The organism is Rhodopseudomonas palustris HaA2 (assembly GCF_000013365.1).
In the GTDB taxonomy this organism is placed as follows: domain Bacteria; phylum Pseudomonadota; class Alphaproteobacteria; order Rhizobiales; family Xanthobacteraceae; genus Rhodopseudomonas; species Rhodopseudomonas palustris_J.
In genome coordinates this window covers 3,824,085-4,051,137 of sequence record NC_007778.1, presented here as the reverse complement: position 1 = coordinate 4,051,137, position 227,053 = coordinate 3,824,085, and the positions used below count along the sequence as shown (strand labels likewise).

Sequence of the window (227,053 nt, the reverse complement as noted above, 5' to 3'; positions counted from 1 at the left end):
CATCGGCGGTTGCGAACAAGGGCCCGATATCGACGTCGAAGCCGATGTCGGCGAACGCCGAGGCGATCACCTTCTGGCCGCGATCGTGGCCGTCCTGGCCGATCTTGGCGACGAGAATGCGCGGGCGGCGGCCCTCGGCGTCCTCGAACGCGTCGATCAGCGCCTGCACCTTCTCCATCCGGTTCGCCATGCTCGCGACCTCCCGCTTGTAGACGCCGGTGATCGACCGGATCTCGGCGCGATGCCGGCCATAGACCTTCTCCAGCGCGTCGGAGATTTCGCCGACGGTGGCCTTGGCCCGCGCCGCGTCGATCGCCAGCGCCAGCAGATTGCCGTTGCCGTCCGCAGCCGAGCGCGTCAGCGCCGCGAGCGCTGCGTCGACGTCGGCCTGGCTGCGGTCGCCACGCAGCCGCTTCAGCTTGTCGATCTGCAGCCGCCGCACGGTCGAATTCTCGACCTTGAGCACGTCGAGCGGCGCTTCGTCGGTCGGTTTGTATTTGTTGACGCCGATCACCGATTGCCGGCCGGTGTCGATCCGCGCCTGGGTCTTGGCCGAGGCTTCCTCGATGCGCAGTTTCGGCACGCCGGCTTCGATCGCCTTGGCCATGCCGCCGAGTGCCTCGACCTCCTGGATATGGCCCCACGCCTTGACGGCGAGATCGTGGGTCAGGCGTTCGACGTAGTACGAGCCGCCCCACGGATCGATGATCCGGGTGGTGCCGGTCTCTTGTTGCAGGAACAATTGCGTGTTGCGCGCGATCCGCGCGGAGAAGTCGGTCGGCAGCGCCAGCGCCTCGTCGAGCGCATTGGTGTGCAGCGATTGCGTATGACCCTGGGTCGCCGCCATCGCCTCGATCGTGGTGCGCATCACGTTGTTGTAGACATCCTGCGCGGTCAGCGACCAGCCGGAGGTCTGGCAATGCGTGCGCAGGCTGAGCGACTTCGGGTCCTTCGGATTGAACTGCGTCAGCAGCTTGGCCCACAGCAGCCGGGCGGCGCGCATCTTGGCGACTTCCATGAAGAAGTTCATGCCGATCGCCCAGAAGAACGACAGCCGCGGTGCGAAGCGGTCGACGTCGAGGCCGGCGGCGATGCCGGCGCGGAGATATTCGACGCCATCGGCCAGCGTATAAGCGAGCTCGAGGTCCTGCGTCGCGCCGGCTTCCTGCATGTGATAGCCGGAGATCGAGATCGAGTTGTACTTCGGCATCTTCTGCGAGGTGTAGGCGAAGATGTCGGAAATCACCCGCATCGACGGCGTCGGCGGATAGATGTAGGTGTTGCGCACCATGAACTCTTTCAGAATGTCGTTCTGAATGGTGCCCGACAGCTTCTCCGGCGGCACGCCCTGTTCTTCGGCGGCGGCGACGAACAGAGCGAGGATCGGCAGCACCGCGCCGTTCATGGTCATCGACACGCTCATCTGGTCGAGCGGGATGCCGGCGAACAGCGTGCGCATGTCGTAGATGCTGTCGATCGCCACGCCCGCCATGCCGACGTCGCCGGCGACGCGCGGATGATCAGAGTCGTAGCCGCGATGGGTGGCGAGGTCGAACGCCACCGACAGGCCCTTCTGGCCGGCGGCCAGATTGCGGCGATAAAATGCGTTGGAATCCTCCGCGGTCGAGAAGCCGGCATATTGCCGGATCGTCCACGGCTGGTTGACGTACATCGTGGGGTAGGGGCCGCGCAGGAACGGCGCGATGCCGGGATATGTATCGAGGAAGTCGATGCCGTCGAGATCGGCTTCGCTGTAGCCCGGCTTGACCAGGATGCCTTCCGGCGTCAGCCACGGCTTGGCCTCGCCTGCGGGCGCAGGGGCGGCGGTGGGCTGGAACGCGATCTCGGCGAAGTTCGGAATCTTGCTCATTGGCTCAATCTCTGCGCGGCTCATTTTAGCACGGCCGCTGTTGGGCGTCATTTCGTCGGGTTCAATCGTGATCCGGCTGCTGATAGCTGAACACCTGCGCCAGCTTCTCGGGTCCGTAGATCTGCGTGGTCGTCTTGCTCGGCAGGTTCGCGATCGCGCCGACCCAGCCGAGCCGCGACTCGGCGCCGAGTTGCACCGTCGGCACCACGCGGTCGGGCCGGTCGAAGGTGCCGGTCATGATCTCGATGCTGGTTCCTTCGTTCTGCCGATAGCTCAGCGGCGTGCCGCAGGCGTTGCAGAAATCGCGCTCCGCCAGCGATGACGAGCGGAACGACGCCGGCTGGCCGCGGGTCCAGGCGAAGTGCTCGCGCGCGACTTCGGCCATCGAGGCGAACGGCGCGCCGGTGGCCTTCTGGCACATCCGGCAATGGCACAAGGTGATCCGCAGCGGCGGCGCCGACAGCGCGTAGCGGATCGCGCCGCACTGGCAGCCGCCGGTGAGCACCGCTTTGCCGGTCGCGGTCATGCCGCCTCGATTCGCTGCCAGGCGTCGTTCAGCATCGCCAGCGCATCGCCGCCGGCGAAGATGAAGTCGTGTACGCCGGCCTCGCGCAGGCTCGCTTCCAGCTCGCCGGGGCGGCCGGCGAGATAGATCCGCCCGCAGCCGGCTTCGCGCAGCGCCTGCGCGGCCGCCGCAGCATGAGCCGCATAGGCTTTGTCCGAAGAGCACAGGCAGGCGAACACCGCGCCCGAGGCCTTGAACGCCGCCGCCAGCGCCGCGGGATCGGTGAAGCCTTCGGTGTCGATCGCCTCGATGCCGCCGGTCTCGAAGAAGCTCTTCGCAAACGTCGCGCGTGCGGTGAAATCCGCCGGCGTGCCGAGATTGGCGAGGAACATTTGCGGCCGTGCTGCCTTGCGCGCCAGCACGGCGTCCGACTTGTCGCGCAGCACTTCGAACGGCGTTGCGAGCCGCAGCGGAGTCAGCGGTTCGAAGCTGATCTTGGCCTCGCCGAAAGTGGGGACCGCGATCGGCTCGGCGTCGAGCACGGTGGCGCGGGCCTCGTGCAGGTTGGGGAATTCGCTGGCGCCGGTCAGCACGTCGCGGCGCTTGGCGATGGCCTTGTCGCGCACGGCGCGGGTCGCTGCGATCTTGGGCTGGATCAGATTGGCGGCGAGCGCGGCGAACACGCCGCCGGCCTGCTCGATGGCCTGAAACTGCGTCCACGCGGCGTCACAGAGTTCGTGCGTCAGCGCCTCGATGCCGCCCGATCCTGCGGCGGGATCGGCGACTTTTTCGAGGTTCGACTCTTCGAGCAGCACCAGTTGGGTGTTGCGGGCGATGCGGCGCGCCAAGGCGTCGGGCAGGCCGAGCGCCAGCGTGTGCGGCAGCACCGCGAGCGCATTGGCGCCGCCGAGCGCGGCCGAGAAGGTCGCGACCGTGGCGCGCAGCATGTTCACCGAGGGATCGCGTTGCGTCAGCATCCGCCACGCGGTTTCGGCGGCGACGAACAGCGGCTTCGGCGCGAGGCCGCAGCTCTGTTCGATGCGCGCCCACAGCACGCGCAGCGCGCGGAATTTCGCCAGCGTCAGGAACTGGTCGGCGTCGGCACTGAGGCGCGCGAAAATCATGCCGCGGGCCTGATCGAGCGGCACGGCGGCGGCTTCCAGTGCGCGCAGATACGCGATGGCGGAGGCGAGGACGTAGGCGAGTTCCTGCGCTTCGGAGCCGCCGGCGTCGTGCACGACGCGGCCGTCGGCGGCGAGGAACGGGCCTTTGAAGCCTGCGGCACAGAGGTTTCTCGCAACTTCGGCAATGCCGCGCGCGATCTCGCTCCAGTCGGTGGGGCTCGATCCGCGGACGGCGCGGGCGCCGATCGGGTCGATGCCGAAGCGGATGTCGCAGGCGGCCGGGTCGGTGCCGCGGCGCTTGATCAACTCGACGAGGTGGCGAACGACGTCGCAGGATTCCGGGGCGAATTGCAGCTCGATGCCGATACCGGCGTCCAAATGCACGTCCTGCAACGCTTTCTCGATCGCCTCCCGGGTCGGCGGCAGGCCGAAGCCGCGGCCGCCGACGCTGCCGGCGAACACCAGCGCGAGGCCGGTGGCGCCGTTTTCGAGATCGTGCAGCGCCTGCTTGTTGGCTTCGGCCGCGTCGGGATGGTCGACCCGCTGGACGATCTGCCAGGGCGCCCCGAGGGGCCGGCCGGCGACCGGTAAGGCATTGATCGCACGCGGATAAATCGGTTCGAGCGGGAGGCCGTCCGGGGTCTTGCCTTGCAGTTTTTCGAACGGCGCGCCCTTCAGCACGCCGAGGGCGAGCTTGCGCCAGTCGTCATAGCCGGCCGGAGCGAATTCGGCGGCGAGCGGCAAGTCTTTGATTGCAGACGACATTTTTGAAATCGGGCTCCCGGTACAAAATTTGATTTGGCCGGAAAATGCCACGTGCGGACCGTCCTGCCAAACGGTTGTTTCGGGCCAAAGGAACGAGACAACGCTTGCGGCAAACCGGTGGCAAACCTGCGGCAGCGCAAAACCGCTCAGACGCGGTCCGGCAGCCGCTCGATCCCGGCGGTGGACAGACCAGCGAGGGCGTCTTGCAGCGATCGGCCGCCGACTAATCCGTCCGGCCGGATCTCGACCAGCGGCACCAGCACGAAGGCGCGCTCGAACAGACGCGGATGCGGCAGCGTCAGGCCGGGCTGATTGATCACCGCATCGTCGTAACTCAGCAGATCGAGGTCGAGCGTGCGCGGACCCCAGCGGCGCTCCTGCGCGCGGTCGCGGCCGAAGCGCTTCTCGATCTTGTGCAGCGTAAATAACAACGCGTGCGGATCGAGCGCGGTGTCGATCGCCACGCAGGCATTGACGAAGCGCTCCTGCTGTTCGTCGCCCCAGGGCGGGGTCGCGTAGTCCGACGAGCGGGCGAGCAGTTCGCCCTGCGTCATGCCGCAGATATTGGCGATCGCCTTGTCGAACGTCGCGCGGACGTCGCCGACATTGCCGCCGAGCGCGATCAGCGCCTCAGCCATGCGAGGGCTGCCGCGCGCGGGTGATGATCACGCCGACGTCGTCGAAGATCGCCGCGATCGGCGCGTGCGGCTTGTGCACGGTGATCTTCACCGAACCGATTTTGTCGAATGCCGCCAGGATCGCGTCGGCGACCGCGCCGGCGGCGCGTTCGAGCAGTTTGTAGTTGGCGTCCTTGAACGCCGCGGTGGCGCAGGCCACCACGTTGGAATAGGACACGGTGTCGGCGAGGCGATCGGTGCGCGAGGACTCGGTGAGGTCGGCGGCGAGTTCGAGATCGATCACGAAGCGCTGGCCGACTTCGGTCTCGTGATCCATCACGCCGTGCCGCGCGTGCAGCACCAGGCCGGTGATGAAGATGGTGTCGGTCATCGTCTGTCCTCGCTGCTGGTCCTGATCGCGTGCGCGACTTTGAGCGCCTGCGCGGTGTCGGCGACGTCGTGGGCGCGGATGATTCGCGCGCCGTTCTCCATCGCGATGAGATGCGCGGCGATCGAACCGCCGAGCCGCTGCTTCGGTTCCGACGGCGCCACCGTGCTGATGAAACGCTTGCGCGAGGCGCCGACCAGCACGGGCAGGCCGAAATGCGCGAAGGCGCCCAGCCGCGCCAGCGCGATCATGCTCTGCTGCGGCGTCTTGCCGAAGCCGATGCCGGGATCGAGCACGATGCTGTGCTCGGCGATGCCGGCGCGGGCGGCGATCGCCAGCGAGCGTTCGAAGAACGCGTTGATATCAGCGACGATATCGATCGACGGGTCGGCGTCGTCGCGATTATGCATCACGATCACCGGCGCGCCGCGCGCCGCGACGACCTCCGCCATCGCCGGATCGCGCTGCAGGCCCCAGACGTCGTTGGCGATCGCAGCCCCATGGTCGAGCGCCCAGGCCACCACCTCGGCCTTCATGCTGTCGATCGACACCGGCGCGCCGAGTGCTGCGACCGCCGCCAGCACCGGCGCCAGCCGCCGCCGCTCCTCGTCGGCCGAGACCGGCGTCGACCCGTAGGGGCGGGTGCTCTCGGCGCCGATGTCGATGATGTCGGCGCCGTCCGCGATCATCCGCGCCGCATGCGCCCGCGCCCGCTCGGGCCCGAGAAAGTCGCCGCCGTCGGAGAACGAATCGGGGGTGACGTTGAGAATGCCCATCACCACCGGCACCGGGCGCGCCAGCAGCGCCCGCAACGCGGCGGCGCCGGTCGCGGTGGGAGGCGCTGGGGTTTGCTGCGCTGCGCTCATGGCCAGCGCTTTGCGCGGGAAGCGGCGGGGAGTCAAGCGGGGGTGTCTTGTGGGAGGGACGCGAATTCGAGGTACTGTCTAATGCCAGCGATGGGCGTGACCGCTATAGTTCGCTAAGAGGCAGATCAAAATGCACATCAAGGATGCTTCCAAACCATCGGCCTTCTTGAACTTGCAGACGTATCGTTGGCGAGCGTAGTGGGTAGGACGCCATGGTCCATGTCGATCAACTTTTGCAGCGTACCTAGTGCAGATGACGATGAAAGCGCACGAGAAAAGTCGATCGTCAAATGGCTAGCGGACCACGTTTGTCTCATCAGGCCGCTCGAAATGCATCCCTTAGTCGTGCTAATCTTGATTCTGCTACCGTCGCTCAAACCCCTCGGCCGGAAGTTTTGCTATGCCAATACCCACCAACTTTGACCCATCGAGTTCAGTTCTATTCCTCGGTTCGGGATTTAGCGCAAGTGGGACGGCAATCTATGGCGGACATCCACCGGCAGGAGACCAATTGTGCGACCTGTTGGCGGACGAACTGAAAGTGGCTCGCGGGAAATACGATTTGCAGGCGCTCGCAGACGCCTTTCGCAGGCGACCTGAGCTGAATATGTATCAATCACTGCGTCGGCTATTTACGATAAGCAATCTGAGCGTCGATCAGCGCGAAATTTTGAAGCTTCGCTGGCAACGAATTTATACGACGAACTACGATGATAGTGTAGAACTGGCGTTTCATGAGAACGGCATCAAGTCGCCTTCTTACAACTACGACGACCCGAAGCCCGCACGCGTTCCACGCGGTGCTGTGATTCACCTTCACGGTGTGATCAAGAAAGCCACCGAAGAGAATATTCACCAACAGCTCGTGCTCGGGCGGCAGTCCTATATAAGGCAATTCTTTGCGAAATCTCCTTGGTATGATGAATTCTTGCGAGACATAAGATTTTGCGAAGCCATTTTTTTTGTTGGCTACAGCCTTGCTGATCCACACGTCACAGCTCTTTTCGTTAATCCCGAGCAGTCCAAACTCCGGACTTATTTCGTGCTTCGACCGCCTCTGGACTCCCTATTGGTGGAGCACATCGAGGAGTATGGAGAAGCCCATCCGATAGAAACGAAAGGGTTTGCTCAGATATGTCGGTCGCTTAGCGCGCCACCGCCGCTTGCAGACCTAAATAATCTCCGAATTCTTCGTTGGATCGATCCATTCAAAGATCAAAAGACAGTAATTCAACCGACCTCGCTGGAGGTAATCAACTTAGTGGCCTTCGGTGCTTTTGACTCACAGCGTGCTTTATCAACTCTGCCCAATGGGAAGTATGTAATACCTCGCCAGAAGATGGCGCGGCGGGCTGTTCAGCAAGTGGTACAAAATCGCACGACGCTTCTTCATGGCCGCCTGGGAAATGGGAAATCTATATTCCTTTGGATACTCGCCTTTCATCTGATGGCTCTAGATTATCAATGTTTCCGATGCAGTGCCATGTCGCCAGCCATTGACCGCGAGGCTAAAGCGCTAGTGGATCATCCAAAAGTGGCGATTCTATTTGACAGTTATGATGTTGCGATTGATTCCGTCGATCGCCTGTATGAGCTTTTGCCGCACGCGCGATTTATAGTTTGCGTGCGGAGCGGCGTTCAGGACGTTAGGCTGCACGAAATTGCAACGCGGTTTCCGTCGTCGATTGCGCGCGTGAATCTCAATGAGTTTGATGCCGAAGATCGTTCGGACTTCATTGATCTCTTGGTGCCGGCCGGAGCTCTTAAGGACGATCTTGAAAATAGGATACGCAGTTGTGCCGACATCCGTGAAGTCGTTGCCACGATCTACGAGAACGAATTCATTCAGCGTCGGATTCGAGAATCGCTAGCTCCGCTGCGCTCTGATCGATCTGCTGCAGCGGTCACCATTCTGGGATTGCTGTTATCTTGGATCAATCAGACTGGTGATCCATCGTTATATCTTGAAGCGCTCGATGCGGACCCGCACACCACGCTTGCAAAATACCGAGAGGTCGCCATCGATATTTTTCGGCTTGACGATGATCAGATTCAAGCAAGATCGCCGGTGTTTTCGGATTACATTCTCCGTCGTCTTTTCTCGGTTGATGAGATATTCCCCGTTGTCGAGAAGGTATTGATCGCGGCCGTTCAGCGCAAAAAGGAAAGAAAATACCGTGCGATACTAAGTAATATAATGCGTTACTCAGCGCTCTTGAGCTTGTCCAAAGAGGCTCCCGATGGCGCGAACAAGATCATTGGTTTGTATGGCCGACTGCAGCGAGATGTCGGCATTCAAGAGGAGCCGCTGTTTTGGTTGCAGTACGCAATCGCTATGACTGAAGCGGATTCAGCCGAAATTGCGGAAGGTTTTCTTAGGACGGCGTACCGCAAGGCCGCCGAAGCTGGAGATTTTGCGACCTATCAGTTGGACACTTTTGCCCTTCGCCTGTATTTGAAGCTGGAGGAAAAGGCTGAAGTGGGTAGGTCTGTAAGCCGTATTAAGATGATTCTGTACTCGACTAAATTAGTTTCGGGAATGATTGGTGATCAAAACCATCGGGCTTATGCAGTAAGAGTCCTAGAGGGCTGGTTGCCGTTTGTCGCTTCAAGGGTTGCGGATCTCACCGGTTCGCAGAAAACGAAGTGCTTGGCTGCGGTGGACGATCTGTTGCATAAGATTTCGGGGCTGAGCGCTGCAGTTAGAGCGGAGACAGGATCTGACCAAGTTAAGTCCGACCTTGAAGCTGCTAAGCGAACGTTGCTGCTCGGAGCATAGTTGCAGGGTCGGCCTTGGGTCAATTGGCGATAAAGTGTCCTACCGAAACCGAGGTGTCGTCCGCTATTTGCTGAACGCAAAAGACGATTCAAATGATCGTGCAATTGACCATTGATCAATGGCTCACTCATGCCATTGCTCAACAACAGATAGCGAAATTCCTGCGAGCAGACGGTTGCCGTGCCTCAAAAGAGGCGGTCATCCGCAGTAGGTGATGTGCCCCCCTCAATAACTAATCTTCAGCGGCAATTTCCGCGCCTCCTCGATCAGCTGCCCGACTTCTTTCTCCGACGGCAGCGCGCGGACGAGTTTGCGTTTGAGGTTGGCTTCTTTCATGTTCTGCGCCAGCCGCGCCGGGTTGCGGTGGGTGAATTCGCGCAAGGTGTTGACGCCGGCGGCGCGCAGCAGTTCGGCCTTGGCCTTGCCCATGCCGGGGATGCGCATGCAGTCGGCGATGTTGGCCCATTCCAGCAATTGCTGTTCGCTGAGGCCGGTCTTGGCGGCCAGCGCCTTGCGGCCGCGCATGGTGCGGGCGGCTTCGAGCAGCGCTTCGGTGGTGCGGATGCCGGCGGATTTCAGCTTGCCGGCGGCGGCGACGGTGATGCCGTCGATCTGTGTGATGGGATATGTCATTGGACTCGAAACTGACGCGTCACGTGAATTGGCGAAGGCCCGGGGTCTCGGCGATGATCGTCTGCATCCGATCGGCGCCGATCTTCTCGCGGCCGATGTGAAACAGTTCGTGCGCGAGCTTCTTGATGTCGCCCATGCCGAGGCCGAGCCCCATCAGCCGCGCGCCCATCGCCATCACGCCGCCACCCATCAGACTCGCGCCCATCAGCCGGCCGAGGCCGCCGCGCGATTCGTTGGCGGATTCGATCGCGGCCTCGGCGCCGGGGATGGTGTCGATCAGGGCCTGAACGGGTTCTTGCGGACCCTCGTTGCGGAGAAAACCGAGGATGATGCCGACGCTCTTTCCGGCAACAGCTTTCTCCAGGCCGGCCTTGTCGGCCAGCCGCTCAATCAACTCGTCCATTACGCCCCCGCCGCCGGTTGTCCGCCGGATTGTACTTGTCGCATCATCCTGATCTTCCGCGTTCCGAAACACAAGCAACGCGCGCGGGGGAAGCCGCTGTTCCGCGGGATTCGATTCGCGAGTGTTGCATCGTTGCACGGCGGTGTTGCCCGACCGGCTCCTACCAAGAGATTAAGACCGGAGCGATTCGCGACGGCGGCGCGCGTGGCGCTGCGGCATTCGGTCGGCGCGAATGATCGTTGAACAGTCTGCGACGATATGCAGGATATGCGGCGCGACGAGCCGCCAACGGCTCGCTCGTCGATGCGCGGGGAAACGGCACGATGACGGCGAGCGAAACCGGTCCGGACGATAGCGACGGCAAGATCTTCATCGGCAAAGGCGAGCAGCCGGCCTGGCTGACGCTCGGCCTCGGCAATCGCCACGGCCTCGTCACCGGCGCCACCGGCACCGGCAAGACGGTGACGCTGCAGGTGATGGCCGAAGGTTTTGCGCGCGCCGGTGTGCCGGTGTTCGCCGCCGACATCAAGGGCGATCTCTCCGGCATCGCCGAAGTCGGCGAGGCCAAGGACTTCATCCTGAAGCGCGCCGCCGCGATGGGGCTGGCGTTCCAGCCCGATCAATTCAGCACGGTGTTCTGGGACGTGTTCGGCGAGCAGGGCCATCCGGTGCGCGCCACCGTCTCGGAGATGGGGCCGCTGCTGCTGTCGCGGATGCTCGATCTCAACGACGTCCAGGAGGGCGTGCTCAACGTCGCGTTCCGCGTCGCCGACGACATGGGCCTGCCGCTGGTCGACATGAAGGATCTGCGCGCGATGCTCGACGCGATCGCGCCGATCGCCGCCAAGGTCGCCGAGAACGGCGACGTCAATGCCGACATCCGCCAGGCCGCGGCGTCGCTCGGCAACGTCACCAAGCAGACCGTCGGCACCATCCAGCGGCAATTGCTGGTGCTGGAGAACCAGGGCGGCGCCAGCTTCTTCGGCGAACCGGCGCTGCAGCTCAAGGATTTCATCCGCACCGACGGCCAGGGCCGCGGCGTGGTCAACATCCTGACCGCCGACAAGCTGATGTCCAATCCGCGGCTGTACGCGACCTTCCTGCTGTGGATGCTGTCTGAACTGTTCGAGGAACTGCCCGAACTCGGCGACCCCGACAAGCCGAAGCTGGTGTTCTTCTTCGACGAGGCGCATCTGCTGTTTAACGACGCGCCGAAGCCGCTGATGGATAAAATTGAACAGGTCGTGCGATTGATCCGCTCAAAAGGCGTCGGCGTGTACTTCGTGACGCAGAATCCGATCGACGTGCCGGATCGCGTGCTGGCGCAGCTCGGCAATCGGGTGCAGCATGCGCTGCGCGCCTTCACGCCGCGCGACCAGAAGGCGGTGGCGGCGGCGGCGGAGACGTTCCGGCCCAATCCGAAGCTCGACACCACGAAGGCGATCACCGAGCTCGGCAAGGGCGAGGCGCTGGTGTCGTTCCTCGAAGGCAACGGCACGCCGGCGATGGTCGAGCGGGTGATGATCCGCCCGCCGTCGGCGCGGATCGGCACGATCACGCCGGAGGAACGCGCCGCGATCATCAAGGCGAGCCCGATGAAGGGCAAATACGACACCGCGATCGATTCGGAATCGGCTTACGAGAAGTTGCGCGACCGCATCGAAGGCAAGAATGCCGGGGCCGAAGCCGCGCCGGGCGAGGGCGGGCTGCTCGGCCAGCTCGGCAGCATCGTCTCCACCGTGTTCGGCACCAACACGCCGCGCGGCAAGCTCACCACCGGGCAGGTGGTGGCGCGCGGCGTCGCCCGCACCGTCGCCACCACGGTGGTCGGCGGCATCGCCGCGCAGCTCGGCAAGAAGGTCGGCGGCGCGATGGGCAGCTCGGTCGGCCGCTCGATCGTGCGCGGCACGCTGGGCGGCCTGCTGCGGCGGTGAACTCACACCAAGGAAAACAGATGCCCACCAACTCGCAGACCCAGGCCGCGCTCGCGCGCGCCGATGCCGATTTCGACGCCGCGCTGGCGCGGCTGTTCGCGCTGTTGCGGATCAAGTCGATCTCGGCCGATCCGGCCTACGCGGCGGACTGCAGGGCGGCGGCCGAACATCTGTGCGCCGACATCGCTTCGCTCGGCTTCGACGCCGAGGTGCGCGAGACGGCGGGGCATCCGGCGATCGTCGCGAAAGCGAAAGGCAACACCGGCGCGCGGCCGCACGCGCTGTTCTACGGCCATTACGACGTGCAGCCGGTCGATCCGCTGGAACTGTGGCATCGGCCGCCGTTCGAGCCGGTGGTGACCGATCACGCCGACGGCCGCAAGATCATCGTCGCGCGCGGCGCGCAGGACGACAAGGGCCAGCTCTCGACCTTCGTCGAGGCCTGCCGCGCCTGGAAGGCCGCGACCGGCGAACTGCCGATCGACCTCACCATCGTGATCGAGGGTGAAGAAGAAGTCGGCTCGAAGAATTTCGTGGCGTTCCTCGAGGCCAACAAGCAGGATCTCGCCGCCGATTTCGCGCTGGTGTGCGACACCGGGATGTGGGACCCGAACACGCCGGCGATCACCACCGCGCTGCGCGGGCTGGTCTATGAGGAAGTGAAGATCAAGGCCGCCAACCGCGACCTGCATTCCGGCATCTATGGCGGCGGCGCGCAGAATCCGATCCGGGTGCTGACGCGGATTCTCGGCGGGCTGCACGACGAGCACGGCCGCATCACCATTCCGGGCTTCTACGACGGCGTGAAGGATCTGCCGCCGGAGATCCTCGACCAATGGAAGGGGCTGGGGCTGACGGCCGAGACGTTCCTGAAGCCGATCGGGCTGTCGCTGCCGGCCGGCGAGGACGATCGCCTCTTGATCGAGCAGATCTCGTCGCGGCCGACCTGCGACATCAACGGCATCGTCGGCGGCTACACCGGCGAGGGCTCCAAGACGGTGATCGCGGCGGAGGCCTCGGCGAAGGTCTCGTTCCGGATCGTCGAAGGCCAGGACCCGGCGAAGATCCGCGACGCGTTCCGCGCCTATGTCACCGCGCGGCTGCCGGGCGATTGCAGCGCCGAATTCCTCGACCACTCCAACGCGCCGGCGATCGCGCTTCCCTGGACGATGAAGCCGCTGGCGGCGGCGAAGCAGGCGCTGACCGAAGAATGGGGCAAGGAGGCGCTGCTGATCGGCTCCGGCGCCTCGATTCCCATCGTGGCGGATTTCAAGCGCACGCTCGGCGTCGACACGCTGCTGGTCGGCTTCGGGCTCGACGACGACAACATCCATTCGCCCAACGAGAAGTACGACCTCAACAGTTTCCAGAAGGGCATCCGCTCCTGGGTGCGGATTCTCGGCGCGCTGGCTGTGGCCAAAACGTAAATCCCTCCTGCGGCACGATGTCACCTCGCTTTGCGCGAGTCACCATTCGCCGAGGGTCGGCGCGCGCGCAATCGTCGAAGGCTTCTAATATCGCGGCGAAAAGTTCCCGCGCGCGCCGCGGTGGAACCGGCGGTGGCCGCGCGCGTCCGCGCATATATTTCCTCATCAATCGTTGCGGATGCACGTCGCCGACGGTGGCGACGTCGCAGCGTCGCCGTCGCGTGGATTCGTTCTAATCTCGCCACACGCTTCGCGGGCAGGTGCAGGCCTGCGCGCAAGTGTAAAGTCATTCTAAGTCGCGTCGGTTGTCTCACCATCCTGCTTCCCCTAGTCACGGCTCGACTACGTGAACTGGGGGCGTCAGGTGAGTTACTTCAAGAACAACAAGAATCGTTGGTGTGTCGGCGTGGCGACGAGCGTCGTGTCGATGTGCCTGACTGGTGCGGGGATCTCGGAAGGCCGCGCACAGAGCACGGAACCGCGGGTGCTGCCGCCGGTGTCGGTCGATGCGCCGCAACAGCGCGCACGCACCACCCGCGTCACGCCGCAGCGCGCCGCTGCGCCGCGCGCCGCGCGGGTGACGCCGCGGCAGACCGCCGAGCGGCCGCCGGCCCCGGTGGCGCCGCCGACCATGGGCACCACGCGCACGATCGGCGCGCCGGCCCCGGCCTATGCGGGCGGGCAGGTGGCGCAGGGCGGCACGCTCGGCCTGCTCGGCGCGACCAGCGTGATGAACACGCCGTTCTCGACGGTCAACTACACCTCGGAGTTGATCGAGAACCAGCAGGCGCGCACCGCCGCCGACACGCTGATCAACGATGCGTCGGTGCGCACCACCACCGGCGCCAACGGCTTCGACGACACCTTCCAGATCCGCGGCTTTCCTGTCGCCGCCACCGACGTCGGCCTCAACGGCCTTTACGGGCTCGCGTCGTCGCAGCGCGTGCCGGCGCAGATCATCGAGCGGATCGAGCTCTTGAAGGGTCCCGGCGCGCTGATCAACGGCATCGCGCCGGGCAACAGCATCGGCGGCGGCATCAACATCGTCACCAAGCGCGCCAGCGAGACCGATTTCTCGCGGCTGACGCCGTTCTTCATGAGCGCGGCCAGCTACGGCCTGCATCTGGAGACCAGCCGGCGCTTCGGCGCCAACAAGGAATGGGGCGTCCGCTTCAACGGCGTCGGCCGCAACGGCGAGGCCTCGATCGACGACGGAAATTTCCGCAGCGGCCTCGGCGCGCTGGCGATCGACTATCGCGGTGAGCGGTTCCGCTGGACCCTCGACGCGTTCTCGCAGAACGACGACACCGACAATTTCCGTCCGCAGGTCAGCCTGTCGTCGATCGGCAACGTCATTCCGGCGGCGCCGGACGCGCGCAGCAACTGGTACCCCGGCACGAAGTTGCGGCAGAAGGACAACACCATCGCGACCGCGGCGGAATACGACCTGACCGACTGGCTGACCGCCTATGCCGGCGTCGGCTATCGCGAGGGCTCGAACTATCAGACCTTCCCGTCCTCGGCGACGGCGGTCGACGCGCTCGGCAACTTCACGGTGCAGAACAACTATTACGATTCCTACAGCAAGACGGTGAGCGGCAATGTCGGGTTGCGCTCGCAGTTCGACACCGGCTTCATCCGCCACAAGTTGAACTTCGTCTACACCGGCTATCAGCAGGAGTACGGCTACGCCTATATCATCGGCAACAGGGCGGCGTCGAACATCTACAATCCGTCGCCGCTGCCGAGCATCACGCTGCCACGGACCGCGCCGCAGCACTCGGCCGACACCACGCTGCAGAGCGCCGCGGTGGTCGACACGATGTCGTTCCTGAACGATACCATTCTGCTGACCGCTGGTGTCCGCCAGCAGAACGTCAAGCAGGACAGCTTCAGCATCACGACGGGCGCGCTCACCAGCGGCTACGACGCCAGCGCGACGTCGCCGCTCGCCGGCATCGTCGTCAAGCCGTGGCACAACGTGTCGCTCTACGCCAACTACGCCGAAGGTCTCAGCCAGGGCACGATCGTCACCGGCACCTATGCCAACACCGGCACGGTGCTGGCGCCGTACAAGTCGAAGCAGCAGGAAGCCGGCATCAAGGTCGACTGGGGGCTGATCACCACCACCGCGGCGGTGTTCCAGATCACCCGTCCGAGCCTGATCACGACGGCCGCGAACGAGCGGCTCTACGACGGCGAGCAGCGCAACCGCGGCGTCGAGCTGAACGCCTACGGCCTGATCCTGCCGAACCTGCGCGGCATGGTCAGCGCGACCTTCGTCAAGCCCGAGCTGACCAATCCCAGCGATCAGACCCAGCGCGGCAACGACGCCGCCGGCGTGCCGGACAAGACGTTCTCGGCCGGTCTCGACTGGGATACGCCGTGGGTGCAGGGCCTCTCGCTCAACGGCCGCGTGATCTACACCGGCAGCTCCTATCTCACCACCGCCAACACGGTGAAGTTCCCGGACTGGACCCGGCTCGATATCGGCGCGCGCTACGCCACCACCGCGCTCACCGGCAAGCCCGTCACCTTCCGATTCAACATCGAGAACGTCACCGGCGAGAACTACTGGCTCACCACCGGCACCTACGTGACCGTCGGCGCGCCGCGCACCTACATCCTCTCCGCGGCGTTCGATTTCTGATCGGACGTCCCGAGTTCACCTCTCCCCGCGCGCGGGGTGGACGATCGCATTTGAGCACCACCCTCCCCTGGAGGGGGAGGGTCGCTCGCGAAGCGAGCGGGGTGGGGTGGCGAAGAGTTCATCCGCCGTGCTCGCTGCTCACCCCACCCCGTCGTGCAGCGCGCTTTGCGCGCTACCCGCCGACCCTCCCCCTCCAGGGGAGGGTGAAGAGAGCTCCGGCGCAATAGAGATGCAACGAACCCTGAAGGTAACCGCCATGAACAAGCTTTCGATCGCCCTCGTTGCGCTGCTCGGCGCGATGAATTCCGCGCAGGCGCATCAGATCTGGATCGAGCAGGCCGACGGGCAGAACGCGGTGGTGCGGTTCGGCGAGTTCGGCGACAATCTGCGCGAAGTCTCGCCGGGCCTGCTCGACAAGTTCAGCAAGCCGACCGCGACGCTGATCTCCGCCAAGGGCGAGCAGACCGTCGACGCCACCAAGACCGCGACCGGCTTCACGCTGCCGTTCGCCGCCAAGGCCGGCGACAGCATCGTCGCGCAGGATGCCAACTACCCGCTCTACACCTGGAAGCAGCCCGACAAGGAGGTCCGCAACTGGTTTCATCCGGCCGCGCGCCTGATCACCGGCTTCGCCGCGCTGCCGCCCAAGCTGCCGCTCGACCTCGTGCCCACCGGCAAGACCGGCGAATTCAAGCTGGTGTTCAAGGATCAGCCGAAGCCGAAGACCAAGGTGACGCTGACGACGCAATCCGGCTGGGCCAAGGAAGCGCACACCGACGCGCAGGGGCAGGTGAGTTTCGAGATGCCGTGGAAGGGCGTCTACGTCGTCGAGGTCAGCTACACGGATCGCACGCCGGGCGAACGCGCCGGCGAGAAGTTCGACGCCGTGGTCTATGGCACCACGCTGACCTTCATGCAGGCCGACGGCCTGCCGCCGATCCCCGCGGGCCCGGCGGCGACGCCGACCGCGCCGAAATGACGGCGCTGCGGCGGGCGCGGGTGATCGGCCCGCTGGTCTCGCGAATCGTCGCGGCGTTGCTCGGCGGCTATGCGCTGGCGGCGCTGTTCAGCGTCGCCGTGCTGGCGCTGCCGCTCAGCAAGCCGCAGGCGGTGCTGACCGGTCAGCTCGCCAGCTTCGCGATCTGCACCGGCGTGGTGATCTGGGTGTTCGCGGTGCGCAGCGCGCTGAAAGCCTGGATCGGCCTGCTCATCGTCGCCGCGGCGCTGGCGCCGCTGGCGTGGTCTGTCTGACGAAGGACACGCCGTGAAGCCGCAGAATGATCAGCGCGTGGCGGGACGGGGCATCCGGCAGAGCATGTCCGGCCTGCACACCTGGGCCGGGCTGCTGCTCGGCTGGGTGCTGTATGCGATGTTCCTCACCGGAACGGTGTCGTTCTTCAAGGAGGAGCTGTCGCAATGGATGCGGCCGGAGCAGCCGCGTCTGACCCAGCCGCTCGATCCAGCGGTGGTGGCGCAGCGCGTCGCCGACGAGATCGGCGCGATCGCGCCGGGCGCGACGCAGTGGAGCATCAAGCTTCCCGACGGACGCAGCAACACCGTCTACGCGTTCTGGCGGCTTCCCGGCGGCGGACCGGGCGCGCGGGGGTTCGGACAGGATCTGTTCGATCCGGTGACCGGCCATCGCGTCGCGGCGCGCCTCACGCTCGGCGGCGACTTCTTCTATCGCTTTCATTTCCAGTTCTACTACATGTCGCCGTTCTGGGGACGGCTGCTCGCCGGTCTCGCGGCGATGGCCATGCTGGTGGCGATCGTCGCCGGCGTGATCACCCACAAGAAGATCTTCACCGACTTCTTCACCTTCCGCTGGGGCAAGGGCCAGCGCTCCTGGCTCGACGCGCACAACGCGCTGTCGGTGTTCGGGCTGCCGTTCCATGTGATGATCACCTACACCGGTCTGGTGACGCTGATGGCGCTGTACGTGCCGTGGGGCGAGCGGGCCGCCATCAAGACGCCGGCCGAGCGCCAGCAGCTCAGCGCCGAACTCAATGCCTTCGCCCAGGCCGGCAAGCCGAGCGGCGAGACCGTGCCGCTGGCGTCGATCGAGGCGATGGTCCGGCAGGCGCAGCAGCGCTGGGGGACGACCGATGCGGGGCGCGTCAACGCCACCAATCCGGGCGACGCGACGGCCCGCATCGCGGTCACCCGCGGTGATGCCGGGCGCGTGTCGATGAGCCCGGACTACATCGAATTCGACGGCGTCACCGGGAAACTGCTCGCCGTGCACGATCGCGTCGGCGCCGCTGCCGAGACCCGCGGCGTGCTGTATGCGCTGCATCTCGGCCGCTTCAGCGACATCGCGACGCGCTGGCTGTATTTCCTGGTCAGCCTGATGGGCACCGCGATGGTCGGCACCGGGCTGGTGCTGTGGATCGTCAAGCGGCGGGCGAAGCTGCCCGATCCGGAGCGGCCGTATTTCGGCTTCCGTCTGGTCGAGCGGCTGAACATCGCCAGCATCGCCGGGCTGTCGATCGCGATGACGGCGTTCCTGTGGGGCAACCGGCTGCTGCCGGTCGCGATGGCGGAGCGGCCGTTCTGGGAAATCCATGTCTTCTTCATCGTCTGGGGGCTGACGCTGCTGCACGCGCTGCTGCGGCCGGCCAAGGCGGCGTGGCGCGAGCAGCTCTGGACGGCGGCGGCGCTGCTGGCGCTGGTCCCCGTGCTCAACGCGGTGACGACGCAGCGGCCGCTGTGGCGCAGCCTGGCCGAGGGCGACTGGGAGTTCGCCGGAATCGAGCTGATGTGCTGGGCACTGGCGGCGCTGCACGCCGTGCTGGCGATCCGCACGGCGCGGCAACCGGCCGGCGCGGCGGCGGGGCGCAAGGCCGAGCGGCGATCGCCGATCGGCACCGCCGCCGGCGAGACCGCGCCATGATGCACGCGCTCGCCTTCACGCTGTGCCTCATCGGCTTCGCCGCGCTGGCGCTGGCGACGCGCCGGCAGCAGCACGACGTGATCGGCCGCTCGCTGCCGCGCGGCCCGGTGCGCGGGCTGCGCATCGTCGGCACCATCGCGCTGCTGCTGGCGCTGGGATGGCTGGTCGCCCGGCAGGGTTTCGGGCTGGGGCTGGTGATGTTCAGCGGCCATACCACGATGGCGGCGGCCGTGGTGTATGGCGCGCTGATCGCGCGCGTGCGGATGGCGGGACGGACCGCGCGGCGCCGATAGAGCGTTTCATCAATTGATTGAAGCATGCGGCCTTCTCTTCAGAGTCGTCATCCTGAGGTGCGCGCGTAGCGCGCCTCGAAGGATGCGGCAAAGCTGCCTGCGGCCCATCCTTCGAGGCCCGCCGCGCCGCGCACAGCGCGGCCCAGCGGGCACCTCAGGATGACGGCGGCAGCCGGGTCTGACTCCATCGAAAGCAAAGTTGCTCCAGCCGCAGTACTGCTCGAGTGCTGTTACTTGACCAGGTCGTCGAGCAGCCGCAGCACGTCCTTGGATGCGTCGCCGACGCATTCGATCTCGGCGATCGCGCCGGCGAGGTCGCCCGACTGGAACAGCCGCGCGGCCTTCTTGCCGTGATCGTGCACCAGCGCGTGCGGTTTCTCCAGCGCCCGGAAGGCCGGGGCGTTGCGCGACTGCAGCGAGCCGTCGCCGTAGTACCATTTGCCGAGCCGGCAGGAATGGTGGTCGGTGAGTTCGTCGGCGTTGAGCTTGGCGCGGCCCACCGCCATGTCGCAGAGCTTCTTCTTCCAGGTGATGTGATCGGCCTTGGCGAGGCGCTCGATCAGACCGTCGAACGTCATGCGCGACAGTTCCGACAATTCGCTATCGACCAGCGACTGCACGTGATCGAGCTGGTCGGAGATGTCGCCGACCTGGCCGACGCTGTTCTTGGTCATCTCGGCGATCGCCGAAATGCCGGTCGCGATCTCGCGCGAGGCTTCGGATTGCTGATTGAGGATGGTGGCGATCTCCGACATGCCGTCGGTGACGCCGGTGACGCGCCGGGACACGCCGGCCATCGCTTCGCCCAGCGTGTTGACCACCTCGCGGCTTTCGACCGCGGCGCCGGTGCAGTCCGCCATCGCGGCGACGATCGTGGCGATGTCCTCGCGCAGCCGGTCGATCCGGCTGCGGATGTCGACGGTCGCGTTCGAGGTCTGCTGCGACAGGCTCTTGACCTCGGTGGCGACCACGGCGAAGCCGCGGCCGGCCTCGCCGGCGCGCGCCGCCTCGATGGTGGCGTTGAGCGCCAGCAGGTTGGTCTGCCGGGCGATGGCGTCGATCGACCCGACGATGCTGCCGATCGCTTCGGAGGCTTCGCTGAGCGCGGTGATCTTCGCCGAGGCCAGCTCGGCGGTGGTGCTGACCCGCCCCATCGCGGCGGAGGCCGAGTTCGCCGTCGTCATGCCGCGATCAGCGCTGATCTGCATCTCGGTCGCTTCGGTCGCAGCGGCCTGGGCGGTGGCGCGGATCTGGCCGATCGACGCCACCATCTCCTCGCTCGCGCTCGCCAGCGCCTGGGTGCGCTGGTCGATCTCGCGGGTCGACGACAGCAAATAAGCGGACGACATCGCCGTCTCGCTGCCCTGGATGCTGAGGTCGACCATGCGGTCGAGATTGCGGGAGGCGTTGCCCGACAGCCGCTGCAACAGCGCGCCGACCGCCTGCGACAGCGGATCGTCGCCCGCCGGCAGCACGACCTCGTAATCGCCTTCGGCGATCCGGCGCAGACAGGCGGCGATCGCGTCGTCGCGGGCTCGTATGTTTACCAGGTCAGCGGCCGGTGTCGCCGCGCCGGTCGAGGTTTCGTCGCTGCCGTCGCGCAACGCCTTGCGTGCAACCGATAGAATCGACATGGGACCTCGCATCGGGGTGCATCGAATTCGTCCGCACAATGAATCGCACGTGTTAATTGTTAGTTGGGAAGCGCGCGCGCTCGGCGCGAATACCGGTGATACGCGTCGAATTTGTCCCGACGCAAAAACGCCGCCCGGAATTGGGCGGCGTTTGTCGTCGATCGCGTAGAGGGGTGTGACTTAAGTCTACATCGGCCGCGGCGGGTTTTCAACCGCTCCGCGCGTTCTCAGTTGCGATAGCTCGGGTCGATGCGGTCGAGCTTGCGCAGCAGCGGCGGCCAGACCAGCTTGGTGGAGCGCAGCTCCATCGCGTCCTGGTTGGCGATCAGATTGTGGTTCTTGTCGATCACCACGTTCTCGACCGGATAGGCGGTCGGGCCCAGCATCCTTGTGCGGACCTGCATCGTGCAGGCGCGCTCGAGGTGGTACATCCGCTCGAAGGCGGAGGCGACCGAACGGCCCACCGTCAGTGTGCCGTGATTGCGCAGCAGCATGTGGTTCTTCTTGCCGAGGTCGCGCTGCAGCCGCGGGCGCTCGTCGTGATCCAGCGCGACGCCTTCGTAGTCGTGATAGGCGAGGTCGCCGGTGACGAAATGCGCGGTCTGGTTCAGCGGCAGCAGGCCCTCCTGACAGCTCGCCACCGCGGTGCCGTCCGGCGTATGCAGATGCATCACGCAGCCGGCGTCCTCGCGGACTTCGTGGACCGCCGAATGGATGGTGAAGCCGGCCGGGTTGATCTTGTACTGGCTCTGGGTGAGCTGGTTGCCGTCGAGGTCGACCTTGACCAGGCTCGACGCCGTGATCTCGTCGAACATCAGGCCGTAGGGATTGATCAGGAAGTGATGCTCCGGCCCGGGCACCCGCGCCGAAATGTGGGTGTCGACCAGATCGTCCCAGCCGTAATAGGCGACGAGGCGATAGCAGGCGGCGAGATTGACCCGCTGCTCCCATTCGGCCTCGGTCATATCCGACGGGACTTCTCTCAGGCGTGCTTCCGCTGGCGACATGGCGTTCCCTCTGATTGCGCGTTGCTGTTGCTCGATGGCGCGATGATTGGGGCTGAGGTTAGTCGTGCGAATGCGTCGCAGCAAGTCGCAGCACGCGCAGCAGTCATGATCTGGCGGCGCTCGCGGACCGGGCGGGGCAGGGCGCGGGCCGCGATCGGCGTGCTCGCAATCGGCGAAATGGCCCCGAATCCACGCCCAACAAGTTGTTTGCAAAGCGGAACGGCGATTGCCGTTGCGGATCATATGACGTTATCGTGCCGCAGGCGGCCGCCGCGCGAGCAGCGGCGGACGGGAGTTTGGGATGATTTTTCTACTGGTGGCCGGAATTGGCTTCCTGTTGGCCGGGCTGATCTCGATCGGATTCGGCGTTCCGGTGAAGGAATTCAGCTTCGGCAATACCCTGATCATGTCGGGCGTCGTCGGTGGCTGCACCGGCGCGATTCTGCTCGGCCTGCATGTGGTCGTTCGCGAACTCCGCGCGATGGGCGCGCTCACCGAGGACGTCGTGGATCGGGTTCCGGTCGAGCGGGCGCCGCCGAAGCCACGGCCGGTGTTCCCGCCGCCACCGGCCGCGCCCGACACCCAGGATGGCCCGCTGTTTCCCGGCGACCGGCCCGAGCCGGCGCCATCCGCCGGGCCGCCGGATGCGGGTCCGGCTCCCGGGTCGATGCCGTGGCAGGACGAAGCCGCCACCCGCGACCGCCTGCGGTCGCGGCTACGCGAACCGACCGCGCCGCCGCCAGCGCCTGCGGCTCCCGAGGACGAGCCGGCGCCGAAAAAGCGCAATCTGCTGTTCTCCAGTTCGCGCAAGGAACGCGAACGCGACGCTGCCAAATCGACCGCCAAATCGGCTGCCGAATCTGCCGCCGCGGAGGAGGGCGACGGTGCCGCCCGCGCGCCTGCCGCCGATCCAGCGTTCCCGCCGCGCACTTTCGAGGAGGCCTGGCCGGAATCCGAACGGCCGCGCGGTGACGTCGGTCCGCGCCGCAACCGGCCTGCGCCCGGCGGCGAGGACGGACGCGAGCCGTCCGCCGCGGCACCAGAGCGCCCGGCCCTGCTGGAGCGCTCGCCGCCGCCGCGCAGCGAGGAGATGACCGAGGTGACGGTGCTGAAGTCGGGCGTCGTCGACGGCATGGCCTATTCGCTGTATTCCGACGGCTCGATCGAGGCGCAGATGCCCGAAGGCATGATGCGATTCGCCTCGATCGACGAGTTGCGCGAGCATCTCGATCAGCGCGCTTGAGCTTTTGGTCTACCTTGCCGCGACTGAACGGCGCGAAATAGAGTTCTGTATTGGCAAGTCATTGTTGCGTTTTGCACGCGGCCTGCCGAACATCGCCGAGCAACCGAGATTCGACGGGCGTGGCGCGCGGAACCTCCGCCGCCGGCCTTCAGCCGATTGGACGATCCTTCCATGAGCGACGCCGCGGGCAAGAGCCTGATCGAACTGACCGCGACCATCGTGTCGGCCTATGTCAGCAACAATCCGACGCCGGCGGGCGAGGTCCCGAGCCTGCTCGGGCAGGTGCACGCCGCCCTGCAGCGGCTGTCGAGCGGCCGCGCCGAAGCGCCGGCGCTGGAGCCGGCCAAGCCGGCGGTTCCGCTGAAGAAGTCGATGACGCCGGAATATCTGATCTGCCTCGAGGACGGCAAACGCTTCAAATCGCTGAAGCGGCATCTGCGCACCCAGTACAAGATGACCCCCGAGCAATATCGCGAGAAATGGGGCCTGCCGTCGGACTACCCGATGGTCGCGCCGAATTACGCGGTCGAGCGCTCGCAACTCGCCAAGAAGATGGGCCTCGGCCAGCAGCGCCGCCGGCGCAGCAAGTAGGCGGGTGAGGGGCTCTGCCCCACCCTCCCCTGGAGGGGGAGGGTCGCTCGCTCAGCGAGCGGGGTGGGGTGGCGAAGAGTTCATCCGCCGTGCCCGCTTCTCACCCCACCCCGCCAAACATCGCTGCGCGATGTTCGTCGACCCTCCCCCTCCAGGGGAGGGTCAAGAAGCATGGGCTTGCCCAATGAGGAAAAAAGTCCGATAATTCCCCCCAAGGGGATTGCGACTCCGGCCATGTGAGAATATATTCCTTTTGTGGATGTTCTCAGAAAGGCCGGCACCATGGTGATTGCAATTCCTCGGCGCAGCTCCGCCTTCATCTCTGGTCTGTACGCGACCGCCCCGGCGGGGTCGCGACGCGCGGGAGCGGCACGATGAAGCGCCGCGGTCGCCAGGCCAGCACCCGCGAGGCCGCGAAGGCCGAGATCGACGCGTTTCGCGCCCAGCATCTGTCGTTGGCGGAGCGTCAGATCATGACCGCCGACGGCGTCGCCCGCGTCACCATCGACGACGGCGAAAGCCCGCTGGCGTGGCTGGCGCGGCGCAAGGGCCGCGACGGCCGCAGCCTGATCAGCCATCATCAGTTCGCCGCCGGCGAGCGGCTGCGCGCCGACTTCACCCGGGGCAACCTGACGCCGCGGGTGACCTCGCACTGGGGGGCGCCGACCGGGCGCGGCGGCGGGGCCGGCGAGATGACCGATCTGGTGGTGGCATCGCGCCAGCGTGTGCAGCATGCGGTCGAGGCCTGCGGGCCGGAGTTTTCCGGCATCCTGCTCGACGTCTGCTGCTTTCTGCGCGGGTTGGAGGACGTCGAGCGCGAACGCGGCTGGCCGGCGCGCTCCGCCAAGGTGGTGCTGCAACTCGCGCTCGACCGCCTGGCGAGGCACTACGGCCTGGCGCCGCCGTCCGGGACGGCCCGTCCGAAGCTGCGCAGCTGGCTCGCCGAGGGCGCCGAGTTCGTGGTGGGGTAGCTGCGACTCTCGAGCACTTCATCGAATGATTGAAGCAACGCGGTATTCTCGCGTGCAGAGTCGTCATCCTGAGGTGCGAGCGCAGCGAGCCTCGAAGGATGCGGCCAAGGCGCTTGCGGCTCATCCTTCGAGGCCCGCTGGGCCGCGCATGGCGCGGCCCAGCGGGCACCTCAGGATGACGGCGGTGATTCCATCAAAACCAGAGCTGCTCTAGCAAGACACAGCCTCATGGTGAGGAGGCGCGCAGCGCCGTCTCGAACCATGCGCCGCCGGCACTGCGTCGCCCCATCCTTCGAGACGCCCGGCTTCGCCGGGCTCCTCAGGATGAGGAATCAGTGCTTGCGCTATCGTCTCGATACCAGTTTCGATAACGGCTGTGCCGATCACGCGGACACAGCGCACATGGATTCCGGGCTCGCCGCTGCGCGGCGCCCCGGAATGACGCGTTCGAATCAGCTCGACGCGGCCAGGGTCGCGTGGGCGTCGGCTTTGATGCGCTCGATCATCGAGCGCAGGCCGTTGGAGCGCTGCGGCGTCAGGTGCTCGCGGAAGCCGAGTTCGTCGAACACCGCGATCGGCTCGGCGGCGAGGATCTGCTGCGGCGTACGGCCGGACACCAGCGTCAGCAGGATCGCGATCAGCCCGCGCACGATGTGGGCGTCGCTGTCGCCGAGATAGTTGAGCACCGGCTGGTTGTCGGCGTTGTGCGTCAGCCGGCGCGACAGCCAGACCTGGCTGGCGCAGCCATTGACCTTGTTGGCGGTGGAGTGCTCGTCCTCCGGCATCGGATCGAGCGTGCGGCCGAGTTCGATCACGTAGCGGTAGCGATCGTCCCAATCGTCCAGCAGCGCGAAATTGTCTCTGATTTCGTCGATCGTCATCATGACCCGTATCTGCTCGTCGCGGCCCGCGGCGGAACCTAGTCGTACAGATATAGGGTATTGCAGGCGCTCGAAAGCGATATCGGCGACCCTCGTCTGAAAGTCGGAGCGCGGCGTCAGTTCGCGGCGCTGTCCTCGCCGGGCGGATGCCATTCGACCTGCAGATCGGCGGGGCTCAGCGTGTCGCGCGGCGCGGTGCCGAGCGCGACGTCGGCGTCACCGCCATCGATCGATCCGGTCTCGTCGCTCGAGCGCTTTTCGATAATCAGCCTGTAGACCTTGCGCGCGCCTTCCTGCGCGCGATGGCCGATCACGCTGGCGGCGTGTTCTCCGACCTCGCAGGCCGCGGGCTGGCGCTTGCAGAACTGGCTGAAATCCGACACCGCGGCGCTCGCGGCCGACACCGCATCGGAGGCGCCGACCTGCGGCAGCTTTTCCGATTCCGGCGTCTGCTCGCGCGGCAGCAGCACCAGAACCAGCCCCAGCCAGAACGTCAATCGAAGCAGGAAAAACATCTCGCGACCCCGTCGTCCAAGTCCCGTTGCGATTGTCCTCGCAATCGAAGCCTTGCGTAGCTTCAGCCGATGAACTCCGAGTGTTTCGGTTACTTACAATTCGAGGAAAAACCGTAAAATCCAAACGGCGAGACGATTCGGCGTAAATATTCGATTGATGGAACACGGCTTTCGAAACCGTGCGCTCCGCGCGTCCACCAATTCGAAACCATATCGCGACCGAATTCGAAACGATGCATTCACCATCCGTGCCGAATGCGGCGACGAACGCGGCGCAAATCCGGCGACGCCGCGCGCTGTTCGAACGCCTTAGCTTTCGTTTAAGGTCGCTCTGACACGTTGGGCGCCAACCAGAAACGGGGGCGCTACCTCCCGTCACGAGCGACAGCGAGCGCGGACAGCGTGGCACTATCCAGAATCATCGGCGAGAGACTCGACGCTTTGCTGCACCCGTCGGCGCGTTACGACGCGCTCGCGAGTGCGCGGCATCGCGCCTTCATCGCGCCGCGGCTGTTCGGCAGCCTCGCGGCGTTCGCCGCGTTTCCGATCTATCTGGCGATGCGCGGCGCGCCGACCGCGCTCGAGGCGCTGGCGTTCGCCTGGCTGATCGCGCCGATCCTGCTGTCGTGGTTCCTGTCGCGCACCGGCCGCTACGAGAGCGCGCATGTGCTGTCGTCGCTGTCGCTGACCGGCCTGATCCTGGTGATCGCGACGCTCACCGGCGGCATCACCTCCTTCGCCGCGATCTGGCTGATCCTGGTGCCGCTCGAGGCCGCGTTGTCGGCGTCGCGCCGCGTCGTCGCTTTCGCCGCGATGCTGGCGCTCGGCGCCGCCGCCGTGCTGATCGCGATCGGCCAGCTCGGCTGGCTGCCCGCGGCGCCCGCCGGCGACGTGTCGCACGGCGCGCTGATGGCGGTCAGCGTCGCATCGGCGACGCTGTACGCGGCCGGTCTCGCGTTCGGATCGGAATCGCTGACGCGCACCAGCGACACGCTGCTCAGCGTCGAGGAAGAGCGCTACCGGCTGCTCGCCCGGCACATGAGCGACGTGATTTCGCGCCACGGCCGCAACGGCGCGGTGCAGTTCATTTCGCCGGCGGTCGAAGCGCTGATCGGCGTGCCTGCGTCGGCTCTGTCCGGGCACGGCCTGTTCGACCGCGTCCATGTCGCCGATCGCCCGGCCTATCTCAAGGCGCTGTCGGACGCCGGCCGCGGCGGCGAAGCGCGCAGCGTCGAGTTCCGCGTCCGCCGCGAAGTCGCGCGCGACGATCGCGGCCGGCCGAGCGCGGCGGAATTCATCTGGCTGGAGATGCGCTGCCGGCCGTTCGAAACCGGGGTCGTGAGCGCGGCGGGCGAGGCCGACGTGGTCGCGGTGATGCGCGACGTCACCGACCGCAAGCAGCAGGAACAGGCGCTGGAGGAGGCGCGCGCCGAGGCCGGCCGCGCCGACGCCACCAAGAGCCGCTTCCTCGCCACCATGAGCCACGAGCTGCGCACGCCGCTGAATGCGGTGATCGGCTTCTCCGACATGATCCTGCACGAGGACGAGCTGATGCTCGCGCCGGAGCGTCGCAAGGAATACGCGCAGTTGATCAATGATTCCGGCCAGCATCTGCTGTCGGTGGTCAACGGCATCCTCGATATGTCGAAGATCGAGTCCGGCCATTTCGAGATCGCGCCGGAGCCGTTCGCGCCGCGGCCGGCGCTGCTGAATTGCTGCAACCTGCTGGCGCTGAAAGCGCGCGAGAACGGCATCGACCTGGTGACGCGCGCGCCGGAAAACCTGCCGGAGATCGTCGGCGATCCGCGCGCGTTCAAGCAGATCCTGCTCAATCTGGTGTCGAACGCGATCAAGTTCACCGAGCGCGGCGGCACCGTGTCGGTCGACGCGATGGTGGAAGGCGCGCGGCTGGTGCTGCGGGTCAGCGACACCGGCGTCGGAATCGCGGCCGAGGATCTGAAGCGGATCGGCGATCCGTTCTTCCAGGCCGGCACCACCTATCAGCGCCGCCACGAAGGCACCGGCCTCGGCCTGTCGATCGTCAAGAGCCTCGTCGGAATGCACGGCGGCGACATCGAGGTGAAAAGCGAGGTTGATCGGGGGACGACCGTCACGGTATCGCTGCCGCTGGCGCAGCCGGCGCTGACCAACGTCACGCCGCTCGCGCCGCCGCAACCGACAGAGCCGCAACGGCCGGACTATCAGGTGAAGAAGAGTGCGTAAGACCCGGAAGGACGACGACGCGCCGCGGCGAGGCCGGGGCGCCGCTGCAGCGGCCGTCGCGGACAGCGACGAGCGGGGGCTGGCGATGCGTCTGCTGACGCACAGCCCGCGCGACGTCGTCGCCGCGATGTTCGCGACCGCCGCGGTGATCGCCATCGTCTCCAACGCGATGTTCATGCAGGCGGGGCATCACCCGTCGCCGATGTTCGGCCGCACCCCGGCCGCGTCGTCGTCGGTGTCGGTGGTGACGCTGCCGCGTCCGCGCCCGGCGGCCGAATTGCGCGCCGACACCCGGACGCTCGACGCGGCGCTGCTCGAGCCGACCGCGATCGGCGTGAAAGCCGCCGATCCCAAGCCGGCCGAGTCCAGAGCCGCCGAGGCGAAGCCGGCCGAGCCGAGGCATATCGAGATCCGGCCGGCGGACAGCAAACGTGCCGAGCCGCAGGCGCGGGTTCGGACCGCCAATGCCGACCCGAGCGATCCGCTCGGCAATCTGCTGCGCAACAACACCGCACCGTCCGCCGCGCCCGGCGTGCCGCGTCCGCCGGCCGGGATTCCGACCGCGTCACGCGATCCGGTCGGCGACATGATCACCTCGTCGCGGCGTATCGCGTCGGTGCAGCGCGCGCTGACCGACTACGGCTACGGACAGCTCAAGCCGACCGGCACCGTCGGTTCGGACACCCAGGCGGCGATCCAGCGCTTCGAACGCGCCCGCCGCCTGCCGGTCACCGGGCAGATCTCGGACCGGCTGATCCGCGAGCTCGGCGTGGTGACGGGCCGGCCGATCGAGTAGCCGGGTCTGGCTTTGCGGCGGCCGGCGGCCTACACCTCCCGCCATGAGACTCAAGAGTTCAATCTGGGTGTCGGCCTATCTGCGCCGCTGCCAGTCCGAGGGCGTGTTCGGCGCGGTGAGCCGGCGCGGCGCCGAGGAGGCGGGCGCGGTGTTCGTCAAAGTGGTGCTGCCCGACCGCACCGCGATGTTGTACGCGCCGGCGCCGCAGACCGCCTATGACGACGACCGGCCGTTCGAGCGCGTGTTCGCCCCGGTGTCGGCGGAGCCGCAGCCCGAGAGCGCGGTGGACGAACGGCTCGCCCGGGAAATCCGGTTCGATCCCGACATCTGGATCGTCGAGACCGAAGACCGCGCCGGGCGGCACTTCCTCGATCTGGCCAAAACGGGCTGATCGGTTATCGCAGGACTTTCTATCTCGACTTGGTAAGCGTCATCCTGAGGTGCTGCAAAGGTCCGTGGACGGACCTTTGCAGCCTCGAAGGATGGCCGCATGGACTCGCCGCTCCATCCTTCGAGGCTCGCTGCGCTCGCACCTCAGGATGACGTCCTTCGAGGCTCGGTCGCTCGCACCCCGGATCCAGTCCGGGGCAGGCTCTCAGGATGACGTCCCGGAAACAGGTCGCGATCGATGGCCGCTGCTACTAGCGATCGGTGCCGGTGCGCGACGGCAGCGCGGAGCCGGGCTGCACCGCGGGGCGGCCGCTGTGTGGCGTCGCGGCGCGGGCGCGATGGCGTTCGTCGTCGTACAGCGCGGCGCGATATTTCGCCCGCGTCGTCGCCACGGTGGCGCCGCGCCATGCCGCCAGCATGATCAGCGCGGTGCGCTCCTCGAGCCGATCGTACAGCCGCGACAGCCGGTAGACGCGGTCGACCGAGGCGCCGAGCTCGGGATCGAGAAACATCAGCACCTGCTCGAACACCGGCCCGGGCATGCCCAGCGCCTTCATCGCGCAGGCCAGCGCTTCGCCGCCCTGGTCCGACACCACGCGCTCGGCGGCGCCGGTCGACAGGATCAGCGCGTCGCCGAGTTCACGGGTGAAGTTCTCGACATCCGCCGCATAGGCCGCCATGTGCAGCGTCGCGATCGCGCGCGCGGCGCGGTGCGGTGCGACGCGCGCCGCCGGGCGCAACGGCGCGTCGGCGAGATTGTGCAGGATCAGCGCGCGCTCGCGCGTGGCCGCGGCGAAGAACATCTGGTCGAGCTGGGCGGCATCGTCGGGCTGCATCGGCAGGCTCGACGCGCGCTGCTCGGCCTCGGTCGGCGGCCGCTGCGGCCGGGTCGGGGGCTCGGCCCCCGCGGGCGCGATGGTTTCGGCCTGCGGCACGCGCTGTTCGCTCGACGTGCGCAACGACAGCCGCATCGCGATCGCCGGCGGCGTGTGCGGATAGATCGACAGCCGCGCGCGCACCGCCGCGCGGGTCGCGTCGTCGACCTCGTCGATCAGTCGCGAGGTGAGTTCGACGAACTGCTGCTCCTCTTCGCGGGTGTGCGAGGCGCTTTGCACATACAGGTCAGTCAGCACCCGCAGCAGCGTCGGACGGATGTCGACGCCCTCGCGATGCGAGAGCGCCATCAGGCCGTCGAAACCGGGAAAGGGGGGCTGCTGGGTCATGGCGTCGCGAAGCTGGACAACTCCGCCGAAACTAGCGTGCCGAGTTTAATGGGGCGTTAAGTAAAAGGCTTCGTTAAGAGGCCGACGCGAGCCGGACGCCGAAAGCGCAGCGGTGATGCCGCTGCGCTCGCCGGTCGGGGACGACGATTACTTGACGGTGCGGATCACGCTGGCGATCGGCCGCGCATTGCTCGCGGTCGGCTGCGCCGGGGCGACCTGCGCGTCGTATTCCGGCAGCGTCGCGATCTTGTCCTTGGCGGTGATGAACACGATCCTGTAGCCGCCGGCCTTGAGCTGCGACAGCAATTCCGGCAGCGCTTCGGCGGTGCTCTTCTGGAAATCGTGCATCAACAGGATGCCCTTGCCGGTCTTCTTCAGCTTGGCCATCGTGCCGGCGATCAGTTGGTCCGGCTTGTGAATGCGGAAATCCTCGCTGTCGACGTCGATCGAGAACGCCGCGACGTTGCGCTCGCCGAGATACGCCTTGAGGTCCGCGGTCTGCCGGAGCTGCGGGAAGCGGAAGAACGGCGAGATCGGCTGACCGGCGGCGAGCGCCACGCCGCTGATGCCTTTCTCGATCTCGGTCTTGGCCTCGGCGAACGGCTTGCCGGCGAGATTGACGTGCGACCAGGTGTGCGAGCCGACGGTGTGGCCGGCGGCGATCACCTGCTTGAGGATCGCCGGATGCCAGCTCGCATGTTTGCCGATCGGGAAGAACACCGCCTTGACGCATTCCGCCGCCAGCGCGGCGAGCACGGCGGGCGTGTTCACCGGCCACGGGCCGTCGTCGAAGGTCAGGGCGACTTCGCCGGGCTGCAGAAAGTCGTAGTCGCGATATTGCGACATGCCGAGGCCCGGGCCGCCGGTGGTGTCGATCTCGACGGTGCGCGAGATGCCGAGCGCGTTGGGATTGCGGCAGGCCTGCTGCATCGGGGCCGGGGCGGGCGCGGGGGCCGGCGCTGCCGCGGGCTCGCGGGCGACGACCGGCTCGACCTTCGGCGCCGGCGCTTTGGAGGTTTCGGCGGTCGGCGCCGGCCAGCGCGACGCGATCGCGCCGGTGGTGAGTTCGGTGGAGGCCGCGGCCGTCGCCGGGGCGCTGGGCGCGGAGAAATAAGCGCGGCCGGCGCCGAGGCCGACCAGAACCGCCAGGGCGCTGCACCCGGCCGTCAACATTGCAACTCTACGCATACCCAACTCCCGAACCGGATCACCGCCAACCGCGATCAACTTGCTCGGAAAATGATTAACCCCGGGTTGTTACGCCGAGTCAGCGCCGCGATTTCGTTCGTTTGCGGAGGGGCTTCTTCGCCTTGGCGCGCTGCGAGCGCGCGGCCGGCTTCTGCCGCACCGCCGGTCGCTCGGACACGTCGGGTGTGCGGGCCGAGGCGAAGGACTGGCGCAGCCCGTCGAGATTGCTGCCGATTTCGCCGACCTGCTCGGTCAGCTTTCTGGTTTCGGCGCGCTGCGCGGCGACCATCTGCTGCAGCGCGTGCAACTGATCCTGCACCGCCTGCAATTGGTCGATCGACTCCTGCTGCGACATCGCCAGACCGTTGGTCTTCTCCATGATCTGTTCGGAGGTCTGCACCACCCGGGCCTGGACCTGGCGGCCGACCACGGCGGCGCGTTCGGTTTCGGGTGTCATGCCGGTCGCCACCCGCCACAGCAGGATGGCGCCGATGCCCGACACGATGAGCACCAGGGCAGCCGCCGCGAACGCGATCGGCTGCGCGCCGATCGTCGCCATCGCGCGCGATCGGAAGTCCGACGGAGGAATCACGGTCATGGACGATCAAGCCTCGCGTCCGTGTGAAGTTCCCCACCCACCCTCGATGAAATAGCACTTCGCCAGCACGGGTTGCAACTGCCGATCGCTGCGCCATTAACAGTGCATTAACCATAACCCGACTTAATCACCCCCGCATCATACCAAATCAGGAAGGGCTCCGAGAGGTCGATATGGGCACCATCATTGAATTTCCGGTCGACGCCGCGTCGCGGAGGCCGGGCTCAACCATGGTCCTGCCGCCGGACCATCCCGCGACGATCCTGATCCTTCCGGCGATCCGGATCGAGCGTCATGCCGCGACGCGCGACGACGACGGCCCGGAGCAGGGCGATGCGCCGCGCCGCCGCCGCCGTCGACGCGTCCGTTCCTGAGATCGGCCGACACCATGCGGGCGTTCATCTCTCCGGCCCCGATCCGGGGTGATCGCGCCCGGCTCGTCGGCCTGTTGTCCGCGCTCGTCGCGCTGGCGCTGAGCGGCTGCGCCGGCGGCGATTTCGGCCGCACCCGCGGCGATTTCCGCAACGACGACATGCATCGCTGGATCGGCGTCGAGGCCACCGGCAGCGTCGGCGCGCGGCCGTCCGACTTCCAGCTCACCGACGAAGAGCGCACGCTGCGCGACATGGCCTATCCGCTGATCGAGCCGCCGCGACAGCGGCCGGCATGGAAGACCGTGTTCGGCGACTATCAGCCGATCGCCGCCCCGTGGCGGCAGGCGCCACCGTTCGACCGCACCGCCTACGGCAAGATGCTGATCGACGAGCCGCATCGCTCGCACACCTCGCGCTACGCCGCGCTCAGCGAAGACGTCCGCAACGACCTGACCCGGTTCGAGCCGTTCAAATTCACCGCGATGCGGGTGATCGAACTCGACCGCAAACGCAACGCGGCGCTGAAATACGTCTCCGACCTGTCACCGCGCGAGCGCGCCGACGCGATCGGACGGATGGAGGAGAACGCGCTGATCGTGCAATGGGTGCAGCAGTGCCTGCACCGCCGCGCCTCGTCCTATCGCTGGGCGCTGGAGCGGCTGGTCATCATGGCCCCCGACACCCTCGCCGCCGACGCCGACCGCCTGATCGCCGAGCTGGAAGCGCAGGCGGCGAATCTGTCGATCCCGGCGGGCCCGGCGAAGGGGCATGTGGTGGTGTCGAAGGGGTGAGGGACGGTGCTCGACGAGCTGTTGCGTCATTGCGAGCGCAGCGAAGCAATCCAGCGCCGAGTGTCGAAGTCTGGATTGCTTCGTCGCTGCGCTCCTCGCAATGACGACGTGAGCCACCGTAGGGTGGGCAAGAGGCGCCCAGCGCCGTGCCGACGCATCGTTCAGAGGTCGGGCAATTGCCGCGCCGACGACGTTCGAGCGCTTCATCAACTGATTGAAGCCATGCGGCCCTCTCAAGTGCAGAGTCGTCATCCTGAGGTGCGCGCGTAGCGCGCCTCGAAGGATGCGGCCCCGCGGTGCCCGCGGCCCATCCTTCGAGGCCCGCCGCGCCGCGCATGGCGCGGCCCAGCGGGCACCCCGGATCAAGTCCGGGGCAGGCTCTCAGGATGACGGCGGCAACCGGATCGCGAGCTCTGATTCCATCAGAGCAGAAAGGCTCTCGTTGTCGGTCAGCGCGTGGGCACGCTGCGCTTTGCCCACCCTACAAGGCTATGAGCTGATCACTACGACTTCGCCCCCGGTTCCGGCTGCGGCTTGCAGCTTGCCGAGCCCAGCGCGGCTCTCGCTTGCGGCATCATGCCGGGTTCGGAGGCCAGCGCCTTCATCACGATCAGGCCGGTGGTGGTCGGGGAGTCGATGATCAGGCGGTCGGCGGCGGTGACGTCTTCGTCTTCGGGCAGGTTGCCGTGCTGCTCGGCGGTCATCAGATCGAGTTCGATCACCTTGCGGCCGGCGGAGCGGTCGTTGATCGCGTAGTAGGCGACTTCGTTGCGGGTGTAGAACGACACCGCCGTATAGGCCTGGCTGACCGGCACGGTCAGCTTGATCGGGCCGTTCGACAGATCGTAGCGGCACACCGCGACGGCGAAGGCCGGATCGAGGAACGGCAGCGGCGCATTGTCGGGCGTGGTCGGCGGCAGTTGCGAGACCTCGTTGACCCTGGTCAGCGGCGCCAGCCGCGCATAGGCGTCCTGGCTGGCGATCCGCGGCAGCGCTAGCACGCTGACCAGATGCACGATGCCGCCGAGCACGATGCCGGCGATGACGGTGGTGATGAAGCGGATCATGGGCAGCCCATGGTGGCGATCGACGGCATCGGCGCGTCGCGCTGGGTGCGGGTGGCGACGCCGACCGGCGTGTCGTACAGCCGCAGCACCAGCATATAGCGTTCGACGCCGCCGGTCGGCAGCCAATTGCCGGCGCGCGACCGCGCCGCGACGCGGATCCTGAACGCGCCGTCGGCGGTGCGCAGGATTTCCTGGCTGGTGAAGCCGTAGCGCTCGAGATTGTTGGCGACCAGAGTGCCGCGCGGATCGTACAGCGTCAGCGTCCAGAACCGCGCCGGCGGGGTGACGCCGCTGACCTCGATGTCGCAGCGGCCGTCGAGCGGCCGCTTGGCGTCGTCGGCGGTGGCGATGAAGGCGATGCCGTCGCCGGCGCCGATCGGCAGTTCGCCGCTGCGCGCGATCGAAGCGCGGGCGTAGGGGTCGATTTCGGCGGTGCCGGCGCGCGGCCGGGCGGTCCAGGCGCCGATCGTCAGCGTGCCGAAATCGGTGCCGCGCGTCGCCGTCATCCAGGTCGCGCCGACGCCGACGCCCGCGGCGATGATCAGCGCCAGCAAAGTGAAGAAGATCAGGCGCACGTTGCAACCGTCCTTGCGCTACGAGCCGCCGTCAGTTCTTGCGCGGCGCCGTCGCCGGCGGCCCGTTCGGCGTCGCCGCGGCGAAACTGTCCGGGAATCCGACGCCGGTCGACGACACCGGCTTGGCGGGCGGGGTCTTGTCCATCGCCTTGTCCATGGCCTTGGCGGCGTCGTCCAGCATCTTTTCGACGCGCACCAGAATATCCGCGCCGCGCCGCGTCAGCACCGGTGGCGGCGCCGGTTTGCCGTCGTCGTCGGCGGCGCGCGCATTGGCTTGCGCCTGCGAGGCCGGCAGCCTGGTGCCCATGCCGACGCCGGCGAGCTCCTTGATCTCGACGCCCTGATGCGCCGCGATCATGATGTCGCGCCAGGTCTGCGCCGGCAGCGAGCCGCCGGTCATGCGGTTGGTCGGCGAGTAGTCGTCGTTGCCGTACCACACCGCGCAACTGAAATTGCCGGTGTAGCCGACGAACCAGGCGTCGCGATAGGCGTTGGTGGTGCCGGTCTTGCCCGCGGTCGGAATGCCGTCGAGGGCTGCGCGGCGCGCGGTGCCCTCGGAGACGACGTGGCTCATCATGCCGGCCATGTCGGCGGCGACCGAGGCCGGGATCGCCTGCTTCTGCTTCGGGCCGTCGCGGTCGAACCGCCACACCAGATCGCCGGCGCCGGTGCGCACTTCGAGCACCGCGTGCGGCGTCGGCGCCTTGCCCTTGTTCGGGAAGGTGGCGTAGGCCACCGCGTGTTCGAGCACGGTGACTTCGGTCGAGCCGATCGGCAGCGACGGGGTGTCGATCAGCGGCGCCTTGATGCCGAAGCGGCGCGCGACTTCGACGATCTTGGCGCGGCCGGCCTTCGGCCCGGCCTTGCCGCCGAGCGTGATCGACAGCTTCACCGGCACGACGTTGATCGAGCGGGTGATCGCCTGGGTCAGCGTCACCGAACCCGAATAAGAGTGGCCGTAATTCTGCGGGCACCAATTGCCGATGCAGACCGGGCCGTCGACCACGATCGAGGTCGGCTTGAAGCCGTTGAGCAGCGCGGTCGTATAGACATACGGCTTGAACGACGAGCCGGGCTGGCGATAGGCGTCGACCGCGCGGTTGAACTGGCTGGAGCCGTAGTCGCGGCCGCCGACCATGGCGCGGACGCCGCCGTCGAGATCCGACAGCACCGCGGCGGCCTGCGTCGCATGATAGTCGCGGCCGAACTGGCGGAGCTGGTTCTCGACCGCGGCCTCGGCGGCGCGCTGCACGTTCATGTCGATCGTGGTGCGCACCACGAAGACGCGCTCGGTGTAGGATTTCGGAAACGTCTCGACGATCTTGCGGACTTCCTCGAACGCCCAGTCGAGATAATAGTTCGGCGAATTCTCGTCGCGGCGGTCGACCACCGAGGCCGGATTGCGCCGCGCGCCGAACACCTGGCCCTCGGTCATGAAGCCGGCGTCGACCAGATTGTCGAGCACGACGTTGGCGCGGGCGCGCGCGGCGGGCAGGTTGATGTGCGGGGCGAATTTGGTCGGCGCCTTGAACAGCCCGGCCAGCATCGCGGCCTCGGCGAGGTTCACGTCGCGCACCGATTTGTTGAAGTAGAAATGCGCCGCGCCGTCGGCGCCGAAGGTGCCGCCGCCCATATAGGCGCGATCGAGATACAACTTGAGGATCTCGTTCTTGGTCAGCCGGGTCTCCAGCCAGATCGCCAGAAACGCCTCGTTGACCTTGCGTTCCAGCGTGCGCTCGTTCGACAGGAACAGGTTCTTGGCGAGCTGCTGGGTGATCGAGGAGCCGCCCTGGCGCACGCCGCCGGCCTGCGCATTGGTCACCAGCGCGCGCGCGGTGCCGGCGACGTCGATGCCGAAATGATCGTAGAAGCGGCGGTCCTCGGTGGCGAGCGTCGCCTTGATCAGATTGTCGGGGAAGTCTTCCAGCGGGATCGAGTCGTTGTGCTTGATGCCGCGATTGCCGATCGGATTGCCGTAGCGATCCAGGAAGGAGACGGCGAGGTCGGATTTCTTCAGCCAGTCCTCGTCGCCGGTCTCGCGGAACGCCGGCTGCGCCAGCGCCAGCAGCACCAGCAGGCCGCCGGCGCCCATCGTGGCGGCTTCCGACAGCGGCTCGATGAACACCCAGCGCTTCCAGTGACCGACATAGAAGCGGTCCATGAAAGTGGAGAAGCGCTCCCACAATTCGCGGATGCCGGCGGCCGACGAGAACAGCGTCGAATCCAGCCGCGCGTCGAGGTCCAGAAACCAGTTCCGGATCCGCTGCATCCAATTGTCTGGCAGAATCTTCGGCACCGGCTTCGACCAATCGCGTGACGGCGCCGGGCAGGGCGCCTCCATCCGTCTTGCTGCAGCGTTGCGGCAAACCCAAGGCGCGCGCGGCGATCCCAGGGAATCTCGCCCCTTGTAGCCGAGCGGCGGCCTTAGACCAATGGCCGCGCAGGGATTTTCCTGAACGGGGGCCGTCCGCCGCGCGCTTCAGGCGGGCCGGCGCGGCGAACCGGCTGCGTCGCCGGCGCAACTGCTCCGACGGCGTTTTCGAACGAAGTGGATACCGGTTCGCGTGAAGAAAACGCGTCAAATCAGGAATCGAGAGCTCCGGTTCTGATTCCATCAGAACCGGAAAAGCTCTAGAACGGCCTCCCTGTCCGCATCGACGCAAGCGCCGAAGGCCCGAAAGGCTCGACCAAGGCATGACCGCAGTTCCCAAGAAGATTTCCCCCCAGGACGGGTTCTTCTGGAAAACCAAAACCTTGGAAGAGATGTCCCAGGCCGAATGGGAGAGCCTGTGCGACGGCTGCGCGCGGTGCTGCCTGGAGAAGCTCGAGGACGAGGATTCGGGGCGGATCTATTTCACCCATGTCGGCTGCCGGCTGCTCGATGGCGACGCCTGCGCCTGCCACGACTACGCCAATCGCTCGGAACGGGTGCCGGATTGCGTCCGGCTGACGCCGGAGAACGTGCGCACGCTGAGCTGGCTGCCGCCGAGCTGCGGCTATCGGCTGGTCGCCGAGGGCCGCGATCTGTACTGGTGGCATCCCTTGATCTCCGGCGATCCGAACACGGTGCACGACGCCGGGGTGTCGGTGCGCGGGCGCGTCGAGGCGACCGAGACCGAGGTCTCGGTCGAGGACCTCGAAGATCACATCGTCTCCTGGCCGGCCCTGCTGCCGCGCCGCGCCAAGCTGAAGAAACGGCCGGGCTGAGCGCGACCGGTCCGCTGAACTCCTCGTTGTGGTTCTGTCGGCGGACCCGCTACGCGTGCGACGCCGGGCTGCGCATCGACCACCTGCTGCTCAGCCCGACGCTCGCGATCTTGCTCCTGCGCGCGATCTTCTTACTGGGACGGAGTGAACGGAGTGCTCAGCACCCGCTTCTCCGTCGAGATCAGGAACTTGCGCTTGACGTCGAATCCGCTGCCCGGTTTGCAATCCAGCGCTCTGCCGTCATCGTCGAGACAGCGCAGCGTGCTGCCGACCACGAAGCTGCCGACCTGGTTGCCCTGCGCGATCCCGGCATCGGCATCGAACTGCCAGTGCACACCGAGATAGACCCGGCTGCGCGCATTTTCGTCCTCCGCCGCGCGGAAGTTGACGAAGCGTCGGGTCACTTCCGGTCGCGGCACGTCCGAGCCGGCCGGCTTGTTTTGCCCGTTGTACTCGTCGGAGATGAAGCTGAAGGACGTGTCGTCCGGGTAGAACGCGCGCAGCACTTCGAACAGAGCGCCGCCGAACGTGGCGTGTCCGGAAGGATAGGCCGGGAAAGGAGGCGTGAAGTTGGGACCGCGAACGGAGTTGCTGGCCGGGGCCCCCAGCGCCTTCCAGTAGACGTCGGCATGGGTGGCATCGTTGCCGTCGGTCGCGGCCGCCCGAATGCCGACGACCGGGCGCCAGTAGCGATAGTGATACTTTGCGTCCCATGCGGCGATCGCCGCGTCCGCCATTGCGATGTTGGCGAGCGCGAACAATCGGGCGTAGTTGAGCAGCTTCGGATCCTCGTCCTTGGTATCGCCGTCCTTGATCTGCTGCTGCACGATCTGCCGGATCACCTGATTGTAGAGCCGCGGCGGAGCGCACAGGAAAGCGGTGCCGTCATAAGCCCAGAACGTTCCGATCAGTGTCTGGTCCGCACTGCGTTCAGACCTCGAGCGCTCGGTGTTCTCGCCGCCGAGCTTCCTGACCTCTTCGAAGTCCCGGGCGTATTCGGCGCTGTCGGTCGACGGCGGCGGGGGCGGCCGGAAGGTCGGCACGTTCTTGATGACGAACGGCTGAACGTCCTTCCACTTGCCGCCGAGCGCCGCGGCGATGTTGCTGACGGGGTCGGGTCGCCACTGACCTGATTTTTCCGCGAGCGGAAAGCCAGGATCGCCGACCTGCGGCTCTTCGTGCGCCGAGCCGTCGTTCCGGCGTGCCCGGAGAATCGCCTTCGCGACGGTGATTCCGAGTTCGCGGCCGGCCCGATACATCGGCGCGTTGCGATCCTTGCCGCTCAGGACGGCGCCCTCGTCGATGGCGATGAGATTCTCGATCACATCCACCTGTTGAGGATAAAGCGCCTTCAGGGTCTCACCCGCCGAATACGTGATCGCCATGTCGACCGAGGCGTCTTCTTTCGGATTGGGAATGCCCTGCAGATAGGTCGCGAACACGTATCTCGGCTTGTCGGGTGATTTCGAGTCGAACCGCATCGCCAGATTGATCGCGTCGAACATCGCGATGTGAACGATCGCCATCACCCGGCTCGAGCGGTGCGGGCCGTAATTGTGCAGGGCGGGATTGTCCGGCGTGCCCAATGGCGGCGGAGCATGATCCATCGATGTGGTGTCGAGTGCGATCTGATTCCACATCACGAACCGGTCGAACGCATTCTGCGGGGCGCAAGGAAGTGGCCGCTTATATCTGATCGGCAGTGCCGGGATCGCGCGCTGAAACGCGTCGGGGGCGAAGCAGCTCTTCGCAGCCTCCGCGTTGAGTTGACTCACCTTTTCGCTGGTCACCTCGCGCGAAATCAGGCCGGGACTGAGGATTCGCCGGAAGTCGTCGAGCGATTGTGTCTGAAGCACCGGCTGGGCCGTGGAAACCACGGGAGTGAGCGACAGTATGAACGTCGCGACGAAAACTCGCCTGATCGTCATGGCAATACCTCGCGGATGGAATCATCAAAAAGTAAAAATGACAATAAATAGCAACTTGGTCAGACTGGATGAGTGATCGCGTATCGTCAAGTCGCGTAGTTCACACCGGGTCGTGAGGTGAAGCCGAAAAGTGAACTGGTAACGCCAATAGGGCGGGCGATCGGCTTTGTTGACGAGGATGTGAACGGGCCGTTGCGGTGCGCCATAGGCCTGGTCCGCGGGACGCGTCGGCCTCCGCCAAGATCACCGCGCGGATCGCCGGTATCTGCGGATGGCGCGGCGAGATGTTGGGGCGCGGGCGGGACGGGTTGATCGTGGAGGCCGATCCGGGACCTTCGCGATGGTGAAGTGGCGCAAACCGTCGAACGACCTGCGCGGCGTGCCGCTGTGGGAGCATGGCGGCATCGTCTGCACCAGTCTGCATCAGAAAGGCTCTCGACGCCCCGCCGACGCGCCGAGTCGCGTCACCCCTCGATGCAGTGTCGAGGAGCCTGGGATGGGCGCGTCGACGGGCGATGTCGTGCTCGCCTGGGCGGCGCATGACGCCGGCGCTTCGGCGCAGATGGGCGATGCACCGGCGGGCCTTTCAAATTGCTGCGGCTTCGCGCAGAACGGCGCCCATGACCGCATTGATCATCCTCGCTCTCGCCGGCCTGTGGGCCGGCATGCAGAACACGCTCGCCGGTGGCGGCTCGTTTGTCACGCTGCCGGCGCTGCTGCTGACCGGGCTGTCGCCGCTGGCGGCCAACATCACCTCGACGGTGGCGCTGTTTCCCGGGCAGCTGGCCTCGGGCTACGCCGGCCGGACGATGGTCCAGGGTGTCGGCCGGCTGTCGTTTGTCTGGCTGGTCGTCATCAGCCTGGTCGGCGGCGCGCTCGGCGCGCTGCTGCTGCTGATCACGCCGCCGACCATCTTCGCGCGGATGATGCCGTGGCTGGTGCTGTTCGCGACGCTGATTTTCGCCTGGGGCAGCTTTCGGCGCAAGCCGCCGGCGCAGGCCAAGGAGATCAGCCTGCCGCTGCTGGTCGGCGCGCAGTTCATGATCGCGATCTATGGCGGCTATTTCGGCGGCGGCATCGGCTTTCTGATGATGGCGGCGCTGTCGATCGCCGGCATGAAGCCGCGCAACGGCAGCGCCACCAAGAACGCGCTCGCCGCGGCGATGAACGCGTCGGCGGTGGCGATGTTTGCGTTCTCCGACGACGTGAAATGGCTGGAGGCGCTGGTGCTCGCCGGCTCGTCCACCGTCGGCTATCTCGCCGGCGTCTGGGTGCTCCGCCGCGTCAACGAGCAATGGCTGCGGTTCGGCGTCATCGTGCTCGGCGTGGCGCTGACGGCGGGGCTGTTCTGGCGGCAGTTTTAGAAGCCGTTGCGGCGCGTTTGCGCCTCGATGACTTCGTCATCGCCCGGACGAGCCGGGCGATGACGTTGTGCGTGTATCCTGAGGCCGCGCGTCCCCATCACCAGCGATAGCTGGCGGTCGCTGTGATCACCCGCGGGGCGATGTACTGGCAGCCGCCGGTGGCGGTGCACATCGCGTTGTCCTTGTCGGCGATGTTCTTGACGTTGAGCGCCAGGTTGATGCCCTTCGGCTGGCGATAATGCAGCCCGGCGTCGAACACCGTATAGGCGTCGTTGGTGAACGTGTTGAGGATGTCCATGTAGGACTCGCCGATGTAGCGGAAGCCGGCGCCGAAGCCCCATCCGGCGAGCGGCCCGCTCTGCAGCGTGTAGTCGGCGAAGGCGGACGCCATGTGGCGGGGGATCAGCACCGGCATCTTGCCGACGTCGCCGTTGTTGCTCTGGGTATTCTTCAGGTTCTGCAGCGTGTAGCTCGCCAGAACATTCAGTCCCGGCACCGGCTTGGCCAGCATCTCCAGCTCGAGGCCGCGCGAATTCACCTGGCCGGTCTGGATGCTGTAGTTCAGATGGTTCGGATCGGCAGTCAGCACGTTGTCCTGGGTGAGGTCGAACACCGCCGCGGTGAACAGCAGATCGCGGTTCGGCTGGAACTTGATGCCGCCCTCGTATTGCTTGCCCTTGGTGGGCTTGAAGGCGTTGGAGTTGAAATCGACGCCGCCTGTCGGCAGGAACGATTCGGAATAGCTGACATAGGGCGCGAGGCCGTTGTCGAACAGATAGGTCAGGCCGGCGCGCTTGGTGAAGGCGGTGTCGTCGTTGAGCTGCGGCACGCCGGTGAGGCGGTTGAGGATGGTCTGTTGAGCCGCGTCGTAGCGGCCGCCGAGCGTCAGGATCCAGTTCTGCAGCTTGATCTGGTCCTGCAGATAGACGCCGGCCTGGTTCAGGTTCTGCTTGTAGCTCTGCAGCCGGAGCGTCGGCATCGCCACCGCCTGGCCGTAGACCGGATTGAGCACGTCGAGCGACGGCGCCAGGCCGCCGAACGATTCGCCTTCGAGCTTGAACGCCTGATAGTCGGTCCCGAACAGCATGGTGTGCTGCAGCGGGCCGGTCGTGGTCTTGGCGATGACGTGGTTGTCGGTGCCGAAGCTGTCGCTGTTCTCGAGCACGCGGCGCGCGTTCCGCGCAAACACGGTCTGGGTGTCGAGCGGCGTGCCGGCCAGGGTGATCGAACGATACTCCAGATCGACGTGGCCGTAGCGCGCCCGCGAGCGCACGATCAGATCGTCGCTGAAGCGGTGTTCGAACTGATAGCCGATCCGGTACTGGGTCTGATCGAAGGTGTTGTACGACGGATCGCCGAGATACAGCGGCAGCGGGCGCATGTCGACGACCTTGCCGCCGCGGACGGTGGCGACCGACACCGGGCTGGCGATGCCGGTGACGTCGTGCTGATAGTCGCTGAGGAACGTCAGGGTGGTGTCGTTGGTCGGCCGCCAGGTGATGGCCGGCGCGATATAGGCGCGGTCGTCCTTGATCTTGTCGGAAAACTTCGCGACCTGCGCGTCGGAATCCCGTAACACGCCGGTGAGCCGATAGAGCACGGTCTTGTCCTTGTCGACCGGGCCGCCGACGTCGAACGCGCCCTGCAGCCGGTCGGCGCTGCCGACCAGGCCGACCACCTCGCCGAATGCCTGGTCGGTCGGCCGCTTACTGATCAGATCGATCAGGCCGCCGGGCGGGCTCTGGCCGTACATCACCGAGCTCGGGCCCTTGACGACGTCGATGCGCTCCACGCCGTAGGGCTCGTTGCGGAACACCGAGAAATAGGCCGAGCCGTTGGCGGTGTCGCGCAGGCCGTCGCGGAAGTTGGAGAAGCCGTTGGTTTCGAAGCCGCGGATGCGCGCCTGATCGTAGCGTGGGTCGCCGCCGAACGTCTGCACCGCGACGCCGGCGGTGTATTGCAGCGCCTGCGCGACGGTGTCGATGCCGCGCGCGTCGAGGTTGTCACGGCTGATCACGGAAATCGATTGCGGGGTCTCGATCAGCCTGGTGTCGGTCTTGGTGCCGCTGGCGCTGACGCTCGGCACGAAGCCGCGCACCGGATCGGTGCCGCGTTCGAACACGGCGCGCTGCGTCGGCTGTGCCGGCTGCGGCGCTTGCGCGGCACGCTGTGCGGATCTGCGCGAGCGTCCGGTGGCGGAGCGGCTTCTGTCACGCGGCGCTTGCGCCTGCCGCCGGCTCGCCTGCGGCGCTGTGATTTCGACGGCGGGCAGCTCGGTCGCCGCCGGCTTGGCCCCCTGTGCGGCCGCGGAAGACGGAAGCCAAACGATCGGCACGATCAACGCGCTGGTCAGCCATAGGGTTTTGAGCACAGGTCTACGACCGGCGTTCGCGCCGGCAATAACGGATTTCATTGGTCGCCCCCAGTTTCGAGAGACGAACTAATCGAATGCAACAACGTGTATCAATGTGAACGCGAAGCTTCTGCGGGAATACAGTTTGGAATTGCTCGAACGAAAGACGCGTCGCAGGCATCGGCGCATTGCGGTGAGGCGCTTATCGCGTTGGTATTGCTGACGTGCCGGAAGTGAGACGAGAGCGTGCCGGTGCGACGGGTGTCTTTGAATCGTTCAAAGCGGGAATCGTTCAAAGCGGGAGATGTCTCGGCTGCGAAACGAGCGAGCTGTGATTGTCGCTGGTGCGGCGCCCCCGTTTGCATTCCGTCGCCTGGAAAACAGACTGTTCTCGGGCCGTCCAAACCGGGTAAGCTGCCGCTGCCGGCACGGGCTGGTCTGGGTGGAAGCGGCATGGAGCGTTGGGCAATCGGAATTGCGCTGGCGGTGGTGGCTGCGCTCTGGCTGTCGCCGGCGCGCGCCGAAAAGCGCGTCGCGCTGGTGATCGGCAATTCCGGCTATCAGAACGTGTCGCGGCTCGACAATCCGAAGAACGACGCGGTGCTGATGGCGGAGACGCTGAGTGTGATCGGCTTCACGCTGGTCGGCGGCCGCGCCCAGCTCGATCTCGACAAGCCGTCGCTGGATTCCGCGGTGCAGAATTTCGGCCGACAGATCCAGGGCGCCGACGTCGCGCTATTCTACTTTGCCGGCCACGGCGTGCAGATCAGCGGCGCCAATTATCTGGTGCCGGTCAACGCCAATCCGACCCGCGAGGCCGACGTCGATTTCCAGATGGTCGACGTCAACGTCGTGCTGCGGCAGATGCAGGCGGCCGGAACGCGGCTGAAGATCGTCATTCTCGACGCCTGCCGCAACAACCCGTTCGGCGCGCGAGGACTGCGATCCTCCGAAGGTGGCCTCGCGCAGATGCGCGCGCCCGACGGCACGCTGATTTCCTACGCGACCCAGCCCGGCAGCGTCGCGCTCGACGGCGGCGATGGCCACAGCCCGTATACGCGCGCGCTGGCGGCGACGGTGAAGCGGGCCGGGCTCGATCTGTTCCAGACCTTCAATCAGGTCGGCCTCGCGGTGATGCGTGCGACCGGCGGCGCTCAGCAGCCCTGGGTGTCGTCGTCGCCGATCGACGGCACGTTCTACTTCGTCGCGCCGGCGCTGCCGCTGCCGCCCGCGTCGCCGTCGCCGATGCAGGAGGCGCGACTGAGCGAGACCCCGCGTCGCGATCCCGATCGCGCGCCGCTGACCGATGCCGGTGCGCTGCGCGAACTGCGCGACCGGCTGTACGAACGCAATTTCGATCCCGACGTGCCGGACGACAAAGCCGGCTTGCGCACGGCGATCGCCAAGTTCCAGGAGAAGGCGGCGCTGCCGCAGACCGGGGAGGCGACCGAAGGCGTGCTCGCGCGGCTGCGGCAGACCGACGATCTGAAGCCGTGGGGATCGATCGTGTACGACCCGGACAACGAGAAGTGGGGAATGTCCTGGAACCACGCGTCGCGGAAAGCCGCGGTGTCGGACGCCGGCGCGAAATGCAGCGGCGCGCCGTGCAAGGTCGAACTCAGCTTCTACGGCCAGCGCTGCGGCGCCTTCGCGGTGTCGGCGATGGCGTGGTCGCTGGTCGACCGCGACAGCGTCCAGGCGGCGAAGGATGCCGCGCTCAGCGCCTGCGGCAAGTCCGGCAAGCCGTGCCGCGTGATCGGCGCGGTCTGCGCCGACGGCTCCGGCCGCTGACTCCGGTGGCGGCCGGCCGCTACTGCTTCGACGCGGTCCAGCGGCCGACGCAGCCGTCGGAGCGTCGAAACGATCCGGAGCCGCTGCGGGCCGAGAAACGGCCGGAGCTGGTCCAACTGATGCCATTGGCAGAGCCCGCGCCGGTCGTGGCGCCGTTCGGCGCGACCCGGCCCGAGGTGTATTGTCCGATGATCCTGCCGCTGGTGATGACGATCGCCTCGGTGGCGCCGCCGCAGGGTGTGCCGACGCTCGCGACCGACCATGCGCCGTCGAAATTGCCGCCGCCCGCACCGGCACCGCCCCCACCGCTCTTGCGTGCGGCGGGGCGTGTCGTCTCGGCGGCGGGCTTGCTGCGCCGTGCCGGCTTGGCCGGCTCGACGGTCCGCGGCGTCGCGCGCGTTCCGGACAGCGACTTCTCGGTGTTGCCGATGCTGCCGCCGGCGCTGCCCGATTGCGCGCCTGCGGGGCCGGGCAGGCCGACGACGGCGAACGCGGCGGACAGCAGGGCGGCTCTCGTCACGAATCGAACGACGTCTTGCATGGCACCGAGTTCCATCGCGGCATGGATGTTGCGAGCACGCGAATGAGGTTCGCCGGTGTCAGTTGATGCGTCAAGTCTTGCGATGCCGCAGCAGCATGTGGCCGTGCGACGACGAGGTGTGAATGCTGCCGGAGCGCGCGCGTTGGCGTCACCGCGACCTGAGTTTCGCCGCGCGCGGCCGCGTCACCTCCGTAAAACTACGGCTCGTGACTATCCCAAATAGCACACCCAGGCGGATTGTGAGACAAGCAGTACATCCGCGGCGCGCTGCGTCGTGGTCCCCTTCCTTGGGGCGTTTCCTCCCTAGACTTGGCCCGGGCGCCGATCGGCGACCGGGCCTTTTTATTGTTTATGATGACGTGCGTCAGCTTATTATGACGTGCGTCAGCCCATCACGCCCTTTGCCCCCTCCCGATCCGTAAGCACGCGCCCATCCGGCGGTCCGTGGAACCCCACCGACGTTCCGTCGTCCTCGGCCGGACGCGCCGGGACAGGCACGCACCGGAACGGTGCCGGGCTGATGTTGGCGGCCGGACCGGGGTGGGCCATGCTCGCCCCAGGACGATTTCGCTCGCAATTATTTTGTAGATACGATATATTGCCATGAAAATCCTGTGGGACGAGCACAAGCGCGTCGTCAATCTCGAGGCCCATGGTTTGGACTTTGCCGACCTCGACGGCGCATATTTCGAGAGCGCTGTGATCCGGCCTTCGTATTCCGGGCGCTATCTGGCATTCGGTCGATTGAATGCCGATGCAGTTGCGGTGGTCTTCAAACCGCTGGGACGCGAAGCGATCAGCGTCATCAGTCTGCGGCCCGCCAACCGACGCGAAAGGGAGCTGTTCGATGGCTAAGAAGACGTTGAAGACCTTCCAGCCCGACCGTGGCTACACCAAAGAGGACTGGGACGAAGTGGGCGACAATCCGGAATGGACCGCCGAGGATTTCGCCAAGGCGCGTCCGTTCGCCGAAGTCCTCCCCGACCTCGCGGCCTCGATCCGGCGCGGGCGCGGGCCGAACAAGGCGCCGACCAAGAAGCTGGTATCGCTGCGGCTGTCGCGCGAAGTGATCGACAAATACAAGGCCGGCGGCGACGGCTGGCAATCGCGCATCGACGCGGATCTGCGGCGGATCAACAAGATCAAGTAGGCGGCGGCACGGGCGCCGCCGCGTTAGAGCAGCCCTGGTTTTGATGGAATCACCGCCGTCATCCTGAGGTGCCCGCTGGGCCGCGCCATGCGCGGCCCAGCGGGCCTCGAAGGATGAGCCGCAAGCGCCTTGGCCGCATCCTTCGAGGCTCGCTGCGCTCGCACCTCAGGATGACGACGCCGTACGCGAGAATGCGGCGTGGCTTCAGTCAAGCGATGAACCGCTCTAGTGACCGTCCCGCTCCGCCTCACAGCCCGAGAAACTTGAACGGCTCGCTCGGCCTGAAGCGGTCGTGGACCTCGCCGGAGAAGGTGTTGCTCTGGCCGGGGCCGAGGTCGAGCTTCTGCACCGTGCCCTTGTCGGCCGAGAAGTCGATTTTGGTCAGGTCGACCCAGAACACGTTCGGGGTCAGCGCGGATTCGAAGAAGTACAGTTTGCGCTTGTGATCGACCACGGTGCGCCAGCGCGTCGAGGAGATGTTCGGCTGGTCGGGCGTGGTGATGCCGTAGGGCACCGAGGCGTTGCGGATCACGCCGAACACGCTGGCGATGGCTTCGACCGGATTCTCCGCTTTCGGGATCGCATCGACATAGAACGAGGCGCGGGCGAAGCGGTCCGCGGCGCGGTTGGTGCCCGGCAGCATCACGGTGCCGCCGATCTGCTTCCAGTAGGCGTTGAGCGCGAGCTGCTGATCGAAGGTCGGCGAATTGGTCATCACCTGATACTGCCGGCCGTGATGGATCACCTGCTTGCCGTCGATATATTCGATGATGGCGCTATCGCCGCTTTTGTCCGACAGCGACAGGTGCACGGTCGCCAGCCGGTTCTCGTCGGGGAGTTGCGCAGTGACCACGGTGAACGGTTCCTTCGCCAGCGCCGCGACCGCCTCCTGCACATTGGCGAAATTGTCGAGCACGTATTGCGGCCACAGCGACAGCGCGAGGCCGGGCCTGCCGCCGTCGAGCTTCGGATAGGTCGATTCCGCCAGCCACAGCACGTTGGCCACCAGGCCGGCCTCGTTGACGCCGTCCGAGGTCGCGATGTCGTAGGCCGAGGCGATCACGCTGCCGTAGCGCGCGGTCCATTGTGCCGAATTCGGCCCGGCCTCGCCGGAGCGCTTGATGCCGCGCGGGAAGATCCAGAGATTGGTGCCGATGTCGCGCGCCCAGTCCATCGAGCGCGCGGTGATCACCTGATCGCCGGCGCCGAGATAGACCAGGCGGGTGCAGGCTTTCGCAGCGGGCGCGAGCAGGGCGCCGCTGGCAAGCAGTGCGGCGATGGAGACGGTCACGAAACGACGCCTGAATGCAATCATGGCTGTGGCTCCGATGGCTGGATCTGTCTGAATGAGCTGGGCCGACCCGACATGTGAAATACCGATCGTTCAAGATCGCGGGACCGCGTCGCCGAGCTTGGCACGACAGTGCAACAAATCGATGTGCCGGACGACTCATAGTTGACGAAACATCGATGTGATCGGCGGGGATAGCATCCCGCGTTGCGGGAAAGCGCGGGGCCCCCGGTATGCGTGAACCACCCATGCGCCGAAGCCGCTGTCTTGGGCGGATTTGATGCGCTATTGAACTTCAATAGCGAATTCCCCCCGATGCCAGCCCGACGAGATTCCGCGACCGCATGAGCATGTCCGAACACCGACGCCGTGAGCCGTCCGGCAGGCAATTGTTGTCCGACGAAGCGGCGGCGGAACTGTCGCACATTCCCACCGAAGTGATCGATCTCGGCGACGCGCCGCCGCTGGCGCCGGCGAATACGCTGTCGCAGGGCGAAGTCCGCGCCATCCTGATGAGTCTGCTGCTGGCGATGTTCCTCGCCGCGCTCGACCAGACCATCGTCGCCACCGCGCTGCCGACGATCGGGCGGCAGTTCGGCGACGTCGAGAATCTGTCCTGGGTGATCACCGCTTATCTGTTGTCGTCGACCGCGGTGGCGCCGGTGTTCGGCAGCCTCGCCGACATTTACGGCCGCCGCGCCACCATCATCGCGTCGATCAGCCTGTTCATCGCCGGTTCAGTGATGTGCGCGCTGGCGCCGAGCCTGCTGGTGCTGATTCTCGGTCGCGCGCTGCAGGGGCTGGGCGGCGGCGGCATCATGCCGATCGTGCAGACGGTGATCTCGGACGTGGTGACGCCGCGCGAGCGCGGCAAGTATCAGGCCTATTTCTCCGCCGTCTGGGTCTCGGCCGGGATCGGCGGGCCGATCCTCGGCGGCGCCTTCGCCGAGCATCTGCACTGGTCGATGATCTTCTGGATCAATCTGCCGCTGGCGATCGGCGCGCTGGCGTTGCTGCTGCCGAAGATGGCCAAGATTCCGACGTATCACCGCCGCCGCAAGGTCGACTGGCTGGGCGGCGTGCTGCTGATGGCCTCGGCGATGGCGGTGATGCTGGCGCTGACCTGGGGCGGCACGCGGTTCTCCTGGCTGTCGCCGACGATCCTGGCGCTGAGCGGCGGCGCAGTGCTGCTCGCGGTGTGCTTCGTCTGGCACGCGCTGCGGGCGCCCGAGCCGTTCCTGCCGCTGCAATTGATGGGCGGCACGGTGGTGCCGTGGGCGATGGCGGCGGGCGGCTTCGCGATGGGAGCGATGATCGGCCTGACGGTGCACATGCCGCTGTACTACGAGGCGGTGTATCACCTGACCGCGAGCCAGTCCGGCCTGGCGCTGATCCCGATCGCCGCGGTGTCGGTGCTCGGCGCGGCGTTCACCGGCCGCGCTATGGTGAAGGTCGAGCGCTACAAGCGGATCGCGATCCTCGGCACCGGCTTCTCGGCGCTGATGGCGGCGGCGATCGCGGTGACGACGCCGCTGCCGCTGTGGCTGTTCCTGGCGCTGCTGTCGCTGTTCTCGATCGGGCTCGGCACGGTGTTCCCGGTCACCGTGGTGTCGATCCAGAACGCGGTGGCGCGGCCGCAGATCGGCACCGCGACCGGGGCGATGAACTTCTTCCGCGCGCTGATGGCGTCGTTCACGGTGGCGGCGTTCACCGCGGTGCTGCTGATCGCGTTCGGCGGCGAGATCCAGCTCGGCGGCGCCGAGCATCGCCACGCCATCGGCACGGTCGCTGCCGCCGACATGGTGGCGGCGTTCCGCTGGGTGTTCGCCGCGGCCGCCGCGATGCTGGCCGCGTCGGCGATCTGCGTGGCGATCATGGAAGAGCGCACGCTCGCCGGTCCGGAGCAGACTTCGCCGCCGCCGCTGGAGATGGCCGAGTAGGACGGCGCCTGGCCCGGCGCCTGCGCCGCGGACGTCCGATCGCGATCCATTTTACGGAATTTCGACACCTTCCCGCGGAAATTGACTAGTCTGCCGCAGAAACGCCGGTCGTCCGCCGCAGGGCGCGCGACAATCGGGGCGGGACGCGGTCGGCTGGAACGAATGACGGGCAGGCAATGACGACAGCGGGCGGCAACGATGGTCTCGTCTGACGGCGGCGGCGAGTCGCTGCGCAAGCGGCGGCAGCGCAATCGTGCGCGGCTGCGGCTGGCGACCGCGCTGACCGTGATTGCGCTGGTCGCGGGCGCGCTCGGGGTGCTGTTCTACGAATTGCGGCCGGTGACGTTGCGGATCGCGGTGGGGCCGCCGGGCAGCGACGATCTCAAGCTGATTCAGGCGCTGGCGCAGACCTTCGTGCGCGATCGCAGTGCGGTACGGCTGACGCCGGTGACGACCGACGGCGCGACGCCGAGTCTGTCCGCATGGCGCGAGGGCCGCGCCGATCTCGCCGTCACCCGCGGCGACCTCGATCTGCCGACCGACGCGCAAGCGGTCGCGATCCTGCGCAAGAACGTGGTGACGCTGTGGGCGTTGCCGGGCAGGGGCAAGAAGCCGGTCGCGGTGAAGAGCATCGCCGAGCTCGCCGGCCGTAAGGTCGGGGTGATCGGGCGCACGCCGGCCAACGTCAAGCTGTTGCACATCATCCTCGCCGAATCCGGCGTGTCGCCCGACAAGGTGCAGACCGAGCAGTTCGCCGTCACGGCGATCGCCGAGATGGCGCGCGACGAGCAGCTGTCCGCCTTTCTGTCGGTCGGCCCGCTCGACAGCAAGATCACGGCGGAGGCGATCGCCGCCACCGCGAAGGCGCGCGGCGAGCCGCGGTTTCTGCCGATCGACGTCGCCGATTCCATCGCCAAGAAACATCCGATCTACGATTCCGAGGAGATCCCCGGCAGCACCTTCTCGTCCGCGCCGGCGCGGCCCGAAGACAAGGTCGACACCGTCAGCATCAACCACCTGATCATCGCCAAAAGTGCGCTGTCGAGCCTCGATATCGCGCAGCTCACCCGGCAGATCTTCGCCGCGCGGCAGCAGCTCGCGCGCGAACTGCCGATCGCCGCCAAGATCGAGGCGCCCGACACCGACAAGGCCGCCGCGCTGCCGGCCCATAGCGGCGCCGCCGCCTTCATCGACGGCACCGAGCGCACCTTCATGGAGCGCAACAGCGACTACATCTGGGGGCTGGTCGTGCTGCTCTCCGGGCTCGGCTCGGCCGGCGCGTGGTTTCGCTCCTACGTCACCCGCGACGAGCGCGCCGCCGGCGCCAGGATGCGCGACCGCGCGCTCGCGCTTGTCGCAAAAGCCCGCAAGGCGCATTCGCTCGACGAGCTCGACGCCATGCAGCTCGAGATCGATCACATCCTGCGCGACATGCTGGACTGCTATGACGACGGCGCGATCGACGATCTGGCGCCGTTCAACCTGGTGCTCGAGCAGTTTCACCACGCCGTCGCCGACCGGCGACAGAGTCTGACGATCGCGAGCGGCGGAATAGCGCCGGCGCATCCGGATGCCCTCGGCGTGCCGGGTGCATAGCTGCGGCTGCTTTCGCGTGCCCGAGGCGGTTTCCGCGATGGAACCGTCAATTCTCCAGTAATCATTGGGCTCTAATCTGGACATCCGGCGTGGAAGAAACCGCGCGGCCCGTGTATGGGCGGACGACAGGAGACGACGGTGCGACGCCTGATTTCCCGATTCACTTGCGGCACGTCCGGCGCCACCGCCATCGAATATGCGCTGATCGCCGCCGGATTGAGCATCGTGATCCTCGTCACGGTCAACGGACTCGGCAGCAAGCTCAACACCAGCTACACCTCGGTCAATACCGCGCTCAAGTAAGCCCGCGCGGCGCCGCCTCCCTGCGCGCCCCGAGCCGCGGAGCCGGCGGACGGATGGTTAAGCAGCGCTGATGATCGCACCGGCAATCCCCGGCATTTCGCGACGTCAATTTTCAGACCCTCCGGCTATCACTCGCCCCGGTTCAAACAGACATGTGCGGGGGCACCATGCAGCAGATCGAACTCCACGCCGGCCCGGTCGGCCGGCTCAGCCGTCGCGACATCCTGGCGGCGCTCGCGGCCGCCGCGATCACGCTGCTGCTGGCGCCGGTGATCGGGCTGATGCTGCTGCTGGTCGGATAGGCCGCGACACCGCGCCGGCGCGGACACCCGTGCTCGCGATTCTGTCTTTCTCTCTTCTATTCTTGCGCAGGAAAAAAGTCCTTGACAGCGTGACGCTGCCGCAGTAGGGTTCGGCCATGCTCCACAATTGGGTTCGCGGGACGAGGCGCTGATCATCGCGTCAGCGACGTCGCCGGCACTTTGCGTGCCCAGCGCCCCCCGATCAGGTGGCTCCGATTCGCGCTGATTCGCTTCGTGTCGCCGACGGCGCCGCGCGTCGCGTCCATCGCAGCAAGAGCATCGCCGCCGGAACATCGCAGATGGTCGCGCGTTGGCGCTTTGAGATGCCGTTCACGGTATCGGGCGACCAGCAGGAGGCGATCGATGGCAGGCAAGGATCCGGGGCATGTCGAAACGACGACAGCAACCGAAGCGAGGCAGGGCGAGCGTGGGCCGTCCATGCTGGCGCTTCTGTTGGCGAGCACCGGTTTAGCCATCCTGATTCTCGGCGTGATCTGGTTCGTCTGGTTCAGAGTCTGAGTAGCTGTGTACGCTGCGCGATCATTCGTGCGACGCCCGGATGTATCAGCAAGGTAGCAAACGGGCGGATGGTGCAATCCAACTGATCGCGCGCGTGCAAGAAACAGCGCGATCATCGCCACATCGTCGCATGGGATGTCGCGCCGTCGGCAGCTGATCTGGCTCGTAGTTGCACGCATCTGACTATTAAGTAATTGTTCCGATGTCTCGCTCATAAGACCGATACTCAAGCTGTCGGCTCGATCTCGGGTGAGGAGATTTCGGATGTTCGGTCGCCGTTCGAAGAAGAACCCTGATGCGCTGGCGCTGATGGCGGCCAAGGCGGTCCGAGCCAACATCATGGTGTCGGACGCCAATCTCGACATCGTCTACATGAACGATGCGGTGACGTCGCTGTTGCGCGAAGCCGAATCCGACATGAAGAAGGAAATGCCGAACTTCAACGTCGACACGCTGGTCGGCACCAATATTGACGGCTTCCACAAGAATCCGAGCCATCAGCGGCAGATGCTGAAGAGCCTCAGTTCGGTGCATCGCGCCACCATCAAGGTCGGGCCGCGGAGCTTCGATCTGGTGGCGACGCCGCTGAACAATGCCGACGGCAGCCGCGCCGGCGTCGTGGTCGAATGGGCCGACGCCGCGATCCGGCTGCAGAACGTCGATTTCGCCGGGCAGGTCGAAGCGATCGGCAAGTCGCAGGCGGTGATCGAATTCAACATGGACGGCACCGTCCGAACCGCCAACGAGAATTTCCTGAGGACTCTCGGCTACTCGCTGGCCGAGATCCAGGGCAAGCACCACAGCATGTTCGTCGAGCCGTCGATGCGCGGCACGACCGCCTATCGCGAATTCTGGGCGGCGCTGAACCGCGGTGAATTCCAGGCCGCCGAATACAAGCGGATCGGCAAGGGCGGCAAGGAAGTCTGGATTCAGGCGTCCTACAATCCGATCCTCGACGAGAAGGGCAAACCCGCCAAAGTGGTGAAATTCGCCACCGACGTCACCGAGCAGAAGCTGAAGAACGCGGATCTCGCGGGGCAGATCGAGGCGATCGGCAAGTCGCAGGCGGTGATCGAGTTCAACATGGACGGCACCATCATCAACGCCAACGACAATTTCCTGAACGCGCTCGGCTATACGCTGGCCGAGATCAAGGGCAAGCACCACAGCCTGTTCGTCGATCCGCACGAGCGCGAGGGTGCGGCGTATCGCGAATTCTGGGCGTCGCTCGGCCGCGGTCAGTATCAGGCGGCGGAATACAAGCGGATCGGCAAGGGGGGCCGCGAAGTCTACATCCAGGCCTCCTACAATCCGATCCTCGATCTCAACGGCCGGCCGTTCAAGGTGGTGAAATACGCCACCGACGTCACCCAGCAGGTGCTCGCCCGGATGGGCAATGAGCGCGTGCGCAGCATGATGGAAACCGTCGCCGCCGGCGCCGAGGAACTCAACGCGTCGGTCCGCGAGATCTCCGCGACGATGACCAAGTCGCGCGAGACCGCGGCCGGCGCCGTCGAACGCGTGGCGAATGCCGACGCTCAGGCGCAGCGCCTCACCAGCGCGGCGCAGGCGATGAGCGGCATCGTCGAACTGATCAACAACATCACCGGGCAGATCAATCTGCTCGCGCTCAACGCCACGATCGAATCGGCGCGGGCCGGAGAGGCCGGCCGCGGCTTCGCCGTGGTCGCCGCCGAGGTCAAGAACCTCGCCAACCAGGCCAAGCAGGCCACCGACAAGATCGGCGAGGAAATCGGCAGCCTCAACATTATCTCGGGCGACGTCGCCGGCGCGCTGAACGCGATCAAGGAAGCGATCACCCATGTCAGCGAATATGTGACGTCGACCGCGGCTGCGGTCGAGGAGCAGAGCACGGTGACCAGCGAAATGTCGACAAGCATGCAACGTGCCGCCGCCGAGGCCGCCAGCATCGCGGCCGGCTGATCGATTCATCGAACTTCGACGAGTGGGCCGGCGGCGCGATCGTTCGCGCTGCGCGGCCCGCGTTCGTTTTGCGGCTGAACGTCGCTGCACCAACCTCCCTGAACCGAGGGCTGTGCCCATGGCCATTCGTCCACGCGCGTCGGCGACCAAGCCGGCGGCGCGATCCGCCGTGCGCGCGCCGCGCAACGCGCCCGCCGCCCGGCTCGCCACCATCGAGGCGACGACCCGCAAAGTCGACGCGCCCGTCCGGATCGACCCGGCCGACACCGACGGCAAGGCCCGGGTGAAGCGGATGCTGGACCGCGCCGCGACCAGCCGCACGACCAAGACGCCGGCGGCGAAGAAAGTGGTGGTGACCAAGACCGCCGCCAACACGACCGCGACCAAGACGAGCGCGACCAAGACCAATGCTACCAAGACCAATGCTACCAAGACCATTGCTACCAAGACCCGTGCGACCAAGACGGCCGGATCGAGCATCGCCACGAAAGCGGTGGCGAAGAAGACCGTCGCGAACAAGAATGTCGCCGACAAGGTCGCAGCCGAGGCCTGTGCCACGGACGCGGACGCCGCGGAGACTGCGGAGACCGAGACGGTCGCCGCTCACGGCGCCGCGCCACCGCCGCCGCGCCGCCGCGGCCCGAGCGGCGTCACCCGGAATGCGGTCGAGCGCTGCAACGATCCGCCGCCGCTCGGCGGTCTGCCGCTGATCGACCGCGTCGGGCGCGCCGCCGAGCGCGAGATCGAACGCATCGAAGTGATCGTCGGCGGCAACCACATCAAGCCCGCGCAGCGCACCGAAGCCGAGCGCCGCGCCCGCACGCTGGCATCGCTCGCCCGCACGCTCGCCGCGCTGCGCACGCTGCGCAGCGATGAGCAGCGCAGGAGAACGCGCGATGACGACGCCATTCCCCGAGACCTCGACGAGTTCAGGCGCGCGCTTTCGCGACGACTGGAGCAGTTGGTCGACGGCCGAGCGCGACCACCTGCTGCAGGGGATGAGTGAGGCGGAACTCGCCTTTCTCGACGCGCAATGGGACGTGTTCGCGCATGATCATCAGCGCCCGCCGCTGTTCGCAGCGAACGGCAGACCGTGGCTGACCTGGCTCCTGATCGGCGGCCGTGGCGCCGGCAAGACCCGCGCCGGTGCCGAATGGATCCGCTGCCAGGCGCTCGGGCTCGCTCCCTTTGCAAGCGAGCCGGTGGCGCGGATCGCGCTGGTCGGCGAGACCGAGCACGACGTCCGTGAAGTGATGATCGAGGGCGTCTCCGGCCTGCTGGCAGTGCATCCGCCGGATCAGCGGCCGCAATGGCAGCCGTCTCGGAAGCGACTGGAATGGAGCAACGGCGCGGTGGCGCAGGCGTTTTCCGCCGACGACCCGCAGAGCCTGCGCGGGCCGCAATTTTCCTGCGCCTGGTCCGACGAGATGGCGAAGTGGCGCTACGCGCAGGACGCCTTCGACATGCTGCAATTCGGACTGCGGCTCGGTTCGCAGCCGCGGCAAGTGATCACCACCACGCCGCGGCCGACCGCGCTGCTGAAACGATTACTTGCCGATCCATCCGCGGTGACGACGCACGCGCCGACCCGCGCCAACGCGTTGAATCTGGCGCCGACCTTCCTGGAAGGCGTGATGGCGCGCTACGCCGGCACGAGGCTCGGGCGTCAGGAACTCGACGGCGAACTGATCGAGGACCGGCCCGACGCGCTGTGGTCGCGCGCGCTGATCGAGAGCTGCCGGGTCGTCGACGCGCCGCCGCTGCAGCGCCTCGTCGTCGCGGTCGATCCGCCGGCGTCGTCCGGCAAGCGCGCGGATTCTTGCGGCATCGTCGCCGCCGGCATCGCCGAGAACGGCGTCACCTATGTGCTCGCCGACGACAGCGTCGCGGCGGCGACGCCGACGCTGTGGGCCAGCAAGGCGATCGCGCTGTGGCGACGGCTCGACGCCGATGCGCTGATCGTGGAGATCAACCAGGGCGGCGAGATGGTGAAGGCGGTGATCAACGAGATCGATCGCGGCGTGCCGGTGACGCCGGTGCGCGCCTTCCGAGGCAAATGGCTGCGCGCCGAGCCGGTCGCGACGCTGTACGCGCAGGGCCGCGTCAAGCACGCCGGCTGCTTTCCCGCGCTCGAAGACGAGATGGCCGATTTCGGCACCTCGGGCCTCTCCAACGGCCGCTCGCCGGACCGCCTCGACGCGCTGGTCTGGGCCGTGAGCCACCTCGCCCTCGCGCCGCGCATCGCCGAGCCGCGGGTGCGGGTGCTGTGAAGATGGGATTGTGAACGACCGCGTATCAATGCCGTGTCCCGGGCGCGCCGCGGCACGCAATGCCGCTGCGCAGAACCGGGACCGTTACGAGGAATGAATCGCCGCGCCGATATGATCGACTTTCGCCGTAGCGGCCCCGACTCTCCAGGCCGCGCTGCGTCCGGGGCACGCCGGTCTGGCAAACAATTTCCGAAAGAAATCAACGGACAGCATCATGCTCGATCGCCTCAAAGCCTTTCTCGCGACCCCTGAAGTCAAAGCCTCGCGCACCGCGAAACTGCTGGCGTTCGAATCCGGAGGCGTTGCACGGTGGACACCGCGGGACTACGCGCGGTTGTCGCGCGAAGGTTATGTCTCCAACGCGGTGGTGCATCGCTGCGTCCGGCTGATCGCCGAAAACGCGGCGGCCTGCACGTTTCTGGTGTTCGACGGCGCGCAGGAGAAGGAGGCGCATCCGCTGGCGCAACTGATCGCGCGGCCGAATCCGCGGCAGGACGGCGCCGCGCTGTTCGAGACGCTGGTGGCGCATCTCTTGCTCGCCGGCAACGCCTATGTGGAGGCGGTGGCGCTCGGCGACGCGGTGCACGAACTCTACGCGCTGCGGCCGGACCGGATGAAGGTGGTGCCTGGGCCGGACGGCTGGGCCGCGGCCTACGACTACGTGGTCGGCGGCCGCAGCGTGCGGTTCGATCAGCACGCGACGCCGGTGCCGCCGATCCTGCATCTGACGTTCTTTCATCCGCTCGACGATCATTATGGTCTGGCACCGCTCGAGGCCGCCGCGGTCGCGGTCGACACCCACAACGCCGCGGCGCGCTGGAACAAGGCTCTGTTGGACAATTCGGCGCGGCCCTCCGGCGCGCTGATGTATGCCGGGCCGGAAGGCGCGGTGCTCTCCGACGAGCAGTTCGGCCGGCTGAAGCGCGAGCTGGAGACGACCTATGAGGGCGCCGCCAATGCCGGCCGGCCGCTGCTGCTCGAAGGCGGGCTCGACTGGCGGCCGATGGCGCTGTCGCCGAAGGACATGGACTTCCTCGAAGCCAAACACGCGTCCGCGCGAGAAATCGCGCTCGCCTTCGGCGTGCCGCCGATGCTGCTCGGCATTCCGGGTGACAACACCTTTGCGAACTATCAGGAAGCCAACCGCAGCTTCGTCCGCCAGACTGTGCTGCCGCTGGCGACCCGGATCGGCAATGCGCTGGCGCAATGGCTGGCGCCGCAATTCGGCGACGGCGTGCGCCTCGTGATCGACACCGACCGCATCGACGCGCTGGCGAGCGACCGCGTCGCGCTGTGGGAACGCGTCAGCGCCGCGCCGTTCCTGACGCTGAACGAGAAGCGTGAAGCCGTCGGCTACGCGCCGCTCGACGGCGGCGACCGGCTGGGGTGAGGGCGGGGCCGGAAGGCTGAGCCTGTCGTGATGTGAACGTCGGTCGCGTAGCCTGACGCGATCGCGCGTGGTGGCAGCTATCTCAAGCAAAGCGAGATCATGCCCATGATCGACCAACGAGCAGCGTGGCTCGCGCATCAGCGCGACCGCTGGATGCGATCCGATGCGCAGCGCTTCATGCAGCCCGATGCCGCCCGCTGGATCAGGCCCGACGTCGCCCGCTATCTCGTGCCGGGGACCAATCCGTCCGACGTCTTTCCCGCGCTCGACCGCAAATTCAATCCGAACCAGCCGCGTATTCCAGCAGGGCAAGCCGGTGGCGGGCGTTGGACGGATGGAAGTGACGTAGGAGCAGACGTCTCGGGAGAGGCCTCGCCGAGCGCCGAGCCCGCAGTCAGTGAAACCCCGGGTGACGCAAACTCCACGCTTGCGTTTCAAGCTCAAAGTCCGGGCGACCTCAGGTCCTGGCTGAAGCAGCTCGAGGATCTCGCCTGGAAGGATCCGCGGCCGATCCCCAGCGCGGAAGCCAGCGATGTCGAGAACAATCTCGAAGAGGTTCAGGGCCGTCGACCGCCGTTGTCGACATGGTTTCCCGGTGCTTCGCTGGGTCAACGAACCCGGTTGGAAATAGCGACGGCGCGTAGCGAAGATGCGCTTAGGAAGATCCGTCGTTACGACGAGAATTGGGAGCCTCGCGAACAGAGCTGGTCGGCAACGCCGGGAAGCATCGAGGGCGCAATTGCCCGCGCTGAAGCACGAGCGGTCGAGGCTGAGGCCTATCTCAGCCAACGTCGCTCAGGCATCGGCGGCAATTTAGGTCCGCCCCTTGATTTGAACCCCGCCAATCGTGCGCCGGAATTCGGCCGTTGCGATGGTACGTCATGGATCGACAGCTACAGAACGATCAACAATGCGACAGATCTATTTGGACGCCCCGTTTGGCCAAACCATAGAGGAACAGTTGCTGTCGCAAGAATTGATGGTGACATATACTTCGGTGTGAATTCAAAGGCGCCAGGGTATAGCGATGCTGATTGGAATCTGGCTGCAGGACTGCGCGACCAGATGGCTCTTGAGCACCCTGAACTGATAAGGGGCGAAAGTCGAGGATCTCGACCACTCGACGCCGTGTTTCATGCCGAAGCGAATCTTCTCATCCGAGCGAGCCGATATGTTGGTAGTCTGGTGAAGCGGTCCATCGAGGTGCAAGTCGATCGGCCCGTCTGCTGGAGCTGTGAACAAGCGTTGCCGAAAGTCGGACTGGAATTGGGCGATCCGTATGTCACGATTCGCGAGGTAAGGTCAGGTCGCGCGAGCGTGATGTGGCAGGGCGAATGGCTTGTCTGGAGAAAGAAATGAGGAAGCGGATCTACTTTCAAGATCTTGACCCGAACGGGTGGCCAGAACCCAGCGAGCTAGCGCCTTACTTCCTAGCGCCAGCCGAACATCCGTGGGCTCCCGATCCGTACGGAAACGACGAATTTGGGCTCGAGATTTCGGGATTGTACGGCACCGACGGCCAGCCCGGGGTCGATCAGGTCACCGCGTGCCTCACGATGGTGGGTACGCCAGATTTTGGTGTATTTCTTTACTATCGCAGGTGGGATGGCCGGACCAGGCATCCGCTGGATTGCTACTCCAAGGGCGACATGAGCCGCATACGGGAATGGCTGCGGACGCTGCAGGGCGATCTGCGTCCGATTGGTCTGTTCATCCCCTACGAGAAAGCCTGGCCGGCCGTGAAGGAGTTCATGGAGCGCGACGGCGAGTTGCCGACCAGCATCGAGTGGGTCGATGCCGAGGATCTGCCGCCGAACACGTTTCGCTTTCCGGGCTTCTTCAAACCGGGGCCGGAGCCGCGGGTGCTGCGGGACGAAGACATCAACGACGAGCCGCCCGGCGACGGCTTCGGGTTTCTGCGCCGCTGAGCAGCGGGCGCGAACGGTTCTCCCAACATGACGAGCGACTGACGGCGGTTGGAGTCGGCTCCCGCCGCGCGCCCGTCCGCCTGCGAGGCGCCGATGTCCGACCTGATCAAGATCTTCACCGAGCGCGGCGATCTCGCGCATCTGGCGTTGCTGCTGTGGGCCTTTGCCGCGTCGGCCGGGCTGTGGTTCGCGCTGCGCGAGCTGGCGGCGGCGTCGCGGCGGTTCGACGATTTCGTTCACGCTCTGGAATTGTTCAACCGCCGGGCGCGGCGGCGCCGCGCGCGCGACGACCACGACGGCGATCACGAGTAGGAGGCGGGCATGGACCGTTTGCACGCGATGCTGGGCGCGATCCGCACCGAGACCAAATCAGCCAAGGACCCGACCAGCGTGTTTCGTGAATTCCTCAGCCATCTCGGCCAGCCGCAGCGCAAGCCGCCGGCGAAGCGGCCGCGCCTCAAGGCCGCGGCGCAGCCAACGCGCCGCCGCGCGGTGAAGCGGTCGAAGTAACAATTCCGACCGTGTCCCGCACGCGACGCAGCGCGTAGCGGTGCGGCGCAGATGCGGGACCCCGGTTCGGGTGGTCGCGGCGTGTCGCGGAACCGGGACTCCGGATCTGCGACGCGGCACGGCGTGCCGCATCGCGTCCGGGGCACGGGCGAATCCATCTGTCGCATTCAACCGCTCGAACTGATCACCACGCCCCTGATTGCGAGGCCGCCGATGCTTGCCGCGATGTCCGATCCCGTGCCGCCGCCGTCGCGTCTCACGCTTGCGAGCGACGGCTCCGTCGAAGGCTATGCAAGCCTGTTCGGCGAGATCGACCAGGCGCGCGACATGGTGATGCCCGGCGCGTTCGCGCAGACGCTGAAGCAGCGGGGCCTGCGAAAAATCCCGATGCTGTTCCAGCACGATCCCGCCGAGCCGGTCGGCATCTGGCTCGACCTGGTCGAGGATTTTCGCGGCCTGCGCGCGCGCGGCCGGCTGATCCCGGACGTGGCGCGCGGACGTGAATTACTTGCTCTGCTGCGCGAGGGCGCGATCGATGGGCTGTCGATCGGCTATCGCACCGTGCGCGGGCAGATCGACCCGAAGACGCGGGTGCGGCGGCTGTATCAGGTCGACCTCTGGGAGATTTCGATCGTCACCTTTCCGCTGCTGCAGGGGGCGCGGGTGCAGACGGTCAAACAGACGCCGCCGCCATCGCTGCAACGCCGCGCCGCCGAGGCGGCCTGGCGCAGCGTGCAGGTGCCGGCAGCGGACACCACGCGACTCACAGGATCGGCCGCCGCCGCGGATGCACCGGTGCCGGCCATCCGGCGCGGGCGGCAAGTGACGACACTCGCCTCCCGCGCCGATCGCAAACGCGCCTTCGCCAGCATCGCCGGCGGCGTCCGCATCAACCTCTCCCCGCGTGCGGGGAGAGGTCGGTCCGGCGGAGCGTAGCGCAGCCGGGCCGGGTGAGGGGGCGTTTCCGCCAGTCGCAGCGCTGCGATCCGCGGCAGCCCTCACCCCAACCCTCTCCCGCAAGCGGGAGAGGGAGCGCGCTGCGGAGCGGCGCGTCTTCAGCATTCCTGATCAACGACCGAGGCACAACCGATGTGGAGCTCATCCGCGAGCACCGCCGCGCATCAGCGCGCGCGCTTCATGCAGCCCGACGCGGCGCGCTGGATGCGCCCGGATGCCGACCGTTGGATCAGGCCCGACGTCGCGCGCTTTCTGGCGCCAGGTGTGCGACCGCAAGACGTCTTTCCGGCACTCGATCGCAAGTACAACCCGAACCAGCCGCGGGTGCCGAAGGGCAATCCGGACGGCGGCGAGTGGACACTTGGCGGGCTTGGGGCGCGCTGGTCCATCGATCTGACGGGTGTCTCGCCCGAAGACTCAGGCAATCCCCCTGATCGAGTGCGGCTTGCCCAAGTCGGCAGCTCAATAGCTGATATTTTCGGATTGCCGTACTACGAACCGGGCGGTCACCATGAAATGGTGAAGGCTGTCTATACGAAATGGGACTTGCAGCCTGAGACGAGGAAAGTATTCGAAAAGTCGACAACGGGGAAGCTGCCTAGCGGTAAGTGGGTGGAGTCCCCGGAAGGTCGTCTTCTTCGTGGCCATGTCTGGGACGAGTACCATGCAAAATACAATGAGGCCGTGCGCGAGCTGAGCGAACGTTTCCTTGAAGAGAAGAAAATTACGCCTAAGATGATGACGCCGAGACAGGCGGAAGAATTGTGTGCGCGAATTAGATTGTCAGAAGTGCCGGAAATCAGAGACGACAATCGCGCGATCCGGCTGTTACGGCAGGTGTTTCGACTTCGATTTGGGCGCGAATAATGGAGGTCGAGTTGACAAATTCCCGGATCCGTTTCAGTCGCGAAGAATTCGTTCCGCTTTGGACGGCGCTGCGCGAGCGTATCGTCGCTCACTTCGAAAGCATCGGTAAGATTATCGATCCTTTCGGGAAAAGGGATTTCTGGGTAGTCGACGAGGACATCGGTGTCGCGCTCGTGCAAGTCGAAATCATGACCCTCGACCTGCTCGATCCCCCGGTGATCTACGCCCTGCGCGACTTGCTGCAAGAATATCCGGGCTTCGCCATTACCGTGTCGGTGGTGCCGCCTGATGGCGCCAAGTGGCCCGGAATGGGCATCTCGCTGTTTCAAGGCGAGATTATCGACGGGCTGAAGCGCTCCTTTCTGCCGCCGCCTTATCGAAATTTGCACTACCTCGGATCTCGTCCGGAATAGCTGAGTCCGTGCGGCATGATCGGATCGTCGATCGGCTGAACCACGCGCTGCTGCCCGAGGCTCTGCGAGACGTTCGGTTCGGCATCACCGCCGCCGAACTGAAGGCAACCATCACGGAGCGGGTCCGGCGGCTGATGAACAAGCCGCCGCCGACCAATTGAGCCGCATGCGCGTTTGATTCGACTTCACTGCGTCCGCGACGACGCCTTCGCGCCGCGAAGGGTGCCAAGTCATCTCCATCAACTGTCCCGACCGCCGTGGCTTCCCGCCGCGGCGTTTTCGTTCGTGCCTATCCCGAAACGCCCACCAGGAGAACCCGATGGACTACGACATCACCCACGCCCCCGAGACCAAGGCCGGCATTGCCGGCGACGATGCGCAGCAGGTCTACGACACGCTGATGCGCACCTTCGAGGACTACAAGGCGGAGAACGATACCCGGCTGCAGGCGATCGAGAAGCGGCGCGGCGACGTGCTGGCGGAGGAGAAGGTGGCGCGGATCGACGCGGCGCTGGATGCGCAGCAGCGCAAGCTCGACGAACTGGCGCTGAAGGCGGCGCGGCCGCAGCTCGGCAGCGCGATCACGCCGGTTCCGGCGGCGCGCGAGCACAAGAGTGCGTTCGACGCCTATATCCGCTTCGGCGACACCGCGGGGCTGCGCGCGCTCGAAACCAAGGCGATGTCGATCGGCTCCAATCCCGACGGCGGCTACCTGGTTCCGGACGAGCTGGAGCATACGATCGGCGAGCGGCTAGCGGTGGTCTCGCCGATCCGCGCGATCGCCGCCGTGCGGCAGATCTCCGGCAACGTCTACAAGAAGCCGTTCATGATCACCGGCCCCACCACCGGCTGGGTCGGCGAGACCGCGGCGCGGCCGCAGACCGGCTCGCCGCAGCTCGACGCGCTGTCGTTCCCGGCGATGGAGCTGTATGCGATGCCGGCGGCGACCGCGAATCTGCTGGAAGACGCCGTCGTCAATCTCGACCAGTGGATCGCCGGCGAGGTCGAATTGGTGTTCTCGGTGCAGGAGGGGACGGCCTTCATCACCGGCGACGGCCTCGGCAAGCCGAAGGGCTTTCTCGCCTACCCGACGGTGGCGAATGCCTCCTGGAGCTGGGGCAATCTCGGCACCATCGCCTCCGGCGCCGCCGGCGCGTTCGCCGCATCGAGCCCGTCCGACGTGCTGATCGACCTGATCTACGGGCTGAAGCCGGGCTACCGCCAGAACGCCTCGTTCGTGATGAACCGGCGCACCCAGGCGGCGGTCCGCAAGTTCAAGGACTCCACCGGCGTCTATCTGTGGCAGCCGCCGGCGACCGTCTCCGGCCGCGCCAGCCTGATCGGCTTCCCGCTGGTCGATGCCGAGGACATGCCGGACATCGCCGCGAACTCGCTCAGCATCGCGTTCGGCGACTTCCAGCGCGGCTATCTGATCGTCGACCGCCAGGGTATCCGCGTGCTGCGCGACCCGTATTCCGCCAAGCCCTACGTGCTGTTCTACACCACCAAGCGCGTCGGCGGCGGCGTGCAGGACTTCGACGCGATCAAGCTGTTGAAGTTCGCGGCGAGTTGAGGGAAGCTGACCGCATCGCACGCAATGGCGAGCGACCAGATTGCCGTTCGCAAACTGGGGACTCGCCATTGCCTCCGCTCGGCAAAAACGGATCTCGATCGCTTGGCAGAACTGTTGCGCAGAGTGACGAGAAGGATATTCCGGAAGGCCACCGGCTCGTGCGAGGTTGAACTGTGATCCCTAGCCGAAGCTCGACAGCTATGAAAATCCGGATATCGAAGCTAACCCAAGGCCCGGCGAGGGTTGGTTAAGAAGGCGATTGAAGAGATGTTTGTTAGTTGAGGCGGCTTCAGCGGCCGTTGCCTTGAGCTAAGCTGTGCTTCTGAGGTTTGTCGCGAACCACTCCGCGCTCCAGCACGTCACCCAATCATACAAGGCTTCCAACTCGGGGAAGATCCTATGCAGACTCTGGCCGATCATTGGATTGTTGCCAGATGGGAGCGCCCTCCGTGTGTCTGTCTGTAGACCCACGCAACAGCAATTTAACCCGCAAGCAAATCCAATTTCAAAAGCGACAGCCTCGTCAATATGGGCGCCGTCGAGGATTGCCACCAGCAAATCCGAGTTGCGCATGGCCAGGGCATCCGCACGAAAAATTCGGCGCTCAGCTAAGCTAGCGGTCATTCCATTCTGAATTAGCTCGGACAGGAGCTCTCCGTCTCTTTGAGGTAAAAATACTTCCGCATAGCGTTCGAGTTCGTGTGCTACCTTCGTATTGAAGGCGCGCTCTCGGTCGTTAAAAAGCGGAGCGGCGAAGTAGATAGTGGGTCGGTTCTTCACGTCGCATCTTTCGAATAGCTGGCGAGCTCGTTCAAGATGTCGACCTCGTTGTACTCTTCAAGAAAAACTATCCTGGCAATCTCGCGTGCCACATCCTCGCAACTGCGCCCCCTGGTGCAAATTTCAGATTTTTTCACCGGTCCGTAAACCTCTGCAAGGGCCTCTAAAAGTCGATTGTACTCCTTATCAGGCCAATATCGGTGTTTGAAGCTATTCCGAATGCGGATGTCGGAAATGTCACAGTCAAGATAGATCACGTGCCCTGGGCAGAGCGTTTTGGTGATCTTCTCCACCAAGTTTCGCGCCTTCTCTGATCTCTTCTCTTTCTCGCCAAACGTCAGTGGGTCTAACGGGCAGCGATCAACGAGATGAATGCCTTCTCGGCTACGAACGAGAGCTAGGTTTTTTTTCCCAATATTATACTTTGCGTACCCAAAATTCTGTGAGATATTGGCTTCAACACGAGGTTGAAGCCATGAAGTCCTTTTTGAACGCCAAGCACCTGCAGAACGAAGAAGCGGCCTACGCTTGGGTTGAAGCCCGTATTTGGCCCAACGGCCCGGTTTGCCCGCACTGTGGCGGCGTTGACCGCATTTCCAAGATGCAGGGCAAGTCCACTCGGATCGGCGCTTACAAGTGCTATCAGTGCCGCAAGCCCTTTACCGTCAAGGTTGGCACCATCTTCGAATCCAGCCACGTCCCCATGCACCTGTGGCTGCAGGCGATCTTCCTGCTTTCGTCCTCAAAGAAGGGGATCAGCAGCAACCAGCTTCACCGCACCCTTGGCTGCACCCTCAAAACCGCGTGGTTCATTTCTCACCGCGTCCGCGAAGCGATGCGCGATGGTGGCCTTGCCCCGATGGGCGGCGCTGGCGGAATTGTCGAGGTTGACGAAACCTATTTCGGCAAGACCAAAGAAAAGAAGCCGTCACCGCAGCGCAAGGGCCGTCCTTTCATTCATCGTGGCGGCGGCCCGTCCGGCAAGCGCGCTATCGTTTCGCTTGTCGAGCGCGGCGGCAAAGTGCGCTCGTTCCATGTCGAGAACGCCGACAAGCCGACTGTCGTTGGCATCGTTACTGCCAACGTCGCGAAAGAAAGCCGCCTGCACACCGACGAAAGCCGCCTCTACATCGGCGCGGACCAACACTTTTCCTCTCACGAAACTATCAATCACACCGCCAAGGAATACGCTCGCGGCGATGTCACCACCAATTCTGTTGAAGGCTTCTTTTCGATCTTCAAGCGCGGCATGAAGGGCGTCTATCAGCACTGCGGCGAAAACCATCTTCATCGCTATCTGTCGGAATACGATTTCCGCTATAACAACCGCGTCGCACTTGGCGTGAACGACTACGAGCGCGCCGACCGTGTGTTGGCTGGCGTGGTTGGCAAGCGTCTCACCTATCAAACGACTCGTTAAAGGCAAAATTCGATGGATAAGAAGCCAAAAGCTCGCGGCCCTACGAAGAAAGCAGCGAAGCCTAAAGCGAAAGATGAAAAGCAATTCGAGCGGTTTATAGAAACCGCTCGTGAGCTTGATGTTGATGAGAGCGGGAAGAGCTTTGATGTAGCGTTTAGGAAGATTGCCACGCCGACAGTGAGGACTAAATCAAAATCGCCAACTGGTTCATGAAGGTGCGAACGCACTGAAATATATCTTTGCTTTGTTCCGGCGAGTAAGTCGAGATCGGGTGCATCGTGCTGTTACGCCATGCTTGCTTCACATGGTAAAGATTTGCGTGACATTCTGACCATGCGTCGCGCTTCTTGTCTTTGGGCATCGCGCCGATTTTAGCGTGCAAGTCGCTCAATAGCTTACCCCACTCTCTATCGGGGTTAGGGATCTGCAAAGAGGTGCACAACTCCCCGACCGCACATTCCATCGCTCTCATGAGGTGAAATACTGAGGCGGTGTCCTGACCAAGGGCGATGCACTTGCCCGCATTTTCAATGTCGGGAATCGAGTTGGGAAAACGCTCGGTTACTCGGTTTCCGAATTGGTCCTTATCTTCGTAATACCGCACTAACTCTGGCCGAACGTAGTACATTTTGTGAGCAGGCAATTCGTCTTGGATGCGGTTTCTCAGATCGGTAACGAGTCCAAGAATTTCACTAAGTTGATTGCTAGACATCGGAGGGGTAAACGAGCCTATGGCCCGCCAGACGCGTTGTACTTGAGCCTCAACCGACGGCATAGACATCGGCAGCTTAAGGACGATGGTTTTGCTATCGTCCTCGTCCCTCGAAATTATTTTTTCCCAGATAGGGGCGAGGCGGGCTTCCAAAGTTGCCCCAGAAGATATGTCTAGCGCCTTTACTACGTCAGGGTTCGATATTCCGCCTCCCTTTTCCATCTCGGCAATGAGTTGAGCGATAAAGAAGAATTCAGATACGTATGCCCGCAACATATCAAACAAGCTCCATAGCTTGCCGGGCTGGACGCCCCCGGCGCTACTCATGGTAGCACCGGGTTTTGTGGGTACGCAAAGTATAATATTGGGTTTTTTTTCCTAAATTGCTCAACAATCCAATTATCTATGTTGGACACCTCTTTTTCGTCCACCTCACTCTCGGGGATAGCGAGCGCCGGCCGTCGCTCGTCGATCCATTCGTCGTACGTCCGGAGGGAGCGAAAATTACTAGTGGCGGTAGATTTTCCGGCGCCAACTGACCCGACCACGTAGTAAACAAATTTTCTTTCCCGGTCTTGGAAATTGAGTTCGAATTGGTCCTCACTAAGGCTGATTAGCTTTGCAAGCTCGTTGATCCCATCGGCGTCCATAAACAGCGTGTAGAGGTTGTATGACGAGAAGTTTGCGTCAAAGATTGCTTTCATGGCCACTGGATCGTCCGTCTCGTCCGGGGCTACGTACTGAATAATGTAATGAATGTGTCCTGGATTCGTGACTGCGTTCTGTCTTAGGAGGCTCTGCAATGTCGAGTCTTCGAGTGATAGTCCAACAAGTAAGCAGGTGTTGCGAAACAGGTGATTTGAGAGATGTACATATTTCCCAGTCGCCGCGCTAACAAGCTGATCTTGAAAGGCATCATCAGAGAATACGACTTCAGGGCTTGCGCCATCTTCAAAAGTCGATGGGAGAAATCCGTTCGGGTGGTAGATTACGCTGCTGTCTTTCTGGAATTGTGCGTTTGGCTTGTAGGTTGTCTCGTAGCCGCGAGTTCGTGCTAATTAGTCTCCGCTTCGATTGTGGAGTAATAGCTGCTCAAGTGTATCGTCAAAATTGTAGTTAACTGTTAGCGGGGAGCTTTTTATTATCTCAAGAAAGCTCATTAAGTAGGGGTGATCTTTGAGAGTCTTGGGTGGTCTGACTGATGTGTCGATGTCCTTGTATAGCTGCGCGTGAATAACTCTCAGCCAATCCGAGCGAATCTTCTGCTCATTCAAGTAGGTGATTGGACCGGCCTCTGTTCGGTTCTCGAGTGCCTTGTTTCTAAAGCTGGCGAATAGCATTTGTGTTATCGACGCTAGCGATTTAGGTGTCGTCTTTTCTTGGTCGGCTTGCGGGCGCTCTGCGGATATTCGAAACTTTCCGATGATCTCGGATGCGGCCACGTCGGAATGACTAGCGATTCTCATCACCAGCTCGTTCCAGTCGGGATAGCCGAGCTGCTTACTGGCGCCGGACCCAAAGATTAGGCCCAGTCGTTTTCGCGAGTTCTGTGATCTCAAGTGTACGATTGCCCGTGGGGCAGCATTCATTATGTCGTTCTGCGTTCTTACTCGCTCAATTTTTGTCATTTGCAAATAGATTCAGTTGGGTTGAACTAACTGTCGGCTTCTGTTCAGACGCCCAGCCTTGCGGAGCGATCGATGTGTGCGTGGGGCTTTCGCGTTGCAGGGTAATATCTACGTATCGACGCAGGACCGTCAAGAATTCCCTGTGGGGCCTTCGGAACGTGTAGTTCAGGTTCCATAGTCCGCTTAGGAATATTCTGTAGTCGTGGCTCTGTCTTCCGAGCCATTCATCCGGAGCCTGCGGTGTTAGCACGTTAAATCGAGATAGAAGTCCAATAGAGCTTTGTTCTACAAATGCTCTATCGCTGTCCACGGCTGGTTCGTCGCCGATATCAAGCCAAAGGACTCTCATTGTCCCGAGTGTCTTGGATACCTCGGCCTCCAGTGCGCTTTCGGTTGTTCGGATTTCCTTTGAAGCGACTTGGCCTACGCCCCAGGATTTGAGGTTGCCAAACTCAGGTTGGGAGGTGAGCAGTGTGCGGCCGACATGAAGTCGGAAGATTGAGGACCGATGGCTGCCGCCTCCACTTAGGGCGCCGCGGTGAGTGCTTAGGCGATCCCACAGCGTAGTCTTTGATCCGGAGCTCACGGCATGCGTGCCGACTCGGACTATCCTAGGCATCCTTCTCGGAAAAAGGCTCGCTGCGTTGGCTTCGTTATTTTCAAGGAAGAAGTAAACGCCGCGATCTGGCCAGCCCTGTCGACCAGTGCAGTCAGCAAGTAGCCTCCCGCCGCCTTGAGCGACGTACAATTCGTGCATTATTTTGTAGAACTGTCGAAATGAATCCGCCAATGACGCTTCATCGTTGGCTGAGCTGAGGTATTTTAGTCGGTTGCCAAATGAGCGGGTTCCTAGCGGAAAATCAATTCGGCAGCCGGTCCTTGCAAAGAATGGCAGTAGTCCTGAGTGGTATTCGCGGCCCGCTAAAACAAGCACAAGGTCTCTTTGTTTGATAACTTCACTTAGTTGAAGTCTGACGCGGTCGGCCCAAATATTCTTTGCGTGTTGGTCAAGGCTCTTGAGCGTTTGTTCATAAGGCTGCGTGTAAGTATTTAGGTCGAGTAGGCCGTGCTTGGCTGATAAGATGTAGGTGCGGTCCGTGTTTGTCAGTGAGTATAGCAGCGACTTTTTGAATAAGGCGGAGCTGTATAGCAGCGCCGCGGGCGCACCAGTCGTGCGCTTTGTCTTGGAGCATGCGATGAGGCCTATGGTTGACAAAAGCTATTTCAATTCTTGCCAAGCAAATTCGTGAAGCTTGCAGGCGTCACATTCGCCGCAAGCCACAATGGAACCCTCGCGTATTTGGGGGCGATAACAGCTCCATGTATCATTTCGTTGGAGTCCAAGTGTGCTGGCAAGTCGAGCAATTTCTGGTTTGCTCATCTTGAGTAAGGGGGCAACTAGTTTTGGTCCGCCCGGATTTCCGATGTTGAGCATCGTGCAGTAGGAGTCGTAAAATTGGGTCGTGCAGTCAGGGTATCCTGAGAAGTCGACACAGTTTAATCCGATTTGCAACTCGTCGGCGCCAATCCCTGCGGCGTGGGCATGGCCCAAGCCAAGGAAGACGATGTTTCGGCCAGGGAGGAAGGCTGGGGAAACACTGTGGGCCATTTCTTCGACCGAACGGTTCAACGGTATCTGGCGTTCCGCTTTCTGCCAGTTCACGTTTATAACGTGGCGCGGAATGCTGTATTTTTCGCACTGTCCCTCGGCGAACATCATCTCGACAAGCAGCCGTTGCCCGTAGTCAATGCCTAGGCTCGCTACGTCATGTCCTTCAGCTTTAGCTTGCAGCAAACACGTGGTCGAGTCCATGCCACCACTGTGCAGTACCAGGACTTTTTTCCGTGCCATCTTTTGAACCTGATGTGCGACTCGCGGTTGCAAGGATAGAGCAATGCTAGGGAAGTTGGCCATTGGTAAAACAGTCACGCGGCCAAGATCCAGCGGTCTTTCCGTTTGTGTGGCCAAAGTGCTAGACGGATGCCCGGTGTCATGACGATTTCGTCAGTTGGGTTGCGGTATGACGAACACTCTTCCAAATCCGGCCCGCCGCCCCACCGGCGGCTAAAGCTCCGAAGCCTTGGCTAACGCCAAACACCGCTACGAAGACACTGTCGAACCGCAATCGTCGATCGTTGTCGACCTCGGCGTCACCCGCCGTTCCGTGGACCGGCTCGCCCAACAGCAGGGCTGGAAGCTGCGCAAGGACCGGCGCCGCGCGCACTGCCGCAGGCGTTGAAGCTGGAGATCGTCGCCAGGGAAGCGGCGGGCCGCGCCGCATTCTAGGCTGATGCCTGGCATCTGCCAGTGCGATCAGGCGGGTCGGGCTGTGATCCGGGCCGTCGAGGTGAACGCGCCATGACTGATGATCCGCCGGGCCGTCGTCTTCCCCGTGACTTCACGCCTGAAGCCGTTGCGCTGACCAAGCAGCGCTTTGAGACCACCGACGACCCGCTGCAAGCGATCGCCGCCGATCTCGGCATCAGCCGACGGACGCTCGGCAAATTGGCGCAGCGCGAAGGCTGGGTGACGCGGGCGAGCCGACCGCGGTTCGCCCCGATCGAGCGTCCGGCGATCCAGCGCGCCCGCGGCTTTACGCCCGAGGCGGTCGCGCATGCGCGGCGGCGCTACGAGGAGACCGACGAGTCGATGGATCGCATCGCCGCCGATCTCGGCGTGCACCGGATGACGCTCGACCGGCTGGCCAAGACCGAAGGCTGGCAATTGCGGAAGGACCGGCCGCCGCGCGATCTGCCGGTGGCGCTGCAGCTCAACCTGGCTGCGGCCGAGATATTGCAGGCGGCGCGGGCCGCCGGCAAGCCGCCGGTGCAACCGATGCCGGAACCGGCCGAGGTCGATCGAGCCATGACCGATGCAACTCCGGCCGCGTTTGAGTCCGCTGGGGCCGAGCCGGTAGCGGCGTCGCTGGCGCTCCGGTTGGAGGCTGCGGTGGAGCGAGAGCTGCGCAAGGTCGAGAACCTGCGCGAGGATGCCACCCTCGGCGGCAGCCGTGCGACCGAGGCCGAGCGCATCGCGCGCACGTTGGCTGCGCTGACGCAGACCCTGTTCAAGGTTCGCCAGCTGCGCGAGCCGGGAAGCGTGAACGCCGATGCCGATGACGACCTGCCCGCCGATGCCGATGAATTCCGTCGTCAGCTTGCGCGCCGCATTGAGGCGCTTGTCCGCGGCCGGGATGACGGAGGCGTTTCTGCGGCAGGCGGGGACGCGGACGCTGGCCCGGCTGCAGCATGATTTCGCGACCTTCGCGCATCCGCATCAGGAGCATGGCGAGGCCGGCAACAATGGCGGGCCGTGGACGACCTGGCTGCTGCTCGGCGGCCGCGGCGCCGGCAAGACGCGGACCGGGGCCGAATGGGTGCGGGCGCTGGCGCATGGCACGCCGCCTTATGCCGAGCGGCCGCATCGCCGGATCGCGCTGATCGGGGAGAGCTGGCAGGACGCCCGCGAGGTGATGGTGGAGGGCGAGTCCGGCCTGCTGCGCTGTTCGCCGCGCGCCGAGCGGCCGGAATGGATCGCGTCGCGGCGGCGGCTGGAATGGCGCAATGGCGCGGTCGGGCAGGTGTTCTCCGCCGACGATCCGGAAAGCCTGCGCGGGCCGCAATTCGACGCCGCGTGGTGCGACGAGCTGGCGAAATGGCGCTATGCCGAGGCCTGCTTCGACACGCTGCAATTCGGGCTGCGGCTGGGCCTGCAGCCGCGCCAACTGGTCACCACCACGCCGCGGCCGCTGCCGCTGATCAAGCGGCTGCTGGCCGATCCGCGCACGCGGGTGACGCGCGCGCCGACGAAGGCGAATGCCGATCATCTGTCGCCGGCGTTTCTCGATGCCGTGGTCGGCCGCTATGCCGGCACGCGGATGGGGCGGCAGGAACTCGACGGCGAAATGATCGAGGACCGCGCCGATGCGCTGTGGTCGCGGGCGCTGATCGAATCCTGCCGCGTCGCGCAGCCGCCGGGGCTGGCGCGCGTGGTGGTGGCGATCGACCCGCCGGGGACCTCGAAGGTCGGCGCGGATGCCTGCGGCATCGTCGCCGTCGGCCGCAGCGACAGCGGCGCCTACTACGTGCTGGAAGACGCCTCCGCCGCCGGGCTGTCGCCGGCCGCCTGGGCGGCCAAGGCGGTGGCGCTGTATCACCGGCTCGACGCCGATACGCTGATCGCCGAAGTCAACATGGGCGGCGAGATGGTGCGCGCCGTGCTGCGCGAGACCGACGGGGCGGTGCCGCTGAAGGAAGTCCGCGCCAGCCGCGGCAAATATCTGCGCGCCGAGCCGGTCGCGGCGCTGTACGAGCAAGGCAAGGTCAAGCATGTCGGCTGCTTCCCGCTGCTCGAAGACGAAATGTGCGACTTCGGCATCGACGGCCTCTCGTCGGGCCGCTCGCCCGACCGGCTCGACGCCCTGGTGTGGGCGATCACCGGGCTGATGAACGGCCGCAATGCCGGCGGGCCGCGGATCAGGCAGTTGTGAGGGAGGGGCAGGCGTATAGGATGGGTCGCGCGCGCGGAATCATCGCGGTGGGGCCCGTGGTGAGGCGGATCGGTGGGTTACGCGCTGCGCGCTAACCCACCCTACGGGCGGGGCGTCGGGAACGATTGCTTGCGGCGGGATTTGCCGCAGCGAGGGAGAACCGGATGAAGCGAACGATCACACTATCCGCGGCCTGTGCCGCGCTCGCGCTGGTCGGGATCGACACCGCCCCGGTCTTCGCCCGCGGCGGGGCGGCGAACATCATGGATTCGCCGGGCTATCAGCGGCGGCTGAAGGAATCGCGCGAGCAGTTGCGAGAGCCCTATACGACGCCGCCGGCGGTGTATCCGCGGCAGCGCATCGACACGCCGCGCAAGGCCAGGCCGCCCAGCAAGCGCAAGCCGCCGCGCTGAGCGCGTCAGCCACAGCCGGATGCGTCAGCAGTAGCCGTACCAGCCGCAGGCATAGGGCAGGCGGCTGTAGATCGCGCTCGCCGGCGTGCCGTAGTAATTGAAGTAGTGATAGGAATTCGGCTTGCCGTAATAGCCGTGCACGATCGGCGGGATGTCGACCTCGGGCGCGTAGACCGGCGAGGCACTGATGACGTCGCGCGGCGGCGGCACCAGGGCGACGACGCGGCCGCGCGGCACGGGCTCGGCGAAGATCCGGCCGATCTTGCTGTGCATCGGCAGGTCCGCCGCGCGCGCGGCCGGCGCGGCGATCACGGACAGCAACAGCAAGGCAGCAAGGCGCATCGACGGGCTCCGGATGAGCCGGCAGGGTGGGCCAACATGGTTAATGAAATCTGAAGGGCGGCGGTGGGCGTGGCGGGTGTCTCCGCAAGCGCCGTCATCCTGAGGTGCGCGCTGTTGCGCGCCTCGAAGGATGCGGAGGCGGGCACGGCGTTCGCGGCGCATCCTTCGAGGCCGCCGCTGCGCGGCGGCGCCTCAGGATGACGGCGGCAGATGTTGCGCCTCAGGATGACGGCGGCAGATGTTGCGGCTTCGCGCCGGCCTACTTCGCCAGCGTCGCGCCCCAGCTCGTTGCGGTGCGCTCGATCCAGTCGCGATACAGCGTCAGCGGCGTTACGCCGGTGAGGCCGCCGCAGCCGGCGGCGTTGTTGGCGCCGGTCGACCACGACACCACGCCGATCACCACGGCGCGGCCGTCCTGCTGCTGCAAGGCCGGCCCGCCGGAATCGCCGGTGCAGGCGCCCTGGCCTTCGCGGCTGTTGTTCGTTGCCGGATCGACCAGGCGGATCTGCAGCCGGCCGGGCCGGCCGGTGGCGATCAGCTCGGCTGCGCGCGCTACGCCGCCGCTCTTGCCGTCGCCGCGCTGCGCCACGCCGATGCCGGCGACGGTGAAGCTCTGCCCCGCGGCGAGCGGATCGTTCGGCGCGCCGAACGGCAGCGGCGTCTTGCCGGGCAGCGGCGCGGCGAGCTGCAGCAGCGCGACGTCGGCGGTGGCGCGGTTGGCCTGGATCGCGCGCAGGTCGAATTGCGGATGCGCCGCGAGGCGGCGGATGTCGCGGAGCTGCGGCTGCCCCTGCGCGTCGCGCTGCACGATCTTGTAGTCCGCGCCGGGCGCGACGCAATGCGCGGCGCTCAGCACCAGATCCGGCGCGATCAGCGCGCCGGAACAGAAATTGCCGCGCGAGCCGACGATGGTGACGAGCGCGCGGCCGATGCCGTCGCGGCTCTCGCGCGCGCCGCCGACCATGGCGGATGCGGGCGCGGCGAGCGCGGCGGCGATCAGAACGGCAAGTGTCGAGCGGCGGATCATGGCGGGCTTTGAGCCTCGCCGCCGCCGCGCTGTCAACCTGAACATTTCGGAGGGATGAGCAATGTCGGCGATTTTGCTGGCGGGGCCGGTGGTGGAGCCGTGGACGGTTCCCGAGCTGAAGGCGTTCCTGCGCGTCGCGCACGACGACGACGATTCGGTGATCGCGTCGCTGCTCGCCGCCGCGCGCGCCCAGATCGAGGCGATGACGCGGCGCGCGCTGCTGTCGCAGAGCTGGCGGATCACGCGCGACGCCTGGCCGCGCGACGGCCGGCTCGCGCTGCGGATCGGGCCGCTGCGGGCGCTGAGCGCGGCGCGGGTGTTCGATGCCGAAGGCATTGCGCATGAGGTCGATCTCGCGCGCTTCGTGATCGACGTCGCGGGCGGCACGATCGCCGCGCCGGCGTGGTCGGTGCCACAGCCGGGGCGCAGCGTCGGCGGCATCGCGCTCGACCTCGAGCTCGGCTACGGCACGCAACCTTCCGAGGTGCCGGAGCTGCTGCGCCATGCGGTGCGCACGCTGGCGGCGCATTGGTACGACAATCGCGGGCTGGCGGCGATCGGCTCCAGCGTGGCGATGCTGCCGGGCAGCGTCGCGGCGATGATCGCGAGCTTCCGGGTGCCGGCGCTATGATCGATCCGGGCCGACTGAACACGCGGCTGGTGCTGGAAGTGCCGGTCGAGAGCGGCGACGGCCAGGGCGGGGTGACGCGCAGCTATGCGCCGCAGCAAGTGGTGTGGGCGCGGGTCGTTCAGCACGCGGCGCGCGAGGGCGTCGATGCCGATGCCGATCGGGCGATGTTGCGGGTGACGATCACGCTGCGCGGCGGCGTCGCGCTGACGCGGGCGCATCGGTTGATCGATGGCGCGCGGATCTATCGAATTATTAGTTGGCGCGACATCGACCGCGGCGCGTGGCTCGAGATCGACGCCGAGACGGAACTGACGTGACGTTCACCCTCCCCTGGAGGGGGAGGGTCGCTCGCGCCAGCGAGCGGGGTGGGGTGGCGAAGAGTTCATCTGCCGTGCCCGCGGCTCACCCCACCCCGGCGTGCACCGCGCTTCGCGCGCTACTCGCCGCCCCTCCCCCTCCAGGGGAGGGTGAAGAGTCACTCTGGGAGGATCTCTCATGCTCACCGCACCTGCGGCGCTGCGCGCCGCGATCCATCAGGCGCTGACTTCCGACAGCGGACTGATCGCCGCGCTCGGCGGCGCGCGCGTCTACGACGAGCCGCCGCGCGACGCGGCGTTGCCTTACGTCACGCTCGGCGAGGCGCGGATCGCCGACGCCTCCGCCGACGATGCGCCGCTGCAGGAGCATCAGCTGACGCTGCACGTCTGGTCGCGGCAGGGCGGCCACAAGGAAGCGCATGTCATCACCGGCGCGCTCTTACAGGCGCTGGACGATGCGCCGCTGTCGCCGGCCGGCCATCGCCTGGTCAATCTGCGGTTCGCGCTCGCCGATATCCGCCGCGAGGCCGACGGCCGCACCTATCACGCGCTGGTGCGATTCCGCGCCGTCACCGAACCGAACAATTAGCAAGGAGACGCATATGGGTGCACAGAAGGGCAAGGATCTGATGGTCAAGATCAGCGACGGCAGTACTTACGTCACCGTCGCCGGGCTGCGCAGCCGCAGGATCGCGTTCAACGCCGAACTGGTCGACATTACCCACGCCGAATCCGCCGAGCGCTGGCGCGAGCTGCTCGCCGGCGCCGGCGTGCGCCGCGCCTCGATCTCCGGCCGCGGCCTGTTCAAGGACGCCGCCTCCGACGCGCTGGTGCGAAGTGCGTTCTTCAACGGGCTGATCAGCGACTGCCAACTGATCGTGCCGGATTTCGGGGCGATCTCCGGGCCGTTCCAGATCGCGGCGCTCGAATTCGCCGGCGAGCACAATGGCGAGGTGACGTTCGACGTGACGTTGGAAAGCGCCGGCGCGCTGAGCTTTGCCGCGCTGTGACCACCGCGCGCATCGTGCGCGCGGCCACCCCCACCCCGCTCGCTGCGCGAGCGACCCTCCCCGCAAGGGGGAGGGTGAACAAACGAGGGCATCATGGCCAACAGACATCGCGGTGAGATCGAAGCGGAGATCGGCGGCCGGCGTCGCACGCTGGTGCTGACGCTGGGCGCGCTGGCCGAACTGGAGAGCGCGTTCGCGGCATCCGATCTGGTGGCGCTGGCGCAGCGCTTCGGCAGCGGGCATCTGTCGGCGCGCGATCTGTTGCGGATCATCGCGGCGGGTTTGCGCGGCTCGGGCGAGACGGTCGGCGACGACGAGGTCGCGGCGATGACGGTCGCGGGCGGCGCCACCGGCTATGCGACGATCGCGGCCGAACTGATCGCCGCGACCTTCGGCGAAGCGGCATGACGCCGTTCCCCTGGGCCGAGGCGATGCAGTTCGGCTTCGGCGTGCTGCGGCTGTCGTCGGAGCAATTCTGGCGGATGACGCCGCGCGAGTTCGCCAGCGCGCTGATCGGCGCGCGCGGCGGGATCGCGGCGCCACTCGATCGCGGCGGCCTCGACGAATTGATGCGGCGCTATCCCGATCACCAGGAGCAGGCGCGATGACCAGCGACGATTGCGAAGAGTGCGACTGCGACTGCGTCGACGAGACGTCGCGGAAGGTCGACCAGCTCACCACCAAGACCCAGGCGCTCAGCAGCGAGGCCAAGGGCTTCGCGCGTGCGATGACCAGCGCGTTCTCGCAATCGGTCACCGGCGGCAAGCAGTTCGAGGACGTGCTGAAGTCGCTGGTGCTGAAGGTCTCCGACCTGGCGCTGAAGGCGGCGCTGAAGCCGCTGACAAGCGGCCTCGCTACCGGCTTCGACAGCCTGTTCTCGGGCCTGTTCGGCGGCGCCACCAAGGCGGCCGACGGCGCGATCAAGCCGTTCGCCGCGGGCGGCGTGATCGGCACGCCGACCTACTTCCCGATGCTCGGCGGCGGCGTCGGGCTCGCCGGCGAGGCGGGGCCCGAGGCGATCCTGCCGCTCGCCCGCGGCGCGGACGGCCGGCTCGGCGTTGCGAGTAGCGGCGGCGGCGGCAACGTGGTCAACGTCCAGATCTCGACGCCCGACGCCGACAGCTTTCGCCGCTCGGAGAGCTACGTTACCGGACAAATTGCCCGCGCGGTGTCGCGCGGCCAGCGCGGGCTGTGAACCCTCCCCCTTGCGGGGAGGGTGGACCCGGCGGCGCGTAGCGCGGCCGGGCCGGGTGGGGGTGGACACGCGCACTGTGCCCGCGGCCCCCCACCCCGCTCGCTGCGCGAGCGACCCTCCCCACAAGGGGGAGGGTGAAGAGGGCACGACCGTCATCCTGAGGAGCGCGCTGTTGCGCGCCTCGAAGGACGGCAACGCACACCGCGACGCTGCTTCGAGGCTCGCCCTGCGGGCGAGCACCTCAGCATGACGGTTCCTTTGTTGCGAGCAAGACCATGACCGCATTCCATGAGGTTCTATTCCCGCTCGACATCGCGCTGAAGAGCGCCGGCGGGCCGGAGCGGCGGACCGAGATCGTGTCGTTCGGCTCCGGCCGCGAGCAGCGCAATGCGCGCTGGGCGGAGTCGCGGCGGCGGTTCGACGCCGGCTACGGCGTCCGCACGCTGGAGGCGCTGCAGGCGGTGGTGGCGTTCTTCGAGGAGCGCCGCGGCCAGCTTTACGGCTTTCGCTGGCGCGATCGGCTCGATCATGCGTCCGCCGCGCCGGGGCAACCGCTGTCGCCGCTCGACCAGGGCATCGGCATCGGCGACGGCGTGGTCGCGAACTACCAACTCGTCAAGACCTATGGCGCAGGCTTTGCGCCCTATGCGCGGCGGATCGCCAAGCCGGTCGCGGGATCGGTGCGTGTCGCGGTGAACGGCGTCGAGCCGACCGGCGGTTTCACCTGCGATATCACCACCGGCGTGGTGACGTTTCTCCCCGGCCACATCCCGCCGCCCGGCGCGGCGGTGACGGCGGGCTATCAGTTCGACGTCCCGGTGCGGTTCGACACCGATTATCTCGAAGTCGACCTGTCGGCCTTCGCAGCGGGCGCGATCCCGAAAATTCCGGTGGTCGAGATCAGGGTGTGATTCACCCTCCCCTGGAGGGGGAGGGTCGCTCGCGTCGCGCCTCTCACCCTCTCCCCTGGTGGGAGAGGGTGGCTTCGCGCAGCGAAGCCGGGTGAGGGGGCGGCGGGCACGGCGTACGCTTCGCCCCCTCATCCGTCGCGGACTTCGTCCGCGCCACCTTCTCCCACGAGGGGAGAAGGAAAGAACAGGTGATCGTCCATGCGCTCCATTCCCTCGGCCCTCCAATCCAAACTCTCTTCCGGCGTCACCACGCTCGCTCAGTGCTGGATCGTGCGGCGGCGCGACGGCGGTGTGCTCGGTTTCACCGATCATGATCGCGATCTGGTCGTCGGCGGCGTGAGTTGCCGCGCCGGCACCGGCTTGGCCGCGTCGGAGGCGGCGCAGCGGTTCGATCTGTCGGTCGACGGCGCGGAAATTTCCGGCGCCTTGTCCGACGATCTGCTGCGCGAGGCCGACCTCGCCGCCGGGCGCTTCGATGGCGCCGCGGTCGAGACCTGGCTGGTCGACTGGAGCGATCCGTCGCTGCGGCTGCTGACCGCGCGCGGTGCGCTCGGCGAGGTGCGGCGCGAGGGGCGGGCGTTCACCGCGGAGCTGCGCGGGCTGGCCGATCTGCTGTCGCAGGAAAGCGGCCGGCTGTACACCGCCGGGTGCGGCGCCGATCTCGGCGACGGCCGCTGCCGCGTCGATCTCAACCAGCCGGCCTTGCGCGCCGCGGGTCATGTCGTGGCGACGTTCGGCACCTCGACCTTCGCGGTGTCCGGTCTCGACGGATACGCAGCGGGGCTGTTCAGCGCCGGCCGGCTGATCTGGAGCAGCGGCGCCAATGGCGGTTCGGCGATCGAGGTCAAGTTGCACCGCCGCGTCGGAGGCGGCGCCCGGCTGTCGCTGTGGCAGGCGATGGCCGAGCCGATCGCGGTCGGCGACGGCTTCGTCGTCACCGCGGGCTGCGACAAACAATTCGCGACCTGCCGCGACCGCTTCGGCAACGCGGTGAATTTCCGCGGCTTCCCGCAGATCCCCGGCAATGATTTCGTCGTCAGCTATCCGGTGCCCGGCTCGCCCGGCCACGGCGGCGGCTCGATCGGCGGCGGCGGCGCGGGCGGCGGTGGCATCGGCTAGCAGGCGCGCGTTCGGTCGGTCCAGTCGAGCGGCGATTTCACGAGAGAGACGACATGAGCACAATTCTCACCCGCGACGCGGTGGTCGCCGAGGCGCGGAGCTGGATCGGCACGCGCTATCGGCATCAGGCCTCGGTGAAGGGCGTCGGCTGCGATTGCCTGGGCCTGGTGCGCGGCGTCTGGCGCGGCTGCATCGGCGACGAGCCGGAAGCGCCGCCGCCTTACGCGCCGGACTGGGCCGAGGCGCAGGGTGCGGAGACGCTGGCGGAGGCCGCGCTGCGCCACCTCGTGCCGATCGCGCGCGAGGATTTCCGCGCCGGCGACGTGCTGCTGTTCCGATGGCGCGACGGCTACGTCGCCAAGCACGTCGCGATCGCCAGTTCGTCCACGACGATGATCCACGCCCATGACGGCGCGGCGGTGTGCGAGATCGCGATCGCGCCGTGGTGGCGGAGACGGTTGGCGTATGCGTTCGGTTTTCCGGGCGTGAAGGATTGAGAGCAGGCGGCTGGGCGCGTCGTCACCTCTCCCCGCGTGCGGGGAGAGGTCGACCGGCGAAGCGCAGCGAAGCTGGTCCGGTGAGGGGGCGCCTCGCCGCGGCCGAGCGGATCGTCGTTGGTCTCCCGTTTCGCCGTGTCGCGGAGTCAGCAGCCCCTCACCCCAACCCTCTCCCCGCAAGGGCGGGGCGAGGGAGCGCGCCGTGCCGCGGGGCGAACTCATCGTTCTGCTCTTTGGTTCCGCTCTTTCGTTCGGCGATCGGCAAACCCATGCCCGCCGTCCCACGCTCACACGAAGTAACAACCATGGCAGCTCTTGTTCTTTCGGTCGCCGGTGCGGCGGCTGGTGCGGTGTTCGGGCCGGTCGGCGCGATGGCCGGGCGGATCGCGGGGGCGCTGATCGGCAATGCGCTGGATCAGTCGCTGTTCGGCGCCGGGTCGAAATCGGTCGAGGGGCCGCGGCTGGCGGATCTCGAGGTGATGGCCTCGACCGAAGGCGCGCCGATCCCGCGGGTCTACGGCCGGGTGCGGCTGGCGGGGCAGGTGATCTGGGCGACGCAACTCGAGGAGGTGATCACCTCCGAGGAAAGTTCGTCCAGCGGCGGCAAGGGTCTCGGCGGCGGCGCGACGACGACCACCACGACCTACGCGTATTTCGCCAATTTCGCGGTCGGGCTGTGCGAGGGGCCGATCGGCCGCGTCGCGCGGATCTGGGCCGACGGCAAGCCGCTCGATCTGTCGGGCCTCGGGCTTCGCATCCATCACGGCGGCGAGGACCAGGCACCGGACGGTCTGATCGTCGCCAAGGAGGGCGCCGCCAACGCGCCGGCCTATCGCGGGCTGGCCTATGTGGTGTTCGAGCGGCTGCCGCTGGCCGACTACGGCAACCGGATTCCGCAAATGTCGTTCGAGATCGTGCGGCCGATCGGCGGGCTCGAACAGATGGTGCGCGCGGTGACGCTGATCCCCGGCACCACCGAATACGGCTACGAGCCGTCGACATTGGTGCAGATCCTCGACCGAGGCACCTCGACGCCGGAGAACCGCCACGTCGCCCACGCGGTCTCCGACGTGGTCGCCTCGCTCGACGAATTGCAGGGCGTGTGCCCGCGGCTGGAGCGCGTCGCGATCGTGGTGGCGTGGTTCGGCTCCGATCTGCGCGCCGGCCAGTGCAGCGTGCGGCCGGGCGTCGAGAACCGCGACAAATGGGTCGCCGGCGCGAGCTGGTCGGTCGACGGCGCGCACCGCGGCAATGCCTGGCTGGTGTCGCAGGTCGACGGCCGCCCCGCCTTTGGCGGCACGCCGTCCGACGACAGCGTGCGACATCTGATCGGCGAGCTGAAGGCGCGCGGGCTGAAGGTGACGTTCTATCCGTTCGTGATGATGGACGTGCCGGCTGCTAACAGCCTGCCGAACCCGTGGACCGGCGCCGCGCCGCAGCCGCCTTATCCGTGGCGCGGGCGGATCAGTTGCGATCCGGCGCCGGGCGTGGCCGGCTCGCCGCAGGGTAGCGCGACGGCGGCGGCGCAGGTCGACAGTTTCTTCGCCGGCGGCGACTGGAATTATCGCCGGATGATTTTGCACTACGCGCGGCTTTGCGCGGAGGCCGGCGGCGTCGATGCGTTCCTGATCGGCTCGGAGCTGCGCGGGCTGACGCGGGTGCGCTCCGGCGCGGGCGTGTATCCGGCGGTGCAGCAGCTCGTCGCGCTGGCGAACGACGTGAAAGCGATCGTCGGCGGCGGCACGCTCGTCACCTATGCGGCGGACTGGACCGAATACGGCGCCGACGTCGTCACGCCGGACGCTTCCGAAGTGCGGTTTCCGCTCGATCCGCTGTGGGCAGCGCCCGCGATCGGCGTGATCGGGATCGACTACTACGCGCCGCTCGCCGACTGGCGCGACGACGCCGGCCATCTCGACGCGGCGATCGCCGCTTCGACCTGGGACCGCCTCTATCTCGACCGCAACGTCACCGCCGGCGAGGCATTCGACTGGTACTATCCGGACGAGGCCGCGCGCGTGGCGCAAAGCCGCGTGCCGATCACCGATGGGCTCGGCAAGCCGTGGACCTTCCGGGTCAAGGACATCAAGAGCTTCTGGTCGCAGCCGCATCACGAACGCGTCGGCGGCGTCGAGCTCGCCGCGCCGACCGCGTGGGCGCCGATGAGCAAGCCGGTGTGGCTGACGGAAGTCGGCTGCCCCGCGGTCGACAAGGGCGCCAACCAGCCGAGCGTGTTTCCCGATCCGAAATCCAGCGAGAACTACGCGCCGTATTTCTCCAGCGGCGACCGCGACGACCTGATCCAGCGGCGCTATCTCGAAGCGATCCTCGCCGCGTTCGATCCGGTGTTCGGCGCCAGCGAGGCGCGCAATCCGCTGTCGCCGGTGTATGGCGGCCGGATGATCGATCCGTCGGCGATCCATCTGTGGAGCTGGGACGCGCGGCCCTATCCGGTGTTTCCGGCCGCCGACGAGGTCTGGAGCGACGCGCCGAACTGGCAGAGCGGGCACTGGCTGACCGGGCGGCTCGGCAATGCGCCGCTGGATGCGCTGGTGGCGCAGCTCTGCGCCGACAGCGGCGTCGTCGGCGTCGATGCGAGCGCGTTGCGCGACGCCTGCGACGGCTATGTGGTCGACCGGCCGATGACGCCGCGGGCGATGATCGAGCCGCTGGCGATGGCCTACGCGTTCGACGCCACGGCGGCCGACGGCACGCTGCGCTTCGTGCAGCGCGGCGGCGCGCCGGTGGCCGAATTGACCGAGGACGATCTGGTGCTGCCGGACAAGGGCGCCTTGTCGCGGCTGACGCGGGCGCAGGAGACCGAGCTGCCGCTCGAGGTGGCGTTCGGCTTCACCGACGCGATCGCCGACTATCGCCGCGCCGCGGCGGCGTCGCGCCGGCTGGTCGGCGGCGCGCATCGCATCGTCCACGCCGATCTCGCGGTGGTGACCAACGACGCCGCCGCGGCGCGACGCGCCGAGATCTTCCTGCAGGATCTGTGGGCCGGACGCGAGACCGCGAGCTTCGCGCTCGGGCCGCAGCGTCTGGCGCTGGCGCCCGGCGATGTGGTGGCGCTGACGCTGAACGATCGGCGGCGGCTGTTCGAGATCAGCGAAGTGGTCGACACCCAATCGCGCGCCGTCAAGGCGCGCAGCATCGACCCCGAAGTGTTCGCGCTGCCGCAGCGCGCGCCGCGCCGGATCACGCCGGCAATCCCGGCGGCGCTGGGGCCGGCGCATGTGGTGGCGCTCGACCTGCCGGTGATCGACAACACCGCGCCGGACGTACTGACGCGGCTCGCGGTGTTCGCCAATCCCTGGCCGGGATCGGAAGTGATCTACGCGTCCGCCGACGGCGCGAGCTATCAGCCGCTGGCGAGCGCGACGGTGCGCGCGATCATCGGCGAGACGCTCGATCCGCTGCCGCGCGGGCCTGTGGCGGTGTGGGACCGCGGCAACCGGCTGCGGGTGCGGATTCTCGGCGGCGCGCTGTCGTCGCTGTCGGAGGCGCGGGTGCTCGACGGCGGCAACGCCGCGGCGGTGCAGAACCCCGACGGCGAGTGGGAGATCCTCCAATTCGCGCAGGCCGAACTGATCGACGGCAACACGTACTTGCTGTCGCGGCTGCTGCGCGGCCAGGCCGGCAGCGAGCAGGCGATGCGCGACCCGGTGCCGGCCGGCGTGCCGTTCGTGCTGCTCGACCGGCATCTGGTGCCGTTGGCGCGCGGGCTCGACGCGCTCGGGCGGGCGAAGGCGTTGCGCGTGGTTGCGGCGGGACGCAGCCACGACGATGCCAGCGCGGTGACGCTGAGCGTGACGCCGGGGCCGACGGCGCTGCGGCCGCTGGCGCCGGTGCATCTGAGGGCCAGGCGCGAGGTCGATGGCGTGAATCTGTCGTGGATCCGCCGCACCCGGATCGACGGCGATGGCTGGGGCCTCGAGGTGCCGCTCGGCGAGGCCAGCGAGGCCTATGTGATCGACATCCTCGCACCGGACGGCGCATTGGTTCGCACGCTCAGCAGCGCCGCGCCGCAGGCGCTGTATCCGGCGGCTTCCGAACTCGCCGATTTCGGCGCGCCGCAACAGGGCCTGCGCGTCCGCGTCGCGCAACTCTCCGCCGGCGTCGGCCGCGGCTTCGCCGCCGACGCGACGCTCGCACTTTAGACGAGGGGAAAACGTCATGACCGCCACCGCCAATCTCGGGCTGCCCTTCATCGAGGCGAGCCAGGCGCAGAAGCACGTCACCCACAACGAGGCGCTGCGGATTCTCGACGCCGCGATCCAGATCGCGGTCGCCGATCGCGATCGCACGGCGCCGCCGCCGAGCCCGGCCGAGGGCGCGCGCCACATCGTCGCCGCCGGCGCGAGCGGCGCCTGGAGCGGGCAGGCGGATGCGGTCGCGACCTGGCAGGACGGCGCCTGGGCGTTCCTCGCGCCGAAACAGGGCTGGTGCGTGTGGTCGGTCGCCGACGATGGGCTGCTGGTGTTCGACGGCGCACAGTGGCGCGATCTGCAAATGTCGCTCGCCAACGCGCCGTCGCTCGGCGTCAATACCACGGCCGCCGCGCCGAACCTGCTCAGCGTCAAATCCGACGCCGCGTTGTTCGCCGCGATCGACCCGGCCGCCGGCGGCAGCGGCGACGTCCGTCTGCAATTGTCCAAGGACAGCGCCGCGAACACCGCCTCGGTGGTGTTCTCCAACGCCTATTCGGGCCGCGCCGAATTCGGCCTGGTCGGCTCCGATGCGTTCCGGCTGAAGATTTCCGCCGACGGCGCGAGCTTCGTCGACGCCCTGCTGATCGATCCCGTCAGCGGCAACGCGACGCTGCCGCGGGGCATCGCGCTCACCGGCGTGGTGGCGCCGCCGCCGCTGGGCAGCGATCAGGACGACTATGATGCCCCCGGGCTCGCGGCGGCGGCGGTGCTGCAGCTCTGGTCCGATGCCGCGCGACAGCTCTCCGGGCTGGCCGGCGGCGTCGAAGGCCGCGTCGTCACCGTGATCAATGTCGGCAGCCAGCCGATCACGCTGCTGGACGAGGCGGCGGCGTCGGCAGCGGCCAACCGCTTCGCACTCGGCGGGCCGCTGATCGTCGCCGGCAAGCAGGCCGCGATCCTGCGCTACGACGGCACCGCGGCGCGCTGGCGGCCGATCGCGGGCGGCAATTCCGGCGGCGTGATCCATTCCGGCCCGCAATCGCTGACCGCGGCGCAGCAGGACCAGGCGCTGGCCAATCTCGGCGGCGGCGACCTGTCGCTGCTGCGCGGCCACATCAGCGGCGCGGTGGTGTCGAACGATGCGACGAGCCCCGACACGGTGATCGCGGTTTCGGCCGGCGCGGCGGTGTCGGCCGACGCGACGACGCTGATGAAGATCGCCGCCGTCACCAAGAACGCCAACGCCGTCTGGACGGCCGGCACCGGCAACGGCGCGGCGGACGGCGCGGCGGGCTACACCGCGCTCGCCGCCTCGACCTGGTACTACGTCTTCCTGATCAAACGCCCGGACACCGGCGCGGTCGATGTGTTGACGTCGAAATCGCCGACATCGCCGACGCTGCCGGCCGGTTTCAGCAAGGCCCGGCTGATCGGCGCGTTCCGGACCAACGGCGCGTCGCAGATCATGGCGTTCCATGCCTTCGACGACGGCGACACCGTGATGTGGGACGCCGTGCCGGCGATCGACTACACCACCGCCAGCCTCGGCACCTCCTCGATCACGATCACGCTCGTCAATGTGCCGGCGATCGAGGTGCAGGTGATCGCCAACGTCTCGGCATTCAACAGCGCCAACACATCGTCGGTGTATTTGCGGCATCCGTCGGCGGCCGACATGACACCGACCGCCAATTCGGCGAGCCCGCTCGGCACCATCGTCTCACCCAACGGGCTGTTCGTCGGCCTCACCACCTTCGTGCGCGCCGACGCCTCGCGGCAGATCAAGGCGCGCGCCGTCGCCGTCGGCACCATTCTCAACATCGCGGTGCTGGGTTGGCGCTGGAACCGGCGCGGGCTTTGACGGACTGGTCAGGCCCTGGCGAAAGTCGAGATTTCAGTCGAAGCGCCGGCAGCTCGATCAGGCGCCATGAGATTGCCGTCGCGACTGTCGTCAGCCGACCTTTCCCGTCGCGTCAGTCGGCACAGCCCGGCCGGCGCCAATCCTTCATGTTCTTGGAGAGCGGATATGCCAAATCCCGATTCAACGGGCGCGATCGTGCGCCATCGCGTCGCGTCCGACTTCGGCGCGGCCTTGACGCGCCTGTGGCCCAACGGGGACCAGAAGATTGCCGGGTTGCGCGCCGGGATGATCGGCTCGGCCTCCGAGGTGTTCGCCCGCTACGGCATCGATACGCCGCTCCTGGTCGCGCATGTCATGGCGCAGATCAGCCACGAATGCGGGGCGGGGCGCGACATCGTCGAGAACCTGAACTACTCCGCGACGCGGATGATGCAGGTGTGGCCGTCGCGCTTCCGCACGCTGCAGAGTGCTGCGCCCTATGCGCACAATCCGCCGGTGCTCGCCGCCAAGGTCTATAACGGCCGGATGGGCAATGCCCCGGGGTCCGACGACGGTTGGAATTTCCGCGGCCGCGGCGCGTGTCAGACCACCGGACGAGAGGGCTATGCGCGGCTCGCCAGGGTGACCGGGCTCGATCTGGTCCGGCAGCCCGACCTCGTCAACGATCCTCGCCATTTCCTGCTGTGCGGCGTCGCCGATTTCGTCGCCTGCGGCTGTCTGCCGTTCGCCGCGGCCGACGACGTCACCGGCGTCACGCGCAGGCTCAACGGCGGCACCATCGGGCTGTCGCAGCGCAAGGCCTGGCTGGCGAAATGGAAAGCGGCGCTGGGCGAGGGCCCGATCGCGATGGCCGCATCGCCGCCGCTCGCGCCGGAGCTGCCGGTTGCGCCGACGCGGCCGCAGCCGACGCCATCGCGAGTTGCGCGTTTCATCGCCGTGCTGGCCGCGGCCTTCAAAAGGAGCTGACCATGGAGTGGAGCGATCTCGCCAAACAGGTGATCACGCTCGGCGCGCCGCTGCTCGGCAGCGCGCTGGGCGGCCCGCTCGGCGGTGCCGCGGGACAGATCCTGTCCGACGTGCTGGGCGCGCCGCAGCCGACGCCGGCCGCGGTGCAGGCCGTGCTGCCCGCCGCCGCTCCGGACCGGATCGCCGAAGCCGAAGCGCGCTGGGCCGAGGCGATCCGCGCCGAGGCCGAGACCCAGCGCACGGCGATCAGCGAGACCCAGGCCACGATCCGCGCCGAGATCGTCGCGAACGATCCGTTCCAGCGCTGGTGGCGGCCGGCCTATGCCTGGGAGCTGACGCTGGAATGCGCCGCGCTGTGGACGGTGCTGGTGCACGAATTCTGGACCGGCGACATCCAGACCATCAACGCGCTGATCGGCGCCACCGCGCTGTTGGCGACCTATTGGGCTTTCCGGTTCGGCGTGCTAGGCGTTTATGTCAGCGGCCGGACCCGCGAGAAGGTCTGCGCCGCCACCGGGCAGGACAGCCCCGGCGTCATCGACAGGCTGGTGAAGGCCGTCGTGAAGAAAAAGTAATGCGCAAGGCGGCCGCGAGGCGGCGTTGTTCATCGGTCATTCACGCCGCCGCCGCTCATCTTCTTCCCGCCGGTCACAACGCCCGTGCATCGAAACTGCGGAGTTCAAGGTGCGGCTGCTCGTCGTCGAAGATGATCCCGATCTCAACCGCCAGCTCACCACCGCGCTGACCGACGCCGGCTACGTCGTCGACCGCGCCTTCGACGGCGAGGAGGGGCACTTCCTCGGCGACACCGAGCCCTATGACGCGGTGGTGCTGGACATCGGCCTGCCGAAGATGGACGGCATCTCGGTGCTGGAAGCCTGGCGCCGCAACGCCCGCGCGATGCCGGTGCTGATCCTGACGGCGCGCGACCGCTGGAGCGACAAGGTGCAGGGCTTCGACGCCGGCGCCGACGACTACGTCGCCAAGCCGTTCCACCTCGAGGAAGTGCTGGCGCGGATCCGCGCGCTGCTGCGCCGCAGCGCCGGCCACGCCCAGTCCGAACTGACCTGTGGGCCGGTGGTGCTCGACACCCGCACCGGCCGCGTCAGCGTCCGCGGCCATCCGGTCAAGCTGACCTCGCACGAGTATCGGCTGCTGGCCTATCTGATGCACCATTCCGGCCGGGTGGTGTCGCGCACCGAACTGGTGGAGCATCTCTACGACCAGGATTTCGACCGCGACAGCAACACCATCGAGGTGTTCGTCGGCCGCATCCGCAAGAAGCTCGACGTCGACATCATCCAGACCGTGCGCGGCCTCGGCTATCTGCTGACGCCGCCGCCGGCCGACGCCCAGCTGGCGAACCGCACGTGAGCGAGCGGGCGAGGGCGTCGCTGCAGAAGCCGGGCTGATGCCGAGCCCGGCCGTCCCCGCGCCGCCGCGCCGCCGCACCACCTCGCTGGCCACCCGGCTGTTTCTGTCCGCCACCGCCTGGGTGGTGGTGATCCTGGCGATCACCGGCATCGTGCTGTCCTCGGTGTACCGCCAGGCCTCCGAGCGCGCGTTCGACCGGCGGCTCAATCTCTATCTGCGCACCATCATCGCCGAAGTCGCGACGCCCGACGCCGCACCGGAACAGTTCCAGTCGATCGGCGAGCCGCTGTTCGATCTGCCGCTGTCCGGCTGGTACTGGCAGATCGTCCGCACCGACACCGACAAGGTCGAGCCGCGCGCCTCGCGCTCGCTGTGGGACCGCAAGCTGCCGAGGCTCGCGGATCAGGGCGTCGAACTCGGCGCCTCCGGCGTTCGCCAGGGCTATGTCGAGGGGCCGGAGGGCCAGACGCTGCGCATGGTCGAGCGCCCGGTCGATCTCGGCGCCGACGGCAAATTCGTCGTCACGGTGGCCGGCGACGCCACCGAAATCTTCGAGGAAACAAGGACCTTCGACTACTATCTCGCAGGTACCTTCATCGCGCTGTCGATCGGGCTGGTGCTCACCACGATCTTCCAGGTGCGGTTCGGCCTGGCGCCGCTGAACCGCATCTCGCATTCGATCGCCGACATCCGCTCCGGTCGCGCCGAGCGGCTGGAGGGCCAATTTCCGGTCGAGATCGCGCCGCTGGCGCGCGAAACCAACGCGCTGATCGAGGCCAATCGCGAGATCGTCGAACGCGCCCGCACCCATGTCGGCAACCTCGCCCATGCGATCAAGACGCCGCTGTCGGTGCTGGTCAATGAGGCCGCGGCGCGCCCGGGCGATCCGCTCGCCGCCAAGGTGATGGAGCAGGCCGAGATCATGCGCAACCAGGTCGCGCATCATCTGGAGCGGGCGCGGATCGCCGCGCGGCTCACCGTGGTCGGCACCGTCACCGAGGTCGAACCGGTGATCGAGGCGCTGCGCCGCACGATGGAGAAGATCCACCGCGACCGGGCGATTCAGCTCCGCACCGAAATCGCCGGCGGCCTGAAGTTCCGCGGCGAGAGGCAGGACCTCGAGGAGATGGTCGGCAACCTGGTCGACAATGCCTGCAAATGGGCGGTCGGCCGGGTGCTGATCGCGGCCACCGCCGAACGCGGCCCGACGCCGCTGCTGCGGATCATCGTCGACGACGACGGCCGCGGCCTGTCGGCGGCGGAGCAGGCGCAGGTCGCCCGCCGCGGCCAGCGGCTCGACGAGAGCAAGCCGGGCTCGGGTCTGGGGCTGGCGATTGTCGTCGACCTGGCAGCGCTCTACGGCGGCGAATTGATTCTCGGCCACGCCCCGGCCGGCGGCCTGCGCGCGGAATTGCTGCTGCCTGCGGCATAACGAGCCGGCCGCTGCCACAGCGTCGCCCGAATTTGTCGCTCCGTTGCCTTGAGCGTTAGGGATTTCGGGGTAAGACGTTGGTGGGGAATGGATTGGGGACTGCAATGACGCCTGCGCGTGACATCGCCAGCGCTGCGAGACCGTCGGCGCGGTTGGCGAAGCCTTCGTCGGCGGCGCTGCTGCTGCTCGGCGCGCTGGCGCTGGCCGGCTGCGACCGCACCACCAACCTCGCGGCGCGAGTGGATTCCTTTGCCAGCAATGTGGCGCCCGATTTCGGCCGGAGCGGCGATGGCGCCGCCGCCGCGGTCGACAATGCGGCCATGGGCGGGCTGATCGGGCCGAAGATCGGTGCGCTGCTCAACGCGGAAGATCGCCGGCTGGCTTATGCGGCCGAACTCGAAGCGCTCGATCACGGCGAATCCGGCGCCCCGGTGCCGTGGAAGAACCCGTCCTCCGGCCGCTATGGCAACATCGTGCCGGGGCCGGCCTATGCCAAGCAGGGCGCGACCTGCCGCGGCTTCTCGCACAGCGTCACGGTCGGCCGCCAGCTCGAGATCGCCCGCGGCACCGCCTGCCGGACCAATGACGGGCCGTGGACAGCGGCGGGCTAGCGTTCGGGCGCGTCCGTCCTACTCCCGATCACCGATTGCCCAGTCTGCCCAATCTGTTGCGGCGCTGGGTTGCGGTTGATGTGGAACATCAATCCTGTTCGATGTCTGGCTGCCTCAACTCCTTCTTAACACCGCCGCTGTTTAACTCGTCAGACAGTGTCCCGGCGCGCATGTCGTGCGGCCGGCGCGACCGCAAGCGTGCAGATTTTCGGGCGCATGAGCCAGACACCGACCGAACGGCTGAGGGACTACCTCGCCCAGCTCCCGCCGCAGTCGCAGGCGTTGCTGATGCGCGAGTTCGAGCGCGCGCTGGAGCGCGGCGAAGAGGTCGCGGTGGCCAGCTTCGTGCTCGAGGAACTGCGCAAGATCGTCCGCGGCAACGGTGAAGACGAGGCCCCGCGCACCGACGATCCGGCGCGGCTGATGTTCCGCGTGCTGGAGCCGTTCCTGATCGACAACAGCCAGCAGCCGCGGCCGGGCCAGGTCCGCCGGGCGTCGCTGAGCTCGATCTGGCAATGGCTGGTGCGCGAAGCGATCCCGACCCAGGTCCGCGAATTCGAGGGCGGGCTGATCAACCTGCGCGGCGGCACCGCGGCGCAGATCGACGATCTCGTCCGCAAGCTGCAGCTCGCGGCGGCCGAGGCGATCGACAAGGTGATCAATCCGGAACAGGGCGTCGACCGGCAGCGCGCGATGTCGCGGGTCGGACCGCCCTCGACGGTCGAGGACCTACCCGGCGTCGGCGCCGTGCTCGCCAACCGCGAAGCGCTCGAAGCTTTCGACGGCAAGCTTTCGTCCAACCTGCGGACCTTCGGCGACTCGCAGGTGCATTCGATGATCGCCGCGCTCAACGTGCCGGCGCTGCAGACCCCGATCCTGCTGCCGTTCGCGCTGACGATGATCCTGCAGCATCTGACCCAGCCGTGGCAGATCGTCCGGCTGGCGCTCAAGGTGGCCGGCTCCGACGACGAGATCAGGGTCGCCGCCACCCCTTACGGCGTCGCCGTCACCATGGCGATCCACGACATCGCCCAGCTCACCGCCGATCTGCGCGACGAGCTCAAGCGCGGCCATTACAGCAACGTCGCCGAGAAGCTGAAGCTGGTCCATGACGGCGTTCGCGGCCTGCGCACCGAACTCGACATCCGCAGCGATTCGGCCTGGGGCAAGCGGCTCGCCGCGATCCGCGTCGACATTTCCAATGCGTTGAAATCCGAGATCGAGAGCGTCCCCGGCCGGGTGCGCCGGCTGCTGCGCCAGCGCCCCGACAAGGAGATCTCGGCCAACAGCCGGATCGATCAGATCGAGGTCGACGAGTCGGCGGCGCTGATCGATTTCGTCGCGGTGTGCCGCAACTACGCCAGCGAACTCGCGATCAACGAGATGACGCTGCGGACCTATTCCGAGCTGCAGCAATATGTCGAGAAGTCCACCGAATCGCTGGTGCAATCGCTGCGCGGCTGCGAACCGCGGGTGAAGCCGTTCCGGCACATGCAGGCGCTCGCCGCGATCCGGTTCTGCGAAGTGCTGTTCGGCCACGATTATGCGCAACTGATGCGCCGCGCGGCCGAGAGCGCGATGGTCGTGGTGGAGCGCAAGCCGGCGCGCGCTGGCTGACCGCGACACCTTGATTCATATCAAGATTTGAGCGCTGCGGTGCCGTATCCCGGTGTCGCAAATGTCAATTGCGCCGGCGGTCCGGCCATGGTGTAACCCGGCCGGATTTCGACCGCGTCGCAGCCGGCGTTTGCGCTCTCACCGGAACCCTCCTCGCATGGCCTTGTGGTTTGTGTTGGCGATCATGACGGCCGTCGCGGTGTTCGCCGTGCTGTGGCCGCTCGGTCGCGGCGTCCGCGCCGAGCGCGAGGGCAGCGAAGCCAATGTCTACAAGGACCAGCTTGCGGAGATCGACCGCGACGCCGCCATCGGTCTGATCGGCCCTGCCGAAGCCTCCGCCGCCCGCGTCGAAATCGGCCGGCGATTGCTGGCCAGCGCCGATCCCGAAACCGTGGCGCCGGTGACGACGCGCCGCGGGCCGCGGCGAGGGGTCGCGGTGTTCGCGCTGGTCGGACTGCCGGCGTTGGCGCTCGCGATCTATCTGCCGCTCGGCTCGCCGATGCAGGGCGACGATCCGCTGGCGAGCCGGACCAAGACCGCCGCCGCGTCGCAGCCGCTCGAAAATCTGGTGGCGCAGGTCGAGGCGCATCTCGAGAAGAATCCGACCGACGGCCGCGGCTGGACCGTGCTGGCGCCGGTGCTGGCCAAGCTCGGTCGGTTCGACGACGCCGCGCGCGCCTATCGAAATTCGCTGACCTATGCCGGCGAAACCGCGGACCGCCACGCCGATCTCGGCGAGGTGCTGTCGATGGCGGCGGGCGGGGTGGTCACCGCCGACGCCAAGTCGGCATTCGAGCGCGCGGTCAAGCTGAACGCCGACGAGGTCAAGGCGAGGTATTTCCTCGGCCTCGCCGCCGAGCAGGACGGCCGGCCGAAGGACGCCGCGGCGATGTGGCGCGCGATGCTGGAAAAGGCTCCCGCCGATGCGCCGTGGAAGCCGATGCTGCAGGCGCAGATCGCCCGGATCGAGGGTGCGCCGCTGCCGGCGCTGCCCGACGAGACGATCGCTTCGGCGCAAAACATGAGCGAGGCCGACCGCAGCGCGATGATCCGCGGCATGGTCGACAAGCTCGCAGCCCGGCTGCAGCAGAACGGCGACGACGTCGAGGGATGGCTGCGGCTGGTGCGTGCCTATATGGTGCTGGGCGACGGCGACAAGGTGAAGCAGGCGCAGGCGCAGGCACGGCAGGCGGTGGCGGGCAATGCCGAGCGGCTCAAGCAGCTCAATGACGGGCTGAAGACTCTGGGGCTCGACGGATGAGGATGCGGCCGGAGCGCGTGCGGTTTTCCGACATAATGGTCCGGCAATTGTCGCGCACGAGCGAGACGCAACGATCTGGCGCCAATCAGGACGCCGGCACGAGGGTTGGCCATGACGCGTAAGCAGCGGCGGTTGATGATGATCGGTGGCGCCGGCGTGGTGCTCGTGGTCGCAGTGGGACTGGTGCTGAACGCGATGCGCGGCTCGATCGTGTTCTTCTCGACGCCGAAGATGGTGCACGAGCAGAACATCGAGGCCGGAAAGCGGTTCCGGCTCGGCGGCGTGGTCGAGCCCGGCTCGCTCACGCGCGGCGATCAGCTCGCGGTGGCGTTCAAGGTTTCGGACGGCGACGCCACCGTGCCGGTGGCGTTCAAGGGCATTCTGCCGGACCTGTTCCGCGAGGGGCAGGGCGTGATCGCCGAGGGCGCGCTCGACACCGCCGGCGTGTTCAAGGCCGACACCGTGCTCGCCAAGCACGACGAGACCTACATGCCCAAGGACGTGGCCGACGCGCTGAAGAAGCAGGGCCACTGGAAGGACGATTACGAGAAGAAGCCGCCCGGGCCCGGTGCGGCGGCCTCCGCCGACGCCATGAGGCCGGCGCGATGATCGCCGAGGCCGGCCACTACGCGCTGGTGCTGGCGCTGGCGCTGGCGCTGATCCAGTCGACGGTGCCGATCCTCGGCGCGCGGCTGGGCGACGGCGGGCTGATGAACGTCGCGCGCTCGGCGGCGCTGGCGCAATTCGTCTTCGTCGCCGTCTCGTTCGGCGCGCTGGTCTGGCTCAACGTCACCTCCGACTTCTCGGTCGTCAACGTCTACGAGAATTCGCATTCGGCCAAGCCGCTGCTCTACAAGATCACCGGCGTGTGGGGGAACCACGAAGGTTCGATGCTGCTGTGGGTGGCGATCCTGGCGCTGTTCGGCGGCATGGTCGCAGCGTTCGGCAACAACCTGCCGCTGTCGCTGCGCGCCCACGTGCTAGCGGTGCAGGCCTGGGTGGCGAGCGCGTTCTATCTGTTCATCCTGATCACCTCGAACCCGTTCCTGCGGATTCCCAATCCGCCGCTCGAGGGTCGCGACCTCAATCCGGTACTGCAGGACATCGGCCTCGCGGTGCATCCGCCGCTGCTGTATCTCGGCTATGTCGGCTTCTCGATCTCGTTCTCCTTCGCCGCCGCGGCGCTGATCGAGGGGCGGCTCGACGCGGCCTGGGCGCGCTGGGTGCGGCCGTGGACGCTGATGGCGTGGATCTTCCTGACGCTGGGCATCGCGATGGGCTCGTACTGGGCCTATTACGAACTCGGCTGGGGCGGCTGGTGGTTCTGGGACCCGGTCGAGAACGCCTCGCTGATGCCGTGGCTCGCCGGCACCGCGCTGCTGCATTCGGCGCTGGTGATGGAGAAGCGCAACGCGCTGAAGGTCTGGACCATCCTGCTGTCGATCCTGACCTTCTCGCTGTCGCTGCTCGGCACCTTCCTGGTGCGCTCAGGCGTCTTGACCTCGGTGCACACCTTCGCCACCGATCCGTCGCGCGGCGTGTTCATCCTGATGATCCTGTGCATCTTCATCGGCGGCAGCCTGGCGCTGTTTGCCTGGCGCGCCTCGGCGCTGAAGCAGGGCGGGCTGTTCGCGCCGATCTCGCGCGAGGGCGCGCTGGTGCTGAACAATCTGTTTCTCACCACCGCCTGCGCCACGGTGTTCGTCGGCACGCTGTATCCGCTGGCGCTGGAAGTTCTCACCGGCGACAAGATCTCGGTCGGCGCGCCGTTCTTCAATCTCACCTTCGGTCCGCTGATGGTGCCGCTGATGCTGGCGATGCCGTTCGGCCCGCTGCTGGCGTGGAAGCGCGGCGATCTGCTCGGTGCCGCCCAGCGGCTGATCGCCGCCGGCGTCGTCGCGCTGCTCGCGGTCGCCCTGGTCTGGGCCTGGACGTTCGGCGGCCCGGTGCTGGCGCCGCTGGCGATCGGGCTCGCGGTGTTCGTGATTGCCGGCGCGCTCGCCGACATCGTCGAGCGCATCGGCCTGCTGCGCAATCCGTTGTCGATTGCGGCGCGCCGCGCCCGAGGGCTGCCGCGCTCGGCGTGGGGCACGCTGTTCGCTCATGCCGGCATCGGCGTGGCGCTGATCGGCATCGTCTGCGAGACCACCTGGAACAGCGAGCACATCGCCGCGATGAAGGAGGGCGAGTCCGCCAAGCTCGCCGGCTACGAACTCAAATTCGACGGCGCGATTCAGCGCCAGGGCCCGAACTATCGCGAGTTGCAGACGCATTTCTCGGTCAGCGAGAACGGCCGGCCGATCGGCGCGATGACGCCGTCGAAGCGCAGCTTCACCACCCGCAACACGTCGACCACCGAGGCTGCGCTGCTGACCCGCGGCGTCAGCCAGCTCTACATCTCGCTCGGCGACATCGACGCCGCCGGCGCGGTGACGGTGCGGATCTATCACAAGCCCTTGGTGCTGCTGATCTGGATCGGTCCGCTGCTGATGGCGTTCGGCGGCCTGTTGTCACTGTCGGATCGGCGGCTGCGCGTCGGCGCGCCGAAGCCGGCCAAGCCGCAGCGCTTGCTGCAGCCGGCGGAGTAACAAAGGCCTCATCCTGAGGAGCCCGGCGCAGCTCGTCAGAGCGAAGACGGGCGTCTCGAAGGATGTGCCACAACAACTGATCCTTCGAGACGCATCCTGCGGATGCTCCTCAGGATGACGGGAGCGTACGGTGCGAAAGCTCGCGACAATCATATGCCTCGCCATCACGATGCTGGCCGTCGCCATCCCGCTGGCGCACGCCGTGCAGCCCGACGAGGTGATGACCGATCCGGCGCAGGAGGCGCGGGCGCGGGAATTGTCGCGCGAACTGCGCTGCATGGTCTGTCAGAACCAGTCGATCGACGATTCCGATGCGACGCTCGCCAAGGATCTGCGGCTGCTGGTGCGCGAGCGGATCGCGGCCGGCGACAGCAACAATCAGGTGCTGGACTATCTGGTCGCGCGCTACGGCGAGTTCGTGCTGCTGAAGCCGCGGTTCGAAAGCCACACGCTGGTGCTGTGGCTGGTGACGCCGCTGGTGCTGTTCGGCGGCGGGCTGGCGCTGTGGCTGCACGTCCGCCGCCGCGCCCGCGGCGCGGCCCGTGAGCTGGAGACGACGCAACCGCTCAGCGCCGAGGAGCAGGCGCGGCTCGATCGGCTGATGGCGGAGGGGCCGGATCGGTCGGCGTAGCGTCATGCGCCGCGGCCGGCGGCGAAGGGTGGACGCCCGTCGGCGTGATGCAGCGCACGTCCCGCAACAGCTTCGTTGCGCTGGTCCTGGTCGGTCTGGCGCCGTCTGCACACCGACATCGAGGGGCGACGGAAGTACTATTCCGGCGGCACTGACGAGACAGGTAACACTTGCATCGTGACGGCTTCACGGCGTCTGCCGGGTCAGGAGAATACGATGCAGCATCTGTTGGCGAGTGCAGGGGCCGCGGTCGCGGCGTGGTTTGCCGTTTACTTCATTGGAAAGCCAGTCGTCGCGCTGCAGGACAGGCGGCTCGAGGCTCTGCAGACCGCCGAGCGCTACTATGCTGTCGACATCCGGGCGAGCGAAGAGGTGCGGGACGCCGCCGAGAAAGCCCTGTTCGAGGCCGGCCTCTCGCTTCGCACGCTGCAACGGGGGTGGTCGACCGCCGTCAGGCTGTGGTGCTGGGTCTGGGGATATGATCTGGACCTCGCCGCCCAGGCCCTGTTCGGGCTCGCCGAAGGCCCGCGCGGCAAGATCGCCATTGCTCCGGAAATCCGGAAGAACACGCTCGACGCGCTCTACGTTGCGCTGGGCGCACACAAGCATCTCTCGGCGGAAGCCGTTCAGGCGATCAGGCGGATGATTGCGCAGACGCAAGCGGCCGCGCGCGAGACCAGCAGCGCGAGCGGCCCGGCGTCGTAGTCGGACCAGCCGAAAGGCGTCGTCGAGGGATGCCCCCTCAGAACGGCGTGATCTCCATCGGCAGCGGTTTGCCGGCCTTGTGCAGGGCGATCCAGCGGTGCAGCTCGGCGACGTGGCCGCTTTCCTCGGCGACGAACTCTTTCGCCAGCGCCCGGATCTCCGGATTGTCGGTGGTGTCGAGCACGTTCTTGTACCAATCAAAGGCGCCGGTCTCGGCTTCCAGCGCGATTTCCAGCGCCAGGTCGCGGCCGATGAACGGGTCGGTGCCCCAGATCGCCGCGGTCTCCGGGCTTTCGTCGCCGGGCCATTTGAAATCGACGGTCTCCATCTCGGGAATCTCGCGGAAGCCGGCACGGGCCTGGGCATCGGCCTGGTGCATGCGCGAGTAGTCGGCGAGCTGCCGGAACAGCTTGGAGACTTCCTTGTTGCCGCAGCTGTCCATCGCGTCTGCGAGCTGACCGAAGCGCAGAGCCGCTTCCTGTTCGAGGCGGATCGAGTGCGCCAGAAACTCTTCGACCGTTTCCATCTGAATATCCTTCGCTGTTCGGCTGCCGCCGGGTCGACGGCAGCCGTCTCCGATGTCGGATGTCGTCGTCAGGCGTTTTCAGCCGTCTTGGCGTGCTTGAGCGCCCATTCTTCCTGGGTGATCCAGGCTTCGAGGATGCGGACGTGCTCGGCTTCCTCACCGACGAATTCCTTCGCCGCGGCCGCGACCTCGGGCGACTTGGTGGTCGCTTCGATCGCACGGTAGAATTCGTAGCCGCGACGTTCGCCCTGCAGCGCCGCCTTGAGGCCGCCGAGCCGCGTCATCGAGGTGTCGGAAGCCCACACCGCCGCGCGTTCCGGCGTGGCGTGATCGGGCCAGGCGTAGTCCGGCGGCACCGACTTGCTGACATCGATGCTGCCGGCGCGCGCCTTCACCTCGGCGAGGTGCATGCGCGAGAATTCGGCGAGCTGCGCGAACAGCTTCGCGACCGACTCGTTACCGGCCTCGGCCATCGCCTTGGCGAGTTCGTCGTAGTGCAGGGCGGCGTCTTCCTCGAGCTTGGCGGCGTAGCTGAAGAACTCCGGCAGCGTCGAAATCTCGAGGCCACCCTTGAAGCGCGCGGCGGCGTGAGTCACCGCGAGCTTCTGCGGCAGGGTCTTGTCGCCCTCGAACCGCACCATGATGTCCTCGTTGCGCACGAAGCACTGGCAGGCGAGGCGATAGCGCGGCGGAACGTCGTTGACTTCGGCGTTGGCGATTTCGTCCTTGGTGATCTTGCCGAGCTGGCGCAGGACTTCCTTTTCCTTCTCGGTCAGCGCGACTGCTGACTTGGCCTTCGGATTGAAGTGCTCGACCTGCACCAGGCAGGAACCGCATTCGCCGTCCTGGCAGTCGAACGGGATCGGAATCTTGTGTGCCTTGGCGACGGCCAGAATGGTGCCGCGATCGCCGGCGACGGCGTAGACGGTGACATCCTTCGCCATCACGGGCGAAGAGAAAGTAATGTTAGCCAAGGCGCTCTCCTGTTAGCTGGTTCGGGACCGACGCCGTGCCTCACGCGCGTCCTTGATGCCGCCTTGGCAAAAACCAGGCCACTGAAGATCAGTCGATATTTCAGTTAGTTGCGCAAAATCGCGCAGCGCTACGCGTGTCGTCGGCAGATCGGATTCCCGACACAAATGTCCGAGTGTTGACAAACCACGCGCGGATCGCGGGGCGCGATCGCGACCTTGCGTCGCGGCGGAATACCGCCAAGTTACAAAAGTTTAATGCCTCATCCAGCGCGCCGTAAGGCGGCAGCCCCCATCTTCAGGCCATCCGGTGCGATCGTCCGCACCCCTGACATTCGATGGTTCTGGAGACCCTGTATGACCGACCGTTCTTCCGATCTCACCTCGCAGCCGACCAGCCCGGTGCGCCGTTCGCTGTTCTCGGCGCGCAAATTCGCGCTGATGGCGTCGGTGGTGGCCGGCCTCGGCGCGGGCGCGTTCGGCCTGTCGCAGGTCCCGGCGTCGGGCGATCTGTTCAGCACGGCGGCGCAGGCGCAGGTCGGCAACGAGGTCCACAAGGCGCAGCAGCCCGTCGGCTTCGCCGACATCGTCGAGAAGGTGAAGCCCTCGGTGATCTCGGTGAAGGTCAACATCGCCGAAAAAGTTGCGAAGACCGACGAGCGCAGCGAGCGCAGCGAAGAATCGCCGTTCGCGCCCGGCTCGCCGATGGAGCGCTTCTTCCGCCGCTTCGGCGGTGAAATGCCGCCCGGCATGCGCGGCCATCGCGGCGGCGGCATGATGACGGGGCAGGGCTCGGGCTTCTTCATCACCGCCGACGGCTACGCCGTCACCAACAATCACGTCGTCGACGGCGCCGACAAGGTCGAAGTCACCACCGACGACGGCAAGACCTACAAGGCCAAGGTGATCGGCACCGACCAGCGCACCGATCTGGCGCTGATCAAAGCCGAAGGCCGCACCGACTTCCCGTTCGCCAAGCTGTCCGAAGGCAAGCCGCGGATCGGCGACTGGGTGCTCGCGGTCGGCAATCCGTTCGGCCTCGGCGGCACCGTCACCGCCGGCATCGTCTCGGCCTCCGGCCGCGACCTCGGCAACGGTCCGTATGACGATTTCATCCAGATCGACGCGCCGGTGAACAAAGGCAATTCCGGCGGTCCGGCGTTCGACGTCAATGGCGAAGTGATGGGTGTCAACACGGCGATCTACTCGCCGTCGGGCGGCAGCGTCGGCATCGCGTTCTCGATCCCGGCCTCGACCGTCAAGGCGGTGGTGCAGCAGCTCAAGGACAAGGGCTCCGTCAGCCGTGGCTGGATCGGCGTCCAGATCCAGCCGGTGACGCCGGAGATCGCCGACAGCCTCGGGCTGAAGAAGCCGGACGGCGCGTTGGTGGCCGAGCCGCAGCCCAACGGCCCGGCCGCCAAGGCCGGCATCGAATCCGGCGACGTCATCACCGCGGTCAACGGCGCGCCGGTGAAGGACGCGCGCGAGCTCGCCCGCACCATCGGCGGCTTCGCGCCGGGCAATACGGTGAAGCTCACCGTGTTCCACAAGGGCGCGGATCGGGAACTCAGCCTGACGCTCGGCCAATTGCCGAACCAGGTCGAGGCCAAGGCCAATCTCGACGGCGACAACGGTCGCCAATCCAGCCGCGGCACCGAAGTGCCGAGGCTCGGCCTGACGGTCGCGCCGGCCAGTTCGGTCGCCGGTGCCGGCAAGGATGGCGTGGTGGTCACCGACGTCGATCCGAAGAGCGCCGCAGCCGATCGCGGCTTCAAGGAAGGCGACGTGATCCTCGAGGTCGCGGGCAAGAACGTGGCGAGCCCGGGTGACGTCCGCGACGCCATCAACACCGCCAAGAACGACAACAAGAACAGCGTGCTGATCCGGGTCCGCTCGGGTGGTTCGTCACGTTTCGTCGCGGTGCCGATCTCGGCCAAGGGCTGATCGGCCACCTGACGCCAAGTTGGAGAGTGTCGCCGGCAATGTCGCCCCCGCTGACGGCGCTTTCCGGGGGACGGGTGAACAGCTCGTCCCCACCTTCTACCTTCCGGCCGGAGTAAGCCCCCCTCCGTCGGAAGGACCAGGCGGGCGGTGGAGTTCCCCCAGCTCCATCGCCCGCTTCCATGTCCGGCGGGCGTGTCGTGCCGCCTTGCATGGAGGCTGAAGTCCCGCCATGGTGCCAGAAACCGTGAAACTCGCGAGCGAATCTGAATCCCATATGCGCCTGCTGATCATCGAGGATGACCGCGAATCCGCCGATTATCTGGTGAAGGCGTTTCGTGAAGTCGGCCACGTCGCCGATCTCGCCAGCGACGGCGAGGAAGGGCTCGCGCTCGCCGACAGCGGCGACTACGACGTGCTGGTGATCGACCGCATGCTGCCCAAGCGCGACGGCCTGTCGGTGATCGGCACGCTGCGCGACAAGGGCAACCGCACCCCGGCACTCATCCTGTCGGCGCTGGGCCAGGTCGACGACCGCATCAAGGGTCTGCGCGCCGGCGGCGACGACTATCTGCCGAAGCCCTACGCCTTCGCCGAACTCTTGGCGCGCGTCGAGGTGCTGTCACGCCGCCACGGCGGCCCGGCGGAGGAGACCAGCTACCGCGTCGGCGATCTCGAACTCGACCGGCTGTCGCACCGCGTCACCCGCGGCAGCGAGGAGCTGACACTGCAGCCGCGCGAATTCCGGCTGCTCGAATATCTGATGAAGCACGCCGGCCAGGTCGTCACCCGCACCATGCTGCTGGAGAACGTCTGGGACTATCACTTCGACCCGCAGACCAACGTCATCGACGTCCACATCTCCCGCCTGCGCGGCAAGATCGACAAGGGCTTCGACCGTCCGCTGCTGCACACCATCCGCGGCGCGGGGTATATGATCCGTGACGGCATTCGGTAAACTGATCCGAACCACCGCGTTTCGGCTGACGCTGGTTTATCTGTTCCTGTTCGGGCTGTTCGCGGCGTCGCTGCTGGGGTATTTCGCCTGGAACACGCGGCGGCTGATCACCGATCAGATCACCACCACGGTGGATGCCGAGATCGGCGAGATCGACGAGGTCTATACGCGGCGGGGCCTGCGCGGGCTGGTGCTGGCGATCGAGAACCGGGCGCTGCGGCCGGGCGCCAATCTCTATCTCGTCACCACGCCGGCGGGGCAGGCGGTCGCCGGCAATGTCGGCGCGCTGGCGCCCGGCGTGATGAGCAAGATCGGCTGGACCGAAACCTTCTATCGAAGGCTCGACGACCAGGACCGCGGCGAGCATCGCGCGCTGGTCCGCGTCACCGAACTGTCGAGCGGCTTCCGGCTGCTGATCGGCCGCGACCTCGAGGAACGCCGGCGGCTGTTCAACGTGGTGCGCTCGGCGGCGCAATGGTCGGTGCTGATCGTCGTCGTGCTCGGGCTCGGCGGCGGCATCTTCGTCGCGCGCCGCGTGTTGCGCCGGATCGACGCGATGACCGGCACGACGCAGCGGATCATGGCCGGCGACCTGTCCGGCCGGCTGCCGGTCGGCCGCAGCGGCGACGAACTCGATCGGCTGGCGGAAAATCTCAACGCCATGCTGGAGCGGATCGAGGCGCTGATGAACGGCCTCAAGGAGGTCTCCGACAATATCGCGCACGATCTGAAGACGCCGCTGACGCGGCTGCGCAACCGCGCCGAGGAGGCGCTGGCGCTGTCCGGCAGCGAGGCCGATTATCGCGCCGCACTGGAGCGCACCATCGAGGAATCCGACGGCCTGATCCGCACCTTCAACGCGCTCCTGATGATCGCGCGCGCGGAATCGGGACATGCGCGCGGACAAATGGACGCGTTCGACGCGGCCGGAATCGTGCGCGACATTCACGAATTGTACGAGCCGCTGGCGGAAGACAACGGCCTGACGCTGCAGGTCCGGAGCGCGCCGGCGCCGGTGCGCGGCAATCGCGAATTGATCAGCCAGGCGCTCGCCAATCTGGTCGAGAACGCGATCAAATACGGCCAGCCGCAGCTCGCGCTGGCGCCGCCCGGCGACGCGCCGGCCACGGCCCCGCTGCCGGGCGCGGAGATCGTGATCGAGGCGCAGCGGGACGGCGACCAGGTGCTGCTCAGCGTGACCGATCGCGGTCGCGGAATACCGGAAGCGGACCGCAAGCACGCGGTCGAACGCTTCGTGCGGCTGGAGGCGAGCCGCACCTTGCCGGGTTCGGGGCTCGGCCTCAGCCTGGCCTCCGCGGTGGCGACGCTGCATGGCGGCGAACTGCGGCTGTCCGACGCGCAACCGGGTTTGCGCGCCACGCTTGCAATTCCGGCGCACACGGGCGAAGGACTGGCACCAGCCAACACCATACCAGAACCGACGCCCGCATGAGTTCCTCCGCGATTGACGCGGACATTTCACCCGCCTCACTAGCCGCGCGTTTCGCCGCCGGGCCGCAATTGCATGCGCCCGACGAGGCGGAAAAGCGCTGCGCCGACTGGCTCGCCGACGTCCCGGCCGAGCTGGCTGCTCCGATCCGCGCCGTCGCCGATCGCTGCCCGAACCTCCGCATCGCGCTGCAATCGATCGCCGAGGCCTCGCCCTATCTGTTCGACCTGATCCGCGCCGATCCGGCGCGGCTGCTGCGGCTGCTGCGGTCCGAGCCGGAGACCGGCTTTCGGGCGCTGCTCGACGCCACCGCGGCTGCGGTCGCCACCGCCTCCGACGAGGCCGAGGTGATGGCGGTGCTGCGCCGGATGAAGGCGGAGGCGGCGCTGTCGATCGCGCTGTGCGACATCGGCGGGCTGTGGCCGGTGCTGCAGGTGACGCAGGCGCTGACCGACCTCGCGGTGCAATCGGTGCAGATGACGCTGCGCTTCCTGCTGCGGCAGGAGGCGGCGCGCGGTCGCATCCATCCGCCGAACCCCGACGCGCCGGAAGAGCGCAGCGGCCTGATCGTGTTGGCGATGGGCAAGATGGGCGCCGGCGAGCTGAACTACTCCAGCGACATCGACCTGATCGTGTTCTACGAGCTCGACGCGCCGACGCTCGCGCCCGACATCGAGCCGCAGCCGTTCTTCGTGCGGGTGACGCAGGGCCTGAGCCGCATCCTGCAGCAGCGCCGCCACGACGGCTACGTGTTCCGCGTCGATCTGCGGCTGCGCCCCGACCCGGCGTCGACGCCGGTGGCGCTGTCGACCGCGTCGGCGCTCAACTACTACGAGCGCGAGGGCCGCACCTGGGAGCGCGCCGCGATGATCAAGGCGCGCGCCTGCGCCGGCGATGTGGTCGCGGGCGAGGCGCTGCTGTCCGAGATCGCGCCGTTCGTCTGGCGCAAGCATCTCGATTTCGCCGCGCTCTCCGACGTCCACGACATGAAGCGACAGATGCAGACGTTCCGCGGCCAGACCGAGGTCGCGGTCGAGGGCCACAACGTCAAGGTCGGCCGCGGCGGCATTCGCGAGATCGAGTTCTTCGCGCAGACCCAGCAATTGATCGCCGGCGGCCGGCATCCGGAGCTGCGGGTGCGGCCGACGCTCGCCGCGCTCGACATTCTGGCGAACCGCGACTGGATCACGTTCCAGGCGCGCGACGAATTGTCCGCTGCCTATCAGTTCCTGCGCCGCGTCGAGCATCGCATCCAGATGATCGCCGACGAACAGACCCACACGCTGCCGGACAGCATCGAGGCGGTGGAGCGGTTCTCGCGGTTCTTCGGCTATGCCAGCCGTGAGGCTTTCGCACGCGATCTGCTGGCGCATCTCGATTGCGTGCAGGGCCACTACAGCAAGCTGTTCGAAGGCGATCCGACCGGCACCGCCAAGCTGCCGATCGACTACGCCGGCGGCGCCGAGGACACCGTGCTGCTCGATCATCTGCGCGCGCTCGGCTACAAGAAGCCGCTGATGGTGGCGACCACGCTGCAGCAATGGATGGCCGGCGGCTATCGCATCCTCAAGGTCGAGGCGACGCAGCGCGCATTCAACGATTTCGTGCCGGCGCTGATCGAGGAACTGGCGCGCGCCGAGGAGCCCGACAATGCGGTCAACGCATTCGACCGGCTGTTGCAGGCGCTGCATCGCGGCGGCCGGCTGATCTCGCTGCTCAGCCAGAACCGCGATCTGCTGACGCTGATCGCGCTGGTGCTCGGCGCCGCGCCGCGGCTCGGCGACATGCTGGCGCGGCAACCGCAGATCATGGACGGGCTGATCGACCCGCGCTTCTTCGGCGCGATGCCCGACCGCACCGAATTGTCGGCGCGGCTGGCGGCGACGCTTTCGGACGCCGGCTCCTATGAAGAGTTTCTCGATCGGCTGCGATTGTTCGGGCAGGAAAGCCTGTTCCTGATCGGCACACGAATTCTGTCCGGCACGGTGTCGACGCAGCAGGCCAGCATCGCCTTCGCCGACGTCGCCGAGGGCATTGTCGGTACGGTGCACGATCTGGTCAGCAAGCAGTTCGTGTCGCAATACGGCCGGATCAAGGATCAGGAGACCGCGATTCTGGCGATGGGCAAGCTCGGCAGCCGCGAGATGACGGCGGCGTCCGATCTCGACCTGATCCTGATCTACGATTTCGACCACGAGCAGCCGGACTCGGACGGCGAACGTTCGCTGCACGGCGCGCAGTATTTCGCGCGCTTCACCCAGCGGCTGATCTCGGCCTTCACCACGCGGACCAACTACGGCGTGTTGTACGACGTCGACATGCGGCTGCGGCCGTCGGGCCGCGCCGGCCCGCTGGCGTCGCGGCTGGATTCGTTCGCGGAGTATCAGGAGGTCGAGGCCTGGACCTGGGAGCATCTGGCGTTGACGCGGGCGCGGGTGATCTCGGCGTCGCCGGAGTTCCGCGCGCGGATCGAACAGGTGATCCGCGCGGTGCTGACGCGGCCGCGCGACGCCGCGATCGCCAACGACGTCGCCGAGATGCGCGCCGCGATCGCGCAGGAGAAGGGCGAGGGCGACGTCTGGGACCTGAAATACGCCGCCGGCGGCATGGTCGATATCGACTTCATCGCGCAGTATCTGCAACTCGTGCACGCCGCCACGATGCCGGACATTCTCGCCGTCGGCACGCTGTCGGCGATCGACAATGCGGCGCGGCTCGGCGTGCTGGCACAGCCCGACGCCGACGTGCTGCGCCCGGCGGCGCGATTGTATCACGACCTCACGCAGATCCTGCGGCTGTGCGTCAGCGACAAGTTCAAGCCGGAGACCGCCGGCGACGATCTGCTGCGCGTGCTGGTCCGCGCCGGCGACGCGCCGGATTTCTCCTCGCTGCAAGCGCGGGTGAAGGAAACCCAGGCCGAGGTCAGGGCGATCTTCAACCGGCTGATCGGTGGCAACGGCGAGTAGGGACTACTTTGCGACCGGCGCGGGGATCGGCGCGCTCGCCGCCGGCGCGGTCGGCAATTGCTCGCAATCCATCGAATACACCAGCTCGCCCTCGGTGGTGTAGCCGATCGGCTGGCACGGCGGAAAGTCGGCGGCCGGCGCTGCGGTCTGCGCGGCGACGAGGCGCGCGCCGGGCATGTCGGCATCGCCACGCATCGCCAGATACGCCACGCCGACGAGGCCGCCGACGATGGCGGCCCGGAACGACCAGGTTGCAAACTGATGAAAGACGGCACTGAAATTCAACGCCGATCCCTCCGCGGACGAATGATCGGCTCATACACGCGGCCGACGCAGCCGCGCAATACGGAATTCGGCTACAGCGGAAGGACCGCGCCCCGCTCGTCGGCCGGGGCCAGGCCGCGGGCCGGCGGGCTCCGAGCGACCGCCGTCCACCATTGTTGCACCACCGCCGGGCTGGTGAGCTGGATCGCCGCGGAGGCGTCGAGTTGCGCCTTGCGAAAGGCGCTGGCGGTGACGCCGAAGCGGGCGCGAAAGCTCCGGCTGAAATGCGCCTCGCTCTTGAAGCCGAGATCGGACGCCAGGCGGGACAAGCGGCGCGTTTCGATCGGATCGCTCAGCGCCGCCTGGACCGCGAGCAGCCGCCGTTCCTGGACGTAGCGCATGATGCCGCCGCGGTCGGCAAACAGCCGATACAGCGACGCGCGCGAGACATCCAGTCGCTGTGCCAGCCAATCCGGCGACAGATCGGGCGAAGCGAGATTGTCGCGGATCAGCGCTTCCAGAAGCGCCAGGATGGTCTCGTCGGTTCGCTGCTCGGCGGCTGGCGATTCATCCTGGGCGGGGGCGAGCAGCCGTCTCAGAAAACCCACGGTGTCGGCCACCGTGTCGGCCACGTCCGTCTCGGTCAATTGCGCGCTGCGTTCCTGAAGCGATCGCAGATGCGCCGCGAGCAGATCGTTCCGGAGCGGATCGAGCCTCGGCTTCAGCGTGTCGAGCGGCAGGCCGCCGAGCAGCTTGCGCGGAACGATCAGGCACACCGTGCTGGAGGCGAAAGCGCGCGTGGCGATCGGATGGGCCAGATCGATCAGCGCGACCTTGCCGGGGCCGATCGCCGTCTGCTGCCGGGTGACCACACCGTTGAACCCGCCGGTTACGTAGAGATGCAGCAGCAGGTGATCCGGCGTCGCCGCGATGCGTGGCTCGTCGCGGACGAAGTCCTGCGCGTTGAAGGCGACCTTGGCGATGATCAGGTCGCCAATGATGATGCCATAGGCCGAGCCGGTCGGTGTCTTCTTGCTCGGGCCGCAGGGGCGCGGTTCGAACAGCGGCGAGATCACCGCACTCCAGGTCGCCAGGGCGGTCGCCTCGTCCAGGCTGGAAGTCACGTAGAACAGTCGGGGAAGGGACGCCATCACGCGCGATCTGATACTGCCGATATCGTCTCCGGGCGGCTCGGGGAACGCCGCGTCCGGATGCGGGCGATGGTTCTACCGCAATCCCTCCCGAGACACGATCGATAAGTCGCCGATCGCGGGTGGAATCACCGCCGCGCCACGCGGCGGCCATTGGCCCACCGCGGCGTCCGAGCCGGCCTCGGCCTCGGGGCATGTCCCACAAGGGGACGAGAGTCCGGTCCCCTGAGACGCCACGTCAAGGGAAAGCGCCGCCCGAGGGCCTCCGAGGCTGTCAGCCCCCTGTCGCCGCGTTCCGTCGCCGTTCTAGAAACGGGTCGACACAATGTCACGTCGAATGTCGGACGTGATGGGGCGAACAGGACCGAGCGCGCACGCAGAGCGCGCATCTGCTGAGAAGGAGCATTCGGTGGCGACTGGGGGAGGTTTCCGTCAATTCTCGATGCTGTTGCTGGGCACCACGTTTCTGGTGAGCGCGCCGGTTTCAGCCGCGCTGCATGCGGCGGAGCCCGGCAAGAAGCCGAAATCGATCGCGAAATCGGTGGTGCCGTCGGACCTGAAGGCGCGGCTCGCCGACGCCCTGCGGCAAGGCGAGCGCGAACTGATCGCGCGGGCCTATGACAGCACCTACCGGAATCCCGGATTGCGCAACGCCGTCGTCGACTATGCCGCCGACCTTTCGCCGGCAGCGTCCCGCCATGTCATCACTGCGGCCGATCTCGGCGTGCTGACCTCGGGGCAGCGGATGATGCTGGCGCCGAACGCCGCGCAGGTCCTGGCCACGGCGACGACCACGGCGTCCGGCCTCGGCGCAACGTCCTATCAGAACGTCGCGATGACGAACAACAACAACTCGCCCAACCTGCCGAACCCGTTGCCGAGCCTCGCGGCCCAGACCTGGAATCTGACGATGATCGGCGCGCAGGCGGCGTATACGCGCGGCTTCACCGGCGCCGGCGTCACCGTGACCGTCGCCGACACCGGCTTCGACACCACCAATGCCGGCCTGGTCAACAAGCTGCTGATCAATCTCGGCAAGAACTACGTGGTCGAGAACGGCGGCACCTACGACCCCAACGACCTCTCGCCGGAGAGCGCCAAGAAGCTCGACATTCACGGTTCGCACGTCTCCGGCATCATCGCCGGTGAAAAATTCGGCAACGTCGACGCCCACGGCGTGGCGTATGACGCGAACATCATTCCGATCCGCGCGATCACGGAGGAGGGATATTCGACCGTCAGCGACAGCACCGCCGACGCGTTGAACTACTTCGCCAGCCTGTCCGGAACGATGATCTACAACGCCAGCTACGGGCCGAATTACGACGAGACCCTCGGCCTCAAGCAGTGGCCGGTCTCCGGCGTCTCCGCCGAGGCGAATGCGGCGCTCAACGCGCTCAAGGCCGGCAAGATCATCGTCGCCGCCGCCGGCAACGACCGTCTCAAGAGCCCCGACGCGGCGGACAATCCGTCCGGTCTGGCGCTGCTGCCGTTCCTCAACCCGGCCCATGCCGGGCTCGGGGTCTACGACGATGGGGGAGAGGGATACGACTACACCTCGCTGCAACGTCAGAACGGCCAGATCATCGCGGTGATGGCGGTCGGCTCGACCAAGGCCGCGGCGTCGTATTCGAATCTGTGCGGTGTCACCGCGAGCTGGTGCGTCGCCGCTCCCGGTGGTGACGGCAACACCGAAATCTACTCGACCATCCCGTACGATACTTACGGCTTCGCGGCCGGCACCTCGATGGCGACGCCGACCGTCTCGGGCGCGATCGCGGTGCTGATCCAGGCCAATCCGACCTACAATGCGCAGGACCTCGCGCATCTGCTGTTCTCCACCACGGAGGATCTGGGAGACGCGGGCATCGACGCCGTGTTCGGCCACGGCCTGATCCGGCTCGATCGCGCGACCGAAGGGCCGACCACGCTGGCCGCCAACGCCGCCGTCAGCGTCGCTGCCGACCAGACCGTGTACTGGAGCCAGCTGCTCAATACCCAGGGCGAATTCAGCAAGATCGGCACCGGCATTCTGACGATCTCCGGGCGAACCAACGCCGCCGGCAACGTCTATGCGCAGCTCGGCACGCTCGCGGTGGACGGCACGCTGACGATGACGACGGGCGGCATGCTCAATGTGGCCCAGCCCGCGACGCTGGCCGGCTTCGGCACCGTGGTCGGCAACAGCACGATCGCCGGCACGCTGTCGCCGGGCAAGATGGCCAATATCGGCGATTTCTTCGCCAACAACATCGTGCCGGCGGGCACCGTGCTGAACGGCAATTCGGTGGGCGAGCTGACCTTCAACGGCAATGTCACGCTGACCTCGACGGCGACGACCCGGATCGACATCGACGGCACGCTGCTCGTGCCCGGAGGTCCCGGCACCTGCGACAAGATCTACGTCACCGGCGCCGGCAACGTGTTCTACGCGGCCGGCACGCTGACGCCGGTGCTGCGTGGCAGCGTCGGCACCGTCAGCAACTACACGCCCGCGCTCGGCACGGATTTCGCCATCGTCCAGGCGCAGGACGGCGCGCGCACCGCGGGCAGCTTCTCGTCGCTGGTGCAGCCGGTCGCCGGGCTGCCGGCCAATGGCCGGTTCGATCTGGTCTACGACCCGACCGCGCTGACGCTGGTGGTGACGCCGGCGAGTTTCAGCTCTCTGGCCACCGGCGCCAACGGGCGATCCGTCGCCGCCGTTCTCGACAGCCAGCGACCGGCTGCCGGCGTGCTTCCGTCCGGCCGGGGGAAGACTTTGTACGACGCGCTCTACAGGCTCGAGAGCGAAGCGCAGTACGATCAGGCCGTCACGCAATTGTCCGGGCCGGGCCAGCCTGCGATCGCGAGCGCGTCGCTGCAGGCCTTCACCGGTTTCCTCGGCGCGATCGGCGATCGTCAGAACACGCTCGCCGTCGGTGGCGAGCAGGGCCAGAACGGTGCGGCGCAATCCTTCGCGCTGTCCTATGCCGGACGCAACGCGATGAGCGCGGAGACGGGCGCGGCGATGGACGCCTTGGCCAGTATCGCGCCGGCCGATCGCGTGCGGGACGGCTGGTCGGTCTGGGGGCAGGGCTTCGGTCGCAACGCCAATGTCCGCGACAGCGGCGATCTCGCCGGCTCCAAGGCCGTGAGTGCCGGCTTCACCATCGGTGCCGACCGCTGGTTCTCCAACAACCTGATGGCCGGCGGCGCCTTCGGCTATGCGCGCACCACGGCCAGCAGCACCGACATTCAGGGCAAGTCCGATACTTACGCCGGCGCCGCCTATGCGAGCTGGATGCCGGGAGCCGCCGTGGTCGATGTCCGGATCGCCGCCGGCCCGAGCCAGATGTCGACCGGTCGCCAGATCATGCTGTCGCCGGGCGGGTTGCAGGGCAATGCCAACGGCATCGGCCTCGGCACCTCTGTGGAGGCCGGGTATCGCTTCGCGCTGGCGCACGGTCTGACGCTGAAGCCGTTCGCCGGCGTGAGCTGGCAGGGCTTCCGCCGCGACGGCTACAGCGAAAGCCAGGCGCCGTTCGGGCTCGCCTATGCGGCGCAGACCTACGACAAGCTGACCACGATCACCGGCGCCGCGCTGAGCACGCAGCTGCGGGCGGTCGACGGCACCACCCTGGCGCCCGAGTTCAAGCTGGGCTGGGGCTACGATCTGCGCGACACCACGCTGGTCTCGCAAGCGGCGTTGCTCGATCAGCCGTTCCTGGTCTCGGCCGCAGCGCCTGGCCGCAATGCGGCGCTGGTCGGCGCCAAGATCTCCGGCTGGCGCAGCGATGCGTTCCGGATGTTCGCCTCCTACAACGGCGAGTTCCGCAGCAATGCCACGAGCCATCAGGTCTCGGCGGGCGCGCGCTACAGCTGGTGACGGGGCGCCCGGCGCCACGTCGAAGGTTCGAAAAAAAACGCCCGCGCTGGTCGCGGGCGGTGCCGTCTTCATCGCATCAAATCGACTGAGCGTCGGCTGAAGCCGGCCTGCGCACCGATCAGGCCGCCAGCCGGCGGCGCTGGCAGTCGCGCGGCAGCGTCACCATCACCACCGTGCCGGCGCCGAGCGTGGAGCGCAGCCGCATCGAGCCGCCGTGCAGCGTGGTGAGCGATTTGGCGATCGCCAGACCCAGGCCGGAGCCATGATAGGTCTTGCTGAGCTGGCTCTCGACCTGCTCGAACGGCTGGCCGAGACGGCGCAGCGATTGCGGCGCGATGCCGATGCCGGAATCGGCGATCATCAACACGATGGCGTTCGGCAGCGTCCGGCTGCGGACCGTGACCCGTCCGCCGTCGGGGGTGAATTTCACGGCGTTGGACAACAAATTGATCAGGATCTGCTTGACCGCCCGGCGGTCCGCCACGATCGGAATGTCGTCCTCGATCTCCGAGAGCAGTTCGAGCTGCTTGTGCTCGGCGCGGCCGGCGACGACCTTGAGGGATTCGCCGAGGGTGCGAGCGAGATCGAGCTCCTCCATGTCGAGCCGCATCCGACCTGCCTCGATCTTCGACATGTCGAGAATGTCGTTGATCACTTCCAGCAGATAGTGCCCGCTGGTCATGATGTCGTGGCAGTATTCCTGATACTTCTCCGAGCCCAGCGTGCCGAACATGCCGCTGCCCATGATCTCGGAAAAACCGATGATGGCGTTGAGCGGCGTGCGCAGCTCGTGGCTCATATTGGCGAGGAATTTGGATTTGGTCTGATTGGCTTCCTCGGCGCGGGTCTTCTCCTCGGAATATTTCCGCGCCAGATCGGCGAGTTCGATCGCCTGACGCTCCAGCTTGTATTGCGAGATCTTGAGGTCGGCGACGGTGGCGCGCAGCCGCAGGTCGTTGTCGACGAGCTTCTGTTCGTGAGCCTTGATCCGGGTGATGTCGGTGCCGACCGCGACGTAGCCGCCGTCCTTGGTGCGGCGTTCGCTGATGTGCAGCCAGCTGCCGTCGGCGAGCTGGGCCTCGAAGGTCCGCGCGCCGGGGGACGATCCTCCGCTGTTGTCGCAGAGACGGGTGCGGATCTCGGGCATCTGTCCGACCTCGATCACCGTCTCGTAGGAGGTGCCGGGCGCGACCGCGATGTCGGGCAGCTTGTGCAGCCGCTGGAAGTGCGAATTGCACAGCACCAGGCGATTGTCGGCGTCCCACAGTACGAAGGCCTCGGGGATGGTCTCGATCGCGTCGCGCAGCCGCAGATCGGCTTCGACGGTGCGCTCGGCGAGGCTCTTCTGCTCGGTGACGTCGACCGCGATGCCGATCAGGTGCTTGTTGTCGGATTGGGTTTCCTGGCTGAGTTCGCAGCGCATCCGCAGCCAGATCCAGTGGCCGTTGGCGTGGCGCATCCGGAAGCTGTGGTCGATGTGATCGGTGTTGCCGGCGATCAACTGGTCGCCGATCGCGAACAGGTCGATGTCGTCGCTGTTCACCAGCGCGTTGACCTCGCCGAAGGTCAGGAGGTCGTTGCGACTCTCCAGGCCGAGCAAAGTGAACATCGATTGCGACCAGAAGATCCGGCCGCGCGACAGGTCCCAGTCCCACAGCCCGCAGCGACCGCGATTGAGCGCGGTGTCGATCCGGCTGCGCACGGCATCGTTGATGAGGTCGCCCTCCTGGGCGCGGGTCGACTGCCAGTGAAAGGCGAAGCCGAGGATCAGCACGACGAAGCCGGTGGTAGCCGACAGCGTGATCTGCAGCGCCGCATCGGAACGCAGGATCGACCCGGTGTCTTCGTGAATGACGATGACTTGGCCGGGCAGCGACTTGACGGTGTGCAACGTCGCCAGCGCCGAGGCGCCGCTCGGCAGGATGATCTGGGTGATGGTGCCTTGCTGCGCGGACCGTGTCAGCGGCGGGGTGGCGCTGATGATGTCGAGGAAACTGCTGGCGGCGCTGGTGCCTTCGTCGCCGGGTACGCGCGCCAGGACGCGCTGATCGGCGCTGGTGACGATGACGTGGCGCCCGGCGGCGATGCCCCAGGACGGGATCAGGCCTGGTAGCAAATTCTGCAGGCGTTCGATCGAAGCCGGACGATCGAGCCGCACGACGCCGATATGTTCGAGCCGCTCGGCGAGCAGATCGGCGAGGGCGCAGAGATCGCGATTGAGCGCAGCGCGCTTCTGCCGGCTCTGATCGATGAACTGCACGGCGGCGCCGAAGCAGATCGTGATGAGGAAGGCGATGATGAGGATCGGGACGGCGCGGCGGAGCACAGGCTCGGCCGTCAACAGTCGATGGTAGGCCGGTTTAGCGATCGACTGCGCCAATCCTTTGATCGAATCGGATTGAGCGCAGGCGCTCGCGCCCTGCACGCGCGCCATACCGTGGTCCCCACCAAATGTCCGTCAGCACCCCGTTCGAACGACGTTTCGCCATTCGAATCACGAGCTGATTTGAATCCACTTTTGTCGGGCTGTCGAGAGTCAACGATTCGGCGGATCGGATAATTTCTTATCCAAAGATGAATCGCGCTCTCATTTGTGCGTGAGCCGAGTCCGAAACGAGAACGGAGACTCGTAGGAGTCGCAGGCGCGGCGATCAGTCCGCGTTCGGCGGCTCGGCGTGGCTGATGACTCGCTTCACGCTCGGGAACGCGCGCCGCATATGGCGCTCGATCTCGTCGACGTGGTCGTGCACCGCGATGACGCTGAGCGACGGCTCGGCGTAGCAGTGGAAGTTGACGATCTCGCCGGCCTCGGTGTCGCGGACCCGGACGCTGTGGATGTCGTGGATCGCGCCGTTCTTTGCGAAGCCGATCAGCGCCGCGCGAATTTCCTCGACGCGTTCCGGCGCGGCTTCGTAGCCGTGCGGCATTTCCGGCTCGAGCGGCTCGATATGGGTGTCGACCTCGACGTCGGTGCCGAAATCGTCGCGGATGTGCCGCTCCAGTTCGTGGGCGATGTCGTGCGCCTCGATCAGCGGCATGTCGCCGTCGACCTCGAGATCGATGCTGACGGTGATCTTGCAGCCGAGGTCGTGGACGGTGACGTGGTGGACGGCGAGGCCGGAATTGCGCGCGATCACCATGATGCGCTCGCGCACGGTCTCGTTGTCGCGGGCGACCGGGATCGCCGTGAAGGTGAGGTCGGAATCGCCGAAAGCGCCCTTCAGCGCGTCGTCGGCGCGGCGCTTGATCTCGTCGATGCGGTCGATCGGGTAGGTGCGCGGCACCTCGACCAGCGCGTCGATGAAATGCGTCGGCCCGACCATGCGGGTGCGCAGCCGTTCGATGCCGACGACGCCGGGCACCGCGCTGATCACGTCGCGGGCCTTGTCCGAGACGCCCTCCGGCGCGCGGTCGAGCAGGGTCTGGATCGTCGAGCGGCCGAGCCGCAGGCCGAGGATCGAGATCATCACCGCGACGCCGATCGCGGCGGCGGCGTCGCCCCAGGCGAAGCCCAGCGCCGACAGCGAGAGTCCGGCGATCACCGCGAACGAGCCGAGCACGTCGGAGGCGAAGTGCAGCGCGTCGGCGGCGAGCGCCTGGCTCTTGGTCGCGACCGCCGTGCGATGCAACGCCCAGGCGCGCCAGGAATTCACCAGGATGTCGACGCCGAGAATACCGAAGGCCCACAGCGAGAAGGCCGGCGGCGGAGCGCCCTCGCGCAACCGGCTTGTGGCCTCGACCAGAATGCCGCCCGCCAGGACATACAGCAATGCGATGACGCCGAGCGCCGACAGGCTTTCGATCTTGCCGTGGCCGTAGTGATGGGCATCGTCGGCCGGGCGGTCGGACACCCGGACCACGAACCAGGTGATGATGGTCGCGACCAGATCGATCGAACTGTGCAGCGCCTCGGAGATCAGCGCCAGCGATCCGATGGCGATGCCGACGGCGAATTTCGCCGCGGCCATGCTGGCGCTCGCCAGCACGGACACCGCAGCCACACGCGATTTGGTGCTGGCGAAATTGCTCATGGGCGCGGTGTAGCAGCCCGATCCTGAACATAAAAGCCGGCCGAAGCGGATCGCCATCGCGATTTTGCGACAGCCGTTATTGCAAATTGTTCTTATTCAAGCGGCTGCGTCGTGGCGATTGCGGGAACCGCTCAGAACGTCACCACGATCTTACCGAGGTGACGGTTCGCTTCCATGTGAGCGAACGCCTCGCCGATCTCCGAGAACGGGAAGACGCGGTCGATCGGCAGGCGCAGCTTGCGGGATTCGACCGCCGGCCAGATGTCGCCGCGGACCTGGCGGAAGATTTCGCGGATCTCCTCGATGCTGCGGCTGCGGAAGGTGACGCCGACATAATCGATCCGGCGCGCCGCGTGCAGGTCGAAGTTGAAATCGGCGTGGGTGCCGCCGAGCCGGCCGACATTGACGATGCGGCCGAGCACGCGCGCCGCGGCGAGGTTCTGGTTGGCGACCTTGCCGGAGATCTGGTCGATGATCAGATCGACGCCGGCGCCGCCGGTGGCTTCGAGCACCTGATCGACCCAGCCCGCATCCGACGAATCGATCGCGAGATCGGCGCCGAATTCGCTCAGCCGGTCGCGGCGGTGTTTGTCGGTCGACGACCCGATCACCAGTCTCGCGCCTTTCAACTTCGCGATCTGCATTGCCATCAGCCCGACGCCGGAGCTTGCGCCCTGGATCAGCACGGCCTGGCCGGCGCGCAGCTTGCCGACCGCGATCAGCGCGTTGTGCATCGTGGTGAGCGCGACGGGCAGGGTCGCGGCTTCCTCGAAGCCGATGCCGTCCGGAATCGGAAACAGCCGGCCGTGATCGGCGAGGGTGGATTCCCCGAACGCGGCTGTGCCGGAGCCCATCACCCGCTGGCCGACCTCGCAGCCATAGGCCTCGTCGCCGACCGCCTCGATCTCGCCGGCCCATTCCATGCCGAGCACCGCGCCGACGCCACCGGCCGCGCCGTGGGCGTGGCCCTTGGTCATTCCGAGGTCGGCGCGATTGAGCCCGCAGGCGCGGACCCGGACCAGGACCTGCGGCCCCTTCGGCGCCGGCTTGTCGATCTCGGTGATGGCGGCGCCATCGGCGCCGTAAACATAGGCCTTCATCTCAACGCTTCCCGTTTCAGAGCCGCGCGGGCCGCCGCTTCTATTCCGCAGCCTGACGCGCGCCCCCCGATAGCATCGTTTCGAGCCGGCCGCGAATGATCGCCTCGGCGTCGCGCACGATCCGCGACACCAGGTCGGCGCAGCTCGGGATGTCGTGGATCAGCCCCTGCACCTGGCCGGCCGACCACACGCCTTCGTCGGTGTCGCCGGTGACATAGACCATCTTGCCGCGCGCGCCCGCAACCAGGTCCTTGACCTGCTCGAAGGTCGCGCCCTGCTTTTCCAGTTCGAGGACCTGCTGGCTGATCGCGTTCTTCGCGACGCGCGAGGTGTTGCGCAAGGTCCGGAAGATCAGGTCGGTCGCGCGCTCGTCATTGTCGACGATCTTCTGCTTCACCGCTTCGTGGATCGGGCTCTCCTTGGTGCACATGAAGCGCGTGCCCATGTTGATGCCGTCGGCGCCGAGCGACAGCGCCGCCACCAGGCCGCGGCCGTCGGCGAAGCCGCCGGAGGCGATCATCGGAATTTTGATCTTGTCGGCGGCGGCCGGGATCAGGATCAGGCCGGGGGTGTCGTCCTCGCCCGGATGGCCGGCGCATTCGAAGCCGTCGATCGAAATGCCGTCGACGCCCATCCGCTCGGCCGAGAGCGCGTGGCGGACGCTGGTGCATTTGTGCAGCACCTTGACGCCGTGCTTCTTGAATTCCTCGACGTGCTCCTGCGGCTTGTTGCCCGCGGTTTCGACGATCCGCACGCCGCTCTCGATGATCGCCTGGCGATATTCCGCATAAGGCGGCGGCTTGATCGCCGGCAGGATCGTCAGGTTCACGCCGAACGGCTTGTCGGTGAGCTCACGGCAGCGCGCGATTTCCTTGGTGAGGTCTTCCGGCGTCGGCTGCGTCAGCGCGGTGATCATGCCGAGCGCGCCGGCATTGGCGACCGCCGCGACCAGTTCGGCACGGCCGACCCATTGCATCCCGCCCTGGACGATCGGATGCTCGATGCCGAAGGTTTCGGTGAATCGCGTCTTGATCATGATGTGCCCCTGGACCCGGCGCCTCGCGCGCCTGTTGCTGTTGTGGTTCGGCGGCAGATTGCCGAACCGGCAGCGAAATGTCCAATGCGCGGGGAAGGGGCCCCCTCTCAACGAGTCATTCCGGGGCGCTCGCATCGGCCCCCCGACGTCATTCCGGGGCGCTCCCGCAAGCGAGCGAACCCGGAATCGGGATCTGTTCTACGTCCGATGTTCTGCGTCGCTGTGGGGTGGCCTGACCTCCGGAGTCCGGGTTCGCGCCTGACGGCGTGCCCCGGAATGACGGTGCAGGAGGCTACGCTTTCGCCGCCTGACGGAATTCGTTGTGCAGTTCGCCGATGCCCTCGATCGCGATGGTGACGCTGTTGACGGCCTCCTTCATCACGCCGACGCCGACCGAGGTGCCGCAGCAGATCAGGTCGCCGGGCTCCAGCGTCATGTCGTGCGACAGCAGGCTGACGAGCTTGTGCGGCTGGAACACCATGTCGGCGACCGGGTAATTCTGCCGCTCGGCGCCGTTGAGGAGGGTGCGGATCGACATCGTGGCGGGATCGAGACCGGTGGCGATCGCCGGGCCGAACGGGCCGAAGCCGTCGAAGCTCTTGGCGCGCGCCCATTGCGGGAAGCTCGGGTCGCGATTGAGGATGTCGGCCGCGGTGATGTCGTTGACGCAGGTGTAGCCGAAGATGTGCGCGGCCGCCTCGGCTTCGGAAATGCCGCTCGCCCGTTTGCCGATGACGATGCCGAGTTCGCCTTCGTAGACGACCTTGCCGTCGTAGGAGGCGGGACGGTTCACCACGGCGCCATGCGCGGCGACGCTGGTGGTCGCTTTCAGGAAGTACAACGGCTCGGGCGGGATCGACTGATTGAGCTTGGCGGCCAGCGCGTGAAAATTGTTCCACAGCCCGATGATCTTGCCGGGCGCGCAGGGCGCCAGCAATTCGATGTCGCCGAGCTGCAGCGTCCGGCCGGTCGGCGTGTTGGCGCCGAACATCTCGCCGTCATGCACCGCGATGTCGGAATGCGCGATGGTGCCGAAGCCGATCGCGCCATCGGCGCGGAAGCGAACCCATTTGGTCACGGCGGGTCTCCTTGATACGAATGACAAACTCAATGTTCGTCATTCCGGGATGCGCCCCTTGGGCGCAGACCCGGAATCCATATCCCCCGGCGGTGGTTATGGATTCCGGGTTCGCGCTGGCGCGCGCCCCGGAATGACAGAGGTGAGGTGGGCAGAGTGATTAGTATTCAGTACAGCCCGGCCACCTTGGCGCGCTGGATCACCAGGCCGAGGACGCTGTCGATCGCCGGCGTCGGAATGCCGGTCATGCGGCCCATCTCCTGCACCACGGTGACCAAGGGATCGATCTCCATCGGCCGGCCGCGTTCGAGGTCCTGCAGCATCGAGGTCTTGTGCGCGCCGACCTTGCGCGCGCCCTCGATGCGGCGTTCGACGTCGACGCGGAATTTGACGCCGAAGGTCTCGCCGATCGCCTGCGCTTCCAGCATCATCGCCTTCGCCAGCGCCCGCGTCGCCGGATCGGACGCGATCACGTCGAGCGTGGCGTGGGTCAGCGCGCTGATCGGGTTGAAGCAGACATTGCCCCACAGCTTCAGCCAGATCTCGTCGCGAATGCGATCGAGGATCGGCGCTTTCAGCCCGGCGGCTTCCAGCAGCTTCGACAGATTCTGAACGTCCGCGGTGGTCTCGCCGGAGGCTTCGCCGACCGGGAACTTGTCGCCATAGACATGGCGCACCACGCCCGGGCCTTCCAGCTCCGTCGCCGGATAGACGATGCAGCCGATGCCGCGCTCGGGGCCGAGCTCGTTCCACTGCCGTGCGCCCGGGTCGATGCTCTCCAGCGTGCGGCCCTCGAACTGATTGCCGTGCTTGTAGAAGTACCAATACGGCACGCCGTTGACGGCGGTGACGATGCGGGTGTGCGAGCCGAGCAGCGGCTTCATCGCGTCGATCGCGCCGGTGATCGAATGCGCCTTGAGGCAGATGATGATGAAGTCCTGCACGCCCAGCTCCGACGGCTTGTCGGTGGCGCGCACCTTCACCACGCGCTCCTCGTCGCCGATCAACAGCTTGAGGCCGTTCTGCTGCATCGCCGCCAGATGCGCGCCGCGCGCCACCAGGCTGACGTCGGCGCCGGATTGCGCGAGCTGCACGCCGAGATAACCGCCGATCGCGCCGGCGCCGTAGATACAGACTTTCATCGAATTTCCTGGGCTCAACGCCAGAACGCCTGGCGATCGTGGAAGTTGCAGCCGCGAATGACGCGGTGCGGCGGTTTATCGGTCAGATCGGCGCCTCGTTCAAGCATGCGATGCTCATGGCGCTATTCGTAACCGGGGCCGGCCGGCCGCGGCCGCCCGGTCGCCGCGGATCGCAGTCGGGCATAGCCGGCGTTGAGCGGCGACCAGAACAGCGCGATCAGCCCGAGCGCCATGATCGTGCCGACCAGCCCGTTGGAGAAAAACACGCCGAGCGCACCCTGCGAGGCCAGCAGCGACTGCCGGAACGCTTCCTCCGCCTTGTCGCCGAGCACGATCGCCAGCACCAGCGGCGCCAGCGGATAATTGCACTTCTTCAGCAGATAGCCGATCACGCCGAACACCAGCATCAGCATCACGTCGAAGGTCGAGTTGTGCACCGAATAGGCGCCGATCGCGCACAGCACCAGGATCAGCGGCGCGACGATGCTGAACGGAATCCGCAGGATCGCGGCGAAGAACGGCACGCAGGTCAGCACGATCAAGAGGCCGACGATGTTGCCGAGATACATCGAGGCGATCAGGCCCCAGACGAATTCCTTCTGCTCGACGAACAGCATCGGGCCGGGCTGCAGACCCCAGATCAGCAGGCCGCCGAGCAGCACGGCTGCGGTCGGCGATCCCGGCACGCCGAGCGACAGCATCGGCAGCAGCGCCGCGGTGCCGGCGGCGTGCGCCGCGGTCTCCGGCGCGATCACGCCTTCGATCTCGCCGTGGCCGAAATTCTTGCCGTTCTTCGACACCCGCTTGGCGATGCCGTAGCTCATGAACGAGGCCGGCGTGGCGCCGGCCGGCGTGATGCCCATCCAGCAGCCGATCACGCTGGAGCGTAGCGACGTCATCCAGTAGCGCGGCAGTTCCTTCCAGGTCTGCAGCACGACGCGCAGATTGATCTTGGCCTTGCTGCCGCGGAAGCTCAGTCCGTCCTCCATCGTCAGCAGGATCTCGCCGATGCCGAACAGGCCGATCACCGCGATCAGGAAGTCGAAACCGTTCAGCATTTCGGTGAAGCCGAAGGTCAGCCGGAGCTGGCCGGTCATCGAATCCAGCCCCACCGCGGCCAGCGCGAAGCCGAGCATCATCGCCGCGACCGTCTTGAATGCTGGTTCCTTCGACAGCCCGATGAAACTGCAGAAGGCGAGGAAGTACACCGCGAATTTTTCGGCCGGGCCGAACTCCAGCGCGAACCGCGCCACCAGCGGCGCGACCAGCGTGATCATGATGATCGCGAACAGCGCACCGACGAAGGACGAGGTGAAGGCGGCGGTCAGCGCTTCGCCGGCCTTGCCCTGCTGCGCCATCGGATAGCCGTCGAAGGTGGTCGCGACCGACCATGGTTCGCCGGGGATGTTGAACAGGATCGAGGTGATCGCCCCGCCGAACAGCGCGCCCCAATAGATGCAGGACAGCATGATGATCGCCGAGGTCGGCGGCATGCTGAAGGTCAGCGGCAGCAGGATCGCGACGCCGTTGGCGCCGCCGAGGCCCGGCAGCACGCCAATAATGACGCCGAGTACGATGCCGATCACCATCACCAGGATGTTGAACGGCATCAGCGCGACGGCGAAGCCGTGGAACAGGTTGGTGAGCTCTTCCATCCGGGAGGGTCCTGACCTACGAGGGCGTCAAATCGTCTTCAAAAGCAACAGCGCGGGCCACGCAGAGAAGCGGGGCGCGAAAACCTAGAGGCCGAGCAAATCCTCGAGCGGACCTTTCGGCAGCGGCACCAGGAACCAGCGCTCGAACACCAGATAGGTGACCACCGGCGCGCCGATCGCGACGGCGACCACGGTGAGCCAGCGATATTTGCCGAGCCAGCGCATGAACCAGCCGATGAACAGCGCCGACGAGACGTAGAGCCCGATGAACGGCATCGCGCCGACGAACAATGCGCTCGGGATCAGCACGCTCATGACGTGGCCGAGCTGGCCCCATTCGGCGAACAGATGATGATTGCGGGCGCGCAGCGCGCTGATCAAATTGATCGCGCTGGAGAGCACGATGAACAGCCCGATATAGAACGGGAAGAAGCCGGCGCGCGGGCCTTCGGCGCCCCAGCCGATTCCGGCCCGGATGCTGCCGATGATCACCACGATCCCCACGATGCCGATTAGCAAGGCCACGCCGGCCTCGACGAGCTTGTGCGAGGGACCGAGGTTGCCGTCAGTCGATGCAGACATGAAATCGTCCCCGACATGAGAGACGGCGCGGGCGGTCGCTCCGCGCCGGAGCTTTCGTCAATCGCATGCGTCGCCGAGCGCGATCAGTTGCCTTGCGCCAGGAAGCCGGCGTCCCGCATCAGGGTTTCGTGTCGCTTGTCCTCGGTCTCGACCCATTTGGCGAAGTCGGGGCCGGTCATGAAGGTGGTGTTGAACGCACCGTTCTTCATGAAGTCCTTCCATTCCGGCGTCTCGCGCACCTTGTTGAACAGGTCGATGTAGTAGGCGACCTGGTCCGGCGTCGCCTTCGGCCCCATGAAGACGCCGCGCAGCATCAGATATTCGATGTCGAGGCCCTGCGACTTGCAGGTCGGGATGTCCTTCCACGCCTGGCCGTCGGCGATCGGATCGGCGTAGTCCATCGGCTTTGCATCGAACACGCAGAGCGGGCGCAGCTTGCCGCCGCGCCATTGCGCCACCGCCTCGATCGGATTGTTGACGGTGGAGTCGATGTGATTGCCGACGAGCTGCACCGCGACTTCGCCGCCGCCCTTGTAGGGAATGTAAGTGAGCTTGATTCCGGCGGCCTTCTCCAGCGCCACGGTGATGATCTGGTCTTCCTGCTTGGAGCCGGTGCCGCCCATCTTCATGCTGCCGGCCGGTGCCTTCTTCACCGCATCGATGAAGTCCTTGGCGGTCTTGTAGGGCTTGTCGGCATTCACCCAGAGCACGAATTCGTCGAGCGCGAGCATCGCGACCGGCGTGAGATCCTTCCAGCCGAACGGGATGCCGGTGGCGAGCGGCGTGGTGAACAGGTTCGACAGCGTGATGATGATCTTGTGCGGATTGTTCGCCGCCGATTTGACGTCGAGGAAGCCTTCGCCGCCGGCGCCGCCGGATTTGTTGACCACCACCAGCGGCTGCTTCATCAGATTGTATTTGGTGACGATCCCCTGCAGCGTGCGTGCCATCTGGTCGGCGCCGCCGCCGGTCCCGGCGGGAACGATGAATTCGACCGGGCGGGTCGGCTGCCAGGCCGCGCCCGCTGGAACGGCGAGGCCGGCGAGGCCGATCGCGGCGATTACGCCGGACGCAAGACGAGTCGATCTACTCTTCATGCTTCTCTCCCTGGGAATATGGACGAGCCGATCTGTGCCGGCTTTTCGTCAGTAAGCGTTTTGCTTCGGATCGAATGTTTCCATCAACTGTCGAGGCTTGCAAACGAAATTACTGGAGTTCGATCGCGCGCCGCGTAAAATTTTGCGAGGCGTAGTATAAGATTTTGCGAGGCGGCGGCGACAGGCGGTGCTGTCGCCGCCGCCTCGATTACTCTGCGGCCTGCTTGCGCGGCGGAGCGAGTGCGCCGGAATCGTGGATTTCAGCGACCTGATGATCGTTGAAGCCGAGGACGTCGCGCAGAATTTCGTCGGTGTGCTCGCCGAGAAGCGGCGAGCGCTCGACATGGGTCGGCGAGTCCGACAGTTTGATCGGGTTGCCGACCGACAGATATTTGCCGCGGGTCGGATGATCGACCTCGACGATCGTGCCGGTGGCGCGCAGCGAGGCGTCCTCGGCGAGTTCCTTCATCGACAGGATCGGCCCGCAGGGAATGTCGTCCCTGTTGAGGATGTCCATCGCCTCGAACTTGGTCTTGGTCATGGTCCATTGTTCGATGCGGGCGAAGATGTCGTTGAGGTGCTTCAGCCGCGCCGGCGGCGTCGCGTAGTCCGGATGGGTCTTCCAGCCGGTCTCGCCGATCACGTCGCAGATCTTCTCCCACACCGGGGCCTGCGCGATGAAGTAGATGTAGGCGTTGGGATCGGTCTCCCAGCCCTTGCATTTCAGGATGCGGCCGGGCTGGCCGCCGCCGGAATCATTGCCGGCGCGCGGCACCGCGTCGCCGAACGGAATGCCTTCGCCGAACTGGCTGTATTCCTTGAGCGGGCCGTGGGCGAGGCGCTGCTGATCGCGCAGCTTGACGCGCGACAAATTGAGCACGCCGTCCTGCATCGCGGCGGTGACGCGCTGGCCGCGGCCGGTGTGATGGCGCTGATACAGCGCGGTGACGATGCCGAGCGCGAGATGCAGCCCGGTGCCCGAGTCGCCGATCTGTGCGCCGGTGACCAGCGGCGGGCCGTCGCGGAAGCCGGTGGTCGAGGCGGCGCCGCCGGTGCATTGCGCGACGTTCTCGTAGACCTTGCAGTCTTCATAGGGACCCGGGCCGAAACCCTTGATCGAGGCGACGATCATCCGCGGGTTGATCTCCTGGATCTTGTCCCAGGTGAAGCCCATGCGATCGAGCACGCCGGGGCCGAAATTCTCCACCAGCACGTCGCAGGAGCGGATCAGCGCGGTCAGCACCTCCTTGCCCTTGGGGTTCTTGGTGTCGAGCGTGATCGAGCGCTTGTTGTGGTTCAGCATGGTGAAATACAGGCTGTCCACCTTCGGGATGTCCTGCAACTGCCCGCGGGTGATGTCGCCGGTGCCGGGACGCTCGACCTTGATGACGTCGGCGCCGAACCACGCCAGCAACTGGGTGCAGGTCGGGCCGGACTGGACGTGGGTGAAATCGAGAATGCGAACGCCGTCGAGCGCCTTGGTCATTGGGTTACTCCGTGGTGTCTGACAGCCGATTCGTCAGCGGCTGATCGAATGGTCAATAGAAACAGGTTTGCCCTCGTCATCGCGAGCGAAGCGAAGCAATCCAGCTTCGTGCACCGGGCTGGATTGCTTCGTCGCGGAGCCTGTTCTCGGACGGCGCGAAGCGCTGATCCGGGGGCTCCTCGCAATGGCGGGGAGGGGGCGTTTATCAGAGGGCGAGCGGGTATCACGCGAACAACGGGTATCACGCGAACAACGGGTCTCACGCGAACAACTCCTGGCCGTGCGCCTCGACATAGGCTGCGAGCCGCAGCGTGTGATCGCGCGCCAGCTTCTCGGCGAGTTCGGTGTCGCGAGCTTCCATCGCCTCGATCATCGCCAGATGCTCGGGCAATGATGCGGCGATGCGTTCCTTGCGGCCGATCGTGAGCTGGCGATAGCCGCGCACGTGGATCAGGATGTCGTCGGTCATGTCGACCAGCACCTGCGACTCGCTGAGCGAGATCAGCGCCTGGTGGAACACGATGTTGGCGCGGGAATATTCCTCGATGTGATCCTGCGGCAGATGGTCGGGGCCGAACGCCTGAAACACGTCGCGTAGCGCGGTGATGTCGCGCTTGCGCGCCATCGTGGTGATCAGCCGCGCCGCCATGCTCTCCAGCGCCGCCCAGGCGCGGATCATGTCGACGATTTCCGCCTTGGTCCGGCGCACCACCATGATGCCGCGGCGCGGCACGGCTTTCACCAGCCCGTCCTGCTCGAGCATCGCGATCGCCTCGCGGATCGGCGTGCGGCTGACGCCGAGCTTGTCCGACAGCGCGCGCTCGTCGAGCATCACCGGCTCGGGCGCCGTGTAGATGTCCATCCTGAGGATGGCCTGTTTCAGCGCCTGATAGGCCTTGGCCTTGTAGCTGACCTCGGGCGAAAGCGGCGGCATCGCCAGATCGGGTTCGGCGACGACGTCGATCGGTCTGATTCTGGCGCGAGCGGTCATCGATCTTCCATGCCGATCCGAAACGGCGTCTGTCTGTGCGCTGGTATGCCAGATGCCAGGGAGACAAGGCAAGGCCGTCCGCGCCCACCGATTACGCTGCAGTGCGGCGTCGCCTGGGATGCCAGGCCCAACCCGGCCGACGAACCTCCATTCCGAAAAATATTCCTTGCGCCAAAATACAACTTATACGAGTATCGCCAGCGTGGGGTCGCCCCACGCGGAGATCGGGCATGACGAGCAGCGTCGGGCGGGTGTTCATGTTCAATCCGCTGGTGAGCGGCACCTACGGCCCGTCCCAGTCGATTGTCGTCAATTCCAACGGCCCGCCTTACGTCATCAAGAACACCTCGCCGCGGATCGACTACGTGCCGTTCTCCACCTCCGGGGAGCGCGCGCCGGGATCGCAGCCCTTCGGCAACGCGTTCGTCGATCGCAACGAGTTGCTGATCACCAACGATGTCTCCTGGAACTACCAGTTCGACATCGGCGGCTTTCCCGGCGATCTGATCGCCTATCTGTTCCGCAGCCAGATCGTGCTGCTGGCGAGCAACGGCATCTTCCTCGCGTCGTATGGGGCGAAGCCGGCCAGTCCCCGCCAGGTTCACGAACGTGCGGGCGAGACGGCGGGGCGCGCGTCGGAAGCAGGTTGCGTCTTTGTCTTCAACCTGTTCAGCGAACAACTGAGCTTCATGTCGAACGGCGGCAGGGCCGGCGACATCCCGGCCTGGAGCGACGGCAAGGGCGGCGCGGCGATCTACACGCCGAACACCATCGCGGTCGCCCGCGTGCTCGACAAAAGCGACGCCAAAGGCCGGATCTTCAACGGCGCCAATGCCATCACCGTCACCACCGAAACCATCGGCAGCTTCACGCTCGATGTCGACGGCCGAAAATACCCGCTGGTGCAGGATCTGCTGCTCTATCTGCTGCGGGACCGCTGGTACCTGTTCGACGAGTTCGGTGCGGACTGCACGACCGGTCCGATCGAATTCGACACCCCTCACTTTCATCCCGGCCGGGACGAAAGCGCTTCGCGACGCCAACCCTCAGGAGATCGTCACCATGGCGACAAAGGATAACAACGGATCGGTCTATGTCTTCAACGTCTTCAGCGAGACGCTGACGCTGAGCACCAACGGCGTTACGGTCAAGGACGGCGATATCCCCGGCTGGTTCACCGACGCCTCGCCGAAATATCGGCCGAACGCGGTGGCGGTGCCGCGCGTGCTGAATGCCAGCGAGGGGCCGGGCAAGTTCTTCAACGGCACCAACCGGCTGACGATCCAATGGGCGGACGGCCTGTTCGGCGCCTCGGTGGCGATCGACGGCGCGGCGTTTCCGCTGATCCAGGATCTGCTGCTGTTCATCGATCGCAACAAATGGCAGCTCGTCAACGAATACGGCGTCGAGAAGGACACCGGTCAGGTGATCGGCGCGGCGGCGCTCGGCGAACTGGCCCGCGGCCTCGTCAAGGCGTGAGCGCGGGCGCCGTGGCCGATCGCGCGGACGGCGCATGACGACGCCCGGCGCCTTGCAGACGCCCGCAGGGAGCGTGTTCGTGTTCAACGTGTTCAGCGAGGACATGGACCGCTTCAGCGCCAACGGCTCACAGGTCGGCGGCGATCCGGCGATCGCGGCATGGAGTGCGGGGCCGGCGCCGGCGAGATTCACGCCGGGCTCCCTGCAGGTGCCGCGAACGCTCAATCCCAGCGACGGGCCGGGCAAGTTCTTCAACGGCAGTAACGACATCAAGGTGAGCTGGTCGGGCGAGATCGGCGCCTGCACGGTGCCGATCGACGGCGCCAAACATCCGCTGCTGGAGGACCTCGCGCTCTATGTGTTTCGCGACAATTACTACCTGATCGATTCGGTCGGCGTTCTGATCGAGAGCGGATCGATGCTGCTGACGGCGAGATAGCGAACAGTGCGGGACCGGTCGGCCACGCGGCCGCCGGCCGAGGCGGGACAGGTGGCATCATGGCGAATTCGAAGCGTGCCCAGACGTCGTCATTGCAGTTCGAGCTCGTCGTGCCCGGCGTTCCGCTGTATCTCGCCGCCGGCGCCACGCCCGAGACGGCGCCCTGCGTGTACTACGCGCTGGTCGGCGAGCCTGCGACCTATCCGGACATCCTGCCGGTGGAGGATGCGTGGGCGAATTGGTCGGGCGGCTTCGTCTTCGTCCCCGCCGGCGCGGTGGTCGTCGATCCGAAGGACGTCGTTGCAGCGCTCGACGCCCGGCTGCAGCCGCAGGCGCCGATGCGGCAATGGGTGGTGTGGGCGAGCGACCTGACGCCGCAACGGATTGCCGCGGCGCAATTCATCACCATCGCCAAATCCGTCGGCGACGGCACCGGGCGAGTCAAACCGGGTTGCGCGATTACGTTCTGCGATCTGGCGATGCAGATCAGTGCCGAGGTCATCGTCGCGCCTGCGCTCGCCGACGATCCGCCGGCGCTTCAGCTCGTGGCCAGCGGCAGCAGCCGCCTGGTGCTGCAACGCCGGGACGGAGGGCAGGCGTCGCTGCCGCTGCCGAGCGATCAGCCGGTGGCGATGCCGATGGCCGGGCCGTCGCTGGGCACGTTCAGCTTCGCCTTCGCGCCGGATCGCGGCAATTTCTTCGCGCTGTTCGCGCCCGAGGACGACAGCGAGTCGCCGCCGGCCTCGGCGGAGATCCGTTTCGTCGCCGGGCCCGCGACGCAGCCTGCGGCGATGCGATTTCCATTGCTGCTCGGCGCCTTTCCGGATCCGCGCGCGCCGATCGCGGCGCAATTGCCGCTGCGGGTGACGATCGATCCGCTGCGGCCGACGGATTCGCAGCGTACCCGCTTCGCGTTTGATCTCGCCGAATACGGCGACGGCAAGCCGGTGCTGCCGGTCAGCGAGGCGATGCGCAGCACCGCGGGTGCGACGTTGCGACTGACGCCGCAGACCGGCGCCGGTTTCAGCCTCGCGCGAAAACCCGGCGCCGCGCCGCAGACGGCCTACCTCACGCCGGCCGGACGATATCTGGTTGCGTCGTTGCCGAAGACCAGGGCCGGCGCGCCGATCGCCGATGATCCGATCGCCCTGATGTGCGGTCTGTTCGGCAGCGAGTTCCTGCTGATCGCGCAGAGCGATCTGCTCGATTTCCAGGGCGAGCGGCCGGGCTTCGCCGCGCATTGTCCGCCGCAGCCGCATACGGCCCGCGCATGGGACGCCGCCGGTCCGTTGTCCGATCTCTACAGCACCAATTGGGTGCAGGTGATCCAGGGCGCGAACAGCGCCAAGACCTTTCCCGGCACCATCAAGCAGAGCTTCTGCGCGCAGGCGGTCGACACGGTGTACTTCCAGAGCGCGCCGACCGGGACCGAGCCGTTTCCGATCGCGGTCGGCGCGCGGATCGCCGATCTGTGGGATGCGGCCGCGGGGCAGGTGCTGCCGCTGGCGCCCTATGGGTATGTGTATTTCTCCGACCGGACGATCGCCAATCCGAATCCGGAGATCACCGCCGACGTGCTCACCAGCTTCGAGACCGCGGTGCTGTCGCCGGCGCGGTTCGCGGCGATCGCGGCGGATTGCTGCCTCGGGCCGCTGTTCTTCGACATGGCGACGCTGGAGCCGCTGAGCGGCGGCTATGTCCAGACGCCGCAGGGCCTGCTGGTCGGCCTCAACAGCGGGGCGATGACGTCCGCGACTCCGGCCGGGAGCTGGCAGCAATTGCTGCTGGCGCGCAGCCCGCAGCGGCCGGAGCAATGGCTGCGCTTCCGGCACGGCACGACGCCGTCGGGCTGCAGCGGCGGCACCGGGCCGTTCGACGTCGTCAGCCCGTATCTGTCGACCGCACTGATGAATCCGGCGGCGTTCCTGGTGGTCGCTGATCCGGCCTGTCTCGGCGCCTTCGACAATCTGCTGCAACTCGGCGAATATCCGATCGAGATCGCGGTGTCGAACGCCGACGATGGTCCCTCGCTCGACGTCAATTGCGTGCTGGCGTTCAAGCTCGCAGCCGGACGATCCTTCGCCGATCTCGCCGCCGAGCCGTCGGGCTGGACCGACCCCGAGCTGTTCGCCGGCGCCGGCCGGGCCGAAACGATCTCGCGGCAGATCGTCGACTACATCCACCAGGCCAAGCTCGCGAGCGACGCGGCGCGCGCCGCCGGGACTTACGATTATTTCGGCGATTTCGTCGCGCGCATGAACGATCCGAACTGGACCGGCATCATCGCGCTCGACGCGCCGCTGCAGCTGCCCGAGCTGCCCGCCGACATTGCGATGCTGTTGTGCGGGATGCGGTCGGACAAGCCGCTGTGCTGTCATCATTTCGGCATCACCACCAATGCGCCGAAGCCGTCGATGGCGGTCGACGACGCCCTGCAGCACAGCTCGCTGTTCGGGCTGATCTATTACGACTACGCATTCCAGACCCCGACCACGGATGTCGACTTCCAGACCCTGTCGCTGAAGGCGCTGTTCGCCAACAGCCTCTTGGCCCATTTCGAGTCGCAGATCGCTTACTCGATCGCGACGCTGTTCGACGATCCGGTGACGTTGTCGGTCGCCGGCCAGAACGATTTTCCCGCCACCAACACCATCGTCATCGACGGCGCGCTGCAGCAGCGCGACGGCGAGACCTCGGTGGTGTTCGTGACCAGCGAGGAGCGCGTCTTCACGTTCCCGGTCGATGGCGATCGCTATCGCGCACTCGCGGCGCAGACCGTCACCAGCGCCGGGCTTTCGCCGCTGACGGAGGCCAGCGACGGCGTCGGCGGCGGAGCCGGCCGAACGGTGTGGGCCGCGTTCACGCTCGACGGCGCGCTCGGCTTCAACACCGAGTCGGCGACTGCGCCGCGAGGTGACGATCCCGCGCCGATCGATCTGTTCTCCTACGGGCTCGACGACGACTATGCCGGCGGGCTCGGCTATTCCGGCTATGCGTTCACGATGACGAGCGTGGTGCCGGATCAAGGCCTCACCCCGCCGCCGACGATCGTGACCGATCTCGGCGGCGTGCTGCTCGACGCCGAGGCCAGTGCGCCACGCGACCACAGCCTGATGGCGACGCTGCCGCTGAAGCTGCTCGGCTTCAGGCCGCAGGCGGAGTTCGCCGCCCTGAAAACCGTCACCGTCACCGGCGTCGGTCTCGACAGCGTCAGGCCGGTCTATGCGCTGGCGCTGCAGGTGATGATGGGCACAATGGGCGGCATGACGTCGCAAGCGCCGCTCGAAGGCGTGCTGCTGCTCGGCTGGGTGCCCGGCAAGACGCGGGCAGTCGCCGATCAGGTCGGGCTGCTGCTGGCGCCGCCGCCGTCGATGAAGGACGGAACGTTCCAGCTCCAGGGCGTGCTGCCGACGCAATACGGCGCGGTCGAGCTGCTGCGCCCGAAGCTCGCGGGCGACGATGTCTACGTGCTGATGCTGCGCGACGTGCTGTTCGCGCTCGGCGCGTTTCCGCTCTACATCCCCTCGACCGGGGAGCGCTCGCTGACCTTCTTCGGTCTGCCGGCGGATGACGGCGAAGGTCGCGGCGCGGGCGATGACGAGGACGGCGGCATCAACCTCGCCTGGTTCCTCGGCGAGCCGGATCTGGCCGGGGCCGGAGCGTCATCCGCGCCTCCGCCATTGGCCGCCAATGAACAGCACCTCAGTGTCACCCCGACCGTCTACGTCGTGGCCGGCCTCAAGGTCGAATACGACATCCAGTCCAACGACGTCATTCCGATCATCATCTCGATGCTGTCGGAAGTGCCGCTGTCGACCAAGGCGGCGCTCGACGACATCGCGGACGGTTCGGCGCAAATCCCGGTGTCCTACGATCCCTCCGCCGGCGTCACCGTCGCGGTCGATCTCGAATTCACCCCGGTGACGTTCCAGTTCGTGTTTTCCGATCCCTATGTCTACGGCGCGCGGCTGTCGATCGGCGCGGCGCCGCCCGAGCCGAAGGATCGCACGTCCGAGCCGGTGGCCGCGGCCGTTCCGGTTGCAGCGAACCTCGCGGCGCCACCAGAGAAGAAGAAGGGCATCCTCTCCAGCCTGCGCGGCTTCGTGCTGGAGATCGCCTATCGCAAGATCAGCGACAATCTCGGCGCCTGGAGCGGGTCGTTCACCTGGACCCAGCCGATCGGCACCGACGACTACAACATCATGCTGCCGACGGTCGGACTGATCGTCTACACCAACAGCGATTTCCGGGTCGACATCGGCTGGCCGTTCGCGCCGGACGGGGCGGGGCTGGCGCAGCCGTTCTCGGTGTCGTTCTCGATCGAGGGCGTGCCGGTCGAGGCGGCCGGCGGGTTGTATTTCGCCAAGCTGCGTTCGGCCGACGCGCCCGAAGAACTGGGCGACGACTTCGCGGTGATCTGGCGGTTCGGGCTGGGCCTGTCGTTCGGCATCGCCAAGGAAATCCACAAGGGCCCGATGTTCCTGAGCGCGGGCCTGATCGCCTTCGCCACCTTCGAGGGCTTTCTGGCCTCCACGCACGGCAAGATGACCGAGCAGGGCGTCGACTACAAATGGTTCGCCGGCCAGCTCGGCGTCGAGGCCTATTTCACCGGCGCGGTCGACCTGCGGATCATTTCGGCGGCGATCTCGATCAGTGCGACGCTGGTGCTGCAGGTCGCCTACGAGACCGCGCATTCGACGGTGATCCGGCTCGCCTTCAAGGTGTCGATCTACGTCGAGTTCCGCATCGTCTTCATCCGGATCTCGTTCAGCTTCGACGACGATCTCGACGTGTTCCCGCCGATCCATATCGGCAGCGGTCCGCCGGCGCTGATGATCGGCCCGACGCCGCCGACCTCGCGCCGCATCGAGGCGCGTCCGGCCCCCGTCGCGACGAAGCCGATCCGCATCCGCAAGGAGCTGCATCCCGCCATCACCGGGCGCTTCGCGACCGGCGCGCCGTGCGATGCGATCGCGATCACGCTGTACTTCACGCTGCAGCCCGCGGTGATCAACAGCACGAGCGCGGCGATGCCGCAGGCGGTCGCGGGGCTGGCGATCAACCTGCAGCCGACGTCGACGGCGCCCGACGATTTCTCCAATCTGTCGACCGCGCTCGGCCATTTCCTGCAGGCGAACTACGCCCGCGGCGTCACCCTGACCGAGCAGCTCGCGGCGATCGCCGTGAAGCTCGACGACGGCAGCTTCGACGGCGCGGTCGGCAGCTTCTTATCGAGCCTGACATTCACCATCCTGCCGCAGGCGAGCCTGACCACGGCCGCCGACTTCGCGTTCTTCCCGATGCTGCCGCAACTGGCGCTGAGCTATAACGGCAGCCAGATCGTGTTCGACGCGCCGCCGCTGCCGCCGGGCTACGCCGAGGCGCTGAAGCGCTATTTCGATCAGCTCGCGCAGGGGATGCCGCGCCAGCCGCTGGCGCGCGAGGCGGTTGCAGGCAGCGCGTTCCCGACATCGGCCGCCGGGCTGATCTGCACCGACATGATCGTGCTGCTCGCCAAGCAACTCGTCGCCAATCTGCAGGACATCGCCGCGGCCGATCCCGATCTGAGCTTCGACCAGGCGCTGTCGGCGCTCGGTCCGGCCGGCTACGCGCAACTCGCCGGCTATATGTCGCGCTTCGCGCTGTACGGATTGCGGCTGCCGGTGCCGGGCAGCGAGCCGTTCGGCAGCGCGCTCACCGCGATCTATCAGCTCACCGGCCAGCAGGCCGCGCTGGCGCAGCACAGCGGCCGATGGATCACCAGCTTCACCCTCGGCGTCGCGCCGGGCGAAAACGTCTCCGACTGGATCGCGTTCGGCGCCGACGGCACGGCGTCGTCGGTCACCGACGATCTCGGCGCCGGGCTGGTGCTGGACACGATGGTGCAGCCGTCCTGGTTGGGCGCCGGCGGCGGCTTCGTGCCGTTGCCGCCGCTGAAGACGCAGCCGTGCCCGTATTACATCGCGCGGTCGTATCTCTGGACCCTCAATGACGGCCACATCGCCAACGTCCGGCCGATGGCCGATGCGCTGCTGACGCGGATGCGGCAGTTCTATGCGCTCGGCGGAAGCGGCGCGGTGGCGCGGCTGGCGCAAGTGCCGGGCGACGCGTCGCCAACAGCACTGAAGGCGATCGCCGGGCTGATCGTCGGGATGAGCCTGCGCCGGATCATTCCGCCCGGACAGGACAAGCCGCTCGCCAGCGTGTTCCGCCTGATCGGCGCCGACACCGGCACACGCGATCTGCTCGACCGGCTGATCAGGGCCGATGCGTGGGCGGGGACGACGCTGTCGCTGCTGATCGCCGACGGTTCGAGCAGCTACGCATCCTGCGCCGAGCCCGACGCGGTGGTGCTGACCAAGGCCAATCTCTCGACCCTGAACGAGCCGCCGGCGCTGACGACGAGCGGCCAGCCTGCGCTGCGCGCGGCGGCGCAGCAGCCGCCGGTGTCGGCGCGGCTCGCGGATGTCGCGGCGTTCGCGCTGCTGGTGTGGGAAGTCTCGGTGGTCAATGCCGACGGCTTCTATCTGCATATCGACGGCGTCCCCGACAGCGCCTTCAGCACCGGCGATGCCCAGATCGCGCTGCTGATCACGTCCGGCGCGCCGGACGTTGCAACGCCGCTGCAGCCCTGGGCCAATTGCTTCGTGCTCGACAGCGTGCCTGAGGACAGCAAGGGACCGGTCGCCGCGACCGTGTCGGATTCCAGCGGCGCGTGGCAGACGACGACGCCGGGCAGTCTCGGCGGCAGCGTCGGCTTCTCGATCGACTGGCCGGCGCCGCCGGCAACGCCCGGCCTCGGCGCCAATCCGACGCCGGCCGAGAAGGCGGCCTATGCCGAGGCGCTGTACAGCCTGCTGCAATATCGCATCGACCAGATCGTCGCGCCGTCGCCGAGCGTCGCCGCAACGATCGGCGCAAGCGTGGTGCTGCCGACCAATTGGAGCATGCCGGTCGGCCCCAACCAGGCCGAGCGCGGCGCCGACTGGATCTTCAGCAACAGCGTCGCCGTTGCGGCGCTGCTCGGCCAGAGCAATCGCTACGCCGGGATCGGCTGCTCGGTCGGCTTCTCGATCCAGTTGCTCGACATCTACGGCAACGCGCTGCCGCAGCCATCAACCGTGTCGGTGCCGTTCGTCTACAACGACGTGCTGGTGGCGGTGGAAGCGTGGCCGGCGATCCGCTCCTACTACGCGTTCAGTGCATTAGGCAGCGCCGTCGAACTGACGCTGATGCTGGTGTTCGATCCTGCCAATCTCGGCGGCGGCGCGCTGTCGCCGGACGATCCGGTGACGCTTGCCAGCGCGATCGGCAGCTACCAACTCGTCCTCGACCAGCTCACCGATCCGCTGCAGCTGGCGAGCCCGGGCGCCGCGATCCAGATCGAGACCGTGCTGGCGGCGTCGCCGCTGATCACCACGACCGGCGGCGACGGCCTGCGCGCGGTGCTGACGGCCTTCGTCCAGTCGATCATCGCTTATCTCGACGCGCTGCTCGCCGGCCAGACCCCGGCCCCGCCGCCGCCGCTGCAGGCGCCATTCCGGCTCGACAAGAGCTATGTCGCCGCGCTGCCCTCGGACCTGTTCGAACTCACCGTCGAACTGGTGTTCGCACGCGCGCCGGAGACGGTCGATCCCGCCATCGCCGCGGCGCTGCCGGCGGTGCAGCTCACCCGGTCATGGATCGCGGCGGCGGTGTCGCTGGCGCCGACCGGCGCTGGCGACGGCCCAGATCTGCAGCTCCTGGCGTTCGCGCAGGCGTTCGAAGCGGCGTGGGCCGGCTTCGATGGCAGCGACGGCGTGCTGAAGCTGGCGCAGGGCATCCAGGCCAATAATGCGTTGGCGCGCAAGCGGCGCGAAGCGCGGCTCGGCGTGGTGCGGGCGGCGTTCACCACTGCGGCGGCCGGCCAGACTGCGCAGGCGCCGCTGTGGTGCGTGCGGTTCGCGCGCTCCGCCGGCATCGCCGTCCAGTTCCCCAATGCCGGCGCATCCCCGCCGGCGGCGCAACTGCCGCTGAGCTGCGCGCCGCTGCCGCTCTCCACCAGCCTGATCACCGCGACTGTCTCGGTTCGCGTCTACGACGCCAACGGCGGCGTCAAGGCCGATCAGGACGTGGTGTTTTCCGGCATCGACATGGACGTGTGGGGCGGTCAGTTCTTGTCCGCCGCCGATGCTCAGTTCGCGCCGCTGATGGCGAGTGCTTCAGCGACGCTCGATCCGGCCTGCTACGCCGATCTCGCCGCGAACAAGGAAACGCTGGCCGACCAGATCGCGACCGGCTTGGCCGCGGTGCTGCGCATCCCCGGCCAGAGCGTCGACCTCGCCGATGCGACCGAGCGGTTCCGGCAGGCGTTGCTGCAGAGCCTGAGCGCCGACTACGCGCTCGCCGCGGTGGTGCAGGTGCCTGCCGCGGTGACGCTTGCGGGGCAGGACGAGCCGGACGCGCCGCCGCAATTGTTCGGCAAGGTGCGCGATCCCAGCCTGTCGGCGGCGGCCGCGCAGGCGTTCACGCTGACATCCGCGGACCTCGCGCTCGCCACGGGCGACGAGCCGCTGATCTATCTCGCCTCGGCACGCAATCCGGCCGCCCTTGCCTGGCTCGATCTGCGGCCGGAATTCGACGTCGCGCTCCTCGAGCACGATTTCGATCCGGATCACAAGCGCTACGGCTACGAGCCGTCGGCGTGGTTGAGCTTCATCGTGCCGGCGTTCGCGCCGGCCGGTGGCCGCTCGGTGCTGAATCTGCCGATGGGCCGCAACGCCATCCCGGTGCCGTTGCGGTTGTTCCCGGCGATGCCGACGATCGCCACCCAGGCCAGCGTGCTGCCGCCGACGATCACCTCGATCGCCGACGCGCTGCTGTGGAGCTACAGCTTCACCGTCTCGGCGCCGAGCGCCGCGCAGGACGAATTGACGCTGCTGGTGCTGCTGAACGATCCGCCGGCGCCGGGTGTCGGCCGCCGGCTGCAACGCACCGCGCATGTGGAGGCCGCCGGCGACGATCCGCCGCGGCCGCCGCCGAAAAATCTATTCGAAGCGCTGGCGCGGTTCTCGTTCGAATATCCGCAGCTCGCGCCGTTCCTCGCGCAGGTGCCGGCCGCCGCGTTCGACGGCGCCCCGCCGGAGGCGCCACGCAAGGCGCTGCAGCGTTTCGACGCGCTGGTCGGCGGCGCTGCGTCGACCTGGGCGGCGTGGGTGCAGGATCCGACCGGGCCGAAGTCGGAGCGATTGGCCGCGCGATTGCAGCGGTCGCAAGGCGTCGCAGGCGTGCCGCGCGCGACCTGGCGTTATGTGATCGATTTCAGCAGCCAGCCCGATCTCGCAGTGACCCGCGCGCTCGGCCAGTCGGCGCAATTGCCGCCGTGGCCGCGGATCGATGGTTATGTCACCCCGCCGGCGAGCAACAAACCCACCGACATCTACACGTTGCAGCCGCGCGGCGAGCCGCCCGGCGAATTGCGCGTGACGCTGCCCGGACTGTTCATGGTGGCGGCGCAATCCGCGCATGTGATGGCCAATGTCGTGCGCAATGCCAATCTGGTGCCCGATGGCATGCCGGCCGGCACCAGCGTCGATCCCGGCTTCGTCTACACCACGCCATGGACCGAACTGAAAGATCCGGTCGGCCCCGTGCAGGCGGTGACGTCGCCGCTCGTGGTCGGCAATGGCGCCGTCACGCTGTCGGCGGCCATCGATCAGATGCTGCAGCCCTTCGTCGCAGGTCCGGCTGTTCCCGGCGTCGTTCCCGCGACCATGCGGCTATTGGTCAACGCCAACTACGCCTACACGCTGGCGCAGGGCGGCACGGATCAGGCGCTGCTCAGCCGCTCGGCGATCTTCCTCGGCGACCGCGACATCGACCTTTCGGCGGCGAGCTCGGACCCGGCGAGCTTCGACCAGTTCAAGCGTGATCTCGTCGGCGCGCTGACGCAATGGCACGGCGAGGTCGCTCCGAGTGATCGCGGGGCGCGGCTGGAATTCGTGCTCGATCTGTTTTCACAGACCGGCGACAAGCATGTCGCGTTGTCGCAGCTGACCGACGTGCGCATTCCGGTGCCCTCGGCCAAGCCGGAATGGTGGGCGTGACGCAGCAGACTGTGCGACTGCGAGACGCGTTTCTTGCGCTGCAATGAGTTCATGCTGCGCTGCTCACCTTGTGTTGATGGCCGGAGGCGAAACCATCCGGTGCTTGCGTGCGTTCCAGTGCAGCCTTAATCTTCAAGGCGTGACGACAGTCTGCAATCCTCGGGAGGGACATCATGGCCTGGAAGAAGCCTGCGATCGTTGAAGTTTCCGTCGGCATGGAAATCAACATGTACGCCTGCGCGGTGCGCAAGTAATCGATCCGCAACGAGCGTGGGCGGCCGGCGCATCGACGCCGGCTGCTTTCGTTTCGGTCACGCCGCCGCCGTCGTCGCCATTCGACGATGACGGATCGGCAGATGCTCATTCGATCGAGTTCAGAGGCAGAGAGTGGCCATGCGAGTCGTCGTTCTCGGGGCGGCGGCCGGAGGCGGAGTCCCGCAATGGAACTGCGGCTGCGCGATCTGCCGCGCGGCATTTGCCGATCCGGCGCTCAGACGCACGCAGGCGTCGATCGCCGTCAGCGCTGATAGCGTGCACTGGTTCCTGGTCAATGCCTCGCCGGATCTGCGCCAGCAGATCATCGCGACGCCGCAGCTTCACCCAGCGACCGGCGCGCTGCGCCACAGCCCGATCGCGGGCGTGATCCTCAGCAATGGCGAGGTCGATGCGGTGGCGGGCCTGCTGTCGATGCGCGAAGGTTCACCGTTCGCGATCTACGCCCATCCCAAGGTGCTGGCGATCCTGAAGGCGAACAGCATCTTCAACGTGCTCGACGAGAAACTGGTGCCGCGCCGATCGATCGAGATCGATCGGCCGTTCGAGCCGATGCTGCCGGATGCGACGCCATCGGGCTTCGAGGTGGTGGCGTTCGCCGTGCCCGGCAAGGGCGCGTGGTATCTCGAAGGGCGGGCGCATCCGGGCGGCGAGGCGGCGGACGGCGACACGCTCGGGCTCACCATCACCGACAAGGCCACGCGACAATCCATCCACGTTCTCACCGCCTGTGCGCGGGTGACCGATGACTTGAAGGCGCGGCTCGCCGGCTCGCCGCTGCTGCTGTTCGACGGCACGGTGTGGCGCGACGACGAATTGATCGCCGCCGGGCTCGGCGCCAAGACCGGGCAGGCGATGGGGCACATCGCGATGTCGGGCGCGGACGGCGCGATCGCCGCGCTCGACGGCCTAGGCGTTGCGCAAAAGCTGTTCGTGCATATCAACAATTCCAACCCGGCGCTGCTTTGCGGGTCCGCCGAGCGCAGCGCGGTGGAGCGCGCGGGTTGGCAAATTCCGGCCGACGGCACGGAGGTGACGCTGTGAATGCGATGACCGCGTTTTCGATCAACGGCGCAGCCCCGCTCGCGAGCGCCGGCGAATTGGAAGCCGCGCTGCGGATGATCGGCGCCACGCGCTATCACAATCTGCATCCGTTTCACCGGTTGCTGCACGGCGGCAAGCTCAACAAGGGCCAGGTGCAGGCCTGGGCTCTGAATCGCTATTACTACCAGAGCACGATCCCGATCAAGGACGCGGTGGTGATCTCGCGCTTCCGCGACCGCGCCACCCGCGTCGAATGGCGGCACCGGATCGAGGATCACGACGGCGATATCGGCAGCGAGGGCGGCATCGAACGCTGGCTGAAGCTGACCGAGGGCCTCGGCCTCGACAGCGCTTATGTGGAGTCGACCCAGGGAATTCTCCCGGCGACCCGCTTTGCCGTTGACGCCTACGTGCATTTCGTCCGCGACCGTACGCCGCTGGAAGCGATCGCGTCGTCACTGACCGAGCTGTTCGCGCCGAACCTGCACGAGGAACGCATCGCCGGCATGCTGGCGCATTACGACTTCGTCAATCCGGAGATCATGAGCTACTTCAAGCGCCGGCTGACGCAGGCGCCGCGCGACGCCGATTTCGCGCTGGATTACGTCAAGCGCTACGCCGGCACGCCGGCGGAGCGCGAAGCCGTGTGCAATGCGCTGATCTTCAAGACCAACGTGCTGTGGGCGCAGCTCGACGCGCTGCATCACGCCTATGTCGACGGCCACATCCCGCCCGGCGCCTTCGTGCCGCAGGGCGGGTGAGGGCAGGGCGATGGCGTCGCGCCACATCAGCGTCAGCGAACAGAGCCGGCCGATGCTGCCGCGCCACGCGAAATTGCGTTTCGATGAAACAAGGCAGCGCTGGGTGATCCTCGCGCCCGAGCGCGTGTTGGCGCCCGACGACATCGCGGTCGAGATTCTGCAGCTCTGCGACGGCGCCCGCAGCGTCGCCGCGATCATCGATACGCTGGCGCTGAAATACACCGCCGACCGCGCCGAAATCGGCGCCGACGTGATCGCGATGCTGCAGGACCTCGCCGACAAGGGATTCCTCACCGAGGCGCGTGAGAAGACGCCATGAGCGCCGCGAGGAACGAGACGATTCACGCTGCCGACGGCGTCGCCGTGCTGGAGTCGCGCGGCTCGGTCGCGGAGAATTTCGGCATTCCGCTCGCGGTGCTGCTGGAGCTGACGCATCGCTGTCCGCTGCAATGTCCGTACTGCTCGAATCCCGTGGAGCTCGAGCGCGGCGGCGCCGAACTCACGACCGACGAGTGGAAGCGCGTGCTCGGCGAACTCGCCGCCATCGGCGTGCTGCAGGTGCATTTTTCCGGCGGCGAGCCGACCGCGCGCAAGGACCTCGTCGAGCTGGTGCGACACGCCAGCGACGTCGGGCTGTACACCAATCTGATCACCTCGGCGGTGCTGCTGACGCGCGAGCGCCTCGCGGCGCTGGCCGATGCCGGGCTGTGCCATGTCCAGATCAGCTTTCAGGGCTACGAACCTGTCGTTGCCGATCGCGTCGCCGGATTCGCGAACGGCCATGCGAAGAAGATCGAAGCCGCCCGCTGGACCCGCGAACTCGATCTGCCGCTCACCGTCAATGCGGTGATGCACCGCCAGAACCTGCATCAATTGCCGGACATCATCGACATGGCGGTGGCACTCGACGCCGACCGGCTCGAAGTCGCCAATGTGCAGTATTACGGCTGGGCGCTGAAGAACCGCGCCGCGCTGATGCCGACGCTGCAGCAGATCGATGACTGCACCGCGATCGTGGAGGCCGCGCAGTCGCGGCTGAAGGGGCAGCTCGCGATCGACTACGTCGTGCCGGATTACTACGCGCTGCGGCCGAAGACGTGCATGGGCGGCTGGGGCCGGCAGTTCTTCAACATCTCGCCGAGCGGCAAGGTGCTGCCGTGCCACGCCGCCGAGACCATCACCGGGCTCGCCTTCGACTCGGTGCGTGGAGGCGCGTCGATCGCCGAGATCTGGCGCAATTCCGAGGCGCTGAACCGCTATCGCGGCACCTCGTGGATGCAGCAGCCCTGTGCGAGCTGCGCCTTCAAGGAGATCGATTTCGGCGGCTGCCGCTGCCAGGCCTTCGCGCTCGCCGGCGACGCCGCCGCGACCGATCCGGCCTGTGCACTGTCGCCGCTGCACAAGCGGATCTTCAAGACTGCGGAAGCAGAGGCGGAAGCCGGGGGCGACAAATTCGTGTATCGCAATTTCGCCGGCGGCACGGCGGAGGGTCGTAGCACCACCTCACCACGTCATTCCGGGGCGCGCACAGCGCGAACCCGGAATCTCGCGGTGCCATGAACCTCGGGATTCCGGGTTCGCTCACTATCGTGAGCGCCCCGGAATGACGGCGGAAAAGTCTAGAACACCACCACCGACCGGATCGACTTGCCCTCGTGCATCAGCTCGAAACCCTTGTTGATCTCCTCGAGCTTGAGCACGTGGGTGATCATCGGGTCGATCTCGATCTTGCCGTTCATGTACCAGTCGACGATTTTCGGCACGTCGGTGCGGCCGCGGGCGCCGCCGAAGGCGCTGCCTTTCCAGACCCGGCCGGTGACGAGCTGGAACGGCCGCGTCGAGATTTCCTTGCCGGCTTCGGCGACGCCGATCACCACCGAGACGCCCCAGCCGCGGTGGCAGGCTTCCAGCGCCTGGCGCATCACAGTGGTGTTGCCGGTGCAGTCGAACGTGTAGTCGGCGCCGCCGTCGGTCAGGCCGACGAGGTGCTGGACGATGTCGCCGTCGATTGTCTTCGGATTGACGAAATGCGTCATGCCGAAGCGGCGGCCCCATTCCTCCTTGTCGTCGTTGATGTCGACGCCGACGATCTTGTCGGCGCCGACCATCCGCGCGCCCTGAATGACGTTGAGGCCGATGCCGCCGAGGCCGAACACCACGACATTGGAGCCGGGCGTCACCTTCGCGGTGTTGACCACCGCGCCGACGCCGGTGGTGACGCCGCAGCCGATGTAGCAGCTCTTGTCGAACGGCGCGTCGTCGCGGATCTTCGCCAGCGCGATCTCCGGCAGCACGGTGAAGTTCGAAAACGTCGAGCAGCCCATGTAATGATAGATCGGCTTGCCCTGATAGCTGAAGCGCGAGGTGCCGTCCGGCATCACGCCCTTGCCCTGGGTGGCGCGGATCGAGGTGCACAGATTGGTCTTCTGGCTCAGGCAGCTTTTGCACTGCCGGCACTCCGGCGTGTACAGCGGAATGACGTGATCGCCGGGCTTCACCGAGGTGACGCCGGCGCCGACCTCGCGCACGATGCCCGCGCCCTCGTGGCCGAGGATCGAGGGGAAGATGCCTTCGGAGTCGAGGCCGTCGAGCGTATAGGCGTCGGTGTGGCAGATCCCGGTCGCCTTGATCTCGACCAGCACTTCGCCGGCCTTCGGCCCGTCGAGATCCAGTTCGACGATTTCGAGCGGCCTCTTGGCCTCGAATGCGACGGCGGCGCGGGTCTTCATGGCTGGTCTCTCCCTGCATCAGTGTCGTTGCGATTGGCCTTCCGTATGGCAAATCGGCGGGAGAACAGGAACTGTTTTTTGAACGCCTGATCAATGCGGCTCAACGGCCGTGAAGAACGGCCCGGTCGCGAACTGATTCTTCAATCCGATCGCTGTTGCGCGCGGTAGGCGCTGGGCGTGGTGCCGAGCGCCTTGCGAAACGCCCGGTTGAAGTTCGCCTGCGACGAGAAGCCGGTGGCGTAGGCGATATCGGCCAGCGAGCGATGGCCGCTCGCCAGCAGCCGCTTGGCCAGATCGAGCCGCTGCCGGCTGAGATATTCATGCGGCGCGCAGCCGGTCGCCGCCTTGAAGCTGCGGGAGAAATGCGCCGGGCTCATGCAGGCGACCGCGGCGAGGTCGCTGACGGTGAAATCGCGCTCGACCGAGGCGTTGATGAAGTCCGTCACCCGTGTCAGGCGCTTGGCGTCGAGCGGGCGGCTGGCAGCATTCGCCGGCTTGCGCGGCACCGCCGTGTCGGCGTAGCGATGCACCAGATGGGCGGTCAGCGCACGTCCCAGACTCTCGATCAGCAGCCGCCCTGTCGAGCTCTCTTCGGCAAGTTCCCGGACGATCTGGTCGGCGACATAGTCGATGAAGATATCCTGACCGATCGCCTCGTAGCGAATGCCGATCCGCGCCGGGTCGATGTCCATGTCCTGCAGCATCGTATCGTCGAACGGTCGGCCGGGCAGAAAAATATGCAGACACTCGTGCATCTCGCTCTCGACGCGAATGAAATCCTCGCGGATGCCAGCCGGGCACAGCCAGATCGTTCCGCGTCTGCCATGGGTCCGCTGGCGCATGCCGCCGCCCGCGCGATCCACCACGGAACTGCCGCGCAGCAGCACGGCGATCTCGGTGTCGCGCGGCAGCAGCGACGGCAGCTCACCCGCTTGGTGGCTCCAGCGCTCTGCCAGCAGATGCGACCAGCGGCGGTCGTTGGAGGTCTGGAGCATCCGGCCGGTGACATATTTGTCGACGGAATTGCCGAGCGTTCCCATCTTGGACCTCTACGGTTGGCGAGAGAGCGGACCGGATCCGAGAATTAGCAATTATTATGCCAGATAGCGAAGCAGGGGATTTGGGCCGTCATAGCAGCCCAGGACAACAACGTAGCACGTTTTGAGAAGCCGAGGCCGCCTCCGTCGCCGCATCTTTAGGCATGTCACCGTTTGGTGCAAGCGGAGGATCCCATGGCCCGGACCACAGTTGTAGGCGCGTGTCCACACGACTGCCCTGATACTTGCTCCATCATCACGACCGTCGAGGACGGCAAGGCGATCGCCGTCCGCGGCAATCCGGATCACCCGTTCACGCGCGGACGGTTGTGCGTCAAGGTCAACAACTACGAGGAGCGCGTCTACAGCGACAAGCGCGTCCTCTACCCGATGAAACGCGTCGGCCCCAAGGGCACCAAGCAGTTTCAGCGAATTTCCTGGGACGAGGCGATCGCGACGATCGCGACCCGCTGGAAAGCGATCATCGCCGAGCACGGTGCGCAGGCGATCCTGCCCTACAGCTATCTCGGCACCCAGGGCGTCATCAACGGGCTCAATGTCGGCGATCCGCTGTTCAACAAGCTCGGCGCCACTGTGCTCGAACGCACCTTCTGCGACTCTGGTTCCTGTACGGCCTATCTGCTGACGATCGGGCACACGCCGGGTGTCGATCCCGAGAGCTTCGTGCACTCGAAGTACATCATTCTATGGGCCTGCAATACGCTCAGCACCAATTCGCATCACTGGCCGTTCATCGAGCAGGCCAAGAAGAACGGCGCCAAGCTGGTGGTGATTGATCCGGTCAAGACACGGACCGCGCGGCTGGCGGACTGGCACATCCAGATCCGGCCTGGCACCGATGCGGCGCTGGCGCTGGCGATGATGCACGTGATCATCAAGGAGAACCTGGTCGATCGCGATTACATCGACAAGCACACCGTCGGGTTCGACGAACTGGCGGAGCGCGCCGCCACCTATACGCCGGAATTCGCCTCGCAGGAGACCGGCATTCCGGTCGAGGATATCGTCAAGCTGGCGCGCGACTACGCCACGACGCCGCCCGCGGTGGTGCGGATCGGCGTCGCCGTGGAGCGCCATGCCGGCGGCGGCCAGACCGTGCGCGCGATCGCCTGCCTTCCCGGACTGATCGGTGCTTGGAAGCACGTCGGTGGCGGCCTGCTGCAGCTGCCGATCTGGGCTTTCCCGGTCAAATGGGACGTGCTGATGCGCCCCGATCTTCAGCCGGAGAACATGCGCGTGCTGAATTCCTGGCGGCTCGGCGCGGCGCTGACCGGCGAACTCGGCTTCGATCCGCCGATCAAGGCGCTGTTCGTCTACAACGCCAACCCGATGGCGATGGTGACCGAGCAGGACAAGATCGAGAAGGGGCTCGAACGCGAAGATTTATTCACGGTCGTCAGTGAGCATTTCATCACCGACACGGCGAAGTACGCCGACATCGTGCTGCCCGCGACCACGCAGCTCGAGCAGAAGGACATCATGTTCTCCTGGGGGCATCTGTATCTGTCCTACAACAACCAGGCGATCGAGCCGCTCGGCGAGGCTGTGCCGAACACCGAACTGTTCCGGCGCCTCGCCAAGGCGATGGGGATCACCGATCCGGCGTTCTTCCGCACCGACGACGAGATGATCGAGGCGGCGCTGGACTGGAGCAGCCCGGTGCTGCAGGGGATCACGCTCGACGAGGTCAAGGCCAAGGGCTATTCGCGGCTCGCCATGCCGGCGTCCGACGACTGGGCGCCGCACCGCGACGGCAATTTCCCGACTGCTACCGGCAAATGCGAGTTCAAATCGACGATCGCCGCGGGCGGCAATTTCGTCGCGCCGCTGTTCCGGCAGGGCTACAACGGCGACCAGGACGGCACGCCGATCGATCCGTTGCCGCACTACATCGCGCCGAACGAGAGTGTCCGGACGGCGCCGGCGCTGGCGGCGCGCTATCCGCTCAGCCTGATCTCGCCGAAAAGCCACGCTTTCCTCAATTCGAACTACGGCAACCTGCCGGCGCAGACCGCGCAGGCGGGCGAAGAGCAGGCGGTGATCCTGAATCCGGACGACGCCGCGTTCCGCGGCATCGAAGCCGGCGCGCCGATCCGCGTGTTCAACGATCGCGGCTCGTTCGAAGCCTATGCGACGGTGTCGTCCGATATCATGGCGGGGGTGGTGGTTGCGCCGTCCGGCTACTGGCAGCGCTCCAATCGCAAAGGCGCGACCGTTCACGCGCTGACGCCGCCGGCCTTCGCCGATCTCGGCCGTGCGCCGACGTTCTCGGACATTCTCGTCCAGGTCGGCCGACTGTAGCCGGCGAGCGAACGACCGATGCTCCGGCGTCGGTCGATGTTGATCCTCATCGATACACGGGAAGTCGAACGATGACGTATGTGGTTACGGACAATTGCAAAGGCTGTCGCTACACCGAGTGCGTCACGGTCTGTCCGGTCGAGTGCTTCCACGTCGACGCCGCGATGACCTATATCGATCCGGAGAACTGCATCGATTGCGGCGGCTGTGCGCCGGCCTGTCCGGTCGGGGCGATCGCGCCGGACTACCGGCTGCCGGCGCATCAGAAATTCTGGATCGACGTCAACCGCAAGCGTGCCGCTGAAACGCCGGTGCTCACCGCGCGGCTGCCGCCGCTGCCCGGCGCCGACGACCGCAGGCAGGCGCTGGGCCGATGACGGCAGCGGCGCGCGACCCTGCGCCCGCGGCTGCCTTTCGGATCGCGGTGGTCGGCAGCGGACCGAGCGGGTTCTACGCGACGGAGGCCTTGTTCCGGTCGGGCACGCCGGTCGCGGTCGATATGTTCGAGCAACTTCCGGTGCCCTATGGGCTGGTGCGGTTCGGCGTCGCGCCCGACCATCCCAAGCTCAAACAGGTGACCGTCGCATTCGACCGGATCGCAACGATGCCGGGCTTTCGATTCGTAGGCGGGGTCACCGTGGGGAGGGACGTGACGATCGATGAACTCCGCGCCAGCTACGACGCGGTGATCCTCGCCACCGGTGCCGACGTCAGCCGTGCGCTGGGGATTCCGGGCGAAACGCTGGCTGGCTGTCATCACGCCGGTGATTTCGTCGCCTGGTACAACGGTCATCCCGACTACCGCGATTGCTCGTTCGATCTCGCCCATGACGCGGTGACCATCGTCGGCCATGGCAACGTCGCCCTCGACGTCGCACGCATTCTGGCCCGCACTGTCGATGAGCTGCGCCTCACCGATATCGCCAGCCATGCGCTCGAGGTGCTGGCTGAGAGCCGGGTCCGCGAGATCCATCTGGTCGGTCGCAGCGGGCCGCGGCAGGCGAAGTTCGGCGCCAAGGAATTGCGGGATTTTCTCGCGCTGGCGCAGTGCGACGCTGTCGTCGATCCGCGTGATGTCGCCGCCGCTTCGGTAGGTGAGACCTCGAACGATCCGGAGATGAGCGAGAAGCTGGAACTGCTCGGTGCAGTCTCGCAACGGCCTGTCGGCAAGCAACGGCGCTGCGTGTTTCGGTTCGGCCTCTCGCCTGTGGCGATCAATGGACGCGGCAGGGTCGAAGAGATCGCGTTTGCAGACCCGTCGCGGTCGATCGAAGCGATCCCGTGCGGTGTTGTTTTCAGCAGCATCGGCCGACGCACCGCGCCGTTGCCGGGCGTGCCGTTCGATGCGCAACGCGGCGTGCACGCCAATGTCGACGGCCGCGTTGTGGACACTCACGGCGTCGTCCCCGGTCTCTATGTCTGCGGCTGGAGCAAGCGCGGCCCGAGCGGTACGATCGGGACCAACCGGGCTTGTGGCATGGCCACCGCCGAGGCGGTACTGACGGATTTGCCCGCGCGAGCGGGCTCTCGTTTGCGCGATCCCGATATTTTGCTGGCGCAGCTACGCGGTCGCGTGTCTCGCATCGTCAGCTTCGACGATTGGAGCGCGATCGACGCGGCCGAGAAGAGCAGGGGCGTCGCTCAGGGCAGGCCCCGCGAAAAATTCGTGTCCGTTCCCGAGATGATGGCGGTGCTGGCTTCAACGCCGTGAATGCCGCAGGCCTCGCGAACTACGCGCTGATGGCGTCCTCGGACGGCAGCTCTTCCGCCGCATTCGGATCGCCCGGCGCGGTCGCCCAGGCGAGCTCGACCAGCGTGACGGTGCGGCGGCCGGTGCCGTCGAACTGGCAGACGATCAGGCCCTGTTCCTCGATATAGGTCAGCAGCCGCCGCGCGCGGCGCAGCGAGTGGGTGCCGTAGGCGCGGGCGATCGCGGCGTCGCCGGGGCAGGGCCAGCCTTCCTTCGCGGCGCGCGCGATCATCATGAACACGCCCTGCATGTCCTCGGGCAACATCCCGGCGCGGACCGAGACGTCCTGCCAGCCGTCGTCGTCCGCGATCTGTTCGCTGGTGAGGCCGGCGCGGGCATGGGTCAGCATCCGGCGGAAATCGGTCAGGTCCGGGATCGTCGCCGCCAGACCCTCGATCCGGCAGCGCACGATGAATTCCTGATACAGCACGCCGATGGCGCGGAAGCCGGCGTCGGGCTCGGCCAGGATCGCGCGCAGGATGCGGTCGAGCCGCTCGCGTCGTGCGGCCAGCTCTTCGGCGCTGAGCGGCTGCTCCACCGGATCGGGGCGGGCCTCGAGCGCGGCAGATTTCGCCGCCATCAACTGGCTGAGCAGATCCGGCGCCGAGCGGCGCTGTGGCCGCGTCGATATGTCCGGGGGCGGCTCGGCGAGAATGATCGAGCGCGCGTCCTGCAACGCTTCCTCGGGCAGCGGCATCAGCCGCGGCGTAGCGTTGCGCGGGTGTGTCTCGGTCGGCCCGATCCGCAGCGCCAGCGGCCGGCGGGACAGCGCCGGGCCGAGCGCCATGAACTGGCCACGCTCGAGATCGCGGAACGCGTCCGCCTGCCGCCGCTCCATGCCGAGCAGGTCGGCGGCGCGCGCCATGTCGATGTCGAGGAAGGTGCGGCCCATCAGGAAGTTGGACGCTTCGGCCGCGACGTTCTTGGCGAGCTTGGCCAGCCGCTGCGTCGCGATCACCCCGGCGAGGCCGCGCTTGCGGCCGCGGCACATCAGGTTGGTCATGGCGCCGAGCGACAATTTGCGCGCCTCGTCGGAGACTTCGCCGGCGACCGCGGGCGCGAACAATTGCGCTTCATCGACCACCACGAGCATCGGGTACCAATGGTCGCGCGGCACGTCGAACATCCCGCCGAGGAAGGCCGCGGCGCGGCGCATCTGATTCTCGGCGTCGAGTCCTTCGAGATTGAGCACGGTCGAGACGCGATGCATCCGCGCGCGCTCGCCCGCGGCCTGCAGCCCCCGCTCGGTGTGGTCCTCGGCGTCGATGACGAGGTGGCCGAACTTCTCCGCCAAGGTGACGAAGTCGCCTTCTGGGTCGATGATCGCCTGCTGCACCCAGGGCGCGCTCTGCTCCAGCAGGCGGCGCAGCAGATGCGATTTGCCGGAGCCGGAATTGCCCTGCACCAGCAGGCGAGTCGCCAGCAATTCTTCGAGGTCGAGCGTCGCCGGTGCGTTGGTCGTGGTCTGCCCCATTTCGATCACAACGGTCATGCTCGGTTCGGCGCTCCCTTCGGAGCAGCGGCTTAACAACCCGATCGCACCCCGTCGAGCGCCGCGACCCCATGGCTGACCCGTTATGCACGGCTGGTTGCCGGAATGTTCCCTCGGAACTGTCTCAGGCTATCGCAGCGTCTGCACTCACTTACACTCCTTCGATGGTCTACCGGATCAGCCCCCGGAGCAGCAGATCGGTGCTGGCCTCGGTGAACGAGTCCATATCGAAGCGTTTGCGGGTTCCGAAAAGCAGCGACCACAGGCTGATCAACAGGGCCGGACTCATCACGATTTCGACGAACTCCGTTGCGGGAGCATCTCGGAATTCACCCGCGGCGACGCCTGCATCGATCACTTTCTTGAAGTGTTGCATCATCGGCTCGACGAACTCTTCGTAATGTCTATCGACCAGATCGGGAAATCGCGCACCCTCGGAAATCAGGAAGCGCAGGATCTCTCGGGAGGCCCTGTTCTCCGAGATGTGGGCGTAGGCGAAGACGACCATCGCGCGCAGCCGATCCGTGTGCGAGCCGGTGAGGGTGGCGGCGTAGTCCCCCAATCGAGGTAGGAACTCCATGGATTTGTGCCGAACCATTTCCTCGAACACCCGCTCTTTGGTGTCGAAGTAAAAATAGATGGTCCCTTTCGTCACCCCGGCCAGCGCTGCGACGTCCTCGAGACGGGTGGCTGAATAGCCATGCTTCACGAACTCCTCGAAGGCGGCATCGAGGATTTCGGCGGGGCGCTCGGCTTTGCGTCGGGCGCGCTTCTTGGCTTCGGGAGGCATTGCAGGAACTCCAATCGTTCGCAGCCTACTATTGACTTTCGAGTCAGTCAATATTATTGCAGAGCAACACGGTCGATCAAATGAGCCAACCCACCATGTTACCGCCGCTTCGGATCATCCTGTTGCTGCTTATGGCCACGCCGCTGGCGGCGTGCGGCGAGAAGGCTCAGCAAGCCCGGCCGATCAATCTGGTGAAGACCGAGATCGTGCACCTCGAGCCCCGGCAGACGATTGTTCGTCTCACCGGCGACGTCCAGGCGCGCGTGACCAGCGAACTGTCCTTCCGCGTCAGTGGCCGGGTCACCGAGCGGCTGGTCGATGTCGGCGCCCATGTGAATGCCGGCGACGTGCTGGCGCGCATCGATCCGACCGAGCAACAGGCCGACCTGGTCGGCTCGCAGGCCGCCGTCGCCTCGGCGGAGGCGCAACTGCGCCTCGCCAATGCGACCTTCGACCGGCAGAAATCGCTGATGGCCAGCGGCTTCACCACCCGCAGCTCCTACGACCAGGCGCAGGAGGGATTGCGGACCGCCGAAGGCTCCCTCGACAACGCCAAGGCCCAGCTCGAAATCGCAAGGGATGCGCTGACCTATACCGAACTGCGCGCGAGCGCGTCGGGCATCATCACGGCGCGCAACATCGAGGTCGGGCAGGTCGCCCAATCCGCCCAGTCGGCCTACACGCTGGCGGAGGATGGCGCCCGCGACGCCGTGTTCGACGTCTACGAATCGGTGTTTCTGACGCCGCTCCAGGGCGGCACCATCAAACTCACGCTGGTGTCGGATCCGTCGGTCACCGCCATCGGGCGTCCGCGGGAGATTTCTCCCACCGTCGACCAGAAGAGCGGCACCGTTCGGGTCAAGCTGTCGATCGAGAATCCGCCGGCCGCGATGACGCTCGGCAGCGCCGTCACGGGCGAGGGGCGCAGCCGTTCCGTGGACAAGATCGTGCTGCCCTGGAGTGCATTGACCTCCGACCAGAAAGGGCCGGCCGTCTGGGTGATCGACCCCAAGACCCGCGCCGTGTCGCTCAGGAGCGTCACCGTGGAAAGCTACGAAACCAGCTCGATCATCGTGGCCGACGGCCTGAAGGCCGGCGAGCGCGTCGTCGTCGACGGCGGCAAGATGCTCCGCCCCGCGGAGATCGTCACTTATGACGGGGAAAACGCATGACGGCGTCGCGGGTCACAGGGGTGATTGCAGCCTGCCTGCTCATCGCGGGCTGTCAGGAAAAAGCCAGCCAGCCGGAACCGATCCGGCCGGTGCTGTCGACCGTGGTCGCCCCGCTCGAAGCGACCAGCATCGGCGTCGTCGGCACGATCGAGGCGCGGTTCAAGACCGACTACGGGTTTCGTGTCCTCGGCCGCATGATCGCGCGGCCCGTCAATATCGGTGACACCGTCGCGAAGGGGCAGGCGCTCGCAGCGATCGATCCGTTGGCTGCCGAATTTTCCGTCAGGTCCGCTGTGGCGGATTTCGCCTCGGCTCAGGCGCAACTGGTGAACGCCAGCAGCAACGTCAGCCGCCAGCGCACCTTGATCGAAACCGGTGCCATTACCAAAGCCACGCTCGATTCGGCGGAGCAGGCCAATTCCGCCGCGCAGGCCGCGGTCGTCCGGGCCCAGTCGAGCCTGACCAAAGCGCGCGAGCAATTGAGCTACACCAAGCTCGCCGCCGAATATGCCGGCGTCGTCACCGCGGTGAGCGTGCAGGTCGGCCAGATCGTCAGTCCCGGCCAGACCGTGGTGACCGTCGCCCGACCGGATGTCCGCGAGGCGGTGATCGACGTCGCCGACGATCTCGCCGGCGCCTTGAAGGTCGACATGCCGCTGAAGGTCGCGCTGCAGCTCGATCCGAAAATCCGGGTCGACGGAAAAGTGCGCGAGGTCGCACCGCAAGCCGATCAGGTGACGCGCACCCGGCGGGTTCGGATCACGCTGGAGAATCCGCCGGAGACGTTCCGTCTCGGCTCCACCATCACCACGCTGATCCCGGGCAAGCCGACGCGGGGATTTCGGCTGCCGGCCACGGCGATCCTGACCGAACGCGGCCAGTCGAGCGTCTGGATGATCGATACGCAAGCCGGAACGGTGACCAAACGCAACGTGCAGATCGTCACCAACGACGACGGTTCGGTCGAGGTGGTCGAGGGAATTGCGGCGGGCGCACGTATCGTGACGGCGGGCGTGCATCATCTCGTGGAAGGCCAGAAAATCCGCTTCGGAGAGGGTAGCTCGCTGTGAAGTCTTTCAACCTTTCCGACTGGGCCCTGCAGCACCGCTCGCTGGTCTGGTACTTCATGATCGCGTTCATGGCCGCCGGGCTGTTCTCCTATCTCGAGCTCGGACGCGAAGAAGATCCGGCCTTCACCATCAAGACGATGGTGATCCAGGCGCAATGGCCGGGCGCGTCCGCCGAGGAAACGACCCGGCAGGTCACCGAGCGAATCGAGAAGAAGCTCGAAGAGCTAGAGTCGCTGGACTACACCAAGAGCATCACGACGTCGGGCAGCACCACGGTGTTCGTCAATCTGCGCGACACCACCAAGGCGCGCGACGTGGTCCCGACATGGGTCCGCGTCCGCAACATGATCAACGACATCAAGGGTGATTTTCCCGACGGCGTGAACGGGCCGTTCTTCAACGATCGCTTCGGCGACGTGTTCGGCAACATCTACGCCTTCACCAGCGACGGGCTGACGCAGCGCCAGCTACGCGACAAGGTCGAGGACGTTCGCGCCAAGGTCCTGCAGGTGCCCAATGTCGGCCGCGTCGACATCGTCGGTGCGCAGGACGAGGTGATCTATCTGGAATTCTCGACCCGCAAGGTCGCGGCGCTGGGGCTCGACCAGCGCTCGATCATGACGTCGCTGCAGGCCCAGAATGCGATCACGCCCTCCGGCGTGCTGCAGGCCGGTCCGGAGCGGATCAGCGTGCGGGTCAGCGGTCAGTTCACCTCGGAGGAGAGCCTCAAGGCGATCAATCTGCGCGTCAACGACAGGTTCTTTCCGCTCACCGATATCGCCACGATCCGCCGAGGCTACACCGATCCGCCGACCTCGCTGTTCCGCTACAAGGGCGAGCCCGCGATCGGCCTGACGATCGGCATGAAAGCCGGCGCCAATCTGCTCGAATTCGGCGAAGCGCTGAAGAAGGAGATGACCCGCATCTCCGCCGACCTGCCGGTCGGTGCGGAGGTGCATCTGGTCTCCGATCAGCCGCAGATCGTCGACGAGGCGGTGTCGGGGTTCACCCATGCGCTGTTCGAGGCGGTCGTCATCGTGCTGGCGATCAGTTTCATCAGCCTCGGCCTGCGCGCCGGACTGGTGGTCGCGATCTCGATCCCGCTGGTGCTGGCGATCACGTTCCTGGTGATGTCCTATACCGGCATCTCGCTGCAGCGGATTTCGCTGGGCGCGCTGATCATCGCCCTCGGCCTGCTGGTCGACGACGCGATGATCGCGGTGGAGATGATGGTGGCGCGCCTGGAGATCGGCGATTCGCTGAGCAAGGCCGCCACTTACGTCTACACCTCGACCGCGTTTCCGATGCTCACCGGCACGCTGGTGACGGTCGCCGGCTTCATCCCGATCGGCCTCAACAACAGCGCCGCGGGCGAATTCACCTTCACGCTGTTCGTCGTGATCGCGGTGTCGCTGCTGACCTCGTGGGTCGTTGCGGTGCTGTTCACGCCGTTGCTCGGTGTCACCATTCTGCCGGACAAGATGAAGAGCCATCACGAGAACAAGGGATGGTTCTCCACCGCGTTCAGCCGCGCGCTGCTGTTCTGCATGCGCTGGCGCTGGCTCACGATCGCGCTGACGCTCGCCGCGTTCGCGCTGTCGATCGTCGGGATGGGATACGTCCAGCAGCAATTTTTCCCGTCGTCGGACCGCAAGGAGCTGATCGTCGACTGGAGCCTGCCGCAGAACAGCTCGATCGCCGAAACCAGCGCGCAGATGGCGCAGTTCGAGCGGGAAGCGCTCGCGGGCCAGGACGGCATCGATCATTGGTCGACCTATGTCGGGCAGGGCGCGCCGCGGTTCCTGCTGTCGTTCGACGTTCAACCCGCCGACGTCACGTTCGGCGAGATGGTGATCGTCGCCAAGAGCCTGAAGGATCGCGACCGGCTCAAAGTCGAACTGCAGGCCTATCTCAAGAAGACGTTCCCCGGCACTGACGCCCTGGTGAAGCTGCTGGATATCGGCCCGCCGGTCGGCCGGCCGGTGCAGTATCGCCTGAGCGGGCCCGACATCGGCCACGTTCGCGCTTTCTCCCGCGAGCTCGCCGGCATCGTAGCGGCCAATCCGCATCTCGGGGATGTAGTGTACGACTGGATGGAGCCCGCGCGCGTCGTCAAGGTCGACGTGCTGCAGGACAAGGCGCGCCAACTCGGCGTCACCTCGGAGGACATCGCCTCGACCCTGAACGGCGTCGTCGACGGCACGTCGATCACCCAGGTTCGCGACGACATCTACCTCGTCAAGGTGCTCGGCCGTGCCAATGCGGCGGAGCGTGGGTCGATCGAGACACTGCGCAATCTGCAATTGTCCGGCAGCAACGGGCAATCGGTGCCGCTCGCGGCGGTGGCGAACTTCCGCTACCAGCTCGAACAGCCGACGATCTGGCGTCGGTCGCGGCTGCCGACCATCACCCTCAAGGCCGACATCCGGGACGGCGTTCAACCGGCGACGGTCGTCGCGCAGTTGAAGGCGCCGATCGCGGAGTTCAGCGCCAAGCTGCCCGTCGGCTATTCGGTCGCTGTTGGCGGCAGCGTCGAGGAGAGCGGCAAGTCGCAGTCGCCGATCATCGCCGTCGTGCCGGTGATGCTGTTCGCCATGGCGACCATCCTGATGATCCAGCTGCAGAGCTTCAGCCGGCTGTTCCTCGTGTTCGCCGTCGCGCCGCTGGCACTGATCGGAGTCGTCGCGGCGTTGCTGCCGAGCGGTGCGCCGCTCGGCTTCGTCGCGATCCTCGGCGTGCTGGCGCTGGTCGGCATCCTGATCCGCAACTCGGTCATCCTGATCGTGCAGATCGAACATCTGCGCGAAGAGGGCAAGCCGCCATGGGACGCCGTCGTCGAAGCCACCGAGCACCGGATGCGGCCGATCCTGCTGACGGCCGCCGCCGCCAGCCTCGCGCTGATCCCGATCGCCCGCGAAGTGTTCTGGGGGCCGATGGCCTTCGCCATGATGGGCGGCATCATCGTCGGAACGGTGCTGACCCTGTTGTTCCTGCCCGCGCTCTACGTGGCGTGGTTCCGTATCAAGATGCCGGAAGAAGGCACGCCAGCATGAAACGTAACGATCCCGACTCCCCGCTGCCGCCCTTGTGTCGCGGCGCCCGCGTTCGGATGAGCCCGCTCGGGCGCGAGCGTCATCCCAAATATGGCGATCGGGAAGGGCTGATCGTCGGCCAGGGCTCTCCGAGCAGCTGGCGGATCAAATTCGACGACCGCAAGACCATTCAGGCGATCCATCAGGACTATCTCGAACGGGTTCCACGATCGACGTCCTCGGCACAATCCGCGGAGGCGATGACCGAGCGGCATTGCGACGCCTCATCGAATCCTTAAGCCTTTTCCTCGATCGTTCGGTATGGTCATGCGTCACATTCCTCGGCCGTTGGTCGTGCCTCTGATGATCGCGTTGAGTTCGCTGCTGGCGGCTTGCGCGTCGAAGCCGCGGGTGCCGTATACCGCCGCCGAAGCTTCCACCGCACGGGTGCTCGATCTCAAGGATCTGCGGCGCTATGCGGACGAGCCGGCGTCGGCGTTCCGGGACGACAAGATCATTTCCGGGCCGCGCGCCTATCTGGCGCTGTCCGGCGGCGGCGCCGACGGCGCCTATGGCGCGGGCGTGCTCAACGGATGGACCGACGCCGGAACCCGGCCGTCGTTCTCGATCGTCTCGGGGGTCAGCACCGGTGCGCTGATCGCGCCGTTCGCGTTCCTCGGCCCGCAATACGATCCGACCTTGCGCGAGTTCTACACCAGCGGCATCGCCGAGAGTCTGCTCGACTCGCCGAATCCGTTCAACGCGATCTTCGGCTCGGGATTGTTCGGCAACACCCGGCTGCGCGAACTGGTCGCGCAATACATCAATGCGGATTTCATGGCCGCGGTCGCGGACGAGCACGCCAAGGGCCGGATGCTGTTCGTGGTGACGACCAATCTGGACTCCCAGCGCGCCGTGATCTGGAACATGGGCCGGATCGCGTCGCTGCGCTCGATGCAGGCGCTCAACCTGTTCCGGGACGTGGTGGCGGCATCGGCCAGCCTTCCGGCGATTTTCCCGCCGATGCTGGTGAACGCCGAGTCCAACGGCGTCCGTTTCCAGGAGATGCATGTCGATGGCGGCGTCACCGCCCCGGTCCTGACGTTGCCGGAGGCCTATCTGCTGCGCAACGCGGCGTGGGGCAAGTCGCTCGACCTGCAGCTCTACATCCTGATGAACAACAAGATCGAACCCGAATTCCAGGTGGTTCCGAACCGGACCCTGGAGATCGCGGCGCGGTCGTCGTCGACGCTGGTCAAGGCGCAGACCAAGTCGATCCTCTACAGCACCTATGACGCCGCCCGCCGCAACAAATACGGCTTCAACCTGACCTACATCGAAAGCGATCGGCCGGCGTCGCCCTCTGCGGGCTTCGACACCGCCTATATGCGCGACCTGTTCCAATACGGCTACGACCGGGCGAGGTCGGGCCATGCGTGGTCGAAATCGCCTCCTGCGGAAACTCCGACCGCGGTTCCGGTCGCCGAGGCAAAACCCGTCCGGCGACTGGCCGGCGCCAACTGAACGTGACGCTTGTCGACGCGGCCTGCCGCCGCGTCTCGAAGAGAGCGAGGCGGACATCATGTCTGTACGTATCGTCCTGTCGACGCTGACGGCGGCATCGCTGCTGCTCGGCCTGACGTCGGCGGTCCAGTCCGCGCGCGAGCCGCGCGCGCTGGATGCGGGCGCCACAGAGGAGGCCACCGACGAAACCGGGTCGCTGCCGCTCGCCGCCGGCTCCGGCGCGGATCTCGTCCGGATGGTGGAGAGCAGCCTGACCGGCGCCAGGGTCTATGATCTGAGCTTCAACGGCGACGGCGCAGCGCCGTCGTTCGAGGTCAAATCCTATCGCGACGACAACATCTGGAAGACGGTGGTCGATGCCGCGACGCGCCGGATCGTCCGCTCCGCGGTCGTGATGCCGGCCTCCGATCTGCATGCCGAGGACAAGCGCGGCATCGACGACTTCAAGCGCTCGAGCATGGCGCTGGCCGATGCGATCGCGATCGCCGAAAAATACGGGCCGGGCAAGGCGATCAGCGCCGGCCTCCACCACGCCGACGGCAAATTGGTGTTCGTCGTGGTCGTCGTCTCCAATGGCGGACTGAAGGAGATCGTGATCCGTTCGGATGGGAAAAAGCGCGGCGAGCGGCGCAAGATGGAGCAACGCCCGGACGACAGCGTCCGACGGATGCCGGGCTGAGCGGCGTCGGGTTGGTCCACGCCCGGTCGGTGGGCGAGCGGGTCGACGTCCGCGCGCCACGGGTGCCGCATCCGGATCGCTCAGGGGCGGCTGCCGACTCCGCCGGCCTGTCGTAACAGACCCCGCTTCGGCGCAAACAGAAACGCCAGCACGAAGACCACCGCCTGGGTCAGCACGATGCAGGCGCCGGTCGCGCCGTCGATATGGAAGCTGATCAGCGTCCCGAGCGCGGCCGAGCTGGTCGCGACGACGGTGGCGATCACCAGCATGCGGTCGAAGCTGTCGGTCAGCAGATAGGCGGTAGCGCCGGGCGCGACCAGCATCGCCACGACCAGGATGATCCCGACCGCCTTCAGCGACGCGACGATGGTCAGCGCGAGCAGCACCAGCAGCCCGTAATGCAGCCAGACGACCGGCAGGCCGATCGAGCGGGCGTGGTTGGGATCGAAGCAGTAGAGCAGCAGATCGCGGCCTTTCAGCAGCACGACGAGCAGCGTGCCGCCGGCGACGATCGCCGTTTCGATCAGGTCGCGCGGCGTGACGCCGAGAACGTTTCCGAACAGGATGTGGTTGAGATGCTGGTCGGTCTCGATCTTGGTGAACATCACGAGGCCGAGGCCGAACATGCCGGAAAACACGATGCCCATCACCGTGTCCTCCTTCACCCGGCTGTTCGCGGTCAAATATCCGGTGAACACCGCGCAGGACAGGCCGGCAGCGAACGCGCCGATCGCGTAGGGCAGGTTCAGCACATGGGCGAGCACGATGCCGGGCAGCACCGCGTGGGAGACGGCGTCGCCCATCAGCGACCAGCCCTTGAGCACCAGGTAGCAGGACAGCACGGCGCAGACCGCCGCGACCATCACCGATATCACCAGCGCGCGCTGCATGAAGGGATAGGCCAGCGGCCCGGCGAACCAGTCGAACAGCTCGCTCACGACCCGGCCTCCGCGGCGGCGAGCCGGCGCCCGCGCGCCGCCAGCAGGCCGTGCTTCGGCGCCAGATAGAACGCCGTCAGGAACACCAGCGTCTGCAGCGTGACGATCACGCCGCCGGTCGCGCCGTCGAGGAAATAGCTGAGATAGGCGCCGACGAAGCTCGTGATCGCGCCGATCGAGATGCTGATCAGGATCAGCCGGCCGAAGCGGTCGGTGAGGAGATAGGCGGTGGCGCCGGGTGTGACCACCATCGCGATGACGAGGCAGGCGCCGACCGTCTGCAGCGCCGCCACGGTGCAGGCGCTGAGCAGGGTGAAGAACACGATCCTGAGCGCGCGCGGATTGAGGCCGATGCTGCGCGCGTGGTTCTCGTCGAAGAACGTCACCATCAGGTCCTTCCACAGCAGCGCCAGGATGCCGAGCGAGACCCCCGAGATCACCGCCACCTGCACGACGTCCGCGTCGGAGATCGCGAGGATGTTGCCGAGCACGATGGTCTGGACGCTGACCGAGGCGGGCCAGATCGAGGCCATCAGCAGGCCGAGCGCGAACAGCGTGGTGAACACCAGTCCGATCACCGCGTCCTCGCGCAGGCGCGAGTTCAGCTTGACGAACTGCATGCCGGCCGCGGCGAGCAGTCCGGCGACGAAGGCGCCGACCGCGAACGGCGCGCCGATGATATAGGCGGCCGCGACGCCGGGCACGATCGAATGCGCCAGGGCGTCGCCCATCAGCGACCAGCCCTTCAGCATCAGATAGGCCGACAGAAAGGCGCAGGCGCCGCCGACCAGCGCGCTGACCCACATCGCCTTGAGCATGTAGTCGTAGCCGAACGGCACCAGCATCTCGGCGAACAGCGAGCCGTCGGCCATCTCAGGTCTCCTCGTCCTGGCGCTGGCTCCGGCGCTCGCCGAGCAGCACGAGCGGCCGTTCGTCGTCGCTGATCACCGTGAACTGCCCGCGGTCGTCGTCGCGATCCGGCCCGGTGCCGCCGAATTGCCGGTTGCGCAGCACGCCGCCGAACGTCCGTTCGAGATTGTCGCGCGTGAAGGTCTCGGCGGTCGGCCCGGCGGCGAGAACGGAGCGGTTGATCAGGACGACCTGGTCGCAGAATTCCGGAATGCTGCCGAGGTCGTGGGTCGAGACCAGCATCAGATGGCCGGAGTCCCGCAACTCGCGCAACAGCCCGATGATCGCGGCTTCGGTCTTGACGTCGACGCCGGTGAACGGCTCGTCGAGCAGGATGATGCGGCCGCCCTGCGCCAGCGAGCGGGCCAGGAACACACGCTTCTTCTGGCCGCCGCTCAATTCGCCGATCTGGCGGTGCCGGTAGTCGCTCATGCCGACGCGCTCCAGCGCCTCGTCGACCTTGCGGCGATCGAGGCGCGACGGAATCCGCAGGAAGTTCATGTGGCCGTAGCGGCCCATCATCACCACGGTTTCGACCAGCACCGGGAAGTTCCAGTCGACGTCCTCGCTCTGCGGCACATAGGCGACGATGTTGTTCTTCAGCGCCTCCGCGACCGGCAGACCGCAGAGTTTCACCACGCCGGAGGTGGGCCGCACGAAGCCCATGATCGCCTTGAAGATGGTCGACTTGCCGCTGCCGTTGACGCCGACCAGGGCGCAGATCGTGCCGGCGTCGAGCGCGAACGACGCGTCCTTCACGGCGGTGAAGCCGTTCGGATAGGTGACGGTGAGGTTCTGCACGCTGATGCTGGCGGGCGCCGCGTTGAATTCCGTTCTAGCCATGATCGTGCTGAGGCGCGGTCAAGCGCCAAACCCTTTCGCGATGGTCTCCACTGTGACCTTCAGCAGGTCCAGATAGGTCGGGACTGGGCCGCCCGCGGCGCTGAGCGAGTCGACATAGAGCACCCCACCGTAGCGTGCCCCGGCCTCGCGGGCCACCTGCTTGGCGGCGCGGTCCGAGATCGTGCTTTCGCTGAACACCACCGGGATGTCGTTGTTGCGCACCAGGTCGATCACCTTGCGCACCTGCTGCGGCGTGCCCTGTTCGTCGGCGTTGATCGGCCAGAGGAAAGCTTCCTTCATCTCGTAGTCGCGCGCAAGATAGCTGAAAGCGCCTTCGCTCGACACCAGCCAGCGCTTGTCCTTCGGAATTTCGGCGAGCCGCTTGCGCAGCGGCTCGTCGAGCGCCCTGATCCGCGCGGAATAGTCGGCGGCGTTGCGATCGTAGGCGTCCTTGTTGGACGGATCGTAGGTGACCAGCGCCTTGCGGATGTTCTCGACATAGATCAGCGCGTTCGACGGCGACATCCAGGCGTGCGGGTTCGGCTTGCCGGCATAGGGCCCGTCGGCGATCCCCATCGGCGCGATGCCTTCGGTGACGACCACGCTCGGCACCTGTTTGACGCTCTGGAAGAACCGCTCGAACCAGCGTTCGAGGTTGAATCCGTTCCACAGCACGAGGTCTGCCGACTGCGCGCGGACGATGTCGCGCGGTGTCGGCTGGTAGTCGTGGATCTCAGCCCCCGGCTTGGTGATCGATTCCACCACGGCCCTGTCGCCGGCGACGTTCTGCGCGATGTCCTGGATGATGGTGAAGGTCGTCACCACCCGGAACGGCTTGCGCGTTTCCGCCAGGGAGGGGCCCGCCAGCAGCAGGCAGGCGAGGGCGCCCGCGAAGGCGGTCCAGGCCAGGCGTCGATGGTCGGCTTTCGGCTTCATCTGTCGGTTCCCCGTTCGGCGACGATGTCCATTGTCGTCTCGTGCCGGCAACGATCTAGAAATGCGCATTGAGGCGCAGCATCGCCTGGTGGCGCTCGAAATTGTCGAGGTCGAGACGGCGATCGTCGCCGAGCGCGCCACCCGCGACCTGCATCTGCCAGGTCCCCGACACCCCGAGACTGTCGGTGATGCTGTAGGAGAAGGTCGGACCGACGAACACCGCGTCGCCGGCGAAGCGGTCGAGGCCGCCGCCATCATAGGCCCGCAGATAGCGCAGCGCGACGCCCGCGACGAATTCCGGCACGAACGCGTAGGACAGCGCGCCGTGCAGTTCGAGGTCGGTATCGTGGCTCCACAGTCTGGTCGCGCGCTCGCGGGTCGCGCCGGTGCCGTACCAGACGTTGAAGGCGGCGTACAATTTGTCCGGGATCAGCTCGCGGTCGAACAGTGCGGCGAATTCGGCGCCGTAGTGCTCGATCCGCCTGCCGCTGCCTTCGTCGACGCGGCTCCAGCCCGGCTGGGCGTGCAGCGTCAGCCCGAACGGCGCGGAGGTCCTGTCGATCAGCTTGTAGCGGAATTCCATGGTCGCGCCGTTGAAGGTGAGGTGGCGCCGGTCGTCGTAGCCCGGTGCGCCATCGATCCGCTGGGCGCCGAGGCCGAAGCCCGGCGCGATGCGGAATCGATCGGTGACCGTGTATTTGACCTGGTTGAGCGTCGCGAGCGTGGCGTAGCCGCCGCTTCGCTTGCCGAACGCGCCGACATTTTCCATCTCGATTTCGATGTCGCCGCGCCGGCCGATGTCCGATCCCATGGTGAAGCCGAAGATGTGCTCGGTATCGATGTCCTTGGCGTCGTGACCGCCCGGCACCGGCGGCTTGCCGGTTTGCGAGAGGTTCGCCGGCAGAGAGGCGACAGCGGCGAGCCATGCTGGCCGATCCTGCGCCGCTGCGGGACCCAAGGGCGCCAGTGCGCCAATTCCGCTCGCCATCGCCACGGCGACGACCGCCCGCTCGGCTTGCTGGCGCACCGCCGGGATGCCCTTTGGCGACCAGTCGCCTCGCATCAGACCCTCCAAACTCTAGCCGACCATACATGATGTAGCTGAGGCTACAGAATGGAGAATGGTTCGCAAATGTCAACACTGCAAAATGTAGCTATGGCTACATTTTGACACGACATTTGAAACGTGATCTGTCTGCCTCGCAATCTCAATGGCTTAGGATGGATGCCCATGCCGCTGACGGCTCGCCAGAAGCCTGCGCCGCACGACGGGATCAGCACCGAACTGCCGTCCGAGCACACCCAGGCGCGGCGCTTCGGCAAGACGCGGTCGGCGCAATCGACCGCGTTGTTCGAGGACTATGTCGAGTTGATCGCCGATCTGCTGACCGGCGTGGGCGAAGCGCGGCCGACCGACATCGCGCGGCGGCTCGGGGTGTCGCACGCGACCGCGATCAAGGCGATCTCGCGCTTGAAGCGGGCCGGATTGGCGACCTCGCGCCCTTATCGGGGTGTCTTTCTCACCGAGAACGGGCATGCGTTGGCCGAAAAAGTCCACACCCGCCATCGGCTCGTGGTCGACCTGCTGATTGCGGTCGGCGTTCCCGCCGAAGCCGCGGAGGCCGATGCCGAGGGGATGGAGCACCACGTCTCGGATGCGACCCTGGCGGCGTTCGCGCAATTTCTCGAGTCGCGGTGACGGACCTCTCGATCGACCCGGCGCTCGCGGCGACGCAGCCATACCGACCCAGCGTCGAACCGACTGGTGCACGACGTCTTCGAATAATTGATTGAATCGAACGATGCAGACCACACAGATCCGCAGCTTCAGATTTTGTACCGCGCCGATGATGGAGTGGACCGATTCGCGCTGTCGCGTATTCCATCGTCTGCTGACGAAGCGGGCGCGGCTGTACACCGAGATGGTGACCACCGGCGCGGTGATCCACGGCGATCGGCAGCGCTTGCTCGGCTTCGATGCGTCCGAACATCCGGTGGCGCTGCAGCTCGGCGGCTCCGATCCGGCCGCGCTCGCGACCGCCGCGAAGATCGGCGAGGATTTCGGCTACGACGAGATCAACCTCAATGTCGGTTGCCCGTCGGACCGGGTGAAGGAGGGCCGGTTCGGCGCCTGCCTGATGGCGGAGCCCGAGCTGGTCGCCGACGGCGTCGCGGCGATGAAGCGCGCGGTGGAGATCCCGGTGACGGTGAAATGCCGGATCGGCATCGACGATCAGGATCCGGAGGCGGCGCTCGATACGCTGGCGCGCGGTGTGGTCGCGGCCGGCGTCGATGCGCTGATCGTGCATGCCCGCAAGGCCTGGCTCAACGGCCTGTCGCCGAAGGAAAACCGCCACGTCCCGCCGCTCGACTACGATCGCGTGTACCGGCTGAAACGGGCGCTGCCCGATCTGCCGATCGTCATCAATGGCGGCATCGGCAGTATCGCCGAGGCGAAGCTGCATCTGGCGCATGTCGATGGCGTGATGCTCGGCCGCGCCGCGTATCAGGAGCCGTGGCGGCTGCTCGAGGTCGATCCGGAGCTGTTCGGCGAGGCCGCGCCTTACGCGACGATGAAAGACGCGCTCGAGGCGCTGATGCCGTATATCGAGGACCAGCTCGCACAGGGCGTGCGGCTGCATGCGATCACCCGGCACCTGATCGGCGCGTATCAGGGCGTGCCCGGCGCGCGCGCGTTCCGGCGCTATCTGTCGGAATTCGGCGTCAAGCCCGACGCCGACGCCAGCGTGTTGCGCAAGGCGATGGTGGCGGTCGAGCAGCGCGCCGCCGAGGCGGCGTGAACGGCAGTCGTTCGGCTATCAGGACACGCGCAGCGCGCTTTCTTCACCCTCCCCTCGAGGGGGAGGGTCGGCACGCAGCCCGCAGAGCGGGATGCGTGACGGGGTGGGGTGAGAAGCGGGCAGGGCGGATGAACTCTTCGCCACCCCACCCCGCTCGCTGACGCGAGCGACCCTCCCCCTCCAGGGGAGGGTGAGCCGCGCGGCGACTGCAAATGTTCAATGCGATTGTCCCGCCCCTCGCAGGGGAGGGTGATCCTCACGCTTCGTCGAGCTCCGCCACCACCTTGGCGAGGGTCTCGCGGACTTCGGTGCGATCGGCGGCGGCGGTGTCGATGAACAGCTGCATCCCGGGCAGTTCCTTGCGAATGATCTCGGCCGGCGTTGCGGCCTTGAGGCCGCGGACCGCGTAGGCACGGACCGACTCGCCGAAGCCCTTCACGGTCAGCGCCGGTCGCTCCTCCGCGTCGATGACATCGTTCACCAGCGACCAGGTGACGTGAGAGATCAGGATCGATCCCGGCTCGCAGGCCTGTTCGAGCCGCGAGGTGAGATTCACCTCGCCGCCGATGATGGTGTAGTCCATCCGGTCGGGGCTGCCGAAATTGCCGACGGTGCAATAGCCGGTGTTGATGCCGATCCGCACCCGGAACGGCCGCTGCGCGCCCGCGGCCGTCCACTCCGTCTCCAGTTGCTTGAGCTTGGTCTGCATCTCGATCGCCATCATCACGCAGGCGACGGCGTCCTCCTTGACGCCGCGGCTCTGCGGATCGCCGAAGAAGGCGAGCACGGCGTCGCCGACATATTTGTCGATGGTGGCGCCGTGCTTCAGCGCGATCTGCGCCATCTCGGCGAGATAGCGGTTGAGCATCGCCGTCAGGTCTTCGGATTCGAGCTTGTCGGTGGTGGCGGTGAAGTCGGCGATGTCCGACAGGAAGATCGTCAGTTTCTTGCGCTTCGAGGCGATCTCGGCGACCTGATGGCCGCTGAAGATCGAGGAGTACACCTGCGGCGACAGATATTTCGACAGCGCCGCCGACAGGCCTTCGAGGCTGCGGGTGCGGGCTTCGAGTTCGGCGGTCCGCTGCCTCACCATCGAATCGAGATGCTCCTCGCGGGCCGCGACCTGACCGGCCATCCCGGTGAACACCCGCGCCAACTGTCCGAGTTCGTCGCCGCGATCGGCGGCGGCCGCGAGCATCGCGGGCTCGAAGGTCTGGGATTCCAGCGCCGACGCGGCGCGGGTGATCTGACGCAGCGGCGCGGACTGGTGGCGTGCGACGCCGATCGACAGCAGAATGCCGAGTAGCGCGATCGCGGATGCCGTCGCCGCGGCGATCTCCGCCTGGCTCTGCACTGTCGCCCACACCCGGTTCATCGGCAGGCGGACCAAGGCGGCGCCGACGATCTCCTTCTTGTCGTTGTGAACCGGCGCGATGACGCTCAGGTTCTCCCGGCTCTCGACGTGCCGGGTCTGGCCGTCGGCAATCACCAGGCCGACCGGCCCCAGCTCTTGTTTGTTGGGACCGTCGTGGCGCTCGACGCCGTAGACGCCGGGGCCGACGATCGCGTCGAGCTTGCGGTCGAACACCCACACCGCGTCGATGTCGCCGTCTGCCAGCAGGTTCTCCACCGCCCGCGGCAGCCCGACCTTCGCGGTCAGCATCTCGAGCAGTTTCGCGCTACGCCCGACCTGAATGATCCTCGGCTTGTCGATGCCGCCGACGCCGACATATTTGAAATGCTGATTGTCGATGTCGCGCTTGCGCGCCTCCTGATCGACCACCTTCCGCTTGCCGGTCAACAGATCGTAGAACGCGTAGGCTTGCGGCTGCACCTGCGGCGAGGAGCTGAAGGTGAAGTCGATCCCCGGCATGCTGTGCAGATAAGCATGGCCCTTGTCGTCGGTGATCCAGATTTCGTCCAACACGGTCGCGTCGGTGATGCTCCTCAGCCGGCGATTGATCGCGTCGGGCGCGAGGCCGGCGCGCTCCGCCGCCTCGACGAAATGCGCCAGAATGTTGCCTTGCGCCACCATCTCGTCGGCGATCATCGATTCCACCTCGGCCGGAATCGAGCTGGCGAGGCTGGCGCTGCGCGCCAGCAGCCGCGCGACCATCTCGCCCGAGGCTTCCGCCTCGGTGATGATGGCCCGGCGCGTCGTCCAGGTGAGCAGCGCGGCGGTGACGAGCGTCGCGCCGACCGTCAGCACGGTGACGAGCAGGATCAATCGGGTGGTGAACTTCATCGAACAACCTGTTGTTGCATGATCGCCTCCGAAACTCGGTCGTCCAGGTTTCGGATCATGCGCGCCCCGTCGCCCGTTCAAATGCGCCGGCTCGGTTCACGCGCATTGCTGTCCATCAAACCGGCGACCACCGGCGATCGGCGGCCTCCGACCGGCTCAGGGATAACCGTGCAGCCGCAACTGGTCGGCGCGGACTTCCCAGCTTTCCAGCCGGTCGAGGAAGCTCATGCCGAGCAGATTGCTCTTCATCTGGCCGCGCGGCACCACCAGCGCCGGCACCGAGCGCTCCACCAGCTTGCCGATCGCGATGCTGTCGAGCGACAGCTTGGCGGCGCGGGTGCGCCCGCCCGCGGTCTCGACCTCGACGTCGAAATTCAGCAGTTCGAGCGGCAGCCCGGCGGCCTTTGCGGTCTCATAAGTCAGCACGACCGAGGTCGCGCCGGTGTCGATCACCATCGCCGCGTTGACGCCGTTGACCTTGGCGCGCACCGCGAATTCGCCGCCGGTGCCGCGCGGGATCTGGACGACGCGGCCATGTCCGGCGGCCGCTGCGGTCGCCGCCGCGACGCGCTTCTTCAGCATCGTCGACATCGCATCGCCGGCTTCCGAGATGCGCTTGGGGTCGCCATAGGCGACCACCGCGCCGGCGGTCCCGATCAGCACCGCGAGCACCAGCAGGATCCGGCTCACGGGACACCTGCTAGCTGGTGCAATCCGTGCGAGGCTTGGGCGGCTCCAGGCCGGCCTCGGCCATCCGTTCCGGCAACGCCGCCATGATGGCGCGCCGCTCGTCGGAGGCCAGCCGATGCCAGCGCGCGATCTCCGGCAGGGTCCGGCCGCAGCCGTAGCACAGGCCGCTCTGCGGATGGATCACGCAGACCGCGATGCAGGGGGATTCGAGGCTCATGCCCGATCGTGGCGGACATCGGGTGATGTGCGCAAGTCCCCATCGCTACAGCCCGGTGCCGGCGTTCATGATCGGCTTGCCGCGCGCGCGGCTGCGGTCGTCGTTCTCGACCAAGCCGGGCTGCAGCGGCGCCTCGTCGGCCATCGGCGCCAGCGCCGACATCACCCGCTCCGGCGGGAAGGTGACGATCACTTCGGTGCCGATCCGCAGCTTCGATTTCAGCGTGAAGGTGCCGCCGTGCATGTCGACCAGGCTCTTGGCGATCGGCAGGCCGAGGCCAGCGCCCTGTTCGGCGGATTTGATCGAATTGGAGCCCTGGCCGAACGACGCCAGCACCACCGGGATTTCCTCTTCGGGGATGCCCGAGCCGGTGTCCTTGACGCTGAGATACTGTCCGCCGGACGCGGTCCAGCCGACCTTGAGCCAGATTTCGCCGCCCTGCGGCGTGAACTTGATCGAGTTGGAGAGCAGGTTGAGCACCACCTGACGCACCGCGCGCTCGTCGCCCCAGATCCGCGGCATGCCCTGTTCGAACACTTCGTGGATGGTGATGCCGCGGCTGGAGGCGCGCAGCTTCAGCAGATGATGGCAGTCCGTCACCACATGGACCAGCGAGATCGCTTCCTCGTTGAGTTCGTAGCGACCCGCCTCGATCCGCGACAGGTCGAGGATTTCGTTGATCAGATTGAGCAGGTGGACGCCGGAGTTGTGGATGTCCGCCGAGTATTCCTTGTACACCGGCACCGCGTGGGCGCCGAAAATCTCGCTCTTCATCACTTCGGAAAAGCCGAGGATGGCGTTGAGCGGCGTGCGCAGCTCGTGGCTCATCTGCGCCAGGAACCGCGATTTGGCGACGTTGGCGGCCTCGGCGCGATGCCGCGCCTCGTCGGAAATCGCCTTGGCCTGTTCCAGCTCGCCGATCAGTGCGTCCTTCTCGGCGCGCGCCTCGAGCGTCGCCAGCGTCGTCGAATGCAGGCGATGCGCCAGCAGCGCGAAGTAACCTTCCGCCGCGACGGTCAGCGCCGCCAGCACGTAGCTGTCGAAAGTGCCGCCGAGCACGAAGTTCAGCGTGATCGCGGCGGTGACCGGGACGGTCGCCGCCAGCGCGGCGATCGGCAGGCTGGCCGCCAGCATGCTCGACACCGCCACCACCAGCAGCATCAGGAACATCAGCAGCGTGTTGGAGACGACCGTCAGCCCGAGCGGATGCACCAGGATCGTGGTCCAGGCGAGCCCGTAGAGCAGATCGAGCGCGACGAAGCGGCGTCGCCAGCTTCGGGTGCGGGGCGGCGAGGCGGGCTCCTGCAGGAAGCGGCTGCAGTTGCGGATCATCACGGCGTGGATGCACAGCATCCCGACGGTCCAGGCGCCGGCGGTGACCGGATCGAACCAGAATGCGAACAGGATGCCGGTGACCACCACCAGCAGCATGATGACGAAGGACGCCGACAATCGGGTCTGCGCGAATTGCCGGACCAGTTCGTGGTCGAAGGCGGGGCGGGTGCCGCTGGTCGAGGTCAGCCGGTCGCGCGCTTCGCGGACGCGTTGAGCCGCAGCGCGCCGGTTGCGTGCCGGGGCGACCACCGGGGACTCAGCCGGAAGCTGGAAGACTTCGGGCTTTTCGGCGGGCTCACTCATCACCAACACAATTCCAGCGCAAAAACGCGCGCAGCACCACCAGCCTATCCTTGGCTGCAATCGTCGAGAGTAGCCTCCGAGGGAATGATATTCCGGTTAACGGCTGGCTAACGATTGCGGTTATCGCCGCGTGAAAAACCGCAAACGCCGGCGATTTTCTAGTCTCTGCGTCTCAGCGTTCGAGCCGCGCCAGCAGGCTCGATGTATCCCAGCGGCGGCCGCCGAGCTTCTCGACTTCGGCATAGAAGGCGTCGACCAGGCCGGTGACCGGCAGGCTGGCGCCGTTGCGGCGCGACTCGGCGAGGCAGATCGACAGATCCTTGCGCATCCATTCGACCGCGAAGCCGAAATCGTACTTGCCGTCGATCATGGTCTTGTGGCGGTTCTCCATCTGCCAGGACTGTGCGGCGCCCTTGGAGATGGTGTCGATCACCGCATTGACGTCGAGCCCGGCCCGCTTGGCGAAGTGAATGCCTTCCGACAGTCCCTGCACCAGTCCGGCGATGCAGATCTGGTTGACCATCTTGGTGAGCTGGCCGGAGCCGGCCGGGCCGAGCAGCTTGCACATCCGGGCATAGGCCGCGATCACCGGCTCGGCCTTGGCGTAGGCCGCGTCGCTGCCGCCGCACATCACCGTCAGCACGCCGTTCTGCGCGCCGGCCTGACCGCCCGAGACCGGCGCATCGACGAAGGCGAAGCCGGCCTTGGTCGCGGCGGCGTCGAGCTCGCGCGCCACCTCGGCGGAGGCGGTGGTGTGATCGACGAACACCGCGCCGGATGCCATCGCCGCGAAGGCGCCGTCGGCGCCGGTGGTGACGGCGCGCAGATCGTCGTCGTTGCCGACGCAGGCCATCACGAAGTCCTGATCCTGCGCCGCTTCCGCCGGCGTCGCCGCAATGCGGCCGCCGAATTGATCGGCCCAGGCCTTGGCCTTGGCCGCGGTCCGGTTGTAGACGGTGACCTCGTGGCCGCCCTTCTTGACGAGATGTCCGGCCATCGGAAAACCCATCACGCCGAGACCGAGGAAAGCGACTTTGGCCATGTCTGTACCCTTCAGGATTGCGTGGCCGGACGCAGGCCGGCCGAATGACGGGGAGGGAGCGCGCGCGGCCCGATGCAGGCGCGCGGCAGGTGCGCCAGCATAGGCCGGGAGGCTCGACGGACAAGAGGCTGGCGGCGAATTGTCCGACAGCGGCCGCGCGCCGCGACCGCGGAAATCTATCGCACTGCAAAATGGTCGATCGGGCCGACAGCGTTGTGCGCCGCCGGGCGATCGTCGGCGCCGTTCGTCCAACTCCGCCCTTGAACCGGTGGACGCCATGTGATCGGTGAGGCGCAGATCGGCGCAGGAGATTTCCATTGAGCGTGACGCAGCAACAGATTCGCGACAGCTTGGCCAAAGTGATGACGCCGCGCGGCGTGGCGCTGACACAGGCGGATGTGCTGTCCGAAATCGCCGTGACCGACGGCAAGGTGTATTTCTCGATCAATGTTGACGCCGCCGAGGCGCGATCCTGGGAAAGCGTGCGGGCCGCCGCCGAAGCGGCGGCGCGCGCGGTTCCCGGGGTCGTCAGCGCGCTCGCCGCGCTGACTGCGGAGCGCCGTCCGGGCGCGGCGCAGCCGCCGCGTTCGGGCGTTGCGCCGGCCGCGGCGCATCGGCCGGCGCCGGCCGGCGGCGCGCAGTCGCCGATGGCGAAGCAGGCGGAGATTCCCGGCGTTCGCGCGGTGATCGCGGTGGCGTCCGGCAAGGGTGGTGTCGGCAAATCGACCACCTCACTCAATCTGGCGCTCGGCCTGCGCGACCTCGGCCTGCGGGTCGGCTTGCTCGATGCCGACATCTACGGCCCGTCGGTGCCGCGCCTGACCGGCATTCAGGAAAAGCCGCAGCTCGACGACAGCCGCCGGATGATTCCGATTCGACGATTCGGACTGTCGATCATGTCGATCGGCTTCCTGGTCGACGAGGAAGCGCCGATGATCTGGCGCGGCCCGATGGTGATGTCGGCGATCACCCAGATGCTGCGCGACGTCGACTGGGGGCAGCTCGACGTGCTGGTGGTCGACATGCCGCCCGGCACCGGCGACGCCCAGCTGACGCTGGCGCAGAACGTGCCGCTGAAAGGGGCAGTGATCGTTTCGACGCCACAGGACCTCGCGCTGATCGATGCGCGGCGCGGGCTGGCGATGTTCACCAAGGTGAACGTCCCGGTGCTCGGCATCATCGAGAACATGAGCTACTTCCTCTGCCCGCATTGCGGCACGCGGTCCGATATCTTCGGCCATGGCGGGGCCCGGCACGAGGCCGAGCGGCTGGCGGTGCCGTTCCTCGGTGAGATCCCGCTGCATATGGACATCCGGGCCAGCTCCGACGCCGGCACGCCGGTGGTGGAGAGCGAACCGAGCGGCCCGCATGCCGAAATCTATCGCGCCATCGCCGCACAGGTCCGCGACCGGCTCGACGCCGCCGCAGCAATCTGACGCAGGGCGGGCGCGCGGTGCGATCGCGGACCGCGCGCGATCGCGATGAGTCCGCCTTCGACTTTGGTTGAATCTGGAGTATCCGACCAGCGGCGGCGTTTCCGCCGCGCACCATCCGTGATAGAGACGCTTCCACCAATCGGCTTCGTACCGGACATTCTCGACCGCGAAACGCAAGCCAAGGAATCCGGGAAACGCCGGCAACAAGGAGATGCCTTATGAAACGTCGTGACTTTCTGAAAGTATCAGCAACCGGCGCCGCGGTCGCGGCGGTGGCTTCGCCGGCGATTGCGCAATCGTCCCCAGAGGTGAAGTGGCGGTTGACCTCGAGCTTCCCGAAGTCGCTCGACACCATCTATGGCGGCGCGGAATATCTCGCGAAGCAGGTCGCCGAGATGACCGACAACAAGTTTCAGATCCAGGTGTTCGCCGCCGGCGAAGTGGTCCCCGGCCTGCAGGCGCTCGACGCGACCTCGAACGGCACCGTCGAGATGTGCCACACCGTGTCGTACTACTATGTCGGCAAGGATCCGACCTTCGCGGTGTTCGCCGCGGTTCCGTTCGGCCTCAACGCCCGCCAGCAGAATTCGTGGCTGTACCAGGGCGGCGGCAACGAGCTCGCCAACGAGTTCTACAAGAAGCACAACGTGGTCGGCTTCCCCTGCGGCAACACCGGCACCCAGATGGGCGGCTGGTTCCGCAAGGAGATCAAGACCGTCGCCGACATGAGCGGCCTGAAGATGCGGATCGGCGGCATCGCCGGTCAGGTGCTGCAGAAGGTCGGCGTGGTGCCGCAGCAGATCGCCGGCGGCGACATCTACCCGGCGCTGGAAAAGGGCACCATCGACGCCGCCGAGTGGGTCGGCCCCTATGACGACGAGAAGCTCGGCTTCCAGAAGGTCGCGAAGTACTACTACTATCCGGGCTTCTGGGAAGGCGGCCCGACCGTCCACGCCTTCACCAATCTCGAGAAGTTCAACGCGCTGCCGAAGAACTATCAGGCGATCCTCGCCAACGCGGCGGTGCATACCAACACCTGGATGAACGCGCGCTACGACATGCTCAACCCGACCGCGCTGAAGCGGCTGGTGGCGAGCGGCACGCAGCTGCGTCCGTTCTCCAACGAAATCCTCGACGCCTGCCTCAAATCGACCAACGAGCTGTGGGGCGAGATCTCGGCCAAGAACGCCGACTTCAAGAAGGCGATCGACGCGATGCAGGCCTACCGCTCGGATCAGTATCTGTGGTGGCAGGTCGCCGAATACACCTACGACAGCTTCATGATCCGCTCGCGCACCCGCGGCTGATCCAACACACATCGCAGCAAACAATCAGCCCGGCCTCCGCGAGGGGGCCGGGCTTTTTGTCGTCCGGATCAGCGGGCGGCCGTCATCCTGAGGTGCGAGCGCAGCGAGCCTCGAAGGATGGAGCGACGAATCCGTGCCGCCCATCCTTCGAGGCGCACCGAGCCGCGTCGGACGCGGCCCGGCGCGCACCTCAGGATGACGTCCGGAAAGTGGAGAAGCCGGCCGCAGGCTTCGGCGGTCGCGCGATCTCAGAATTTCGGCGGGCCGAAATCGAGCTGCGGGGTTTCCATCTGCGGGATGTCGAATTCGATCTTCGACGGATCGACCGTGCTGGCGGCGCCCTTGTAGTGCATCACCATCGCCGGGAAGGCGATCACCAGTCCGACCATGATCAGCTGGATCACCACGAACGGCACCGCGCCCCAATAGATCTGTCCCGTGGTGATCGGCGCCATCCGCTTGCCGGTGACCCGGTCGAGATAGGATTCCTTCGGCGCCACCGAGCGCAGATAGAACAGCGCGAAGCCGAACGGCGGATGCATGAACGAGGTCTGCATGTTGACCGCGAGGATGATGCCGAACCAGATCAGGTCGATGCCGAGCTTCTCCGCCGCGGGGCCGAGCAGCGGGATGATGATGAAGGCGAGCTCGAAGAAGTCGAGGAAGAACGCCAGCACGAACACCAGGGCGTTGACGAAGACCAGGAAGCCGAGCTGGCCGCCGGGCAGCGAGGTCAGCAGCTCCTCGACCCAGCGATGGCCGTCGACGCCGTAGAAGGTCAGCGAGAACACCCGGGCGCCGACCAGGATCATCACCACGAAGGCCGACAGCTTGGCGGTCGCCTCGGTGGCCTGGCGGGTCAGGTCGAAGGTCAGCCGTCCTTTCATCAGCGCGAGAATCACCGCGCCCGCGGCGCCCATCGCGCCGCCTTCCGTCGGGGTGGCGACGCCGATGAAGATCGTGCCGAGCACCAGGAAGATCAGCCCGAGCGGCGGCACCATCACGAACACGACCTGCTCGGCGAGCCGCGACAGCAGCTTCAGGCGCAGCACCCGGTTGAGCACGGCGATGACGAACGACAGCCCGACGGTCACCGACATCGTCAGCACCACGTAGTCCGCGCCGCCCTTCACATCGGTGAAGCGCATCGCGACGATGCCGATCGTGGTCGACAGCACCACGACCAGATACAGCGAGATCGTCATGGTGCGGATCACGCCGATGAACGGCCGGAACAGCACGGCGAGCAGCACCACGAACCAGAAGCCCTGCATCGCCATCGCGGGCAGGCCGACCTTGTCGAACGCCGGCATGCTCCAGCTGAATCCGTCGAGATGCACCGCGAAGAAATAGGCGGTCGCGGCGGCGGAGATCGCCGCCAGCGGCATCATCATCGGGTTCTGCAGGGTGTCGTGTTCGCGCAGCGTCTGCGCTTCCAGCGGCAGGCCGGGCGCCGCCTTCGGGGCGAACACCGTCACCAGGAAGATGTAGCCGGCATACAGCAGCGACAGCACGATGCCGGGAATGAACGCGCCTTCGTACATGTCGCCGACCGAGCGGCCAAGCTGGTCGGCCATCACGATCAGCACCAGCGACGGCGGAATGATCTGCGCCAGCGTGCCGGATGCGGCGATGACGCCGGTGGCGACGCGGCGGTCGTAGCCGTAGCGCAGCATGATCGGCAGCGAGATCAGGCCCATCGAGATCACCGAGGCGGCGACCACGCCGGTGGTGGCGGCGAGCAGCGCGCCGACGAACACCACCGCGTAGGCGATGCCGCCGCGGATCGAGCCGAACAACTGCCCGATGGTTTCGAGCAGGTCCTCGGCCATGCCGGATCTCTCCAGCACCAGCCCCATGAAGGTGAAGAACGGAATCGCCAGCAGCGTGTCGTTGTTCATCACGCCGTAGACGCGTTCGGGCAGCGCCTGCATGAAGTCGGGGCGGAACAGCCCGAGCTCGATGCCGATGAAGGCGAACATCAGGCCGTTGGCGGCGAGCGAGAACGCGACCGGATAGCCGAGCAACAGGAAGATCACCAGGGAGCCGAACATGATCGGCGCCATGTAGTGGATCAACATAGCGGTCATTCGAAACAGTCCCCCAACACAATGACCACTATTCGGCTCGAGGCTGCTTCTCGCCGGCGATATGCATCACCAGCCGCTCGGCTTCGAGTTCCGCCGCATGCGCCGACCCCTGCAGCACGTTGCTGTCGGGGATCACCCCCGCCATCATCGCAGCGCGCTTGATGATTTCCGAGATGCCCTGAACGATCAGCAGGACGCAGGCGATCATGATCAGCGACTTCGCCGGCCATTGCGGCAGGCCGCCGGCGCTGAACGATTGTTCGTTCTGGTGGTAGGAGACCAGGAAGAACGGGATCGACCACCACAGCAGGATGATCGCGAACGGCATCAGGAAGAACACATGGCCGATCATGTCGATCCAGCCGCGGACTTTCAGCGGCAGGGAATGATTGATGATGTCGATCCGGATATGTTCGTTCTTGAGCAGCGTCCAGGGCGAGCACAGCAGGAACACGACGCTGAACAGCACCCATTGCGCCTCGAGGAAGGAGTTCGACGACATGTCGAACACCTTGCGGATGACCGCGTTGCCCGCCGAAATGATCACCGCGACGACGATCATCCACGACAACCAGCGCCCGATCAGCGTGTTGAACGCGTCGATCTTCCTGCTCAGTCCCAGCAAGGCCTGCAACGTCCGGTCTCCTCCCGTTCCTGCCCGGTCTTGGTGATATGCGCGAAGTAGCTCACACAGCCGGAGGCGCGAAGCGGGGGCACCATTTCAGCGTGTAACGATGCCGTCAATTGGAAAATGGCATTCCGATGATAGATCAAACGGTTAAATACGCGGCAGGACGATTTGCGGATTCCAGGTGACTTGTGGATTCCAGGTGACTTGTGGATTCCAGGTGACTTGCGGTTTCGGCGGGCTCAGCCCCCGGTCACGCTCATATGCCGGCTGACGCTCGGCCGGTCGTGTTTGCGGTCGATGATGAAGTCGTGGCCCTTGGGCTTGTGGCCGATGGCGCGATCGATCGCGGCGTTGAGCAGCGCATCGTCGGGCGAGGCGCGCAGCGGCCGGCGCAGATCGGCGGCGTCTTCCTGGCCGAGGCAGGTGTGCAGCGTGCCGGTGCAGGTGATCCGAACCCGGTTGCAGGATTCGCAGAAATTGTGGGTGAGGGGGGTGATGAATCCGAGCTTGCCGCCGGTCTCCTCGACCCGGACGTAGCGGGCCGGGCCGCCGGTGCTGTCGGGCAGATCCGTCAGCGTGTAGTTGTTCGACAGCCGGGCGCGAACCAGCGACAGCGGCACGTACTGGTCGATCCGGCCTTCGCCGATCTCGCCCAGCGGCATCACCTCGATCAGCGTCAGCCCCATGCCGAGCCCGTGCGCCCATTGCATCAAGGCGGGGATCTCGTCCTCGTTGACGCCCTTCAGCACCACCGCGTTGATCTTGACGGCGAGGCCGGCCGCGCGCGCGGCCTCGATGCCGGCGATCACCCGGTCGAATTCGCCCCAGCGGGTGATCGCGCGGAACTTCGCCGGATCAAGCGTGTCGAGCGAGACGTTGATGCGCCGAACCCCGCAGTCGCGTAGTTCGGCGGCGAAGCGGGCGAGCTGTGATCCGTTGGTGGTGAGGGTGAGTTCGCGCAGCGCGCCGGTGTCGAGATGGCGGGAGAGCGACCGCACCAGCGACATCATGTTGCGCCGGACCAGCGGCTCGCCGCCGGTGAGCCTGAGCTTGCGCACGCCCCGGACGATGAAGGCCGAACACAGCCGGTCGAGTTCCTCCAGCGTCAGCAGATCGGCGCGGGGCAGGAAGGTCATGTCCTCGGACATGCAGTACGCGCAGCGAAAATCGCAGCGGTCGGTGATCGAGACCCGCAGATAGTCGATGGTCCGGCCGAACGGATCGACCATCGTCGAAGCGCCGGCGGTCGGCGGGGGCGTCACGTCAGCATCGATCATCCGGCGGCCCTGTCACAAGCGCCGCCGTGGCGGCATGGAGCTCACCACTATCTATGCAGGATTGTCGCCGCACACAATCGCGCGGCATGCTGCGTTGCAGAAGGCTCAGCGTGCCGGAGCGGGGGCGGCCGCCGGACTCGGGAACGGAGAGGACTCCGCCGGCGCCGGCGCGGACGCGGCGGGCTTGGGCTTCCTGATCCGCTTCACCGGCTTGCGGACCGGTTTCACCGGCTGCAATTCGGCCACCACCGGATTCGGCGTGGCGGCTGCCGTGGCCGACGTCGTGAAGTCGCCGGGCGTCACCACGACCTGAACCGGCACCGTGACCGGCTGGAACTTGTCCATGCTGAACGTGACGCTGAAATCGGTCGCCGCAACCGTAATCGAACACGGCGTCTTGCAGCTCTCGCCGCTGGAGGCGACCGCATTGGCGCCGGAGGGGGCCGACTCGAGCTGAACGGTGGCGGTCGGCGGCGCCGACTTGAACGCGTCGAGTGACAACGACGAACAGCCGGCCAGGCTCAGGCCCGCGGCAGCAACGACTACGAAACGACGCATTGGAATGTCCACCATTGGTGCGGCTATCAGCCACAGCCCCCGGCAAACCATAGGCGGCCGAAGCTGCGCTGGCAACCGGGGTCGGCGCAATCTTAAGTATTGGTTAACGGTCGTCCACACGTCATTTGTGCAGGGGGATCAACCGGATATCGCCGCGGTCAGGCCGGCGGCAGCAGCTGCGTGACGGCGTTCGGCAAGTCGCGCATATGGCCGACCAGCCGGTCCGGCTTGAGCTCGGCGATCGGAACCTCGGTGTAGCCGAACTCGACGCCGATCACCGGGATGCCGGCGCGCCGCGCGACGCCGACATCCGGTCCGGCGTCGCCGACCATCACCGCCGAGGCCAGTGCGCCGCCGGCCTTGGCAATGGTCTCGCGCAGGATCGCCGGGTCGGGTTTGGCGACGCCGAAGGTGTCGGCGCCGCAGATCGCGGCGAAGCGGGAGCTCAGGCCGAGCTGGTCGAGCAGCAGCTTCGACAGCCATTCCAGCTTGTTGGTGCACACCGCGAACTGGTAGCCCTGGCCGGCGAGCGCATCGAGCGTCTGTTCCAGTCCCTCGAACGGCCGCGACTCGACGGCGATATTGGCGGCGTAATAGTCGATGAAATCGACCGCGAGGCGGTTGACGTCGTCCGGGCTGATGACGCGGCCGTCGAGTTCGAGGCCGCGCTCCAGCAATCGCCGCGCGCCTTGCCCGATCATATTGCGGGCCTTTGCGAGCGGGACCGCCGGCATGCCTTCGCGGACGAGGATGTAATTCAGGGCATTGATCAGGTCCGGCGCGGTGTCGATCAGCGTGCCGTCCAGGTCGAAGACAACGGTGCGGGATGTGCTCATCCGGGAAGCGCTAGCTGTCCTTGTGAATTTTCGCAACCGTCCGATGCCGGGCTGGCGACGGAATCCACCCTGTTGTTATGCCGCAAACGTCGCTAGATATGCCGCGCTGCGCCGGGGACGGTCGGTGGGGAGCAGGGGTCGGTATTGCAATGAACAAGGAAGATCTGAAGCGGCAGGCCGCCGCGCGCGCGCTGGACGAGGTTCGCGACGGGATGAAGATCGGTCTCGGCACCGGCTCGACCGCCAAGCATTTCGTCGAGCTGCTGGGCGAAAAGGTCCGTGCCGGTCTCGACGTCATCGGCGTGCCGACCTCCGAGGTGACCCGGGCCGACGCCGAGCGCTGCGGCATCCGGCTGACCACGCTCGACGAGATCGACCGGCTCGACCTGACGGTCGATGGCGCCGATGAGATCGATCCGCGGCTCGAACTGATCAAGGGCGGCGGCGGCGCGCTGCTGCGCGAGAAGATCGTCGCCGCCGCATCCGATCGCATGATCGTGATCGCCGACGAAACCAAATGGGTCGACTGCCTCGGCCATTTTCCGCTGCCGGTCGAAGTGATCCCGTTCGGGCTGGCCGCGACCCGGCGCGCGATCGAACAGGCCTGCGCCGAGGTCGGCGCATCCGGTCGATTGCAGCTTCGCGAAGGCAAGGACGGCCATGCTTTCGTCACCGATGGTGGCCACTGGATCATCGACGCCCACCTCGGGCGGATACCGGATGCGCCTCGCCTGGCCCAGCTGTTGTCGGCGATTCCGGGCGTAGTCGAGCATGGGTTGTTCATCGGGATCGCCAGCACGGTCGTGCTCGCGGGGACCGACGGAATTCGAACTGTCGAACGGGCGTAGCGCCACATCCTGGAGAATCGGAAATGAAGTATCTGTCGAAAGCCCTGCCGGCCGTCGTGCTGGCGCTCGGCCTGGCGTTGTCGGTCGGCCATGCGCAGGCCCAGACCAAGCCGCCGTCGCCGGCGGCGATCGCCGCCGCCAAGGAGATCCTGGAGCTGAAACGCGCCAACACGATCTACGCCAATGCGGTGCCGAACATCGTCCAGCGCACCATGGACACCTTGATGCAGACCAATCTGAACTATCAGCAGGATCTCAAGGAAGTCGCCATGGTGGTCGCCAAGACCATGGCCGGCCGCGAGAAGGAAATCGGCGACGGCATGGCGAAGATCTATGCCCAGGACTTCACCGAGCAGGAGCTGAAGGATCTGGTGGTGTTCTACAAGACGCCGCTCGGCCAGAAGCTGCTGAACGAAGAGCCGAAGGCGATCCAGCAGAGCATGGCCTACATGAATCAGTGGGCGCAGACCTTCGCCGAAGAGGTCAACGGCCAGTTCCGTGCCGAGATGCGCAAGCGCGGCAAGGCGATCTGACCGGCCTTATCTCGTCATTGCGAGCCAACGGGTCCGGCCTTCGGCCGGCCCGATGACAGGCTCCGCGAAGCAATCCAGCCCCACGACGTGACGCTGGATTGCTTCGTCGCCCTCGGCTCCTCGCAATGACGGAGAACTAAGTTTCGAGCCACGATTCTCAGGGCGACCACGTCATGACCGAGTTCGATACGGATCTGTTCGTCATCGGTGGCGGCTCCGGCGGCGTGCGCGCCGCCCGGATCGCCGCCGGCCATGGCGCCCGCGTCATCGTCGCCGAGGAGTATCGCTTCGGCGGCACCTGCGTGATCCGCGGCTGCGTGCCGAAGAAGCTGATGGTCTACGCCTCGCATTTCCACCACGACTTCCGCGACGCCGCGGGCTTCGGCTGGACGGTTGCCGAGGCGCAGTTCGACTGGCCGACGCTGATCGCCAACAAGGACAAGGAGATCGCGCGGCTCGAGAGCATTTACGCGACCAATGTCGAGAAGTCGGGCGCCCGCACCGTCAAGGCGCGCGCGGTGTTCGAGGATCCGCACACGCTGCGTCTGTCGACCGGCGAGACGGTGCGCGCCAAATACGTGCTGATCGCGACCGGCGGCGCGCCCAACCACGGCACGATGATTCCGGGTATCGAACACGTCATCTCGTCGAACGAGGTGTTTCATCTGCCGGAACTGCCGAAGCGGATCCTGATCCAGGGCGGCGGCTACATCGCGCTGGAATTCGCCTGCATCTTCGCCGGGCTCGGCAGCGACGTCACCCTGGTGTATCGCGGCGACAACATTCTGCGCGGCTTCGACGAGGATGTCCGCAGCCATGTCCGCACCGAGATGGAGCGGGCCGGCATCAGCATCCTCACCGGCTGCACCGTGGCGAAGGTCGAGAAGCTCGGCGACGAGTACACCTCGCATCTGTCGAGCGGCTCCAGCATCGCCTCGGACCAGGTGATGTTCGCGATCGGCCGGCATCCCAACGTCGCCAATCTCGGCCTGGAAAAGACCGGCGTCGCGATCAATCCGGACAATGGCGGCATCGCCGTCAACGAGTACTGCCAGACCTCGGTGCCGCACATCTATGCGATCGGCGACGTCACCCATCGCATCAACCTGACGCCGGTGGCGATCCGCGAGGGCCACGCCTTCGCCGACACCGTGTTCGGCAATCGGCCTGGGCAGGTCGACTACACCAACATCCCGACCGCGGTGTTCTCGCAGCCGGAGGTCGGCACCGTCGGCCTGACCGAGTCCCAGGCGCGCGCGCTGTACGACCGCGTCGATATCTACAAGGCCGACTTCCGCCCGATGAAGGCGACGCTGTCGGGCAGCCAGGTCCGCACGCTGATGAAACTGATCGTCGACGCCGACAGCGATCGCGTGCTCGGCTGCCACATCGTCGGGCCCGAGGCCGGCGAACTGGTCCAGGTGATCGCGATTGCGGTGAAGATGAAGGCGACCAAGGCCGACTTCGATTCCACCATGGCACTGCACCCGACCGCGGCCGAAGAACTGGTGACGATGCGGACGCCGACCGCCCGTTATGTCCGCGACGCCGCCGAATAAGCCCGCCTGAGCTTTGCCCGAGGTTTGCCCCGGGTTTGCCGCAACCGCGGATTCCGCCGCGCCGTGGCGATTTCCATATTATTCGCAACAGCTTGTGACGCTTTGCGGAATTCTACCTAGCGGCCGGGAAGGACGCTGTGTATAACGCGGCCTTCGCGAACATATATTAGCGCGGCAGGTCCTCAGGAGTTGGTCTCATGTCCGAACGTTGGACACCCGATAGCTGGCGCAGCAAGCCGGTTCAGCAGATGCCGGACTACCCGGACGCGAAGGCGCTGGGCGACGTCGAGGCGCAGCTGTCGACCTTTCCGCCGCTGGTTTTTGCAGGTGAGGCGCGCAACCTGAAGAAGGCGCTGGCCAGCGTCGCCGCCGGCGAATCCTTCCTGCTTCAGGGCGGCGATTGCGCCGAGAGCTTCGCCGAGCATGGCGCCAACAACATCCGCGACCTGTTCCGCGTCTTCCTGCAGATGGCGATCGTGCTGACCTATGCGGGCGCTTCGCCGGTGGTGAAGGTCGGCCGCATCGCCGGCCAGTTCGCCAAGCCGCGCTCGGCACCATTCGAGAAACGCGACGGCGTCGAACTGCCGAGCTATCGCGGCGACATCGTCAACGACATTGGCTTCACTGCGGAGTCGCGCGTGCCCGATCCGCGCCGTCAGCTCGAGGCCTATCGGCAGTCGGCGGCGACGCTGAACCTGCTGCGCGCCTTCGCCAAGGGCGGCTATGCCAGCGTCGAGAACGTGCATCGCTGGATGCTGCAGTCGGTCAGCGACTCTCCGCAGTCGAAGGCCTATGCGGATCTCGCCGATCGCGTCTCCGGTGCGCTCGATTTCATGCGCGCCTGCGGGCTGACGTTTGCGGTCGATAGCTCGCTCGGCACCACCGATTTCTACACCAGCCACGAAGCGTTGCTGCTCGGCTACGAGCAGGCGATGACCCGCGTCGACTCGACCACCGGCGATTGGTACGCGACCAGCGGCCACATGCTGTGGATCGGCGACCGCACCCGCCAGCTCGATCACGCCCATGTCGAGTATTTCCGCGGCATCAAGAATCCGATCGGGCTGAAATGCGGCCCGTCGCTGAAGACCGACGAACTCTTGAAGCTGATCGACGTGCTCAATCCCGACAACGAGCCGGGCCGGCTGACGCTGATCGGCCGGTTCGGCCATGAGAAGATCGGCGATCACCTGCCGGCGATGATCCGCGCCGTGCAGCGCGAGGGCCGCAAGGTGGTGTGGTCGTGCGATCCGATGCACGGCAACACCATCACGTCGAACTCCGGCTACAAGACCCGGCCGTTCGATCGCATCCTGTCGGAGGTGCGCTCGTTCTTCACCATCCACGCCGCGGAAGGCACCCATGCCGGCGGCGTGCATCTGGAGATGACCGGGCAGAACGTCACCGAATGCATCGGCGGCGCCCGCGCGATCACCGATGAGGACCTCAACAACCGCTATCACACCGCCTGCGATCCGCGGCTCAATGCCGAGCAGTCGATCGACATGGCGTTCCTGATCGCGGATCTCTTGAAGCAGGGTCGGGCCGGCAAGGTCAGTCCGCTGCCGGTCGCGGCGGGGCTGTAAGAGTCGGCCACCATCATCGATCTCTCTTCCGTCATGGCCGGGTTCGTCCCGGCCATCCACGCCTTACTTGGCGTCGCCTCCGAAGACGTGGATGCCCGCGACAAGCGCGGGCATGACGACAAATAGGGGCTGTGGGTCAGTTGCTGAGGTTCTGGCGGGCGACGATCAATTCGTGGCGCGGACTCAAATTCGCGATCCGCTCCGAGCAGGCGATCCGCGAGGAACTGGTCGCGCTGGTGATCGCGGTTCCGGCCGCGTGGCTGATCGGCACGACGGCGTCACGCCGCGTCGAACTGATCGCCGTGGTCGCCCTGGTGATCGTGGTCGAACTGCTCAACACCGCGATCGAGAAGCTCGCCGATCGCCTCACCACCGAACATGATCCGCAGATCGGCCGGGTCAAGGACATGGGCTCGGCCGCGGTCGGGGTCGCCCTCGCCATTGCCGGGATGGTCTGGCTGTTCGCGCTCGGCGAGCGCATGGGGCTGTTCTAGTTCCCCCGATTGCGAAGCGGGCAGGGGGCGGCTAAATCTCGGTGATGACCAACACAGCCGCCCGTTTCACGATCTCGCTCGCCCAGCTCAATCCGACGGTCGGCGACATCACCGGCAACGCCGCGATGGCGCGCGCGGCGCGTGCGCAGGCCGCGGCCGAGAACGCCGATGTCATCGTCTTTCCCGAGCTGTTCATCTCCGGCTATCCGCCGGAAGATCTGGTGCTGAAGCCGGCGTTTCAGGCCGCGTGCCGCGCGGCGGTCGAGGAACTGGCGCGCGAGACCGCCGATGGCGGGCCGGCAATGCTGATCGGCTCGCCCTGGGTCGACGGCGGCAAGCTCTACAACGCCTGCGCATTGCTCGACGGCGGCCGCATCGCGGCGATCCGCTTCAAGGTCAATCTGCCGAACTACGGCGTGTTCGACGAGAAGCGCGTGTTCGCGCGCGGGCCGGTGGCGGGTCCGGTGACGATCCGCGGCGTCCGCGTCGGCGTGCCGATCTGCGAGGACACCTGGCTCGAGGAGTCCGAGGACTACGAGAACGTCGTCGAGTGCTTGGCCGAGACCGGCGCCGAAATCCTGATCGTGCCGAACGGCTCACCCTACGCGCGCGGCAAGGGCGATCTGCGGCTGTCGGTGCAGGTCGCCCGCGTCACCGAGAGCGATCTGCCGCTGGTCTATCTCAATCAGGTCGGCGGCCAGGACGAACTGGTGTTCGACGGCGCATCCTTTGCGCTCAACGCCGACCGCTCGCTCGCCGCGCAACTCCCCGCCTTCGCCGAATGCATCACCACGCTGGTCTGGCAGAAGAGCGCGGATGGCTGGCGCTGCGATGGCCCGGTGGCGGCGGTGCCCGACGGCGACGAGGGCGACTACGCCGCCTGCGTGCTGGGGCTACGCGACTACGTCCGCAAGAACGGTTTCCCCGGTGTGCTGCTCGGCATCTCCGGCGGCATCGATTCCGCGCTGTGCGCCGCGATCGCGGTCGATGCGCTCGGCGCGGGCAGGGTCCGCGGCGTGATGCTGCCGTTCCGCTACACCGCGCAGATCTCGCTCGACGATGCCAGTAGGCTCGCGAATGCGCTGGGCTTCGGCTACGAGGTGCTGCCGATCGCTCAGGCGGTGGAAGGCTTCGAGGCGATCCTGGCGAAGCCGTTCGCCGGCCTCGCGCGCGACATCACCGAAGAAAACCTGCAGGCGCGCACCCGCGGCACGCTGCTGATGGCGATCTCCAACAAGACCGGCGCGATGGTGGTCACCACGGGTAACAAGTCGGAAATGAGCGTCGGCTACGCCACGCTGTATGGCGACATGAACGGCGGCTTCAATCCGATCAAGGACATCTACAAGACGCAAGTGTTCCGCCTCTCCAGCCTGCGCAATCGCTGGAAGCCCGACGGCGCGCTCGGCCCCGACGGTGAGGTGATCCCGGAAAGCATCATCGTCCGTCCGCCGACCGCGGAACTGCGTGAAAACCAGACCGACCAGGATTCGCTGCCGCCCTACGAGGTGCTCGACGCCATCCTCGAACGCCTGGTCGAACGCGAGCAGCCGCTGGCGTCGATCGTCGCCGAGGGCTTCGACAAGGACACCGTGATGCGGATCGACCGCCTCCTCAACATCGCCGAATACAAGCGCCGCCAGGCCGCCCCCGGCGTCAAGGTGACCCGCAAGAACTTCGGCCGCGACCGCCGCTACCCGATCACCAACCGTTTTCGCGACAAGGCCGAGGCGCTGGCCGAGCCGGACGAGGCGCTGGTGATGCGGGCAGGGCGTGCGTCGAGCGAGGCGTTCGAGGGGTAGGAGGAAGTCATGGGCGCGGACTGCCAATCTTTCGCAGATGCCGGGCGCTCCGTTTGTTCGACTTGCAAAGGACCTGATGAGTGTGGCGATAGCCGATCCGCTGCGGACTGCGTTGACGCTCTCCGAAGCGGACGCAGCAGGATCAGTTGGGGAGAGCTGTACTTGACCCGAAGCAGAAGTCGAGCATATCCGCTCATTTGCATCATAGGCGTGGCCCAAGGCCGGTCGGGTTGCTAGGATTGATTGTATAGGATGGAGACGATTAGAATCATGAAATTCTTGAAATTGTCATTGATTGCCGCTTTGTTGACTGCCGAGCCTACATGGGCGCAAAGTTTGACTGGGCCCCAGAACAATGCCGTTAGATCTGCGAAACAGTACCTCAATATCTCAGGCTTCTCGCGACGCGGTCTGATCCGCCAACTCTCATCAGATGCTGGCGATGGTTATGATATTGCCGATGCCACCGTAGCAGTAGATAGTCTGAACATTGATTGGAATAAGCAGGCGATAAGGTCTGCGAAACAGTACCTCAGCATTTCGGGGTTCTCTTGCAAAGGCCTCATCAGGCAACTTTCATCAAGTGCCGGCGATGGGTACACTGAGAGCCAAGCAACCTACGGGGCACAACAGGCAGGCGCTTGCTAGTCGGTCAAGCGTAAGGACATTGACCATCGCGAATTGCGCCAGTAGCGGCAGCTCGCCACGGAAGGTCCGCCTCCGGTCGTTAGTCCCGTTGCCATCATCCGATCAGAAAGCTGCCGTTCGCGCGGATGAGCATAGATCAAGAATATGCACCAGATCGCGCTTTTGCATTTTCGATGGGTTACACCGAGCAGAAGCCAGTGCGAGTTCCCTCCGTGGCGCAGTTTGGCCCTTAATTGCGACCGTGTCGCAATTTCGCTGATCGAGGAGATGACGACGTTCGAGATCGGCAATGCGACCAGCCGCTCGATTATCCCGCGCTTATCGCCTCGGATAATGTGGCTGGTAGCGATGGTATCGAGCATCTCACCGTTCATTCGCTCCAGCCTTCGAACGGATCCCGGTCCTGCGGCGGCTGGTTGCGGGCGGACGGTCCTATGAAGTTGTCAGGCACATCCGCCGATCGGTGAAGCTCGATCAGGCCGTCCCAGGAATCCGGCTTGCGGGACAGGATGACGTCGCCGGTTCTGGGATCGCGGTGAACGTAGACTTCGCTGCCCTCGAAGCGGAACTCGGCCGGGAGCCTGACGAACTGGCCGCGGCCGGTGGTGAGAATCTTGGCGGTCCGAGATGTCATGGCGGCCTCCATGCTCGTGAAATTCATCAGCATGGACATCATGAACCGGCGTTCGCTCGAACGCTGATCGCCCGTGCAACGCGTCCCGCATCTATGTGCTCTTGCCCCTTTCGCCGCCAACCGGTTTGATAGGCGCACCGCTACCGGGCAGTGCCGCCGTCGCTTCGCGATCGGCACGGTGCACCCGCCATCACAGCGAGCCGCGAATGCCGATCCACGATTCTGCCGCCGTCGCCTCCGATCTGTCGCGCCCTGCCACGCCGGCGGCGTTCGCCGAGGCGGCGATGCTGTCGCTGCGGCCGGTGTTCGGGGCGTCGCGGGCGGTGTTGTCCGACCGGCAGCGCGGGCGGCCGGGCGAGATGCATTTCGTCAACTGGCCGTCCTGGTGCCAGGCGCATTATTGCGCCGAGGTGAGGGCGCGCGATCCGATCCGGAGTTGGCTCGATCGGGAGGCGTCGGAGAACGGCGTGACGCGGCTGTCGGAGTTGCTGCCGGCTACCCGCCGCGCGGCGCTCCCGCGCGAGACGCTGCTGGCCGACAGCGGCGCCGGCTTCGTGCTGATCATGGCGCTGCGTGAGCAGAACCGCATCGTCGGCGCGCTCAGTCTGGTCCGCGACGCCGGGCACGGCGATTTCGACGAGCGTGACCGCGGGCTGGCGCTGGCGCTGCTGCCGCTGCTGGAGATGGCGTATCACGGCGTCATCGCGCGCGGTGCGGCGACGGTGCCGCTGTTTGCCGGCAACGATCCGTTGCACGCGTTGACGCCGCGCGAACGGCAGGTCGCGGCGCTGGCGGCGGCCGGCCATCCGAACAAATCGATCGCGCGCATGCTCGATGCCAGCCCGTGGACGATCAAGAATCACATGCGCGCGGTGCTCGACAAGACCGGCACGCGCAACCGCACCGAACTGAGCGCGCTGATCGGATCGCAGCGTGAAACGGCCCGGCCGGGCTAGTAGCCGCGCCCGATCAGGTCCTCCGCCGCCTTCAGCCCCGACCAATGCGACTGGCCGACCGTGCTGTTGGTGAGATAGTCGCCGCAGAACGCGACGCGGGGCAGCGGTCCGAGGTCGCGAAAACGCTGCAGGCTGCGGATGTAGCCCTTCGGTCGTTTGCAGATGGCGTCCGGCTGCCGCGAGATGAAGCTGTCGATCACCCGCGTCTCAGCCAGTTGCGGCAGGGCGTCGACGACGTCGCCCCAGGCGATGGTCAGCAGCTCCGCGGTGCTGGCGCCGGCGTGCTGCCGGCAGCCAAAATCCTTCCATTGCGAATGCGCGAAGGTGGTGCCGTTGCCCATGTCGGTGAAGCGCAGATTGCCGGTGCGGCGAAAGCCGTCGGCCGCGGGCAGCACGTAGGTGTCGAGCAGATCGCCCTTGGGGCGGTCGAGCAGGTAGTACACGATGTGGTGACCGGAATAATCGATGCTGTCGAAGAAGCCGCGGCGCGCATCGTCCAGCGTCGGCATCAGCGCCGCCACCTTGTTGCCGGGCACCGCGATGACGACGGCATCGCCGCTGAGTGTCTCGGCGCGCCCGTCCTGCTGGATGTCGACCTGCACCCCGTCGGCATCGTAGCGCACCGCTCGGGCCCGGCAGCCGAGCCGGAGATCGACCTGCGGATCGGCGGCGAGGTTGCGACCGAGCTCGTAGGTGATCCGGCCTGCGCCGCGCTCCTTGAAGCTCCAGATCCGGTCGCCCGACCAGGACAGTCGTCCGGCCGTGCTCCAGGCGGTCCAGGCCAGCGAGTAGTCGTCCTCGCCATAGCCGCAGAACATCGCCACGCACGGTTCGAGGAAGTAATCGACGAAGGTCGGCGAGTAGCGCCGGAAATATTCGCAGGCATTGACGTCGTCCAATGCTGCAGCGCTGGTGATGTCGCGCGGATCGCCGGCAACGGCGATCTGGGCGAGCTTCGGCAGCGTCGCCAGCAGCTTGGCTTTTTCGAGCAGTGGAATCGCCGGATGCTTCGCGGCGCTGATCAGGTCGAAGGCGCCGAACGCCACGGTCCGCTTGCGCTCGACCAGCACGTTCCATTGATGGGCGGCGGTGAGGTCGACCATGCCATCGGGCTGATCGATGCCGAGCTTGCGGGCGAGATCGGTGAGATTGGTTTCGGCGCCGAGAAAGGCGAATGCCCCGGTGACCGCCCAGACGCCGTGCCAATGCACGGAGCGACAGCGGCCGCCGGCTTCGGTGTCCTGTTCGAGCAGGACGACCTCGTGGCCATCCTCGCGCAACCGATGAGCCGCGCCTAGTCCGGCGATGCCGCCGCCGACGACGATGACACGCATGCCTGTAGCTCCATCCGACTTGCCAGAGAAGCTGCAAGGCTAGGATGGCCGATGCGCCGCCGGCTATGGCTCGGATGGGCTATGCGGGTCGGGCGGGGGGGGGGGCGCCGTCGGCGATGGCGGTATCTGGAGACTGTTGTCGGTGCCCAGAATGCATCGCCGACGCGCAGACGCTGTCGCCACATTTCGCCCACGGTTTGTCACAGGTTTGCCGCAAGCAAATCGGCCCTGTGCGCGCCTCCGCTGAGCGGTTACCGCGTCGGGATGAAGGTTGGGCCGACCGAGCGGATCGTGTTGGGATCGGACGCGCCGGTGGTCGCCGGCGGTTTGGCGGCGCCGTTTGCAGCGGCGGCTGCGGGCGCTGTGGTGTTGCCCTTGCGCGCGGCCGCGCGTTGTGCCGGCGGCAGCGCCATCCGCTTGGCGCTCTCCTCGGTCACGATGATATCGCCGTGTTCGAGCGAGGCCTTGTCGTCGACGCCTTTCAGCGCGTCGGCCCAACTCTGGTTCGCCGCCTTGCACGCGCAGGCCGGGTTGAATTCCTGGCGATAACGAAACGCCGCCGGCAGCGAGGTGTAGGGCTGGCCGTTGATCGACACCGCCGAGTTCATATCCTGGCCGGGATTGCGATAGGCGTAGAGCGCTGCGTCGGACGCCGGGCACAGGCTCTTGCAGGTCTTCTCGTCGTCGGCGAAACGTCCCGGCACGGTCGCGAAGGAGATCGGGAAGTAGTAACCGTCGCAGGTGCGGACGCAGACGGTGCGGAAGGTGCCGGAGTCGGTGTTGAAATCCGGCAGCGGCGCGCCGGGGGCGTTCGGCGAGTTGCCGCGGAACAGATTGTCGAGGAAATTGCCGCTGCCTTGCTGCGCGGCCGCGGCGTATTGCGGGCCGCAATTGTTCTGCGCCAGCGCGATCAGCACCGAGCGGCGCTGATTGTCGCGGTCGCCGCCGCCCGGGCCGCCGGAGCGCAACCGCTCGAGGCCCGAGGTCATCTGGTCGAGATTGCCGCGCATCTGCTGGATCTGATTGTTGACCGGGCCGCATTGCGCCGACTGGCCGTTGAACAGCGAGAAGAAGCCGGAGCTGTCGCAGCCCATCCGCTTGGCCTGCATGGTGACGCGGTCGAGCTCGCCCTGCTGGCGGTTGACGGCGTCCTCGTAGCGGCGGATCTGCTCGGCGCGGGCGGGATCTCCGCCACCGCGGTCGATCGAGGCGAGTTGGGCTTCGAGCCGCGGGCAGACCGGATTGACCGCGCCCTGCGGCGCGCCGCCGGGCGGCGGATAGCCCTGCTGCGCATGCGCGCCGGAGCCGAGCGTGACCATCACGAGCAGCGCAGCGGCGAACGGCACGGCGCCGGCCGGCAGGCGGCGGCGGGAGCACTTCGCGGTCTCGAACAGATCCGGCATTCAGGGATTCCGAGCGGATGGTGACATCGGCGATCCGCCGAACCGTCTCAGCAAACCCGCGCGATCGAATCCGTCGGGCAATCCGTTGAAGCCGCGACGGTAAAGCACCTCTTAACGGCTTCTCGCGGCATCGTCACGTCGTTTCCGGGGCGTCTCTGTGGCGGAGCCACAGGCGATTTCACGCAGCCTAGCGCTGGCAGGTGATGGCGACATATTCGTCGCAGCCGCCCCGCATGCAGGCGGCACCGACGGTCTTCGGCACCGCGCCGGTCACTTCGTCCGGGTCGACCCGGCGATAGGCGGTCGCCTGGACGAAATCCCGCGCCTTGCAATAAGCAAGCGCGGCGTTGGCGCCGCAACGTTCGCTTCTGGCCAGGCACTGGTCGATGCCGCTGTCGTCCGGCTGGTTGGCGATGATGAAGACGCGGCTGTCGGCCACGGCGGCGGACGCGGACAGCAGCGCGACACAGGCGACAAGGGTCGGAATCAGCTTCATGGGACACCGGTATTTGAGGGCGTCAGCGCCCGATCCATAGCCGAGATAGGGTAAAGATTGGTTAACTATGGGCAGGAACCAGCGCCCGCGCGGCTGTGGCGCCGATCCGGGGGCAAATCGGCCGCGGAGGGCCCTTCAGGCCTTCGACGGGCTTGACGCCGTTCCGGCGGCTGGCCATGGTGCGGCGATGAACGGTCTTTTCTCGATTTGTGGCATCTGCCGCGAGATTACGAGCTAGCTCAACGCTGGCTGAGGCCGTCTTTTCTCTCATGAGATCACTGGACGCCCGGCCGCAGGGGACGGGAATCCATGGCTTTGCGCCTCTACGACACGCTGACCAAAGAGAAGCGCGCCTTCGCGCCGATCGATCCGTCGAACGTGCGGATGTATGTCTGCGGGCCGACGGTCTACGACTTCGCCCATATCGGCAATGCCCGGCCGGTCATCGTGTTCGACGTGCTGTTCCGGCTGCTGCGGCATCTCTACGGCGAAAACCACGTCACCTACGTCCGCAACATCACCGACGTCGACGACAAGATCAACGACCGCGCCGCGCGTGACTATCCCGGCCTGCCGCTGAACGAGGCGATCCGCAAGGTCACCGAGCAGACCGAGCGGCAATTCCACGACGACGTCGATGCGTTGGGCTGCCTGCGGCCGACCGTCGAGCCGCGCGCGACCGAACACATCGGCGAGATGCGCACCATCATCGACCGGCTGGTCGCCGGCGGCTTCGCCTATGTCGCCGCGGACCACGTGCTGTTCTCGCCGGCGGCGATGAACGCTGCGAACAGCGTGCTGCCGCGCTACGGCGCGCTGGCCAACCGCTCGCTCGACGAGATGATCGCCGGCGCCCGCGTCGACGTCGCCCCCTACAAGCGCGACGCCACCGACTTCGTGCTGTGGAAGCCGTCGAAGCCCGGCGAGCCGTCCTGGCCGTCGCCGGCCGGCATCACGATGGAAGGACGTCCCGGCTGGCACATCGAATGCTCGGCGATGTCGTGGAAGCATCTCGGCGAGACCTTCGACATCCACGGCGGCGGCATCGACCTGGTGTTTCCGCATCACGAAAACGAAGTCGCGCAAAGCTGCTGCGCCTTCCAGACCGACCGCATGGCCCAGACCTGGATGCACAACGGCTTCCTACAGGTCGAAGGCGAGAAGATGTCGAAGAGCCTGGGCAACTTCATCACGATCAGGGAGTTGCTGGCGACGGAGAAATTCGGGGGAGATAGTTGGGTTGGTGAGATTCTTCGATTTGCGATGATTAAAACTCACTACCGCTCACCGATCGACTGGACCGTGAAGGCGCTCGACGAGGGTCATAAGGTTCTTTGGGATTGGTATCGCGACATTGGTGACGTCGGGCCGGCACAGCAACTGCCGGGAGAATTCATCGACTGTTTGGCTGATGATCTCAACATATCGAGTGCCATCGCATTCATGCACAGCCTGCGTAAAGATAAGAAGTTTGCTGAGCTTCTTGCGACGATGAACTTTCTTGGATTCTCGAATGCGGAATCGGTTTTGGCGCGTCGCCCTGTTGGAGTTCGGATTAATCTTCCCCCTGCGCACGCCGAGGCGGCCGTCGGAACAGTGGAAGTACTCGCAAAGCCCTTGAGCAAGAGCGAGATTGAAGAACGGATCGACGCCCGAACCGCCGCCCGCGCGCGAAAAGATTTCAAGGAATCCGATCGCATCCGCGACGAGCTCGCCGCGATGGGCATCGCGATCAAGGACGGCAAGGACGCCGACGGCAAGCCGGTGACGACCTGGGAGATCGCGCGATGAGCGGCGCCACGCCGCTGCGTCATCCTGAGGTGCGCGCGCGGTTGCGCGCGCCTCGAAGGATGGGCTGCAGGGACAATGCCCGATCCGCCGCGCCCGGAATGTCATCCTTCGAGGCTTGCCCACCGCGCTTCCGCGCCGCGGGCGCGCACCTCAGGATGACGGCTGTGGCCATCTGCAATCAGCCAATGAGGATCATCCAATGACCGACCCACAACCCTCGCATCGCCCCGACACGCCGTTTCCGAAGCACTGGCTGTACTACATCGCGATCAAGATCGCGCTGCTGGCCGGGGCGACGGCGCTGGTGTTGAAGCTGTACAATTTCTGGTGAGTGATGAACGTTAATCCGAAACCGGCGCTGCGGCCGTATCTGCCCGAGGATGCCGAGATCGCGGCTTCGATCTTCGTGGCGTCGATCGAGCAGCTTACGTCCGACGACTACAGCGAGGCGCAGCAGGAAGCCTGGGCCTCCGCCGCCGACGACGACGAAAAATTCGGTGCGAAGCTCGCCGCGCAGCTCACGCTGATCGCGACGCTGGGCGGCGCGCCGGTCGGCTTCGCGTCGCTCGAGGGAGCGGGGCATATCGACATGCTGTTCGTGCATCCGGATTTCGTCGGCCAGCGCGTCGGCGCGACGCTAATCGACGCGCTGGAAAAGCTCGCCGGCGCCCGCGGCGCACAGGCGCTGACGGTGGACGCCAGCGACAACGCCGCCGAATTCTTCGCCAAGCGCGGCTATGTCGCGACCCAGCGCAACACCGTCACGATCAACGGCGAATGGCTCGCCAACACCTCGATGAAAAAGACGCTCGCGGAACCCGCGGCGCCGGGAGCAGACCAATGAGTCGGGAACGACTGTATCTCTACGACACCACGCTGCGCGACGGCGCGCAGACCAACGGCGTCGACTTCACGCTGCACGACAAGCGGTTGATCGCCGGCCTGCTCGACGACCTCGGCATCGACTATGTCGAGGGCGGCTATCCGGGCGCCAATCCGCTCGACACCGAGTTCTTCGCCACCGAGCAGAAGCTCGAGCGCGCGACCTTCGCCGCCTTCGGCATGACGCGACGCCCGGGCCGCTCGGCCTCGAACGATCCCGGAGTCGCGCTGCTGCTCGACGCCAAGGCGGATGCGATCTGCTACGTCGCCAAATCGTCGGAATATCAGGTCCGCGTCGCGCTCGAGACCACCAACGACGAGAACATCGCCTCGATCCGCGACAGCGTCGCGATCGCCAGGGAGCGCAGCCGCGAAGTGCTGGTCGATTGCGAGCATTTCTTCGACGGTTACAAGGAGAACCCGGCGTTCGCGCTGGACTGCGCCAAGGCGGCCTACGAGTCCGGCGCGCGCTGGGTGGTCTTGTGCGACACCAATGGCGGCACCATGCCGGACGAGGTCGAGGCGATCGTCGGCGAGGTGGTCAAACACATCCCCGGCAGCCATGTCGGCATCCACGCCCATAACGACACCGAGCAGGCGGTGGCGGTGTCGTTCGCCGCGGTGCGCGCCGGCGCGCGGCAGATCCAGGGCACGCTGAACGGACTCGGCGAGCGCTGCGGCAACGCCAATCTGGTGTCGATGATCCCGACGCTGAAGCTGAAGAAGGAATTCGCCGACAAGTTCGAGATCGGCGTCTCCGACGACAAGCTGGCCACGCTGGTGCAGGTGTCGCGCGCGCTCGACAATATCCTGGACCGCGCGCCCAATCCGCACGCGCCTTACGTCGGCGGCAGCGCCTTCGTCACCAAGACGGGCATCCATGCCTCGGCGGTGATGAAGGACCCGCACACTTACGAGCACGTCACGCCCGAATCCGTCGGCAACCACCGCAAGGTGCTTGTGTCGGATCAGGCCGGCAAGTCGAATGTGGTCGCGGAGCTGTCGCGCACCACCATCGAGTTCGACCGCAACGATCCGAAACTCGGCCGGCTGATCGAGAAGATGAAGGAGCGCGAGGCGGCGGGCTACGCCTACGAGTCCGCCAACGCGTCGTTCGATCTGCTGGCGCGCAGCACGCTCGGGCAGGTGCCGGAATTCTTCCATGTCGAGCAGTTCGACGTGAATGTCGAGCAGCGCTACAATTCGCACGGCCAGCGCGTCACGGTGGCGATGGCGGTGGTCAAGGTCGTGGTTGACGGCGAAACGCTGATCTCGGCCGCCGAGGGCAATGGCCCGGTCAACGCGCTCGACGTCGCGCTGCGCAAGGACCTCGGCAAGTATCAGAAATACATCGAGGGCCTGAAGCTGGTCGACTACCGCGTCCGTATCCTCAATGGCGGCACCGAGGCGGTGACGCGCGTGCTGATCGAGAGCGAGGACGAACTCGGCGAGCGCTGGACCACGATCGGCGTGTCGCCGAACATCATCGACGCGTCGTTTCAGGCGCTGATGGATTCGGTGGTCTACAAGCTTGTGAAGTCGAAAGCCCCGGTGTGAGCAGGAGCCGCGCCGGGCTCCTGTCAGACCCGAGCGATCCGCGATTCGGACAGCTCAGTAGCGGGCGTCCTTCGGCTTGTTGCCCTTCGGCCAGTCCTTGACCTTTGGAGCGAAGTCCGGCCGCTCCATGTGGGTGAAGTACTCCGCGACGTCGATCGCCTCCTGATCGGTCAGACTGCCTTGTCCCAGCGGGAATTTTTCGTGGGTGCCGATCGGCATGTTGCGCTTGACGAAGGCGGCGGCGGTGTAGGTGCGCGCCATGCCGGCGCCGATGTTGAACGAGTGCTCGCCCCACAGCGGGGGATAGACCAGCCGGCCGGCTGCGTCTTTCAGGCCTTCGCCGTTCTGGCCGTGGCAGGCCACGCATTGCGCCACGTAGATCGCCTTGCCGTTGTCCGGATCGGGCTTCAACGTCGTGTCGACCTTGCCGACGCCGCGTCCGGCCACTTTGTCGGACGGCTTGGTCGCGCCTTTCATCCAGTTGAAATAGGCGACCATCGCCTGCATGTCGGGGCCGTCGACCGGCAGCGGCTTGCCGTTCATCGAGCGCAGGAAGCAGCCGTTGATGCGGTCCTCCAGCGTGATCTCGCGACCGGCGCGCGGCGCGTAACTGGGGAAGAACGCGGAGACGCCGACATAGGGGCTGCCGTCCGCGACCGTTCCGGCGTTGAGATGGCACGAGGCGCAGTTGAGTTCATCGCCGACATGGTTCGGCAACAGCGTGCGGGTTTCGGCGTTGAGCCGCATGCCGCGGACCAGTTGCGGCGCGTTGGGCTGCGCCAGCAGATCGGCGAGACGTGGCGTCTCGAACAGCGACTTGTCGATCTTCGGATCGAGCGCGGCACGCGCCGCGGCGACCTCGGCCTCGCTGACGGCGCGGGCGCCTTCGCCCCAGCTCTCGCGCACGAAGGACAGGATCTCGGCGATCTCGCGATCGGCGAGGCGGGCGAAGGCCGGCATCGTCCAGACCCTCGGATGGGCGGCGGTCGCGGTGGTCTTCCAGCCGGTCAGCGCGATATGCACCAGCGTCGCCGGGTCTTTCGAAGTGACGGTGGGATTGCCCGCGAGCGGCGGGAAGATGCCCTTCACGCCGGCGCCGTCGGCCCGGTGACAGTCGGTGCAGAACTGTGCGTAGCCGAGCCCGCCGCGGGTGGTGAAGGTGGCCGCAGGCGCCTCGGTCGATGCGATCCGTGGCTCGGCCTTCGGCCGGTCGGACGGCAGCGCCTTGAGATAGGTCGCGATCGCCGTCAGGTCCTGGTCGGAGAGTCCCTGCGTCGAATGCAGGATGACATCGGTCATGCTGCCGGACGCGGTGGCGAAGCGGTTCTGGCCGGTCTTCAGCAACAGGACGGTGTCCTCGACGGTCCACAAATCGCGTAGCTCGATCGCATTCCAGTTTTCGACCTTGGCGCCGGCGAGATAGAAATGGCCCGCCGGTCCGGCGTCGCTCATCGCCTTTTCCTGGAAACCGATGCCGCGCGGCGTGTGACAGGCGCCGCAATGGCCGAGACCCTGGACGAGATACGCGCCGCGATTCCACACAGCATCCTTCGCAGGCTCGGCCTTGAACGGCGTCGCATCCAGGAAGGCGAAATTCCAGGCGGCGAGCGCGATGCGCATGTTGAACGGAAACTGCATCTCGAGCGGGAGATTGGCCTTCTCGACCGGCGCGAGGCCCTTGAGGAGATAGGCCCACAGCGCCTTCATGTCGTCGTCCGTCATCTTGGCGTAAGACGGGTAGGGCATCGCCGGATAGAGATTGTGACCGTCCGCCGAGACGCCCTTGCGCATCGCGCGATCGAACGCGCCGAACGACCATTGCCCGATGCCGGTTTTCGGATCGGGCGTCACATTGGTCGAGTACACCTTGCCGAACGGCGTCTCGAGCGCCCGGCCGCCAGCCATCAGAGGTCCGCCCTCGGCGGTGTGGCAGGCGACGCAGTCGCCCAGCCGCGCGACATATTCACCGCGCGCGATCAGCGCGGGATCGACATTGGCGCCGAAACCCGGGTCGTTGCGCTCGATCGGCGGCGGTTGCACGATCCAGGCCGCGGCGCCGCCGATCGCGACGACAGCAAAGGCCGCGATCAGACCGAGGCGTTTGCCGAGGCTGCGCTTGTTCGACGTCATGAGATGCTCGATTCAGATGTTCTTTTTTCGGCGCGAGGCTAGGCACCGCGGCGGAACGGAACAACTCGGGACAATCCCCTATATCCGATCCCGATTCCGGATCAGCGACTCACTAATCGAGGCGAGCAGAGTTCAAAGTCTGCGCGCGATCTCCGGCGCCATCGTCTTGGCCTGCTCGGGTGCCGCGGCGGCGCGCAATTTCGGCAGGATCTCGCTGACGGAATCGGCGGTGAGGACGTTGACGGAGAACTGGGGGCGGATGAAGGCGGTTTCCGTCATGTGGGCCAGCAGTCCGAGCAGCGGGTCCCAGAAGCCGTCGATATTGGCGATCAGAATCGGCTTTCTGTGGCGGCCGAGCTGCTGCCATGTCATCTGCTCGACCAGTTCTTCGAGAGTGCCGATGCCGCCGGGGAGCGCCACGAAGGCGTCGGAGTGTTCGAACATCAGCCGTTTGCGTTCGTGCATATCGTCGGTGACGATCATATCCTGCACGCGGTTGAGCGCGATCTCTCTGGTGCGTAGAAACCCGGGGATGATCCCGGTGACGGTGCCGCCATGATCCAGCACGGCGTTGGCGACCGCGCCCATCAGCCCGATCGCGCCGCCGCCATAGACCAGCGTCACGCCGCTCTCGGCCAGTTCCTTGCCGAAGGCCTGTGCCGCCTCGACGAAAAGCGGATTGGTGCCCGATCCGGAGCCGCAATAGACGCAGACGGTTTTGATTTCGCTCATGGTGAGCGATGTGGCATCGCGGGATTACAGCGTCAAGACAGTCGTCTGCCTTGCGCCGCGCAACAGCCTGTTATGACGCAAAGAATCGTCGTCCCAGGGTGCACGCCGCAATCGAAACACTATATGAAGGCGGACCCGACGGATCATCCGACCGCGGCCGCGTCCCGGCGGCGGTCTGTTTCAGGCACGCTTGATGGCTCATCCACATTCGCATTCGCAAAGCGGCAGTCCTGCTGCGACTCCCGAGGACGCCGTCGCGCAGAAGGCGACGCTGGGCGGGACCCTGATGCATCTGTGGCCGTATATCTGGCCGGGCGACCGGTTCGACCTGAAGATGCGGGTGGCCTGGTCGGTGGTGTTGCTGCTCGTCGCCAAGGCGGCGACGCTGGTGGTCCCGTTCACGTTCAAATGGGCGACCGACGCGCTGACCGGCGCGGACACCGCACCGGTCGAACCCTCGAATTGGACGCTGTGGCTGCTGGCGTCGCCGCTGGCGCTGACGATGAGCTACGGCCTGACGCGGGTGCTGATGGCGGTGCTGACGCAGTGGCGCGACGGCATGTTCGCCCAGGTGGCGATGCATGCGGTGCGCAAGCTCGCCTATCGCACCTTCGTTCACATGCACGAATTGTCGCTGCGGTTTCACCTCGAGCGCAAGACCGGCGGCCTGACCCGCGTGCTGGAGCGCGGCCGGCTCGGCATCGAAGTCATCGTGCGGATGGTGATCCTGCAACTGGTGCCGACGATCATCGAGCTGACGCTGGTGATGGCGGTGCTGCTGTGGCAGTTCGACTGGCGCTATGTCGCGGTGATCATGGCCACTGTCGTCGTCTATATGTTCTACACCTACAAGGCGACCGAATGGCGGATCGAGATCCGCCGCCGGATGAACGATTCCGACAGCGACGCCAACCAGAAGGCGATCGACTCGCTGCTCAACTACGAGACCGTGAAGTATTTCGGCGCCGAGGAACGCGAGGCGAAGCGCTACGACAAGTCGATGGAGCGCTACGAAGGCGCCAGCGTCAGCACGTACACGTCGCTGGCGGTGCTCAATGCCGGGCAGGCGGTGATCTTCACCTTCGGCCTGACCGCGACGATGCTGATGTGCGCCGTCGGAATCCGCAATGGCACCAACACCGTCGGCGATTTCGTCATGATCAACGCGATGATGATTCAGTTCTATCAGCCGTTGAACTTCATGGGCATGGTGTATCGCGAGATCAAGCAGGCGATCATCGACATCGAGAAGATGTTCGCGGTGCTGTCGCGCAATCCAGAGGTCAAGGACAAGCCGGGCGCCGAGCCGCTGGTCGTCACCAACGGCACCGTGCATTTCGACGACGTCCGTTTCGCCTACGATCCGTCGCGGCCGATCCTGAAGGGCCTCAGCTTCGAGGTGCCGGCCGGCAAGACGGTCGCGATCGTCGGTCCGTCGGGCGCCGGCAAGTCGACGATCTCGCGGCTCCTGTTCCGGCTTTATGACGTATCCGGCGGCCATATCCGGATCGATGGTCAGGACATTCGTGACGTGACCCAGAATTCGTTGCGGGCTGCGATCGGCATGGTGCCGCAGGATACCGTCCTGTTCAACGACACCATCCGCTACAACATCCGCTATGGCCGTTGGGACGCCACCGACGAAGAGGTCGAGGAAGCGGCGAGGACGGCGCAGATCGATACGTTCATCAAGGCGTCGCCGAAGGGCTACGAGACCGAGGTCGGCGAGCGCGGGCTGAAATTGTCCGGCGGCGAAAAGCAGCGTGTCGCGATTGCGCGAACCGTTCTCAAGTCGCCGCCGATCCTCGTGCTGGACGAAGCCACTTCGGCGCTCGACAGCCACACCGAGCACGAAATCCAGGGCGCGCTGGAGCGTGTGTCACAGAACCGCACCTCGCTGGTGATCGCGCACCGGCTGTCGACCATTGTCGGCGCCGACGAGATCATCGTGCTCGATCAGGGCCGGATCTCCGAGCGCGGCACGCATGCTCAGCTGCTCGAACATGGCGGGCTCTATGCCAGCATGTGGAACAGGCAGCGCGAGGCCGAAGAGGCGCGCGAGCGTCTGGCGATGATCGGCGACGACGTCGTCCCGAACGATTCACCGGTTCGTTCGCCGGCGATCGACGACGATCTGGCAACTTCCGCGGCGGCGGAGTAATCGTGTTGCAGCTTTCGGCCACCCGTTTTTGAAGTCAGGGGACTTTCCATGTCCGTCGTCAATTCTATCCGCGCCCAGATCCCGCCGATTCATCGGGAAGGCTATCCGTTCATCGGCGCGTTCGCGCTCGCGACCCTGGTGCTGTTCCTGATCTGGGCCCCGCTCGGCTGGATCGGGACCGTGCTGACGATCTGGTGCCTGCTGTTCTTTCGCGATCCGGTGCGGGTGACGCCGGTGCGTGAAGGTCTGGTGGTGGCCCCGGCCGATGGCCGGGTGTCGATGGTGGTGCAGATCATTCCGCCGCCGGCGCTGGGGCTCGGCGACAAGCCGCTGCCGCGCGTCTCGATTTTCATGAGTGTGTTCAACTGCCATGTGAACCGCAGCCCGGTGGCCGGCCGGGTCGAGCGCATCATCTATTCGCCGGGCAAGTTCATCAACGCCGAGCTCGACAAGGCGAGCGAGGACAACGAGCGCAACTCGCTGGTGATCTCGACGCCGGCCGGGCAGATCGGCGTGGTTCAGATCGCCGGGCTGGTGGCGCGGCGGATCGTCGCGTTCGTCCGCGAGGGCCAGCCGCTGGCGGCCGGCGAGCGGTTCGGCCTGATCCGGTTCGGATCGCGGCTCGACGTTTACCTGCCGGAAGGCGCCAAGCCGCTAGTGTCCGAAGGGCAGACGGCGATCGCCGGCGAAACCGTGCTGGCGGATTTCAGCCTCGGCGACGGTGGCCGGACCTATCGGGCCGATTGACGCTGTCGGGGGTGTCGGCCTGAAGGCTGCCATGATGGCGGCCGAGGATGAGGATTGCGAGATCAGGGCGATGCCGATGCAGTATGACGAGACCCCACCCGAGATGCCGCGCCGTCGGTTCGGTCCGATTCCGGTGCGGATGCTGGTGCCCAACGTCATCACCCTGCTGGCGATCTGCGCGGGCCTGACGGCGATCCGGCTGTCGACCGAAGGCCGGATGGAACTCGCGGTGGCGGCGATCGTCTTCGCTGCGGTGCTCGACGGCATCGACGGCCGCGTCGCGCGGATGATCAAGGGCCAGTCGAAATTCGGCGCTGAGCTCGACAGCCTGGCGGATTTCGTCAATTTCGGCGTGGCGCCGGGCCTGATCCTGTATTTCTGGCAGCTCCATGATCTCAACAATGTCGGCTGGATCGCGGCGATGGTGTTCGCGATCAGCGGCGGCCTGCGGCTGGCGCGCTTCAACGCCACCATGGACGATCCGAACAAGCCGGCCTTTGCGGCCAATTTCTTCACCGGCGTGCCCGCGCCCGCCGGCGCCATCACGGTTCTGCTGCCGGTGTACATGGCGTTCCTCGGCGCGCCGACGCCGCCCGCGGTGCTGACGGCGCTGTACACGTTGCTGATCGCCTTCCTGATGGTATCGCGGCTACCGGTGTTCTCCGGCAAGACGGTGAAGATGCGTGTCGCGCCCGAGATGGTGCTGCCGCTGTTCGTCTCCGTGGTGCTGTTCATCGCTTTGCTGATCGGCTACCCGTGGCACATCCTGTCGGCCTGCTCGGTGCTGTATCTGCTCAGCCTGCCGCTCGGCTGGCGGTCCTATCGCGATCACCAGCGCGCTGCCGCCGCGCAGGAATCGCCGTCACCATCATCCTCGCCGGCACCGGCCGGCGCCAAGCCGACCCTGGTGGTCCCGGAGACGGCCGCGAAAGACGATCGGCCGAATCGCCTGAACTGATCAGCTCGGCTGCACTGCCATGCGGCGGCGCATCTTGGGCGCGCGCGCCGATTTCGCTATAGGCATGAGCGTTCGCCGCTGTGAACGGCCTCCGCGACGAGATGGCCGATGTGGCGACGCTGGAGGAAACCCGTGTCCCAATCCGAAACCGGACTGCTGCCCGCAGCCGTGCTCGAAGCGCTGGCGCGCTACGACACCCCGACGATCTGCAACGCGATGGAGATCGTCGCGCCGGAGCGCCGCGCGATCGGCTTCACGACGCGCCCGCTGATCTGTCCGTTTCCGCAATTGCCGCCGATCGTCGGCTATGCGCGCACCGCGACCATTCGCGCCACGGTCGCTTCGGGACTGCCCGCGACCGAGCAGCAGGCGCGGCGGATGGCGTACTACGAATATGTCGGCTCCGGGCAGGGGCCGCGTATCAGCGTGATCCAGGACATCGATGGACCCGACGCCGGATTCGGCGCGTTCTGGGGCGAGGTCAACAGCGCCGTGCATCAGGCGCTGGGATGCCTCGGCGTGATCACCGACGGCTCGATTCGCGACATCCCGCAATGGGCGCCGGGCTTCCAAGCGCTCGCCGGTTCGATCGCTCCGTCGCACGGCCACGTCCATGTCACCGGCTTCGCCGCGGAGATCCGCGTCGCCGGGATGACGGTGCGCGACGGCGACCTGATCCACGCCGACAGCCACGGCGCGATCGTGATTCCGCATCACCTCGCGGACAAGCTGCCGGCGGCGGCCGACCTCTGCGGGCGGCGCGAGGTGCCGATCCTCGCGATCGCCCGCGATCCGTCGTTTTCGCTGCAGCGGCTACGCGAGGCGCTGATCCGCTCCGGGGAGATTCACTGAGTCCCAGTGTCCTGAATGGTTATCAGGAGGTTGACGTCGCGCGCGACGGCTCGTCCAACGGTAAGTGGACATCGTTCGCCGCAACGCGCTCCGACGCGACGCTTAACCTTTACGCGTCTTTAATGGCGGCTGACTACGGTGAAGCCGCGCAGCGCAGAATGCGTTGCGCCGCCGTCAGCGCGGGCTGGCGCGCGCGTGCGCGTGTCGGAGTACAAGATGGATATCGCCACACTTATCGGCCTGATCGCGGGCGCCGTCGTCGTGTCGTCGCTCATTCTGATGGGCGGCAATTTCGGAATGTTCTACGACATCCATGCCGTGATCGTCATTTTCGGCGGTTCGTTTGCGGCGACTCTGATCCGCTTTCCTTTGTCGGCGATGCTGCACGGCCTGCCGCTCGGTGCCAAATTCGCCTTCACGATGAGCAACCTGTCGGCTCGCGACCTGGTCGACGAACTGGCCCGGATCGCCGAAATCGCCCGTAAATCCGGGCCGGTGGGGCTGGAAAAAGTCGAAGCCGACGACCCGTTTCTGGCGAAGGGCATCCGCTACGTCGCCGACGGCTACGACCTCGAATTCATCCGCGACAATCTCGAGCGCGATCGCGACAACTTCCTGCTGCATCTCAACGAGGGTTCGAAGATCTATCGCGCGATCGGCGACTGCGCGCCGGCGTTCGGCATGATCGGCACGCTGCTCGGCATGGTGCAGATGTTCTCCAACATGCAGGACCCGTCGAAGCTCGGCCCGTTCATGGCGGTCGCGCTGCTGGCGACGCTCTACGGGGCCGTGGTGGCGAACCTTGTCTGTCTTCCGATCGCCGACAAGCTGCACGGCAAGCTGGTCGACGAGGAGACCAATCGCACGCTGATCATCGACGGAATCCTGATGATCCGGGACTCCAAGAGTCCAACTCTGGTCAGAGAAATGCTGCTCGCTTATCTGCCCGAAAAGCACCGTCACGAAGAAGACGAAGGCGTGCCGGCCTAATCGGAGACGACAGCAGCCGGAAAGCGCGCCATGGCAAAGAAGAAGCGGGAGGAGGCACACGGCGGTCACGGCTGGTTCGTGACCTTCGCCGATCTGATGGCGCTGCTGCTGGCGTTCTTCGTGATGCTGACCGCGTTCTCGACTCAGGACAAGGACAAGCTGAAGGTCGTCGCGGGCTCGATGCGCGAAGCGTTCGGCGTCCAGTCCGACGCCCGCTATTCCGGCATCATCGAAAATGACGGCCTGCCGACCCGTGGCAAGGTCAAGAACACCGAACACGTCAATCCCGAATTGTCGACCGCCAAGCCGTCGCCCGGCGAGGTGTCTAAAGACGAGGGCATCCACACCAAGGAGGAGCGCGAATTCGCGCTCGCCTCGGCCTCGCTGCGACAGGCTCTGCAGGACATGCCGGAAATCTCCGAGCTTTCGAAGAACGTGATGTTCGAAGAGACCAAGCAGGGACTCAACCTGGAGATCATGGACCAGGACGGTCGCGCGATGTTCGCCGACGGCTCCAAGGCTCCGTTCGAGCGCACGCGAAGGCTGCTCCAGAGCCTCGCCGGGCCGCTGCGCGCGACCCCGCTGCGGATCACCATCGCCGGCCACACCTCGGCAGGGTTGATGCCGGCGCGAAGCGACTACAATGGCTTCGACCTGTCCGCGGACCGCGCCAATGCAGTGCGTCAGATCCTCGAACGGGAAGGGGTTCCGACCTCGCATTTCTTTGCGGTCACCGGCCGGTCCGATACCCAGCCGTTGTTTCCCGAGGACCCCGCGATCGCCGCCAACCGCCGGGTGACCATCACGCTGATGCGGGAGAGCCCGGCGCTGCCGCCGGGATTGAAGCCCTGATCCGGCGATCCGGACAGCGGGCGTGTGGTCTGGCCGGGGCCAGGCCGCCAGCCTGACCGGCGCGATCCGGCCGCCGCGTTCGACCAATGGGGCGGTGCATTTTCGGCGCCGGCGGACTATCCACCCGGAATGACCGCACTCGTTTTCCGAAGCTTGATTTTCCTCGCGCTAGGCGCGACTTTGGCGACGCAATGGCCGAGCGTCGTTCTCGTTGTTGCACTATTGGGTCCAGGCAGTGCAATTGCGGGAGAAACGAGAGTGGTAGGCCAGGTTGAGGATTTGACGCCGCAGGACGTCGCCAAAGGGGTCGCAGAGGGACGTTATCTGCTGGTCGACGTCCGCGAGCCGAACGAAGTGGCGGCGGAAGCCTATCCGGACGCGGTGGTGGTTCCGCTGTCGAGCTTCGATCCGCGCCAGATCCCCGATCCGAGCGGCAAGCAGGTCGTGTTCGCCTGCCGCTCGGGTAAGCGCTCGGTGACGGCCTCTCAGGCGGCGCAGATGTCAGGGCTCGCCTACAACAAGCATCTCGCCGGCGGCATCCTCGGATGGAAGGCGGCAGGCCTGCCGACCAAGCCGGGCGGCTGATCGCGCGATGAACAGGGTCTTCGCCGATCTGCCCGTCACCGTGTTCGAGGCGATGTCGCAGCTCGCACGCGACAACAACGCGATCAATCTCGGCCAGGGGTTTCCGGACGATCCGGGGCCGGAGGACATCCGCCGGGCCGCGGCCGACGCGGTGCTGAACGGCTACAACCAATATCCCTCGATGATGGGGATCCCGGAACTGCGGCAGGCGATCGCCACCCATTACGGGCATTGGCACGGCGTCGCGCTCGACCCGATGACCGAGGTGATGGTGACCTCCGGCGCCACCGAGGCGCTGGCCAGCGCCATTCTCTCGGTGGTCTCGCCGGGCGATGAAGTCATCGTGTTTCAGCCGGTGTACGATTCCTACCTGCCGATTATCCGGCAGGCGGGCGGCATTCCGCGCCTGGTCCGGCTCGAGCCGCCGCACTGGCGGATCACCGAGGAGGCGTTGCGCCGGGTCTTCAACGCCAAGACCAAGGCGATCGTCTTCAACAACCCGCTCAATCCCGCCGCGGTCGTCTATCCGCGCGAGGATCTCGAACTGTTGGCGCGGTTCTGCCAGGAGTACGACGCCGTCGCCATCTGCGACGAGGTGTGGGAACACGTCACCTTCGATGGCCTCAGCCACATCCCGCTGATTGCGATCGAGGGCATGCGCGACCGCACGATCAAGATCGGCTCGGCCGGCAAGATCTTCTCTTTGACCGGCTGGAAGGTCGGTTTCGTCTGCGCGGCGCCGCCGCTGTTGCGGGTGGCGGCCAAGGTGCATCAGTTCCTCGCCTTCACCACGGCGCCCAATCTGCAGGTCGCGGTCGCCTACGGGCTCGGCAAATGCGACGACTACTTTTTGCAGATGCGCAAGGACCTGGCGCGAAGCCGCGACCGGCTGGCGCGGGGCCTGTCGAGCATCGGCTTCCCGGTGATCCGGTCGCAGGGCACGTACTTCCTCACCGTCGATCTGTCGCCGCTCGGCCTCAACGAGACCGACGAGGTGTTCTGCAAGCGGATCGTCAACGACTACAAGGTCGCCGCGATTCCGGTGTCGGCATTCTACGAGGAGGAGCCGGTCACTTCGGTGGTGCGGTTCTGTTTCGCCAAACAGGATCAGACGCTCGACACCGCGCTCGAGCGGCTGTCGGATGCGGTGCACAGGCGTTAGGACTTCGATGATGCGGAACGATCTCCTTCGACGGCTGCGATTCGTCGGCGCGACGCTGGGGCTTTCGGCGAGCCTCGCCGTGCCGGCGCTGGCGCAGGATCGCGTGGTCAATTTCTACAACTGGTCGAACTACGTCGCGCCCGGCGTACTCGAGGAGTTCACCCGCGAAACCGGGATCAAGGTGATCTACGACACCTTCGACGGCAACGAGACGCTGGAGACCAAGCTGCTCGCCGGCAAATCCGGCTACGACGTCGTCGTGCCGACCGCGTATTTCCTGCAGCGCCAGATCGGCGCGAAGGTGTTCCAGAAGCTCGACCCGACGAAGCTGCCCAACCTGAAGAACGCCTGGGACGTGGTGACGAAGAAGCTGGCGCTGTACGATCCCGGCAATCACTATGCGGCCAACTACATGTGGGGGACCACCGGCATCGGCTACAATGTCGGCGCAGTGAAGCGCATTCTCGGCGAGGGTGCGGTGATCGACAGCTGGGACATCGTGTTCAAGCCGGAGAATCTGGCGAAGTTCAAGGAGTGCGGCGTCCAGATGCTGGATTCCGCCGACGACATCCTGCCGGCGGCGCTGACCCGTCTCGGCCTCGATCCGAACTCGACCAAGCAGCCGGATCTGGAGAAGGCCGCCGATGCCGTCGCCAAGGTGCGGCCGTCGGTGCGGAAGTTTCACTCGTCGGAATATCTCAACGCGCTCGCCACCGGCGAAATCTGCCTCGTCGTCGGCTGGTCCGGCGATATCAAGCAGGCGCAGGCGCGGGCGACCGAAGCCAACAACGGCGTCGAAATCGGCTACGCGATCCCGAAAGAAGGAGCGCAGATGTTCTTCGACAATCTGGCTATCCCGGCGGACGCCAAGAACGTCGCCGAGGCGCACGAATTGATCAACTTCCTGTTTCGCCCCGAGATCGCCGCCCGCAATTCCGACTTCCTGTCCTACGCCAACGGCAACAAAGCCAGCCAGGAATTCGTCAACCCGCGTATCTTGAACGACAAGACGATCTATCCGGACGAAGCGATGCAGGCGCGCCTGTTCGTCATCACCGCGCGCGACGCGGCGACGCAGCGCGTGATCAACCGGCTGTGGACGCGGGTGAAGACCGGGCGGTGAAACCGTCCCTGGTCAGGCAGTCCCCGCCATGTCCCGCGCCGACGCTTCGCGAACGACGGGCTTTCCGAGGTCGCGCAGATCAATCGTTCCCGGGAGCGCGTGATCGGAAGGCTTGTCGCCGACGCCGCGCATTGGGATCGGACTGACGGGAGCCCGGTCGTATCGCTGAATATCATCGCGAAACAGCCGCCATGCCCATCCCGCCGTTCGGCGGTAGGTTTGGATCAGCCCGATCATGCCGTAGATCTGCGCGCCGGCATCGATCAGATGAGCCCGTGCTCTGAGTTCGGCGCGGCGAAGCATCTTCTTCGCGGCCGAGTAATCCTCGACCTCTTCTGCCGGCCTGGTTTCCGCGCTCGAGAACACCCCCGCCGACTTCGAGAAGATCAGCGCGCTCAGAAAGCGAACAGGATTGAAGAAGTAGGTGTAGGCGAGCAGCAGATTCATCTGCTTGAGCCAAGGCCGGGCGTGTTTCGAGGCGACGACATAATTGCCGTCCATGATGTGCGGCTCGACCGCGACATCGCCCGCCTTGCTGAAAGCCATCCCCGAATCGAACACGTTCTCGTACCATTTCGATCCGGGCGCCGGCGTCAGCATCATCACTTGCGTGGTGATCGATCCCGCCTTGCGCAACAACCTGATCTGGTTGATGAGACCGTAGTTCGATTTCCAGGTCACCAGCGGCTGGCTGTCGTGATGCATCATCATCGGCATCGGCAGAATGTTGTTTTCCCGCAGCAATCGGAACGCGAGTTCGGTCTTGTCCTTGTCTTGCGCCTTCTTGACCAGCGTCGCGGTCATGTCCTCGACGCCGAGCCAGACTGCTGCGAAACCGGCGTCGCGGATCAGCGGCAGGTGATCGCGCATTCCGACCGTGTCGTGCACCGTGACTTCCGTTCCGATCCTGATCTTGCAGAACGGTCGGCCGGCCCGGGCTTTGCGGGCCAGGGTCCCGGCGATATCAAGCGTGCGTTTGGTGTTGTTGAAGAAATTGTCGTCGGCGCCGAAGAAATTATAGAGGCCGAAGGTGGTGGCGATCTGCCCGATTTCCTCAGCGATGCGCTCACCGCTCTTGGCCCGGAACTGCGACTGGTTGTAGGCAGGTATCGGACAGTAGGAGCAACGAAACTTGCAGCCGGCCGTCATGACGATCCCGGCGATCGGGCTGAACTTCCTCACACGATTGGCGGGCAAGGCATGGCTCGCCAGCGTCGTCTCGTTGCTCGGCGTCTCCAGCAGTTTGTAGCCGTGGACCGAGTCGGGAAGTTCATCGAGATCGCCGAGCAGGCGCTGGACGCCGGTGTCGATCAGTTCCTCGATCGGTCCGCCGCGCGGCGCGCTGCGCGCGTAGACGATCCCCGCGACGTGGTCGAGGGCGCCGCTATCGCGCGCGCGGGCGAACACCGAGCGCATCGATTCGCCGCCCGCGCGCATCGACAGCAGCACTTCCAGCAATTCCAGAAAAACAAACTCTTCGCCGGTGACGGCGACGTCCGCGGCCCAGTTCGCGTTCGGGTCTGCACCGAAGACGTGCCAGGGCTCGTAGCGGATCCGCGGACCGCCCACGATGATCAGCGGGCGCTTGTCCGGCTCGATCCGGCAGGCCTCCCGGATCAGTCGGTCGCACTCCGCCGAATGCAGATGCATGCTCGAAACCAGGAACAGATCCGGAATGCGGCCATCAAGGCGCATGTGCAACGGGCTGAAATTGCGATTCCACTGCTGGAGGACGATCCGCGTTTTGTCGAAGCCGACGTCCACGAGCGCCGACCCGATCGCCCGCACGCCGCCGGGGGCCATCCGCGTATCGGCAAGAATGAAGGGAAGGACCCTCGTTCTGTGATCAAAGGCACTGACGATGACGGTCGTCAGGTCGTGGCTTCCGGAAAGATGTCGCAGCCGCTCCCGCAGAGCCAGCATCTTGCCGGGGGCCAATAGTTCGTCACCACGGGCACGCCTTGGCAGTTCCATGTAATGCCTCGTTCGTCGCCGACGCCCTGATCATGTCAGTGTGAGATCAATGCACGACCGGGTCAAGTTGACGACCAGCGGTTGGAACTTCGCAGGCTGAGCGGCGGCGCTCCTCCGGAAGCACCGCGCGTACCTATTCAAGACCTTTCGCAAAGCAGCGAGGTCGCTGATGGTGAGGCAGTGTGTCGCACCGGAACGACCGGCGACAGCTACCGCCAACGCCGATGCAGCCACAACCACTGCTCCGGCGTTTCGCGCACCCAGCCTTCAATCACCGAGGTTACCGCCTGCATCGTGCCCTGAATGTCGATCTGCCCGGATTCGTCGCGCACGGGCTGAATCTGTTCGGTGAGCTCGGCGCGGAAACGGTGTCCGGGCAGGCGGATGACGCGGGCGCCGTGCAGCGGGCAGTCGATCTGGCGCAGAAGTCGCGCCAGCATCGGATTGGCTTTGCAAGTGCGGCCGAAGAAGGTGACGTCGACGCCGCGGGAGTAATGCTGATCGACCAGCATGCCGACGTGTTTGCCGTCCTGCAACGCCTGCGCCAGCTTGAACGGCGCGGTGCCGCCGGCGGCGACGAGCTGGCCCATCTTGACCGAGCGGATGTCTTCGACGATGCGATCGGCCGCCTTGATGTTCGGGCGGCGATACAGCACCGCGGTGTCGAGCCCGTGTGCGACGGCGGCGACCGCGGGTAGTTCCCAATTGCCGAGGTGGCTGGCGAAGATCAGCGCCGGCTTGCCGTCGGTGCGCAGCTGCTCGAACAGCTCGAGCGAGCGCGGCGTCACTTCGATCCGGCTTTGATCCGGATGCTCGGGGTCGTAGTCCCAGACCGAATCCAGATGCGCGAACTCGGCGCCGGAGCGGCCGAGATTGTCCCAGACGCCGGCGAGGATCGTGTCGATCTCCTCGGCTGATTTCTCCGGGAAGGCGGCGGTGAGATTGGCGCGGCCGATGCGCTGCTCGGGCAGTCGCTGGCCGAGCTTGCGCACCAGGGCGCCGAAGAAGTCAGCGGTCTTGGTCGGATCGAATCTCCGCGCCAGGTGCAGCGCGCCGATCGCCGCCGAGCCGGCGATAGTGCCTGCGGCGGTCTTGGCTGCGCGTTGCGCACGCAGCTTGGCGCGGAGCAGGTGTAGTTTCATCAGAAGTGGACGATGATCTTGCCGAACACCTGGCGGCTTTCCATCCGCTTCAGTGCGGCGCCGACGTCGTCGAGTGGCACCTCGGTGTCGATCACCGGCAGCATCCCCGCGGCCATCTTGTCGAGGCTTTCGGCGATGTTCTTCATCGTCGCGCCGAACGAGCCGAAGATGCGGTATTGTTGCTGGAACAGCTGCATCAGGTTGATGGTCGCGGTCGGGCCCGAGGTCGAGCCGCAGGTCACGAGCCGGCCGCCGCGCTTCATCACCAGCAGCGAGCCGTTGAAGGTGTCGGCGCCGACGTGTTCGAACACGACGTCAACGCCCTTCTTCTTGGTGATCTTTCGGGTCTCGTGCTCGAAGCGGTGGTTGCGGTAGTTGATCACGTAGTCCGCGCCGAGCTTCTTGACGCCTTCGATCTTGCTGTCGTCGCCGACCGTGGTGATCACGGTGCAGCCGATCGCCTTGGCCATCATGATCGCGACGGTGCCGATGCCCGAGCCACCGGCATGCACCAGAATGGTTTCGCCGGGCTGCAGTTTGGCGTTGTCGAACAGCATGTGCTGCACGGTGGAGAACGCGATCGGCGCGCAGGCGGCGTCGCGCAGGCTCACGCTGTCCGGCACCGGGATCACCAGCCGAGCCGGGATGTTCATCAGTTCACGCGCGAATCCGTCGACGTGGAAGCCGATCAGTCCGCCGACATTCTCACAGAAATTATCGCGGCCTTCGAGGCAGGCCTTGCAGTGACCGCAGGTCAGCGCGCCGTACATCACGACCTTCTGGCCTGGCGCAAAGCGCGTCACGCCGTCGCCGACCGCCTCGATTGTGCCCGACGCTTCGGCGCCGACCACGATCGGCAGCTTGCGCTTGACGAACGCCATGCCGCGATAGCCCCAGACGTCGATGTGGTTGAGCGCGACCGCGGCGACGCGGATCTGCACCTCGCCGGCCGCGGGCGGCGGCGGCGGCGGCAGATCGGAGACCGCGAGATCGCGGTCGGCAACGAGAGTGAGCGCGCGCATGTATCGTGTCCGAAACAGTTGTGTTCTGGCGCGGCTAGACCGGCTCGCGCGTCAGAATCAGGGAAGCGTTCTGGCCGCCGAACCCGAACGAGTTCGACATCACCGCGGTGACGCGGGCGTCGCGCGCCTTGTTCGGCACCACGTCGAGCGGGATCGCCGGGTCGGGCACGTCGTAGTTGATGGTCGGCGGGATTCGCTGATGCTCGAGCGTCAGCAGCGAGAAGATCGCCTCGACCGCACCGGCGGCGGACAGTGTGTGGCCGACCATCGACTTGTTCGAGGACACCGGAATCGTCGAGGCGCGTTCGCCGAACATCGCGGAGATGCCGTTGTATTCCATCTTGTCGTTTTCGGGCGTGCCGGTGCCGTGGGCATTGATGTAGTCGATCTGCTCGACGCCGAGGCCGGCGTCGGCGAGCGTCTTCTTGATGCAGCCGATGATCGGCTTGCCGTCGGGGCTCGAGCGGGTGCGGTGAAACGAGTCGGCGAGTTCGCCGCAGCCGGCGACGACGCCGAGAATCGCCGCGCCGCGCGCCACGGCGGATTGGTAGCTTTCCAGCACCAGCGCGCCGGCGCCTTCCGCCATCACGAAGCCGTCGCGATTCTTGGCGAACGGCTTTGCAGAGGCCTGCGGCGGATCGTTCTGGGTCGACAGCGCCGACAGCAGCGAGAAGCGGATCAGCGCTTCGGCGTTGACCGAGCCGTCGGTCGCGACGCACAAAGCGGCGTCGGCCTCGCCGCGGCGGATCGCTTCGACGCCGAGCTGGATCGCGCTCGCGCCCGAGGCGCATGCGGTCGACAGCGAGATCGGCGAGCCCTTGGTGCCGAACGTTTCGGCGAGATGATCGGCGACCGATCCGAACAGGAAGCGGTGGTGATAGTTGGCGAAGCGTCCGCCGCCGCTGACGCGGAGCAGGGCGTCGTAGTCGATCGCGGTGTTGGCGCCGGTGGCGCGCGCCAGTTCCTGCCGCGGCTGCCACTCCAGTTCGACCGGCGCCACCGCGAGAAACAGCGGGCCGGGGAAGTCGCCCTTGCGGCCGATGCCGGCCTGCGCGATCGCTTCCTCGGTGGCGATGTCGGCGAGCTTCTCGCCGAGCACCGTGGAGGAGAACGGCTCGACCGGGACGAAGTCCACGGTGCCGGCCATCGTCGTCTTGAGGCCGTCGATCGGAAACCGGGTGATGGTGCGGATGCCGGATTCGCCCGCCGTGAGCTTGGCCCAATTGTCGGTCTTGCCGGCGCCGAGTGATGTAACCACGCCCATGCCGGTGACGACCACGATCGGCCTGCCGAATTTGTCGTGCGTCGCGGTCATCGCGTCCCCCTCGCTCGGTCGACCGAGCTCACCGAATGGCCTCGACCAGTGCCATGCCTTCGCCGCGCCAATGGCCGGCGCCGACCACCACAATCTGGTCCGGGGCTGTCGAGGTTTCAATCTCCAGCCCGCTGGGATCGTTCGCCGGAAACAGCGCGCCGCGTGACAGCGCCAGCGCCGCGAGCGCGATCCCGAGCGGAAACTGCGCTTCCATGACGTGCCCGAACGCCGTGCCCGTCGCGCGGATCGGATGAGCGCCATGCGCCCGCAGGAACGCGGCTTCTTCCGCCGTCGCCGGCTCAGCGCCGGTCGCGCCGGTGATGATCGCGGCGTTGTCGTGCAACGGGCCGAGCTGCGTCCACAGCTTGTCCATCGAAGCGGTGACGTCGCCCGGCGCGCGCCGGCGCGACATGTCGGCGACGACATTGCTCAGCCGCGCATAGGGCTTGGCGCCGCGCGCCTGCGCATGCGCCTTCGACTCGATCACCAGGAACGCAGCACCGGAGCCGAGCGCGAAACCGCCTTTGGGGCCGCGCGAAAACACCGGCGCGTGGTTGTGCTTGAGGTTGAAGTCGCCGAACTCGTAGAGCATCAGCAGATCTTTGCGCTCGCCGTTCTGCGCGGCGCCGATCAGCGCGATGTCGCTCTGCCCGGCGGCGATGCGCGCCAGCGCGATCCTTGCGGCGTCGACGCCGGCTTCCTCCTCGCCCATGAAGGTGCGCGACGAACCGGTGACGCCGTGCACGATGGCGATATTGCCCGCGAGCAGATTGGAGAGCTGCGCCAGAAACAACGTCGGCCGCAGATCGTTCATCAGCCGTTCGTTCAGTGCGCCGGGCGGCGTATCGCCGTGGGCCTCGGAGTTCAACACCGCGGAGTCGACCGAAAGATCGCGCTCGCCGCCGCCGGCGGCGACGATCATGTCGGTCCGCGACAGGATCTCGGTGTTGCCCTTGATGCCCGCTGAATCCAGCGCGAGGCCGGCCGCATAGGTGCCGATCCGCTGCCAGGCTTCCATCTGGCGCTGATCGCCCTTCTTTGGAATCTGCTTGTCGAAACTCAGCGGCGCCAGCGGGTGCACGATGTAGGGCGCAAAGCCGGTGGTATCGACGTTGACGCGGCGCTCCGCCAGCGCGTCCCAATGCGCGTCGAGGCCTTCAGCCAGCGAAGTCGCGAGTCCGATGCCGGTGATCCAGGCTTCCACAGGTTGTTTGTGCGACGTCTCAGCCATGGATCATCTGCTCCGGAAATCCGATCTGTCTGGCCATCGTCTCCATGTGCCCGCGCAGATCCGGATGCGGAAAGGGCACATGGCGGAAGGTCAGCGCCGCGTTGCACGCCAGCTTGCCGCCGCTTCTGATGTTCGCTTCGGTCATGGTGTAGCCTGAGCCCTCGTGGACCACCGTGGCATCGACAGAGAGCATCTCGCCGGGCGTGACGAAGCTGCGCATCTTGGCTTCCTTGACCGCCGCCAGGAACGGCATGCGTTGGAACTGCATCAGTGCGATCAGCAGCCAGCCGGAGGTCTGCGCCATCGTTTCGATCAGCAACACGCCCGGCATCAGCGGATAGCCGGGGAAATGACCCTCGAAGATGGTGCTCGTCTGCGGCACCAGCGCTTCGACCGTGATGCTGCGCTGCTCGAGACGAAGGTCGGCGATCCGATCGATCAGATGGAAATATTCGAGGTTCATCGCGGGCGGCTTTCGAACCGCGCCACTACGCGCCCTTGGCGGCGACCAACTCGTCGATGCGGGCGGCGAGGTTGCTCAGGACGAAATACTGCTCGGTGGTCGCCTTGCCGTCGTTGACCTCCTGGGTCCACTTCTCGAGCGGCAGTTTGATACCGAACGCCTTGTCGATCGCAAAGGCGATGTCGAGGAAGTCCAGGCTGTCGATCCCCAGATCATCGATGGCGTGGCTTTCCGGGGTGATCGTATCGCGCGGGATGTCACAGGTTTCCGCGATGATGGTGGCCACCCGATCGAATGTGGAAGTCATCATTAAACCTTTGATATTGTGTCGGAAATGGCCGTTCGCGCCGCGCGCGAGCGTGGTCGTGACGACAGGTGATTGCCCGTATATCGGAGCGCTGCCCCGAGTTCAATGGCACGTGGGCCACAGCCCTTTGGCGCTGCTTCAGCCCAGTTTCCGCGCCAGCGCAGGGAATCAACCCTGCGGCGCCGGAATGTGCGCGCAATCGCGCCGGCCCATCAACACGCAATCCTGTGTCTTGCGCAGGTCGGCGATGCTGGTGGCCAGCCAGAACCCGATCACCGTCAGCGCGACCGTGAAGGCGAGTGCCGCCAGATTGGTCAGCATCCGCTGCCGGAAGTCGTCCTGCTGTGGATCGCGCGGGCGCTCGTAACGCGACAGGTCGTTTTGCACCGGCGGCATCACGCGTGCGGTGGACGCTGCGCCCGGGGCCGGGGGGCGCGGCCGGAACTGCAGCACCCGGTGCTCGTCGTCGTCGGGAATGCTGAGGCGGTGGTTTTTCATGGCGGCCGGCCCTTGGCGGCGGCGGATCTGAACTCTGGTACTTATCCTAGTCGATGTAGGGCGCGCCGCAAACTCCGCAACGTGCCGGAGTGGCTTTGTCTCGCCGGCTGCGCCCCGCGCGCTCCATGCTGCGTTGCGCACAAGCCGCCGCGTGCCATAATTCGAGCCCTGCCTGCCGACGGAGTCTGAACGATGGCCAATCCGCGCGAACCGATGCTGCACCCGATTCCGATCCTGTCACTGCGACCGACGCAGATGACCGTCGGCCTGCGCGAAGTCGAAGAAAAGCGCCGGCGCTGGCGCGCGCACAAGCCGAAGAAGGAAGGCCGGCGGCTCGCCGAGCACATGATCCCGGTCGTGCTCGGCCCTGGCAAGCGCCACTATGTGGTCGATCACCACCATCTCGCCCGCGCGCTGCATGAAGAGGGCATCAAGGACGTCGCCGTCACGGTGATCGCCGATCTCAGCATGGTCGATCGCGACGCGTTCTGGGTCGTGCTCGACAGCCGGCGCTGGGTCTATCCCTACGACGCCAAGGGCGAGCGGCACCATTACAAGGATCTGCCGAAAACTGTCGCCGCGCTGAAGGACGATCCGTTCCGCTCGCTCGCTGGCGAGCTGCGCCGGATCGGCGGCTACGCCAAGGACACCACGCCCTTCAGCGAATTCCTTTGGGCGGATTTCCTGCGGCGCCGGCTGTCGCGCAAATCGGTCGACGCGGATTTCGCGAAGGCGACGGAACTGTCGCTGGCGCTCGCCAAGAGCAGGGATGCGATCTATCTGCCGGGCTGGTGCGGACCGGCGTTCGACGATTGACCGTGCTGCGGCGGCGCATCAATCCTCCACCGCCGGCGAGCCCTTGCTCTTGGTCTCGTCGCCGCCGCCTTCCGAGTCCTTGCCGCCGAGCAGGCGATGCAGCAGGCCCTCGAGCCGGTGGCCGCCGATCAGCACGGCAAGGGTGATCGCCATCGCGGCCAGCACCCCCGGCCATTGTCCGGCGCCGCAGGCGATGCCGATGCAGGCGGTCAGCCAGGTGCAGGCTGCGGTGGTCAAGCCGTGCACGTCGTGTCGGCCGCCGGTGTGGACGATGACGCCGGCGCCGAGAAAGCCGATGCCGGTGAGGATGCCTTGAATCACGCGGCTGGTCGGGTCGGACACGTGGTCGAGATCTGCGCTCTGGTCGGCGAGGGCGACCAGCAGCGCGGAGGCGACGCCGACCAGCGCCAGCGTCCGCATCCCGATCGGCTTGCCCTGCAGGTCGCGATTGAGGCCGATCAGTCCGCCGGCCACCGCGGCGACGCCGAGGCGCAACAACATCTCCCACCACGGCAGCACCGCATCAGCCTCCCAGCGCGATCGGCCGCGTCATGATTTCGGCAGCCGGCCCATCAGATAGAACTCGTCGTTCGGCCGCATGCCGGTGACATTGGCCATGCGGTTGGACAGCGCGAAGAACGCCGCGACCGCCGCGATGTCCCAGATATCATCGTCGCCGAAGCCGTGGCCCTCGAGCGCATCGAAATCGGCGTCGCCGACCCGCTCGGCGTCGCGGCTGACCTTCATCGCGAAGTCGAGCATCGCCTTCTGCCGCGGCGTGATGTCGGCCTTGCGATAGTTCGTGGCGATCTGGTCGGCGATCAGCGGATTTTTGGCGCGGATGCGCAGGATCGCGCCGTGCGCGATCACGCAATACTGGCACTGATTGGCCGCCGAAGTCGCGACCACGATCATCTCGCGTTCGGCCTTCGACAGCCCGCTGTCCTTCTCCATCAGCGCGTCGTGATAGGCGAAGAAGGCCCGGAATTCGTCCGGCCGGCCGGCCAGCGACAGAAACACGTTGGGCACGAAGCCGGACTTCTCCTGCACGCCGAGGATTCGGGCGCGAATATCGTCGGGCATATCGGCGAGCGCAGGAACGGGAAAGCGAGAGACGGCAGCTGATGTCATCGAAGGTTCCGCAAGGCGCGACATGCGCCGAGCGGAGCTTAGGCGATCATCGCGCGCGCGGCAAAGCGTGCGCGGATGCTGCACTGCGTCAGCGCAGTGGCTTCTTCAACAGCGAGAAGCGGTCGGGGTCGAGCCCGAGCGACGGCTGCAACATCGGCGCTTCGACGGTGCGGGCCAGCGGGCGTTCGACCGTGCCGGGATCGTTCGGCACGTCGCGGTGCGAGGTGGCGCCGCGCCAGCGTTCGAGCACGGCGCTGACGAAATGCATGTCGTGCCCCGCGGCCGCCGACGGCACCGTCGAGATCGCCGCTTCCGAGCGCGGCAATTGCTGCGGCGGCACTTCCTTGAAGCGCAGCCGCGTCGGCAGCGCGACGCCTTCGCCGAACGCCAGCACTTCGCGGGTGCCGAGCGAGGGCACGAACGACAGCAGATTGGCGGCAGCGTCCGACACCGCCGAGCGCAGCAGTGATTGATCGCGGTCGTTGGCGAGCCGCATCGCGAACAGCGTGTTGCACTGCGACAGGATGGTGGCGTCGAGCTCGGCCGGACGCTGCGTCACCAGGCCGAGATAGACGCCGTATTTGCGGCCCTCTTTGGCGATCCGCGACACCGCCTTGCGGGTCGGGCCGAAGCCGATCGTCCGATCGGCGCTGGCGTAGCGATGGGCCTCTTCGCAGACGAACAGCAGCGGCGACACGCCGTCGCTCCACAAGCCGAAATCGAACGCCATGCGGCACAGCACCGACACCACCGAATCGACGACTTCGGCCGGGAAGCCCGCGAGTTGCATGATCGTCATCGGGCGACCATTGGCCGGCAGCCGGAACAGATGGCTGATCACCTCCGCCATGGTGTCGCCGCCGACATTCGCATTGTCGAACATGAAGGCGTAGCGCGGGTCGTTGCGCACGGTCTCGATCCGCGAGATCAGCTTGTGATAGATAATGCGCGACGAGCGGTTCTCCAGCTTGCCCATGCGCTCGTCGATCAGCGAGATCAGGTCGACCAGACGATACGGCACCGGCGTGTCGGCGGTGTAGCCGACGGATTTCGGGTCGAGGCGTTTGAGACCGAGCCGGTCGGCGCTGGTGTATTGCACGTACAGGCCCTTGGCGATCGGGATCACTTCGGCCAGCACGTCGAGTTCTTCCGGCACGCCGGGACGGCCGGCGAACAGCACGTCGACGATCTCGTCGAAATTGAACAGCCAGAACGGCAGCTTCAGATTGCGCGGATTGAGCACCAGCGCCTTGTCGCCGAAGCAGCGGCCGTATTCGTTGTGCACGTCGAGCAGGAAGATGCGCAGCGCCGGCCGCGATTTCAGGATCTCGTTGAGCAGCAGCGACACGCCGGTCGATTTGCCGACGCCGGTAGAGCCCAGCACGGCGAAATGCTTCGACAGCATTTCCTCGATGTCCACATAGGCGATCACCGACGGGTCCTGCTGCAGCGTGCCGACATTGATCTGGTCCGATCCGGTCGGGGCGTAGACGATGCGCAGGTCCTCGCTCGAGATCATTTCGACCGCGTCGCCGATCGTCGGATAGTTGGTGACGCCGCGCTGGAACTTCGCGCGCACCGTGCCGGGCAGGATTTCGCCGAGCAGATCGACCGCGGCGACCGCGACATAGGGATCGTTCGGCGAGATGTTCTCGCTCGTCGCTTCGGTGATCATCGCGATGATGGTCGAGGTCGCGGTGCGGATGCTGACGAAGCGACCGACCGTTGCGCGCACTGCTGCGGCAGACAGGCGACTTTCGGGCAGCAGGCCCGCGCGCGCCATCGACCCGCGCACGGAAATGATCTTGCCGAACGCCGGCCGGGACACTGATTCTGACATGTGTGGAACTCTGCGCTCTGTCTGTTCGGGTGCGACTATGCGGGCGCGTTGCTGAGAAACTGTTAAGTGGCGGGCGTCACACAGCGGGAATGGCGATGATAGTTGGTCGCTGATTAGGCCGCTTTTGTTGATCATTCGACGCAAGTCCGGATGTGGCGGTTAACCCCTCGTTGACCATCGCGGCTGCAACCGAGGGCGCTGCGGCTGCGTCGTCCGGCCACGACCCATCGCTCTCGCGGCGCCGGAGCGTCCGAGGTTTGCACCCGTCGCTGTCACAGCGAGGGGTGGGCGCGCGCCGGTCGGCGCGGGTTGGTGGTGGTTCTCGCGATCACTTCTTGCGAAGGATCGCGCATCGCCTTCCGGCGCGCCCACCTGCGGCGCTTTCTGTCTTCGGGCCCGTGCTTCCGTTGACAGGCAAGGGTAATGAAACCCCACTGATCCGGCGGATTACGCCGCCTTCACCTGCCCCCGTGCAGCGAACTAACAAGTCGCAGAGCCTCGTAGTAGGCCCGGACGGGTCCCCGAAGCCTCCCGGACGCGTGCTTGCGAGGCACGACGCGCAGGACGCCGCGTCCATCCGGCTTTGCTGACCAGCGTCAGCTCCGCCGAACCATCGTTCCAGGCTGGTTGCCCAGCCCGCCTATCTGTCCCGCTTGTACGACGCCTCGCGAAGCGCCCCTCACGGACAGGACATGGCGGACTATAATCATAATAGGATTATTGTCAAGGGACGATCTCGCCCGTGTCCCGGACGGCTGCGGCACGCAGTGCCGCCGCGCAGAGCCGGGACCCCGGTTCGCGAATTCACGACGTTTGCAGACTGTAGGGTGGGCAAAGGTGCGCCGCAGGCGCACCGTGCCCACGCGGATGCAGCAACAGGGTCCGCGTGGGCACGTCGCTGCGCGACTTTGCCCACCCTACGCGCTGCTCATGGCGTTTTGCTGCTTGATCAGCAGAAGAAACCGGGGTCCCGTATCTGCGGAGCAGCGCTCCGCGCTGCACCGCGTGCGGGACACGCGGATCATCGTCGAAGGTCGGGCCGTGCTAGCGACGCGGAAGCCCTCTACGCGTCTCCGTCATTCCGGGGCGCGCCGATGCGCGGCGGCCTAATCGCCGACGAATTCGCTGCGCCTGTAGCCTTGCGCGTACAGCAGCGCAGTGAGGTCGGCGTGGTCGATGCGGCCGTGGGCGCTGGCGGCGACCGCGGGCTTGGCGTGGTAGGCGATGCCGAGGCCGGCGGCCTGGATCATGCCGAGGTCGTTGGCGCCGTCGCCGATCGCCAGCGTGTCGATGGCGTCGAGGTCGTCGGCTTCGCGCAACTCCAGCAGCGTCGCCAGCTTGGCTTCGCGGCCGAGGATCGGCTCGGCGACGCGGCCGGTGAGCTTGCCGTCCTCGCTCAGCAATTCGTTGGCGCGATGCTCGGCGAAGCCGAGACGCGCTGCGACCGCCTGGGTGAACTGCGTGAAGCCGCCGGAGACCAGACACGTATAGGCGCCGTTTGCGCGCATCGTCTGCACCAGCGCGCGGCCGCCGGGATTGAGCGTGATGCGGGTCGCCAGCACCTTGTCGATGATGTCGAGCGAAAGCCCCTTCAGCAGCGCCACGCGCTCGCGCAGCGCCGGCTCGAATTCGATCTCGCCGCGCATCGCGCGCTCGGTGATCGCGGCGACGTGGCTCTTCAGCCCGACGAAGTCGGCGAGTTCGTCGATGCATTCCTGGCCGATCATGGTCGAATCCATGTCGGCGAGAAAAAGCTTCTTGCGCCTGGTGGCGAGAGGCTGCACGACGACGTCGATCGGCAGATCGCCGCGCGCGTCGCGCAGCCGGTCGGCGAGGGCCAGGGCGTCGTCGTCGCTGCTGAAGGTGATGTCGGCGGCGACCTCGTCGTGCAGCCAGACCGCGGCGTTCGGCTGTGGCAGCACGGCGCGCGCGCCTTCGAGCACGGTGGAATCCAGCGCGGGACTGTTTGGATTGCAGATGAGCGTGGCGACGAGCGACATGGGAAAAACGGTTCCGGAGCAGGGGCAAAAGCCGGCGGCCGTGCTTATCGCAGGGCCGACCGCCAGCGGCAAGTCGGCGCTCGCGCTGCGGCTTGCGCAGATGCACGGCGGCGTCGTCATCAACACCGATTCGATGCAGATGTACCGGGACCTGCGGATCATCACCGCCCGGCCGACGCCGGAAGAGGAGGCGCTGGTCCCGCATCGGCTCTACGGCACGGTGGACGCCGCGGTGAATTTCTCCGCTGGCGCCTTCGTCGAGGCCGCTGCCGGGGCGCTGGCCGAGGCGCGCGCTTCGGGCCTGCTGCCGATCTTCATCGGCGGCACCGGGCTGTATTTCAAGGCGCTGACCCGCGGACTGTCTTTGGTGCCGCCGGTGCCGGCCGAAATCCGCGACGCGGTGCGGCTGCGGCTCGACCGCGATGGCGTGGCGGCGTTGCACGCCGAACTGGCCCGGCACGATCCGGCCGCAGCCGAACGGCTGGCCCCGGCCGACCGATCACGGATCGCGCGGGCGCTGGAAGTGGTGCTGGCGACCGGTCGGCCATTGGCCGACTGGCACGGCGAGGCCTCGCCGCCGCTATTGCCGCCGGACGGCGTCACGGCGGTGTTTCTCGCGCCCGAGCGCGAGGCGCTGTACGCCCGGATCGACGCCCGATTCGCCGCAATGCTGCGGGCCGGCGCGCTGGACGAGGTCGCGGCCTTGGCCGAGCGCCGGCTCGACCCGCTGCTGCCGGCGATGAAGGCGCATGGCGTGCCGGCGCTGATCCGACATCTGCGCGGCGAGATTTCGCTGGACGAGGCGGCCGTCATCGGCGCCGCCGACACGCGGCACTACGCCAAGCGGCAATTCACCTGGTTCCGGCACCAGTTACCAGAGTTTCGTTGGGTGACGCCTGAGGAGGCGGGGAGGGTGGTGGATCAAGAATTTCAGGGCAATCCAAGCTGCACCACCAGCACAGCGTCATCCTGAGGTGCGAGCGCAGCGAGCCTCGAAGGATGGAACGACGAAGTCCGTGCCGCCCATCCTGAGGTGCTGCAAAGGTCCGTGAGACGGACCTTTGCAGCACCTCAGGATGACGATGTGCTGGTGGGGTGGTCGGCGCACCCGCCTGCACCTATTTACCGCTCGCGAGGTGGCTCCAATCCGGCTAAGGTTTGATCCTTACGGCACTGTCCTGCCTTGACAATGGAAGTTTGAGCGGTATGGTCCCGCGCAACCTTTGGGAAGCCGAGCTGGCCACATGCGACACAAAATTACCGATCTGCTTCTCGTTATCGTACCCGAGCGCACCGCCGGGGGTGGATAGACTCCACCCTGTGAACGGACGGTGCGCTGAGGGCCTTGAACGGGCCCTTTTTTATTGTCCGAACGCCTTCGACCCGAACTTTGTCCGAACCACCCGAACTTCAGCGCCAGACGGCGCCTCCGGAGCCCACCATGAGCGACAGCACCAGCCACGATCCCAACCAGATGACCGGCGCCGCGATGATCGTCCGCGCGATGAAGGATCACGGCGTCGAGCACATCTTCGGCTATCCCGGCGGCGCGGTGCTTCCGATCTATGACGAGATCTTCCAGCAGTCCGACGTGCAGCACATCCTGGTCCGGCACGAGCAGGGCGCCGGCCATGCCGCCGAGGGCTATGCGCGCTCGACCGGCAAGCCGGGCGTGGTGCTGGTGACCTCGGGCCCGGGCGCCACCAACATGGTGACGCCGCTGGCCGACGCGCTGATGGATTCGATCCCGATCGTCTGCATCACCGGGCAGGTGCCGACGCATCTGATCGGCAATGACGCGTTCCAGGAATGCGACACCGTCGGCATCACCCGGCCTTGCACCAAGCACAATTGGTTGGTGCGCGACATCAAGGATCTCGCCCGCGTGCTGCACGAGGCGTTCTACGTCGCGACCTCCGGCCGTCCGGGCCCGGTCGTGGTCGACGTGCCGAAGGACGTGCAGTTCGCCACCGGCACCTATCATCCGCCGCGCAAGGACGACGTCCACGTCTCCTACAAGCCGGTCACCAAGGGCGATCCGAACCAGATCCGCAAGGCGGTGGCGATGCTCGCCGGCGCCAAGCGGCCGGTGATCTATTCCGGCGGCGGCGTGGTCAATTCCGGCGACGAAGCCTGCCGGCTGCTGCGCGAGCTGGTCGAGGTCACCGATTTCCCGATCACCTCGACGCTGATGGGGCTCGGCGCCTATCCGGCGTCGGGCAAGAACTGGCTCGGCATGCTCGGCATGCACGGCACCTACGAAGCCAACATGACGATGCATGGCTGCGACGTCATGCTGTGCATCGGCGCGCGCTTCGACGACCGCATCACCGGCCGCACCGACGCGTTCGCGCCGCACGCCAAGAAGATCCACATCGACATCGACCCGTCGTCGATCAACAAGAACATCCGCGTCGACGTGCCGATCATCGGCGACGTCGCCAGCGTGCTGACCGATCTGCTCGCGGTGTTCAAGGCCGAGGCGAAGAAGCCCGACATCAAGCCGTGGTGGCACCAGGTCGCGACCTGGCGCGCGCGCAATTCGCTGGCCTACAAGAAGAACAACGACCTGATCATGCCGCAATACGCGATCCAGCGGCTTTACGAGGCGACGCGTGGCCGCGACACCTACATCACCACCGAAGTCGGCCAGCATCAGATGTGGGCGGCGCAGTTCTACGGCTTCGAACAGCCGAAGCGCTGGATGACCTCGGGCGGCCTCGGCACCATGGGCTACGGCCTGCCGGCGGCGCTCGGCGTCCAGGTGGCGCATCGCGATGCGCTGGTGATCGACATCGCCGGCGACGCCTCGGTGCAGATGACGATGCAGGAGATGGCGACGGCGGTGCAGTACGAACTGCCGATCAAGATCTTCATCCTCAACAACCAGTATATGGGGATGGTGCGGCAGTGGCAGCAGCTGTTGCATGGTAATCGGCTGTCGCACTCCTACACCGAGGCGATGCCGGACTTCGTCAAGCTCGCCGAGGCCTATGGCGGCGTCGGCATGCAGGTGACCAAGCCGGCCGATCTCGACGGCGCGATCATGGACATGATCAAGGTCAACAAGCCGGTGCTGTTCGACTGCCGCGTCGCCGCGCTGGAGAACTGCTTCCCGATGATCCCGTCCGGCAAGGCCCACAACGAGATGCTGCTGCCGGCCGAAGCCACCGACGAAGCCACCGCGGCGGCCTTCGCCGGCGGCAAGGCGCTGGTGTGAGCCACTGACGCGCTGCGCTGATTACCTCTCCCCGCGTGCGGGGAGAGGTCGACCCGGCGGAGCGTAGCGAAGCCGGGGCGGGTGAGGGGGCGCCTCCGCGCATCGCGGACTCAGTAGCCCCTCACCCCAACCCTCTCCCCGCAAGAGCGGGGCGAGGGAGCGCACCGTGCCTGATGAGAGTCATCGCCCAATTCGAATGTGAGAACGCCACAATGACCCAGCCCGCCTCCGCCTATTTCATGGAAGATCGCCACGATCCGAACGAGACCCACACGCTGTCGGTGCTGGTGCAGAACGAGCCCGGCGTGCTGGCGCGGGTGATCGGGCTGTTTTCGGGGCGCGGCTACAATATCGAGAGCCTGACCGTCTCGGAGACCGAGAACCAGAAGCACCTGTCGCGCGTCACCATCGTCACCACCGGCACCCCGATGGTGATCCAGCAGATCAAGAACCAGCTCGACCGCATGGTGCCGGTGTATCGCGTCGTCGACATGACGTTGTCGGGCCGCTCGATCGAGCGCGAGTTGGCGATGGTCAAGCTGCGCGGCACCGGCGATCACCGCGTCGAATCGCTGCGGCTCGCCGAAGCGTTCCGCGCCCGGGTGATCGACGCCTCGACCGAGAGCTTCGTGTTCGAGATCACCGGCAACACGTCGAAGATCAATCAGTTCATCGAACTGATGCGTCCGCTCGGCTTGGTCGAAGTGGTCCGCACCGGCGTCGCCGCGATCGGCCGCGGCGCGGAGGGGATGTAGCCTCGCCTCCTGAGGGCGCCGGCCGGCTTTGCATCGAGCGCGTTCGGATATACCTTGGATATCCGAGCCAAGGAGGCGGCGATGAAGGTCAAGGCTGATCTGCTGGCGAAGATGCTGGACGAAATTGATCGCCTGAACCTCAAAAGCCCCGACACGATCGATTGGGGACCGGACCGCGGCTCAGAAATCATCGACGATGACTATTCACGCGGGCTGATCGTGCCGGGCCCGGATGGGGTACCCATGCGGGTCGCCCCATCGTCTTAGCGCTACGCCGCGATCGCCTCGGCGATGTCGTCGAACGAGCTGTTGGTGTAGTCCTTCGCCAGCGAGCGGATCAGCGCGGCTTCGACGGTCTTGTGCAGGATCGGCCGCATCTGGCCGAGCGTCTGCGGGTCGGCGATCAGCACCAGACTGTCGAATTCGCCGGCGAGCTTCATCTTGTTGATCAGCAGGCTGAGCTGCTTGGCGAAGGTGGCTTCGTCGGTCTGGCTCTGGGTCTGATCCTCGGGGCGCGAGCCCGACGGACCGTCGTCATCGAGATTTTCCGGCGCCAGTCTGCGTTCTTCGCGCAGCACGACGCTGGCCGGCTTACCGGTGTTGCGGAGCAAAATCGCTCCGCCGCCGTCGGCGACGACGATCAGTGCGTTGTGCGGAATAAGGGTCATGGGGGAGGCTCTCCTGGTGATGCGCCGGCCGCCTTCGCGGCCGTCGGCCCAACGAGCAACAGGCTGCGCCGGCCTTGGTTCCGTCGTTCGGGCTGCGCCATCGTTGCGCGGGGGGCTGTTCCGCGCGAACGGCGGGTGACGCAGCAGCGCCGGATCGGCTAGGACCCCGGCAACGGCGCGCGCAACGCGCGGCCGATTCAGGGCGGAGACATCATGAGGCCAGCCGACATCGCGCTTGCGCTCGTCGTTGCGCTGATCTGGGGGCTGGGCTTCGTGTTCACGCGCTATGCGCTGACCGAGATGTCGCCGACGGTGCTCAATTTGCTGCGGTTCGCCATCACCGCGCTGCCGTGCCTGCTGCTGCCGCGGCCGAAACTCGCCTGGACGATCTGGATCGGCATCAGCCTGCTGCTGGTGTGGCAATATCTCACCCAGAGCTGGGGGATGGCTC

206 protein-coding genes and 1 pseudogene (2 of these 207 only partly in view) are annotated in these 227,053 nt (G+C 66.3%); 122 read left to right on the top strand and 85 right to left on the bottom strand.

Features of this window, described 5'->3' with window-relative positions; translation table 11 throughout:
- The 6 genes from scpA to folP form a co-directional block, all read right to left on the bottom strand.
- On the bottom strand, positions 1-1,870 hold the 5' portion of the coding sequence (gene scpA / locus RPB_RS17855; RefSeq protein ID WP_041798327.1) for a methylmalonyl-CoA mutase. It extends 290 nt beyond the left edge of the window; only the first 1,870 of its 2,160 coding nucleotides appear in the window; its start codon is at positions 1,868-1,870; its stop codon lies off the left edge, out of view.
- Positions 1,871-1,931: 61 nt separating this feature from the next.
- Positions 1,932-2,396, bottom strand: a complete 465-nt coding sequence (locus tag RPB_RS17850) for a GFA family protein (RefSeq protein ID WP_011442416.1) — start codon at positions 2,394-2,396, stop codon at positions 1,932-1,934.
- Positions 2,393-4,264, bottom strand: coding sequence for a methylmalonyl-CoA mutase subunit beta (locus tag RPB_RS17845; protein ID WP_011442415.1), 1,872 nt, complete (start codon positions 4,262-4,264; stop codon positions 2,393-2,395). Before RPB_RS17845 ends, RPB_RS17850 begins: the two co-directional genes overlap by 4 nt.
- Positions 4,265-4,410: 146 nt before the next feature.
- Positions 4,411-4,902, bottom strand: coding sequence for a 2-amino-4-hydroxy-6-hydroxymethyldihydropteridine diphosphokinase (folK, locus tag RPB_RS17840; RefSeq protein ID WP_011442414.1), 492 nt, complete (start codon positions 4,900-4,902; stop codon positions 4,411-4,413).
- The gene (gene folB, locus RPB_RS17835) at positions 4,895-5,272 is read right to left on the bottom strand and encodes a dihydroneopterin aldolase (RefSeq protein ID WP_011442413.1); all 378 of its coding nucleotides are present in this window, start codon (positions 5,270-5,272) and stop codon (positions 4,895-4,897) included. Before folB ends, folK begins: the two co-directional genes overlap by 8 nt.
- Positions 5,269-6,135 carry a dihydropteroate synthase gene (folP, locus tag RPB_RS17830; protein ID WP_011442412.1) on the bottom strand — a complete coding sequence of 289 codons (867 nt, stop codon included), beginning with the start codon at positions 6,133-6,135 and terminating at the stop codon, positions 5,269-5,271. Before folP ends, folB begins: the two co-directional genes overlap by 4 nt.
- A gap of 511 nt (positions 6,136-6,646) precedes the next feature.
- On the opposite strand from folP, the gene RPB_RS24270 reads away from it, so the two are divergent.
- Positions 6,647-8,914, top strand: coding sequence for an SIR2 family protein (locus RPB_RS24270; protein ID WP_198135126.1), 2,268 nt, complete (start codon positions 6,647-6,649; stop codon positions 8,912-8,914).
- Between the two features lie 225 nt (positions 8,915-9,139).
- On the opposite strand, the gene RPB_RS17820 is transcribed toward RPB_RS24270, so the two are convergent.
- Together RPB_RS17820 and RPB_RS17815 are read right to left on the bottom strand one after the other, a co-directional pair.
- Positions 9,140-9,547: a DUF4332 domain-containing protein gene (locus RPB_RS17820; RefSeq protein ID WP_011442410.1), complete on the bottom strand. Its 408-nt coding sequence runs from the start codon at positions 9,545-9,547 to the stop codon at positions 9,140-9,142.
- A 19-nt stretch (positions 9,548-9,566) separates the two neighbouring features.
- A complete protein-coding gene (locus tag RPB_RS17815) occupies positions 9,567-9,950 on the bottom strand; it encodes a hypothetical protein (RefSeq protein ID WP_011442409.1) in 384 nt (127 codons plus the stop codon).
- Between the two features lie 323 nt (positions 9,951-10,273).
- On the opposite strand from RPB_RS17815, the gene RPB_RS17810 reads away from it, so the two are divergent.
- The 7 genes from RPB_RS17810 (at position 10,274) to RPB_RS17780 (ending at position 19,147) form a co-directional block, all read left to right on the top strand.
- The gene (locus RPB_RS17810; RefSeq protein ID WP_011442408.1) at positions 10,274-11,884 is read left to right on the top strand and encodes a helicase HerA-like domain-containing protein; all 1,611 of its coding nucleotides are present in this window, start codon (positions 10,274-10,276) and stop codon (positions 11,882-11,884) included.
- A gap of 20 nt (positions 11,885-11,904) precedes the next feature.
- Positions 11,905-13,311: a M20/M25/M40 family metallo-hydrolase gene (locus RPB_RS17805; protein WP_011442407.1), complete on the top strand. Its 1,407-nt coding sequence runs from the start codon at positions 11,905-11,907 to the stop codon at positions 13,309-13,311.
- A gap of 364 nt (positions 13,312-13,675) precedes the next feature.
- Positions 13,676-15,961, top strand: coding sequence for a TonB-dependent receptor (locus RPB_RS17800; protein WP_011442406.1), 2,286 nt, complete (start codon positions 13,676-13,678; stop codon positions 15,959-15,961).
- Between the two features lie 256 nt (positions 15,962-16,217).
- A complete protein-coding gene (locus RPB_RS17795) occupies positions 16,218-16,940 on the top strand; it encodes a DUF4198 domain-containing protein (RefSeq protein WP_011442405.1) in 723 nt (240 codons plus the stop codon).
- Entirely contained in the window at positions 16,937-17,212 is a 276-nt protein-coding gene (locus RPB_RS17790) for a DUF3649 domain-containing protein (protein WP_011442404.1), read from the top strand. Before RPB_RS17795 ends, RPB_RS17790 begins: the two co-directional genes overlap by 4 nt.
- Positions 17,213-17,276: 64 nt before the next feature.
- Positions 17,277-18,854: a PepSY-associated TM helix domain-containing protein gene (locus RPB_RS17785; protein WP_049824704.1), complete on the top strand. Its 1,578-nt coding sequence runs from the start codon at positions 17,277-17,279 to the stop codon at positions 18,852-18,854.
- Positions 18,851-19,147: a DUF3325 domain-containing protein gene (locus RPB_RS17780; RefSeq protein ID WP_011442402.1), complete on the top strand. Its 297-nt coding sequence runs from the start codon at positions 18,851-18,853 to the stop codon at positions 19,145-19,147. Before RPB_RS17785 ends, RPB_RS17780 begins: the two co-directional genes overlap by 4 nt.
- A 230-nt stretch (positions 19,148-19,377) precedes the next feature.
- On the opposite strand, the gene RPB_RS17775 is transcribed toward RPB_RS17780, so the two are convergent.
- Both RPB_RS17775 and RPB_RS17770 read right to left on the bottom strand, forming a co-directional pair.
- Positions 19,378-20,781 (bottom strand): methyl-accepting chemotaxis protein, encoded by a 1,404-nt coding sequence (locus RPB_RS17775; RefSeq protein ID WP_157038859.1) that lies wholly within the window; start codon positions 20,779-20,781, stop codon positions 19,378-19,380.
- Positions 20,782-21,008: 227 nt separating this feature from the next.
- Entirely contained in the window at positions 21,009-21,788 is a 780-nt protein-coding gene (locus RPB_RS17770) for a class II aldolase/adducin family protein (protein ID WP_011442400.1), read from the bottom strand.
- 301 nt (positions 21,789-22,089) lie between these two features.
- On the opposite strand from RPB_RS17770, the gene RPB_RS17765 reads away from it, so the two are divergent.
- The 3 genes from RPB_RS17765 to RPB_RS17755 all read left to right on the top strand — a co-directional run bounded on the left by RPB_RS17765 (position 22,090) and on the right by RPB_RS17755 (position 24,593).
- The gene (locus tag RPB_RS17765; RefSeq protein ID WP_011442399.1) at positions 22,090-23,031 is read left to right on the top strand and encodes a hypothetical protein; all 942 of its coding nucleotides are present in this window, start codon (positions 22,090-22,092) and stop codon (positions 23,029-23,031) included.
- Between the two features lie 171 nt (positions 23,032-23,202).
- Entirely contained in the window at positions 23,203-23,622 is a 420-nt protein-coding gene (locus RPB_RS17760; RefSeq protein ID WP_011442398.1) for a MucR family transcriptional regulator, read from the top strand.
- A gap of 374 nt (positions 23,623-23,996) precedes the next feature.
- Positions 23,997-24,593 carry a DUF6456 domain-containing protein gene (locus RPB_RS17755; protein WP_011442397.1) on the top strand — a complete coding sequence of 199 codons (597 nt, stop codon included), beginning with the start codon at positions 23,997-23,999 and terminating at the stop codon, positions 24,591-24,593.
- A 452-nt stretch (positions 24,594-25,045) separates the two neighbouring features.
- Here the strand turns inward: RPB_RS17755 and RPB_RS17750 are convergent, their stop codons facing one another.
- Both RPB_RS17750 and RPB_RS17745 read right to left on the bottom strand, forming a co-directional pair.
- Positions 25,046-25,474: a SufE family protein gene (locus tag RPB_RS17750; protein ID WP_011442396.1), complete on the bottom strand. Its 429-nt coding sequence runs from the start codon at positions 25,472-25,474 to the stop codon at positions 25,046-25,048.
- Between the two features lie 116 nt (positions 25,475-25,590).
- Positions 25,591-25,989: a DUF5330 domain-containing protein gene (locus RPB_RS17745; RefSeq protein ID WP_011442395.1), complete on the bottom strand. Its 399-nt coding sequence runs from the start codon at positions 25,987-25,989 to the stop codon at positions 25,591-25,593.
- Between the two features lie 402 nt (positions 25,990-26,391).
- Here RPB_RS17745 and RPB_RS17740 point away from each other — a divergent pair, with 402 nt between their 5' ends.
- The 3 genes from RPB_RS17740 to RPB_RS17730 are packed head-to-tail and all read left to right on the top strand — an operon-like array spanning position 26,392 to position 29,399.
- Positions 26,392-28,212, top strand: coding sequence for a sensor histidine kinase (locus tag RPB_RS17740; RefSeq protein WP_041798325.1), 1,821 nt, complete (start codon positions 26,392-26,394; stop codon positions 28,210-28,212).
- A complete protein-coding gene (locus RPB_RS17735; protein WP_011442393.1) occupies positions 28,205-29,008 on the top strand; it encodes a peptidoglycan-binding domain-containing protein in 804 nt (267 codons plus the stop codon). Before RPB_RS17740 ends, RPB_RS17735 begins: the two co-directional genes overlap by 8 nt.
- A gap of 43 nt (positions 29,009-29,051) precedes the next feature.
- Positions 29,052-29,399 carry a DUF1491 family protein gene (locus tag RPB_RS17730; protein ID WP_011442392.1) on the top strand — a complete coding sequence of 116 codons (348 nt, stop codon included), beginning with the start codon at positions 29,052-29,054 and terminating at the stop codon, positions 29,397-29,399.
- Between the two features lie 250 nt (positions 29,400-29,649).
- On the opposite strand, the gene RPB_RS17725 is transcribed toward RPB_RS17730, so the two are convergent.
- From RPB_RS17725 to RPB_RS17715, 3 genes are all read right to left on the bottom strand, one after another.
- Positions 29,650-30,621 (bottom strand): DUF2336 domain-containing protein, encoded by a 972-nt coding sequence (locus RPB_RS17725; protein ID WP_011442391.1) that lies wholly within the window; start codon positions 30,619-30,621, stop codon positions 29,650-29,652.
- Positions 30,622-30,768: 147 nt separating this feature from the next.
- Entirely contained in the window at positions 30,769-31,809 is a 1,041-nt protein-coding gene (locus RPB_RS17720) for a polysaccharide deacetylase family protein (RefSeq protein WP_011442390.1), read from the bottom strand.
- A gap of 79 nt (positions 31,810-31,888) precedes the next feature.
- Positions 31,889-32,407 (bottom strand): hypothetical protein, encoded by a 519-nt coding sequence (locus tag RPB_RS17715; RefSeq protein WP_011442389.1) that lies wholly within the window; start codon positions 32,405-32,407, stop codon positions 31,889-31,891.
- A 173-nt stretch (positions 32,408-32,580) separates the two neighbouring features.
- On the opposite strand from RPB_RS17715, the gene RPB_RS17710 reads away from it, so the two are divergent.
- Together RPB_RS17710 and RPB_RS17705 are read left to right on the top strand one after the other, a co-directional pair.
- Complete coding sequence (locus RPB_RS17710) at positions 32,581-32,781, top strand: hypothetical protein (RefSeq protein WP_041798324.1); 201 nt, start codon at positions 32,581-32,583, stop codon at positions 32,779-32,781.
- 14 nt (positions 32,782-32,795) lie between these two features.
- A complete protein-coding gene (locus RPB_RS17705; RefSeq protein WP_011442388.1) occupies positions 32,796-33,572 on the top strand; it encodes a hypothetical protein in 777 nt (258 codons plus the stop codon).
- Positions 33,573-34,075: 503 nt separating this feature from the next.
- Here RPB_RS17705 and RPB_RS17700 read toward each other — a convergent pair.
- The 3 genes from RPB_RS17700 to RPB_RS17690 are packed head-to-tail and all read right to left on the bottom strand — an operon-like array spanning position 34,076 to position 37,510.
- Positions 34,076-34,639 carry a DUF1254 domain-containing protein gene (locus RPB_RS17700; protein ID WP_011442387.1) on the bottom strand — a complete coding sequence of 188 codons (564 nt, stop codon included), beginning with the start codon at positions 34,637-34,639 and terminating at the stop codon, positions 34,076-34,078.
- Positions 34,636-35,214, bottom strand: coding sequence for a DUF1214 domain-containing protein (locus RPB_RS17695; protein WP_011442386.1), 579 nt, complete (start codon positions 35,212-35,214; stop codon positions 34,636-34,638). Before RPB_RS17695 ends, RPB_RS17700 begins: the two co-directional genes overlap by 4 nt.
- A gap of 31 nt (positions 35,215-35,245) precedes the next feature.
- Positions 35,246-37,510 carry a transglycosylase domain-containing protein gene (locus RPB_RS17690; protein WP_041798848.1) on the bottom strand — a complete coding sequence of 755 codons (2,265 nt, stop codon included), beginning with the start codon at positions 37,508-37,510 and terminating at the stop codon, positions 35,246-35,248.
- 398 nt (positions 37,511-37,908) lie between these two features.
- On the opposite strand from RPB_RS17690, the gene RPB_RS17685 reads away from it, so the two are divergent.
- Positions 37,909-38,421: a YcgN family cysteine cluster protein gene (locus RPB_RS17685; RefSeq protein WP_011442384.1), complete on the top strand. Its 513-nt coding sequence runs from the start codon at positions 37,909-37,911 to the stop codon at positions 38,419-38,421.
- 131 nt (positions 38,422-38,552) lie between these two features.
- Here RPB_RS17685 and RPB_RS17680 read toward each other — a convergent pair whose 3' ends face one another.
- Complete coding sequence (locus tag RPB_RS17680) at positions 38,553-40,277, bottom strand: vanadium-dependent haloperoxidase (protein WP_198135125.1); 1,725 nt, start codon at positions 40,275-40,277, stop codon at positions 38,553-38,555.
- Positions 40,278-40,969: 692 nt separating this feature from the next.
- Between RPB_RS17680 and RPB_RS17675 the strand changes: the two genes are divergently transcribed.
- Positions 40,970-41,713 (top strand): sulfite exporter TauE/SafE family protein, encoded by a 744-nt coding sequence (locus tag RPB_RS17675; protein ID WP_011442382.1) that lies wholly within the window; start codon positions 40,970-40,972, stop codon positions 41,711-41,713.
- A 97-nt stretch (positions 41,714-41,810) separates the two neighbouring features.
- On the opposite strand, the gene RPB_RS17670 is transcribed toward RPB_RS17675, so the two are convergent.
- Positions 41,811-44,126 (bottom strand): TonB-dependent siderophore receptor, encoded by a 2,316-nt coding sequence (locus tag RPB_RS17670; protein ID WP_011442381.1) that lies wholly within the window; start codon positions 44,124-44,126, stop codon positions 41,811-41,813.
- Positions 44,127-44,519: 393 nt separating this feature from the next.
- Here RPB_RS17670 and RPB_RS17665 point away from each other — a divergent pair, with 393 nt between their 5' ends.
- Positions 44,520-45,857 (top strand): caspase family protein, encoded by a 1,338-nt coding sequence (locus tag RPB_RS17665; protein ID WP_011442380.1) that lies wholly within the window; start codon positions 44,520-44,522, stop codon positions 45,855-45,857.
- Between the two features lie 19 nt (positions 45,858-45,876).
- Here the strand turns inward: RPB_RS17665 and RPB_RS17660 are convergent, their stop codons facing one another.
- Complete coding sequence (locus RPB_RS17660) at positions 45,877-46,398, bottom strand: hypothetical protein (RefSeq protein WP_041798845.1); 522 nt, start codon at positions 46,396-46,398, stop codon at positions 45,877-45,879.
- A gap of 603 nt (positions 46,399-47,001) precedes the next feature.
- Between RPB_RS17660 and RPB_RS17655 the strand changes: the two genes are divergently transcribed.
- Positions 47,002-47,253, top strand: coding sequence for a BrnT family toxin (locus RPB_RS17655; RefSeq protein ID WP_011442378.1), 252 nt, complete (start codon positions 47,002-47,004; stop codon positions 47,251-47,253).
- The gene (locus RPB_RS17650) at positions 47,246-47,548 is read left to right on the top strand and encodes a BrnA antitoxin family protein (RefSeq protein ID WP_011442377.1); all 303 of its coding nucleotides are present in this window, start codon (positions 47,246-47,248) and stop codon (positions 47,546-47,548) included. The genes RPB_RS17655 and RPB_RS17650 overlap by 8 nt, the downstream gene beginning before the upstream one ends.
- A gap of 247 nt (positions 47,549-47,795) precedes the next feature.
- On the opposite strand, the gene RPB_RS17645 is transcribed toward RPB_RS17650, so the two are convergent.
- Complete coding sequence (locus RPB_RS17645; protein ID WP_011442376.1) at positions 47,796-48,863, bottom strand: linear amide C-N hydrolase; 1,068 nt, start codon at positions 48,861-48,863, stop codon at positions 47,796-47,798.
- Between the two features lie 320 nt (positions 48,864-49,183).
- Here RPB_RS17645 and RPB_RS17640 point away from each other — a divergent pair, with 320 nt between their 5' ends.
- The 18 genes from RPB_RS17640 to RPB_RS17565 all read left to right on the top strand — a co-directional run bounded on the left by RPB_RS17640 (position 49,184) and on the right by RPB_RS17565 (position 65,351).
- Positions 49,184-50,779 carry an MDR family MFS transporter gene (locus RPB_RS17640; RefSeq protein ID WP_011442375.1) on the top strand — a complete coding sequence of 532 codons (1,596 nt, stop codon included), beginning with the start codon at positions 49,184-49,186 and terminating at the stop codon, positions 50,777-50,779.
- A 198-nt stretch (positions 50,780-50,977) separates the two neighbouring features.
- Positions 50,978-52,375: a TAXI family TRAP transporter solute-binding subunit gene (locus RPB_RS17635; RefSeq protein ID WP_011442374.1), complete on the top strand. Its 1,398-nt coding sequence runs from the start codon at positions 50,978-50,980 to the stop codon at positions 52,373-52,375.
- A 138-nt stretch (positions 52,376-52,513) separates the two neighbouring features.
- On the top strand, positions 52,514-52,678 hold the full coding sequence (locus tag RPB_RS17630; RefSeq protein ID WP_011442373.1) for a Flp family type IVb pilin: 165 nt from the start codon (positions 52,514-52,516) through the stop codon (positions 52,676-52,678).
- 167 nt (positions 52,679-52,845) lie between these two features.
- The gene (locus RPB_RS17625) at positions 52,846-52,980 is read left to right on the top strand and encodes a twin-arginine translocation signal domain-containing protein (protein WP_011442372.1); all 135 of its coding nucleotides are present in this window, start codon (positions 52,846-52,848) and stop codon (positions 52,978-52,980) included.
- A 363-nt stretch (positions 52,981-53,343) separates the two neighbouring features.
- On the top strand, positions 53,344-53,499 hold the full coding sequence (locus RPB_RS24910) for a hypothetical protein (RefSeq protein ID WP_198135124.1): 156 nt from the start codon (positions 53,344-53,346) through the stop codon (positions 53,497-53,499).
- A 264-nt stretch (positions 53,500-53,763) separates the two neighbouring features.
- A complete protein-coding gene (locus RPB_RS17620; RefSeq protein ID WP_011442371.1) occupies positions 53,764-55,443 on the top strand; it encodes a PAS domain-containing methyl-accepting chemotaxis protein in 1,680 nt (559 codons plus the stop codon).
- Between the two features lie 22 nt (positions 55,444-55,465).
- On the top strand, positions 55,466-56,449 hold the full coding sequence (locus tag RPB_RS17615) for a hypothetical protein (protein WP_157038857.1): 984 nt from the start codon (positions 55,466-55,468) through the stop codon (positions 56,447-56,449).
- Positions 56,442-57,713, top strand: coding sequence for a DNA-packaging protein (locus RPB_RS17610; protein WP_011442369.1), 1,272 nt, complete (start codon positions 56,442-56,444; stop codon positions 57,711-57,713). The genes RPB_RS17615 and RPB_RS17610 overlap by 8 nt, the downstream gene beginning before the upstream one ends.
- A gap of 214 nt (positions 57,714-57,927) precedes the next feature.
- Positions 57,928-59,103, top strand: coding sequence for a phage portal protein (locus RPB_RS17605; RefSeq protein WP_011442368.1), 1,176 nt, complete (start codon positions 57,928-57,930; stop codon positions 59,101-59,103).
- A gap of 99 nt (positions 59,104-59,202) precedes the next feature.
- A complete protein-coding gene (locus RPB_RS24710) occupies positions 59,203-60,462 on the top strand; it encodes a hypothetical protein (protein ID WP_011442367.1) in 1,260 nt (419 codons plus the stop codon).
- Positions 60,459-61,031: a hypothetical protein gene (locus RPB_RS17595; protein WP_011442366.1), complete on the top strand. Its 573-nt coding sequence runs from the start codon at positions 60,459-60,461 to the stop codon at positions 61,029-61,031. The genes RPB_RS24710 and RPB_RS17595 overlap by 4 nt, the downstream gene beginning before the upstream one ends.
- A 93-nt stretch (positions 61,032-61,124) precedes the next feature.
- Positions 61,125-61,343 carry a hypothetical protein gene (locus tag RPB_RS17590; RefSeq protein ID WP_011442365.1) on the top strand — a complete coding sequence of 73 codons (219 nt, stop codon included), beginning with the start codon at positions 61,125-61,127 and terminating at the stop codon, positions 61,341-61,343.
- Between the two features lie 9 nt (positions 61,344-61,352).
- Positions 61,353-61,541, top strand: a complete 189-nt coding sequence (locus RPB_RS17585; protein WP_011442364.1) for a hypothetical protein — start codon at positions 61,353-61,355, stop codon at positions 61,539-61,541.
- 213 nt (positions 61,542-61,754) lie between these two features.
- Positions 61,755-62,477 carry an HK97 family phage prohead protease gene (locus tag RPB_RS17580; RefSeq protein WP_011442363.1) on the top strand — a complete coding sequence of 241 codons (723 nt, stop codon included), beginning with the start codon at positions 61,755-61,757 and terminating at the stop codon, positions 62,475-62,477.
- Positions 62,478-62,630: 153 nt separating this feature from the next.
- Complete coding sequence (locus RPB_RS17575) at positions 62,631-63,365, top strand: hypothetical protein (RefSeq protein WP_011442362.1); 735 nt, start codon at positions 62,631-62,633, stop codon at positions 63,363-63,365.
- Positions 63,365-63,778: a hypothetical protein gene (locus tag RPB_RS17570; protein WP_011442361.1), complete on the top strand. Its 414-nt coding sequence runs from the start codon at positions 63,365-63,367 to the stop codon at positions 63,776-63,778. Before RPB_RS17575 ends, RPB_RS17570 begins: the two co-directional genes overlap by 1 nt.
- Positions 63,779-63,786: 8 nt before the next feature.
- On the top strand, positions 63,787-63,939 hold the full coding sequence (locus tag RPB_RS24705; protein ID WP_157038854.1) for a hypothetical protein: 153 nt from the start codon (positions 63,787-63,789) through the stop codon (positions 63,937-63,939).
- 158 nt (positions 63,940-64,097) lie between these two features.
- Complete coding sequence (locus RPB_RS17565; RefSeq protein WP_011442360.1) at positions 64,098-65,351, top strand: phage major capsid protein; 1,254 nt, start codon at positions 64,098-64,100, stop codon at positions 65,349-65,351.
- A 309-nt stretch (positions 65,352-65,660) separates the two neighbouring features.
- On the opposite strand, the gene RPB_RS25295 is transcribed toward RPB_RS17565, so the two are convergent.
- Together RPB_RS25295 and RPB_RS17555 are read right to left on the bottom strand one after the other, a co-directional pair.
- A complete protein-coding gene (locus tag RPB_RS25295; protein WP_011442359.1) occupies positions 65,661-66,131 on the bottom strand; it encodes a nucleoside 2-deoxyribosyltransferase in 471 nt (156 codons plus the stop codon).
- Positions 66,128-66,427, bottom strand: coding sequence for a hypothetical protein (locus RPB_RS17555; RefSeq protein ID WP_011442358.1), 300 nt, complete (start codon positions 66,425-66,427; stop codon positions 66,128-66,130). The genes RPB_RS25295 and RPB_RS17555 overlap by 4 nt, the downstream gene beginning before the upstream one ends.
- A gap of 179 nt (positions 66,428-66,606) precedes the next feature.
- Here RPB_RS17555 and RPB_RS17550 point away from each other — a divergent pair, with 179 nt between their 5' ends.
- Both RPB_RS17550 and RPB_RS24700 read left to right on the top strand, forming a co-directional pair.
- Positions 66,607-67,551, top strand: a complete 945-nt coding sequence (locus tag RPB_RS17550) for an IS1595-like element ISRpa1 family transposase (RefSeq protein WP_011442357.1) — start codon at positions 66,607-66,609, stop codon at positions 67,549-67,551.
- Positions 67,552-67,563: 12 nt separating this feature from the next.
- Positions 67,564-67,764: a hypothetical protein gene (locus RPB_RS24700; protein WP_157038853.1), complete on the top strand. Its 201-nt coding sequence runs from the start codon at positions 67,564-67,566 to the stop codon at positions 67,762-67,764.
- On the opposite strand, the gene RPB_RS17545 is transcribed toward RPB_RS24700, so the two are convergent.
- From RPB_RS17545 to queC, 5 genes and pseudogenes are all read right to left on the bottom strand, one after another.
- Complete coding sequence (locus RPB_RS17545) at positions 67,736-68,590, bottom strand: hypothetical protein (RefSeq protein WP_011442356.1); 855 nt, start codon at positions 68,588-68,590, stop codon at positions 67,736-67,738. The two genes, RPB_RS24700 and RPB_RS17545, sit on opposite strands and share 29 nt — an antisense overlap.
- Positions 68,587-68,973, bottom strand: coding sequence for a hypothetical protein (locus tag RPB_RS25105; RefSeq protein WP_245258249.1), 387 nt, complete (start codon positions 68,971-68,973; stop codon positions 68,587-68,589). Before RPB_RS25105 ends, RPB_RS17545 begins: the two co-directional genes overlap by 4 nt.
- Before the next feature lie 30 nt (positions 68,974-69,003).
- Positions 69,004-69,270, bottom strand: a pseudogene (locus RPB_RS25290) (SIR2 family protein); the annotation flags it as partial.
- 607 nt (positions 69,271-69,877) lie between these two features.
- On the bottom strand, positions 69,878-71,107 hold the full coding sequence (locus RPB_RS25285; protein WP_011442355.1) for a DUF6884 domain-containing protein: 1,230 nt from the start codon (positions 71,105-71,107) through the stop codon (positions 69,878-69,880).
- A 3-nt stretch (positions 71,108-71,110) separates the two neighbouring features.
- Positions 71,111-71,743: a 7-cyano-7-deazaguanine synthase QueC gene (gene queC, locus RPB_RS24260; RefSeq protein WP_198135123.1), complete on the bottom strand. Its 633-nt coding sequence runs from the start codon at positions 71,741-71,743 to the stop codon at positions 71,111-71,113.
- A gap of 229 nt (positions 71,744-71,972) precedes the next feature.
- Between queC and RPB_RS24695 the strand changes: the two genes are divergently transcribed.
- The 4 genes from RPB_RS24695 to RPB_RS17515 all read left to right on the top strand — a co-directional run bounded on the left by RPB_RS24695 (position 71,973) and on the right by RPB_RS17515 (position 74,794).
- Complete coding sequence (locus RPB_RS24695; RefSeq protein ID WP_157038851.1) at positions 71,973-72,131, top strand: hypothetical protein; 159 nt, start codon at positions 71,973-71,975, stop codon at positions 72,129-72,131.
- 119 nt (positions 72,132-72,250) lie between these two features.
- Entirely contained in the window at positions 72,251-73,144 is an 894-nt protein-coding gene (locus RPB_RS17525; RefSeq protein WP_011442353.1) for a hypothetical protein, read from the top strand.
- Positions 73,086-74,381 carry a DNA-packaging protein gene (locus tag RPB_RS17520; protein WP_011442352.1) on the top strand — a complete coding sequence of 432 codons (1,296 nt, stop codon included), beginning with the start codon at positions 73,086-73,088 and terminating at the stop codon, positions 74,379-74,381. Before RPB_RS17525 ends, RPB_RS17520 begins: the two co-directional genes overlap by 59 nt.
- Positions 74,382-74,545: 164 nt before the next feature.
- Entirely contained in the window at positions 74,546-74,794 is a 249-nt protein-coding gene (locus tag RPB_RS17515) for a hypothetical protein (RefSeq protein ID WP_011442351.1), read from the top strand.
- A gap of 24 nt (positions 74,795-74,818) precedes the next feature.
- On the opposite strand, the gene RPB_RS17510 is transcribed toward RPB_RS17515, so the two are convergent.
- Both RPB_RS17510 and RPB_RS17505 read right to left on the bottom strand, forming a co-directional pair.
- On the bottom strand, positions 74,819-75,136 hold the full coding sequence (locus RPB_RS17510; RefSeq protein ID WP_011442350.1) for a hypothetical protein: 318 nt from the start codon (positions 75,134-75,136) through the stop codon (positions 74,819-74,821).
- A 259-nt stretch (positions 75,137-75,395) separates the two neighbouring features.
- Positions 75,396-76,163 (bottom strand): S1 family peptidase, encoded by a 768-nt coding sequence (locus RPB_RS17505; protein WP_011442349.1) that lies wholly within the window; start codon positions 76,161-76,163, stop codon positions 75,396-75,398.
- A gap of 61 nt (positions 76,164-76,224) precedes the next feature.
- Between RPB_RS17505 and RPB_RS17500 the strand changes: the two genes are divergently transcribed.
- The 23 genes from RPB_RS17500 (at position 76,225) to RPB_RS17390 (ending at position 99,043) form a co-directional block, all read left to right on the top strand.
- Positions 76,225-76,794 (top strand): head-tail connector protein, encoded by a 570-nt coding sequence (locus tag RPB_RS17500; RefSeq protein WP_011442348.1) that lies wholly within the window; start codon positions 76,225-76,227, stop codon positions 76,792-76,794.
- The gene (locus tag RPB_RS17495) at positions 76,791-77,111 is read left to right on the top strand and encodes a head-tail adaptor protein (RefSeq protein ID WP_011442347.1); all 321 of its coding nucleotides are present in this window, start codon (positions 76,791-76,793) and stop codon (positions 77,109-77,111) included. The genes RPB_RS17500 and RPB_RS17495 overlap by 4 nt, the downstream gene beginning before the upstream one ends.
- 178 nt (positions 77,112-77,289) lie before the next feature.
- The gene (locus RPB_RS17490; protein WP_011442346.1) at positions 77,290-77,700 is read left to right on the top strand and encodes a DUF3168 domain-containing protein; all 411 of its coding nucleotides are present in this window, start codon (positions 77,290-77,292) and stop codon (positions 77,698-77,700) included.
- A gap of 13 nt (positions 77,701-77,713) precedes the next feature.
- Positions 77,714-78,121 carry a phage major tail protein, TP901-1 family gene (locus RPB_RS17485; protein WP_011442345.1) on the top strand — a complete coding sequence of 136 codons (408 nt, stop codon included), beginning with the start codon at positions 77,714-77,716 and terminating at the stop codon, positions 78,119-78,121.
- A gap of 93 nt (positions 78,122-78,214) precedes the next feature.
- Positions 78,215-78,529, top strand: coding sequence for a gene transfer agent family protein (locus RPB_RS17480; protein ID WP_011442344.1), 315 nt, complete (start codon positions 78,215-78,217; stop codon positions 78,527-78,529).
- Positions 78,526-78,729 carry a rcc01693 family protein gene (locus RPB_RS17475; protein ID WP_011442343.1) on the top strand — a complete coding sequence of 68 codons (204 nt, stop codon included), beginning with the start codon at positions 78,526-78,528 and terminating at the stop codon, positions 78,727-78,729. Before RPB_RS17480 ends, RPB_RS17475 begins: the two co-directional genes overlap by 4 nt.
- The gene (locus RPB_RS17470; protein ID WP_011442342.1) at positions 78,726-79,316 is read left to right on the top strand and encodes a phage tail tape measure protein; all 591 of its coding nucleotides are present in this window, start codon (positions 78,726-78,728) and stop codon (positions 79,314-79,316) included. The genes RPB_RS17475 and RPB_RS17470 overlap by 4 nt, the downstream gene beginning before the upstream one ends.
- Before the next feature lie 275 nt (positions 79,317-79,591).
- Positions 79,592-80,227, top strand: coding sequence for a DUF2460 domain-containing protein (locus RPB_RS17465; RefSeq protein ID WP_011442341.1), 636 nt, complete (start codon positions 79,592-79,594; stop codon positions 80,225-80,227).
- A 198-nt stretch (positions 80,228-80,425) separates the two neighbouring features.
- Positions 80,426-81,346: a DUF2163 domain-containing protein gene (locus RPB_RS17460; RefSeq protein WP_011442340.1), complete on the top strand. Its 921-nt coding sequence runs from the start codon at positions 80,426-80,428 to the stop codon at positions 81,344-81,346.
- A gap of 53 nt (positions 81,347-81,399) precedes the next feature.
- Positions 81,400-81,843, top strand: coding sequence for an NlpC/P60 family protein (locus RPB_RS17455; RefSeq protein ID WP_011442339.1), 444 nt, complete (start codon positions 81,400-81,402; stop codon positions 81,841-81,843).
- A gap of 305 nt (positions 81,844-82,148) precedes the next feature.
- Complete coding sequence (locus RPB_RS17450; protein WP_041798318.1) at positions 82,149-86,006, top strand: baseplate multidomain protein megatron; 3,858 nt, start codon at positions 82,149-82,151, stop codon at positions 86,004-86,006.
- 16 nt (positions 86,007-86,022) lie between these two features.
- Positions 86,023-87,858: a DUF2793 domain-containing protein gene (locus RPB_RS24905; RefSeq protein WP_011442337.1), complete on the top strand. Its 1,836-nt coding sequence runs from the start codon at positions 86,023-86,025 to the stop codon at positions 87,856-87,858.
- A gap of 165 nt (positions 87,859-88,023) precedes the next feature.
- Positions 88,024-88,824, top strand: coding sequence for a glycoside hydrolase family 19 protein (locus RPB_RS17440; RefSeq protein WP_011442336.1), 801 nt, complete (start codon positions 88,024-88,026; stop codon positions 88,822-88,824).
- 2 nt (positions 88,825-88,826) lie between these two features.
- On the top strand, positions 88,827-89,399 hold the full coding sequence (locus RPB_RS17435) for a 3TM-type holin (RefSeq protein WP_011442335.1): 573 nt from the start codon (positions 88,827-88,829) through the stop codon (positions 89,397-89,399).
- A gap of 109 nt (positions 89,400-89,508) precedes the next feature.
- Entirely contained in the window at positions 89,509-90,198 is a 690-nt protein-coding gene (locus RPB_RS17430) for a response regulator transcription factor (RefSeq protein ID WP_041798317.1), read from the top strand.
- Positions 90,199-90,235: 37 nt separating this feature from the next.
- Positions 90,236-91,630, top strand: coding sequence for a sensor histidine kinase (locus tag RPB_RS17425; protein ID WP_011442333.1), 1,395 nt, complete (start codon positions 90,236-90,238; stop codon positions 91,628-91,630).
- A 104-nt stretch (positions 91,631-91,734) separates the two neighbouring features.
- Positions 91,735-92,241 carry an RT0821/Lpp0805 family surface protein gene (locus RPB_RS17420; protein WP_011442332.1) on the top strand — a complete coding sequence of 169 codons (507 nt, stop codon included), beginning with the start codon at positions 91,735-91,737 and terminating at the stop codon, positions 92,239-92,241.
- A gap of 216 nt (positions 92,242-92,457) precedes the next feature.
- On the top strand, positions 92,458-93,858 hold the full coding sequence (locus tag RPB_RS17415; RefSeq protein WP_011442331.1) for a hypothetical protein: 1,401 nt from the start codon (positions 92,458-92,460) through the stop codon (positions 93,856-93,858).
- A gap of 157 nt (positions 93,859-94,015) precedes the next feature.
- Positions 94,016-95,119, top strand: a complete 1,104-nt coding sequence (ccmI, locus tag RPB_RS17410) for a c-type cytochrome biogenesis protein CcmI (RefSeq protein ID WP_011442330.1) — start codon at positions 94,016-94,018, stop codon at positions 95,117-95,119.
- Between the two features lie 111 nt (positions 95,120-95,230).
- Positions 95,231-95,728 carry a cytochrome c maturation protein CcmE gene (gene ccmE, locus RPB_RS17405; RefSeq protein ID WP_011442329.1) on the top strand — a complete coding sequence of 166 codons (498 nt, stop codon included), beginning with the start codon at positions 95,231-95,233 and terminating at the stop codon, positions 95,726-95,728.
- On the top strand, positions 95,725-97,707 hold the full coding sequence (locus tag RPB_RS17400) for a heme lyase CcmF/NrfE family subunit (protein WP_011442328.1): 1,983 nt from the start codon (positions 95,725-95,727) through the stop codon (positions 97,705-97,707). Before ccmE ends, RPB_RS17400 begins: the two co-directional genes overlap by 4 nt.
- Positions 97,708-97,876: 169 nt before the next feature.
- Positions 97,877-98,338: a cytochrome c-type biogenesis protein gene (locus RPB_RS17395; RefSeq protein ID WP_198135122.1), complete on the top strand. Its 462-nt coding sequence runs from the start codon at positions 97,877-97,879 to the stop codon at positions 98,336-98,338.
- A 216-nt stretch (positions 98,339-98,554) separates the two neighbouring features.
- Positions 98,555-99,043: a hypothetical protein gene (locus RPB_RS17390; protein WP_011442326.1), complete on the top strand. Its 489-nt coding sequence runs from the start codon at positions 98,555-98,557 to the stop codon at positions 99,041-99,043.
- Positions 99,044-99,080: 37 nt separating this feature from the next.
- Here RPB_RS17390 and RPB_RS17385 read toward each other — a convergent pair whose 3' ends face one another.
- Both RPB_RS17385 and RPB_RS17380 read right to left on the bottom strand, forming a co-directional pair.
- A complete protein-coding gene (locus RPB_RS17385; protein WP_011442325.1) occupies positions 99,081-99,569 on the bottom strand; it encodes a ferritin-like domain-containing protein in 489 nt (162 codons plus the stop codon).
- A gap of 68 nt (positions 99,570-99,637) precedes the next feature.
- Positions 99,638-100,543, bottom strand: a complete 906-nt coding sequence (locus RPB_RS17380) for a ferritin family protein (RefSeq protein WP_011442324.1) — start codon at positions 100,541-100,543, stop codon at positions 99,638-99,640.
- Positions 100,544-100,897: 354 nt separating this feature from the next.
- On the opposite strand from RPB_RS17380, the gene RPB_RS17375 reads away from it, so the two are divergent.
- The 4 genes from RPB_RS17375 (at position 100,898) to RPB_RS17360 (ending at position 107,855) form a co-directional block, all read left to right on the top strand.
- The gene (locus tag RPB_RS17375) at positions 100,898-102,484 is read left to right on the top strand and encodes a Do family serine endopeptidase (RefSeq protein ID WP_011442323.1); all 1,587 of its coding nucleotides are present in this window, start codon (positions 100,898-100,900) and stop codon (positions 102,482-102,484) included.
- A gap of 274 nt (positions 102,485-102,758) precedes the next feature.
- On the top strand, positions 102,759-103,439 hold the full coding sequence (locus tag RPB_RS17370; RefSeq protein ID WP_041798315.1) for a response regulator transcription factor: 681 nt from the start codon (positions 102,759-102,761) through the stop codon (positions 103,437-103,439).
- Positions 103,423-104,892, top strand: a complete 1,470-nt coding sequence (locus RPB_RS17365) for a sensor histidine kinase (protein WP_011442321.1) — start codon at positions 103,423-103,425, stop codon at positions 104,890-104,892. The genes RPB_RS17370 and RPB_RS17365 overlap by 17 nt, the downstream gene beginning before the upstream one ends.
- A complete protein-coding gene (locus RPB_RS17360) occupies positions 104,889-107,855 on the top strand; it encodes a bifunctional [glutamine synthetase] adenylyltransferase/[glutamine synthetase]-adenylyl-L-tyrosine phosphorylase (protein WP_011442320.1) in 2,967 nt (988 codons plus the stop codon). The genes RPB_RS17365 and RPB_RS17360 overlap by 4 nt, the downstream gene beginning before the upstream one ends.
- Before the next feature lie 3 nt (positions 107,856-107,858).
- Here RPB_RS17360 and RPB_RS17355 read toward each other — a convergent pair whose 3' ends face one another.
- Positions 107,859-108,140: a hypothetical protein gene (locus RPB_RS17355; RefSeq protein WP_011442319.1), complete on the bottom strand. Its 282-nt coding sequence runs from the start codon at positions 108,138-108,140 to the stop codon at positions 107,859-107,861.
- 71 nt (positions 108,141-108,211) lie between these two features.
- Positions 108,212-109,270, bottom strand: a complete 1,059-nt coding sequence (locus tag RPB_RS17350) for a helix-turn-helix domain-containing protein (protein WP_011442318.1) — start codon at positions 109,268-109,270, stop codon at positions 108,212-108,214.
- Between the two features lie 409 nt (positions 109,271-109,679).
- Here RPB_RS17350 and RPB_RS17345 point away from each other — a divergent pair, with 409 nt between their 5' ends.
- Complete coding sequence (locus RPB_RS17345; protein WP_041798314.1) at positions 109,680-113,135, top strand: autotransporter domain-containing protein; 3,456 nt, start codon at positions 109,680-109,682, stop codon at positions 113,133-113,135.
- Between the two features lie 118 nt (positions 113,136-113,253).
- On the opposite strand, the gene RPB_RS17340 is transcribed toward RPB_RS17345, so the two are convergent.
- From RPB_RS17340 to RPB_RS17290, 11 genes are all read right to left on the bottom strand, one after another.
- Positions 113,254-115,569, bottom strand: coding sequence for a PAS domain-containing sensor histidine kinase (locus RPB_RS17340; protein ID WP_011442316.1), 2,316 nt, complete (start codon positions 115,567-115,569; stop codon positions 113,254-113,256).
- Between the two features lie 217 nt (positions 115,570-115,786).
- A complete protein-coding gene (locus tag RPB_RS17335) occupies positions 115,787-117,166 on the bottom strand; it encodes a cation diffusion facilitator family transporter (RefSeq protein WP_041798313.1) in 1,380 nt (459 codons plus the stop codon).
- Positions 117,167-117,297: 131 nt separating this feature from the next.
- Positions 117,298-118,266 carry a quinone oxidoreductase family protein gene (locus RPB_RS17330; protein ID WP_011442314.1) on the bottom strand — a complete coding sequence of 323 codons (969 nt, stop codon included), beginning with the start codon at positions 118,264-118,266 and terminating at the stop codon, positions 117,298-117,300.
- Positions 118,267-118,306: 40 nt separating this feature from the next.
- A complete protein-coding gene (locus RPB_RS17325) occupies positions 118,307-119,302 on the bottom strand; it encodes an NAD(P)H-dependent flavin oxidoreductase (RefSeq protein ID WP_011442313.1) in 996 nt (331 codons plus the stop codon).
- 292 nt (positions 119,303-119,594) lie between these two features.
- Positions 119,595-120,380, bottom strand: a complete 786-nt coding sequence (locus RPB_RS17320) for a fumarylacetoacetate hydrolase family protein (protein ID WP_011442312.1) — start codon at positions 120,378-120,380, stop codon at positions 119,595-119,597.
- 167 nt (positions 120,381-120,547) lie between these two features.
- Complete coding sequence (locus tag RPB_RS17315; RefSeq protein WP_011442311.1) at positions 120,548-121,522, bottom strand: 2-dehydropantoate 2-reductase; 975 nt, start codon at positions 121,520-121,522, stop codon at positions 120,548-120,550.
- A gap of 122 nt (positions 121,523-121,644) precedes the next feature.
- On the bottom strand, positions 121,645-123,177 hold the full coding sequence (locus RPB_RS17310) for a tripartite tricarboxylate transporter permease (protein WP_011442310.1): 1,533 nt from the start codon (positions 123,175-123,177) through the stop codon (positions 121,645-121,647).
- A gap of 84 nt (positions 123,178-123,261) precedes the next feature.
- On the bottom strand, positions 123,262-123,759 hold the full coding sequence (locus RPB_RS17305) for a tripartite tricarboxylate transporter TctB family protein (RefSeq protein WP_011442309.1): 498 nt from the start codon (positions 123,757-123,759) through the stop codon (positions 123,262-123,264).
- A gap of 83 nt (positions 123,760-123,842) precedes the next feature.
- Positions 123,843-124,856 carry a Bug family tripartite tricarboxylate transporter substrate binding protein gene (locus RPB_RS17300; RefSeq protein ID WP_011442308.1) on the bottom strand — a complete coding sequence of 338 codons (1,014 nt, stop codon included), beginning with the start codon at positions 124,854-124,856 and terminating at the stop codon, positions 123,843-123,845.
- A 208-nt stretch (positions 124,857-125,064) separates the two neighbouring features.
- Positions 125,065-126,342 carry a formyl-CoA transferase gene (gene frc / locus RPB_RS17295; RefSeq protein WP_011442307.1) on the bottom strand — a complete coding sequence of 426 codons (1,278 nt, stop codon included), beginning with the start codon at positions 126,340-126,342 and terminating at the stop codon, positions 125,065-125,067.
- Positions 126,343-126,601: 259 nt separating this feature from the next.
- A complete protein-coding gene (locus RPB_RS17290) occupies positions 126,602-127,276 on the bottom strand; it encodes a GntR family transcriptional regulator (RefSeq protein WP_433993739.1) in 675 nt (224 codons plus the stop codon).
- Positions 127,277-127,563: 287 nt separating this feature from the next.
- On the opposite strand from RPB_RS17290, the gene RPB_RS17285 reads away from it, so the two are divergent.
- From RPB_RS17285 to pqqE, 9 genes are all read left to right on the top strand, one after another.
- The gene (locus RPB_RS17285; RefSeq protein WP_011442305.1) at positions 127,564-128,412 is read left to right on the top strand and encodes a hypothetical protein; all 849 of its coding nucleotides are present in this window, start codon (positions 127,564-127,566) and stop codon (positions 128,410-128,412) included.
- On the top strand, positions 128,396-128,812 hold the full coding sequence (locus RPB_RS17280; protein ID WP_041798312.1) for a hypothetical protein: 417 nt from the start codon (positions 128,396-128,398) through the stop codon (positions 128,810-128,812). Before RPB_RS17285 ends, RPB_RS17280 begins: the two co-directional genes overlap by 17 nt.
- 34 nt (positions 128,813-128,846) lie before the next feature.
- The gene (locus RPB_RS17275; RefSeq protein ID WP_011442304.1) at positions 128,847-129,251 is read left to right on the top strand and encodes a hypothetical protein; all 405 of its coding nucleotides are present in this window, start codon (positions 128,847-128,849) and stop codon (positions 129,249-129,251) included.
- A 59-nt stretch (positions 129,252-129,310) separates the two neighbouring features.
- A complete protein-coding gene (locus RPB_RS17270; RefSeq protein WP_011442303.1) occupies positions 129,311-139,336 on the top strand; it encodes a hypothetical protein in 10,026 nt (3,341 codons plus the stop codon).
- A 173-nt stretch (positions 139,337-139,509) separates the two neighbouring features.
- Positions 139,510-139,590 (top strand): pyrroloquinoline quinone precursor peptide PqqA, encoded by an 81-nt coding sequence (gene pqqA / locus RPB_RS17265; RefSeq protein ID WP_041798311.1) that lies wholly within the window; start codon positions 139,510-139,512, stop codon positions 139,588-139,590.
- 139 nt (positions 139,591-139,729) lie between these two features.
- Positions 139,730-140,653 (top strand): pyrroloquinoline quinone biosynthesis protein PqqB, encoded by a 924-nt coding sequence (gene pqqB / locus RPB_RS17260; protein WP_011442302.1) that lies wholly within the window; start codon positions 139,730-139,732, stop codon positions 140,651-140,653.
- Positions 140,650-141,414, top strand: coding sequence for a pyrroloquinoline-quinone synthase PqqC (gene pqqC, locus RPB_RS17255; protein WP_041798310.1), 765 nt, complete (start codon positions 140,650-140,652; stop codon positions 141,412-141,414). The genes pqqB and pqqC overlap by 4 nt, the downstream gene beginning before the upstream one ends.
- A gap of 10 nt (positions 141,415-141,424) precedes the next feature.
- Positions 141,425-141,733: a pyrroloquinoline quinone biosynthesis peptide chaperone PqqD gene (pqqD, locus tag RPB_RS17250; protein ID WP_011442300.1), complete on the top strand. Its 309-nt coding sequence runs from the start codon at positions 141,425-141,427 to the stop codon at positions 141,731-141,733.
- Positions 141,730-142,974 (top strand): pyrroloquinoline quinone biosynthesis protein PqqE, encoded by a 1,245-nt coding sequence (pqqE, locus tag RPB_RS17245; protein ID WP_011442299.1) that lies wholly within the window; start codon positions 141,730-141,732, stop codon positions 142,972-142,974. The genes pqqD and pqqE overlap by 4 nt, the downstream gene beginning before the upstream one ends.
- A 59-nt stretch (positions 142,975-143,033) precedes the next feature.
- Here the strand turns inward: pqqE and RPB_RS17240 are convergent, their stop codons facing one another.
- Together RPB_RS17240 and RPB_RS17235 are read right to left on the bottom strand one after the other, a co-directional pair.
- Positions 143,034-144,143: an S-(hydroxymethyl)glutathione dehydrogenase/class III alcohol dehydrogenase gene (locus RPB_RS17240; RefSeq protein WP_011442298.1), complete on the bottom strand. Its 1,110-nt coding sequence runs from the start codon at positions 144,141-144,143 to the stop codon at positions 143,034-143,036.
- 140 nt (positions 144,144-144,283) lie between these two features.
- Positions 144,284-145,183, bottom strand: a complete 900-nt coding sequence (locus RPB_RS17235; RefSeq protein WP_011442297.1) for an AraC family transcriptional regulator — start codon at positions 145,181-145,183, stop codon at positions 144,284-144,286.
- Positions 145,184-145,375: 192 nt separating this feature from the next.
- Here RPB_RS17235 and RPB_RS17230 point away from each other — a divergent pair, with 192 nt between their 5' ends.
- The 3 genes from RPB_RS17230 (at position 145,376) to RPB_RS17220 (ending at position 149,213) form a co-directional block, all read left to right on the top strand.
- Entirely contained in the window at positions 145,376-147,502 is a 2,127-nt protein-coding gene (locus tag RPB_RS17230) for a molybdopterin-containing oxidoreductase family protein (protein ID WP_011442296.1), read from the top strand.
- A 71-nt stretch (positions 147,503-147,573) separates the two neighbouring features.
- Entirely contained in the window at positions 147,574-147,879 is a 306-nt protein-coding gene (locus RPB_RS17225) for a ferredoxin family protein (RefSeq protein ID WP_011442295.1), read from the top strand.
- The gene (locus tag RPB_RS17220; protein WP_011442294.1) at positions 147,876-149,213 is read left to right on the top strand and encodes an FAD-dependent oxidoreductase; all 1,338 of its coding nucleotides are present in this window, start codon (positions 147,876-147,878) and stop codon (positions 149,211-149,213) included. Before RPB_RS17225 ends, RPB_RS17220 begins: the two co-directional genes overlap by 4 nt.
- Positions 149,214-149,232: 19 nt before the next feature.
- Here RPB_RS17220 and RPB_RS17215 read toward each other — a convergent pair whose 3' ends face one another.
- Positions 149,233-150,744: an ATP-binding protein gene (locus tag RPB_RS17215; RefSeq protein WP_041798309.1), complete on the bottom strand. Its 1,512-nt coding sequence runs from the start codon at positions 150,742-150,744 to the stop codon at positions 149,233-149,235.
- Positions 150,745-150,913: 169 nt separating this feature from the next.
- The gene (locus tag RPB_RS17210) at positions 150,914-151,534 is read right to left on the bottom strand and encodes a TetR/AcrR family transcriptional regulator (protein WP_011442292.1); all 621 of its coding nucleotides are present in this window, start codon (positions 151,532-151,534) and stop codon (positions 150,914-150,916) included.
- A 95-nt stretch (positions 151,535-151,629) separates the two neighbouring features.
- On the opposite strand from RPB_RS17210, the gene RPB_RS17205 reads away from it, so the two are divergent.
- Genes RPB_RS17205 through RPB_RS17180 form a run of 6 tightly spaced genes read left to right on the top strand, consistent with a single transcriptional unit; the run spans position 151,630 to position 159,011 of the window.
- On the top strand, positions 151,630-152,706 hold the full coding sequence (locus RPB_RS17205; protein ID WP_433993720.1) for an efflux RND transporter periplasmic adaptor subunit: 1,077 nt from the start codon (positions 151,630-151,632) through the stop codon (positions 152,704-152,706).
- Positions 152,703-153,776 carry an efflux RND transporter periplasmic adaptor subunit gene (locus RPB_RS17200; protein WP_011442290.1) on the top strand — a complete coding sequence of 358 codons (1,074 nt, stop codon included), beginning with the start codon at positions 152,703-152,705 and terminating at the stop codon, positions 153,774-153,776. The genes RPB_RS17205 and RPB_RS17200 overlap by 4 nt, the downstream gene beginning before the upstream one ends.
- Positions 153,773-156,829, top strand: coding sequence for an efflux RND transporter permease subunit (locus tag RPB_RS17195; protein WP_011442289.1), 3,057 nt, complete (start codon positions 153,773-153,775; stop codon positions 156,827-156,829). Before RPB_RS17200 ends, RPB_RS17195 begins: the two co-directional genes overlap by 4 nt.
- A 56-nt stretch (positions 156,830-156,885) precedes the next feature.
- Positions 156,886-157,107 carry a hypothetical protein gene (locus RPB_RS17190; protein ID WP_245258248.1) on the top strand — a complete coding sequence of 74 codons (222 nt, stop codon included), beginning with the start codon at positions 156,886-156,888 and terminating at the stop codon, positions 157,105-157,107.
- Between the two features lie 28 nt (positions 157,108-157,135).
- Positions 157,136-158,332 (top strand): patatin-like phospholipase family protein, encoded by a 1,197-nt coding sequence (locus RPB_RS17185; RefSeq protein ID WP_041798827.1) that lies wholly within the window; start codon positions 157,136-157,138, stop codon positions 158,330-158,332.
- Positions 158,333-158,390: 58 nt separating this feature from the next.
- On the top strand, positions 158,391-159,011 hold the full coding sequence (locus tag RPB_RS17180; RefSeq protein WP_011442286.1) for a hypothetical protein: 621 nt from the start codon (positions 158,391-158,393) through the stop codon (positions 159,009-159,011).
- Between the two features lie 80 nt (positions 159,012-159,091).
- On the opposite strand, the gene RPB_RS17175 is transcribed toward RPB_RS17180, so the two are convergent.
- The 5 genes from RPB_RS17175 to RPB_RS17155 are packed head-to-tail and all read right to left on the bottom strand — an operon-like array spanning position 159,092 to position 163,700.
- Complete coding sequence (locus RPB_RS17175) at positions 159,092-159,949, bottom strand: metal ABC transporter permease (RefSeq protein ID WP_011442285.1); 858 nt, start codon at positions 159,947-159,949, stop codon at positions 159,092-159,094.
- The gene (locus RPB_RS17170) at positions 159,946-160,821 is read right to left on the bottom strand and encodes a metal ABC transporter permease (RefSeq protein ID WP_011442284.1); all 876 of its coding nucleotides are present in this window, start codon (positions 160,819-160,821) and stop codon (positions 159,946-159,948) included. The genes RPB_RS17175 and RPB_RS17170 overlap by 4 nt, the downstream gene beginning before the upstream one ends.
- 1 nt (position 160,822) lies before the next feature.
- Entirely contained in the window at positions 160,823-161,701 is an 879-nt protein-coding gene (locus tag RPB_RS17165; protein ID WP_011442283.1) for a manganese/iron ABC transporter ATP-binding protein, read from the bottom strand.
- A gap of 18 nt (positions 161,702-161,719) precedes the next feature.
- Positions 161,720-162,637 (bottom strand): metal ABC transporter substrate-binding protein, encoded by a 918-nt coding sequence (locus RPB_RS17160; protein ID WP_011442282.1) that lies wholly within the window; start codon positions 162,635-162,637, stop codon positions 161,720-161,722.
- 55 nt (positions 162,638-162,692) lie between these two features.
- A complete protein-coding gene (locus RPB_RS17155) occupies positions 162,693-163,700 on the bottom strand; it encodes a hypothetical protein (protein WP_011442281.1) in 1,008 nt (335 codons plus the stop codon).
- A 168-nt stretch (positions 163,701-163,868) separates the two neighbouring features.
- On the opposite strand from RPB_RS17155, the gene mntR reads away from it, so the two are divergent.
- Complete coding sequence (mntR, locus tag RPB_RS17150) at positions 163,869-164,336, top strand: manganese-binding transcriptional regulator MntR (protein ID WP_011442280.1); 468 nt, start codon at positions 163,869-163,871, stop codon at positions 164,334-164,336.
- Positions 164,337-164,439: 103 nt separating this feature from the next.
- Positions 164,440-165,438, top strand: coding sequence for a tRNA dihydrouridine(20/20a) synthase DusA (gene dusA / locus RPB_RS17145; RefSeq protein ID WP_011442279.1), 999 nt, complete (start codon positions 164,440-164,442; stop codon positions 165,436-165,438).
- Between the two features lie 256 nt (positions 165,439-165,694).
- Here the strand turns inward: dusA and RPB_RS17140 are convergent, their stop codons facing one another.
- The 5 genes from RPB_RS17140 to RPB_RS17120 all read right to left on the bottom strand — a co-directional run bounded on the left by RPB_RS17140 (position 165,695) and on the right by RPB_RS17120 (position 171,549).
- Entirely contained in the window at positions 165,695-167,683 is a 1,989-nt protein-coding gene (locus RPB_RS17140) for an adenylate/guanylate cyclase domain-containing protein (RefSeq protein ID WP_011442278.1), read from the bottom strand.
- Positions 167,684-167,839: 156 nt separating this feature from the next.
- Positions 167,840-168,373: a TIGR02281 family clan AA aspartic protease gene (locus RPB_RS17135; protein ID WP_011442277.1), complete on the bottom strand. Its 534-nt coding sequence runs from the start codon at positions 168,371-168,373 to the stop codon at positions 167,840-167,842.
- A gap of 10 nt (positions 168,374-168,383) precedes the next feature.
- Positions 168,384-168,590 carry a DUF1289 domain-containing protein gene (locus tag RPB_RS17130; protein WP_011442276.1) on the bottom strand — a complete coding sequence of 69 codons (207 nt, stop codon included), beginning with the start codon at positions 168,588-168,590 and terminating at the stop codon, positions 168,384-168,386.
- 45 nt (positions 168,591-168,635) lie between these two features.
- Positions 168,636-170,228, bottom strand: coding sequence for a sensor histidine kinase (locus RPB_RS17125; RefSeq protein ID WP_011442275.1), 1,593 nt, complete (start codon positions 170,226-170,228; stop codon positions 168,636-168,638).
- A 172-nt stretch (positions 170,229-170,400) separates the two neighbouring features.
- A complete protein-coding gene (locus tag RPB_RS17120) occupies positions 170,401-171,549 on the bottom strand; it encodes an NAD(P)-dependent oxidoreductase (protein ID WP_283804842.1) in 1,149 nt (382 codons plus the stop codon).
- A 38-nt stretch (positions 171,550-171,587) separates the two neighbouring features.
- On the opposite strand from RPB_RS17120, the gene RPB_RS17115 reads away from it, so the two are divergent.
- Positions 171,588-172,706: an Mrp/NBP35 family ATP-binding protein gene (locus RPB_RS17115; protein ID WP_011442273.1), complete on the top strand. Its 1,119-nt coding sequence runs from the start codon at positions 171,588-171,590 to the stop codon at positions 172,704-172,706.
- Positions 172,707-172,924: 218 nt separating this feature from the next.
- Positions 172,925-174,013, top strand: coding sequence for a TRAP transporter substrate-binding protein (locus tag RPB_RS17110; protein WP_011442272.1), 1,089 nt, complete (start codon positions 172,925-172,927; stop codon positions 174,011-174,013).
- Between the two features lie 248 nt (positions 174,014-174,261).
- Here the strand turns inward: RPB_RS17110 and RPB_RS17105 are convergent, their stop codons facing one another.
- From RPB_RS17105 to RPB_RS17085, 5 genes are all read right to left on the bottom strand, one after another.
- Positions 174,262-176,103 carry a TRAP transporter large permease gene (locus RPB_RS17105; RefSeq protein WP_011442271.1) on the bottom strand — a complete coding sequence of 614 codons (1,842 nt, stop codon included), beginning with the start codon at positions 176,101-176,103 and terminating at the stop codon, positions 174,262-174,264.
- Positions 176,104-176,131: 28 nt separating this feature from the next.
- Positions 176,132-176,737, bottom strand: a complete 606-nt coding sequence (locus tag RPB_RS17100) for a TRAP transporter small permease subunit (RefSeq protein ID WP_011442270.1) — start codon at positions 176,735-176,737, stop codon at positions 176,132-176,134.
- A 236-nt stretch (positions 176,738-176,973) separates the two neighbouring features.
- Entirely contained in the window at positions 176,974-178,011 is a 1,038-nt protein-coding gene (gene moaA / locus RPB_RS17095; protein ID WP_011442269.1) for a GTP 3',8-cyclase MoaA, read from the bottom strand.
- A gap of 105 nt (positions 178,012-178,116) precedes the next feature.
- Positions 178,117-178,569 carry a PEGA domain-containing protein gene (locus RPB_RS17090; RefSeq protein ID WP_011442268.1) on the bottom strand — a complete coding sequence of 151 codons (453 nt, stop codon included), beginning with the start codon at positions 178,567-178,569 and terminating at the stop codon, positions 178,117-178,119.
- Positions 178,570-178,727: 158 nt separating this feature from the next.
- Positions 178,728-179,405 (bottom strand): HAD-IA family hydrolase, encoded by a 678-nt coding sequence (locus RPB_RS17085; protein WP_011442267.1) that lies wholly within the window; start codon positions 179,403-179,405, stop codon positions 178,728-178,730.
- Positions 179,406-179,554: 149 nt separating this feature from the next.
- On the opposite strand from RPB_RS17085, the gene rpiA reads away from it, so the two are divergent.
- The 7 genes from rpiA (at position 179,555) to RPB_RS24250 (ending at position 186,875) form a co-directional block, all read left to right on the top strand.
- Complete coding sequence (gene rpiA, locus RPB_RS17080; protein ID WP_011442266.1) at positions 179,555-180,253, top strand: ribose-5-phosphate isomerase RpiA; 699 nt, start codon at positions 179,555-179,557, stop codon at positions 180,251-180,253.
- A gap of 23 nt (positions 180,254-180,276) precedes the next feature.
- Positions 180,277-180,786: a DUF2059 domain-containing protein gene (locus tag RPB_RS17075; RefSeq protein ID WP_011442265.1), complete on the top strand. Its 510-nt coding sequence runs from the start codon at positions 180,277-180,279 to the stop codon at positions 180,784-180,786.
- A 173-nt stretch (positions 180,787-180,959) separates the two neighbouring features.
- Complete coding sequence (gor, locus tag RPB_RS17070) at positions 180,960-182,345, top strand: glutathione-disulfide reductase (protein WP_011442264.1); 1,386 nt, start codon at positions 180,960-180,962, stop codon at positions 182,343-182,345.
- 197 nt (positions 182,346-182,542) lie between these two features.
- On the top strand, positions 182,543-183,931 hold the full coding sequence (locus RPB_RS17065; RefSeq protein ID WP_011442263.1) for a class II 3-deoxy-7-phosphoheptulonate synthase: 1,389 nt from the start codon (positions 182,543-182,545) through the stop codon (positions 183,929-183,931).
- Between the two features lie 140 nt (positions 183,932-184,071).
- Positions 184,072-184,425, top strand: coding sequence for a diacylglycerol kinase (locus RPB_RS17060; protein ID WP_011442262.1), 354 nt, complete (start codon positions 184,072-184,074; stop codon positions 184,423-184,425).
- A 44-nt stretch (positions 184,426-184,469) separates the two neighbouring features.
- Complete coding sequence (locus tag RPB_RS17055) at positions 184,470-186,227, top strand: NAD+ synthase (RefSeq protein WP_011442261.1); 1,758 nt, start codon at positions 184,470-184,472, stop codon at positions 186,225-186,227.
- A 270-nt stretch (positions 186,228-186,497) separates the two neighbouring features.
- Positions 186,498-186,875, top strand: a complete 378-nt coding sequence (locus tag RPB_RS24250; protein WP_157038850.1) for an Ltp family lipoprotein — start codon at positions 186,498-186,500, stop codon at positions 186,873-186,875.
- On the opposite strand, the gene RPB_RS25100 is transcribed toward RPB_RS24250, so the two are convergent.
- Together RPB_RS25100 and RPB_RS17050 are read right to left on the bottom strand one after the other, a co-directional pair.
- Entirely contained in the window at positions 186,872-187,237 is a 366-nt protein-coding gene (locus tag RPB_RS25100) for a hypothetical protein (RefSeq protein ID WP_245258247.1), read from the bottom strand. The genes RPB_RS24250 and RPB_RS25100 overlap by 4 nt on opposite strands.
- A gap of 8 nt (positions 187,238-187,245) precedes the next feature.
- Positions 187,246-187,509, bottom strand: a complete 264-nt coding sequence (locus RPB_RS17050; RefSeq protein WP_011442259.1) for an antitoxin — start codon at positions 187,507-187,509, stop codon at positions 187,246-187,248.
- 206 nt (positions 187,510-187,715) lie between these two features.
- Between RPB_RS17050 and RPB_RS17045 the strand changes: the two genes are divergently transcribed.
- The gene (locus RPB_RS17045) at positions 187,716-188,465 is read left to right on the top strand and encodes a helix-turn-helix transcriptional regulator (RefSeq protein ID WP_011442258.1); all 750 of its coding nucleotides are present in this window, start codon (positions 187,716-187,718) and stop codon (positions 188,463-188,465) included.
- On the opposite strand, the gene RPB_RS17040 is transcribed toward RPB_RS17045, so the two are convergent.
- The 3 genes from RPB_RS17040 to RPB_RS17030 all read right to left on the bottom strand — a co-directional run bounded on the left by RPB_RS17040 (position 188,462) and on the right by RPB_RS17030 (position 191,698).
- The gene (locus RPB_RS17040; protein WP_011442257.1) at positions 188,462-189,799 is read right to left on the bottom strand and encodes an FAD-dependent oxidoreductase; all 1,338 of its coding nucleotides are present in this window, start codon (positions 189,797-189,799) and stop codon (positions 188,462-188,464) included. The two genes, RPB_RS17045 and RPB_RS17040, sit on opposite strands and share 4 nt — an antisense overlap.
- Positions 189,800-190,050: 251 nt before the next feature.
- The gene (locus RPB_RS17035; protein ID WP_011442256.1) at positions 190,051-191,202 is read right to left on the bottom strand and encodes a DUF2865 domain-containing protein; all 1,152 of its coding nucleotides are present in this window, start codon (positions 191,200-191,202) and stop codon (positions 190,051-190,053) included.
- 187 nt (positions 191,203-191,389) lie between these two features.
- Positions 191,390-191,698, bottom strand: a complete 309-nt coding sequence (locus RPB_RS17030) for a hypothetical protein (RefSeq protein WP_011442255.1) — start codon at positions 191,696-191,698, stop codon at positions 191,390-191,392.
- A gap of 309 nt (positions 191,699-192,007) precedes the next feature.
- Between RPB_RS17030 and cysS the strand changes: the two genes are divergently transcribed.
- The 4 genes from cysS to cimA all read left to right on the top strand — a co-directional run bounded on the left by cysS (position 192,008) and on the right by cimA (position 195,928).
- On the top strand, positions 192,008-193,489 hold the full coding sequence (gene cysS, locus RPB_RS17025; RefSeq protein ID WP_011442254.1) for a cysteine--tRNA ligase: 1,482 nt from the start codon (positions 192,008-192,010) through the stop codon (positions 193,487-193,489).
- Between the two features lie 199 nt (positions 193,490-193,688).
- On the top strand, positions 193,689-193,820 hold the full coding sequence (locus RPB_RS25190; RefSeq protein ID WP_011442253.1) for a hypothetical protein: 132 nt from the start codon (positions 193,689-193,691) through the stop codon (positions 193,818-193,820).
- Positions 193,821-193,823: 3 nt separating this feature from the next.
- Positions 193,824-194,333: a GNAT family N-acetyltransferase gene (locus RPB_RS17020; protein WP_011442252.1), complete on the top strand. Its 510-nt coding sequence runs from the start codon at positions 193,824-193,826 to the stop codon at positions 194,331-194,333.
- On the top strand, positions 194,330-195,928 hold the full coding sequence (gene cimA / locus RPB_RS17015; RefSeq protein WP_011442251.1) for a citramalate synthase: 1,599 nt from the start codon (positions 194,330-194,332) through the stop codon (positions 195,926-195,928). The genes RPB_RS17020 and cimA overlap by 4 nt, the downstream gene beginning before the upstream one ends.
- Positions 195,929-195,982: 54 nt before the next feature.
- Here the strand turns inward: cimA and RPB_RS17010 are convergent, their stop codons facing one another.
- Both RPB_RS17010 and RPB_RS17005 read right to left on the bottom strand, forming a co-directional pair.
- On the bottom strand, positions 195,983-198,058 hold the full coding sequence (locus tag RPB_RS17010; protein ID WP_011442250.1) for a c-type cytochrome: 2,076 nt from the start codon (positions 198,056-198,058) through the stop codon (positions 195,983-195,985).
- A gap of 132 nt (positions 198,059-198,190) precedes the next feature.
- Complete coding sequence (locus RPB_RS17005) at positions 198,191-198,790, bottom strand: TIGR00730 family Rossman fold protein (protein WP_011442249.1); 600 nt, start codon at positions 198,788-198,790, stop codon at positions 198,191-198,193.
- Between the two features lie 193 nt (positions 198,791-198,983).
- On the opposite strand from RPB_RS17005, the gene RPB_RS17000 reads away from it, so the two are divergent.
- From RPB_RS17000 to RPB_RS16960, 9 genes are all read left to right on the top strand, one after another.
- Positions 198,984-200,951 (top strand): ABCB family ABC transporter ATP-binding protein/permease, encoded by a 1,968-nt coding sequence (locus tag RPB_RS17000; RefSeq protein ID WP_011442248.1) that lies wholly within the window; start codon positions 198,984-198,986, stop codon positions 200,949-200,951.
- A gap of 48 nt (positions 200,952-200,999) precedes the next feature.
- Positions 201,000-201,698 carry a phosphatidylserine decarboxylase gene (locus RPB_RS16995; protein WP_011442247.1) on the top strand — a complete coding sequence of 233 codons (699 nt, stop codon included), beginning with the start codon at positions 201,000-201,002 and terminating at the stop codon, positions 201,696-201,698.
- Positions 201,699-201,774: 76 nt separating this feature from the next.
- Positions 201,775-202,656, top strand: a complete 882-nt coding sequence (pssA, locus tag RPB_RS16990; protein ID WP_011442246.1) for a CDP-diacylglycerol--serine O-phosphatidyltransferase — start codon at positions 201,775-201,777, stop codon at positions 202,654-202,656.
- 132 nt (positions 202,657-202,788) lie between these two features.
- Positions 202,789-203,508: an RraA family protein gene (locus RPB_RS16985; protein ID WP_011442245.1), complete on the top strand. Its 720-nt coding sequence runs from the start codon at positions 202,789-202,791 to the stop codon at positions 203,506-203,508.
- Between the two features lie 216 nt (positions 203,509-203,724).
- On the top strand, positions 203,725-204,498 hold the full coding sequence (locus RPB_RS16980) for a motility protein A (protein WP_011442244.1): 774 nt from the start codon (positions 203,725-203,727) through the stop codon (positions 204,496-204,498).
- A 30-nt stretch (positions 204,499-204,528) separates the two neighbouring features.
- Positions 204,529-205,350, top strand: a complete 822-nt coding sequence (locus RPB_RS16975) for a flagellar motor protein MotB (protein WP_011442243.1) — start codon at positions 204,529-204,531, stop codon at positions 205,348-205,350.
- A 258-nt stretch (positions 205,351-205,608) separates the two neighbouring features.
- Complete coding sequence (locus RPB_RS16970; protein WP_011442242.1) at positions 205,609-205,935, top strand: rhodanese-like domain-containing protein; 327 nt, start codon at positions 205,609-205,611, stop codon at positions 205,933-205,935.
- Positions 205,936-205,942: 7 nt separating this feature from the next.
- Complete coding sequence (locus RPB_RS16965) at positions 205,943-207,097, top strand: aminotransferase (RefSeq protein WP_011442241.1); 1,155 nt, start codon at positions 205,943-205,945, stop codon at positions 207,095-207,097.
- A 7-nt stretch (positions 207,098-207,104) separates the two neighbouring features.
- Entirely contained in the window at positions 207,105-208,220 is a 1,116-nt protein-coding gene (locus RPB_RS16960; protein ID WP_011442240.1) for a polyamine ABC transporter substrate-binding protein, read from the top strand.
- A gap of 12 nt (positions 208,221-208,232) precedes the next feature.
- Here the strand turns inward: RPB_RS16960 and RPB_RS16955 are convergent, their stop codons facing one another.
- The 8 genes from RPB_RS16955 to RPB_RS16920 all read right to left on the bottom strand — a co-directional run bounded on the left by RPB_RS16955 (position 208,233) and on the right by RPB_RS16920 (position 216,172).
- A complete protein-coding gene (locus RPB_RS16955) occupies positions 208,233-210,194 on the bottom strand; it encodes a B12-binding domain-containing radical SAM protein (protein ID WP_011442239.1) in 1,962 nt (653 codons plus the stop codon).
- Positions 210,195-210,403: 209 nt separating this feature from the next.
- Positions 210,404-211,336 carry a lipid A biosynthesis lauroyl acyltransferase gene (locus RPB_RS16950; RefSeq protein WP_011442238.1) on the bottom strand — a complete coding sequence of 311 codons (933 nt, stop codon included), beginning with the start codon at positions 211,334-211,336 and terminating at the stop codon, positions 210,404-210,406.
- Positions 211,336-212,358 (bottom strand): zinc-binding dehydrogenase, encoded by a 1,023-nt coding sequence (locus RPB_RS16945; RefSeq protein ID WP_011442237.1) that lies wholly within the window; start codon positions 212,356-212,358, stop codon positions 211,336-211,338. Before RPB_RS16945 ends, RPB_RS16950 begins: the two co-directional genes overlap by 1 nt.
- 34 nt (positions 212,359-212,392) lie before the next feature.
- Positions 212,393-213,673, bottom strand: a complete 1,281-nt coding sequence (locus RPB_RS16940) for a beta-ketoacyl-ACP synthase (RefSeq protein WP_011442236.1) — start codon at positions 213,671-213,673, stop codon at positions 212,393-212,395.
- A 28-nt stretch (positions 213,674-213,701) separates the two neighbouring features.
- A complete protein-coding gene (locus RPB_RS16935) occupies positions 213,702-214,904 on the bottom strand; it encodes a beta-ketoacyl-ACP synthase (protein ID WP_011442235.1) in 1,203 nt (400 codons plus the stop codon).
- The gene (locus tag RPB_RS16930) at positions 214,897-215,367 is read right to left on the bottom strand and encodes a 3-hydroxyacyl-ACP dehydratase FabZ family protein (RefSeq protein WP_011442234.1); all 471 of its coding nucleotides are present in this window, start codon (positions 215,365-215,367) and stop codon (positions 214,897-214,899) included. Before RPB_RS16930 ends, RPB_RS16935 begins: the two co-directional genes overlap by 8 nt.
- Before the next feature lie 25 nt (positions 215,368-215,392).
- Complete coding sequence (locus RPB_RS16925) at positions 215,393-215,674, bottom strand: acyl carrier protein (protein ID WP_011442233.1); 282 nt, start codon at positions 215,672-215,674, stop codon at positions 215,393-215,395.
- A gap of 168 nt (positions 215,675-215,842) precedes the next feature.
- A complete protein-coding gene (locus RPB_RS16920) occupies positions 215,843-216,172 on the bottom strand; it encodes a hypothetical protein (protein WP_011442232.1) in 330 nt (109 codons plus the stop codon).
- 192 nt (positions 216,173-216,364) lie between these two features.
- Between RPB_RS16920 and RPB_RS16915 the strand changes: the two genes are divergently transcribed.
- Positions 216,365-216,988 carry a ParB-like protein gene (locus RPB_RS16915; RefSeq protein ID WP_011442231.1) on the top strand — a complete coding sequence of 208 codons (624 nt, stop codon included), beginning with the start codon at positions 216,365-216,367 and terminating at the stop codon, positions 216,986-216,988.
- 18 nt (positions 216,989-217,006) lie between these two features.
- Here the strand turns inward: RPB_RS16915 and RPB_RS16910 are convergent, their stop codons facing one another.
- The 4 genes from RPB_RS16910 to serB form a co-directional block, all read right to left on the bottom strand.
- On the bottom strand, positions 217,007-217,507 hold the full coding sequence (locus RPB_RS16910) for an MgtC/SapB family protein (protein ID WP_011442230.1): 501 nt from the start codon (positions 217,505-217,507) through the stop codon (positions 217,007-217,009).
- 30 nt (positions 217,508-217,537) lie between these two features.
- On the bottom strand, positions 217,538-218,119 hold the full coding sequence (locus tag RPB_RS16905; protein ID WP_041798819.1) for a peroxidase-related enzyme: 582 nt from the start codon (positions 218,117-218,119) through the stop codon (positions 217,538-217,540).
- A gap of 88 nt (positions 218,120-218,207) precedes the next feature.
- Positions 218,208-219,959, bottom strand: a complete 1,752-nt coding sequence (locus RPB_RS16900; RefSeq protein ID WP_041798308.1) for an ATP-binding protein — start codon at positions 219,957-219,959, stop codon at positions 218,208-218,210.
- A 1,106-nt stretch (positions 219,960-221,065) separates the two neighbouring features.
- Entirely contained in the window at positions 221,066-221,959 is an 894-nt protein-coding gene (gene serB, locus RPB_RS16895; RefSeq protein ID WP_011442227.1) for a phosphoserine phosphatase SerB, read from the bottom strand.
- Here serB and miaA point away from each other — a divergent pair.
- The 4 genes from miaA to RPB_RS16875 all read left to right on the top strand — a co-directional run bounded on the left by miaA (position 221,958) and on the right by RPB_RS16875 (position 226,201).
- Complete coding sequence (gene miaA / locus RPB_RS16890) at positions 221,958-222,932, top strand: tRNA (adenosine(37)-N6)-dimethylallyltransferase MiaA (RefSeq protein ID WP_049824703.1); 975 nt, start codon at positions 221,958-221,960, stop codon at positions 222,930-222,932. The two genes, serB and miaA, sit on opposite strands and share 2 nt — an antisense overlap.
- Before the next feature lie 468 nt (positions 222,933-223,400).
- Positions 223,401-225,179 carry an acetolactate synthase 3 large subunit gene (locus RPB_RS16885; RefSeq protein ID WP_011442225.1) on the top strand — a complete coding sequence of 593 codons (1,779 nt, stop codon included), beginning with the start codon at positions 223,401-223,403 and terminating at the stop codon, positions 225,177-225,179.
- Between the two features lie 212 nt (positions 225,180-225,391).
- Positions 225,392-225,934 carry an acetolactate synthase small subunit gene (gene ilvN, locus RPB_RS16880; RefSeq protein WP_011442224.1) on the top strand — a complete coding sequence of 181 codons (543 nt, stop codon included), beginning with the start codon at positions 225,392-225,394 and terminating at the stop codon, positions 225,932-225,934.
- Positions 225,935-226,015: 81 nt separating this feature from the next.
- Positions 226,016-226,201 (top strand): hypothetical protein, encoded by a 186-nt coding sequence (locus RPB_RS16875; protein ID WP_198135121.1) that lies wholly within the window; start codon positions 226,016-226,018, stop codon positions 226,199-226,201.
- Between the two features lie 2 nt (positions 226,202-226,203).
- On the opposite strand, the gene RPB_RS16870 is transcribed toward RPB_RS16875, so the two are convergent.
- Positions 226,204-226,602: a host attachment family protein gene (locus RPB_RS16870; protein ID WP_011442223.1), complete on the bottom strand. Its 399-nt coding sequence runs from the start codon at positions 226,600-226,602 to the stop codon at positions 226,204-226,206.
- A 213-nt stretch (positions 226,603-226,815) separates the two neighbouring features.
- On the opposite strand from RPB_RS16870, the gene RPB_RS16865 reads away from it, so the two are divergent.
- Positions 226,816-227,053 carry the start of an EamA family transporter gene (locus RPB_RS16865; RefSeq protein ID WP_011442222.1) on the top strand. The gene runs 638 nt beyond the window's last position, so the window shows 238 of its 876 coding nt (coding positions 1-238); its start codon is at positions 226,816-226,818; its stop codon lies off the right edge, out of view.

Excerpts from the sequence above, each read along its gene's own strand:
- RPB_RS17130 (WP_011442276.1), bottom strand. The coding sequence starts at position 168,590 with ATGAGCCTCGAATCCCCCTGCATCGCGGTCTGCGTGATCCATCCGCAG.
- RPB_RS17170 (WP_011442284.1), bottom strand. The coding sequence starts at position 160,821 with ATGGCCGACGGCTCGCTGTTCGCCGAGATGCTGGTGCCGTTCGGCTAC.
- RPB_RS17525 (WP_011442353.1), top strand. The coding sequence starts at position 72,251 with ATGACTGATGATCCGCCGGGCCGTCGTCTTCCCCGTGACTTCACGCCT.
- RPB_RS17750 (WP_011442396.1), bottom strand. The coding sequence starts at position 25,474 with ATGACGATCGACGAAATCAGAGACAATTTCGCGCTGCTGGACGATTGG.
- RPB_RS17660 (WP_041798845.1), bottom strand. The coding sequence starts at position 46,398 with ATGCAAGACGTCGTTCGATTCGTGACGAGAGCCGCCCTGCTGTCCGCC.
- RPB_RS17120 (WP_283804842.1), bottom strand. The coding sequence starts at position 171,549 with ATGGCGTCCACCGGTTCAAGGGCGGAGTTGGACGAACGGCGCCGACGA.
- RPB_RS17075 (WP_011442265.1), top strand. The coding sequence starts at position 180,277 with ATGAAGTATCTGTCGAAAGCCCTGCCGGCCGTCGTGCTGGCGCTCGGC.
- RPB_RS17465 (WP_011442341.1), top strand. The coding sequence starts at position 79,592 with ATGACCGCATTCCATGAGGTTCTATTCCCGCTCGACATCGCGCTGAAG.
- RPB_RS24700 (WP_157038853.1), top strand. The coding sequence starts at position 67,564 with ATGGATAAGAAGCCAAAAGCTCGCGGCCCTACGAAGAAAGCAGCGAAG.
- RPB_RS17315 (WP_011442311.1), bottom strand. The coding sequence starts at position 121,522 with ATGAAAGTCTGTATCTACGGCGCCGGCGCGATCGGCGGTTATCTCGGC.
- RPB_RS17280 (WP_041798312.1), top strand. The coding sequence starts at position 128,396 with ATGGCGACAAAGGATAACAACGGATCGGTCTATGTCTTCAACGTCTTC.
- RPB_RS17140 (WP_011442278.1), bottom strand. The coding sequence starts at position 167,683 with ATGAAGTTCACCACCCGATTGATCCTGCTCGTCACCGTGCTGACGGTC.
- RPB_RS16965 (WP_011442241.1), top strand. The coding sequence starts at position 205,943 with ATGAACAGGGTCTTCGCCGATCTGCCCGTCACCGTGTTCGAGGCGATG.
- RPB_RS17490 (WP_011442346.1), top strand. The coding sequence starts at position 77,290 with ATGCTCACCGCACCTGCGGCGCTGCGCGCCGCGATCCATCAGGCGCTG.
- RPB_RS17185 (WP_041798827.1), top strand. The coding sequence starts at position 157,136 with ATGCGTCACATTCCTCGGCCGTTGGTCGTGCCTCTGATGATCGCGTTG.
- RPB_RS17300 (WP_011442308.1), bottom strand. The coding sequence starts at position 124,856 with ATGAAGAGTAGATCGACTCGTCTTGCGTCCGGCGTAATCGCCGCGATC.
- RPB_RS17755 (WP_011442397.1), top strand. The coding sequence starts at position 23,997 with ATGAAGCGCCGCGGTCGCCAGGCCAGCACCCGCGAGGCCGCGAAGGCC.
- pqqB (WP_011442302.1), top strand. The coding sequence starts at position 139,730 with ATGCGAGTCGTCGTTCTCGGGGCGGCGGCCGGAGGCGGAGTCCCGCAA.
- RPB_RS17485 (WP_011442345.1), top strand. The coding sequence starts at position 77,714 with ATGGGTGCACAGAAGGGCAAGGATCTGATGGTCAAGATCAGCGACGGC.
- RPB_RS16995 (WP_011442247.1), top strand. The coding sequence starts at position 201,000 with ATGTCCGTCGTCAATTCTATCCGCGCCCAGATCCCGCCGATTCATCGG.
- RPB_RS17190 (WP_245258248.1), top strand. The coding sequence starts at position 156,886 with ATGAGCCCGCTCGGGCGCGAGCGTCATCCCAAATATGGCGATCGGGAA.
- RPB_RS17510 (WP_011442350.1), bottom strand. The coding sequence starts at position 75,136 with ATGCGCCTTGCTGCCTTGCTGTTGCTGTCCGTGATCGCCGCGCCGGCC.
- RPB_RS17685 (WP_011442384.1), top strand. The coding sequence starts at position 37,909 with ATGACCGCAGTTCCCAAGAAGATTTCCCCCCAGGACGGGTTCTTCTGG.
- RPB_RS17670 (WP_011442381.1), bottom strand. The coding sequence starts at position 44,126 with ATGAAATCCGTTATTGCCGGCGCGAACGCCGGTCGTAGACCTGTGCTC.
- RPB_RS16885 (WP_011442225.1), top strand. The coding sequence starts at position 223,401 with ATGAGCGACAGCACCAGCCACGATCCCAACCAGATGACCGGCGCCGCG.
- RPB_RS16930 (WP_011442234.1), bottom strand. The coding sequence starts at position 215,367 with ATGAACCTCGAATATTTCCATCTGATCGATCGGATCGCCGACCTTCGT.
- pssA (WP_011442246.1), top strand. The coding sequence starts at position 201,775 with ATGCAGTATGACGAGACCCCACCCGAGATGCCGCGCCGTCGGTTCGGT.
- RPB_RS17010 (WP_011442250.1), bottom strand. The coding sequence starts at position 198,058 with ATGACGTCGAACAAGCGCAGCCTCGGCAAACGCCTCGGTCTGATCGCG.
- gor (WP_011442264.1), top strand. The coding sequence starts at position 180,960 with ATGACCGAGTTCGATACGGATCTGTTCGTCATCGGTGGCGGCTCCGGC.
- frc (WP_011442307.1), bottom strand. The coding sequence starts at position 126,342 with ATGACCAAGGCGCTCGACGGCGTTCGCATTCTCGATTTCACCCACGTC.
- RPB_RS17795 (WP_011442405.1), top strand. The coding sequence starts at position 16,218 with ATGAACAAGCTTTCGATCGCCCTCGTTGCGCTGCTCGGCGCGATGAAT.
- RPB_RS25100 (WP_245258247.1), bottom strand. The coding sequence starts at position 187,237 with ATGCTCGATACCATCGCTACCAGCCACATTATCCGAGGCGATAAGCGC.
- RPB_RS17725 (WP_011442391.1), bottom strand. The coding sequence starts at position 30,621 with ATGACCCAGCAGCCCCCCTTTCCCGGTTTCGACGGCCTGATGGCGCTC.
- RPB_RS17610 (WP_011442369.1), top strand. The coding sequence starts at position 56,442 with ATGAGTGAGGCGGAACTCGCCTTTCTCGACGCGCAATGGGACGTGTTC.
- RPB_RS17230 (WP_011442296.1), top strand. The coding sequence starts at position 145,376 with ATGGCCCGGACCACAGTTGTAGGCGCGTGTCCACACGACTGCCCTGAT.
- RPB_RS17125 (WP_011442275.1), bottom strand. The coding sequence starts at position 170,228 with ATGAGTGAGCCCGCCGAAAAGCCCGAAGTCTTCCAGCTTCCGGCTGAG.
- RPB_RS17030 (WP_011442255.1), bottom strand. The coding sequence starts at position 191,698 with ATGAAGCTGATTCCGACCCTTGTCGCCTGTGTCGCGCTGCTGTCCGCG.
- RPB_RS16875 (WP_198135121.1), top strand. The coding sequence starts at position 226,016 with ATGAAGGTCAAGGCTGATCTGCTGGCGAAGATGCTGGACGAAATTGAT.
- RPB_RS17585 (WP_011442364.1), top strand. The coding sequence starts at position 61,353 with ATGGACCGTTTGCACGCGATGCTGGGCGCGATCCGCACCGAGACCAAA.
- RPB_RS17805 (WP_011442407.1), top strand. The coding sequence starts at position 11,905 with ATGCCCACCAACTCGCAGACCCAGGCCGCGCTCGCGCGCGCCGATGCC.
- RPB_RS17000 (WP_011442248.1), top strand. The coding sequence starts at position 198,984 with ATGGCTCATCCACATTCGCATTCGCAAAGCGGCAGTCCTGCTGCGACT.
- RPB_RS17675 (WP_011442382.1), top strand. The coding sequence starts at position 40,970 with ATGACCGCATTGATCATCCTCGCTCTCGCCGGCCTGTGGGCCGGCATG.
- RPB_RS17715 (WP_011442389.1), bottom strand. The coding sequence starts at position 32,407 with ATGACCGTGATTCCTCCGTCGGACTTCCGATCGCGCGCGATGGCGACG.
- RPB_RS16960 (WP_011442240.1), top strand. The coding sequence starts at position 207,105 with ATGATGCGGAACGATCTCCTTCGACGGCTGCGATTCGTCGGCGCGACG.
- RPB_RS17850 (WP_011442416.1), bottom strand. The coding sequence starts at position 2,396 with ATGACCGCGACCGGCAAAGCGGTGCTCACCGGCGGCTGCCAGTGCGGC.
- RPB_RS17395 (WP_198135122.1), top strand. The coding sequence starts at position 97,877 with ATGCTGGCCGTCGCCATCCCGCTGGCGCACGCCGTGCAGCCCGACGAG.
- RPB_RS17220 (WP_011442294.1), top strand. The coding sequence starts at position 147,876 with ATGACGGCAGCGGCGCGCGACCCTGCGCCCGCGGCTGCCTTTCGGATC.
- RPB_RS17655 (WP_011442378.1), top strand. The coding sequence starts at position 47,002 with ATGAAAATCCTGTGGGACGAGCACAAGCGCGTCGTCAATCTCGAGGCC.
- RPB_RS17420 (WP_011442332.1), top strand. The coding sequence starts at position 91,735 with ATGACGCCTGCGCGTGACATCGCCAGCGCTGCGAGACCGTCGGCGCGG.
- RPB_RS17400 (WP_011442328.1), top strand. The coding sequence starts at position 95,725 with ATGATCGCCGAGGCCGGCCACTACGCGCTGGTGCTGGCGCTGGCGCTG.
- RPB_RS17440 (WP_011442336.1), top strand. The coding sequence starts at position 88,024 with ATGCCAAATCCCGATTCAACGGGCGCGATCGTGCGCCATCGCGTCGCG.
- RPB_RS17350 (WP_011442318.1), bottom strand. The coding sequence starts at position 109,270 with ATGGCGTCCCTTCCCCGACTGTTCTACGTGACTTCCAGCCTGGACGAG.
- RPB_RS16925 (WP_011442233.1), bottom strand. The coding sequence starts at position 215,674 with ATGACTTCCACATTCGATCGGGTGGCCACCATCATCGCGGAAACCTGT.
- RPB_RS17455 (WP_011442339.1), top strand. The coding sequence starts at position 81,400 with ATGAGCACAATTCTCACCCGCGACGCGGTGGTCGCCGAGGCGCGGAGC.
- cimA (WP_011442251.1), top strand. The coding sequence starts at position 194,330 with ATGAGTCGGGAACGACTGTATCTCTACGACACCACGCTGCGCGACGGC.
- RPB_RS17155 (WP_011442281.1), bottom strand. The coding sequence starts at position 163,700 with ATGCGAGGCGACTGGTCGCCAAAGGGCATCCCGGCGGTGCGCCAGCAA.
- RPB_RS17160 (WP_011442282.1), bottom strand. The coding sequence starts at position 162,637 with ATGAAGCCGAAAGCCGACCATCGACGCCTGGCCTGGACCGCCTTCGCG.
- ilvN (WP_011442224.1), top strand. The coding sequence starts at position 225,392 with ATGACCCAGCCCGCCTCCGCCTATTTCATGGAAGATCGCCACGATCCG.
- RPB_RS17005 (WP_011442249.1), bottom strand. The coding sequence starts at position 198,790 with ATGAGCGAAATCAAAACCGTCTGCGTCTATTGCGGCTCCGGATCGGGC.
- RPB_RS17165 (WP_011442283.1), bottom strand. The coding sequence starts at position 161,701 with ATGGCTAGAACGGAATTCAACGCGGCGCCCGCCAGCATCAGCGTGCAG.
- RPB_RS17635 (WP_011442374.1), top strand. The coding sequence starts at position 50,978 with ATGGTCTCGTCTGACGGCGGCGGCGAGTCGCTGCGCAAGCGGCGGCAG.
- queC (WP_198135123.1), bottom strand. The coding sequence starts at position 71,743 with ATGGCACGGAAAAAAGTCCTGGTACTGCACAGTGGTGGCATGGACTCG.
- RPB_RS17085 (WP_011442267.1), bottom strand. The coding sequence starts at position 179,405 with ATGAGCACATCCCGCACCGTTGTCTTCGACCTGGACGGCACGCTGATC.
- RPB_RS17035 (WP_011442256.1), bottom strand. The coding sequence starts at position 191,202 with ATGCCGGATCTGTTCGAGACCGCGAAGTGCTCCCGCCGCCGCCTGCCG.
- folP (WP_011442412.1), bottom strand. The coding sequence starts at position 6,135 with ATGAGCGCAGCGCAGCAAACCCCAGCGCCTCCCACCGCGACCGGCGCC.
- RPB_RS17745 (WP_011442395.1), bottom strand. The coding sequence starts at position 25,989 with ATGTTTTTCCTGCTTCGATTGACGTTCTGGCTGGGGCTGGTTCTGGTG.
- RPB_RS17055 (WP_011442261.1), top strand. The coding sequence starts at position 184,470 with ATGACCAACACAGCCGCCCGTTTCACGATCTCGCTCGCCCAGCTCAAT.
- RPB_RS17545 (WP_011442356.1), bottom strand. The coding sequence starts at position 68,590 with ATGAGTAGCGCCGGGGGCGTCCAGCCCGGCAAGCTATGGAGCTTGTTT.
- RPB_RS16950 (WP_011442238.1), bottom strand. The coding sequence starts at position 211,336 with ATGAAACTACACCTGCTCCGCGCCAAGCTGCGTGCGCAACGCGCAGCC.
- RPB_RS17815 (WP_011442409.1), bottom strand. The coding sequence starts at position 9,950 with ATGGACGAGTTGATTGAGCGGCTGGCCGACAAGGCCGGCCTGGAGAAA.
- RPB_RS17640 (WP_011442375.1), top strand. The coding sequence starts at position 49,184 with ATGAGCATGTCCGAACACCGACGCCGTGAGCCGTCCGGCAGGCAATTG.
- miaA (WP_049824703.1), top strand. The coding sequence starts at position 221,958 with ATGGGAAAAACGGTTCCGGAGCAGGGGCAAAAGCCGGCGGCCGTGCTT.
- RPB_RS17200 (WP_011442290.1), top strand. The coding sequence starts at position 152,703 with ATGACGGCGTCGCGGGTCACAGGGGTGATTGCAGCCTGCCTGCTCATC.
- RPB_RS17215 (WP_041798309.1), bottom strand. The coding sequence starts at position 150,744 with ATGACCGTTGTGATCGAAATGGGGCAGACCACGACCAACGCACCGGCG.
- RPB_RS17385 (WP_011442325.1), bottom strand. The coding sequence starts at position 99,569 with ATGGAAACGGTCGAAGAGTTTCTGGCGCACTCGATCCGCCTCGAACAG.
- RPB_RS17595 (WP_011442366.1), top strand. The coding sequence starts at position 60,459 with ATGAGGAAGCGGATCTACTTTCAAGATCTTGACCCGAACGGGTGGCCA.
- RPB_RS17105 (WP_011442271.1), bottom strand. The coding sequence starts at position 176,103 with ATGACCGCTATGTTGATCCACTACATGGCGCCGATCATGTTCGGCTCC.
- RPB_RS17515 (WP_011442351.1), top strand. The coding sequence starts at position 74,546 with ATGAAGCGAACGATCACACTATCCGCGGCCTGTGCCGCGCTCGCGCTG.
- serB (WP_011442227.1), bottom strand. The coding sequence starts at position 221,959 with ATGTCGCTCGTCGCCACGCTCATCTGCAATCCAAACAGTCCCGCGCTG.
- RPB_RS17375 (WP_011442323.1), top strand. The coding sequence starts at position 100,898 with ATGACCGACCGTTCTTCCGATCTCACCTCGCAGCCGACCAGCCCGGTG.
- RPB_RS16980 (WP_011442244.1), top strand. The coding sequence starts at position 203,725 with ATGGATATCGCCACACTTATCGGCCTGATCGCGGGCGCCGTCGTCGTG.
- RPB_RS16975 (WP_011442243.1), top strand. The coding sequence starts at position 204,529 with ATGGCAAAGAAGAAGCGGGAGGAGGCACACGGCGGTCACGGCTGGTTC.
- RPB_RS17550 (WP_011442357.1), top strand. The coding sequence starts at position 66,607 with ATGAAGTCCTTTTTGAACGCCAAGCACCTGCAGAACGAAGAAGCGGCC.
- RPB_RS17590 (WP_011442365.1), top strand. The coding sequence starts at position 61,125 with ATGTCCGACCTGATCAAGATCTTCACCGAGCGCGGCGATCTCGCGCAT.
- RPB_RS17790 (WP_011442404.1), top strand. The coding sequence starts at position 16,937 with ATGACGGCGCTGCGGCGGGCGCGGGTGATCGGCCCGCTGGTCTCGCGA.
- RPB_RS17845 (WP_011442415.1), bottom strand. The coding sequence starts at position 4,264 with ATGTCGTCTGCAATCAAAGACTTGCCGCTCGCCGCCGAATTCGCTCCG.
- RPB_RS25190 (WP_011442253.1), top strand. The coding sequence starts at position 193,689 with ATGACCGACCCACAACCCTCGCATCGCCCCGACACGCCGTTTCCGAAG.
- moaA (WP_011442269.1), bottom strand. The coding sequence starts at position 178,011 with ATGATCGATGCTGACGTGACGCCCCCGCCGACCGCCGGCGCTTCGACG.
- RPB_RS17580 (WP_011442363.1), top strand. The coding sequence starts at position 61,755 with ATGCTTGCCGCGATGTCCGATCCCGTGCCGCCGCCGTCGCGTCTCACG.
- RPB_RS17765 (WP_011442399.1), top strand. The coding sequence starts at position 22,090 with ATGATTTTTCTACTGGTGGCCGGAATTGGCTTCCTGTTGGCCGGGCTG.
- RPB_RS17810 (WP_011442408.1), top strand. The coding sequence starts at position 10,274 with ATGACGGCGAGCGAAACCGGTCCGGACGATAGCGACGGCAAGATCTTC.
- RPB_RS17565 (WP_011442360.1), top strand. The coding sequence starts at position 64,098 with ATGGACTACGACATCACCCACGCCCCCGAGACCAAGGCCGGCATTGCC.
- RPB_RS16945 (WP_011442237.1), bottom strand. The coding sequence starts at position 212,358 with ATGCGCGCGCTCACTCTCGTTGCCGACCGCGATCTCGCGGTCTCCGAT.
- RPB_RS17770 (WP_011442400.1), bottom strand. The coding sequence starts at position 21,788 with ATGTCGCCAGCGGAAGCACGCCTGAGAGAAGTCCCGTCGGATATGACC.
- folB (WP_011442413.1), bottom strand. The coding sequence starts at position 5,272 with ATGACCGACACCATCTTCATCACCGGCCTGGTGCTGCACGCGCGGCAC.
- RPB_RS17605 (WP_011442368.1), top strand. The coding sequence starts at position 57,928 with ATGCTCGATCGCCTCAAAGCCTTTCTCGCGACCCCTGAAGTCAAAGCC.
- RPB_RS17090 (WP_011442268.1), bottom strand. The coding sequence starts at position 178,569 with ATGCGTCGTTTCGTAGTCGTTGCTGCCGCGGGCCTGAGCCTGGCCGGC.
- RPB_RS17520 (WP_011442352.1), top strand. The coding sequence starts at position 73,086 with ATGACGGAGGCGTTTCTGCGGCAGGCGGGGACGCGGACGCTGGCCCGG.
- ccmE (WP_011442329.1), top strand. The coding sequence starts at position 95,231 with ATGACGCGTAAGCAGCGGCGGTTGATGATGATCGGTGGCGCCGGCGTG.
- RPB_RS17720 (WP_011442390.1), bottom strand. The coding sequence starts at position 31,809 with ATGCGTAGAGTTGCAATGTTGACGGCCGGGTGCAGCGCCCTGGCGGTT.
- RPB_RS17820 (WP_011442410.1), bottom strand. The coding sequence starts at position 9,547 with ATGACATATCCCATCACACAGATCGACGGCATCACCGTCGCCGCCGCC.
- RPB_RS17045 (WP_011442258.1), top strand. The coding sequence starts at position 187,716 with ATGCCGATCCACGATTCTGCCGCCGTCGCCTCCGATCTGTCGCGCCCT.
- mntR (WP_011442280.1), top strand. The coding sequence starts at position 163,869 with ATGCCGCTGACGGCTCGCCAGAAGCCTGCGCCGCACGACGGGATCAGC.
- RPB_RS17290 (WP_433993739.1), bottom strand. The coding sequence starts at position 127,276 with ATGCCGCCGCTTTCGCCCGAGGTCAGCTACAAGGCCAAGGCCTATCAG.
- RPB_RS17505 (WP_011442349.1), bottom strand. The coding sequence starts at position 76,163 with ATGATCCGCCGCTCGACACTTGCCGTTCTGATCGCCGCCGCGCTCGCC.
- RPB_RS17340 (WP_011442316.1), bottom strand. The coding sequence starts at position 115,569 with ATGGCGCGCGTGCAGGGCGCGAGCGCCTGCGCTCAATCCGATTCGATC.
- RPB_RS24905 (WP_011442337.1), top strand. The coding sequence starts at position 86,023 with ATGACCGCCACCGCCAATCTCGGGCTGCCCTTCATCGAGGCGAGCCAG.
- ccmI (WP_011442330.1), top strand. The coding sequence starts at position 94,016 with ATGGCCTTGTGGTTTGTGTTGGCGATCATGACGGCCGTCGCGGTGTTC.
- RPB_RS24910 (WP_198135124.1), top strand. The coding sequence starts at position 53,344 with ATGGCAGGCAAGGATCCGGGGCATGTCGAAACGACGACAGCAACCGAA.
- RPB_RS17480 (WP_011442344.1), top strand. The coding sequence starts at position 78,215 with ATGGCCAACAGACATCGCGGTGAGATCGAAGCGGAGATCGGCGGCCGG.
- RPB_RS17450 (WP_041798318.1), top strand. The coding sequence starts at position 82,149 with ATGGCAGCTCTTGTTCTTTCGGTCGCCGGTGCGGCGGCTGGTGCGGTG.
- RPB_RS17240 (WP_011442298.1), bottom strand. The coding sequence starts at position 144,143 with ATGAAGACCCGCGCCGCCGTCGCATTCGAGGCCAAGAGGCCGCTCGAA.
- RPB_RS17495 (WP_011442347.1), top strand. The coding sequence starts at position 76,791 with ATGATCGATCCGGGCCGACTGAACACGCGGCTGGTGCTGGAAGTGCCG.
- RPB_RS17305 (WP_011442309.1), bottom strand. The coding sequence starts at position 123,759 with ATGTCTGCATCGACTGACGGCAACCTCGGTCCCTCGCACAAGCTCGTC.
- RPB_RS24250 (WP_157038850.1), top strand. The coding sequence starts at position 186,498 with ATGAAATTCTTGAAATTGTCATTGATTGCCGCTTTGTTGACTGCCGAG.
- RPB_RS17330 (WP_011442314.1), bottom strand. The coding sequence starts at position 118,266 with ATGAAGGCCTATGTTTACGGCGCCGATGGCGCCGCCATCACCGAGATC.
- pqqA (WP_041798311.1), top strand. The coding sequence starts at position 139,510 with ATGGCCTGGAAGAAGCCTGCGATCGTTGAAGTTTCCGTCGGCATGGAA.
- RPB_RS17705 (WP_011442388.1), top strand. The coding sequence starts at position 32,796 with ATGCGGGCGTTCATCTCTCCGGCCCCGATCCGGGGTGATCGCGCCCGG.
- RPB_RS17335 (WP_041798313.1), bottom strand. The coding sequence starts at position 117,166 with ATGAGCAATTTCGCCAGCACCAAATCGCGTGTGGCTGCGGTGTCCGTG.
- RPB_RS17710 (WP_041798324.1), top strand. The coding sequence starts at position 32,581 with ATGGGCACCATCATTGAATTTCCGGTCGACGCCGCGTCGCGGAGGCCG.
- RPB_RS17310 (WP_011442310.1), bottom strand. The coding sequence starts at position 123,177 with ATGGAAGAGCTCACCAACCTGTTCCACGGCTTCGCCGTCGCGCTGATG.
- RPB_RS17425 (WP_011442333.1), top strand. The coding sequence starts at position 90,236 with ATGCCGAGCCCGGCCGTCCCCGCGCCGCCGCGCCGCCGCACCACCTCG.
- RPB_RS16905 (WP_041798819.1), bottom strand. The coding sequence starts at position 218,119 with ATGACATCAGCTGCCGTCTCTCGCTTTCCCGTTCCTGCGCTCGCCGAT.
- RPB_RS17470 (WP_011442342.1), top strand. The coding sequence starts at position 78,726 with ATGACCAGCGACGATTGCGAAGAGTGCGACTGCGACTGCGTCGACGAG.
- RPB_RS17205 (WP_433993720.1), top strand. The coding sequence starts at position 151,630 with ATGTTACCGCCGCTTCGGATCATCCTGTTGCTGCTTATGGCCACGCCG.
- RPB_RS17620 (WP_011442371.1), top strand. The coding sequence starts at position 53,764 with ATGTTCGGTCGCCGTTCGAAGAAGAACCCTGATGCGCTGGCGCTGATG.
- RPB_RS16870 (WP_011442223.1), bottom strand. The coding sequence starts at position 226,602 with ATGACCCTTATTCCGCACAACGCACTGATCGTCGTCGCCGACGGCGGC.
- RPB_RS17760 (WP_011442398.1), top strand. The coding sequence starts at position 23,203 with ATGAGCGACGCCGCGGGCAAGAGCCTGATCGAACTGACCGCGACCATC.
- RPB_RS17775 (WP_157038859.1), bottom strand. The coding sequence starts at position 20,781 with ATGTCGATTCTATCGGTTGCACGCAAGGCGTTGCGCGACGGCAGCGAC.
- RPB_RS17360 (WP_011442320.1), top strand. The coding sequence starts at position 104,889 with ATGAGTTCCTCCGCGATTGACGCGGACATTTCACCCGCCTCACTAGCC.
- RPB_RS17235 (WP_011442297.1), bottom strand. The coding sequence starts at position 145,183 with ATGGGAACGCTCGGCAATTCCGTCGACAAATATGTCACCGGCCGGATG.
- RPB_RS24710 (WP_011442367.1), top strand. The coding sequence starts at position 59,203 with ATGCCCATGATCGACCAACGAGCAGCGTGGCTCGCGCATCAGCGCGAC.
- RPB_RS17020 (WP_011442252.1), top strand. The coding sequence starts at position 193,824 with ATGAACGTTAATCCGAAACCGGCGCTGCGGCCGTATCTGCCCGAGGAT.
- pqqD (WP_011442300.1), top strand. The coding sequence starts at position 141,425 with ATGGCGTCGCGCCACATCAGCGTCAGCGAACAGAGCCGGCCGATGCTG.
- RPB_RS17040 (WP_011442257.1), bottom strand. The coding sequence starts at position 189,799 with ATGCGTGTCATCGTCGTCGGCGGCGGCATCGCCGGACTAGGCGCGGCT.
- RPB_RS16940 (WP_011442236.1), bottom strand. The coding sequence starts at position 213,673 with ATGACCGCGACGCACGACAAATTCGGCAGGCCGATCGTGGTCGTCACC.
- RPB_RS17275 (WP_011442304.1), top strand. The coding sequence starts at position 128,847 with ATGACGACGCCCGGCGCCTTGCAGACGCCCGCAGGGAGCGTGTTCGTG.
- RPB_RS17415 (WP_011442331.1), top strand. The coding sequence starts at position 92,458 with ATGAGCCAGACACCGACCGAACGGCTGAGGGACTACCTCGCCCAGCTC.
- RPB_RS17370 (WP_041798315.1), top strand. The coding sequence starts at position 102,759 with ATGCGCCTGCTGATCATCGAGGATGACCGCGAATCCGCCGATTATCTG.
- dusA (WP_011442279.1), top strand. The coding sequence starts at position 164,440 with ATGCAGACCACACAGATCCGCAGCTTCAGATTTTGTACCGCGCCGATG.
- RPB_RS17110 (WP_011442272.1), top strand. The coding sequence starts at position 172,925 with ATGAAACGTCGTGACTTTCTGAAAGTATCAGCAACCGGCGCCGCGGTC.
- RPB_RS17570 (WP_011442361.1), top strand. The coding sequence starts at position 63,365 with ATGGAGGTCGAGTTGACAAATTCCCGGATCCGTTTCAGTCGCGAAGAA.
- RPB_RS17325 (WP_011442313.1), bottom strand. The coding sequence starts at position 119,302 with ATGATCAAGACGCGATTCACCGAAACCTTCGGCATCGAGCATCCGATC.
- RPB_RS17475 (WP_011442343.1), top strand. The coding sequence starts at position 78,526 with ATGACGCCGTTCCCCTGGGCCGAGGCGATGCAGTTCGGCTTCGGCGTG.
- RPB_RS17625 (WP_011442372.1), top strand. The coding sequence starts at position 52,846 with ATGCAGCAGATCGAACTCCACGCCGGCCCGGTCGGCCGGCTCAGCCGT.
- pqqE (WP_011442299.1), top strand. The coding sequence starts at position 141,730 with ATGAGCGCCGCGAGGAACGAGACGATTCACGCTGCCGACGGCGTCGCC.
- RPB_RS17180 (WP_011442286.1), top strand. The coding sequence starts at position 158,391 with ATGTCTGTACGTATCGTCCTGTCGACGCTGACGGCGGCATCGCTGCTG.
- RPB_RS17500 (WP_011442348.1), top strand. The coding sequence starts at position 76,225 with ATGTCGGCGATTTTGCTGGCGGGGCCGGTGGTGGAGCCGTGGACGGTT.
- RPB_RS17065 (WP_011442263.1), top strand. The coding sequence starts at position 182,543 with ATGTCCGAACGTTGGACACCCGATAGCTGGCGCAGCAAGCCGGTTCAG.
- RPB_RS16935 (WP_011442235.1), bottom strand. The coding sequence starts at position 214,904 with ATGGCTGAGACGTCGCACAAACAACCTGTGGAAGCCTGGATCACCGGC.
- RPB_RS17730 (WP_011442392.1), top strand. The coding sequence starts at position 29,052 with ATGAGACTCAAGAGTTCAATCTGGGTGTCGGCCTATCTGCGCCGCTGC.
- RPB_RS17780 (WP_011442402.1), top strand. The coding sequence starts at position 18,851 with ATGATGCACGCGCTCGCCTTCACGCTGTGCCTCATCGGCTTCGCCGCG.
- RPB_RS16915 (WP_011442231.1), top strand. The coding sequence starts at position 216,365 with ATGGCCAATCCGCGCGAACCGATGCTGCACCCGATTCCGATCCTGTCA.
- RPB_RS17700 (WP_011442387.1), bottom strand. The coding sequence starts at position 34,639 with ATGATCCGCTTCATCACCACCGTCATCGCCGGCATCGTGCTCGGCGGC.
- RPB_RS17645 (WP_011442376.1), bottom strand. The coding sequence starts at position 48,863 with ATGATTGCATTCAGGCGTCGTTTCGTGACCGTCTCCATCGCCGCACTG.
- folK (WP_011442414.1), bottom strand. The coding sequence starts at position 4,902 with ATGGCTGAGGCGCTGATCGCGCTCGGCGGCAATGTCGGCGACGTCCGC.
- RPB_RS17225 (WP_011442295.1), top strand. The coding sequence starts at position 147,574 with ATGACGTATGTGGTTACGGACAATTGCAAAGGCTGTCGCTACACCGAG.
- RPB_RS17650 (WP_011442377.1), top strand. The coding sequence starts at position 47,246 with ATGGCTAAGAAGACGTTGAAGACCTTCCAGCCCGACCGTGGCTACACC.
- RPB_RS17575 (WP_011442362.1), top strand. The coding sequence starts at position 62,631 with ATGTGGAGCTCATCCGCGAGCACCGCCGCGCATCAGCGCGCGCGCTTC.
- rpiA (WP_011442266.1), top strand. The coding sequence starts at position 179,555 with ATGAACAAGGAAGATCTGAAGCGGCAGGCCGCCGCGCGCGCGCTGGAC.
- RPB_RS17390 (WP_011442326.1), top strand. The coding sequence starts at position 98,555 with ATGCAGCATCTGTTGGCGAGTGCAGGGGCCGCGGTCGCGGCGTGGTTT.
- RPB_RS17210 (WP_011442292.1), bottom strand. The coding sequence starts at position 151,534 with ATGCCTCCCGAAGCCAAGAAGCGCGCCCGACGCAAAGCCGAGCGCCCC.
- RPB_RS16920 (WP_011442232.1), bottom strand. The coding sequence starts at position 216,172 with ATGAAAAACCACCGCCTCAGCATTCCCGACGACGACGAGCACCGGGTG.
- RPB_RS16900 (WP_041798308.1), bottom strand. The coding sequence starts at position 219,959 with ATGTCAGAATCAGTGTCCCGGCCGGCGTTCGGCAAGATCATTTCCGTG.
- RPB_RS17785 (WP_049824704.1), top strand. The coding sequence starts at position 17,277 with ATGTCCGGCCTGCACACCTGGGCCGGGCTGCTGCTCGGCTGGGTGCTG.
- RPB_RS17435 (WP_011442335.1), top strand. The coding sequence starts at position 88,827 with ATGGAGTGGAGCGATCTCGCCAAACAGGTGATCACGCTCGGCGCGCCG.
- RPB_RS17050 (WP_011442259.1), bottom strand. The coding sequence starts at position 187,509 with ATGACATCTCGGACCGCCAAGATTCTCACCACCGGCCGCGGCCAGTTC.
- cysS (WP_011442254.1), top strand. The coding sequence starts at position 192,008 with ATGGCTTTGCGCCTCTACGACACGCTGACCAAAGAGAAGCGCGCCTTC.
- RPB_RS17665 (WP_011442380.1), top strand. The coding sequence starts at position 44,520 with ATGGAGCGTTGGGCAATCGGAATTGCGCTGGCGGTGGTGGCTGCGCTC.
- RPB_RS16955 (WP_011442239.1), bottom strand. The coding sequence starts at position 210,194 with ATGGAACTGCCAAGGCGTGCCCGTGGTGACGAACTATTGGCCCCCGGC.
- RPB_RS17285 (WP_011442305.1), top strand. The coding sequence starts at position 127,564 with ATGACGAGCAGCGTCGGGCGGGTGTTCATGTTCAATCCGCTGGTGAGC.
- RPB_RS17270 (WP_011442303.1), top strand. The coding sequence starts at position 129,311 with ATGGCGAATTCGAAGCGTGCCCAGACGTCGTCATTGCAGTTCGAGCTC.
- RPB_RS17460 (WP_011442340.1), top strand. The coding sequence starts at position 80,426 with ATGCGCTCCATTCCCTCGGCCCTCCAATCCAAACTCTCTTCCGGCGTC.